The following is a 223,645-nucleotide window of genomic DNA, read 5'->3' as shown; positions in this document are numbered from 1 at the left end:
TACTGCTCGACCTCGTAGAGCTGGCCCGTGAAGTTCGCCGGGTGGCCGTGGCTCAGATGGCCGCCGTGGTTGAGATCCAGCGACAGGATCTTGTCGCCGGGCTCGAGCATCGCGAAGTAGACCGACTGGTTTGCCTGCGTGCCCGAGTGCGGCTGGACATTGACGTGCTCGGCACCGAACAGCTCTTGTGCTCGCTCGATCGCGAGTTCCTCGACCTCGTCGGCGTACTGACAGCCGCCGTAGTAGCGCTCGCCGGGATACCCTTCGGCGTACTTGTTCGTCAGGGCGCTGCCCTGCGCGTCGATGACGGCCTCGCTGACGTGGTTCTCGCTGGCGATCATCTGTAACGTCTCTCGCTGGCGGTCTACCTCGCCCTCGAGGGCGTCGGCGACGGCGGGATCGACGTCCCGAACCTGATCGTGGTTCATGTTCGAAATGCGGTCAGGCGGCTGTATAAGTGTACCCTTCCCCGGCAAGTCGGGCCACTATCGTTGACCGCCGCGGCGACGGCGTCGGTCGATTGTGCCCGCGTTTGTCACTCTATCACACCCCGATACAACTAACTTGTCCGAGTGACATTCATCCAACCGAATGATCGAGTGGGCGGTAGACGGCGACACTCTCCACGTCACCGATGCGGATACCGCCGAGCTAACCGTCACCGGTGACGAACTCGTCGTCGACGGCTCCGGCGACGACATCTCGCGCCCGGTCGACGACACCGTCGTCCTGACGGCGAGCGAACTCCGGTTCCCGCACGCGGTCGTCTACGCGTTCTCCCGCGGTCTCGAGGAACAGTACGAACTCGACCCCAGCGGAGAGCCGCTGGTGTTGTCGCCCGACGAGTACGTGATCGATATCGACACGGAGATCAAGTCCTACCTCAGCTTCGCCGGGCGGGCCACGATCGAAAAGACCGACGACTACGAATCGATCGTCGTCTCCTTTCCGGAGCGAACCCGGGTCACTCTCGGGGTCCGCTGTCGCCACGAGTTCCCCGCCGGGACAATCACCGTCCCCGACTCCCCGTCGGCGATCGCCGAGGCGGTTACACACATGGCCGCCTCGCACAAAACGGACGGTCCGGACCGATCCTATCCCACGCTGCGGGGCCACCCGTCGCTGATCGAACACGGCGACGAACTCGAGATCCCCGACTGCATTCGATCCGACACCGCCGACCACGGGATCGAGTTGGTCGTCCCGCCGGACTACGAGTCGCTATTCGTGACCGCGCCGTTGGCGTACTACCTGCAGGCAACCGTTCGGACGACCGACGCGGTCCGCGGCAATCGTACGGGTTCGACGCGCGACCGGCCGCGACTCCGACTCCGTGATCGCGGTCTCGAGGAAGAACTCTCGCCGATGCCCGACCTGGAACGTGACGTCGAGCGGCTGTTCCGGAAGACGTTCTTCCTCGACTGTCTCGTCCGAAACGTCGGCCCCTACGGAACGACCCTCTCAGAGGGCAGCCTGCTCGAGGCGCTCGATCTCGACGCCGAGGCCCTCTATCACGCCTCCCCGCAAGAGCGACTCGCGACCTACCTCGGGGTTCCCTACGCGGCGATCGAGCACCGTCTCCCCGACTGGCATCTCTCGACGTACGTCGCGCCGACCTACGACAGCGTCGAAACGCTCCCGTTCCTGCTCGACCGGTTGAGCATGATCTACACGCCCCGAACCTCCGAACTCGAGGGTCAGGAACTGGTCGAACGCTCGCTCGAGGACTTCTATCGGGGCCCAGAGCCCGGCGCGGGCGAACGGAGCGAGGCCAGTCCAGCGCCCAGAGCCAGCGCCGGACAGGTCGCTTCGGTCGATATCGTCAAGCCCGACCTCCGGAGCGGTCGAACCCACGGCTGGCTCGCCGACGGCGTCCCGATCGACGTCTTCAAATCCACCGCCGACGCCTATCACAACCGCCTCGAATTCCTCGAGCGGACGAGCGATGCGACCTCGATTTGTGTCGTCCTGAACGATCCGGAGATGGCCGGCGAACACGACGACGTCGCCGAGATCTACCGCCAGCGCTCCGAGGAATTGTCGATGGACGTCACCGTCGCAGAGTCCCTCGAGACGGCCGAACTCGCCCGCGTCTTCGAGGACAACCACGACTTCGTCCACTACATCGGCCACTGCGAGACCGACGGTCTGTGCTGTCCCGACGGCACGCTCGCGACCTCGAGCCTGGACCGCTGTACCGTCGAGACCTTCTTTCTCAACGCCTGTGGCTCCTTCTACGAGGGACTGGAACTGATCGAGAAGGGCAGCGTCGCCGGTGCCGTCACGGTCAGGTCGGTGTTGAACGACCACGCGATCAAGGTCGGCTCGACGTTCGCCAAGCTACTCGTCCACGGCTTCAGCATCGAACGCGCGATGGGCCTCGCCCGCAGACGAATCATGATGGGCAAAGACTACGCCGTCGTCGGGGACGGTACGCACTCGCTCGCCCAGGGCAAACACCGGCTTCCGACAACCGCGACGCTCGAGGAACTCGAGACGGATGGCGACCGGCGGTACTCGCTGACCCTCGACTGTTACTCGACGCGGGCGATCGGCTCGTACTACTTTCCCCACACCGAGACCAACGAGTACGCCTACCTCTGTGGCAACGAATCGAGCTTTACGCTGACGGAGTCGGAACTCGCGACCATGCTCGGAGAGACGGAAGCGTCGGTGATCTACGACGGCGACATCTACTGGTCGGCGGATCTGAGCCGTCGATTCGATCGCTAGCCGCAGTTACGGACCGCCGTACGTACTGACGCGCTTTGCCCGCATCACGAACCGTCGCGACGATCGATCGGTTTCGGTTTTCGCTCGGATTCCTGCGCCATTGACCGATTCCTGACCGGCCTGCCACAGCCGCCCGTGTCGAACATCCATACAGGACGATACTACCGAACTGCTTGCATATAGTTATTTCTGATAGCTATCGCCGCCGGGCTGGCGATTCGGACCTGATCCGCGGCGACGGCGATCCGTACCGCCTGACGCATGTAAGTGTTATCGATATTTCATCGGCGAACTAACGATTTAACGGACAAAAATTACCGCTTCAGGCTCCAGAGGAGAAGTTCTGCCGTGCAAATGGCCACCAAAATTAAGTAGAGTGCTCTCGATTACTTCTGTATACACATGACCTCGAATTTACTCAACCACCAAATTGACGATATTCTCGAGTCCGTGCTCGAGGACGCAAGCGGCGACATCTACATGGTCAACCCGTCCCGCGATGCCATCGAAGAGTTCGTTTCGGTCGCGACCGGATTCGACGGCGAGCTGCCGTCGGTCCACATGCTGGCCGACGAACGGACGCTGAAAGACGTCATGGACGACTTCATCGTCGCCTCGAACGCCGCGGACCTCATCAGCGAGGGCGCACTCGCCCTGCGAACGCTCGAGGCGGCCCCCGAAAACTCGCTGGTCGTCAGCGAGGACCGCGTCGTCGCCATCGTCCACGCCGGCGACCGCGTCGGCGGGCTCATCACCGACGACGAGAGCTTCGTCGCGGACACCTACGACACCTACGCCGACCGCTGGGCGGACGCCGCCGATTTCAACCTGCGAACGCCGCCGATCACGGACGTTCGCGAAACGCTCGCCGACGAGATCAGCCCCGCCGCCGAGGAGGATTTCACCGCCATCCTCGACTCCCTCGAGACCGCTCGCGGCGATGGCGACGGCCTCGACGAGGTCACCATCTCGCTGCTCGTGGCCGCCAAGAACGAGGCCCTGCTCTACGACATCAGCAAGTGGGGCGAGGACGTGGGGATCGCCTCGAAGGCCACCTTCTCCCGAACGAAGACCAAACTCGAGGACATGGGCCTGATCGACACCGAGAAGGTCCCGATCGATGTCGGCCGCCCGCGCCTGCGTCTCAAGATCGGCGACGACCGGCTCAACGAGGCCGACAACGGCCAGCTCGCGACGGTCGCGCAGTCGATCTTAAACTAACAACCTTTTACTCTGCGGTCTGTCACGCTGGCGGCTTCGCCGCACAGCGTGACGTCCCTCGGTAAAAGGTTGATCAAAAGCACTCCTCATTCCTCTCCGCTCGTTTCACTCGCTTCGAGTCATTCGTCGGCCCGCTCGCTCACTGCGTTCGCTCGCGGTCGTGACCGGGTGAGCGCCTGCCCTCCCCCGAGTCGCGCGACTCTCACTGTCGTTCGAGCCACGCTCCCGGCCGTTTAGTTTGGCGGTCCATTCTCGAGCTACCCCATGACGCAAACCCCAAGTCGCCGCCGCGAGACGACTCGAGTATGTACGAGGCCGTCCACGCCCGTCCCGACGGAGAGAGCACGGTCGCCAGAGTCGCGAAAACGGCGGCCGACTACGGCTTCGAGGGCGTGGTCGTCCGCAATCACGCCGACGCTCGAGCGGCGTACGATCCCGACGAAATCCGCGACGAGTACGGGATCGATGTCGTCGAGGGCGTCGAGATCCGGGCCGACGACCCACAGCAGGCGAGCGGGTCGGTTGGGAACTTTCGGACCTCACAGACGATCGTCGGGATACACGGCGGGACGACAGCGCTGAACCGCTTTGCCGTCGAACAGGCGAAAGTGGACGTGCTCGCCCATCCGATGACCGGCAACGGCGATTTCAATCACGTCTTGGCGAAAGCCGCCGTCGAGAACGGCGTTCGCATCGAGTTCAACCTCAGTGGGGTCCTCCGAGAGAGCGGCGGCCGCCGCGTCCGAATTCTGCAGTCGTTGCGAAAACTCCGGGAAATCGTTGACCACTACGATGCGCCCTACGTCGTCAGTGCAGATCCGACTTCCCACCTCGAGTTGCGGGCACCTCGAGAACTCAAAGCGCTCGGCGAGGAGATCGGGTTCGATCGCGAGTTCGTCGAAGACGGGCTCGCAGAGTGGGGGCGGCTGGCCGAGCGAAACCGGCACGTTCAGTCCGAGTCGTTCATTGAGCCGGGGGTCGAACGTGGCAGGTATGAAGAAGAGTCTTGAGGAACACGCCGCCCGGTTCGACGAGAAGGCGGGCGAGTACGACGAGTCGAAGTCCGAGGAGTACCACGCCTGTGCGAACCTCGTAGTCGAACACGCCGCCCCCGAGAGCGACGACGTCGTCCTCGATCTCGCCACCGGAACCGGCGCGATCGCGCTCGCGCTGGCCCCCGACGCCGGCCGCGTCGTCGGCCGCGACATCAGCGAGGAGATGATGGCCGAAGCCGAGCGCAAGGCCGCCGACGAGCGGCTCGAGAACCTCGAGTTCGGCCAGGGAACCTTCCGCGAGCCGGACTACGACGGGAAGGTCGACGTGGTCACCTCGAACTTCGCGCTGCACCACCTCTCGGACGAGGAAAAGCGCGAGGCAATCGCGGTCATCGCCGCCCTCGAGCCCCGGAAGTTCGTGCTGGGGGACGTGATGTTCTTCGGCGAGCCGGATCCCGAGGAGCCGTTCTACTCGCCCGAGGTCGACGATCCGGCGACGGTCGGCGTACTCGCCGACGCCTTTACCGACGCGGGCTTTTCGCTGACGGCGGTCGAGCGCGTCCACGATCAGGTGGGCGTACTGGTCGCCGAGCGCAGTCCGACCGCGAACGAGACGGCCGCCGAGTAACGCATGAAACACCTCCCCAAACACCTCCGACCACGCTGGCGGTACCTCGCCGTGGAACTCGAGACCTGGCCGGACGAGCGGATTGGCAGGCGGTCGTTCCAGCGGGAGCTGTGGTACGCGGGCCAGAACTTGCTGGGCGATCCGGGCAGCGCCGACGCCGATCTCAGCGTCGTCAGGTTCCGGTTCGCCGACGGAACGGGGGACGCAGTGGTCAAAGTCCGCCGCGGAGAGACCGAATCCGCCCGCGCGGCAGTGGCCTGTATCGACGAGATAGACGGCGCTCCCGTCGGAATTCGGGTCAGCGGTATCAGTGGCACGATCCGGGCGGCTGAAGAAAACTATTTAGGACGGGACGGGCAAGATTCCGAAGAGAGAAACGTCGTGTTCGGGAACGAGGAGCGAGTCGCCGTCCTGCGGGACGACGTTGGGGACGTGCGACTCGATGAGGCGTTCGTGGGCGCGACAGACCTCGATTACCATTTAGTGTGATACTATGCAGGGACAACAACAACAGCAGGCGTACGACCGCGGCATCACGATCTTCTCGCCCGACGGCCGACTCTACCAGGTCGAGTACGCTCGCGAGGCGGTCAAGCGAGGCACGGCGAGTATCGGTGTCAGAACGAAAGACGGCGTCGTGCTGGCCGTCGACAAACGAGTCCCCTCCCCGCTGCTCGAGGACTCGAGCGTCGAGAAGATCCACAAGGCCGACGACCACGTCGGCATCGCCAGTGCGGGCCACGTCGCCGACGCCCGCCAGCTGATCGACTTCGCCCGCCGCCAGACGCAGGTCAACCAGCTGCGCTACGGCGAGCCCATCGGCGTCGAGACGCTGACCAAGGAGGTCACCGACCACATCCAACAGTACACGCAGGTCGGCGGTGCCCGACCGTTCGGCGTCGCGCTGATCGTCGGCGGCATCCAGAACGGCGAGCCGCGCCTGTTCGAGACCGACCCCTCCGGGACCCCCTACGAGTGGAAGGCCCTGGCCGTCGGCTCCGACCGCGGCGAACTCCAGACCTACTTAGAAGAGAACTACGACGACGAGGCCGACCTCGACGGCGGCATCCGACTCGCACTCGACGCACTCGCGTCGGTCAACGACGGCTCCCTGCTCCCTAACGAAGTGGGGCTGGCGACCATCGACGTCGAAACCGAGACCTTCGAGCAGTTCGATCAGGACCGGATCGCCGACCACCTCGAGGAGAACGACGTCCTCGACGACGGCGAGGACGAGCCCGAAGACGACGAGCCCGCCGAGTAATCGAGACACCGTCGGTTTCCGACCGCCGTTTTCCGACTTCTTCGCTATGTGTGGGTGTGTGACTCAACCGTCTACGAGCCGCGATCAGCGACCGGATCGCCGCTCAAATCGGGAAACACTCTTTTCATTGGCGGCGGAACCGTCAGGTATGATTTCGCTTGACGAGGCAGTGACGGCGCGACTCGAGTCACACGGGGCGCGTTTCGAAGTGTTAGTCGATCCCGACGCGGCACTCGAGATCAAACGCGACGAGTTCGATGGCGACTTAGAGGACGTCATCGCCGCCGAGGACGTCTTCGAGGACGCCTCGCGGGGCGACCGGCCCGCCGAGTCCGACCTCGAGACGGTCTTCGATACCACGGAGCCACTCGAGATCATTCCCGAGGTGATCAAGCGGGGCGAGATCCAGATCACGGCCGATCAGCGCCGCGAGATGCAAGAACAGAAGCGCAAGCAGCTGATCGACACGATCACGCGCAACGCGGTCAACCCGCAGATGGACAACGCGCCCCATCCGCCGGAACGGATCGAGAACGCTCTGGAGGAGGCCGGCTTTACCGTCGATCCGATGGAGCCGGTTCAAGAGCAGGTCGACGACGCACTCGACGCCCTGCGGCCGATCATCCCGATCCGGTTCGAGGAGATTACCGTCGCGGTCAACGTCCCGGCCGACCACGCGGGCAGCGCGCAGGCGAAGATCCGCCAGTTCGGCGACTTAGAGCGCGAGGAGTGGCAAGGCGACGGCTCGTGGATCGGCGTCCTCACGTTCCCGGCCGGGCTCCAAAACGACTTCTACGACACGGTCAACGAACACACCAGCGGCGAGGCGGAGACGGAAATCGTCAAAGACAAAGACGACCTGCGAACGCGGTAAGTCGAGTCGGTCGGCACACTCGAGACGCCGTGTCGGCTATCCGCGGTGAAACCCGATCAGGAAGCCGCTGGTAAAGCCCACGCCGATCGACAGCGTCGAGATCATCGACTGGAGCCAGTGGATGTCCGCCGCACCCTCCGCTCGCGCTTGGGTCTTCAAAATCCCGGCCGAGAGCCGGTTCCAGTCGACGATAACGATCCCCTGTGACTCGAGGTAGCGAAAGGCCATCAGTTGGACGCCAACGATGATCGCCAGCAGTTTCGCGATTTTCTTCGCAGCGAACCCGATGAGGCCGCCGACGACCGCGCCGCCCCCGAACTCGAGGCCCAGAGTCGTCGGATCGAGATCTAGCATTACTCGGTCCCATTCGAGTCGGTTCGTATGACTGTTGTGGTCGACTACACGGTCTCCGCCGGTCGCGGGAGTTGACCGACAGTAGCAGAGGTGGCCGTCGTTGATCGTCTGCCGGCGGCCACTCGGCGGCCGTCGCCCGTCGGTAACTCGCCGTTCGATCGTCGTTACTCGAGTGTGCGAACAGCGGTTCCCGGAATCGCGAGATGGCGTCGGGCGCGGGATTCAAGACGGTCCGTCGCGTACGGGTGAGCATGAATCACGTGCGTCTAACGGAGGTGTGTGGCCGGCATCATTAGCGTCTTCGGGGTCACGCGGCGGTGTCAGCACCGCCGACGCGGCCCGCGCGGCCGGCGCGTGCGACCGACGAATCGCAGACTCGACCAGCGGCGGCGCTCGCGCGAGCACGACAGACCACGCCCGGCGGCAAGACAGCTCCCTGCATGAACACGATCATCGTCAAGCGCGTCGATTCCGGTACGGCCGATACGAGCGAGATTCGCGATCTGGCCCGCGCGGCGGGATACACCGTCGTCGGCGAGGTCACACAGTCCAGACGGGCGGATCCTGCTCTCCAGATCGGCGAGGGCAAAGCCGAAGAGTTAGCCGACTTAGCCGCGGAAACTGACGCCACGACCGTCATTTTCGATAACCGGCTCGGTCCCTATCAGACCTACAACCTCGGCCAGCTCCTGCCGGACGGCGTCGAGGTCATCGACCGGTTCACGCTGATCCTCGAGATCTTCGGTCAGCGCGCCCAGACGCGCAAGGCCCAGCTCCAGGTCGAGTTGGCCGAACTCCGATACGAACTCCCGCGGGCCGAGGCGAAGACGAGCCTCGCCAAACGTGAGGAACACCCCGGCTTCATGGGTCTGGGCGAGTACGACGAGAGCCGCGAGCGGGACATCAAAGACCAGATCAGCCGGATTAACGACGAGCTCGAGCGGATCGAGCAGACCGAGCAACACCGGCGGGAACGCCGCCGGGACTCCGGGTTCGATCTGGTCGCGCTCGCCGGCTACACGAACGCCGGCAAGTCGACGCTGCTGCGCCAGCTCGCGACCGATCTCGAGGTCGAAGAAAACGAGGATCTCCATCAGGATCTGGATCCGACGGCCGAGTCACAGGACAAACTGTTCACGACGCTGGGAACGACGACCCGGCGCGCGGCGATCGACCGCCGGGACGTGCTGGTGACCGACACCGTCGGCTTTATCAGCGATCTGCCCCACTGGCTGGTCGAGTCGTTCAAGTCGACGCTCGACTCGGTCTACCGTGCGGATCTGGTCTTGCTGGTCGTCGACGTCAGCGAGCCCATCGACGAGATCCACGAGAAGCTGGTCACCTCCCACGACACCCTCTACGAGCGCAACGAGGCCCCGATCGTGACCGTGCTGAACAAGATCGATCAGGTGAGCGACGAGGAACTCGCCGAGAAGCGAGCGGCCCTTTCGTCGCTCGCGCCGAACCCCGTCCCCGTCAGCGCCGAGGAGGGACTCAACGTCGATACCCTCCTCGAGCGGATCGACCACGAACTGCCCGACTGGGAGGAAGAGCGGCTAATGCTGCCGATGACCGACGACACGATGAGCGTGGTGTCGTGGATTCACGACAACGCACACGTCGACGACGTCACCTACGGTGACGGGGACGTCATCGTCTCCTTCGAGGCCCGGCCCGCGGTGGTCTCGCAGGCACGTTCTCGTGCAAGCGATCTCCGGACGGCGGCTGCCGAATCGGCCTAACGGACCGGTCTATTGCCCGGGTTCGGCGCTTGCACACCGATCCGGCCGACGGTGCGCAGCTCGATACCGATCCGACACGTTTTGCCGTCGCTTTCGGGAAACCAGAGTCGGCCGGCCGACTGTTCGACGATCCACTTGACGAGCCAGAGGCCGAGCCCGCTGCCGTGTTCCAGCGGCGTTTCCGTCCCGTGTTGTAACGCCTGCTGGTCGCTTTCGGGGATGGGGTCTCCCGGGTTCTCGATCTCGAGGCCGACGAACTCGTCCGTTCGGTTCGTGACCGTGATCCGCACGGTCGGCTCGGCGGCGGACTGGTGGACGACGCCGTTGGTCAGCAGTTCGAGCAGCGCCTCGTCGAGGGCCGCGTCCGCGAGCACCGTCTGGGACGGCTCGTCGCCCGTGACTTCGATCTGTGCTCCGGGCGCACGCTCTCTGAGCTGGCGAACTGCGCTATCGATGACCGAACCGAGCGTCGGGGTTTCGACCTCGCTCTCGCCGACGGCCTGTTGGATGGCCCGCGCTTTTTCCGCGGTCTGGACGAGTTCTCGGGCACACTGTTCGGCGATCTCGAGTCGCTGGCGGGACTGATCGTCGATCTCGTCGCGCTCCCGAACGAGCGAGAGGGTGCCCAAAATTGTGTTGAGGTCGTTGCGAACGTTGTGCCGGAGCACGCGGTTGATGACGGCGAGGCGTTGCTCGCGGCGTTCGATCTGGCGGCGACTCCGCGTGAGATCGTACAGTTGCTCCAGCATGAGCCGGGAATCGAGGTGGACATCCGCCGAGGACTGGTACTCCGAGGGCGGCACGTAGTAAGGGTTGTCACAGATCGTATACCGGTAGATGATCTGTTTGTGCGTCCAGAGCGCCTTGGCGATCGACTGTTCGCCAAAGCGATCGAGGTCGTACTGACAGAGCGCCGTGACCGGCAGCTCCGGACAGGTGGCGTCGAACTCCGCCTCGAACTCGAGGACGTGGTCGAACGACTCGTCCGTGTGAAAACACCACGTGTTTTCGCCGGCGACGCTGAAGCCCTCGTAACCATCCTCGATGCTCGCGGTACACGCCGCCTCGAGCGTGTCGATCATCCCGTCGGGGTCGAAGCCGTCCGCGAGGTAGGCTTCCGTGGCGTCCCGAATTTCCAGATCACCAGCCTCGAGGCGGCTTTCGACGTCGATATCCGTCGTTTCGAGGGCGGCCCTGATCTGAGTCGGGGTGTTCGTGTCCGTTAGGTAGAGACAGCGCCGGCCGTCGCGGAGCGCGTCGGCGACGAACGCCGCCGCGATCTCGAGTTGGGCCGTCGGCGAGTCGTAGAACAGCGCGAGATGCCGGTCGAGATCCGTCCGTGCGAGGTCGGACCGGATACCGGCGTCGCTGCCCGCGACATCGTCTCGGCGGCCAAGTCCGGGATCGACCGAACGCGCTTCGTCCCGCATTCTATCACCATTTATAGTCACCTCGGGTGAAAGAACCTTCGGCTATCGTCGCCACTGAAACGAGTTACAGGCTGATCGCAAGCCTCCGGCGATCAGGGGTACAGTGACTGTCAGAGAGGGTGTCATAGAACGGTTGGCATAGCCCTATTCCAACTCTCTAGAATCGGTCAATACAGTCTGCTCATATAGCGATCCCGTAATGAAGACCCCGTCTTTTTTGCAGTTATCTGTGGGACTCAATCTCATGGTGGCGACCAATCAAATCCTGTCCGTTTTCATCATCTTTGGCCTCGCACTACTAGTGGTTCGAATCGGAGCGATTGCACTTCGAATGACTGGTCTCTCATCGGACGTGGCCACATTTCAGGCAGCATCAGCATTTTCGGGAGCGGGGTACACAACCGAAGAAGCAGAGTTTACAGTCTCGGAGTCGAGCAGACGAACGATTGTCATCTGGCTCATCCGAATCGGAAGCATCGGGGTTGTGAGTGTGCTTGCGTCGGTCCTTCTATCGTTCATCAACGCCGAGGGCGAGGACTTTCTTACCCTCATCTACGTTATTGGTGGCGTTGTCGGGATTATTCTTCTCGCTCGAAGCCGACTATTGAATCGAGCAGTGACGCCAATTATCGAATGGGCACTTGACCAGACGACGGATCTTGCCATCCAAGATTACACGAAGGTACTCGGTCTGCAGAGTGAATATCGCGTCGCCGAAGTTGAGATCAACGAAGACGAATGGTTGGCAAATGATACAGCCAAAGGCTTGAATCTCTCTGACGAAGGAGTAATCCTGCTCGGGATTGAGCGAAATGGTGACTATATTGGTGCCCCCGGTCCTGATACAGAGATTCAACCGGGAGATACCGTTGTCCTCTATGGAAAAGAAGATCGATTACAGGAACTCTCAGACCGAGACGAAGGGGACGTTGAGGCACACGAGGAGGCGCGTGACGAACACGAAAACCTCCTCTCTGAACAAGAACAAATCATCGATCAGTAAGCAGATCTCCTTACCAGTGTGTTCAGTCAGTTGTCCAGTGGAAACAACCACCATGTAAATAGTTCTATGACACCCGCTTTCAGTGGCGACGATACCGATCGCAACGACAGACTGCCGACGCGGCGCGTTGCGTTTTGGCACCCGTCTGCGCAAGCGGCGGACGGCCCCGTCCGCGGCGACGACCCGCAGTTATAAATTACTGACTCGAGTCCGGTAGGATATGGAACGTGTTGCAATCATTGGTGCCTCGATGACCCAGTTCGGGCAACGCGAGGGGGAGTGGATTCAGGACCTCCTCGCGGAGGCCGGGATCGAGTGTCTCGAGGACGCGGGCGTCGCGGCCGACGATGTCGAGCACCTGTACGTCTCGAATATGGCGAGCGGCGAGTTCGAGGGACAGACGGGTGTTCCGAACGCCTTGGCACACGACCTCGACGCGATGCCGGCGTACACCCAGCGAGTCGACCAGACGAGTTCCAGCGGCGGTGCGGGCATCTACGCCGCGTGGCAGTCGGTCGCCAGCGGGGCCAGCGATATGACCCTGCTGGTCGGCGGCGAGAAGATGACCCACAAGACGACGGGGGAGGCCACCGACGTCATCGCGTCGCTGACCCACCCCGCGGAGTACAAACACGGCGTCACGCTGCCGTCGTTTGCGGGACTGACGGCACGGCACTACTTGGAGCGATTCGACGCACCTCGAGAGAGCCTCGGGAAGGTCGCGGTTAAGAACCACAAAAACGGCGTCGACAACCCCCACGCCCAGTTCCAGAAGGAAGTCGATCTCGAGACGATCCTCGAGTCGCCGATCGTGGCCGATCCGCTGCGACTGTACGACTTCTGTCCGATCACGGACGGCTCGGCGGCGCTCATGCTCTGTCCCGAGTCGGTGGCCGAGGAGTACGCGGACGAGTACGTCGTCATCTCTGGCATCGACGGGGCGACGGACACCCACGTCGTCCACGAACGCGAGGACCCGACCGTGATGGGCGGCGTCGTCGAGAGCGGTCGCGGGGCCTACGAAATGAGCAATACGAAGCCCGAAGACATCGATGTGGCGGAACTCCACGACATGTTCACCATCCTCGAGTTCCTGCAGATGGAGGGACTCGGCTTCGCCGAGCAGGGTGAGGCGTGGCAACTCGTCGAGGAGGGCTACACCGAGCGAGACACCGGCGAGTTGCCGATCAACACGTCGGGCGGGCTCAAGTCGAAGGGCCATCCGCTCGGAGCCAGCGGCGTGGCACAGGGCGTCGAGATCTACGAACAGCTCGTCGGCGAGGCCGGTCCCCGACAGGTCGACGCGGACGTGGGGCTGTGCTGTAACGTCGGCGGCTTCGGCAACTGCGTGATTACGACGATCATGGAGGCAGCACAATGACGATGGACGCGACCCGCTACGACGACGGATCGATCACCTACCCTGGCCACCCGCGCGGGCCCGGCGGCGCGGAGCCGGTCGAGACGATCGACCTCAGCGAGTACACCGCCGAAGTCGTCACCTGGACGACCAGCACCGCGACGCCGCCGGGCGTCCGCGAACCCAACCACCTCGCGATCGTCGAGTTCGACGTAGAGGGAGAACCGGTCCGCGCGATCGGCCAGCTGACGACCGGCGATGTCGAGACCGGCGACGAGGTTCGGCCGGTCTACGCCGAGGAACTCCGCGAACCCAGCGCTGGCATCAGAGAGCCCGACAGTCAGGAGTGGGACGGCTACCGGTTCGAGCCAGTCTGACGGGAAAACACGCGGTCGCAGTTTCACACCGCATCGATTTCGCGTCGCCTCAGTTCGTCAGTTTTCGTCGTCGCCGTCGTCGGACCCGGTAGCACCAGCGTCGGTGTCGTCTGCAGCCGTACCGTCGCCATCATCGTCTGAGCCTGCGTCATCGCTTCCAGTCTCGCTCGAGTCGTCGCCATCACCCTCGTCGGCGTACTGATCCCGCAGCGTCTCGAGTTCGGCGTCGACGTCGACGGCGGAGTCGCGGCCGTCGTCGGCGTCGCCCGCTGCTGTCTCGTCGTCGGTCAGCGGCCCGTCGTCGATATCGATCGTGACCCCGCCTTCGGGTTCCGGTCGATCGGGTCCGGCGTCGCCCGGCTGTGACTCTCGGTCGGCAGCGTCCCGGAGGCGACTGTCCACGTCGTCGCGGAGGTCACGCGCCTCCTCGAGAAGGTCTCGAGCCGTCTCGTCGGCGGGCAGCCCGCCGTCGGACGCGGCGCGCTGGAGTTCCGCCAGTACGGTATCGAGCTGAGAGAGCGTCGTCCGCCGGAGTTCGCTCGCGCGCTCGCTCGTCGCCTCGACGGCCTCTCCAGTTCGGTCGCGGGCCTCGCGTTCGGTTCGGACGACGCGGAGGCCGCGCTGGAACGCCTCGAGCGCGCGGACGCTCGTCTCGAGGACGGCGAGTGCGGCGGGCAGCGCTACCTCGTCGGTGAATCGGAAGAGTTCCCGCGGGGTCGGCGGGCGAAGCGGCGGCCGCCGTCGGCTGTGCGGTCCGTCGAGTTCCTCGCGGAGGTCGTCGATCGTTCGCGCGAGTTCGCGAACGGCGTCGACGAGTTCGTCGTCGTGGTCGTCCATGCGCGTGCTACGACCGCCGGTATCAAAAGTCGGACGATTGAACGGATTTCCGAGCGGTACGACTCACCGCTTGTTCGGCCGTTTCCGACCGATGCTGCCACAATTTTTATGATAGAACCGAGTGATGGATAAGACGAATGGAAGACGAGGGTGGGGCAGTCGTGTCGGACCGTGCGACGTTCGCGCGGACCCTCGACGCGCTCAAAGAGGAGGGGAGCAACGTTTTGCTCGTCGGGGCGTCGACGGGGACACACGAGCGGGTCTGTCGACGGCTGCTCGGCGGGACGAACCGGGACACACGGTATCGACTGTTTGTCACCACCGAAGACGATCGCGTCGCCTGTGAGAACGCCGACAGCGACGGAGCCGAACGGGTCCGCACGATCGACTCGAGGGCGGTGCTTGAACCCGGAGCGGAACCGGCGGGGGGTGAGGGGGCGTCGCTCGGAGCGCTTGGGATCGAAATTATCGAGACGATTAACGAATTCGACGACGACGCCGACGGGCTCGAGCCGTCGGCGCTTCGGGTCTGTGTCGGTTCGCTCGTGCCGCTGCTCCAGGAGTACGACGCCGAGACGGTGTTTCGCCTGCTGCACGTGCTGACCGCACGGGTCGATCGGTCCAGCGGGATGGGCCACTATCACGTGCCGCTCGCGCCGGACCACGACGCCGTCGCACTTTTCGAACCGCTGTTCGACGCGGTCGTCACGGTTCGATCCCGACAGGGGACCGACGAACAGCGGTGGCACCTCCGGGAAGCGGACACGACCACCGATTGGCTTGAGTTGTAGGGTGGCCCGGTTGCGGTTCGAATTGTTGTAACATATCGGACAGATACTTGATCGTGTATATCAGGTGGGATCCGGGGGAAGCGAATAGAGCGGCGCGTTCGTCGGTCTCCGGCCGATCTCACTCCAGTGTTATCGGTGTTACGGCACAAGGTCTATATATCGAACGACCTATCGGTTCAAAGAGTAGCATACATGGTCGAAGCTAGTACTGAGCTTCTCGGTGGAGCCGCCGTTACCGTTTTCCTCGCACTCTTGTTCTTCGGCGTCGTCGTTCTCTGGGACGTGGCCCTCGCTCTGCGGAGCGTCGGCGACAAGATCGACAAACTCGAGGACAATATCGACGACGATCTGACGGATATCGCCCACAGCTTGGATGGCATGTCGAACGGCCCCGGCGGTGGTGGCGGGACCCAACTCCATCTGAGCGGCGGGACGATCAGCTCCGGCCCGGGCGCGAACCAGCCCCAGCAGGCACAACACGCCCAACAGGCGGGACAGCAACAGGCAGCGGGACCACAGCAGGCGGCTCCCGGCCGACAGGACGGGCCGAACGCCGGACCGCAGCCCGCGTCCCATCCCCAGTATCAGCAACAATCGGAAGCGGCCCGGCGGGAGTCCGAATCGGAGGCGGAGCCGGCCGCAGACGATCCGGCCGCTGATTCGGCAGCCGCTGAGCCGACAGAAGTGGACGCAGACGATGACGAAACCGGCGATGAGAGTCCACAACTGGATGACGAACCGGAGCGCGAGCAGCCAAACGAAGGGCCAGCAGCCGAGGAATCCGATGCTCCGGAAGAGCCGGCCGAACAGCCACACGCCGAACGCAATCGCGGCCGATTCATCACCTCACCCGATCGAACGGCGTGGTACGCCACGCCGCTCGACCACGAGGCGATCGACGCGGCCCGCCCGACGATCGCCGGCGCCCTCCCGGACGGCTCGGAGTCGGAATCCGACGACGCCGGCGTGATTGCTGCGGGTCCGGGCGACGCGAACGAGGCGGCTGCGAGCGACGAGAACGACGCCGTGGCGACGCCGATGCCGGGCGCAGCGCCGCCGGCAGACGAGACTACAGCTGACCCCTTCGAAGAAGCGGACTCCGCGGACGACGACGCTGATGCGCTCGAGGAGGGCGACGAAAGCGAGGCCGAAGACGGCGATGGAAGCGACGCTGCAAACGCTGACGAAAGCGAGGCTGAGCCCGAGACCGCGGACGATCCTGACGCCGGACTCGAGGCGGACGAATCGGCGGAGGCGGCCACCGACGAAATCCCGCAATCGCCCGACGAGATCGACGTGCTATCGTTCGAGGACGGAGATGAAGCGGACGAGGCCGATAGCGAGGACGAAACCGGCGGTGAGGAAGGAGCCGCCGAGGCAGACGCTCGCACAGACGTTCCTGATCTCGTCGATGACTCGAGCGAAACTGAACTCGCGGCCGCCGAGTCCGACACCGGTGCCGATGCGGACGACGAGTCCGACACCGACACTGGACCCGATGCGGGTGACGAGTCCGACCTCGAGACGGCTGGAGACGAACCCGAACCCGCTGGGGCCGACGGGGAATCCGAGACCGACGACGCCGACGAACCGCCTGGAGACGCGCTCTCCGGGTTCGAATTCGACGACGAGGAGTTCAAATCCGAGGAGGAAGACGTGACCGTCGAGGAGGCCGTCGACACGATGAACGAGGACGCCCCGGCACCGGAGCTCTCGAGCCACCGATTCGACGTCACGGCGGAGGAGACCGACGACGGAAGCGCGGTGCTGACCTTCGAGTTCGACGCCGAGACCGTCGACATCACCGGGTCGACCGAACGGCTGCTCCAGTACCAGATGCGCAGCTTCGCGGATCAGGCGTCGACGCCGGACGGCGAGGTCACCATCGGTCGGGACCGGATCGTCATCGAGATTCCCGATTCGGACGGGGCCGCGATCCAGCAGTGGGGCGAAGCCGCGGTCAGCATTATCGATCGGACGCTGTATCTCTCCGACAACAGCAACTGACGGCTGCAGTCGCCTCCGCGTCCGATCCAAGCGTTTTTACCTGCGCCGTGCACCCGAACAGGTGTGCGAATCGAGAACAGTTTCATTCCCGTTCACGGGGTCGGAGAGGCCACCGAACGACGCCTCTGGGAGAACGGTATCACCCACTGGGACGAGTTCGACGGCAGCGTCGTCGGCGCGACGCTTTCCGACCGCATCGAGACGTTCATCGACGAGGGCCGGACCCACTTGGACCGCGGCGACGTGTCCGTCTTCGCGGAGGCGCTGCCGGCCGCGAGCCGCTGGCGGTGCTACGAGAACGTCCGCGAGGAGACGTGTTTTCTGGACATCGAGACGACCGGACTCGACGCTTCCTGTAACGACGTGACGACCGTGAGCCTCCACCGCGGCGGCGAGACGAAAACGTTCGTCAAGGACCGCGATCTCACGAGCGACCGCCTCGAGCGAGAACTCGAGGACGCGGCGCTGCTCGCCACCTTCAACGGTCAGCGGTTCGACATCCCCTTCCTCGAGACGTGTTTCGACGTCGACGTCGACGTGCCCCACGTCGATCTGATGTACCCCTGCAAGAAGGTCGGCCTCGACGGCGGACTGAAGGCGATCGAACGCGATCTCGGCATCGACCGGGACATGCCGGACATCAGCGGCCGCGACGCCGTCCGCCTCTGGCACGAGTACGAAGCCGGCGACGAGAGCTCACTCGAGACGCTGATCGAGTACAACCGCGCGGACACCCGCAACATGGAGCCGCTGATGGAGATCGTCACGGACCGGCTTCACGAGAACGTGTTCGAGGCGGCGGTGGCCGACAACTGAGTGCGTTTTCTTCTCGATGACTGCCGTTGATGCCCGCCGCTCCGCTCACCGCTCCGGCTGAACTGCATGCAGGCGACTATCGCCACGAGATACCCTTTCACTCCGTGAGAGTGGCTGTCTTGACCTCGTTCTGACGCGGCTTACTCGAGCGGAGAAACGTCGACATCGCCCTCGCTCGTGACGACGACGTGATAGCCACAGAAGGGGAATTCGACGCGGCCGGTCGGCCGGTCCCGTCCGTTTTCCCGGGCTGCAAAGAGCGCGTCGAGCGCTTCGGGATTGATGACATCGTAGAGAGCGTCGTACTCGGGTGGCTCGAGTTCTACGGGGTCGATACCTTCCTGTTCGGCGACGGCAGCGATAACGTCGAAACTGATAGACTGCTCGGCTGAGGCTTCCGACCGATCGACTGAGAGTAGCATTGACCGGACTCTTTCTTCGATCCAATATAAATCCTCTGCCCCAACACCGAAGTTAGTTACCAATTCTGGTTGTGATCGGACACATCTGAACATTGTTGTATTTTTTCGGGCCCAATTATATACTGATCCTATGTCAGTCACGCCTTCTAAAATGGTTCAGGGACCCATGGCTATCGCACAAGCACTGGTTGTAGCCGCTAGTACGACCGTTCACGGTGACTCGAGTTGGGTATCAAACCCCGTTACATGTTCGGGGGGAGCTACTGGGCGATCCGGGCCATACCCCGTCGTACGATGAATCCCTTCTCGAGCGGACGATCGGCGGACGCCGACGGCGATGGTAGCTTCGACGAACCGGGGGCGTTCGTCCCGGATCACCTACCGGACCCGGGGCCGTTCCTCGAGGGCCACGACGTGCTCGCGGGCGAGGCACACGTCGCCTTCCACGACATCACGCGGGACCTGTTCGAAGAGCGGGGCGTCTACGACGCGACGTTCGGCTACAATCTGGCGCGGCTCAACCTCGACCGGCGACACCCCGAGGCGGGCTACCGGTACGCGGTCGACGCCGACGACCCGACCGTCCTCCGGGCGGAGTTCAGTCCGACGACGGAGTTTTGCCCGCAGGCGGACGCGCTCGTCAAGGGCTCGTTTCGCGCGTGGCACGGCCTGAGCGAGTGCCACGAGTACGACCTCGTGCGCGTTCGCGTGCGGCCGTCTCACCACCAGTCCGACTCGCTCAACGAGACCCTCGAGTCCCTCGAATCGCAGTACCGCGAGTCCGGCGAGGTTCCGTCGGAGCCGAACCGGGAAGCGCCGAGTACCGGAGCGGCCGATCGGGGCGGAGAGGACGACGGTTCGACCGTCCAATCGCCGTTCTGACCGGCGATGGCGACGGGGTCTGCAAACGCGGCCGCGACCGTCACGCGCTGGTCGCGTGCGTTCGTCGCGGTCGGCATCGGCTTCTTTCTCGCGTGGCAGGTCGCCGTCGCCGCGGGCGCGTCGCGGGCGGCGACCGTGCCGCTCGGCGTGTTCGGCTTCGTTCTGCACGTCGTCTTCGGGAAGGCGTACGCGCTCGTTCCGTCGTACTTCGCGCGCGAACTGGCCGTTCCGCACGCGCCCGCGGTCCACCTTCCGCTCGCGCTGACCGGTGCGATCGCCGCGTTCGCGGCCAGTGTCGGCATCGGCCCGCCAGTAGTTGCGCTCGCGGGCGCGGTAAGCTGGCTCCTCGGCAGTCTCGTCTTTGTCGCGACGCTGTGCTGGACCGTCCGGACCAACCTCGCGGGTCGGGAAACCGGCACCGGAACGACCGATTCCCACCGCGAGCCCGTCGACCGACTCGCAAACGCCGCCGTCCCCGTCGTCCTCGCGTTCCTGCTCGTCGCCTCAGCGTTCCCCGTCGCGAGCGAACTCGGCCTCGAGCCGCCGATCCTCGCGGCGACCGGGCCGGCGGCGACCCACATGCTCGCGGCCGGGACGGCGGCCCTGTTGGTGTTCGCGATCGGATTCCGGTTGTTGCCGCGGCTGCTGGTCGCGTCCGTCGCGCGGCCGCTGGTCGCGATCGTCCTCCTCGCCGGCATCACCGGCCCCGTGCTGCTCGCGGCCGACTTCCGCGGCGGCTCGCTGTTTCGCGTCGGGGCCGGCCTTCAGGCGACCGCACTCGTCGGATTCGCCGTCGCCGTGGCAACGCTCGCCCGCCGGAGCGACCGCCGCCGCGTCGGCGATCGGGCGATCCTCGCCGCCGCTGGCTGCGGCGCATTGGTCGCCATACTGGGACTCGCCTTCGCGTTCGCGCCCGCTGCGAGCCCGGCGACCGCGTTCGACGCCCACTACCGGCTCGCCGTCGGCGGGTTCCTCGGGTTGACCATCGTCGGCGTCACCTTCCGCTTCTACCCGCCGGCCATCGCCTCCGCTCCCGGAATCGGCGACCGGACTGCGAAGGCGTCGGTCACGGCGTTGGTCGTCGGGCTAGGGCTCGAGGTCGGGGGGCTACTCGTATCGGTGCCGTCGCTGGTCGCGCCCGGTCGCTGGCTGTCGGTCCTCGGCGCGGCCTGCTACGCCGCGGTGTGCTGGACGATCCTGCTCGAGCGAGCGGGCTAAGGCGAGGACGGGCGGTCTTATTCCGCTCGCGCCTCGAGCCAGCGGACCGCGGGCGTCGCGGTGATGCCGTGGACGATGATCGAGATGAGGACGACCGCCCCGACGGTGGCCCACAGGAGATCCGCATCGGGGAACGCCGCTTGGTTCAGGCCGTATGCGAGGTAGTAGAACGAGCCGATCCCGCGCACGCCGAAGAAGGCGATCGTCGCCCGTTCGGCGGGGTCGCGGTCGAAGCCGAGGAATCCGATCAGCCCCGCGAGGGGCCGGACGAGGAAGACGATCGCGACCGCTGCGGCGATCGCTTCGAGGGTCAGCGGCTCGAGGAGGCCGCCGACGATCGCGCCGCCGAAAAAGAGCATGATCAGCGCCATCATCACCTGTTCGGCGAACTCGCTGACCTCGTGGAGCGATCGGTTGTAGTCGTGTGAGCGCTCGTAGTGGCGGACCATCAGCGCGGCGACGAAGACCGCGATGAAGCCGTAGCCGCCGACGAGTTCGGTCGCCCCGTAGACGAGCAGGGTGCCGGCGATCGCCTCGAGCCCTCGGACCGACTCCGCGACAGGGGTATCGGGCTCCGTCGCGAAGACGAGCCGTGCGGTCAGATACCCGAGGACGACACCAGCGATCACGCCGACGACGATCCGGTAGCCGACGTCGATGAGGAGCCACTCGCCGACCCAGTTGCCGGGCGCAAGTCCGACGAGGGCGATCGCGATCGCCAGGTTCGTAAACGGGAACGCGAGCCCGTCGTTCAGTCCCGCCTCGGAGGTGAGCGCGAACCGGACCTCGTCTTCCATCCCCGCCTTCTCGTCGGCCGACTCCGCCTCGGTCCCCATCCCGGGCCCGCGGACCTGAACCTCGGAGGCCAACACGGGATCGGTCGGGGCGATACAGGCACCAAGCAGCACCGCGGTCGGAATCACGAGCCCGGTCCACCACCCGAGCAGCGCCGCGCCGGCGATCGACAGCGGCATGGTGATCGTGAGCAGCCGCCACGTCGACACCCACGCGCGCAGTCCCGGCACGCGGTCGATCTTCAGCCCGACGCCCATCAGGGCGATGATGACCCCCAGTTCCGCGAGATGTTCCGTCGTCGTCCCCTGCTCGAGCGGGTCGGGCGCGGGGAGGCCGATCGGCAGTCCGAAGGCGAGCATCCCGAAGGCGACGAAGAAGATCGGCAGCGAGATCGCTCGATCGGAGACGAACCGGGGGAGCACGGCGACGCCGAACAGTCCGACACCGATCACGACCAACCCGACGTTGTACAGCTCGAGGGCCATCTGGGGCAGTCCACCCTACGGGAAATCGCCCCTTCATCCCAATGCAGGCGTTTGCAGAACGAACCCATTTGCGCCGGGAGAGCAACCCCGTATCCATGGTTCGGAACGCGGGAGATGGACGCGAGACTTCGACGCGGCGGCGGTTCCTCCAGGCCGGGTCCGTCGTCGCGGCCGTCGGGCTCGCCGGCTGCATCGAGGAGATGGGCACGGAGTTCCCACAGAACACGAAGTGGCCGGTCTCGGAGTACGTCCCCGACCTCCCCGTCGCGGAGCGGACGGACATCCTCGAGGACCGAATCACGGAACTCGCGGAGAGCGATATCACCGATCCCGAGGGGCTCACGTCGACGCTCGAGGAGTACGATATGACCGTCGAGTCGATCGAACGTGACCGGGACGTGCTCGCGCTCGAGTACGTCAATACGGATCGGGACGACGAAGGGAACGTCCACGACATCGCCCTGATCGCGGGCGGCTACGCGGCGCTGCTCGACGCCGGCTACGACGCCGTCGCGCTGGGAGCGACGATTCTTGACGACGCGCCCGCCTCGTACGGTTCGGCGACGGTCGAGACCACCCACGCGGCGGAGTACAACGCGGGCGAACTGACGGCCGCGGAGTACGGCGAACTGGTCGTCTCGACGATCGAATCCCAGCGGTACGAGCCGGAGGTCGGTGTCTCGCCGGAGGAGTAGGAGCGGCCCACCCCGCGATGGTCGCTCTCGGTCACTGATCGGGCGACACGTCTACGTCGGGTTCGCCGCCCCCCGCTGCAGCGGGGTCGTCGCTCGACTCGAGCGCGCTTGCGAGAACGCCGCTGATTCCCTCGGGACCGTGTCGGTGGATCGTCAGCAGCATGTTCGCGACGAAGAGGCAGACGCCGAGGGTCGCGAGGACGCTGCTCGCGGTGACCGCGATGGCCGGGAGCCCGACCAGTGGAGCCGCCGAGAGACCGCCGAAGCCGACGAGCGTGATCCAGAAGTCCGCCCGCTCGAGGCGGTCGTCGTAGAGATCGTCGATCATCGGCACCTGCTCGAAGCCGAGCCGGTCGCTGTAGCGCTCGATCCAGATGATGAAGGGGACGATATGGTAGAGCGAGCCGATGACGACGAAGCCGAAGACCCCGAAGAGCAGGAGTTGCCGCGCGTCGGGGTGGCCAAACAGCGACCCGTAGGCAGTCGGCTCGGCCCACCACGTCGGCGCGGCGAGGGCGATCCACGCAGCAAGTGCCGCCGCGACGACCCAGTAGCGGGCGAGCATCGGTGATCGATCGACCGTCGCGCCGGCGAGCAGTCGGCCGATGACGATTACGAACGCGGCGAGCCCGAGGAGGAACGCGACCGCACCGACACGAGCAAGCGCCTCGAGCGCAAGTGCCCGTCCCAGCACGAGCGCGACGAGCCCGGCGGGGAAACACAGCTGCTCGAGGGTCAGCAGGCGCTGGCTGTGCCGGTCGGGCTCGGCTTGGGTAAACATCTTCGCGAGCTGGAAGAGTGCACCGACGACGGTCGCGAGCAGGGCTCCGAACAGGGCCAGCGTCGCGTGGGAGAGGTGGACCTCGAATCGGGTGACTGCGAGCGAATCGAACACGGGCGTCGTGAAGTCGACCGCCAGCAGCGCGCCGAGCGGTGCGACGAGGGAGAACGATGCGAGCGCGACCGCGAAGTGTCGCTCCGTGAAATCCAACGGGCGCGCACGGGCGAGGGTCCGCCCGACGTTGTAGACGAACAGCCAGATCCCCGCGAGCAAGAGCGCGCCGCCGACCGGCAGCCACTCGAGAGCGCCCGCGAGCAGCGCCGCTGCGAAGGCGGTCAGTCCGGCAGTGACGAGCCACAACTGGGCGATCGCCAGCCGCTTCGAGTGAATCGTCACGCCGGACCAGACGGGGACGAACTGCGTCATCGCGCCCATGATCGTCACGGCGATCCAGCCCACGAGCAACGCGTGGAGATGCGCCAGACTCGAGCGTCCGGGAAGCGTTCCGACGGCCATCGCCGTGCCGCCGCCGACCCCGACGACGAGGAATCCCAGCGCGAGCACGAAATGGCCCAACGGGATCGCCATCGGCGGCTGCTGGTCGGTCCGCAACCCGCCCGGTATTCCGTTCATGTCTCGCAGTTCGGCCCGCACGGCCGTGCCGTTCGTCCCGAACACGTTCGGAACTGAGGGTTTGCCGACTCGTCACGTACCGTCGACCGAACCATGGATCCCAATCGAGCCGCGACCGCCGCCGAGGAGCAAGCGGGCGGGACCGCCGTCGATCGACCGTCGGCCTCGCCGACCGACCGAGACGCCGCCACGACGACCGTCACCGTCCGCTGTACCGGCCACGTCCGCGACGCCGTCGGCACCCACGAACTCGAGTTCACCTTCGAGGGCGACCGCCTCCGAGATTTCCTCGAGTCGTTCTTCGAGGAGTACGACCTCGAAGACATGCTCATCGCCGAGACGGAAGCCGACGCGACTCACAGCGGGTGGGCACCGGTGCCCGACGACCTGCCCGGCACATGGCGCAAGAACCCCGAAGGAGAACAGACGCGGCCGTACGCGCGAGTCTGCATCAACGGCCGGTTCAACGAACACCGCGGCGGATTCGAGGCGGAACTCACCGAGGGCGACCGCGTCGCACTGATCTATCCGTTCATGTTCTGTTGCTGAACGGAGAGCGGTGCGGCCGATCGCCGAGGCCGACGATCGAACCCGGGCGGACAGCCGAATTCGTTCGCCTCAGGTCTTACGCTCGTTCGAGACCGAGTGACGACCATGACCGAAGACGTCTCCGGCGTCGAACCCGTCACGCGCAGCGAGCACGAGGCTTCGTGGTCGGCGAACCTCGAGGGCCCCGAACACGCGATGGATCGGGACCTGATCGTCGAGCAGGCGAAAGACGCGATCGAGGCGACGAGCGCCGGCTACCACGTCAACCTCGTCACCCACGGCGACCACGGGCACCCCGAGACGTATCTCTGGGACGAACTCGAGGCCACATTCGACGGGATTCGACTCGAGTACGTCGATCGGTGTGGCTGTGGCGGACACGTCACCCGCGTCCACGTCGGCGACGAGTGACCGGTCGGCCATCGCAGCGAAATCAGCAGACAGCCCGCGATCCCTTGCAATGGTCAGGCGGAGCGATATTTGATCGCGGTTGCTACAACCGATGATGAGTACTCGAGCGACCACGATCGACGAACCCGTCACCTGCCGGATCTGTGGCACCGAAAACGAACACTGCTACACCTACTGCCGGCACTGTCTCGGCCAGCTTCCGGCGAGACCCGACTCCCGGCGTTGAGTTACTCGCGGTCGCCCGAATCGGAGCACAGTGCCGTCCGTTCCGAAACTGAGGGTCTTCATACGGTTTACTGTAAGTCATTTTCGGCGCAACCGCGACCCGGGCGGCGGTTGCGCCGGTAGATCGGTACAGCAATCCGTATCAGTCCGCCGCACCGCCGGCGACCGGTCCCATTCCCGGTTCCTCACCGGACACCTCGTCGTCGGTGAGGTAACACTGCGGATCGGGGGCGAAGAGATCGCCCGTCGTGGCGAGCGCCCGCAGCCGCGACGCGCCGCGACAGATCGACTGGTACTGACAGTCCGCACACTTGCCTTTCAGCCGTTCCTCGCGGTTCCGCAGCGCCTCGAGCAGCGGGTTCGATTCGTCGCTCCAGATCTCGCCGAACGGGCGGTCGCGGACGTTGCCCAGACTGTACCCCTGCCAGAACTGCGTCGGATGGACGTTGCCCTGATAGTCCACGTCCGCGATCCGCTCGCCCGTCGGGTCGCCGCCGTTTCGCTCGAGGTGCTCGTAGACCGCCCGCGCCTTCGCCTCGCCGAAGTTCTCGCGGGCGTACTCCACGAGGAACGCGGCGTCGGCGTAGTTGCCCACCAGCAGCGTCTCGATCTCCTCGCCGCGGTCGTGGTACTCGAGGGTGAGATCGGCGACCTGCTCGATCGCCTCGCGTTTTGCCTGCGGCGAGAGGTCTGCGTCGACGATCTCGGCCCCGCGGCCGCCGTAATCGAGGTGATAGAAACAGAACCGGTCGAGACCCTTGTCGACCAGTAGCTCGACGACCCCCTCGAGGTCCGGCGCGTTCGCCTCGGTGATCGTGTACCGCAGCCCGGTCTTGAGCCCGGCCTCGAGACAGTTTTCGATGCCGCGGACGGCGGCGTCGAACGCGCCCTCCTCGCCGCGGAATCGGTCGTTTCGTTCGGGGAGGCCGTCGACCGAGATGCCGGCGTACTGCAGCCCGGCGTCGCGAAGCGCCGCGGCTTTCTCGGGAGTGAGCAGGGTGCCGTTCGAGGAGAGGACCGGCCGGAGCCCGCGGTCTGCGGCGTAGGAGACGAGTTCGACCAGATCGTCGCGGACGAGCGGTTCGCCGCCTGAAAAGAGGATGACGGGCGCGCCGAAGGCCGCCAGCTGGTCGAGGAACGACTTCGCTTCGGCGGTCGTGAACTCGCCGGTCGCGGGCTCGGTCTCGGCCCCGGCATAGCAGTGCGAGCAGTAGAGGTTACACCGGCGGGTCGTGTTCCAGACGACGACCGGCCGCTGCTGTTTCTCCTCGGTAATCTGGGGCTTTTCGGACTCGTCGGCCGCGTCGTAGCGCAGGCCGTCGCCCTCGGCGTCGAGATCGCAGAGCAGTTTGCTGATCGAGATCACAGGCTGTTCACCTCGGAGGCACCCGCAGTTTCCTTGTAGACGCGCGGTTCATCGCTCTCGTCGCCCTCGCCGCCGTCATTGTCGCTGCTGGACTCGTCGGGGCGATCCGCGGCGTCGTCCGCGAGGCCGCGCGTCGAGTACCGTTCGACCTCCTCGGCCGGGCAGAGCCAAACGTCGGCTGCGTACCAGCCGAACAACCGGGACGCGTGTTCGTGCGCTTCGGTCCCGCTGGCGGCGGCGACGCTGCCGACGTGGCGCATCGGGTCGCCGTCCTCCTCCCGGACGAAGACCTCCCACTGCCGAGTCGGGTTCCCTCGTTCGTCGCTTTCGACCGCCGACCGGCGTGCTTTCTCGACCATATCGGGACCTTCGGGACGAGAGCCAAGGTCGTTGTGCGACCTCCCAGCCCGCGGGAACACCGGCCGGTATCGGCGAACATCTTCCCGTCTTCCCGAGCCGCGGGAACGAGAGGGGCGCTTTCGGTCGCCCGAGACCCAGCTGCCGGTATGCGCCCCGGCACTCTCGATACGTCCGAGCGACCGTTCGTCCTCATCTGGGAGCTCACGCAGGCCTGCGGACTCGCCTGCGATCACTGCCGCGCCGACGCCAAGCCCCAGCGCCACCCCGACGAGCTCTCGACGGCCGAAGGAAAGGAACTGCTCGAGCAAGCCGCCGAGTTCGGCGACGGCCAACTGGTCGTCCTCTCGGGCGGCGACCCGCTCGTCCGCGACGACGTCGCGGAGCTGATCTCCCACGGCGACGACCTCGGGCTTCGGATGACGATCACGCCCAGCGGGACGGGTTCGCTGACCGCCGATCGAATCCAAGCGATGGCCGACGCGGGGCTCAAGCGGATGGCGGTGAGCCTCGACGGTGCCTCGCCGGAGAGCCACGATGCCTTCCGCGGCGAGGATGGTAGCTTCGAGGAGACGATCCGCGCCGTCGAGGACGCCCGCGAGGTCGGCGTTCCCGTCCAGGTAAACACCACCGTCTGTCGCCAGACGGTTTCCGAACTCCCCGAAATCCGAGAGCTACTGACCGAGATCGGCGCGGTCATGTGGAGCGTCTTCTTCCTCGTGCCGATCGGGCGCGGACGGGTCCTCGAGCCGCTCGAGCCCGAACGAGCCGATGCGGTCATGGAGTGGCTGGCCGAGGTCAGCGACGAGGAACCGTTCGGCGTCAAGACGACCGAAGCGCCCCAGTACCGGCGGGTCGCGATGCAGCGCCAGCAACGGCAAGCGGACGCCGACGCGGACGACGGCGACGGGACACCGGCCCCCGATATCAAGCGCCGGACCGGCATCGTCGCGGGCGACGGCTTCGGGTTCGTCAGCCACACGGGAGAGGTGTTCCCCTCCGGATTCCTGCCCGAATCGGCCGGCAACGTCCGCGACCGGCCGGTCACCGAACTCTATCGGGACTCCGACCTGTTCCAGTCGCTTCGGGATCGCGACCAGCTCTCGGGGAAGTGCGGTGCCTGTCGGTATCGCACCGTCTGCGGCGGCAGTCGCTCTCGGGCGTTCGCCCACACCGGCGACCCGCTGGCGAGCGATCCGCTCTGTCCTTACGTACCCGAGGAATACGATGGGCCGCTGCCGTGGGACGACGCCGGCGGCGAGACGCGTAGCGCCTCGAGTGGCGACTGACGGCGCTCGCTCTCAGAGACGACCTTCGAGAAAAACGACTCGAGCGGCGTCCGAGACCGTCTGGCTGTCGAATAGCCGAACGGGAACGCGGGGGCGACCCCGCACGGTCTCGAGCGCCGTCGACGATAGCTCGGTGGAGCCGCCGCATCGAGACGCCGGTGTCGGACCGGTCCTCGAGTGCACGCGCCCCCGTGGCAGGATGTATGGATGGTGGTCGTGGTCGCGAGGCAATCGTCCATCGACCGCTCGCAGGGTTCGGACCGGTGGCGCGTGCGATTACGCAACGGACCGGAACCGCCTTCGGCGTTCTCCCGAAGACGTTCGCCGGCGACTGTGTGGCCGTCGTGTCGCGCCGGGCGTTACTCGAGGACGACCAGCACGTCGCCCATGTCGACGCTTTCGCCTTCCTCGACGGCGATCTGCGTGACGGTGCCGCCCTTCGAGGCGACGATGTCGTTTTCCATCTTCATAGCCTCGAGGACGACCAGCACGTCGCCGGCCGCGACCTCGTCTCCCTCCTCGACCTTGACATCGAGGATCGTCCCCTGCATCTCGGCGTCGACGGTCTCGCCCTCGCCCTCGAGTTCGGACCCGCCGCCGCTTTCTCCGCCCGCCGGCTCCGGTCGGCTCGCCTGTGCGCCGCCGGCGTCGACGTTGCCGGTGGGGATCGCTGGCGCGCCGTGTTCCTCGAGTTCGACCTCGAAGCGCTTGCCGTTGACCTCGACGGTGAACTCGCGCTCGACGGACTCCTCGTCGTCGCTCGCGCCGCCGTCGCCGGTGTCGCCGCCCCACTGCGCTTGGGCTTCCTCGATGCGGCTCTCGTCGAGTTCTTCGTCGAGATACTTCGTCGTATGCGTGCTCTGGACGAACTCCTCGTCGGTAAGCATCAGCCGGTGGAACGGGATGATCGTCGGGATCCCCGCGATCTCGTACTCCCGCAGTGCGCGCAGCGAGCGCTCGATACACTCGTCGCGGTCCTCGCCCCAGACGACGAGTTTGGCGATCATCGAGTCGTAGTCGGTGACGAGTTCGTCGCCCTGTCGCAGGGCGTCGTCGAGTCGGACGCCGACGCCGCCCGGCGGATCGTACGTCTCGAGGGTCCCGCCGGTCGCGGGCGCGAAGTCGTTGGCCGCGTTCTCGGCGTTGATCCGGAACTCCATCGCGTGGCCGTCGATGTCGACATCGTCCTGTGCGAAGTCGATCTCCTCGCCCGCGGCGACCTTGATCTGGCGCTTGACGATGTCGATCCCGGTGATCTCCTCGGTGACGGTGTGTTCGACCTGGATCCGCGTGTTGACCTCGAGGAAGTAGAAGTTCGCGTCGGGACCGAGCGGGCCGTCGCGGCCGGGTTCCTCCTCGACGAGGAACTCGACGGTGCCGGCGTTGGTGTAGTCGGCGGCGGCGACGCCCCGACGGGCAGCCTCGCCGATTTTCTCGCGGAGTTCGTCGGTCAGCGCCGCCGACGGGCCTTCCTCGATGACCTTCTGGTGGCGTCGCTGCAGCGAGCAGTCGCGTTCGCCGAGGTGGCGGACGTTGCCGTGCTGGTCGGCGACGATCTGGACCTCGATGTGGCGGGGCTTCTCGAGGTAGCGCTCGAGATACACGGAATCGTTGTCGAAGTAGGCCTCACCCTCGCGCTGAGCGCTCTCGAGTTGCTCTTCGACCTCACCTTCGTCCCAGACGACCTTCATCCCGCGGCCACCGCCGCCGCCTTCGGCCTTGATGGCGATCGGGTAGCCGTGTTTCTCGCCGAACTCTTTGACCTCCTCGGGGTCGGTGACGGGGTCCGTGGTCCCGGGGACGATCGGCACGTCGGCCTCGTTCATGATCGTGCGGGCCTTGGTCTTCTCGCCCAGCGACTCCATGGCGTCGCTGGATGGGCCGATCCACGTGATCCCCTCGGCCTCCTCGACCTTGCCCGCGAACTCGGCGTTCTCCGCGAGGAAGCCGTAGCCGGGGTGGATGGCGTCGGCATCGGCCTTCCGCGCCGCCTCGATAACGGCCTCGTGATCGAGATAGGAGTCGGCAGCGCGCGCCGGCCCCACGTTGTACGCCTCGTCCGCGTAGCGGACGTGTCCCGAGTCCGAATCGGCCTCGGAGTAGACGGCGACGGTCCCGATGTTCAGCTCCTCACACGCCCGCATGACGCGGACGGCGATTTCCCCGCGGTTTGCCACGAGAACCTTCCTAAACATTCCTGTGAGAACCGTCGTCAGGGCGCTACCTTACTTTTTCGCAACCGGTTCGGGAACGCGTCAGTTTTTGCCACACGACGGCTCGGATCGCCGCCAGTCGAGAACCGTGTCAGTCACCGCCGACTCGAGCCTCGACTGCGTCCCATGGTAGTTATGGGCAACCGTTATCCGCCGTCGACCCGTGATACGGACATGTTCGCGTTCGTACCCGGACCGTTGCAGACCCAGTCGCTGCTCGAGGACCCCCTGTTGCTCATCGGCGGAGCCGTGCTCCTCCTCGCGGTGGTCACGGTCTGGCAGATGATCGAAATCGTGGACGCCTACGACCGGGCGGCACTGACCGTCTTCGGGGAGTACCGCAAGCTGCTCGAGCCGGGACTGAACATCGTGCCGCCCTTTGTCTCCCGGATCCACACGTTCGACATGCGGACCCAGACGTTGGACGTGCCCCAACAGGAGGCCATCACGCGGGACAATTCGCCGGTTACGGCCGACGCCGTCGTCTACATCCGGGTGATGAACGCCAAGCGCGCCTTCCTCGAGGTCGACGACTACCAGCGCGCCGTCTCGAACCTGGCCCAGACGACCCTGCGGGCCGTCATCGGCGACATGGAACTCGACGACACCCTCTCGCGGCGGGAGATGATCAACGAGCGCATCCGGCAGGAACTCGACGAACCCACCGACGAGTGGGGGATCCGCGTCGAATCGGTCGAGGTCCGCGAGGTCACGCCCTCGGCGGGCGTCAAGGGCGCAATGGAGGAACAGACCTCCGCCGAGCGCCGCCGCCGCGCCATGATTCTCGAGGCCCAGGGCGAACGCCGCAGCGCCGTCGAGAAGGCCGAAGGAGACAAGCAGTCGAACATCATCCGCGCCCAGGGTGAAAAGCAGAGCCAGATCCTCGAGTCACAGGGTGATGCGATTTCGACCGTGCTGCGGGCCCGATCTGCCGAATCGATGGGCGAACGCGCGGTCATCGACAAGGGGATGGAGACGCTTTCCGAGATCGGCCAGGGCGAGTCGACGACGTTCGTCATGCCCCAGGAACTCACTTCGCTGGTCGGGCGCTACGGCAAGCACCTCTCGGGCAGCGACGTGAAGGGCAACGGCAAAGACCTCGAGAGCCTCGAGTTCGACGACGAGACGCGCGAACTGATCGGATTAGACGATATCGCCGACATCATCGGCGAGATCGACGAACAGGCCGAGATGGACGTCGAAGCGATGGAACAGCAGGCCCAGGCGATCAAGGAAGGACAGGACGTGGGCATGGACGCCGAAGAGCCGATCACCATGTCCGATACCGACGAGGAATCCGCACTCGGTTCCGATTCGGAGTAGTCTCGCCCGCCGCGAGTGGCCGACGACTCGCGGTCGATCGGCGCTCACAGCCACAGGTTGGCACCGATCGTCGCGGCCACATCGCCGACGCTTCTCTCGAAAATTCGATCTCGCGAATCGGCGAACCGAAAACAGCGTTGCCGGCGCTCAGAACCGCTTCGTGCGTCCCGCGGCCGACCACGGATCGGTCGGTGCGTCCCGAGGGACGCGGACGGTCCGGTGTTGCTGTGCCCGGACCTTGCCGCCGAACGCCCAGCGCTTCTCGTCCCACGTCTCCTCACCGTCGGCCGCCGCCGCAGCGGCCGCGAGCGCCTGATCGTGGAGGTGTGCGCCGATGGCGGCCGCGATGGCCGCGGCCTCCTCGTCGTCCGCGTCGTCGGGCAGATCGAGGTCGATGTCTGTCGGCACCGCCGCCTCGAGACCGAGCGAGCCGCCGGAATCGCCGCTCGAACCGTTGGCACTGGCGCTCTCGAGTCCCTCGCCGTCGTCGGCCGTCGGCTGTTGCTGGGAGGTCATCTGACTACAGCGGGATGTTGCCGTGTTTCTTGTCCGGGTTCGACTCGCGTTTCGTCTCGAGCATCTCGAGGTCGTCGATCAGCCGCGGGCGGGTCTCGGTGGGGACGATGACGTCGTCGAGGAAGCCCTTGTCCGTCGCGGTGTAGGGGTTGGCGAACTCCTCGCGATACTCCTCGATGAGTTCGTCGCGGAGTTCGTCGGGGTCGTCGGCTTCTGCGAGTTCCTCGCGGTAGAGGATGTTGACCGCGCCTTGGGGACCCATGACGGCGATTTCGGCGGTCGGCCACGCGTAGTTGACGTCTGCACCGAGGTTCTTCGAGGCCATCACACAGTAGGCCCCGCCGTAGGCCTTGCGCGTGATGACGGTCAGCAGCGGCACGCTCGCCTCGGCGTAGGCGTAGAGCAGTTTCGCGCCGTGGCGGATGATGCCGCGGTGTTCCTGATCGGTCCCGGGCATGTAGCCGGGGACGTCGACGAAGGTGACGATTGGGATATTAAAGGAATCGCAGAAGCGGACGAATCGCGAGCCCTTCATCGAGGCGTCGACGGTCAGCGTGCCGGCGTTGACCCGTGGCTGGTTGGCGACGAGACCGACCGAACGGCCGTCGAGGCGGCCGAAGCCGACGACGAGGTTCTGGGCGAAGTTGTCCGCGACCTCGAAGAACGAGCCCTCGTCGACGACGCTGTCGATGACGTTCGTCATGTCGTAGGGCTTTTGCGGACTCGGCGGGACGATGTCGGTCAGCGCGTCGTCGCGGCGGTCCGGATCGTCCCACGGCTCGACTCGAGGGGGGTCCTCGACGTTGTTCTGTGGCAGGTACGAGAGGAGTCGCTTGATATCGTCGAGGGCCTGTTCCTCGCTCTCGCAGGCGAACTGGGCTACGCCGGTCTTGTTGGCGTGGGTCATCGCACCGCCGAGTTCCTCGTGTGTGACCTCCTCGCCGGTGACGGTCTTGGTGACGCCGGGCCCGGTGATGTACATGTGGCTCGTGTCCTTGACCATGAAGATGAAGTCCGTGATCGCAGGGGAGTAGACCGACCCCCCGGCACACGGCCCCATGATACCCGAGATCTGTGGGATGACGCCGCTGGCCTCCTGATTCCGGCGGAAGATCTCGGTGTAGCCGGCGAGGCTCTTGACGCCCTCCTGAATGCGGGCGCCGGCGGAGTCGTTGAGCCCGATGACGGGCGCGCCGACCTCCATCGCCATGTCCATGACCTTACAGACCTTCTCGGCGAAGACCTCGCCGAGCGAGCCGCCGAAGACGGTAAAATCGTGGGCGAAGACGAACGTGGTCCGCCCGTTGACCTCCCCGTAGCCCGTGACGACGCCGTCGCCGGGAATCTTCTTTTCCTCCATCCCGAACTGGCTCGTCTGGTGGGTCCGGAGCTGGTCGAACTCCGTGAACGTCCCGTCGTCGAGGAAGTAATCGATCCGCTCGCGGGCGGTCATTTTCCCCTTGTCGTGTTGCTTCTCGATCCGCGCCTCGCCGCCGCCTTTCCGTGCCTCCTCGCGGAGTTCCTCGAGTTCGTCGATGCGGTCTTCCATCGTCATGCCGGGAACACCCCTGCTCGATTCATACGCCGTTGTGCGAGGACCAACAGGAAAAGGATTCCGTAATACCTTCACGGTTTATCACTCCTCGAGCCAACCGGTCGCATCCGATCGGGGCATCGGCCGACGATAATGTATAAGAGTATCACGGACGGACCAGTTTGGAATTTTACCAGTCTCAACAGCGAATCGTCGTCTTTAGCCGACGTTCCGCATTCGTGAAACCATGAACAGTTATATAGTGGCTGTTTCAAATCGACCAACATGGCACAACGAGAAACATGGGCCACAAGAGCAGGATTCATCCTCGCCGCGGTCGGTAGTGCGGTGGGGTTAGGTAACGTTTGGAGGTTCCCGTATCAAGTCGGTGAATACGGCGGAGCAGCGTTCCTCGTCGTATATTTGGCTTTGATCGCGGTCATCGGGTTCCCGGTGATTTTAGTCGAGTTCACTGTCGGCCGGTATACGGAACGGAATCCCGTTGGTGCCCTCAAGCAGATCGGAGAGGGTGTGTGGACGAAAATAGGGTGGGTGTTCTTCGTGGCGGGCTTCGTTATCCTGTCGTATTACAGCGTCGTGGCTGGCTGGGTCCTGCAGTACACCGCCTACGGACTGCAGGGGAACTACGCCGCAGACGGTGCGGCACAGTTCGGAGCGACCACAGGGGGAATGATGTCGATCCTCACACACGCGATTTTCATGGCGGCAGTCATCGCCGTCGTCGGATTCGGCATCCGCCAGGGAATCGAATTCTCGGTTAAACTGATGGTTCCCGCGATCATCATTCTCCTGGTCGGGCTGGCAGTCTACGCCGGCACGCTTCCGAGCGCCGGGGAGGCCTACACGTACTACCTGTCGCCGGACCTAGGCACGATCGCCGCGAACTGGACTGATATCTTACCCGCGGCCGCCGCACAGGCGTTCTTCACGCTCTCGCTTGGGATGGGTGTAATGATCACCTACGCATCCTACCTCGGTGAGGATCGGAACCTCGCCAAGGACGCCGTCATCATCGTCGGACTGGACACGGCGATCGCGTTCACCGTCGGCCTCGTCGCGTTCCCGGTCCTCTTCTCCGGCGACCTCGCCGTCGCCGACATCGTCGCAATCGGCGACGGCCCGGGCTTCATCTTCATCGCGCTCTCGCAAGCGTTTAGCAACATTCCGTTCGGCAGCGTTCTCGGGGCGGTCTTCTTCGGTACCGTCACCATCGCGGCGCTCTCGAGTGCGATCAGCATCATGGAGGTCGTCGTGTCCTACCTGATCGACGAACGCGGCGTCGATCGCGTCCCGGCGACGCTCCTCATCGGGACCGCGATCTTCCTCTTCGGCGTTCCCGTCGCGTACGACGGAAGCCTCTCGTGGCTCACGGTCTACGATGAACTCGCCAACAACATCCTGCTCATTCTGGGCGCACTGTTGTTATCGATCTACATCGGCTGGGTCGGGACCGACATCGGACTCGAGGAACTCGGCAAAGGGATTCGGAATCTCGGCGGGTGGGGAACGGCGTGGATCTGGGCCCTTCGAGTACCCGTCCTCGTCACGCTGGTCGTGATCCTCGGGCTAAACGCGATCGGAGCCTACGAGGCGATCAGCGGTATCATCGGCTGATTGGCGGGATCGTTTCGTCGATTGGACTCCGTTTTTTCAGGCCTCGCCGTACACCGGCACAGCAGCGCCGCTGGTCACCGCGGCCCCGTCGCTACAGAGGAAGGCCAGCATATCTGCGATCTCGAGCGGCTCGACCCACGAGTCGTGATCCGCGTCGGGCATCATCTCCCGGTTCATCGGCGTGTCGATGACGCTCGGCATGACGCTATTCGCCCGGACTGACCCGCTGTTTTCCTCGGCGATCGTCTCCATCAGCAGGCGGATGCCGGCCTTCGTGATCCGGTAGGGGCCGTCCTCTTCGCCGCCCTCGAGCGAGGACCGAGCGCTGATACTGACGATCGAGCCGTTCGTCTCCTGGAGGTGCGGAAGGGCGTGTTTCGAGGCCAGAAACGCCGTCTTCAGGTTGATATCGACGAGCAGTTCGAATTCCTCGAGATCGGTGTCCTCGACGTGATCGCCGCCGCGCCACGTCCCGGCGATGTTCAGCAGGTGGTCGATCCGGCCGTGGTCGTCGACGATGGATTCTATCAGCGCTGCAACGTCGCCCTCGTCGGTCAGATCCGCCTCGTAGAACGCGAAGTCGGACTCGTCGTCGGGATCGCGCTCGAGTTGGCTGTCCTCGTCGGACGGTGCGATCACGTCGACGGCACAGACGGTCGCGCCCGCCTCGAGAAACCGGTCGACGGCGGCGCTGCCGAGTGCGCCGCTCGCGCCGGTGATCACTGCGACGGTTCCGCTGAAGTCGACGTCGAACGCGGTCGTGACTGCCATACGGGGTGTTCGCGGGCCGGTCGCATCAAAGGACAGGGCCGTCGGCTCGCCAGTCACAGTCGCGTCGCGCTACGAGGATTTCGTCGGCAGCGCGGCTCGCTTGAACCAGAAGTCCGCGACTGCGTCGACCATCTCGGCGTACTCCTCGGCGCTGGTCGGTTTCGTGAGGTAGGCGTTGGCCGTGAGTTCGTAACTCTCGTGGATGTCTTCGACGGTCGCCGATCGGGTCAACACGAGCACGGGCAACCGCGCGAGCGCCGGCTCGTCGGTGAGGGTCTCGAGGAGATCGAGGCCGTCCATCCGCGGTAGATCGAGGTCGAGCAAGACGAGATCCGGAAGCGACGGCGACGAGTCGCCGCCGGTCAGACGCGAGAGCGCTTCTTCGCCGTCGTTGGCGACGTGGACTGAGATGTCGATGTCCAACCCCTCGAACGCCTCACGGAGGAACTGCACGTCCTCGGTGTCGTTCTCGACGAGGAGCACGTCGATCGGCTCGTCGCGTCGGCTGTTCATAGTAGTCTCACGACCGACACGGCAGTGACTGTCTTGTCCACTCCAGTAATCGTGTCGTCTTAGTCATGGTATTCGTTTAAGCCTACTTGCTAAGTGATTTGGAACATCGCGGCGTATCGCGCGCAGACGCGGAGAGTGCAGTCCAGCGGACGACTAAAGCCACCGGGGGTCGATGGGCAACTGAATGCGACTCATCGCGCACCGGGGCTTCGCCGCGACCGCCCCCGAGAACACGATCGGTGCCGTTCGATCGGCGGCCGACCACGCCGACGCCGTCGAGTTCGACGTGCGACGCTGTGGTTCCGGGGAACTCGTCGTCGTCCACGACGATACGATCGACCGCGTCACCGACGGCTCCGGGGCCGTCGCCGAGGCCACCGTCAGCGAACTCACCGCTCACTCGGTCCTCGAGTCCGACGAGTCGATCCCCACCCTCGACGCGATGCTCGCGGCCCTGCCGCCGACCGTCGAAGTCAACCTCGAGCTCAAAGAAACGGGTATCGCGGCCGACGTGCTCGCGGCGCTCGCGGACGCAGACCTCGATACCCGCGTCGTGACGACCTCCTTTCTCGCCGCCGAACTGCGGACGATCCGCGACCGCGATCCGAGTCAGCCGATCGGCTTGCTGGTCGACCGCCACCTCGAGACGCCGGTCACGACGGCGGTCGAACTCGACTGCGATGTCCTCGGCGCGAGTTGCTGGCGCTGTCTGGCGACGCGGATCGTGCCGCGGGCGACGGCGGTGGGACTCGAGGTCCACTCGTGGTCGATCGAACGGCAGCCGATGGCGACGTTGCTCGACCGGCGCGGCGTCGACTGCGTCTCGGCGGATCGACCGATCCGCGTCTGACCGCTCGGTACGGAGTTTCCGTTCTGCTGCGAACGGGCTCGGGAAGCCGATTGTCCGAGAGCGACGGTGGTTCGGTCGTCGACGACGAGACTATCCATTCGGGAGACGAGCGTCAGTCGCCGACGATCGTCGTGGACACCGTCCGCGTTCGCGGGCCGTCGCACTCGACGAGCAACACCGACTGCCACGTTCCCAGCGCCAACTCGCCGTTTTCGACCGGAATCGTCACGTCGGGGCCGATCAGCGACGCTCGCAGGTGTGCGTCCGCGTTCCCGTCTAATTGGTCGTGTGCGTGTCCCTCGTCGGGCACCAGATCCCGCAGGAACGACTCGAGGTCGCCCCGGAGCCGCGGTTCGTCCTCCTGGACGACGAGGCCGGCCGTCGTGTGCTCGACGAAAGCCGTACAGGTGCCCGACGCCAGATCGTCGGGAACGGCCGCGGCGATGCGATCGGTCACGTCGACGGTCGTCAGTCGGGACTCGGTTTCCACGGGAAAGCCCATGCGCGAGTCCACACCCGCGAGACTCGAGTGCGTTCCGGTCGCTACGAAAACCGTGCGACGGCCCACGCGGCGCGGTCGCGAACCGTCGGTGCCGGGTCCTCGCTCGCGAGGTCCTCGAGACGGGATTCGGCCGCATCGACGCGACCGTACCCGAGCGCGAGGCAGGCGTTCGCCCGAACCCGCGGGTGATCGTCCGCGAGCAACTCGAGGACCGGTCCGCGGACCGATTCGATCGCGGACTCGCTTTCTGCGGCGAGACGGGCGACCGCATCCGCCGCGATGGCTCGCGTATCCGGATCGGCCCGCAACAGCGGTGCGCCGAGTTCGTCACAGACCGATTCGACGGCGGCGGAATCACAGCGGGCCGCATCGCCGAGACAGCCGATCGCGGCGTGGCGCAGGGCCGCCTCGTCGTGATCGACGAGCGCAGCCGCGCGGGCGACGAACTCGAGAGAGGGCGGCGTCGTGCCGGAACGTGCCAGCCGCCCAAGCGCCCGAAGCGCCGGGAGCCCGTACTCGTCCGGGTCCGACGCCAACGCGTCGGTGAGGACCGGTACCGCGGGTTCGATCGCCGTCGGTTCCTCCCTCGAGACGTGCGCTAGCGCTTGTATCCCCCACCGATCGTAGCCGCGTCGCTCCTCGAGTACGTCGGCGATCGCCGCGGCGTGATCGGCCACGACGTCCGGCCGCTCGTCGGCGACGGCGGCGATGCATCGAAGCAGTTCTTCCGTGACGGGCTGGTCGGCTCGTTCGACGGCGACGCCGAGGATGGCCCCCGTCGACGGCGCAACGTCTGTTGGCACTTCGGCCGCCAGATCGGCGAGACAGGCGGCCACCTCGTCGTGAAAATCGATTTCGGGCCGCTCGAGCAGCGCTCGGAGCTTCGGCACCGTCGGCGCGTACGCGGCGGTCTGTCCCCGGTCGTCGATCGCGGTTCGAATTCGTTTCACCGCGGTTCGTTGTGTCGTCGGTTCCTCTGCCTCGAGTCGCGTCAGGATCGCTGGCAGATCGACTCCGGTGGCCCCCCGGCCCCGGGGCTCGACGGCCTCGCCCCCGTCCCCAGTCATCGTGTCCTGCATTGGAGATTGGCTATAAAATCGTTCTGGCCGATTGGCCCCGAACAGCCGGTCGTTCGCGCCGAATGTCGGCGAAACCGAACTCGTTCGGATCCGGAAGCGAGGAACAGGAGCCGAGTCGCCTTACGCCAGCCACTCGTCGGGCTTGGTGTCGTAGTCGACATCGTCGGCCGCGAGGTGTTCGACCTCCTCCCACGGCACGTCCTCGGTCGTCACCGTCTCGCCGTTGTACCGGATGAGCTTGCCCTGCTCTTCGGGTTCGGGCTCGCGGTTGCGGCGCTTGGCGACCTCGATGTCGTGCTCGTCGACTTCCTTGACGATCGTCAGGAGGTTCACCGGCCGCCCCCACAGCTCGAAGATCCGCTTGAGCGTTTCTTTTGCCTGCCCCAGATCGAGCATGACGCCGTTGTACTGGTGGCCGAGCAGCAGTTCGTTGGCGTTGTTGTAGTTCCCGTCGTAGACCGCGATGGTCGGCTTGCCGAAGTTGGTAAACTGCAAGAGCAGTTTCTTCTTGACGTCCTCGGCCGCGTCGCTGGCGACGTGGAACTGGCCGGTCGCCTGCGAATGCTCGTAGGTGAAGTAGTTGTTCTCCGTGATGAACTCCTGGGTCAGGAACTCGTCTAAGAAGGTCACGTCGTTGTGACTCTCTCGAACGTCGAACATCCGGTCCCAACCGGCCGTAAAGTCGACGTCCTCGAGCGCCTCCTCGACCGAGGCGTACCGAGCGTCGTCGAACAGGTAGCGGCCGATCCGCTCGAGTTCGTTCTGGGTGACCCGCGCGAGGAAGCTCCGATGCTGGCGCTTGACCAGCGAGTAGTGCCGGCGGGCCAGCCCCTCGTCGGTCAGCACCTTCCACGGGTATTTCGACACGTCGATCTCGCCCTCGCGGGCCCGCTCGAGGGCCTCGCGGTCGACCCACTCCTCAGGAACCTCCTCGAGGTCGTCGAGCGAGTCGGGCTCGATCGTCTCGATGGCTTCGGGCGGCTCGAGGGTCTCGAGGACCGCCTCGAAGTCGACGACATCGGTGAGGTTGCGCCACGAGACGCCCTCGACGCGCAGGAGGTGCTCGAGCACGTCGCGGCGGTTGGTCGTGTTCTCGACGTACTCCCAGAGTTCCATGCCGAGGCTGTAGGGGTTCAGACCGCCGGAGGCGAGCACCTTCGCCATGTGGTCGGCGTAGTTGAGGAACTCGTCGTCGCCGGCGAAGGCCTCGTCGGTCATCATCGTCGACTCCCAGTAGGCGGCCCACCCCTCGTTCATCACCTTCGTCATCTTCTGGGCGGCAAAGTAGTAGGCCTCAGCGCGCATCATGTCGAGGATGTCGCGTTGCCACTCTTCCATCTCGACGCCGCGGCCGGCCTCGTCGTCGTACTGCTTACCGTGCTCGCGGACGAACGCCAGCACGTCCTTCTGGGGCTGTTCGGGGAAGTTCCCCGTGATCTCCTCGTCCTCGAGTTTCTCGACCCACTCCTCGTTGAACACTTCGCCTTTGATCTCGTCGGAGAGTTCGAGTTCGTCTAACTTCTCCGCGAGGTCCTCGTCGATCTCCTCGGCCGGGCCGTCGACCTCGAGCCGGCGGCTGAACACCTGATGCTGGTCGATGTTGTCCTCGAGGGTCAGGCAGTGGTCGATCCACTTCTCGACGTCGGCGCGGTCGATATCGGGATCGGACATGTACTCGTCGATGGCCCGCGCGTGGCGCTCTAACATGGCCGCCGCGTTGACCTGATCCTCGTCGGCGCGCCCGCTGGTGAACATGCCGAACCAGTCGTTGTTCGCGAAGAAGTCCGAGTGGGCCTCGACGTGGGTGATGACCGCCTTCTGGTCGGCCACCGTGTTCGACTCCTGCAGGAAGGCGTGGGCCGGATTGTCGTTGTTGACGATCTCGAAGGCCTTCCCGCCGCCGTACTGGCCCTGCTTTTGTTGCTTGTCGTACTGCATCCCCCACCGCCAGTGGGGGTAGCGGCTCTGGAACCCGCCGTAGGCGATGAGTTCGTTCATCTCGTCGTAGTCGATGATCCAATACTTGACCGGGTAGGGCTCGAGTCCAAGTTTTTCTGCGAGATTCCGGGCTTCTTCGACCGGCTCCTCGAGATCACTGGCGATCGCCTGTTTGCGGAATCGGTCCGCGTTCGAATTTGACTTACTCATGAAAACCACCGGGTTTCGTGAGTTCGAAGCGAACGACGTTTGCTTCGTTACTCATCTTGCTCACCTTCCGTGCTGAGGATGTCGTAGATCGCGTCAGTCACGTCCGCTTCGCCGTTGACGTAGGCCACCGCGACGTCCTCGGCGTCGGTGCCGAAGTGGCGCTCGAGTTCCTCGGCGTGGGTGGCGTTGATCGCGTTGCCGCTGGGTTGAGTCTCCACGTAGGCGTGGAGGTTCGCCGGGATCTGCTCCATCATCGGGATGACACGTTCCTCGGTGTCGTTCGAGGAGTTCTCGGAGTCGCCCGCGGCGAAGACATAGCGGTTCCAGTCGGTCCACGGGTACTCCTCTAACAGTTCGTTCGCGAGCTCGTACGCGCTCGAGATCTTGGTCCCGCCGCCCGATCGAATGCCGAAGAACTCGTCGCGCTCGACCTCCCACGCGTCGGCGTCGTGGGCGATGTAGACGAACTCGGCGTTGTCGTACTTGCCCTGCAGATACCAGTCCAGCGGCGTGAAGGTCCGCTCGACGAGTTCGCGTTTCTTTTCGCGCATCGAGCCGGAGACGTCGCGGATGTTGACGACGACGACGTTCTTCTCTTTCTCCTCGATGATTTCGGGGTGGCGGTAGCGCTCGTCCTCGCGGCGGAAGGGGACGTGTTTGACCCCCTCGCGGCGGATCTTCTGTTGGACGCTCTCGCGTTCGACGTTGTTCTCGACCTCCTCGATCGAGTCCCACGTGCCGCGCTCCTCCTCGGGAACGTCCTTGTAGGCCTCTTGAATCCAGGCCATCGACACCGGGAGGTTCTCGCCGCGGGCCCACTCGAAGACCTCGCGGGGCGAAATCCCCTCGACCTTGCAGAGTTCCTTCAGGAACTCCTCGTCGAAGTCCATCGCGAGCTTGCGCTTGAGCCCCTCCTTGAACATCCGCTCGAAGTCGAGCGTGCTGTTGGGACCGCTTCGCGTGAGGTCAGTGAACGGGCCTTCCTTTTCTTCGACGACTTTCTTCCCCTTGGGATCGAGGTCGAGCCCGAGTTCCTCGTCGAGTTCCTCGGCGAACTCCTCGGGGTCCATCTCGTAGTACTCGTGGTCGCCGCCCTCCTCGCCGGGCTCGCCGTCCTCGCCGTCGTCGTCGTCGCCCGGCTGGGGCTGGGGTTGGCCGACCGGCTGGCCGGCGTCGGGCGTGCCGTCCTCGCCTTGGCCGACCCCGCCCTGATCGCGCTGGTCGTACTCGAACTCCGGCAGCGAGACGATCTTGACCGGGATGTTGATCTCGCCCGGCCGGCTCTGTCCGAGGTCGCCGTACTGGATGAAGTCGGCCAGATCCTCGCGGCGCTGTTCGCCGACTTCGCGGAATCGCTCAAGGTCGTCTCTCAGTCCCATCTGTAGCTCACCTGTCCCATGACGTGTCTGCTGGTCAGTTCGGCCGACGCAGCCGAGTAGCCGAAGAGGTCGACCATCGTGTCGATCGTGCTTTCTTTGACCGCGGCCGTCTCGGTCCCGCTCGGCGGATCGCTCCATTGGCGCGGGTCGAAGTCCTCGAAGGTCCGCTCGACGTCGTCCCAGTCGTGGCTCTCGAGGACGGTCTTGATCACCGGGATGGCCGTGAGGTCGACATCCTCGACCGAGAAGTCCTCGTCGCGGTGCTCCCACGCGTGACGGTTCAGTGACGTGATGACCTTCTCGCGGCGGAAGTTCCGGACGCTCTCGCGGGGGCGGTTCCCCTCGTACTCGGACTCGGCGAACCGGCCCAGATGCTCGATCTCGAACAGCTTCATCGTCAGCGGATCGGGTTCGACGCGCTCGCCGCGGTCGTTGTACAGCGGCTCGTCGGTCTCCCACGCGTAGACGTGTTCGACGTACTCGGCGACGGTCTCCTCGTCGACGCGTTTGTCGTGCATGATGGCCTCGATGACGTCTGACTCCTGTTGGTCGTAGATGTAGTTCTTGACCGGAACGACGCGGTTCTCGAACTCGGAGCGTTCGCCGGTCGAGAAGACCGGCGCGTCGATCAGCCCCTCAACCATGGCGTTGAGCACGTCCCGGGGCATGACGATATCCTCGACCGACAGGTCGGCGTGGTGGCGGTCCCGATCGGTCTGGAGGAGTTCCGCGAGCCGATCCCGCGTGTAGGTGACCGGGATCCCGTGATCGCCGTCGTTGCCGTCGTCGTCGAAGTCGAACTCCGCTTTCTCCCGGCGGCTGTCGCCCTCCTGTAAGAAGCCCTGATCGTAGATCAGCGCCTTGTCGACGAGGTCCAGCCCGTTCGGGAGGTTCTCCTCGTCCAGTCGGGTGACGACCGCGTACAGCGCCGCCGCTTCGATCGCGTGCGGGGCGAACTCCTGGACCCGCGTCTCGCCGTCGCGGTCCTTGACCGTCACCCGGACCGGTGCCCGGATGCGATCCGCGAGTTCGTCGTAGCTCTCGGCCTCCCAGACGTTCGTCTCGTTGGTCAACTCGCGGCGGATCAGCTCCGTCTCGAGGCTCAGGTTCGTCAGGTAGCCAAAGCGGTGCTTGTCCAGCCGCCGTTTGAGCGCCTTCAGCGGGTCCATTCCGTTGCGATCGGAGTGCTGGTTGAGCTGGGCTTCCAGATCGGGGTTCGAGATGATCAGCAGCTGGGAGTCGACATCCATCCCGATCCCCTTGTCCAACTTCACGGACTGCTCGTCGGGGACGTTCAACAGCTTCTGGAGCAAGTCGGCGTGTTGGGCCGCGTCCTCGACGATCGTGAGGACGCCGTTGCCCTGCGAGAGGACGCCGTCGTAGCTAAACGCCTGCGGGTTCTTGCGCCCGCGGGAATCCAGTTCCTGTAGCATGCCGTGCATCCACGAGCCGACGAGTCGCTCCTTGGGCGGGCCGTCGTCCTCCGAGTGGAGGACGCCGACGCCCTGTCCCGTGTCGACGACGTAGTTTTTCACGCGGAGATGGCTCTCGTCGGTGATCGCCGAGAACAGCGCGTCTTCGCCCTCGCGGCGGTAGCGCTCTTCGAGGAAGTCGTAGGCCTCCCGGGAGAACGGGTCGAGTTGAGCGTCGACCTGAATCGGAACGTGATCGTCGAGTTCCCCGTTGAGTTGCTCGAGCAGGTCCTCGCGGACGTCCTCGGGAAATACCGACAGCGGGTGGGCCTGGACGGGGCTTTCGTACCAGTTCTGGTCCTCGGACGCGCTCGCGGCGTCGCTGCCGTAGCTCAACCCGCGGTCGCTGCCCTCGGCGGTCGAGATGTTCCACTCGACCGTGTAACGCCGTCCCTCGGGCGTTTTCGAGTACTCGCGAATCCCGTTGACCAGACAGCGCTTGAGCTCCGATTTGCCCGTCGCCGTGGGGCCCTCGAACCAGATGATCTTCTCGTCTTTGGCCCGGCCCGCGGCGATCGACCGCAGGTCGTCGACGAACCCGTTGAGGACCTCGGTGTTGCCGAGGATCGCGTGCTCGCCGTCGTTGTGCGGATCGTCGAAGAAGCGGTAGCGCTCCTTCTCTTCGCCCTCCTCGACCACGGTTCGGGTGCCCGCGGCCTCGATCGCCTCGAGCAGGTATTTCGACGCGTGGGAGGCGATCTGTGGGTTCTCGAAGATCCGATCGACGTAGGCGGCGAGGCTCATCGGCTCCTCGTAGGTCTCCTCGAGGGCGCGGTCCGCCTCGGTGACGTAGTCGTGTCCGGTCATGCTAGTCTTCCATCTCGGCCTTGGCGACCTCCGCGCCGGCGAACTCGAGCACCTCCTTTGCTCCGCCCTCGGAGTAGCCCTGTTCGATCAGCGCGTCGATCCACGCCGAGCGCTCGTCGTCGTCGAACTCGTTTGCCGACACCAGCGCCGAGAAGTTGATGTTGTGTTTCTTGTCCTCCCAGAGTTTGCGCTCTAAGGCACGACGCAGGCGCTCGTTGTCCTGCGGGTTGAACGCCTCGCCCTCGCGAGCGCGCCGGGAGACCCAATTGCTCACTTCCTGCCGGAAGTCCTCCTTGCGGTCCTCGGGGATGTCGAGTTTCTCCTCGACGGAGCGCAGGAATGTCTCGTCGGGTTCCTGCTCGCGGCCCGTCAACTCGTCCTCGATGGTGTCGTCGTCGATGTAGGCCATCACGTGGTCCATGTACTTCTCGCCCTGGCGCTGGATCTCGTCGATGTCGTAGGCCAGCGCGTGGCGGACGTCCTCGATGGCGCGTTCCTTGTACTCCTCGCGGACCGTCTCGAGGTAGCGGTAGTACTTCTCGAAGTTGTCCTCGGGGATCGAACCGTGGTGTTCGAGGTTCTCCTCGAAGAAGTTAAAGACCGTCAGCGGCGAGAGGAAGCCGCGCTGGCGGTGTTTCGAGTCCATGATGGCCTCGGCGATCTCGTCGCCGATGAACCGGGGCGAGACGCCGACCATACCCTCGCCGATCTCGGCTTTCTGTTCGGCCTCTTCGCGGAGTTTCTTGATGTCGAGGTCGTCGCCCTCGTCGATCTCGCCGTTGTAGGCCTTGGCCTTCGAGAGCAGCCCGACGGTCTCGGTGTCGGGTTCTTCGATCCGGGTGAGAACGCCGAAGAGGCCCGCCATCTCGAGAGTGTGTGGCTCGACGTTGATGTCCGGCACGTCGGCGTTGGAGAGCATCTTGTTGTAGATGCTGGCCTCGTCTTCGTAGCTAAGGACGTAGGGGAAGTCGATCCGCTTGGTGCGGTCGTTGAACGCCTCCATCTTCTCGTCGCCCTTCTTGTCCTTGTACTCGGGCATGTTCGTCCGACCCACGATCACCTGATCGATGTCGATCCGCGGGTTGTTCTTGGGCTTGATCGTCTGCTCTTGGGTCGCGTGCAGGAAGTCATAGAGGAACTCCCGCTGGAGTTTCAGCAGTTCCTCGCCGGAGAAGATGCCGCGGTTGGCGTTACAGAAGGCCCCCGAGTAGTCAAATGCCCGCGGGTCGCTCTCGCCGTAGATGGCGATCTTGGAGTAGTTGACGTCACCGGTCAGCTCCGTCTCGTCCTGGTTCTTCTTGTCCTTGGGCTCGAAGGTCTCGAGGCCCTGTCGCTTGTTCTCGTCGGCGACGAAGCGGACGATCTCGATGTGATTCTCGAGGACCTGCTGGAGGTCGTCGTCGTAGTACGCCAGCAGCCTGTCCATGTAGAACTCGCTTTCGGGGTCCAGTGACTGCTCGTTTTGGATCGTGTACGGCGCGTCCAGGTTCTCGTTCAAGTCGTCGATGACCCGCTGGCGCTGCTCTAAGGGAAGGAGCACGATCGGATCCTGATTCATCGGGGACCGGACGGTGTCGTCGGCCGGGTCCTGATCCTGAATCACGTCACAGAGGTTGGTCCACCGGAAGGTGTACATCCGGCCGTCGTCCCGGAGCGTGTAGTCCTCGAAATATTTGCGGACCTGCTTGTCGAAGTGGGACTTCCCGGAGCCGACCGGGCCGAGGAGGAGCTTGATCCGGCGTTCGGGGCCCAGCCGTCTGGCACCAGACTTGACCTTGTTGACGAACTCGTGGATCGACTGGTGAATCACCTTTCCGTAGAACGTGTTCTCGCCGTCGCCCAGCGGATCCTCGCTCGCGAGTTGGTACTCGACCATCCCTTCGGTCTCGTCGTAGGTAGTCCCGTAGTAGTCGAACATGTCCGCGACGCGCTGGTGAGCGTTGCGGGCCACCTTCGGGTCCTCGTAGACCTCTTCTAAGTACCAGTCGAAGGACTTGGTTTCCCGCAGGTCTGCGGGCATCGATTCCTTGTAATCCGTACTGAGCTGCTCGAGTGTTTCGATGTCACCGGTCATGGTATCATGGGGTTCCCCCGTCTGCTGTGCGGTCGTCCGCGCGAGTGCGGAGCGTGAGCGGACGTCGTTCGACCAGCTGCATCTCGTGGCCGAACCGTCGGAATCCGTCGCCTCGCGTCACCCGACGTGAACGCGTCGTACTCGTCGAACTCCTCGAAGGGCGCTCGGGGAGCGCGACCCTGTTGTGGGCGGCGATGTGCCGTGTCATATGTCATCTCGTACCACTTGACGTTGCGCGATGCCTCGTCAGGGCTCGGGCAACGATGCGCCGGGGACGGGCGCGGAGTGGATCGGTCCGGCAAACGGATACCGATAGTATTTAATGAGTGAGTAATCCAGCTACTTAGCCTTAGCCCCAAAAGGTATTTATCAGGACTTTATTACAGGAAAATACTGCCAGAACTCTGTGTTGATGTTCGGTATCACACCCCACATTCGGGAGTTTGCGGCATAAGTTCCCGGCCTGCAACGGCCACGTGAGTTCGCGCGCGCTGGTCGAATGATAGCACGACACGTCAATTGTCTCTCGGAGCACACCCGCTAATGTGAGCACGACGGATCGACTCGGCCGATCGGGGTCGACCTGCTGTGACGGAGCCGACCCACAACCGGCGGCGCTGACGACGAGGATTTAGGGCGGGCGGTCCTACCGGCGACCATGTCGGACTCGGATGCGGAAGAGGGAGTAGACCGCTCGCGGCTGCCCGACGGCTGGACCGTCTGGAGCCGTGGCGAGGACGGTCGGCTCGTGCTCGCGTACCGACCGGACATCTTCAACGCCGCGGACTTTCCCGCACCGTGTCTGCCGACGCTGTATCTCACCCACGGCAAGCGGACCCGCCGCCCCGGCGTCAACCCCGCCGACACCGCCGACTCCGCGGACTGGTTCGTCACGCTCTACCTCGAGCCGGACGTCTCGCTGAACGAGACGCTACGATTCCCGACGCGAGACGCCGCCCTCGAGCGGACCGTCGAACTCGCGAGGGAGTTCGACGCGGGCGAGATCGACTACCGGGGGCTGTATCAGGTGCCGCGAGCGCCGTACTTCGAACGGCTCGATGACCTCACCGGCGACGGCAGCGACGACTGACTGCCCGGTTTTCGGGCCATACCGGTTCCGTACCGCGTTTCGGGCTCACGTACTCGGGACGTGAACCTTAACCGCCAGTGGCGAGTACCGTCTCTCATGTCGACCGTTACGCTCATCGGCTCCCGGCTGGCCGAGCCGGGAACCGAGTTCGTCTACGAGGGCGAAGCCGACGCCTGTGCCGGCTGTCCCTACCGCAGTCAGTGTCTGAATCTCTCCACGGGTACGAAGTATCGTGTTACCTCCATCCGGGAAAACGCCCAGACGCTCGAGTGTGCCATGCACGACGGCGGGGTTCGTGCCGTCGAGGTCGAACCCGCCCCGACGCGGGCCAACATCACCTCGAAAGGGGCCTTCGCCGGGAGCAAAACGAGTCTGCCCGGTCCCTGCCCGTACGTCGACTGTCCGAGCCACGAGTACTGCGAACCCGACGGCGTCGAGTTCGACGAGGAGTACCGCATTTCGGAGATCGTCGGCGAGCCGCCACACGAGGTCTGTCATCTCGATCGCTCGCTCGAGTTAGTCGAACTCGAGACCGAGGGGTAGGGAACGGGCACGCTCTCCGCTCGTTCGCTCCGGCACGGCCGCTGGTCGGGTACTTCCCTGTTCTGTAGTGAGAAATTCCGTCCGATCGGCTCTGGTGAATCGCCATACAGCTCCGGGTTCTATAGTAACTGTTAGAATTTTCCGCTCAGAGATTGTTGCTGTAGTCAATGGACCATCTCGACGAAATCTCTGTCGAAGAACTCCAAGACGCCCTCGACAACGTCGAGGGAAACAAGCCGATACAACGGTTGTTAGCGGCGATCGCGTACAAGAACGGTGTAACGAATCCGAACTTGCCGAGTGGCACGATACTGGTCGAAGAACAATCTACAGCGGGCTGATGCGACTTGATACGAACGAACCGCTTGAGAAAGCTGTATCTGATGCTCATAGATCCGGAAGAAAACGAAAGCTCTCAGAATCGCAGCAAAAAGAGTTCGAACAAACCGTTCACCAACCGCCCGACGAGGTCGGGATTGACGCGTCGGCGTGGACGCCGGCGCTCGTCCAGGAGTTTCTTGAAGACATCTACGATGTCGAGTACTCCTACCCGAGTTGTCGGCGGTTGCTCAAAGAAGCTGGACTAAGCTATCAAAAGCCACGCCGTAGAGCCGCCGAAGCCGAAGAATCCGACCAAGAGGGATTCCACGACGAGATCAAAAAAAAAAAGCGATCGGAGATGGACGCCAAAATAGTCTGCATCGACCAAACCAAGAAATCCGTCCAAGTCGAGCCACGTGCCGCGTGGTTTCCGCGCGGCACGCGGCCGAGCGTCGAACTCTCCAGTCAACGCGACTGGACGTGTCTGCTCGGCGCGATCACCGAAGACGGCGAGTGCTTCTTCTCACGATTCACCGAGTACGTTACCGCCGATCACGCGAAACATTTCATTCTCGCGTTATGCAACGAATTCAGAGAAGACTTGATTGTCGTGCTAGATGGTGCGCCGTATTTCCAGGCGTCGGCCGTCACGGACCTGGCGGCCCGTGACGACCTCGCCTTCGTCACGTTACCGTCGTATTCGCCGTAATTCAATCCGGTCGAAGAGTGCTGGCGACAACTCCAAAACGCTCTCAGCAACCGATTCTTTGACTCGCTTGAGCAACTGACCACCGCGATCGATACCGCTCTAGACCAACTTTTCGATTCCAAAAGTGGGCAATCATTTCTAACGCTTACTATAGTGTTCTGAGGCATTGTGAGAGCGACTATCTGCTTCGTCACTGCCGAAATCTTCTACGTCACAGTCTAATCATCCCAGTATGACGCCTCAAGCAGCGTAGTTTCTCACCGAAGATCTCCGCCGTCCAGCGATTCACCAAAGCCAAATCAACTACAGACGTTATTCCCGAAATCTACGGATTTATCTCTGAGAATACTGACTGTAAGCAGCTGTTCCTCACATCCTTGGATTTCTAACGTATGCGTGTACCACTCGGACTCATTTACAGTTGCAGTTACAGTATAACGTCTTCCAGTGGCAATACTATTTTCGCGTATTTCACTACCGGGTTCTAAACTATAATTGTTCGAATAAACTTCTCCTCCTTCATGGGATAGTGATATCTGCAGACTAATTTCCTCGTCTGATCTATTCATTATTGCAATAGATACGGAACTCTGATCAAAATAACTGCATCCACCGAAAAGAGAGCATACTGATACCGAACTTATTTTTTTATTGCTTCTCTTCGGTCCATATAAAATGATGTTTTCGATCCTACTTCTATCTGTCGTTCAATGGAGTGACATCAACATCAAGATCAAATGTTTTTCCTTCATCACGAGTGTACAACGTTTCCCGCCCACTCCTAGTAGTTTTGGTTACGTAATATCCACGATCCCACCCTGCAGTCATCTCAGCCGTTACATCATTATTCCCTCCAACAACATCAAATACAACGCCTGCAGCATTGTCTTGACCATCTGGCATATTATTCACCGCGTAATCCCATTCAGTGTAAGAGTTATCTTTATGATCAAACCCAATATTCGTTGTACCAGTTATCGCTTTACCTACACCCACTGAGACCGGACCGAACCCAGCTCCAATAGAGAACGAGATCCCGGGATCAGAGGTATCCTTAGTTGGGAAGTGGTTATCTGTATTCAGGTCATCGTCAAAGGTATTATCTCCAAAGTCAAGTTGGAATTCTGCCCTATGTGTCTTGATACTATAATAAGGCATCTGGGGCGAGTCTCCAGGAGCATATTTGTCACTAAGCTCAGGCGGATCTTCATAATGCCACATAAGTGCCCACCTATTGGATCCATTAGCCCAAGGGACTGACGGCTTTAGTGGCTTATCAAAAGAATCAACGTCGCTCCTTGCTAGAATATAAGAAGCAACTTTAGGGCCGTGGTGAATCGCCTGACGTGGCAGATTTCACGGTGTCACGGCAGGCTTGATGTTATGAACAACACATTTTAGCACGATTTCAGGGAACTCACGAAACCACGCTCGCGCACGCTCGGCGTCGCCGAGCGTGCGCTTGATCGTTGAGAAGACGGTTTCATACGCCGATCGTTGGCGGTAGCGAGGCCCATCGATCCGCGCGTTATGCGCGTAATCGATGGGCCGGAACTCGCGTGTTTGATCAGCGGTCTCACGCCCTCTTTGCGGAGTTTCTCGCGTAATTGCATCCAGTCGTAGCCTTTGTCCGCAGCGAGGCTGGCGAGGTCGCCCGCGTTGCGGCGGGCGACCGGCCAGCCGAGCTGTGTGTCGTGCGTTTTCTCGGTTGTACAGTGAACGTCCAGAATCGCGTGGCTGTCTGTGTCGACGAGAGCGGTCGTTTTGAGCGTCTGAACGCGGTAATTCGTCCGCCGGCAGTAGTGTTTGCTGGCGGTTTCGCGGTCGAAAAACGTCGCGTCGATTGCGGCGTGACCGCTCGGGCCGTGCAGCTGCGCCGAAAGGCGCAGCAGCACTCGCCAGAGTGCTGTCTTGGTTCTATCAAACTACTTCACTAACGTCGAGTGATCGGGGAGATCGGCCGCGTCGAGGCCGATCTCCCCGAGAATATGTGGCATCTCGCTCAGCAGATCAAGTGTTTCTCGATACGATTTCTCGAGGTAAACCTGCAGACAGTGCAGCGACAGCACCGCGTACTCGGCGAAACCGCCACCCCCTTCGGGGGCGGCAACTTTGCCTCGTCCACCAACAGCATTTTTAGCTAATCGCACTGCTTTCTTTGTGAAGCGGGAAATCTTCGACATGGACATCGGCGGTTTCCCGCTTCAACTTCCTAGTTCTGACGGTCGAAGCCGACGCCGTACAGCGATTCATCAGAGTCGTCCGATCGAGTCCCGGCAGTTCACCGAGCGATATGGCCGTCTCTCAGGCCTCGAGCGCGCTGTCCTCGAGCCACGAGCCGGCCCAGCACTCGATCTCGCTGAAGACCGGCTCGAGGGACTCGCCCTTGTCGGTGAGGCTGTAGTAGGTGGCGACGGGGGCGTCCTCCTCGATGCGCCGTTCGACGAAGCCCATCTCGCCGAGGTCGTCGAGCACGCGCGAGAGGGTGCGCGCGTTCGCGCCGGTCGAGCGCTTGAGTTCGTTAAAGCGCTGCTCGCCGTCGAGCAGTTCGTGGAGCACCGCCAGTCGCCACTGGGAGCCGATCTGCTCGAGCGAGGCGATGACCGGGCAGGCGTCGTCGAGTTGCTCGCGGGATTTTGTTTGCGGGGATGACATCGATTGGTTCTGCCAGCGATTACGTCGCGAACTGCTTTAGTAGTTCGGATGCGAACCGGCTAACATCGTGTTAGTAGGTTGCGGCAGTAGCTCTGCGACGCCACGGCCGGGATATCAGTCACCGGAGGGGCGTCGATGACGGACGACGATTCGCCGACCGGCGGCGAGACCGACACCCTCGAGATCGACGTCGACGAGCGCGCCGGCTCGCTCTATCGAATCCTCTCGAGTGCAGTCGTCCCGCGGCCGATCGCGTGGGTGAGTACGAAAAGCGAGACCGGCGTCGACAACCTCGCGCCGTACAGTTTCTTCACCGTCGCCTCGGTCGACCCGCCGGTCTTGCTGTTCGCGCCCGTCGACGGTGCCGAGGGTCTCAAGGACACGCCGCGGAACGCCCGCGATACCGGCGAGTTCGTCGTCAATCTCGTCACCGAGGACCTCGCCGAGGCGATGAACGAGACCAGCGCCACGCTACCGGCGGGCGAAAGCGAGTTCGATCACGCCGCCCTCGAGCGGGCCGACTCGACGGCGGTCGACCCGCCGCGGGTCGCCGGAGCGAAAGTAGCCTTCGAGTGTACCCTCCGCGAACTGGTCGACGTCGGTGGTTCGACGCTCGTCCTCGGCGAGGTCCGCCACGTCCACCTCGCGGAGTCGGTCACGACTGACGGAAAAATAGATATCGACGAGATCGACGCCGTCGGCCGGCTCGCTGGGAGCCTGTACGCGCGCACGGACGACCGGTTCTCGCTCGAGCGGCCGCCGTAGTCCGGATCCTCGACGCGACCGGCAACTCGAGTCGGGTGCGTCGATTTCCCGGCTCCGTCTCGGCACTGTCTCAGTCCTCCCGCAGATCGCCAGTAATCTCGAGAAATGCGTCCTCGAGGCTGGTGGTATCACCGTGTTCGGCACGGGACGCGAGCGTCTCGGGGTCGCCCTCGGCAACGAGGGACCCGTTATGAAGGACACCGACCACGTCGGCTAATTCGTCGACGACGGGAAGCGCGTGCGTCGAGAGGAACACGGTGGTTCCGTTCGCCGCGAGGTCGACGATGGTCTCGCGGACCGTCCGTGCGGCCCGCGGATCGAGCCCGCTGGTCGGTTCGTCGAGGAAGACCACGTCCGGTTCGTGCATAATCGCCTGTATGAGTCCCGTCTTCTGTCGCATTCCCTTCGAGTAGGTGACGATCCGATCGTCGGCGTCGGCGGCGAGGTCGAACCGCTCGAGTAACGTCTCGATGCGACCCTCGAGTTCGGCCGGTCCCATGTCGCGCAGGCCGCCGTGGTACTCGAGTTGCTCGCGGGCTGTGAGCGTCTCGCGGATCGGCGGCGATTCCGGGAGATAACCGATGTGATCGATGACCGCCTCCCGGTCGGTAATCGGTGTGTCGGCGACGTAACCCGACCCGCTGGTCGGCGAAACCAGTGCCGTCAGTAACCGGATCGTGGTCGTCTTCCCCGCACCGTTCGGGCCGAGAAAGCCGTAGACGGTGCCGGGATGGATCGCGAGCGTCAGATCCTCGACGGCGGTCGTGTCGCCGTATTTTTTGGTCAGTCCGTTCGTCACGATCGCCGGCTCGTCGATCGGTTCTGTCATCTGAATTCACGTGATTCGGTACTGTCGGTATCGTCTGACTGCGATTCGGAACGCGACGCTCGAGATCGCGACGGCAACGAGAGCCGACAAGAGGAGCGAGCCGACCCGAACGGCGGTCGCCGGCGCGCCGAGCGCGGCCCCACGTTCGGAGACCGCCGGAACGGTGCCCAGCGCCGCCGGCAGCCCCGCGATCGATGCGATCCCGAATACGACCGCGAGCCTGTAAAACGGTGCCCAGCCACGCTCTGCGTACGTGGGGACATCGGTGAAGAACGCGGGGACGGGGCCAAGCACGTCACGATCGACTCCCAACCCCATCGCGGCGGCGACCGTAGCCGCACACGCACAGAGGGCGACGCCGACGAGGGAAACTGCCACCGTCTCGAGGAGCGTGGCGGAACTGAGCAGTCCGATCGGGATGACGACGGCAATCACGGCCGGGACGCCGGCGACGAGCGCTGCGAGCACCAAGCCGGCGACGAACTGCCGTCCGCCGATCGTCGTGAGAAGCATCGGGAAGATACGGTATGTGACTGCGACGGGATCGGAGCCGAAGGCGACGCCGGCCGCCAATCCGAGCGACGCCGCCACCAGCACCAACAGCGGCACGCCGACGATTCCGAACACGGGGAACACGATCACGCTCACGAACACCAAGACGTACGCCATATTCAACAGGCTCCGCGGGGCGCGGCGTTCGACGAGCCACCGCTCTCGAGCGACCGTGCGAACGGGCCGAGAGATTCGACTCTCGAGGAGGCGGTCCAACCGCCCGTCCCGGAGGAGGGGTTGTGACCCGCGGGTGCCGTCGGAACCGACTGGGTCGGCATCCCAGAGACGGCGAACGAGGACGGGCGTCGCGCCTGCAAGAAGCGCCACCGTTGGAACGAGGACGCTCAGAGCCGCCAGTCCGCGACGGGCTTCGATACCCGTCCGGTCGCCCGCACCCAGAAGCGCTAGGTCGACGAGCCACGCTCCCGAGAGGGAGCCGAAACCGGCGAAGGCGGGAACGGCTGCTGCCACCGCGTCCCGAAACGCGATCGCCACGGTGAGTACCGCCGCCCAGCCGAACAGCGCGATCAGGTCCCCGTAAAACTGCCCACGCGCGAGTCGCGTGCCGACGAGCTGTGCGGCGAGCCTGCCCGCGACGCCGACCGCGACTGCCAGTGCCGTTGTCCCTGCGGCCGCGGCGACGACAGTGAACGCGACCGCCGGCGACCGAAGTCCGATCGCAATTCCGACGGCGACGGCGAACGTCGGCGCGGCCAGCGAGACGACAACTCGCGCGAAGACGAATCCGAGCAATCCCAGCCCGGCAGCCCCCGCCGAGACGGTCGTCAGTAGCATGTCGGGCTCGAGGCGGGAGAACCGGTCGTGGGTCAGCGTAGCACTTCGCAAGACCGGCCACGCGAACGCGAGGAGGCCGGCGATCCACAGTTCGGGAAGCGGCAACGGTTGGCCCGACGCGAGATTGCCAGCGACCGCGTGGGCGGCCATGCCGAGCACGATGGAGACGGCGAGTCCGGCCCCGACGAGGAGCCAGCTGCGAGCCCGCGATCGACCGACTTCGCGACGGTAGCATCGCCACTCCGTACGGGCGATTTCGACGCAGTGATCGAGCAATCGGCGGGCGCTCGTAACGCGTTCCGTTGCCGTACTCGTCATCGGTCCGGTGGGTTACGATTCGCTAGGTCATTCGATGGGCGGACGACCGCGTATCAGTGGGTTTCTGGCGATGGTTAGTAAAATTATGTGTTCGTGACAGGCGATCGGCTTCGGCGTCCGGCTAGGCGATATCGCCGCTACTGAACTGCGGTCTCGCTTTCCTCGAGCACCGTTTCCAGATTCTCCAGCGCTCGCAGATAGACGGGCACGTACCCCGTGGCGTGTAGCGGCAGTTCGAAGGCGATCCGACAGCGAGTCGCGCCGAGGTCGTCGACCCGGTGGCCGGCGGCTGGAATCCCGGTTACGCACCACGTCCAGCGGCGGGCCGTACACGAGGTGATCCGAAACGGCAGCCACGCGCCGGGGACGCGAATCCGCCCGGTCGTGTCGGGCCGAATCCGGCGGTCGGTCGCCTCCACGCCAGTGACGAGCGGCGACCACGCCGGCCACTGTGTCGTATCGACGAGAGCGTCCCACGCGTCTGCCGCGGGGACCGACAGGACGTGCGAGACCTCGAGTCGACGCCCGTCCGGGGTTCGGGCGGTCCGGATCTGCGTCATCGGTCGGAACTACGGGGCCCACGATAATGGGGGTTTCCACGACGTGAGCGATTGTCGTCCGAGCCTGACAGTCACCGGCCGCTAGACTTTACTGGAGCGGCTCCCTCCGTCGGCCTATCCAATGGCCATACTCGAGGTAGACGACCTCCGGAAGGAGTACGGCGGCTTCACGGCGGTCGAGAGCAGCTCCTTCGAGATCGAGCGCGGCGAGGTCTTCGGCGTGGTCGGTCCCAACGGCGCAGGCAAGACGACGACGCTGAAGATGCTGGCCGGGCTGATCGAACCCACCGCCGGAACCGCCGTCGTCGCCGGCCACACGCCCGGCGAGCCGGCGATGCAGCGCCGGCTCGGCTTTCTTCCCGAGGAATCCCCATTGTACGAGGAGATGACCGCAATCGACTACCTCGAGTTCTTCGCCGATCTCTACGACGTGCCCGCGGACGTGGCCCGCGAGCGGATTCACGACTCGCTGGATCGACTGGATCTCGAGCACCGCGACCGGCGGATCGGCAACATGTCGAAGGGGATGCAGCGGAAGGTCGCGATTGCACGGGCCTTGGTCAACGACCCCGACGTGCTGATCTTCGACGAGCCGGCGTCGGGACTCGATCCGCTGACGACCAACTACATCATCGAGTTCACCCGCGAGTTGAGCGATGAGGGGAAAACGATCGTCTTCAGCGCGCACAACCTCTTTCACGTCGAGAGCATCTGCGACCGGATCGTCATCATGAACGACGGCCGGATCGTCGCCCGCGGCACGCTCGAGGAGATCCGGGACGCCCATGGGGGCACCAAGTACCACGTCTACGCGACCGACGACGGCAACGCCAGCCTCGACGGGACGGCAGCCCCAATCGAAGTCACCCGCGAGAACGGACAGGTCCGCCACGTCGTCGCCGACATGGCCGCCGTCGACGCAGTCCGAGACGCCGTCGAAGCGGCCGGCGGCCGCGTGACCGATATTCAGACGGAAACGCCGAGTCTCGAGGAAATCTTCCTCGAGGTCGCGAGCGAGCCGGCGGAGGAGTCCGAAGCGTGAGCGACGGTCGCCTCTACGGAATTGCCGAGCGATTTCGGCTGTTCGTCGCTCACCTCCGCAGGGTCCTCGCCCGCACCGCCAGGATTGCCCGCTGGGAAGTCACACGGAGCGTCGGGACCGTCGACCGGAAGACGGCACTTGTGCTCCTCGTGATGGCGCTGGCGATCGGCACCGCCGGGTTCACGGCCGCCGGCGAGGGACTCGGCCTCGAGCGGGAGATCTACGTCGTCGGCGTCGACGAGGACAGTCGCTATCACGATGTCGCGGCCGACAGCGAGCAGTTCCGGCCGGTGTCGCTTTCGGAGATCGAGGTCGAGGGCGACGGCGATGCGAACGCCGATAGCGTGACGATTCGCGGCGACGCAAGCGTCGACGTCGTGGTGACTCGAGACGGACGGATCGGCCACACCGGCGACAACGGCGAGGCCGCCTACGACGCCTTTCGCGACGCCGTCGGTGAGTACAACGCGAAGCTGATGGACGCGGAGGACGATCAGGCGGCCGCGTATCCGGTGCTCGTCTCACTGGAGTACCAGCAACGCGATCTCGCCGGCTCGAGCGATTCCGGGACGGGCGGCGATGACGGGACTGGCGGCGGAACTGGGACCGGTGACGGAACCAGCGACGGAGACGGAGCCGACGGAAGTGCGGACGGCAGCGGGGGGACCCAACCCGCGACTGACGGGGGAACGGACGGGACCGACGGCGGTGGGGACGGCCCCCTGCAGGTTCCGAACGTCGGCGACGGGTCGACGGCGTCGACGGCACCGGGCACGCCCGGGTCGATCGCGCCGCCGTTTCCCTTCCAGTCGCTCGTGCTCGCGTTCCTGTTTGTCGTCCCGATGAACTTCGTCATTCAGGCTTACGGGAGTACGATCATGGACGAGCGGGTCAAGCGGCGGGGCGAACTGCTGTTGGTCTCGCCGGTCTCCCGCCACGAAATCGTCGCGGGGAAGACGCTGCCGTACCTGCTCGGGCTGATCGGTATCGTCGTCGCCATAGCGCTCGCGATCGGCGGGGGACCGATCGCCGTCGCGGCGGCGCTGCCCATCGCGTTGCTGTTCTTGGCGGCGACGTTCGCCGGCGCGATGCTCGCCCGCTCGTTCAAGGAACTGACCTTCGTCACGGTCACGATCAGCGTCGTGCTGACGACGTACACGTTCATTCCGGCGATCTTCACCGACGTCCACTCGATCGCGTTGATCTCGCCGCTGACGCTGGTCGTGACGGACCTCCAAGACGGGTCGATCCGACTGGGCGAGTACCTCTTCTCGACCGGGCCGTTCTACCTGTGTGCGGCCGTACTCTTCCTGCTCGGGATCGGCGTCTACCGCGAGGAGGATATGTTCGCCCAGAAACCGATCCCGACGAAGGTCGTCGACGCGATCGCGAGCCGCATCCGCGGCCGGCGGAGCGTCTTCGTCCTCTCGATCCTCTTCATCCCGTTCGTCTTCGCGGGCCAACTCCTCGCCGTCGCCCTGCTGTTTGCCCTACCGGAGTCGTTCGCGGTGCCGGTCATCATCGTCGTCGCCGCCGCGATCGAGGAGGCCGCGAAGAGCGTCCACGTCTACGCCGGCTTCGCTCGCTCGCGATTCGACGCGACACTTCGGACCGCCGCCGTCCTCGGCGTGCTTTCGGGGGCCGGCTTCTTCGTCGGCGAGAAGGTCACGCACGTCGTCCAGTTCGTCGGGCTGCCCGATCTCTCGGTCGGCCTCGCCGCCTTCGGGCCGGCCGTCTCGAGCGAGCCCCTGATACTTGCCGCGGTGTTTCTCGCGCCGCTTGCCTTGCACGTCGTGACCGCCATCTGTTCGGCGGTCGGCGCGAGCCGCGGTCGAACGGGCTACGCGGCCGGCTTCCTCGCTGCGACGCTCGTTCACGCGGCCTACAATCTGGGGGTGATCCTCCTTGTCGCGTGATCACGACCGCGGTCGTGGTCGCGAGCAGCAATCGGACTCGAGTGCGAGTCGACGGGGCCCGAACCCGCCGGCTCGAGCCGACGGCGGCACCGAATCCGGATCGACGTGGGGTGCCCGCTGGGCGGTCGCTCGCCGGGAGCTTCGCTCGCTGCGCTCCGAGAAGACGATCGTGCTAGCGCTGGCGATTCAGCTGTTCATCGCGGCCTTTTCGTCGTTTCTGGTCGTCGGGCTCGTCTCGCTGTACGATCCGGGCTCGGTCGACGGCTACCAGACCGAGGTCGCCGTCACTGGTGACGACACTGATACCCTCCTTTCGATCGCAAACCAGCGCGACGGCGTCACCGCCCAGCGGTACGACGACCGCGCGGCCGCCTACGAGGCCTTCGAGACCGGTGCGGTGTCGGCCGTCCTCGACGCGAACCGGAACGACGACGGCCGGCTCAGTGTCAGAGTTACGGCACCCGAAGAGGGGTTACAGACCACCCTGCTCGTCGTCCAGCTTCGAGACACCTTAGAACACGTCGAGCGCCTCGAGCGACAGCAAAACGCCGACACCGGGCGGCTCGAGCAGTCGCCGGTGCCGGTCCCGTCCCAGATTCAGGCGAGCCCCTACGCCGGCTTTACCTACACCATCTTGCTGCCGCTGCTGTGTTTCCTGCCGGTGTTCATCAGCGGCTCGATCGTCGTCGATTCGCTGATCGAGGAGCGCCAGCGGGGGACCCTCGAGTTGCTCCGGGTTGCGCCGCTCTCGCTCGCGGACGTGATCGACGCGAAGCTGCTGGCGATCGCGGCGCTGGCACCGCTGCAGGCGATCGCGTGGCTCTTCTTGCTGACGGCCAACGGCACGTCGATCGCGGGTCCCGCGGCGCTGGTCGTGTTGGTAGCAGCGCTCTCGCTGCTCGTCGTCACCGTCGGTGTCGCGATCGCGCTGTGGGCACCGGACCGTCGACAGTCGCAGTTGCTCTACTCCGTGGCCACCGTCGGCGCGCTGGTCGTCGCGACGATCCTGCCCGAGCATCCGGCGAACACCGTCGCGAAGTTCGCGATCGGAAATCCGACGGGGACGACGTGGGCGTTGCTCGTCGGCTACTGCCTGCTCGCGATCGGCGCGTTCGTCGCGCTCAGGCGGTGGATCGACCGGCTCGAGCCGGATTCGGTGTAGGTCCCGGACAGCCGTGGGGACGCCGGCTCGAGACGGGATAGACCGATCGCGGGGCCTGACAAGTGGTTCGACGCGGTAGATCCTAAACGCTTAGTTCCTTTAGGGCCGCGTACCTGTTCATGAGCAACCCCGATCGACCCGGACAGGGTCGAACGGATCGGGAACCCCCCGGTCACGAGCGAGCGGAATCTGCCAAACCCGATCAGGAACAGGTCCGCGAGGCGGTCGAGCGATCCAGAAGCGGCGCGCCGGCGGTCGGCGCGGTCGTTCGCGATCGCTTTTCGTCCGACGAAATCTTCCAGCGGATCGTCGCCGCGGCCGACGAGGAGGTGACCTCCGGGGGCCGCGAACTGTTCTTCAGCGGCCTCGCGGCCGGCTTCGCGATCACGATCACGTTCCTGCTGTACGCCACGCTGACGGCCTCGACCGACGGCCACCCGGTCTTAAGCAAGCTGTTGTACCCGCTCGGGTTCATCTACATCATCATCGGCGGCTACCAGCTCTACACCGAGAACACGCTGCCGCCGGTTGCGTTGACCTTGGAACGGCTCGCCAGTGTCCCCGCGTTGCTTCGCCACTGGACGATCGTACTGGCGGGTAACTTCACGGGCGGTGCGCTCGGGGCGATCGCGCTCTCCTACGGCGGCGTGTTCGACGACGATTCGGCGGCCGCCGCGATGGACCTCGCGCGACACGGCGTCGAGACGCCGTGGTGGACGCTGTTCTCGAAGGCGGCCTTCGCTGGCCTGATCGTCGCCGGCGTCGTCTGGATCGTCTACGCCTCCCGGGACACGATTTCGCGGCTCGTCGTCGTCTACATGGCCTTCCTCGCGATCCCGCTTGGGGACCTCTTCCACGTCGTCGTCTCCTTTACCGAGATGCTGTACATGGTCCTCGCCGGAGAGCTCGCCTTGCTCGTCGGCGTGACCGAGTTCGTCCTCCCCGTCCTGTTGGGCAACACCATCGGCGGGATCGCCCTCGTCACCGTCGTCAACTACTTCCAGACCAGCGAACACCGCCTCGAGTCTGCTCGCTTCGAGGGGGCCGATCGGCAGCTCTCGATCTCGGAGTGGCTGTTCGGCAGCTACGCGGGCCGGTCGTACGTTCCGCTGATCGATACGGCCGAGAGCCACGGGAACGGCAACGACGACTACCGCGTACTCGTGCCAATCTCGAACCCGCGGACCGAGTCGACGATCGTCGACCTCGCCTGTACGCTGGCAAGCGACCACGAGAACGCGACCGTCCACGCGGTTCACATCGTCCAGATGCCGGGTCGGGCGTCGATGCGGTACGGCGCGGGACAGACCGATCGGATCGTCTCCGAATCCGAGCAACGGATGGCGAGCATCCGGGAGCGGGCCCGCTCCTACGACGTCGACTGCGAGACGTCGACGGTCGTCTCCCACCGCTCGTTCGAGGACGTCTTCGACACCGCGGAGCGAGAGCGCGCGGACCTCGTGGTGCTCGGCTGGGGTGACGACCGACCGTGGGGCGAGGGCCGCGCCGAGGGTCGGATGAACGAACTGACCAGCAACCTTCCCTGTGACTTCCTCATCCTCAAAGACCGGGATCTGGACACGTCGCGGATCCTCCTCCCGACCGCGGGCGGTCCGGACTCGGACCTGAGCGCCGAGGTCGCGCGAACGCTTCGCGAGCAGACCGGGGCGGAGATCACGCTCCAGCACGTCGTCGCCAGCCCGGACGACCGCGAGCGCGGCGAGGAGTTCCTCACCGAGTGGGCCGCCGAGCGCGGCCTCGAGGACGCCGAAATCCTCGTCGACGACACGGGCAACGTCGAGCGTGCGATCTGCGAGAACGCCCGGGATCACTCGCTGATACTCATCGGCGCGACCGAGGAGGGCGTCATCTCGCGGCTGATGAGCGACTCGCTGCACATGGACGTCGTCAATCAGGTCGATAACTCGGTCCTGCTCGCGGAGCGCCCGAGCGACCGCAACGTGATCGAACGGCTGTTCGGCCACTGGTAACGGCGGAGTCCTAACGGTCCTCGATTGCCGCCCCACGTACTGTTTTCCCGCAGTTTCGCGTAGAACCGGTATGGAGTACACGACCCTCGGTTCGACCGGCATGGAAGTCAGCCGGCTCTGTCTGGGCTGTATGAGCTTCGGCTCGAGCGACTGGCGCGAGTGGGTCTTAGACGACGAGGAGAGCAAGGCGATCATCGACCGCGCGATCGACCTCGGAATCAACTTCTTTGACACTGCAAACCTGTACTCGAAGGGCGAATCAGAGCGGATTCTGGGCGAGGCGCTCGAGGGCCACCGCGAGGAGTCGGTTGTCGCGACGAAGGGCTACTTCCGGATGCGCGAGGACGACCCGAACTCGGGCGGACTCTCCCGTAAAGCGATCGAACAGGAACTCGCCGCGAGCCGCGAGCGGCTGGGAATGGACACCATCGACCTCTACCAGATCCACCGCTGGGACGACGACACGCCCATCGAGACGACGCTGCGGGCGCTCGACGATGCTGTTCGACGCGGCCACGTCCGATACATCGGCGGCTCCTCGATGTGGGCCCACCAGTTCGCCGAGTCGCTGCACGCGAGCGACCGACTCGGCCTCGAGCGGTTCGTCACGATGCAGAACCACTACAACCTCGTCTACCGCGAGGAAGAGCGAGAGATGTTACCGCTCTGTGACAAGGAAGACGTCGGCGTCCTCCCGTGGTCGCCGCTGGCTCGGGGCTATCTCACGCGTCCCCACGAGGAGATCGACGCCACGACCCGCGGCGAGACTGAAGAGCACATGTACGACCACCCCTACCGCGAGGGCGGCGGCCGCGAGATCAACGAGCGCGTCGCCGAAATCGCCGCCGAGAAAGGCGCGACGATGGCCCAGATCTCGCTCGCGTGGTTGCTCCACAAGGACTGGGTCGACGCGCCCATCGTCGGCACGACCAGCGTCGAACACTTAGAGCAGGCCGTCGAAGCCCTCGAGATCGAGTTATCCGAGTCAGACATGGCGTACCTCGAGGAGCCCTCTGAGCCGGTTCCGGTGTCAGGCCACAGCTGAGCGAACCTGGACTCGAGAGCCGCTCGGGAGCGCTTACGGAAGCTCTTCGGCGACCGCGATCAGGTCGTCCTCGGTGTGCCACTCGTGGAGTCGGTCCGCCGACTCGAGCAGGTCGAACACCCCGTCCTCCATCCAGCCGTAAGGGTGGGCCGCCTCGGCGTCGGGGTAGGCCCGCTTGAGCACGTGGGTCTTTTCGAAGTACTCCTCGGTGCCCGCGAGCAGCCCCTGTTCGACGAGGAAGCCGCTCGGGTCCCGCTCGGCGACACCGACGACGTGGCTCACGAGGTCCGCGAGCAGGCAGAACTTCTGGATCCCGTTGTCCCACTCGCCCCGGACGTCGACCATTCGGAAGGCGTAGGCGTCCGGACGGCGATTCAGCCGGTCGACGACGAGGTTCAGCCGGCGGATCGGCTCGCTGTCGTAGTTCCCGAGGACGAAGTACGACCGCTCGTTTTCATAGACCGGCCGGAGTTCGCTCACCGCGTGGAGGATTTCCTCGTTGTCCGCGAGCGAGAGTTCTTCGGTCTCGAGTCGCTCGGTCGCGCTCTCGAGAACGTCCTCCGGAACCGGCGGATCGTCGCCTGTCATACCCTCTGATTCTCGGGAATTACTGATAGTGGTTTCCGTGTCGTTTCCGTTTCCGATACCGTCGAGAAAGAGGCGGTTTACTCCGAGGTAATTTACTGCAGGGTAAACTACTTGGTGCCGCGATCCGTATCCGAGGGTATGAGCACCGACGTGGGGACTCCCGAGGGCCAGACCACCCGCGAACTCGTCCGTTTCGTGACTCAGGAAACGCGCTTTGCGCTGCTTTCCAATATCCTGCAACACCCCGAGGGGCTGCCGTCGATGTACGAACTCGAGCAGTTGAACCCCAGCGTGAGCGACGCGACGGTCTACAAACACGTCCAGAAACTGATCGACGCCGGGATGGTCGAGGCGGTCGCGTTGCCCGAGGACGAACGCCAGCAGGGTTATCCGTGGAAGTTCTACCGCCTGACCGACGAGGGTCGCGAGTTCCTCGCAAACCACAACCTGCTCGCGGCCGAGGAAACGCTGCGACGGATCTACGAGACGATTTCTGATAAACCCGACAAGATGGTCCGGTACGAGAACGCCCCCCGTCCCGACCTCGAGTGAGTCCCCAGCACGGGTCACTCTCACAGCGATGATCGGTGATCGGCCGTCGTCTCGAGGCGGTTCCGGTTCAGTCCGGACCCGAGTCGCCGCCCGCGCCGACGGTGAGCACCGGTACGTCCGCGTGCCTGACGGTTCGTTCGGTCGTACTCCCGAGAAGATAGCGCTCGAGTCCGGTTCGGCCGCGGGTCCCCATCGCGATCAACTCGATACCGTGCTCGTCGGCATACTCGAGGAGGCCGGTGGACGGAATTCCCTTTCTGACAGCAGTCACGGCGTCGACCCCGGCGTCTCGCGCTCGCACCGCGATCGCTTCGGTCGCCGCCTCTCCTTCGGATTCGAACGCGTCGAGGACGTCGCTCGGTGCGGCGACGTGCGGGCTGGCTGCGAAGTTGCTGACATCGACGATGTTGACCGCATGCACGCGTGCGCCCGCCCGCTTTGCGATCGCGAGTCCGTGCTCGACCGCGGCGGCCGCGGCGTCGCTCCCGTCGGTCGGCAGGAGGATCTCGTCGTAGTTCTCGATCGACTCGTCACGGTCGGTCGCTCGCGTGGTCAACACCGGAACGGGCGACTCGCGGACGACGCGCTCGGTGACGCTGCCCGCGACGTAGCGGTTCACTCCCGTTCGGCCGTGGGTCCCCATCGCGATCAACTCGATACCGTGCTCGTCGGCGTACTCGAGGATCTCCTCGGGCGGGTGCCCCCTGCGGATCTCTGCGCGGACGTCGTCCGACCCAGTTGCCATCGCTTCGATTCGCTCGATCGCCGCCGCGCCGTCGTCCTCGAGGCGGGCGATGAACTCCTCGTCGACGCCGCCGGCGTCGAAGAGCCCACCCGCGGCGGCCACGTCGACGACCGTGAGGACGTGAACCGGCGCGTCGAACCAGCGGGAAATCGCCAGCGCGTGTTCGGCGGCCCGAACCGCGTGGTCGCTGCCGTCCGTCGGGACGAGGATAGCGTTGTACATCGTCGATACCGTGTTTCCGTTCGGTCGCCCGGGCCTTAAGCCACCCCGCAATTCTTGTGAATCGGAAACATGTCTCTCGGCGAGCGGCACAGTGCATCCACGTCAGCCGGTACACCGCCGCGACTACCAGACCTCGAGGACGAGGGAGACGAAGAGTCCGCCGTGCCAGACGACGATCGCGGCCGCGTACCGCGGGTCGGCCGCCGGGACCGGCGGGTGGCGGACGACCGCCTCCCACAGGAACAGCGTCGCCAGCAACGCGCCGCCGAGGAGCCCGTACCGGGGGGCGAGTGCGGTGTAGAGCCCCGCGACAGCGCCGAGCAGCAGCGACGCGAGCATGCCGGCGAGCAGTCGATCGTAGTGGTCCATCGGTATCCGATACTAGGGGATCTCCCAAGAAAAATCGTCAGCCGATTCCGATTCGGTCGGAGTCGGGACGCGGTTCTACAGGCGGAGCAGGCCGAGTGCCTCGGGGCTTGACCCCGAGGCGGTTCACGTTCGGTCAGTTCGGACCTCACATATCCGCTCAACGTCCGGTCGGATGAACTACTGCTCGTTCGCCGAAATCTCCCACCCTTCCTGCCGGTAAGCCATCTCCCAGAATCGATACTCGAGTCGGGCGCTCGTGAGGAAAGCCGCTTCCATCGCCTCGTACTGGCTGGGGTGGCGTTCGCCATACCGGTCGACGAACGTCCGCATCCAGTCGACGACCTCGCGGAACTCGTCGCTCGTGTACGTCTCGATGAAGGGCGTGTATCGATGGTCCTCGTCGGGTGCCAGCTCGGCCATGTGCTCGGCGATGTCGAGGTAGCCCTGCCCGCAGGGGTAGATCGCGGCCGCGATCTCCGGCAGTGTGCCCTCGTGGGCGGTTCGGACCAGAAAGTTCGTATAGGCGACGCAGGTCGGCGCTTTCCGGACGGACTCGAGGTCCCCCGGGGAGAGCCCGTAGTCGGCGGCGAACTCGCGGTGGAGATCCATCTCCTCGTCGAGCGTGGTGTGTGCGACCCCGAACAGGTGGGTCATCGTGTCCTCGTCGCGCGCTTTCGTCCCCGCGATCGCGAACACGCGCGCGTAGTCGAGCAGGTAGCGGTAGTCCTGTCGAACCCACGTTCGGAACGCGTCGTCGGCGAGCGTGCCGGCCGCGAGTTCCGTCACGAAGGGATGGTTCTTCTGTGCGTCCCAGACATCCGCGCCCGCCTCGAGGAGTCGATCGCTGGTTGCCATGATCGGAGAGACGGCCGCCGCGCTAATATTGGTGGGTGGTATGAGTTGGTTGTCGACAGAGGAAGTCAGGTCCGGTCCGGCCGAGTCGATCGATTCGACAGGGAATCGCGGGGTGCTTAGGACAGTCGCGCGGCGATGTCAGCTTCAGTGATGATGCCGACGGTTTCGCCGGCTTCGGTGATCATCACGGCCTTGTAGTGCTCGAGGAGGTTACTGATCTCGTCCAGCGTAGCGTCTTTCGAGACGGTCGGGAAGCTCTCGCTCATGTGTTCCTCGATGGGTTCGTCGCGGTCCTCGGAGTCGAGGTGGACGAGGTCGGTCTGGCTGATCGAGCCGACAGGAATGCCGTCCTGAATAACGGCGAGCTGAGAGTAGGCTTCCTCCTCCATCTTCTTGGCGGCGTCGCTGACGGGGTCGTCGGGACCGACGCTGACGACGGCTTCGTTCATCAAGTCCTCGGCGCGGATCACGTCGCTCTCGGCCTTTTCCAGGGCGTTGACGATCCGGCGGAGCGTCGAGAGACGCGGATCCACGTCGCCGCCCTCGATCCGGGCGATCAGCGGCTGGGAAACGTCGGCCGTGTCCGCGAGTTCGCTCTGCGTGAGCCCGAGTTCGGTGCGGCGCTGTCGGAGATCCGCGGGCGTCGGGAGTTCCATACGAATGGATAACTACGGGTTATAGAAAGTACTTTGGGTTGGTTTCGACTTCCGTCACGGATCGATGAATCGGGCGACCGGATTCCTCGAGTGCCGTCGCTGGGTCCCCGTGGCGTTCCGGTACTGAAACGGAACAAGAGTCGGTTCAGTAACGACAGCGCGGCCCTACTCGTCGTCTTCTTCGGTCTCGACCATGTCGACGACCGACAGCGGCACGTCACGCAGTGCCCCGCCGACCTCGCTCTTTGCGATTCGGGATGCGTGTTCCTCGCTGTCGGCGTTGAAGACTTCCATCTCGAGTGCGAGTCCGACGAGCGCGGTATCGGCCGCGATAAAGGCGGAGTCGAACGGTTCGCCGCAGGCGGGACAGCCCGTCGCGCCGACCTCGACCTCGACGTAGTCCATGTCTTCGCTGTTGAGTCGCTTCCCGGCTTCGCTGACGGCGACTCCGATCGCGTCGTCGATCGCGTCGACGTCACGAACGAGCCATGCCGCTTCCATCGCGACGAGATAGTTTCCCATATGGGGTGGTGGGTCCGAGGGGTTTCCTGCTTTGCGGTTCGTCCGCGCCGTCTTCCCCAGCGTCGGCCGCGGCCCAGCATGCGCACGAGAACCGGATAATTCTCATAAGTTACGAGAAATCCCCCCATCGATTGCCACCGACATACCCGTACATCGACTCGAGTACGCCTCCAGTTGTTCCCGTCGCAACTATAGTTTAATCGCAAGCAGGCGGTGACCCGATAGCGATGTGACGATCATTACATACTCAATTTTTCAAGAAGGCTTATATACACCCTCCGTCTGGGCATCGATGAACGCTGATGATATCCCGCGCGTACCACGCGACCCTGTTCGCACTGTACCAACTCTGTATCGTGGTCGGCATCGTCGCGATGCCGGTCGCGATGGCCGCCCGTCAGGCCGGTCTCACCCTTCCGGTCCACCGCGTCCTCGCAAACATCGAAACGGCCTACGAATCCACGCAGCGCTAAGGACGGTACTGGCCGACGACTGATCGCTAACTGGTTTTCCCGCCCGCCGATCGTCGACCCGCAGGACCCGAAATCGCGGCCGGCTCGCCGCTCGAGCCGGGACCGATCTCGACCGAGGGAAGCGGAAACCGCAATGGTGACCGCCGGTGTTTTATACCGTCCCGGTCGTACGGTACGATCAATGCGTACGCCCACACACGACTCCGATTTCTCTCGGACGGTCGACCAGTTGACCGACGATCCGAACCCCTACGAGCCGGAGGTCGGATCGATGCCCCAGAACGACCTCACGCAGGCCGACCTGGACAACGTCAACAAGACCGGGACGACGACGATCGGCATCTCCACCGCCGACGGCGTCATCATCGCGACGGACATGCGCGCCAGCCTCGGCGGCCGGTTCGTCTCGAACAAGAACGTCCAGAAGGTCGAGCAGATCCACCCGTCCGCCGCGCTCACGCTGGTCGGCTCGGTCGGCGGTGCCCAGTCGTTCATCTCGACGCTCCGCGCGGAGGTCAACCTCTATGAAGCCCGACGCGGCGAAGGAATGAGCATCGACGCGCTGGCGACGCTGGCCGGGAACTTCGCCCGCGGCGGCCCGTTCTTCGCCATCCACCCGATTCTGGGCGGCGTCGACGAGGAAGGGAGCCACGTCTACAGCATCGACCCCGCTGGCGGCGTCATGGAAGACGACTACACCGTCACCGGAAGCGGGATGCAACTCGCCTACGGGCACTTAGAGCAGGCCTACGAACCGGACATGTCCAACGAGGAAGCCAAAACTGTCGCCGCCCGCGGCATCAAGTCCGCCGTCGAGCGCGACACCGGCTCGGGCAACGGCGTCTTCCTCGCGGAGATCACCGACGAGGGCGTCGACATCCACGGCCACCACGACTTCGACGAAGTCCTGTAACTCCGTCCTGCACATAACGCGTCCTCTTTACGAGTTCGTCGAGCTACTGACGCGGTAGTACTGAACCTCTCTATAGAGCCACTGACAGTCAGTGCACACCTGATCGCACGACTGCATCGCGATCAGTGTGTACATCGTTTCAGTGGCTACTATAACCCTCGTAACGTGTCGCCTTAGTACCGAGAAGCCGCATCGCTCTTCTCGAGAGCACTGTTCTCCCAAACGTTATTATCACGGTAGTTAGAAGATTCGTGTGATGAGAGGACAGATCGGAGGGGGAAGCGAATGATCGGGGTAAGTACGCTTATAATCGGGGCTCTCAACGGAATCGGCGTCTGGGTCGCTTATAAGGCCGCACGCACGGGCGGGAAAACGGGATCGTATCGTCTCGCGGGTTTGCTCGCCGTCATGGCGGGTCTCGTATTCGTACTCAGTATCCCGTCGGTAGCTGCCGATAGTATTATCACACTGGGAGTGAACGCGGTAGTGTTGTTTTGGGGTGTGGCTGCCGTCTTTACGATTCCGTTCTACGTGACCGTCGGCAAAGGCACAAAGGCGGGCGTGAAAACGGTAAAAGAAAATCCCGAAAAGACGAAAGGGGCGATCGGGGCGACCTTCCATACGGTAATGGCTGCTCTCGGAATCGTTGCTACCGTTGGCAAGGCACACGAAGAATACCGGGACGAGAAACAGCAACGACAACGGCAACGACAACGGGACCAGCAGGAAAAGAAGAAGCAACGACAGCGAGAGCAAATGCAGAGTCAAACCGACGAGACACTCCAGGAAGCGAAATCCACAGCGTTGGGTTCCAATAATGCCAACGTACTGTGGGAAATGAACTGTCCGAACTGCGGGATAACTTGGGCGACCACCCAAGACAAGAAACTGGTCCGGGGCGATAACTTCGAAACACACAATTTCACGATCGTAAACGAGCGCGAGTGGACTCACCATCAGGATGAGGTACGCATCCAGTGTGGAGCGCCCGATTGTGAAAAAACCGAGGAGTTCACGAAAGCAAGTCTCTGGTAGTTGTAATCCACTTTCTGAATAGCCTTCCGCTGACGAGATACCGCCAGCCACGCCACCTGCCACGATACCGCTCGTACTATCGTCTGCTGTCTCGAGCGGGAGTCAATCGATCTGCGGTCGCTGTTCGGCCTCGAGTTGCGCCTCCGAGATTCGAGATTCCTCGAGTTGGATCGCCCGGCCGGATTCGCTCGAGCGGTAGATCGCGTCGATGACCCGTTGGACGGTCAGGGCCTCTTCGACGGTATTCGACTCCGGCGTCGCGCCCACGGCGATCGCCTCGAGGAACTGCTCGTCTTGCTTGCCGTAGCCGGTCAGGGTCTCGTCGCCGGTCATGTTGACGTCGGCGAAGTGGTCGCACCCGGCCGTGCCGGCCTCGAGAATCCGGAGATTCGTGTCGCCGATATCGAACTGGGCTCCCGCCTGCGTGCCGCGGACCTTGAAGTCCATGCTCTCCTCGCGGTTGGTCGCCCACGCGGCCTCGAGCGAGATGGTCTGGCCCTCCGCCGTGCGGATGAAGGCGCTGACGGAGTCGTCGACCTCGTAGGTTTCCGCTTCAGCGTCCCAGTTGTCGCCGAAGCCGTCGGGATCGGCGTACTCCTCGTCGGTGCCAAACGTCGTCCGGGCGACGCCGCTGACTTCGGTGATCTCGGGGAAGTCGAGCGCGTAGAGCGCGAGGTCGAGCGCGTGGACGCCGATGTCGAGCAAGGCACCGCCGCCGGCGAGTTCGGGGTCGGTGAACCACGAGCCGGGACCGGGGACGCCGCGCCGGCGGACGTAGTCGGCCTCGACGTGGGTCAGGTCGCCGAAGCGGCCGCGGGCGTGTTGTTCGTCGAACATGGCCATCGACGCGGCGTGGCGGTTGTGAAAGCCGACCATACAGATGCCGTCCGATCGAGCCGCCGCCTCGGCGATCCGTTCTGCACTCTCGAGAGTGTGTGCGAGCGGTTTCTCGACCAGCACGTCGAGTCCCTGCTCGAGGGCGGCGACGGCGATCGGTTCGTGGAACCGGTTGGGCGTGGTAACGATGACGGCGTCGACAGTGTCGTCGACGACGAGTTCGTCGTGGGTCTCGTAGGTGCGCGCGCCGAACTCGTCGGCGAAGCGGTCGCGTTGCTCCGGGACGAGGTCGACGCCCGCGACGACGTTCGCGCCGAGGTCGCGAATGCTGCGCGCGTGGAGGTTCCCCATGCCGCCGAGGCCGACGATACCGACCCCGATCCCGTCGCCGATCATGTGTCGGCCCCCGATTTCGGTCCAGCAGAGAGAGAGGTGCGCTGAGAAACCGTTCGTTTCGATGGCAGTTGTATCCGGTTCCGTTCCATACGGAGAGGCAGTCGGCGATCGAAATAAGGGTTGTGACCGATTAATCTGTACAACCATTTCGTATTTCACGTATTACGATACTATTACACCACCTCTATTCAGATATATTGACTAAATCTAGTATTTCAATTCCGTATTTCTGCCGCGCGGATCGACCGGATGATACCGCCGGCACGCCAGCGGAGAGCCGCCGTGATCGGTCGGCGGATTCGAGCGGGTAACGGCCGACAGTATAAGCATCCGGCGCGCCGACCGGGCGGCCATGGTCGCAGTCACGATCTGGAACGAGTTCCGCCACGAACGCGAGGACGACGCCGTCGCAGCCGTCTACCCCGACGGCATCCACGAGGCGCTCGCCGACGTCCTTGCCGACGACCACGAGGTTCGGACCGCGACGCTCGACGAACCCGAGCACGGGCTCACCAGCGACCTCCTCGAGTCGACCGATGTTTTGCTGTGGTGGGGCCACGAAGCCCACGACGAGGTCGCGGACGAGATCGCCGATCGGGTCCAGGAACGGGTCCTCGGGGGGATGGGCTTTCTCCCCCTGCACTCGAGTCACTACGCGAAGCCGTTCAAGCGGCTCATGGGGACGACCTGTAGCCTGCAGTACCGCGAGGACGGCGGCACGGAGCGGCTCTGGGTCGTCGATCCGGGGCATCCGATCGCCGACGGGCTCGGCGAATCGATCGAACTCCCGAAAACGGAGATGTACGGCGAGCCGTTCGACGTGCCGGAATCCGACCGACAGGTGTTCATAAGCTGGTTCGAGGGCGGCGAGGTGTTCCGCAGCGGGTGTTGCTATCGGCGCGGAAAGGGCCGGATCTTCTACTTCCGGCCGGGCCACGAGACGTATCCGATCTACGAAAACGAGGACGTTCGGCGGGTGCTGCAAAACGCCGTCGACTGGGCCGCTCCAACCAATGGCTCGCCGCGGACGTTCGGAAAGCGCGCGTAACCGGCCTCAGCTACAACTCTTGGCGACCCTCGTCGGTAACCACGCTCTCGAGCAGTTCGACCGGCGTCGCGTCGTAGGCGGGATTCTCGACGGCGAATCCGTCGGCGGGCTCGGGCATGACCTCGCTGCCCGGCCGGTGCTCGTTTTCGAAAACGAACCCCTCGCCGACGATCTTCGAAGCCGAGCCGAGGACGGTAACCGGCACGTCGAGTTGGGCGGCCGTCGCCGCGATCGGGAACGTCCCGACGCGGTTGTACAGCGTGTCGTCGACGATACAGTCCATGCCGACGACGACCCGATCGCACTCCTCGAGGTAGAGCCCGTGGGCGCTGTCGGTGAGTAGCGTCGTGTCGACGCCCTCGAGATCAGCCAGCGTGCGGGCGGTCTTGCGGCCGATGAACCGCGGCCGGGCCTCGGTGACGTAGACCTCGAACGTCTTGCCGGCCGCGGTCGCCTGCTCGAGGGTCTGGATCACCGTCGAGGAGTAGTCGTGGGTCAGCAGCGTCGCGCCGTCTTCGAGGACATCGGCGGCGTTTTCGGCCGCCAGCCGCTTGCCGGACTCGATCCGCGAGACGACCTCGTCGATCTTCTCGCCGGTGAGTCGCTGGGCCGCCTCGACGGTGTCGAGGTCGGCATCAGTCACGTCGCCGACGACCTCCCGCACGGCGTTTTGCAGCGAGGCATGGGACGGGTTCGCCCGCCGGAGTACGGAGCCGTTCCGCTCGAGGGCGCGAGTGTACTCCTCGACGGTGGCAAAGTCCCGCTCGAGTAACTCCTCTAAGGCGTGGGCTGCGCGGACCGCAACCACCGAGGAGCTGTGTGTCTGCATCTCTCGAATTTCCTCGGCCGTCTCGTCGATCATACGCAGATGTTTCCCGTCAGCCCAAAAGGTGTTCCGGGTGCTCTCATCGGTTCTGTCACGCGGCTTGCCGGTATCCGACGGCCGTTCTCACGCCTCGCCGTCGACATCGAATAGCCGCTGTAACTCGGCCTCGATTCGGTCGACGAGTTCCTCGAGGACCGTCTCGAACTGCTCGTGGTCGGCCGCCGCACCGGCTCGTTCCCGCGGGTTCTCGGGGAGTTCGACGCGGAACTCGCCGTCTCCTTCGTAGAACGGTTCGCTCTCGCTCAGTACCTGCCGGTCGATCGCTTTGAGAACCGTCGAGTCGTACTGGCCGTGGAGTTGCTGATAAGCCGCCGAATAGGCCTCCTCGAGTTCCTCGAAGTAATAGACGTACTTTTCCTCGAATTTTTCTGGGTCAAACTCGGTCATAGCCGTCCGTCAGCGCGCGGCCGGGTAAACGGTTCGGGACACCGCTGCTCTCGGCCCCACAGTCTCGCCGCCGCCCGCACGCTTACGTCCTCGAGACCCCTAGGACCGACGATGACAGTCACCGTCCGGTACACCTGTCCCCACTGCGGAGCCGTCGTGAGCCTCGAGCGCCCGCCGGATCTGGCCGACCGGTCAGTGACGAAGGTCCGCCAGCCGGGCTGGGAGTACGCCGCCCCGGACGATCCCGACCGCGAGTCGGCCGACGGGATCGAGTTCATCTGCGGCGAGGACGGCGACGTCACCGACCGCGAGGGCGAGCCGCTCGAGGGCTGTGGCCGCCCGTTCTATCTCAATTTCGTGCGCTACGAGAAGGGCGTCGAACTCGACCCTGATCCGCCGACCTACGGCGGGCCACGGTTCGACTTCAACGCGTAGAACCGCTGCTATCCGTCGCGGTTGGAGTGCAAGCGATGCACCCGCGAGCGACCAGCGAGAGCGAGCGGCTTTTTTGGTCCAGATTTTTGCAAGCGGTTCGACCGAACGTAGTGAGGGAGGACCCGCAGCAAAAAGGTGGGAACACAACCCTTTTCGACGCCCGGAAGTAGCTAGTGACATGGACGAAAACGCCGTTCGCGACCATCTCAGGACGGTCGAGGATCCGGAACTCGGCGACGATATCGTGTCGCTCGGACTCGTCAACGACATCACCGTCGACGGTGACCAGGTCGATATCGACCTCGCGTTGGGTGCTCCCTACTCACCGACCGAGAGCGACATCGCCGCCGAGGTCCGCGAGGTACTGACCGCCGAGGGCCTCGAGCCGGACCTGACCGCGAGCGTCCCCGATCGCGACGATCTGACCAGCGAGGAACAGGTGCTGCCGAACGTCAAGAACGTCATCGCCGTCGCCTCCGGAAAGGGCGGCGTCGGCAAGTCGACCGTCGCGGTCAACCTCGCCGCCGGGCTCTCGCAGTTGGGTGCCCGCGTCGGTCTCTTCGACGCCGACGTCTACGGACCGAACGTCCCGCGGATGGTCGACGCCGACGAGCCGCCGATGGCGACCGAGGACGAGACGCTCGTGCCGCCGGAGAAATACGGTGTGAAGCTGATGAGCATGGCCTTCCTCACCGGCGAGGACGACCCCGTCATCTGGCGCGGTCCGATGGTCCACAAGGTCATCACCCAGCTCACCGAGGACGTCGAGTGGGGCCACCTTGACTACCTCGTCGTCGACCTCCCGCCGGGGACCGGCGACACCCAGCTGACGATGCTCCAAACCATGCCCGTCACCGGCGCGGTCATCGTCACGACGCCCCAAGACGTCGCCTTGGACGACGCCCGCAAGGGCCTCGAGATGTTCGCCAAACACGACACGGTTGTACTCGGCATCGCCGAGAACATGTCGACCTTCGCCTGTCCCGACTGCGGCGGCGAACACGACATCTTCGGCTCCGGCGGCGGCGAGGAGTTTGCCGAAGAGCACGAACTGCCCTTCCTCGGCTCGATCCCGCTCGATCCGGCCGTCCGCGAGGGCGGCGACGGTGGCAAGCCGACGGTCCTCAAAGACGCGGACGGGACCAGCGACGCCCTGCGGACGATCACCGAGAACGTCGCCAACAACACCGGGATCGTCCACCGACAGGGGATCTCCCAGACCCGGCGCAGCGAGGCCGCCTCGCCCGACCGATGAGTTCCGGCCGCGACGACGGCGGGGAAGAAATCGCCGGCGGCGACGACGGGTTCGATCCCGATCCCGAGCGCGTCGAGCGCCTCCGCGAGATCGCCGACGACGTTCGCGGCGAGACCAGCGAGAGTAAACAGCTCGCCAACATCCTGTATCGGACCAGCGATCTCTACGACGAGAGTGAGGAGACCTCGCCCGAAGAGATCGTCCGCAACGTCAAATTCATTCTCGAGGTCAACGACCGCGGCGGCCTCGGTCGCTGAGTTCGCCATCGAATCGCTCTGTCCTATTCTCTCCGACCGCAGAGCAGACCGAGCGCGTCGCTTTTGGGGCTGCCACGCGAGAGACGAATGTGGACGCGAACCAACGGTCTCGAGCGAACCCCTACGGCATGGACGAGGAGTGTACGAACTGTCCAGCACTCTGTGAGACGCGGACACAGGTCGTCCACGGCTACGGCGACGTCGGCGCGGACTTCCTGTTCGTCGGCGAGCGCCCGACTGCACGCGCGGACGAGACTGGCGTCCCCTTCGCCGGGGAGGGCGGTAACGACGGCGACGGCGGGCTGCGACGTATGCTCGAGCGGCTGGGTCTCTGTGACGTGACCGCGCCGGCCGACGACCCCGAACTCGAGAACGTCTATCTGACGAATCTCACCCGCTGTCGCGATCCCGATCGACAGCCGACCGACGAGGAGATCGGCAACTGCGACCCCTATCTCAACGCGGAAATCCGGATGATCAACCCCGAAATCCTCGTTCCCGTCGGCGAGCGCGCACTGGTCGAACTCGGCACGGAGTACACGACGACGCCGGTCGAGGACCTCGCGCTGCCCGACGACCACGCCGAGCGGATCCGCGGCCGCGGGTTCGAACTCGTCCCGATGATCGACCCACGCGAGCAGACCGACGCGCAGATCCAGGCGTGGCTCGAGGGCTTCGCGGAACTGATGGCGACGGACTATCGACAGACGAAGGGACGGCAAAATCGGTGAGAACAGCGGCGGACAGTTACCAGTAGGGGTTCTCGCGCCAGCGCCTCGAGCCGACGCCAGAGGCGATCAGGCCGCCGAGTGCGAGGGCCGTGACGGCGAGTACGCCGATCGTCGGTGCGAGGAAGTCGCCGGGCGAATCGATCAGGTAGCCAGTACCGAATCCGTACGCGCCGAAGACCGCCAGTGCGGCGACCACGAGCGTCGCGAACAGGCCGGCGATCGAGCGTTCGTCCATACCCGCTCGAAGGCGCTGCTCCGTTATAATTCACCTTCATTTTCGTCTGACTTGATTTCCAGAGGCCGAGAACGCCGCGTTCAAGGACCGCGGCCGCGGACTATCTGCTATGATCGTCGTCGTTCCGGTCGACCCGCCGCGGGACGGGCTCGTTCTTTCCTCGCTCGTCGACCAGACGCCGCTGACCGACGCCGAGGCGCGCTCGCTCTACGAGGCCACTGTCGCCGACGTCTGCTGGGCCGTCGCAGGGAGCGGCGGCGACCTCCTGATCAACTACCGGGACACCGAGACGCTGCCCGAGGCACACGCCGACGGTGACCCCGAGGCCGAGGTTCGGGCACTCGTCCTCGACGCGCTCGGCGAGGATGCAGCGGTCCGGTTCGAACGACAGGTCGGCTCGAGTCGATCGGCTCGCGTCGGAAACACCATCACGCACCTACTCGAGCAGGAAGGAGCCCAGAGCGTCGGGGTGCTCGAGCCGACGGTGCCGCTGGTGAACCGAACCGAAATCGACGGCGCGGCGATGTCGCTGCGCCGCCACGAGGTCGTCCTCGGGCCGTCCGACGAGGGGGGCGTCTACTTCGGGGGCTTTGCGGAGCCGATCGATTTCACCGACGCCTACGCCACACCGGCGCTCTCGACGATGAGCCGCCGTGCGACCGAGGGCGGGCTCGGTGTCGGCTTCGCGCCGATGCTCCCGACCGTGGCGACGCCGGCCGGGCTTCGGGCGACCATCGCCGGGCTCGAGGCCCGACAGGCGGCCGAGCGGCCGGATGCGCAAGCGACGGCGGCGCTGGTCGACGAACTGGGGCTGACGCTTGGGGACGACGGCGGCCTCGAGCGCGAGTAGACCGACAACCCTTTTTGAACGTGTGGCAAAGCGGGTGGTGAGGTGGGGTGGCAGAGCGGCCCAACGCGCCTGCCTTGAGAGCAGGTGGCTGTCAAGCCTCATGGGTTCAAATCCCATCCCCACCGTCTTCTCACGAGCACTATACGACGAGCACCGCGAGGAGTATCGCGAGTGAGAAGACGACACGTTGGGATTTGAATCAGGGAGTGAAACGAGCGCAGCGAGTGGAACGACCGTGGTTCAAATCCCATCCCCACTGTTATTGTCGCGAATAACGCCGTGAGCGACGCAACCGAGATCATTCTCGAGAGAGGGAAAGCGATCAGACCGAAAGCCGTGTAGACAGAGATGAGCCAAAAGAGCGGCTGTCTCGAGAAACCGAACAAACCAGTTCTCGACTACGCGAACGGGAACAGTGTCGAGAGCAGCAGACTCGTGAGCAGCCCGGAGATGGAGATGATCGTCGTCAGCACGGTCCACGTCTTGAGCGTCTCGGCCTGCGTGAGCCCGCCGATCTCCTTTACCAGCCAGAAGCCGGAGTCGTTGTACCACGAGAAGATGTTAGCGCCCGCGCCGATTACCATCACGAGGTAAGCCGCGTGGACCTCGAGCTGGCCGGTAAGCGGGGCCATGATGCCGGCGGCGGTGAGCATCGCGGCCGTCGCCGATCCCTGCGCGATGCGGACGATCGCGGCGATGAGCCACGCGGTGACCAGCAGGCCGATACCGACGCCCTGGAGCGCACCCGCGAGGTAGTCGCCGATTCCGGAGGCGGCGAGGAGTGCACCGAAGGCACCGCCGGCGGCGGTGATCGCCGCGATGTTCCCGCCGCTTTTCAGCGCCTCGGTGAGTTCGTCGGCCCACTCGTTGTGGGAGAGGTCGTTGTGCCGCATGAAGGTGTACGCCGCGGCGAGGGCAGCGATCGTGAGCGCGACGTTCTTGTCGCCGAGGAAGGCGGCGATCGGCTCGATGGCCGCGAGCGCGGGCACGACTTCTTGGAACCCGTCGACGACGGTCAGCGACGCGATGAGGACGACAGCCAGAATAATCGGAGCCGCGGACTCGAGCATGCCCGGGAGGGAACTCGTCGGTTTGTCGGCGACGGACTCGAGTTCCTCGGTCGTCGTGGACATCGTGTCCCGAAGCGGGATGTCGAGTCTGGCGTTGAGCCACCGTCCGTAGACGAGGCCGGCGATAATCGCCGCCGGGATCGCGGTCGTGATTCCGATGGCGATCGTCATCCCCAGATCGGTCTCGAGTTCGGCCGCGACGGCAAGCGGTCCGGGCGTCGGGGGGACGAAGACGTGCGTGGTCGCCGCGCCGGCCCCGACGACGACGATGAAGAGGGTGTAGTCCCGACCGACGCGGGCGCGCATCGATCGTGCGAGGGGGGCCATGAGGTAGAAGACGCTGTCGAAGAAGACGGGGACGGCGAGGAAGGAACTACTGCCGAGTAGGGAGATGTCCGAATTGGACTCGCCGAGGAGGTTCTGAAAGCTCCGGACGATCCGCTGGGCCGCCCCACTCTCGAGCATCGATTTGCCGATGACTGCGGCCATCAGGATCGGGATCCCGATCCCGGCCATGTTGTCGCCGAACGCGGTCGCGACTCGAGAACCGGCATCTGCCGCGCCGAAGTCGGCGAGAAAGACCGTGTTGACGACGCCGACGGTGAACGCGGCCATGACCAATCCGATAAAGGCCGGGAGGTCGAGCCAGACGAGCAACGCGATGACTGCGAGCAGCCCGATGACGAACGTAATTAACGGACTATGCGCGAACTCTACCGCCTGGAGCGGTATATATGCCATACGTGAATCGTACCCAACCTTCACCCATTGTTAATGTTTACGATCATAGTAAATTATTGTATTCTGTCTGTCAGAAGTGATAGAAAGTCATTTCGGCGATAGAGACACGGAATCGTCACTATTGGCGGAGAACGCCGTAAACGATGATCGTCTCAGGTACCGATCCCCGACGACGAAAAACGAAATCGATCGGTCAGCGATGCAGTTCGGGTCGATCGATCAGCGGTACGATAGCTCGAGGTCGCGCGCTCGGTCGAGCAGGGCTGCGTCGTAGTAGTCCTCGGTCTGTGCGGGGCGGATGTCGTCGATCGCGCGGACCTGCTGGACCGTGTTGCGGAAGTTCTTGAACGTGGCCTCGTCGACCATCTGGCCGTCGAGGGTGACCGCGCCAGTCCCCTCGCGTTTGGCCTCGTTGAAGCGCTCGATCTTGTGGACGTCACGCTCGAGTTCCTCGGGCGTGGGCATGTGGACGGTGTTGGCCTGGACCGTCTGTTTGGGGTACAGCGACCACGAGCCGTCGAGGCCGAGTTGGGCTTCGTGTTCGACTTGGTCGGCGTACTCGTCGGCGTTGTAGTAGGTCAGGCCGGCGCGTTCCTTGAACAGGTCGTCGAAGGGGCCGCCAATCGAGAGCAGGTCGCCGGCGCTGGCCTCGTTCGAGAGGGCCTCGAGCAGGCCGTCCCAGCGGGGCATGCCGTCGCCGAGGTCGCGGCCGCCGAGTTCGGCGGCGTAGTCGACGGGGCCGAAGACGAGCGCGGTGAGTCGGGAGTCTTCGCCGAACTTGGAGATCTCGCGCAGGTCCGAGCGGGCGCGGCCGCTTTCGATGATGATCGAGAGGCCGATCGAGCCGTCGTCGTAGCCGTGTTCGGCTTCCGCTTCGGCGACGACCTCGGCGGCGCGTTGCACGTCTTCCAAGCGGCCGACTTTGGGGACGACGACGCCGTCGATCTCGTCGCCGAGTTCGCCGACGAGGCGGTCGATCTGATTGCGCCCTTTCTCGCGGTACTCCTCGTCCTCGTAGCTCCACTCGACGCGGGGCCAGATTTCGCCGGGGAACTCGTACTGGGGCACCTTTGCGATCGTGTTCTCGAGACCCTCGGCTTTCATGTCCGGCGCTGTGCCGTCTTCCATGTCGGGGACGAGCCAGTCGGGGGCCTGGAAGCCCTCTGCCTCGAGCGCGGAGGTCAGGTACTTCGCCGAGTCGTCTTTCGGAACGGCGGCCGGTGCAGTCTGGAACGTGCGGCAGAGTCGAATGTCTTCGCTCATGTGTCTGTGGTCGTGTTGGTTTCTGAATTCGCGGGTAGCTGTCGGTCGGTTCTGCTGTGCGTTCTCTCAGTTCGGTCGCGTTCGGATCTCGGCGGTTCGGGTCCCCGAGTAGACCGGTTCGTCGTCCTGATTGAACGCAATGTGTTCGAAGGTGACGGTACCGGCCTCGTCGCTCGAGGCCTCATCGTCGGCCTCGAGTACGCGAGTGAACGCGTAGACGGTGTCGCCCACCGCCACGAACGTGTGGAACGATTCGTCGTCGAAGCCGACCTCGCGCCAGGTCCGCTCGTCCGAGCGGGCATGACCCAGCGCCGTCGATCGGGTTACGTCGCCGTAGGTGACGATATCGCCCGACGGCGAGTCGGCCATTACGTCGACGTTGTGGTGTTGTTTGGCCGTGTTGAGCGTCGCCAACGGCAGGGAGGCGACGGTCACGTCGTCCTGCGTGCGACCCCGCTCGTGGCGGTAGGCGACGGCCGCATTCTCGTCGTCGGCCCGCTCGAGGGCGTCGACGAAATCTTCGAAGTAGCCGCCTTCGGGCGCGATGAACTCGTCCGGGAGTTCGGGTTCGTCGTCTTCATTCTCCGTGGCCGCAGCGCCGCTCCCGTCCGTCGCCACGGGCTCGCGGCGCGGAATCATGTTCGTGCGCTCGTAGGAACAGAGCACGTCGCCGGTATCGGCGTCTTTCCCGCGGGTCCGCCACGAGACGATGCCGTACTCGGGTCGGGAACTCGAGGTCGCGCAGTTGACGACCTCGCTCTCGACGTGGAGTTCGGTGCCGGCGTAGACCGGCGTTCCGGGGAACCGCACGTCGGTGCGGCCGAGGAAGTAACCCCCCTTCTCGCTCAGATCCTCGACGGTGATGCCGAGGGTGGCGGCGGTGAGGTAATCCGGGTGGATCGGCGACTCCTCGAACCCGCGTGCCGCCGCGGCGTCGCTCCGCCAGTAGGCGGGGTCGTGATTGAGCGTCTGGCTCATCCACTGTTCGTTGCCCCACTCGGTGAGGGTGAGTCCGGGGTCGTGCTCGACGAGATCGCCCTCCGCGAAGTCCTCGAAGCAGTTGCCCTTCTCCTTGGTCTCGGCTCGCTCGAGCGCCTGTGCGAACGTCTCTGGGTCCGTCCAGTCAGTCATCTGCGGTCACCTCATCGGTCTCGGTCCGCTGGCGATCCCGCTCGCGACGGGCGATGGTCCGTCGCATCTCGTTTTCGACGATCATGTACCCCTCGTCGAAGCCCATCCCGGGCTTTGCGAGCACCTGCGCAGCGTTGGTCGCGAGCGCGACGTGGGCGCAGGCCCGCGCGGAGGTTTCCGTCTCGTTGCAGGTGCCGCCGAGGTAGGCCCGCGTTTCGGTCCCCTCGCAGTAGCGAACCGCCTGTCCGCTGCGGTGGATCCCCCCGAGGTCGGGCGTCTTGACCTGCACGAGGTCGGCCGCTTCGGCGTCGACGAACGCCCGCACGTCCTCGAAGGTGTTACACCACTCGTCGGCCACGATATCGACGCCGACGCCGGCGTCGGCCAGTCCCTCGCGGAGTTCGACCATCGCGTCGATCTGGGCCGCGCGGTCGCCGGCGTCCATCGGTCCCTCGATCTGGATCGGGTAGGGCGCGGCGGCTTCCTCGAGCGCGGCGAAGTAGTCGACGACCTCGTTGCGGTCGTAAGGCGCGCCGAAGATCTCGCCGATCATGCCGTAGACGTCGATGTGGAACCGTGGCTCGTAGCCCTCGGGGCCGAGTTCCTGCGAGCGCTCGACGAGCCACTCGACGTACTCGAGCAGAACCGAGCCGTCCTCGCCGATCTTCTCGACGCTGTTGATCAGCGCGTGGGGCAGGACGGGAACGCCCTTGACGAACATCTTTTCCGTGTTGGTGTAGCGATCGTCGCCGGACTGGCCGAAGACCGGCACCGGCTCCGTCGCGGGCTCGGTGCCGAAGGCGTCGGCAATGACGTCCGTCTTCGTCGTGTTCTCGGCTTCGGCGGCTGCGCCGAGCAGCGCCTGCGAGACCCCGTAGCGGATCGCCGTGTGAAGGCGGTCGCCAGCACCAGACGCGTTCGCGTCTGGTTGGCTCGAGGAAGCTTCGCTTCCTCGAACGTCGACTTTCATCTCCTCGAGCAGTTCGGCGTTGTCGAGGAACTCGGTGGCGTCGCGGCCCTCGAGTTGGTCGGCGATGGGGCCCTCGATGACGGGGGCGTACTCGTCGGCCTGGAAGAGCGGGTCGCGCCCGCCGGCACCGGAGTACTGGACCGCGGCGCAGTCGCCCCGCACCACGGTGCCGTCGGCGAGTTCGATGTCGACGATGATCGTCTCGCCGGCCTGGCGAATGTTGTCGAAGCCGTCGGTGACGGGCTCGCCCTCGTAGGTGAAGCCGTCGTGTTCGGCACCTTGCTTGATCGCGCGCTGGTCGTCGAAGAAGAACCCGGAATAACCGGGCGTGGCGTGTATTCCTGTGATTTGCATCTCAAACGTCACCCTGTGGTCGGCCGATGAGTTTCCCGTCGCTGATCGCGTCGACGTCGTCTGCGACCATGCGGAACGACTGGTCGCGGCCCTCGGTGTCGGCGCGTTGGGACAGTCTGGCCTTGTGAATCTCCTTGATGTCGTCGTCCATCGCGAGGTCGGCCCACTCGAAGATTCGGACGCGACCGTCGTCGTCCCGCGCGGGCAGGACAGCGCCCCGTGCGCTGTCACTGGGTGCGAACGGCACGTCGAGCGCGCCGGAGTCGAAGGCCTTGAGCGTTCCCTGGACGACATCGCCGTCACCGTGCTCGAAGATGGTGTCCATCAGACACCGGGTCTCGCGCTCGATGAGGTCCTGTTCCTCCTCGATACCGTCGATGTCGATTTTCTGCTCGATCGCCATGTCGATGACCTGTCGTGTCGTGCGCAGGCCGGCCGAATTGGCCTCCTTGGTCGGCACCCCTTGGAACTCCTGTGGGGACTTGGTGATAACCTTGTCCGGCTGTGCGATGGCGGCGGTCATGCCGCCGAGGCTGATGACGCCGTTGGCGCGAGCCTCGTCCGGCGGGAAGCCGCCCATCCACTCGTGGAAAACGGTCGTGACGACGACCTCGTCGGGCAGATACTCGTTGCCGAGTTTCTTCAGGGCGTTCAGAGCGGCCACGTCCTGGACGACGTTGCCGACCTGGCCGTAGCCGAGCGTGATCGAGCGCACGCCCTGCGTGGCCGCGAGTTGGCCCTCGACGATCATAATCGCGATCGCGATCGACGGCGGGACCAAGGTACCGGTCAGCGGCCCGAACGGCTCGCGGTTGATCCGCACGCCGCGCTCGGTGTAGGCCCCCGCCAGCCGGTCGACGAACTGCCACTTCTCGATCGTCTCCTCGAGGCCGTGGCGTTTCGTATACGGGATGTTGTAGGAGATCGGGCCGCCCTCGAAGCTCTGGAAGCCGCCGGCGAAGGTGATCGCCGCCAGCAGCCGGGCATCCGGGGTACCGTGACGGACCTCGATCGGCGCGTCGATCGCGTCGATCAGTTCGCGACAGCCGTCGACGCCGTGGTTCACCGCCGGGAAGCCGTTGAGCGTGTCGTCGCCCGTCTCGATGGCCTTGTCCAGCCCCTGCTGGGCCTTCTCGTACTCATTATCGCGCGTGTACGAGTCGATGGTCGTCGGCAGGAGGTCCGCCTGCCCCTCCTGATGGAGGTATCGCAGCAGTTCGATCTGGTCGTCGAGCCGGGGAACGCCGGCCCGGGGTTGGAGGAGGGGTTTGTCGGCCGACTCGAGGACGTCGGCGAATCGCTTGTGTTCCGGCAGCGATTCGTGGTACTCGATGGCTTCCTCGAAGTCGACGTCTTCGCCCGTCGGCCAGTTCGACCGAATTTCCTCGTCGATACGCCGTAGCTCGTCGGACGGAATCCGTTCGTCTCGTATCATTTAGACATTCAAGAGGTGATCGTCGCTCGCTCCGACTCCGTCGGCGAGATCTGGAGATCCTCTCGGAGCGCGGCGATCGCGTCTTCGGGATCGGTTTCGGAGTCGAAGACGCGGTCGAACCCGAGCTCTCGGAACGTCTTCCGGGTCTGCTCGAAGTCGTCCTGTCCGACGGCGAGGTTGCCGCCGATGTAGCTGACCGCGTCGACGCCCGCGTCCTCGAGGACGCCGTGGAATCCCTGACAGTCCTGCTCGGCGTGGCCGTAGAGCGACGAGACCAGTACAGCCTGTGCGTCGTGGGCTACCGCAGCCTCGGCGAAATCCTCCTGGGAGGTCTGAACGCCGAGGTTCACGACATCAAAGCCGGCTGCACTGAAGGCTTGCTCTAAGATTGTGATGCCAACGACGTGGGCATCGGAGCCGATCACGCCGAGGACGACCGTTTGGGACATCGTGTTCGGAACCATGATGAACTCGGGTATAAACTTAATGATCTTCCATGATAATACTCCTTAAAGATCCTAACAGGGTTTCTATGTCGATCGTTCACAGTCGACGTGGCTCTCGAGAACAACTACATGATCGATGGTAAAGTTTAGGTACTGGTTTCGCAAGGTGGCTACACATATGGGTGCACTCTCGAACCTTCGCGTCGTGGATCTGACCCAGGTGCTGGCTGGGCCGTACTGTACGATGTTGCTCGCCGATCTCGGAGCGGACGTCGTCAAGATCGAACGGCCGGGCGGCGATATGATCCGCTCGAACCCGCCGTTCGTCGACGACCCCGAGGACGAAGCCTACGGCGGCTACTTCCAGAGCGTCAACCGCGGCAAGAAGAGCATCGAACTGGACTTCGGGGAAGAGAAAGACCGCGAGGACTTCCTCTCGCTGGTCGAAGAGGCCGATGTCGTCGTCGAGAACTACCGGTCGGGTACGATGGAGAAGTACGGGCTGGGCTACGAGACGCTCACAGAGTACAACGAGGATCTCATCTACTCCTCGATCCGCGGATTCGGCGACCCGCGGACGGGCGAAACGGACCGGCAGGGCCAGCCTTCGTTCGACCTCATCGCGCAGGCGCTGGGCGGCGTCATGGAGACCACCGGCCAGCCCGACGGCCCGCCGACGAAGACCGGCCCCGGCGTCGGCGACCTCTTTACCGCCACGCTAAACTGTATCGGGATTTTGGCGGCGGTCAACCACCGCGAACAGACCGACGAGGGCCAGTACGTCGACACCGCGATGTACGACTCGATGCTCAGTTTCACCGAACGCGCGATCTACCAGCAGTCCTACACCGGCGAGGCCCCCACCCGCCGGGGCAACTCCCACCCGACGCTGTTCCCCTACGACGCCTTCGAAACCGCCGACGGCTACGCCGTCGTCGCCGCGTTCAACAACAACCACTGGGCCGAACTCTGCGACGTGATGAACCGGGAGGACCTCGCCGAGGAGTACCCCACGACCCCCGAACGACTCGAGCACCGCGAGGCCCTCCGCGAGGAACTCGCCGCGTGGGCCGTCGAACAGACCAACGACGAGCTCGTCGGTGCGCTCGAGGGCCGGGTGCCCGCCGCCCCGGTCCAGACCACCGAGGAAATCTTCGACGATCCACACGTCGCGGCTCGAGACATGCTCGTGCCCGTCGAACAGCCCGGAGCCGACAGGGACGTCGAGATCGCGGGCACCCCGATCAAGATGAGCGAGACGAACCCCGAACCGCGCGGTCGCGCGCCCCTGTTGGACGAGCACCGCGAGGAAGTGCTCGGTGAGGATGTAGACGCCGAGGCGGCCGACGACTGATACGGTTTACTGTACGTCATTTCCGGCGCAATCGCCGCCCGGGTCACGGTTGCGCCGGTAAATCGGTACAGCAATCCGTATGAGTCAGGCGACGCTGTCGGACCGTCCGTGCGCGAATTCGAATCGCTTCTCCGGGTACTATCTCGACGAGCGGATTCAGGAACGGGACGAGTGGGACTGTGACGAGGCTGCACACGATGCGATGGACCGGCTGCAGTCGTTGTACGAACTCGAGTCGGGACTCGTCGACGGCTTCACTACCCGTATCGAAATACTCGAGCCCCGCTTACGGACCGACCGATCGACGGACGACGGTTGACTGGTGGTGTGGTGGTCGTGATCGACACGCCGATCGGCCGGCTGCCCGCCGGGGCTCGAGTCCGAGCCCTGACCTACTCCTCGCGCTCGAGCAGTCCGGGCGGTACCGAACAGCCACACGGGCCCGCGATGCCGGTGTGGGGACCGGAGACGGTCACGGTCGTGACGGGCTCGCCACAGCGGGGACAGTCGGGCAGCGACGACGAGTCGGCGTCGGGACTCGAGTCAGTGTCGCCGCTCGAGTCGATATCGCTACGCATCGCGAGCACGCCTCGCATCCATCTGCAGCGCCGATTGAGGTTGTGTCATGCGATTCGACGGTCGTGCGGGATGTTTATATCCCGGTAGAATGTACGCAATCATGGCTTCGATCCGCGCGGATGGAAGCCGAGTCTCGGGTGGTTCCAGCACCCGGGACGTTTCAATCGCGTCCCCCGATTCTGGAGATCGGCTTCCGTTCTATGCGTTGACTTGTTGTAACTTATATCTACTGTAAAGAGCGTGAAAGAGACGCCGATCGAGTCGACTGCGAGCGGCGACCGCGCGACCTCGAGTCGGAGAGCGGCGGACTCGTGCCGGCAGCGACTGCCAGTGCTCTTGCGAGCGAGCGAGCGCGCGCTCGCGCCGCGGGTCTGGGGCGGTCGCGGACCGCGCTATCGTTCGATATCGGGATCGGACTGCACCGACCGCTGTGGTCCGGCGTCCGAAACCGAGACCGTGCCGTCGCCGCTGACGGTAATCTCGTAGCCGTTGTACTCGAAGGAGACGCGGACGGAATTGGCGTCGCCGTCTACCGACGATACGAGCGCGTTTACCGCCTCGGGATCGATCACGTCGTACAGCGGCGGGTGGAGTTCCGTCGGCGCGACGCCCTCGCGGTCCGCGACTGCGTCCACGATGTGGGTGATGGCCGTCTCGGAGGTCGCCGAACGGGTTGTGTGAGTACTCTCCATTACTCCACTCCAGCCGACCGGGAGGGATAAACCTTCGGTCGGCGTTCAGCGGTTCCTCAATATGTCGGATACAGTCTAGCATCCCGGTATAAGTACCTCATTCTGTTCTCCCCGGAGACAGTATCACTGTCGGCTCCCGAGTAGACGCCGCTATCGAAAACGCAGAGCCGTGACCGCTCGAGACAAGTCCGTCGGGGCGCTTCGATACCCTCGGGCCGCGTCGTCGCCGACCGGCCGATTCGCGACCGCCCTCGAGTGGCCAACGTGCAGTGTCGGCGGCCGGAGCGACGATCGCCGAGAGAGCCGACAGCCGCGGAGAGTAATCCTTTTGCGGGTCCCCTGCACACGTCGGAGTATGAGCAGCAACTGGCCGGTCGATCCCGACGGCGAGGAGGGCAGCGAGGGGATGCGCAAGTACGACATGCGGATCATCGCGGACAAGGTCGACGAGGAGGAGGACTTCCCGATGGACCGCGACGAGTTCGTCGAGGAGTACGGCGACTACCCGATCCGGATCAACCACGAAACCGTCGTCGCGCTCAGCGACATCTTCGACTACGTCGAACCCGCGGAGTTCGAGACGATGGTCGACATGCACAAGGCCGTCGGCGCGGCGATGCGCGCCGGCGACTTCTGGAAATACCACCCGCAGGGCAAGAATCCCGAAAAGAAACACGCGTAACGGGCCACGCTCCGCATCACGAATCTGGATTACGTATCACTTATACGACGGCGTTCGAAAGAGTCGGTCACCGTGACTAACACGCAGGTGACGCTCGTTCAGATCGACAACTACGGGCCGTGGACCGTGACGCCGGAGCCGCGACGGGAAGCAGACCTCCAGACGATGCAGTCTCGGCTGTTCGCGGATATCTCTCAGTTTATCGGCAACCGCGGCGGCTACACGTTCTTCACTCGCTTCGACAACATGATCGCCGTCACGAACGGCTGCTCGCTCGAGGACCACGCGCTCCTCCAGGAATCGGTCGGGAACCGCTATCCAGTGACCCTCAGCCTCGGCGTCGCGACCGGCACGAGCCCGGTCCAGGCGCTCTCCGACGCGACCGAGCGCCTCCAGGAGGCCGGCAGTGCACAGGACAAGAACCGCCGCGAGTGTCTCGAGGGGCGGGTCATCGAGGACGACCACCGGACCGGCGACGACGTCCAGATCGCTCACTTCGACGTGGTCAACGCGACCGGCACCTACACGGACGAACTCAACGCCTTCGACACCTTCATCGAGATCGAGCAGGGCTATGCGGAACTCATGCGCCACATGCGCCACGCCCACGAGAGCCTCTCCTTTTTCGTCGGCGGCGACAACGTCATCGTCGTCTGCCCCGACCTCGCCGAGCCCGATTACGAGGAGGCGATCGCCCACGTCGAGGCGGCAGTCGATGTCGAAATGCAGGTCGGCGTCGGCCGCGGGAAAAGCGCCCACGAGGCCGGCTTCGAGGCCAAACACGCCCTCGAGACCTGCCGGGCCGACGGGACTCGGGTCGAACTCGAGTGGGAAACGGCCTGAGACAGTCTACAGGAAGTCATTGCCGGTGGGACCGTGACCGCCCTGCGGCCCCACCGCTAATCGGTACAGTAAACCGTATGAGTCCCGGATCTATTGGACTTCGCCGTCGTGTTGCTTAAGTGTAGTGGAGGTAGCTTTTAGCCCGTCCGTGGGTTTCATTCACACATGGAATCGGAACTGTCCGTCAGAGACGTGTTGACGACCGATTACGTCGGCGTCAGTGAGTCCGACGCGATCCGCGATGTCGTTCGGCTCATGCGCGAGGAGCGAACGAGTTGTGCGTTAGTCGTCCGCGGCGCGGAGCCGGTCGGTATCGTCACCGAGTGGGACGTGCTCGGGCTCGTTGCCGACGCCAACGACCCGGCCGAAACGACCGTCGGCGACGTCATGACGACGCCGGTCATCACGGTCAGTCCCGACCGGTCGCTCACCGATGTCGCGACCACGATGGCCCGCCAGAACATCCGCAACGTCGTCGTCGAAGCCGGGGACGGTATCGTCGGGTTGGTCACTCAGCGCGATGTCATCGCCGCTGCGGGCTCGTTCCAGGCGACGATGACTCCCGCCCGCTCGAGCGAGCCGCCAGTCGACCGCAAACCCGGGGTCGCCGCCGCGACCGGCGGCGTCTCCGAGGAGGGTGACGCCCAACTGCGGCCCAACGGCGGTGACGAGTACACCACTCAGGGCGTCTGCGAAGCCTGTGGCTCGCTGGCCGATTCGCTGTGGGACGCAAACGGGCAACTGGTCTGTGCGGATTGCCGGACGGTCTGACGGGTAGTCGCCCCCTACAGCGGCATGTCCCGTGCCAGCAGCCACCGGTCCGTATCTCTCCGATAGAAAGACCTTTCGGGTGTCGCGGTGGAGGGGTCGATAATGATCGAGACCCTCGACGACCTGAACGTCGAAGGGACTACCGTCGGTGTCCGCGTCGACGTCAATAGTCCGATCGACGACGACGGCAGGCTGGCGGACGACGCCCGACTCCGCGCCCACGTCGACACCCTCTCGGAGCTGGTCGACCGCGGCGGTCGCGTCGCCGTTCTGGCCCACCAGGGTCGCCCCGGCGGCGACGATTTCGTCTCGCTTCAGTCCCACGCCGATCGCCTCTCGGAACTGCTCGGCCAACCCGTCGACTACGTCGATGCGACCTTCACCGAGGCCGCCCGCGAGGCCATCAGGGGCCTCGCGGACGGCGACTGCGTCGTCCTCGAGAACACCCGATTCTACAGCGAGGAGTACATGGAGTTCGACCCCGAGCGCGCCGCACGGACCCACCTCGTCGAGGGCCTCGAGTCCGTCCTCGATGCCTACGTCAACGACGCCTTCGCCGCGGCCCACCGCTCCCAGCCCTCGCTGGTCGGCCTCCCGACCGTCCTCCCCGGCTATGCCGGCCGCGTGATGGAGTCCGAACTCGACGTACTGGGCTCTATCGAGGAGACCGACGAACCCCGCGTCTACGTCCTCGGCGGCGCGAAAGTCCCCGATTCGATCGACGTTGCATGGTCGGTCTTGGAGAAGGGGCTGGCCGATCACGTCCTCACCGCGGGCGTCGTCGGCAACGTCTTTCTCATCGCCGACGGCGTCGACCTCGGCGACGCCAGCTCGGATTTCATCTACGATCAGGGCTACTGGGACGAGATCGACCGCGCCGCGGACCTGCTCGACGCCTACGGCGACCGGATCGCGCTCCCGCGAGACGTCGCCGTCGCCCGGAACGGCGAGCGCCACGAACTCGGCGTCAACGCCCTGCCGCCCGGCGACGAGGAGTCGGCCATGGACATCGGCGCGTCGACGCTCGACTACTACCGGCGGATCCTCGACGACGCCGAGACGATCATCCTCAACGGCCCCGCCGGCGTCTTCGAGGACGACCGATTCCAGACGGGCACCCGACGGCTCTACGGCGCGGCCACGGAGATCCCGACGAGTATCGTCGGCGGCGGCGACACGGCCTCCGCGCTGCGACGGCTCGGCATCGACGACTTCTCTCACATCAGCACCGGCGGCGGCGCGGCCCTCCGAATGCTCACTGCCGAATCGCTCCCCGCCGTGACCGCACTCGAGAATGCCCCCCAGCAACCCGCAGCCGACGATTGAGCCCGCCGATCGGGACGATCTCGATACCCTCGCGGACATGTGGGTTCGCCTCGCTCGCGATCAGCGCCAGTACGACTCGGCCGTGCGCGCCGACGCGAACCGCGACCCCATGCGCGAGACGCTCGCGGCCTATCAGATCAACGACGGCCTGCTCGTCGCCCGCCTCGAGGGCCGACTCGTCGGTTTCGCTTCCGTGTCGCTCGAACGCGGCTCGCTCGACCTCGATACCACCCGCGGCCTCCTCTCGAACATTTACGTCGAACCCGCCGCTCGCGGGCAGGGCATTGGCTCCGCGCTGCTCGAGGCCGCCGAGGACACGCTCGCACGGCGTGGCGCGGACAGGATGCTCCTCGAGGTGATGGCTGACAACGAGGCCGCCCGCCGGTTTTACCGTCGCGAGGGGTACGACGAGTTCCGGGTGACGATGGGGCGATCGCTCGAGGACCGGGACGAAAGCGATACACACTCAAAGGAGGACGGCTAACCCACGACCTGCGCCAGGGGAGCATGGGCGGTTCATGCACTCGACTTGTAATCGAGACTTCCGGGGTTCAAATCCCTGCCCTGGCTTCCTGCCACGACTGTATTCGCGAGCGACAGCAGCGAATGCGGGATTTGAGCCACAATCGCCTCTTTGCGTCGGACGGTTTCCTCCCCCTGAAATCGCGTTCTGCACACTCTCGGCTCGAGACCGTCTTACTATCGCTGGTTAGTACCGCGGCCGAAGCCCCGTCGTTGCGGGTCTCCGTTACCGGGCGGGCGACGCTACCAGAGTCCGATCAGGTTTCCCGTGGCGAGGGTAAAAAGCAACAGCAGCGCCAGTGCCGTCAAAACGAGCGGTTCAGGTGAATCGACCGATCGAATTAGTCCCACGAGCCGCCCCGGTTTTGTGGCCACCCCGCTGAAAGGCTGCCCCTCGCCCTTCTTGTTTGCCATAGTATACCATACGGTACCGAATACTAAAATGTGTTCATAGCGGAATTCTCAGGCGAGTTGATGCGGCGAGACACACGCCACTAGTCGGCGGCCGCGTTTCGCAGGACGGCGACGGTCTGCGGGTATACGCGCGTGGAACGGCCGAGATACTACGTGAATAAGTTTATAGTTCGGGATCGATCTGGTACAACTGTCCGTGGGTCGCACTCGAAACCACCACCTACCGCCCCACGGACGACGCGCTTCGACCGGCCGTCTGTCCTCGATCGTTCCCCGCAAAACCGACAAGCGACAGCGTTGGACGCGATCTCGAGCGGAACACAAGCAGTGGCATCTCGGCGGGCCGAACGCGAGGTGCTGGCCCTCATGGTTGCGATAGTGTGCCTCGAGCGGAGTAGCGACCGCATGCGATGGCTCCGATCCTCGGCGGTGTCGTCCCCTATCAGTTCGTTCCGCGGACGGTGACCGTACGCTGGGCCACACAGCCCTCGGCCGCAACGCGGACGGGGAACGACTGATCGTTCGCGACGACCGCCGTTTCGAACTCGAGCGTGACCGATTCCGACCCACTGCCGTCGATCGAGAGGCGGCGCGTGTCCACGACCGCGGGGTCGTGCCCGACGATCAGTTCGACATCCCGGGCAACGGCTCGGTCAGTCGCGTTCTCGAGGGTCGCCGTTACCTCGAGGACCTCGCCGGCATCGACCGGATCGTTCGTCCCGGTGATCGTCACTCGGCCGCCCGCGTCGGCCGTTCCGATCACCTCGACAGTCCGTTCGGCGACGGCGTCGCCGGCTTCGACGCGGACGGGGAACGCCTGTGTCCGGTCGACGACGGCGGTTTCGAACGTGAGGGTGACCGTCTCGGTTCCCCCGCCGGCGACGGAGACCGATCGGGTGTCGACCCGCTGTGGGTCGTGACCGACGACGAGGTCGACGTCTCGAGTTACCGTGTCAGTTCCGCCGTTCGCGAGTTCGGCGGTCACCTCGAGCACGTCGCCGGCGTCGACCGGGTCATTCGTCCCGGTGATCGAGACGCTCAGCCCGGTATCGTCGGAGCGAGTCTCGTCGACCTGCCAGAGCGATTCCGACGCGAACGTGCCGTCGTCAGAGATCACCCATGCGATCACCGAGCACGTGTGACAGAGGCCGCCGTCGACGGTCAACGACGCCGTATCCGTCGTCCCGCTGACGGCGGACGTGCCGAGGATGAGATCCGCCTGGCTGAGCCACCAGACGACCCGGTCGAGCGCGCCGTCGGGATCGGTGACGTCGATCTCGAGGTCGATCGTTTCGCCGGGATCGGCGGGGAGTGTCCCCCGCTCCGGGCGAGCGGCCTCGATCGTCGGCGACACGTGCCCGTCGGGCGTCACGGTCACGGTCCAGTCGGCCCGGTAGTTGCCGTCCTCGGTGTCGATACCGGCGGTGACCACGTTGGTGCCCTCGGTCTCGGCGGTGTACTGCCAGTAATGGGCGTTTTGCTCCGCGTAGTAGACGGACTGCCACGCGGGACCGACCAGCGAGTCGCCGACGCGCTCGCCGTCGACCCACCAGCCGGTGAACTGCGACCGGTCCGCGTCGGGATCGACGGCTCCGGCCTCGAAGAAGACTGTCGTACCCGGCTGGACTGCGACGGGGTCGTCCGGGCTCGTCAAACTGTCCTCCAGTTCGTCGACTCCGAGTACGGTGACCGTTCGTGTCGCCGAATCGCCCTCGGTTCGGACCTGCACCGTCACCTCCCGATCGCGAGCGGCGGGTTCGATCCGGTAGCTGCGGGGGAACGGCCGCTCCGTCTCCCCCGGCTCGAGCGTGAGGGTGACGCTCCCGACCGACTCATCGTCGACGAGGTACTCGACGGTCGGACGGATCGGTCGATCGGTCGGGTTCTCGAGTTCGGCGGTCCACCGGAGTAGGCCGCCGCCCTCGACCGGGTCGGTCGCTTCGACGAGGCGGACGGTCACGGCCGACCCGCCCCCATCAGTTCCCGCAGTTGCTCCGTCGGACTGTGAGTAAGCGGTGCCGGAGACGACCGGGACGGTACTACTCGCCGCCGCCCATCGCAGCAGTCGTCGGCGGTTCACGGAGTCTCTCATTCGTGCTCGCCAACCCGAATTGCAGTCAAAAAGTAACGTTACCGTTACGGCCGAAACGGTGCGTTTGTCCCGTGTAAGCCCATCCAGAACGGCGATGGCGGTCCGTACCCTGTTGTTGGCTCCGACTATACTCCCGCCGGCGCGTCCAGTCTGGCTCGATCAGTGTGCCACCTGCTGAGGCGGGCTTATTCGGTCTCCGGTCCCCGCCCGATGCGGGCCTCGCTCGTGATCGCATCGACGTGGACGTGAACCGGCCCTGCGTCGGTCTCGAGCGGGACGATCCACGAGGCGCTGGTTCGATGCGGGTCCTCGAGGACGGTCACCTCGTCGTAGCCCTCCTGTTCGGCTGTCTTTCGAGCGATCCGGGCCGCCTCGTCGGCGTCTTCGATCCGGATCTCGTCGTTCAGTCGGACAGTCACGACGGGCACGTCGGCCATCCGGACGATTCGCTCGGTGACGCTGCCGACCAGCACCCGGTCGAGTCCGGTCCGGCCCTGTGTCCCCATGACGATCATGTCGATCCCGTGCTCGTCGGCGTAGGCGAGGATTTCCTCGTGGGGCACGCCTCGTTCGACCGCCGTGACGGCGTCGACGCCCTCCCGCTTCGCTTCGGCCTCGACGCGCTCGACCGCCCGTTCGGCGGCCGGAATCGCTTCGTCGGTCTGGAGCGTGCCGAGCGGTCCTTCCGGCACGATCGACAGCGCGTGGACCGTCGCGTCGAAGCGGTCCGCGATCGTCAACCCGTGCGTAAGCGACTGACGGGTCCCGTCGCTCCCGTCCGTCGGGACCAGGATGTCCTGATACATGACACAGCGGGATTCGGAGCGCGGCGGTAAATACCCTCGAGTCCTCACCGGCGACTGGCAAACGAGTCGACCGGCGGGTGATCGCGGGCTCGGGTGCGCTCCCGTCCCAGCGACGACTGACCGCTACCCATGTTATCGCTGGTAAGAAAAATCGCCGATAAGACCGAACGATGTAAATCTTTTTTACGATACACGGAAACGTATCGCACGGAGCATGACAAATCTTGTCACTAACGTCGCGGACGCCGTCGCGGAACACGGCGACAACACCGCGATCGGGTATCAGGGGTCCGAGACGAGCTACGATGAATTCTGGGGACAGACGGGGGCGTTCGCGGCCGCACTCGAGGAACGGGGGGTCGGCGAGGACGACCGCGTCGCGCTCTATCTCCCGAACGTTCCGCCGTTCCTGATCGCCTTCCACGGGACGCTTCGCGCCGGCGGGGTCGTCGTCCCGATGAACCCGCAGTACAAGGCCCGCGAGATCGGTCACTTGCTCGGGGACAGCGAGGCGAAAGTCGTCGTCGCGCTGGCCGATCTCGTCCCCTTCGTCACAGAAGTCCAAGACGAGACCAGTGTCGAACACGTGGTCAGTATCGGCGGCGAGGCCGAGGGCGCGACCGAACTCGAGGAATTCCTCGAGCCGGCCGATCCGGACATCGCCGACCGGGCCGACGACGATGTCGCGGTCCAGCCCTACACGTCCGGGACGACCGGGCAGCCGAAGGGTGTTCAGCTTACCCACGAGAACCTGTCGTCGAACGCGAAGGCCGCGGCGAAGCTCATCCCCGACGGGATCCGACCGGACGACAAATCGCTCGGCGTGCTGCCGCTGTTCCACATCTACGGGATGACGGTCACGATGAACGCGGCGCTGTTCAACGGCGGGGCGTACTATCCGATGGCATCCTGGGACGCCCAAGACGCCGTCTCGCTGATCGAGGACGAACAGCTGACGATCATGCACGGCGTGCCGGCGATGTACAACGACGTCATCAACCAGCCCAACGCTGAGGAGTTCGACATGTCCTCGCTGCGGCTCTGTGGCGTCGGCGGCTCGGGCATTCCGGTCGAAGTTCTGCGCCAGTTCGAGGAACTCTACGAGCCGAAGATCTACGAGGGGTACGGCCTGACCGAGACCAGCCCGATCACCCACTTCAACAGCCCGATCGAGGGCCGTCGCGTCGGCAGCATCGGGAAGACGGTTCCCGGCGTCGACTCGAAAGTGGTTGACGACGACTTCGGCGAGGTCCCGCCAGTCGAAAAAGGTCCGGTCGACGAGGAGGAGGCCGACCTTCACGAGATCACCGGCGAGATCGTCGTCGCCGGGCCGAACGTCATGAAAGGCTACTACGGCCTGCCCGAGGCAAACGAGGAGGCCTTCACCGAGGAGGGGGGCCGTCGCTGGTTCCACACCGGCGACATCGGCTACCACGACGAGGACGGCTTCTTCTACGTCGTCGACCGCGAGAAACACATGATCGTCACCGGCGGCTACAACGTCTACCCGCGGGAAGTCGAGGAACTCCTCTTCGAACACGAGGACGTGGCCGACGCCGCCGTGGCCGGCATCCCCGACGAGCGCCGCGGCGAGACCGTCAAGGCCTTCGTCGTCCGCACGCCCGACGGCGACGTGACCGAGGAAGAAATAAAGGAGTACTGTCTGACCAATCTCGCGGAGTACAAACACCCGCGTGAGGTCGAGTTCGTGGAGGAACTCCCCCGAACGACCACGGGCAAGGTCCAGAAGTTCAAACTCCGCGAAGGGGAGAGCGACGACTGATGGCGCTCGGTGATGCGGTCCGCCTCGAGATCGAGGCGGACGGAGCCGCGACGATCACGCTCAACCAGCCCGACCGACGGAACGCGCTCTCCGCGGAGATCAGCACCGGGATCTCCGAGGCCCTCGACGAGATCGAGGGCAGCGACGCCCGCGTCGTCGTCCTGCAGGGCTCGGGCGGCTCGTTCTCCGCCGGCGGCGACATCGAGCGGATGACTGAGGCCATCGAGGACGACATCCCCGCGGACGAGCGGGTGCGCCGCCTCGAGCGGTCGACGAACGAACTGATCGGGCGACTGGTCGAGTTCCCGATCCCGACGGTGGCGCTGATCGACGGGGCCGCCGTCGGTGCCGGCGCGAACCTCGCGATCGCGTGTGATATCCAACTGGCCAGCGAGGACGCCGCCTTCGGTTTCGTCTTCCGACAGGTCGGCCTGAGCGTCGACGCCGGCACCTCCTATCTGCTGCCCCGGATCGTCGGCGAGAACGTCGCGAAGGAACTCGTCCTGACCGGCGACATCTTCGGCCCCGAGCGCGCGGCGGATCTCGGCCTGGTCAACCACGTCTACGACGCCGACGAGTTCGACGAGCGGGCCGACGAGTTCGTCGAGAAGGTCGTCTCCGGGCCGCCGATCGCCCTGCGCCACGCCAACCGACTGGTCGGCGAAGGGCTGAACAAATCCCTCGAGCAGGCCCTGACCGACGAGGCCGTCGCACAGGGGATCGTCTTCGAGACTGAAGACCACGAAGAGGGCGTCACCGCCTTCCTTGAGGATCGCGAGCCCGAGTTCGACGGCCGATAGGCGCGCTCGCAGTCGAGATTTCGCCTCGGCGTTCTGTTAGCGGTCCGAAATTATTTTCACGAAGCTGTTAGAACGTAGACCTATGCCGCCAGCCTCGCTTCGGGAGCAGATACAGTCCCCCGCGGGCGTTGCCATCGGGCTCCTCTGGCTCGCGAGTTCGGTATACGGACTCCTCAGCCCCGGAAGTGTCCTCGTGTTTTCGATCCTCCCGCTCGCCCTCATCCTGTCCGTGATCCTGCTCCAACTGTTCTATCGGCTGGTCGTGGCCGTCGAGCACCTCGCCGACGACTCGTAGCCGCGCCCGCTCGAGACGGTCCGTCGAGCCGGCAGCAAGCCAGCGGTGAGCCGGCGCTGGCCGGCGGTCGTTACTGCGCGTCTGCACCGAGCGCCACCAGCGTCGACACCCGCGCGTTCTCCTTGAGTCGGAGGCCGCCGTCGGCCACCGTCAGCGGGATCAGGGGCAGGTGGTCTCGGACCTGCATCGAGGGGTGGGACCCGCCGCGGGCCAGCAACTCGTTGCGCGGCTGGAGCTGTGCCGCCCCCTCGAGGTCGGTGAGGAACTCGTTGTGCTGGATCACGTACTGGCCGCCCTCGAGGTTCCACCAGCCGTACTCGTCGTGGGGATTTTCGAGTTCCGTCGGCACCGGCTCGAGGTCGGCGTCGGCCAGTTCGTCGCCGCCGAAGTCGAGTCGCCCGGGAGCGGCCACCTCGTAGACGGCGCTGACCGTCAGATCGATCCCGTGGTCGTGGACCTGTACCGGCTCGGATACCAGATTGTCGACGGCGTCGGCGAGTGGGTGTTCGGCGGGCATATCGGTCGACATGACGGTTGCGAGAACAAAAAGGATACCGTGCCGGCGGCTCGGACCGGACTGAGCACAAGTGTTTTGCCGCGAGCCTATCAATCCGCTCGAGTGAACAGACTCCTCGGCTGGTGTGGGCTGGCCGTCGCGGCCGTCGCCGCCGTCGCCGCGAACGCGGTGCCGGCGCTGGATCCGGCGTGGCTGTCGATCGGGGAAATCGCCGGAGCCGTCATCGCCCGGAAAGCCCTGTTGGTGGTTGCCATCGTCGCCGGCAGCTACGGGCTCTATCACGTCACGCGGCATCTGCTGGTCCAACGGATCGAGAGCAAGCGCCGGGCCCACGACGCGCGGAACGTGCTCCGGTTCGGACTGGGTGCGGTCGCCGTCATCGGCCTGCTCGGGGTCCTCACCGAGCAGTGGCTCGGCGTGCTCTTCTCGCTCGGCGTCGTCGGCTTCGCGATCACCTTCGCGCTCCAGCAGCCGCTGTTCTCGCTGATGGGCTGGTTCTACATCATGATCAAGCGGCCCTATCAGGTCGGCGACCGCGTCCGGATCGGCGACGCCAAAGGTGACGTGATCGAGGTCGACTTCCTCGTCACCACCCTCTGGGAGATCAACGGCGAACTCGTCTCCTCGAACCAGCCCTCCGGCCGCGTCGTCACCCTCCCCAACAGCACCGTGCTCTCCTCGGAGGTCTACAACTACTCGTGGGACAAGTTCCCCTACGTCTGGAACGAGATTTCGATTCAGCTCTCCTACGAGACCGACCTCGCCTTTGCCCGGCAGGAACTGATCGACGTCGCGGACGACTATCTGGGCGATCGCATGGCCAAAAACATCGCCCGCTACCGCGAACTCTTAGAGGAGACGCCGGTCGAACTCGAGGTTCGCGACCGGCCGTCGGTCAACGTCGTCCAGCAGGAGTCGTGGGTCGAACTCCGACTCCGCTATCTCGTCCACCCGCGGCGCGGACAGGCGGTCAAAAACGACCTCTACGAGCGCGTCCTCGAGCGATTCAACGAACATCCCGATCGCGTGTCCTTCCCGGTGAGCCGAAACCGGTAGCGAACACCGTGCCGCCGGCGCGGTTCCCGCTCCCCGAAACCTATGGGCTGGCGGACGTATACGGGAGTATGACCGACGTTCTGTCCGACGAAATCGCTCGCTTCGTTCGCGCGGCCGGTCCGAACCCCGACGAGACGCTGCTCGAGATGGACGAGTTCGCCGCCGCCGAGGGATTCCCCCACGTCGGCCCCGGAGTCGGCGCGTTCCTCCGGTTCGTCGCCCGCCTGAACGGGGCCGAGCGCGTGTTCGAGTTCGGCTCGGGCTACGGCTACTCGGCCTACTGGTTCGCAGAGGCCCTGCCCGACGACGGCGAAATCGTCCTCACCGAAGTCGACGAGGACGAACTCGACCTCGCCCGCGAGTACATGGCCGCGGGCGGCTACGACGGCGTTGCGCGATACGAACTCGGCGACGCCATGGCGACGATCGATCGCTACGACGGTCCCTTCGATATCGTTCTGATCGATCACCAGAAGGAACGCTACGCGGACGCGTTCGAAGCGGTCTGCGAGGACGTTCCCGTCGGCGGTGTCGTCGTCGCGGACAACGCGATCACGGCCAGCGTCGTCGACTTCGACGACTTACTCGAGTGGGCCGAGGGCACCGCGCCGGCAGCGGTCAACGAGCACACGCAGGGCATTATCGACTACCTCGAGGCGGTTCGCGCCGATCCGGCCTTCGAGACGATCATCGTCCCGCTGGGCGAGGGAATCGCGGTGAGTTACCGCGTCGAGTGAGCCCGAAGCCGCGAGGAGAGCGGTCTCGAGTCTGTCGGCGGTTCGCCAGCGAGAATCCACCGTCGGTGAGAAAACAGCGATTGTCGCTCAGAGCGAGTCGGAGGTTTCGCCGTCGAGCATCCGTTCGTCGGCCGGAGCCGGGGAGCCGTACTCCCGAAATCCGAGGAAGATCGTCGAGCCGGCGGCGGCCAGCAGCGTCGCCCACGTGACCGCGGTGAGCGCGACGACCGTCGCCCCCGCGGGGCCCGGCGCGACGGAGCCGATCGTCTCGAGGCCGACGGCGTGCCCGCCGGCGACGCCGAGGAACGCGAGCCAGAACCCGAGTGCCGTCAGGGCGAGCGCTCGCCGGGTAACCGATTGAGCGTAGCGAGCGACACAATAGACGCCCGCGATGGCGAGTGCGGTGGCTCCGAGGGATAATCCGGCTCCGTCGACGGCGGCGTTTGCGACGCCGGCGACGGCGAAACAGGCGAGCGAGGCGGCGAGCAGGGATCGGTCCGAACCGAGTATTGTCGGAATCACGTCGTGCACCGCTTTGCCGGGTTGAGTAGGCGGTCGGATATATAGCTGTTGGCTGACCGCAGCCTTCGAACCGAGCTACGCCACCGCGCCGTCGGCGGCCGGCAGCGTCACGGAGAACGTCGCGCCCTCGCCCGGTTCGGAGTCGACGCTAATCTCGCCGCCGTGGCGCTCGACGATCCGGTGACAGAGCGCGAGGCCGATTCCGGTGCCGGCGTGTTCCTCGTGGCTGTGCAGGCGCTGGAACACCTGAAAGATCCGCTCCTGATCGTCGGGATCGATGCCGATCCCCTCGTCGCGGACGGAGAGTTCCCAGTTCCTGCCGTCGCGCTCGGCCCCGACGTGAATCCGCGGCGGCTCGTCGCCGCTGTACTCGATCGCGTTCGACAGCAGGTTCTGGAACACCTGCCGTAGCTGGCTCGCGTCGCCGGTCACGCGGGGCAGTGTCTCGACCGTTATCTCGGCGTCCGCTTCCTCGATCCTGAACTGCAGGTCCTCGCGAACGTCTTCGATGACCGCCTCGAGGTCGACGGGCTCGAGCGGGTCGCCCTGCGTTTCGACCCGAGAGTACTCGAGGAGACCGTCGATCATCTCGCGCATGCGCTCGGCTCCGTCGACGGCGTACTCGATGAACTCCTGGCCGTCGGCGTCGAGATCCTCGGCGTAGCGGTTCTCGATCAACTGCAGGTAGCTCGTCACCATCCGCAGGGGCTCCTGGAGGTCGTGGGAGGCCGCGTAGGCGAACTGCTCCAAACGCTCGTTCGATTCCTCGAGTCGGCGCTGGTACTTCGTGCGCTCGGTGATGTCTTGGATGACGAGCATGCCGGCGGTAACCTCGTCTCCAGCCCGGACCGGGAGGGTGTGGGCGCGAAGCTCTCGACCGTACTGCTGGATCTCGAAGGTGCGTTCCTCGCCCTCGAGGGCGGCCCGGAAATGGGGTTCGATCTCGGCGAGCAGGTCGTCGGCGTAGCGCTCGTGGATCGTCTGCCCGACCGCTGCCTCCCGGTCGATACCGAGTTCGCCCAGGAGCCGGCCGCCAGCGGCCGTGTACCGCAGGTCGTCGTCGAACAGCGCGACGATCCCGTTCGGGAAGTTCTCGGCGAGCGTGCGGTAGCGCTGCTCGCTGGCCTCGAGTCTGCGCTGGCGCTCTCGGCGCTCGGTGATGTCCCGGACGACGCCGATCCGTCCGGTCCCGGTCTCGGCGCTCGTGATCGACGTGACCGTCGCTTCGATCGGCCGCTCCTCGCCGGACTTCGTCTCGAGTGTCGTCTCGAGCGTCGGCTCGCCGCTCTCGTCGGTCGCGACCTCCTCGGCGAGGGCCATGATGGGTTCGTCGACGACGACCGACGCGTGGTTTCCGAGCAACTCGTCGCGATCGTAGCCGGTGAGCTCGGCATACGCGTCGTTGACCATCGTGAACCGGTCGGCCTCGTCGAGCGCGTAGATCCCGTCTTCGACCGTTTCGATGATCCGCTCGTACTGCTCTAGCTGTTGCTCCCGCTCTTTCCGGTCGGAGATGTCCCGGAAGTACACCGATAGGCCCGTTTCGGAGGGGTAGGCCTGAATCTCCATCCAGATGTCCAGCGAGTCGGAGTAGCGCTCCCACGACTGGGGCTGTTGGGTTTTCATCGCCCGCTCGTAGCGATCGATGAGATCGGACCGCGTCCCGCTGGGGAATCGCTCCCAGATCTTCTCGCCGAGGAGTTCCGTTTCCGAGTAGCCGAGCAGTTCCGTGGCGCGGTCGTTGACGAGGGTAAACCGCCACTCGTCGTCGAGCGCGTAGAACGCGTCGGAGACGCGGCCGAGGATCTCGCTCAGTTCGGTCTCGAGTTCGCGCTTGCGGCGTTCGAGGCGGCGCTCGTGTTCTTTGAGCGCCGTGATGTCCTCGCCGGCGGAGATGACCCGCTCGAGTGCGCCGTCGCGATCGAAGACGGGGACCGCGGTGACGGAGTACCACGTCCGCGCTCCCGTCTCGTCCTCGAAGACGAGTTCCTCGTCGGTGACCGGGTCGCCGGTTTCCCTGACCCGGGCCGAGGGGCCGCGGTCGGGCTCGAGCGGGTTCCCGTCGGCGTCGGTGACGGTCTGCTGTGCGAGTAGTTCGGTCTCGCCGAGTGGCTCGCGGTCGCCGAGACCGAGGGTCGTCTGTGCGTGGCGGTTTGCAAGCACCGTCTCCCCCTCGTCGTCCTCGACCGAGATCGCGACCGGCGCGGTCCGGAGGATGGTTTCGGTCTGGGACCGCTCGCGCTCGAGGGTCCGTTCGTGGCTGATCCGGTCGAAGGTCACCTCGAGACTCGAGGCGACGATCTTCGCGAGCGAGCGGTCGCCGTCGTCGAACGCTGTCCGCTCTTCGGAGCCGATGATGACGATGCCGTGGTCGCCGATCGGCAGACAGATCTCGCCCCGTATCGGCGTGTCAGGATTGTACACGTCGGAATCGTCCGTGACATCGTCGTAGATAACCGGGTCGCCGGACTCGAAGACGCGCCACGCGATCCCCTCGCCCGCCGCGAACGTGGGCAGTTCGTCGAACAGGGCCGCGGCCGGCTCGGACCACGCGACCGGCTCGAGGACATTCCGTTCCGGATCGTGGAGGAAGACGCCGTTGATCTCGAGATCGAGAATATCGACGAGGTGCTGACAGGCCTGCTCGGCGGCCGCCTCGCGCGTGTCGGCACCGAGCCACTCGCGGACGGCCTCGTTCAGCCGGCGGAGCTGATAGGCACGCCGGTGCTGTTCGGTGACGTCGTAGTAGAGTTCGACGCGGCCGCCAGCGTACGGGCCGGAGTCGATCGGCTTGCTGCGGTGCTCGAGCCAGCGTTCCTCGCGACGTTCGCCCGCCGTGACGTGGCACTCGAAGCGCTCGGAGTCGCTGTTCGTATCGTAGGTCGACTCGAGAATCCCGGCGAACCGCTCCGGGTCGGCGACCCGCTCGCTGATCGTCTCGTCGATCAATCGCCTTTTGTTCCGGCCGATCACGTCTCTCGAGTCGAGCCCGAAGTATCGTTCGGCGGCGTCGTTGATCCACGCCACCTCGAACTCGTCGTCGAGGACGAAGACGCCCACGTCGGCCTCCTCGATCACCGCGGTAATCGGTTCGAGCGGTGGTGCGAGGGAGTGCTCCGGCTTCAGTTCCGGGTTCGGGTCCGACTCCGATGCGGATGTGGCCCGGTCGGCCGCCTTCGTCCCCGTCTCCGGTCCCGTGGCATCCGTCACCGTTTGCGATCCTCGGTCACTCTCTCGGGGCTCGAGTTCGCGAACGATGCCGATCGTCCCTCGCCGGCCGTCGGCGGCCGGAACTGTCCCGAGCCGTAGTTCGCAGGGAATCGCCGTGTCTGCAACCGTTCGAACCGATTGCTCGAACGTGGCAACGCCCGATTCCGGGGCGCGCTCGAGGGCTTCGACGCCGTCGCCGCCGAGCAGCACCGAGACGTGTTCGCCGCGGAGCGCCTCCCGGCGGGCGGCCGTCAACTCGAGGAGCGCGTCGTCGACCGCGACGATCCGGTCGTCGGCGTCGAGTTGGAAGACGCCGCCCGGAACCGTCTCGACGAGGGTCCGGTACCACTGGCAGGCCGCCCGCTCGTCGCCGTCGTTCCAGGGGGCTAGATCCGCCGGCTCAGCCCGTTCAGTCATTAGAGAGAGGAAGCCGTTCTGACGGATAAGTCCAGCGCTGCCACTCGTCTCAGGGACGGACGCGACGATAGCGCCGATTCGACTGACTCGAGATGGGGGGCTCGTCGACGGTCGGCCGACAAACGCCGGTCCGGCGTCAGACGGTCTACTGTCCGTCAGTACCCGGGCAACCCCGACCGCTCTGGGCTTTCGCCGGGAAATCGGGACAGTAATCCGGCTCAGTCGTCGCCGCTACCCGAAAGAACCCGCTCCTCGGGCGTCGGTCGACCCGGGTGGATGCCGTACCGGGCGAAGCCATAACAGACGGTCAGTGACACCGCACAGAGGACCGCCGCGCCGGCGATCGACTCGAGGGTGAGGCCAACGATCGGGCCGGAAAACGCGCTGCCAACCGCCGCGGCGGACTCGCTCGCCGGGGCCGTCGCCAGCGCGTAGGGGAAGAAGGCCGCGAACGCGAGGAGCCACCACCGTTTCGCGGCGCGCCGGAGCCGGGCCGTCCCGGAGTCGCTTTCGGCGCTCGTGACGCCGGCGATACCGAGCGCGATCAACAGGAGCGCGGGGACCGTTCGGAGCGAAGCGTCAAAGCCGGTATTAACCGCGACGCCGACGGCGACGAGCGCCACGGAGCCGGCGAGGATCGAACGCGAGGGGCGGTTCCCTGAACGAGGCATACTGACCCGAGGTAGTGGGTGATTGTACAAAACTCTCGCGAACCGACGGTGCCGTCCGCCGACCGGCGACTGCCGGTCGGCCTCGCGGCCACAACAAAGGACGTATTACCGGTGCCCGCAACTCGCAGGTGAGAACGAATGAGGGAACGCGACCGAGCCGAATCCCTGACGACCCTCCGAGGACGCGTGTCGACCGCGACCGATCGAGCGACTCGTGCGCTCTCTCGAGCGCCGGGCGTCGGAACTGCACGGTCCCTGCGACGACTCTGGCAACGCCACGTCCGGGCCGAACCCGACCGGTATCAGGCGTCGATCACTTTTCCGACGGCACCGGACCGCCCGACGGTCGGCGAGATCCACGACTGGATCGAGGCCCTCGAGCACGCGTTCGAAGGACGCCTCGACGTCTACGCCCGGCGCGGGAGCGTCGCGGTCGTCTCGGATCCCGTCGCCGCCGAACAGTTCGACGGGGAGGCCTTCGAGGCGATCTGTGAGCGAATCGAGGACGGCTACGCCGGAACGCACTCGCTATCACATCTCAAAAAATGGCGACGGAACGACGGGGGACTCGTGCGAGCCCACGTGATCGTCCCGGTCAAACCGCTGTTTCCACCGGAGAAAGCCGAGGAGTCGGTACGGGACCGACCGGCGGCCGAAATCGAAGCGAACTGACCGCGGAGCGCGGTCGATAGCGACTGCGGGCGATCTCACGTGATCGGTCGCCGTGCGATCAGTCGTCGTCGCTCGGTCCGGGACCGGGTTCGGAGCCGGGTTCGCGATCGGTGCTCGGACTGCTACCGGTCCGCTCGCCGCTGCGAGAGCGGCCGGCGGTGTCGCCCTCGCTCGGTGCAACTTCGCTGGTCCGGTTCATCCATCGGCCGATGTTTTCGGAGACGTAGTCCTTGCCGCCCCAGCCAAAGGCGACGCCCGCGCCGATGGCGAGGGCCGCGCCGAGTCCCCATGCGAGCGCTCGCGCGAACACGTAGAGGATAGCGACGTCGATCCCCATCGTATCGAGGCCGATGACGATCGCCGTGAAGTAGAGGAACATCCGCGCCCCGTTGGCGAACCAGCTGGTGTAGGCGGTTTCGGTGGCCGCGCGCGTCCGTTCGATGGCGTCGCCGATGAAGTCTGCCACGACGAACCCGAACGTGATGACGAGCAGCCCCGCAATAAAGGCCGGCAGGTACGAGACCGCCGTCGAGATCCACTGCGAAAGCGTCGCGATCGCGAGCGCGTTCGCGGCTGCGAGGATCGCGAGACCGTAGACGAACCACTTCGCCAGCGAGCCAAATGCGCTCGAGACCGCTCGTTCCGTGCCGCCGAGTATCCGGCCCAGCGGCGTCTCGAGGACCATCCGATCGAGTTCGATCCCATCAGCGAGCCGTCGGACGATACCCGCTGCGACGCGGCCGAGGACCCAGCCGATCGCGAGGATGATCAGCGCGCCGACCAACCGCGGGAGGAACGTGATCAGTTCCGCTACTGGGTCTTGGAGCCAGTCGGGAACCTGTGCTTGGGCAAGGTACGGTGATACCATGTCCGAATCAGTAGTCGTCGGTCGCCCTTCGTAATTGAGTGCATATCAAATGCTAATGAAACCAACGTGTAACGCCGGCCGCGACCGCGACGATTGAAGTGTCCGTTACCGCGAATTGCGGGCCGACTGTACCGTGACGGATCGATAGGGGTCCCGACCGAACTCACGAGACCGATCGCGATCGCTCCGGGCACGACCCCCGCTCCGTCAGTCGATAAACGCGTATTGGAAGCCAGCGCGGCGGTGGAACAATGAGCCCCGTCGAACGATCGGGAACCGCCGCCGTCGTCGGCCGACCGAACGTGTCCGATTTCACTCACTGCAAGACGACGAACTCCGTCTCGAGTGCGGGCCGAACAATCGGGTCGCGCGCGATCGGCCGCGACTCGAGGCGGGTGCAACCGCTCCCGAATTGGGTTGTTTTCGATACTGATTAGTCGTGGTGAAAATGCAAACGGACCGCTACGTTCGGGTGCCCGATTTCGAACAGAACGCCGAATGCGCGGCGATACCGGTCGATTCGTCGGAGGAAGGCAGTAGCGAACCGGCTACGCACCCCCCGCAAATCCCGTCCGTGGTAAGCACGTATTACCGGGGTCGTCCGTTGGCGGCTTCGTTACCCCCTGAAATTGCGGTTTCCGACCGTCGTCGGATCGCGGACCGACCACTCTCGTCTCGTTTCAGTCGATCGCGGGCCGAATTCCCGCGGTACGCTATTGGTGATCCGGACACGACGGATGAGTATGTACCTCGCCGACGAAGCGTGGCCCGACCTCGAGACGTACTTCGACTCGGAATCGCTCGCGCTCGTGCCGCTCGGTTCGACGGAACAGCACGGGCCGCACCTGCCCGAGGCGACCGACCACTTGATCGGAGAGGCGTTCGCCCGGGAGGTCGCCGGCCGGACCGGCTACCTCTGTACGCCGACGATCAATATCGGCGTCAGCGGTCACCACCGGCAGTTCCACGGCACGATGTGGGTCGAACCGCCGGCGTTTCGATCGTATATGGAGTCACTGACGCGGAACCTCACGTCCCACGGCATCGACCGGGTGATCTACGTGAACGCCCACGGCGGGAACATCCCGCACCTCCGAGAAGTGGGAGCCCGGCTCCGACAGGACGAGGTCGCCTACGCGATCGAGTGGATGTGGGACGAATCGATTTCGGACCTCGTCGATGACCTCTTCGAGCAGAACGGCCCCCACGGCGGCCCGAAGGAGACCTCGCTGATCCAGTACCTCGAACCCGAGTTAGTCCACGATGACCGACTCGAGGAGGCCAGAGACACCGGGATTCCAAGCGTCGAAGCGGCCGAGACGGTCAAACACGGGTCGCGGACGTTCTACGACGCGGCGGACAACACCGAAAACGGTGTGCTGGGCGATCAGACCGATGCCTCGGCGGAGAAGGGGCGACAGCTGTTCGAGGCGGCGAGTGACCAACTCGTCTCCCTCTGTGAGTGGCTCGCAGCGCAGGAGTTCGAGGACCTGCTCCCACGGGACCACGTCTAAGCCGTCGCGTTGGAACGCTCCCACGGCCGCCTCGGGACGCCGCTCGCGGTCGACGGTGATGATAATCCTTAATAGAAATCGTCCCACAGGTTATTATATGGCAGTCGTCAGCGTCTCGATGCCGGACGAGCTCTTGGAGCGACTCGATCAGTTTTCCGAGGAACACGGCTACACCGGTCGAAGCGAAGTCGTCAGGGAGGCCTCGCGCAACCTCCTCGGGGAGTTCGAGGACAGCCGACTCGAGGACCGAGATCTCATGGGGATCGTCACGGTGTTATTCGACTACGAGACAACGAGCGTCGAAGAGCGGATGATGCACCTGCGCCACGAACACGAGGACCTCGTCGCCTCGAACTTCCACAGCCACGTCGGCGACCACTACTGCATGGAACTGTTCGTCCTCGAGGGCGAACTCGAGGACATCTCGACGTTCGTCGGGAAGATCCGGGCGACCAGGGACGCGCTGACCGTCGACTACTCCGTCATCCCGGTCGATAGCTTCAACCCGCTCGCACAGGAGTAGCGCCGGCGCTCGGTCGGAATCTCACGAATCGGAGGGTGTCCGCTGTCGAAACAACACGGACCGAAACGGAACGCGTAGTTTTACTGTCGTCCCCCCGAATGAGGACACATGTCATACCGGAAAGTCAACTACGAGGAGGTCGAGCAGGTCTCGAGTGCGATGCACTTTCTCAGCGATCCGCTCGAGACCGAGCAGGTGGGGGTCACGGTGGCTCGGTGTGATCCCGGCTGGAACAGCAAGCCCCACGACCACACCGACAACGAACACGAGGAGATCTACGTCCTCATCGAGGGCGACGCGACGGTCGTCGTCGACGACGAGCCGGTCGCGATGGAGACCGGCGACGCGCTGTGGATCCCGCCCGAATCGACGCGCCAGATCCGCAACGGCGACCGCGAGAGCGCGTTCGTCCTCGTGAGCGCGCCGAGTATCGCCGACGAGGACGGCGACGGCGACGAATGGTTGCTCTCCGGCTTCGCCGGCTGATTTCGGCTCGGGCTCGAGGCTGTGGTGAGAGTATTTTCGGTCGATTCCGGACTGCCGACGGACGACTCTGCCCGCCGAATCGAACGGCGGCGGGACGGTTTAGTGGGATCGCGTACACGTCGTCCGTAGGTGAGCCCAGATTTACTCAAAACACCACGCGGCCGTGTCGGTCGTCGTCGCCGGACTCCTGACCGTGTTGCTCCCGCCGGTCTCACTTTTCGGCTACGCCGTCCCGGCCGCGGTCGTCATCGCCTACGGCACCGCTGTCGGCGTCTTCATCGATCTCGATCACTTCCTCATCGCCCGGTTCAAGACCGGGGACTGGGAGGCCGTTCGGTTCTGTCTGGCCAATCCCGGCACGGCGGCGACCGATCAGTCCGAGATCTTCGACCCCGGTGACGTCGGCGTCCTCTCGCGATTGCTGAGCCACGTCCTCATCGCCGGGGTCGCTGTCCCGGCGGTCGCGCTGGCCAGCGTCCCGCTGGCGATCGTGACCGGAGCCGTCCTCTACGTGCACCTGCTTGCCGATCTCGTCTGGGATATCTATCTGCTCGAGGGACACGCAGACGCCGCGGATTCGCTGGCGGAATTCGTCCGGATGGTCCGATAGCACGGGCGGGAGACCGCGATTCGCATCCGCCGAAGTCCGTCGCGGGTTGCGATATTGTCCCCCGAATATTTCCACCGAGCGCCCGTGGGACGAAACATGGAACTACTCGACGACAGCATCGTCCCGGAGCACGCACGCGATATCAAAGCCGAAGCCCGCGAGTTCGCGCGCGAACACATCGAACCCAACGCACAGAAGTATTTCCAGTCGGGGGAGTATCCGGAGGAGATCCTCGAGGCCGGCCGGGAGGCGAATCTCGTCGCCCAAGACATTCCAGAAGAGTGGGGCGGTCGAGGACTGGATCTGGCCCAGTTGCTCGCGATGACGGAGGAGTTCTACCGGGCCGACGCGGGGATCGCACTGACGCTGCAACTCGCCAGTTTCGGCTGCGAGATCACCTACGAACACGGCACCGACGAGCAGTGCGAACAGTACATCCGCCCGGTCGCGGAGGGCGAGCAACGCTCTGGGCTTGCAGTCTCGGAGCCCGACACCGGCAGCGACCTCGCGGGGATGCAGACCACGGCCGAGAAAGACGGCGACGAGTACGTCATCAACGGCGAGAAGTACTGGATCGGCAACGGCGTCGAAGCCGACTGGATCACGCTCTACGCCCGCACCGGCGACGACGAGGACAACCGCTACGGTAACCACTCGATGTTCATCGTACCGACCGACACGGACGGCTACGAGGCCGAACACATCCCCGAGAAGATGGCGATGCGCGCCTCGAAGCAGGCCCACATCGAGTTCGACGACTGCCGGATCCCCGAGGAAAACATCATCGGCAGCGAGGGAGACGGTTTCATGCTGCTCGCGGACTTCTTCAATCACGGCCGTATCGCTGTCGCCGGTCACGGGCTGGGTATCGCCGCGGCCGCCATTGAGGAGGCGTGGGAGTTCACCCACGACCGCGAGGAGTTCGGGCGGACGATCAGCGACTTCCAGTCGGTCCAACATGGCCTCGCCGACATGCTCCTCGAGTTCGAGAGCGCTCGGACGCTCACGTGGCGCGCCCGGGAGAAAGTCACAAACGAGGACAACGCAGGCTACTGGGCCGCGATGGCGAAGACGAAGGCGACCGAGACCGCCGTCGACGTCTCCGAGCAGGGGATGCAGTTCCACGGCGGCCGCTCGGTCTTGGACGAGCGCCGGATCGCCCGCGTCTTCCGCGATGCACGAATCCCGGTGATCTACGAGGGGGCAAACGAAATCCAGCGCAACCTGATCTACGGACAAGCGCCCTGAAACCCGTGAAATCACCCCCGAGAGACCGGACAGCACGTTCCCCCGGTCGATACCGGTTGGGCAAAAGAACAATCACGTTCGGCGTCGTGTGTCTCGATAGACCACCCGTTCAATGGAGATGTCCGAAATCAGGATTCGGCCGGTATGAGTCGGCCACGTGTGCTTTGTGTAAGTAGCGATCGATCGACACGAGCCTCGATTACGCTATCGCTGACGGACGCGCCGGTCGATGTCGTCATCGCCCAGCGACCCGCCGAGGCGATCGAGCGACTCGAGCGGGAGTCGATCGATGCCGTCGTCATCGACGCGAGCACCGTCGCGGACGTACCGGCGCTCGTCGAGGGCGTCGAGCGCAAGGCCCCCGAGACGCCGACGATGGCCTACTGGGCGGACGACGGCGAAGAGGGTGCCGTCGTGGGGGGCCTCAGTGCTCGAGCGACCGACACAGACTCCGCGCCGTGGCTAGCAGACGAGATCGTCGAGCGAACCGACGCCGTTCCGAACGCCGCGGTCGCGGCCGGTACCGGCACTGAAACCGCCGCACTCGGTGCGAACGCCGAGGGCGCTTCCGCACTCGAGAACCGGTCTGACGATCTCGAAACCCTCGTTAGTCGCATCCGCTGTCGGTTAGTTGACGCCACGTCACCGCTCACCGTCGAGCGGGTGCTTCGCGAGGAGTTGACCGACGGCGATCGGTTCGCCTTCGCGTGGGTCGGCGAGTACGACCGAGGCGAACGCGCGATCATCCCGTGGCTCTCCGATACGGACACCTCGGAGTGGCCGCTCCAGCGAACGTTCGATGTCGGCAGCGGTACCCAGCCGCTGCTCGAGCGGGCCGTCCGGACCGGAGAGATCCACAGTACACAGTATGACGAAGGCGAGCGAGACGCCGTTCCGTTCGGCGACCTCGCGTTCGAGCGCGGCGTTCGGTCGGTCGCCGTCGCACCGCTTGCCACAAGCGACGAGCCGTACGGGGTGGCCGTCGTCTACGCGACGAAGTCGATCTCCGAGCGCGAGCGGGACGCGATTCGAGACGCGACTGCGGCGGCCTCTCACGTCCTCGAGACGATCGCCCTCCGCGGCCGGCACGAACAGCAGGAACGAGCGCTCCATCGGTACGAGCGACTCGTCGAGACGGCGGGCGACGGAATGTACGTGCTCGACGAATCGGGGCACTTCACGACCGTCAACGACGCGCTGGTCGAGATCACCGGCTACAGCCGCGAAGGACTGCTCGGCGAACACGCGTCGATCCTGTTCGATCGCGAGGACGTCACCGCCGGCACAGAGATCATTCGATCGCTCATCGAGACCGGGAGAAGTACCGATACCCTCGAGTTGACTCTCGAGACGAAACCCGGAGAGACGATCCCCTGCGAGGCCCAGATCGCCGTGCTCGTTCCCGACGGGGAGTTCCTCGGCTCGGTCGGCGTGCTTCGGGACGTAACCGAACGGAAGCGCCGGGAACGCCAACTCCGCGAGCGCAACGAGCGCCTCGACGCCTTCGCCCGGATCGTCAGTCACGACCTCCGCAACCCGCTGAGCGTCGCACAGGGCTATCTCGACCTGTTCGAGGACAGCGGTAACCCCGACCACGCCGCCAAGACCCGCGAGGGACTCGACCGCATGGAGTCGATCATCGACGACGTGCTGGCGATCGCCCGCGAGGGCGAGTGGGCGGCCGACACCGACCCTGTCGACCTCGAGTCGACCGCACGCGAGGCCTGGGAGTACGTCTCGACGGCCGACGCGACGCTGTCAGTCACCGGTACGACGACGCTCGAGGCCGATCGATCGCGACTCCTGCGACTCCTCGAGAACTGTTTCCGAAACAGTATCGAACACGGTGTAACCACCGAGACGGTTCGCGTCGGGCCGCTCGAGGCGGACGAAAACGGCTCGTGCGACGGCTTCTTCGTGGAAGACGACGGCGAGGGGCTCCCCGATGAGCAGCGGGGGACCCTTTTCGATCCCTCGGTGTCGTCGTCGACGGAAGGGTTGGGAATCGGACTCTGGATCGTTAGAGAAGTAGCTACGGGACACGGGTGGTCGGTCGGCGCGACCGAAAGCGACGACGGAGGGGCCCGCTTCGAGTTCGAGACGACGGATTAGTTTTCGGATTGGAGGTCCTGAAACGCGCCGACGAAGTCGTCGTGAGAGGACATCCCGGAGACCGTTTCGTCGACTCGTTGCTCGAGTTCATCGACGCGGTCACAGAGGTCCTGGTACTCCTCGTTGTCCGCGAGTTCGCGGTCTGCCTTCTCGGACTCCAGCAGCGCCTTCTTCGAGACGAGCGCGTAGTACTCCTGGATGTCCGACTCGTAGTCCGAGCGGTCGGCAACGTCGTCGACCATCTCGACGAGTTCGTCCTTCGAGACCGGCTTGACGAGGTAGTCGTCGAAGCCCATCTCGATGATGTCGAAGTCCGGATCGACCGCCGTTACCATGACGATCCGGGAATCGTAGCCGTCGTCGCGGATCTGCTCGAGGACCTCGTCGCCGGACAGTCCCGGCATCCGCCGGTCCAATAGGACGACCTCGACGGAGTCGGTCATTTTCTCGAGCGCTTCCTCTCCGTCGTACGCCGTCGCGACGGGACGCTCGTCTTGGAGCCACGCGGCAAACAGGTCCGCGAGACGAGCTTCGTCGTCGACGACGAGCACCTCTGGCCCGTCACTCATCGGGTAACCCTCCGTTCTCTTCATCGATTACAGCCACGGGACACCAATGGTACCTCTTCGTGATAAATCTCGCGACCAGATGTCAGAAATGCCACATATATCGCACCCGATAGCGGATAAATAGAGGGAATAGACACTGAAATTCGAACGCAGTCCGACCGGTATCCGGTCGCTGGTTACGCAGTCCGACTCGCTACTGGCCTTCGAATTCCGGCTCCTCGTCTTCCATGAAGGCCGTAATACCCTCCATCAAGTCGTCCGTCGCCATCAGGTGGCCGAAAGCGGAGGCCTCGTACTCGAGGCCGGCCTCCGTGTCGTCGCGGCCGGCGAGCATCGCGCGCTTGGTGAACGTCTGGGCGATCGGTGGGCCGCCGGCGAGGTCGGTCGCCAACTCGAGGGCGCGGTCCTCGAGGTCGTCGTTGTCGACGACCTCGTTGACGAAGCCGTAGTCGGCCATCGTCTCGGCGTCGTAGCGCTCGGCGGTGAGGATGATCTCCTTAGCTCGGCCCTCGCCGACGATGTGCTTGAGCCGCTGGGTGCCGCCCCAGCCCGGAATGAGGCCGAGGTTGAGTTCGGGCTGGCCGAACTGAGAGCGCTCGCTGGCGACGCGCATGTCCGCACAGGTCGACAGCTCCATCCCGCCGCCGAGACAGAAGCCGTCGATCCCGGCGACGACGGGCATATCGCAGGCCTCGAGGTCGCCGAACGTCGACTGGCCGAGCCGCGAGAGCTCCTGACCCTCGATCGGGTCGGCACCGCTGCCGGCCATACTTTGTACGTCGGCACCGGCCGAGAAGGCCTTCTCGCCCTCGCCGGTGAGCAAGAGCGCGCGGACCTCGTCGTCGGCTTCCAACTGCTCGATCGCCGTCGAGAGTTCCGCGAGCAGTTCGTCGCTGATGGTGTTCATCCGGTGTGGCCGGTCGAGGACGATGTGGCCGACGTAGTCGCCGGGATACTCGAGGCGGATCGTCTCGAAGTCGACGCCGTCGGCGTCCGCTGCCGACTCGTAGAAGCCGCCCGCGTCGGCCCGCTCCGCGAGGTACTCGTCGGGCGCATAGCGCTCGTGGCCGGTCTCCTCGTAGGCCTCCTCGAGGGTCTCGTGGAGGGTGGCGAGGCCGTAGTCGTCGACCAGTTTGACCGGGCCGTCGGGGAAGCCAGCCCCGAGCTTGACCGCCTCGTCGATCGATTCCGGCGGGGCGACATCGCCGCCGATCAGCTTCGCGGCCTCGTTGGCCATCGCCGCGAGGAGCCGCTCTTTGACGAACTCCGACTGCTGGTCGGTCGGGATCTGGACGCCGTCACCATCCTCGTAGTCGTAGAAGCCCTTCCCGGTCTTCTTGCCGAGTTCCTCGTTCTCGACTTTCTCCTCGAGCAGCGGAGCGGGTTCGTAGGCCTCGCCCAGTACCTCGTTCATGTACTCGAGGACGTGGTAGCTGACGTCGTTGCCGACCTGATCGCCGAGTTCGAAGCTGCCCATCGGCAGCCCCATGTCGTACTTGGTCGTCGAGTCGACCTCGGCGATGGTCGCCTCGTCGTTGCTGACCAGCCACGCGGCCTCGTTCATCAGCGGCACCAGAATGCGGTTGACGATGAAGCCCGGCGAGTCCTTGTGGACCCGAACCGGCGTTTTCCCGAGGTCCGCTGCAAGGGCTTCCGTGAGCGCCAGCGTCTCCTCGGCGCTTTCGGCACCCGAAATCACTTCGACCAACTGCATCCGCACTGGCGGGTTGAAAAAGTGCATCCCGCAGAACCGCTCGGGGCGCTCGGTGAACTCGGCGAGGTCCGTAATCGAGAGACTCGAGGTGTTCGTCGCGAAGATCGCTCGATCGGGGGCGTGCTCTTCGAGTTCCGTGTACACGTCCTTCTTGATCTCCATCTGCTCGGGGACCGCCTCGATGACGAAGTCGGCGTCCCCGACGGCTTCCTCCATATCGACCAGCGGCGTCACGCGCTCTTTGGCGGCCTCGGCCTCCTCGTCGGTGAGCTGGTCGTTCTCGGCGAGTTTGCCCAGCGACCACTCGATCGACTCGTAGCCGTTCTGGACGAACTCCTCTTTGATGTCGCGCATGTGTACGTCATAGCCGGCCATCGCGGCGACCTCCGCGATCCCGTGGCCCATGTTGCCCGCACCCAGAACTGCGACGGTGTTGATATCCTCGAGTTCCATGCCTAATCATCCTATGTGTTCCCGTTTCAACGTTTCCCTCTCCCCTCATAGAAACGATAGTTCTGTTTACTGTCGGTTACAAACTTCTTTATCGCTCCGTTAGTAACGATTGTCCATGGAATTCGGACTCAGCGAAGAACAGCAACAGATCCGCGACGAGGTCCGTCGGTTCGCCAAAAACGAGATCGTCCCCAACGCCGAGGAGTACGACACCGAGGAGAAGTTCCCCCACGAAATCGTCGACGAGGCCGCCGAAATGGGACTGGTCGGCTCCTCGATCCCCATCGAGTACGGCGGGGCCGGCTACTCCACCCTCGAGTCGGCGCTGATCGCCGAGGAACTGTTCTCCCACGACCCCGGGATCGCGCTCTCGATCATGGCCTGCTCGTTCGGGACCGAGGCCATCCGCGAGTTCGGGACCGAAGACCAGAAGGAACGCTTCTTAGAGCCCGTCGCGCTTGGCGAGAAGATCTCCGGCGCGGCGATTTCGGAGCCCGACACCGGCTCGGACGTCTCCTCCGTCTCGACCCGCGCCGAGAAAGACGGCGACGAGTGGGTGATCAACGGCAACAAGATGTGGATCACCAACGGCACCGTCGGCGACTTCTTCGTCGTCCTCTGTAAGACCGATCCCGACGCCGAGAGCCGCTACGACGGCTTCAGCCAGATCATCGTCGAGTCAGACCGCGACGGCTTCAGTTCCGACAAGATCACCGGCAAGCTCGGCATCCGCGCCTCCGACACCGCCGAACTCATCTTCGACGACGTCCGCGTCCCCGAAGAGAACCTCGTCGGCGACCGCGACGCCGCCTTCCTCCAGCAGATGCAGTTCTTCGATGCCACCCGGACCGGCGTCGCCGCGCAGGGACTCGGCATCGCGAGAGGCGCACTCGAGGCCGCACTGGACTACGCCGAGGACCGCGAGCAGTTCGGCAAGTCCATCTCGGAGTTCCAGGCCATCCAGCACAAACTCGCCGACATGGCGACCAAGACCGAGGCCGCGCGCAACCTGACCTACAAGGCCGCCTGGAACGTCGATCAGGGCAACGACATCACGAAACTCGCCTCGATGGCCAAGGAGTACGCCTCCCGCGTCGCCGTCGATGTCTCCAACGAGGCCGTCCAGATCCACGGCGGTGCCGGCTACGTCAACGACTTCCCCGTCGAGCGCTTCTATCGGGACTCGAAGATCACTCAGATCTACGAGGGCACCACCGAGATTCAGAAAAACGTCATCGCGCGGGAACTGCTAGATGACTAACGAAATTTTGCCCTGCGGTCTATCGCGGTCGCGATACCGCGACCGCGATGTCCCTCGGTAAAATCTTCAAAAGAGCGCGAAGCGCTCTTTTGGACAGCGAGGGACCGGAGGTCCCTCGAGCAGGCGGCGCGAAGCGCCGCCGACCTCGCGAGATCTTCGATCCCGCTCAGTTTCGATCAAAAGCACTCCTCCTTCCGTTCGCTGACTCGCGGTTTCACCGCTCGTCTGTTCGCGGCGCGTAGCGCCGCGCAACCGCTCTTCCACATCAGTCGTCGGCCCGCGAGCGCCGAAGGCGCTCGCGGCAGTATCGGGTAACTGCCTGCCCTCCCCCGGGTCATGCAGCTCTCACGTTCGTTCGAGCCGCATTCCCGGCCATTCGAATCGGTCGATCACTGCTTAGGCGAGTTCGTACCGTCCGTCTCGCCGCTCGAGATAGCCCCGATCCCGAAGCGTGCCGGTGATCGAGAGGATCGTCCCTTTGGTGACCGCGAGGTCATCACAGAGGTCGTCGGCGGTCGCGCCGTCACTGGCGGCCAGATACAGATACACTAGCTTCGCGCGAGCGGAATCGAGATCGGTCGGGATCGACACGTCGAGGTCCGTCGTCGCTGTTTGGTTCATACACGAAGCTGTGTGTTTCGACGATAATAAACGTCATCTACAACGATTGTCGAAATATTGTGGAGAAGTCGGCCGCCAAGACTGTCGATACGGGATGCGTCGATCGTCGAATGCCTGCCGAAGAGACGAGTCAGTCGCTCGAGTCGATGATTTCGGCTATAGTCGATCGTCGTACCACTGAATCGTGATACCGCTTCGCAGAGTTCCTACGGCCGGTGAATTCGGGCGGACCGCTTTTGTGGCCTCCCTCGCGAGTACTATCAAACCGATGTCGATACAACTCACGCTTCTCGCGCTCCTGACCGGATTGCTGACCGGCGTACTGTTTGGGTCTCTCAACGTTCCGATCCCCGCTCCGCCGGAACTCCCCGGAATGATGGGTATCATCGGCATCTACGTCGGCTACCGGCTGATCGAGCACCTCGATGTCGGCGTCAATCTCCTCGAGATACTCGGCGTGTAACGGAAGCCGAGGCTCACGTGTGAGCTATCGTGGGACTCGTCAACCGAACGCCTGATGAAAAATTCGCCGCAACTGCGGTCCGGGTTAGTAGCTGCGCTCTTTCGGCTCGTAGGTCTTGTTCTGGCCCTCGAGGATGACCGGGCGGTAGAAGATCGAGGGCTCGCCGTCGTCCCACGAGATGAGCGTGTGCTTGAGCCAGTTCTCGTCGTCGCGGATCTGGTTCTCCTGGCGCCAGTGGGCGCCGCGGAACTCGTTGCGCACGAGCGCGCCGAGCGCGATCGTCTCGGCGACGTCGATCAAGTTGCGCGTCTCGATGGTCTGCTGGAGGTCCGTGTTGAACGTCTTCGAGGGGTCGTCGACGTAGACGTCCTGGTACTCCTGTCGACACTCGCGGATGATCTCGAGTGCTTTCTTGACGCCCTCCTCGGTGCGGAAGACGTTGACGTAGTCGGTCATGGCCTTCTGGAGCTTGGCGCGGATCTCGGCGTGCTGGACGCCGTCTTCTTTGTCCATCAGGGTGTCGACGCGCTCGCGGGCGGTCTCGACCTTTCGCTCGAGGACGCCCTCGGCGTCGGCGGTGACGCCACCGTCTGCGGCGACGCCACCCGTCGTATCGAGTCCTGCATCGCCGGGCTGGACGGGGAGTTCGGTCTCGGTTTCGTCCTCGACATCGTCGCCGTAGCCGGTTCGGATCTCGGGCTCGCCGAGGTCGTCGCCGGCGGCGTGGCGGCCGGCGCGCTTGCCGAAGACGATCAGTTCCGGCAGGGCGTTCCCGCCGAGACGGTTGCCGCCGTGGACGGAGACACAGGCACACTCGCCGGCAGCGTAGAGGCCGCTGACGCAGGTCTGGCCGTTCTCGTCGACCTCGATGCCGCCCATCGCGTAGTGCTGGCCGGGCTTGACCGGCATCGGCTCGACGAGGCCGTCGACGCCCTCGAAGTCCTCCGCGAGGTGGAGGATGTTCTCGAGGCGGTCCATGATGCGCTCTTCCCCGAGGTGGCGCATGTCGAGGTGGACGTACTCGTCGTCGACGCCCCGGCCCTCGTTGACCTCGGTGAGTTCGGCGCGGGCGACGACGTCCCGCGAGGCGAGCTCGCCGGAGTTGTTCGCGTAGCCGTGCTCGAACATGAACCGCTCGCCCTCGTTGTTATAGAGGATCCCGCCTTCGCCACGGACACCCTCGGAGATGAGGACGCCCGTCGACGGCAGCGACGTCGGGTGGAACTGGATGAACTCCATGTCCTCGAGCGGTGCGCCCGCACGATATGCCATCGCGTGGCCGTCGCCGGTACAGGAGACGGCGTTAGTGGTGTGATCGAAGGCCTGCCCGGGGCCGCCGGTCGCGAGGACGACACCCTGACTCGCTTTGAAGCCCTCAATATTGCCGGACTGGACGTCGTAGGCGACGACGCCGTGGCACTCGCGGTCGTTCGGGTCCGACTCGTTGGTGGTCGCCAGATCCATCACGTACCACTCGTCGTAGACCTGAATGCCCCGTTTGACGACCTGCTCGTACATCGTGTGTAGCAGGTGGTGGCCCGTCTCGGCTCCGGCGTAGGTGGTCCGCGGATACGAGAGTCCGCCGAACGGACGCTGGGAGACTCGACCGTCCTCCTCGCGGGAGAACGGCATCCCCCAGTGCTCTAAGTTGATGGTCTCCTCGGGGGCGTCCTGTGCGAGGGTCTCGACCGCCGGCGCGTCGCCGAGGTAGTCCGACCCCTTCATCGTGTCGTAGGCGTGGAGTTCCCAGTCGTCGCCCTCTTGGAGGGCGGCATTGATACCGCCTTCCGCCGCGCCGGTGTGGCTGCGGACGGGGTGGAGTTTCGAGACCATCGCCACGTCGGCTCCCGCTTCGTGCGCTGCGATCGCGGCTCGGAGGCCGGCACCGCCCGCGCCGACCACGATAACGTCGTGTTCGTACATGATTACCAGAATTTCAGGTTTTTCTTGACTGCTTCCCGCTTGAGCTCCTGAATGTGCTCGGTGAGCGGAATGTCCTTCGGACACACCTCGGTACAGGAGAACTGAGTCTGGCACCGCCAGACGCCGTGTTCCTGCTCGAGAATGCGGAGTCGGTGCTCTTTGATCTCCTCGCCCTCGCGGTCGTCCATGGCGAACTTGTAGGCCTTATTGATCGCTGCGGGGCCCAGATACTCGTTGTCGCCGGCCGCGATGTTACAACTAGACATACAGGCACCACACCAGATACACCGCGAGGACATCTTGATCTTCTCGCGGTTTTCCGGGCTCTGGCGCTGTTCGTCGAGGTCTTCGACCGGCGGCGTGTCCTCGTCTTGGAAGTACGGCTCGACCGTGTGCATCTGGTCGTAGAAGTGGTCCATGTCGACGACCAGATCCTTGACGACCTCCTGATGGGGTAGGGGTTCGATGCGAACCGGCTGCTCGAGATCCGAGATCTGGGTCTTACAGCCCAGTCGCTGCTTGCCGTTGACGAAGAAAGCGTCGGAACCACAGACGGCCTGTCGACAGGAGTGTCGGAAGGTAAGCGACGAGTCGTACTCGTCGCGGGCGTACATGACCGAGTCGAGGACGGTCATTCCCTTCTCGAAGGGGACGTGGAAGTCGTCGAAGCGGGGTTCCTGTTTCCCCTCAACTTCGGGGTCGTAGCGGAACACCTTGAGGTGGACCGTCTCGCCCTCGAGTTCGGCCTTCTTTTCGGCGTGTTCGTCGACCATGCCGCCGCCTTTCTGCTCTTCGGCGGCCGGCGACTCCGCGCCTTTCATCTCCGGGTCTTCCGGTGCTTCCTGCGTTTCGGGTTCGGCTTGTTGTGTACTCATATCAGATCATCCCTCGCATCGTGAGTGCGACGTAGGTGCCCTGTGCAACGAGGGCGAGACTCGCGATGGTCAGCACTGCCAGCACGACCTTCTTTTGGGTTCCTTCGAGGCCCTGATTGACCAGAGCGTTGTAGACGCCGTTGACGCCGTGGAACGTGGCGGTAATCAGGAACAGGACCATCGTCAGGAAGTACCCGATGTTCTCCATTCGGGCCTGCGTACCCATGAAGGTTATCTCGTATGCGTGGTTGACGAAGTGCAAGAGGAAGAAGTGGAAGGCGAGAACGACGACGAGAAACGCCGCCGTGACCCGTTGGAGGAACCAGCCGGTGCCGCCGGGGGTAAAGGAGGAATATCGTTCCGCCATTAGATCGACACCCCCGTCAGGAAGGTCGGGACGCTGGCGACGGTGATCGCTCCCGTCAGGATCAGCGAGGCGTAGAAACTCTTGTCCTGTGCCTCGAGCCCGATGCCGAGATCGACCATCAGCAGGCGGAGGCCGTTCAGGATGTGGAAGACGGCCACGGCCAGCAGGCCCACCTCGAGCAGTCGGATGAGGAACAGCCCCTCGAGCCCGCCAAGCGTCGTGGTGTAGACGTCCGTCTCGTTTGCGATTTGCATTTCGTTCCCCGCTGCGCCGATGGAGGTGCTCAGCACGGCGATGTGGGTAAACAGGTAGCCGATGAGGATCCACCCGGTGAACTTGTGGAAGATCCACGCCCACATGCCGGCCGAGAACTCCTTCCAGCGACCGAAGTCCTCGATGAGACCGCGATTGTAAGACTGACTCATGCGCTCATGTGGACCGTTTGACCGTGAGGGTATAGAAGTTACTTTTATCTCTCCTGTCCCGACTTCCATCCGCGACAGTATGTTCAGAAGGAAATCTGTTTGCACCCCGGATACCCGAATCGGTTCGGGGCTCGGCCTCCGACCGTTTGACGACTGGCCGGTCAGTCGTTCTGGCGGAGTTCGGACCGCGAACTCTCCATCGTCCGCTCGCGCTCGAGCGCCGTGAGCGTATCCGGCGAGAGACCGACGAGATGACAGAGCGGGTTCCCCGGATAGACGACCGGATTCTCGAGGACGCCGACGATGAGGCCGGTAAAGGGGGCCTCGACGGTGACGATGTCTTCCTCTTCCTTGAAGGGGTTCGTGACGGTACAGATCACTTCGCCCTCCTCGACGAGCGCGCCGCGGCCGCGTTTCATGTCGACGATGCCGCCGGCGTCGGCGCGGAGCCACGTCTTCTCGTTGTCGTCGTCGATGATGGTCCGCCAGCCGGGCCAGTGAACCGACGATTTCCGGTGGAGGCCGAACTCGGCGAGGACGCTCGCGACGCCGGTGAGCGCGCGATCGATCAGGCGCCGCTGGAACCGGTGGGCCTCGCCCATTTCGACGGTGATCGTCGGAATCTCGGCTTCGGTTGCCTCCCGCCGGAGCGTGCCCGAAGGGCCTTCTCCGGCGATGATGACGTTCGAACTGAAGGCCTTGGCGAGTCGGCCCACGTCCGAGCGTTCCATGTTGGCCCGGACGTGGAGCATGTTCGTTCGCCCGCGCGTCGACGTGTGGAAGTCGATCCCGAGGTCACAGGGCTCGATGAAGTTCGTAAAGATCCGGTGGGCCATCCGTCTGGCGCTGGTCGACCCTTCGCGGCCGGGAAACGACCGGTTCAGGTCCCGATCGTAGATCGGTAGGTACCGCTCCTGGGCGAGGAATCCGGGGACGTTCATCACGGGCAGACAGACCAGCGTCCCATGGAGCACGGAGTGGTCCCAGTCGTGTGCGACCTCGCGAACGACCTCGATCCCGTTGAGTTCGTCGCCGTGGGCCGCCGCCGAGAGGAAGACCGTCGGTCCCGGCAACTCGCCGTTGATCACCGTGACGGGAATCCTGACGGGGTCCCCGAGGTACGTCTCGCTGATGCCGTAGCGGATGTTCGCCGACTCGCCGGGATCGACCCGACCGCCGTTGTACGTGAAGGGTTCGGCCGTCGCGTCGGAGTCGGGCTGATCGGGCGGTTCGGTCGCCGCCGCGTCGTCGCTCATATCAGGTTCTCCGGCGGCACCACCGTGAATCTTCTCCCTTCGGTTCCGAACGGTTCCGTGTGTTGGACTCTCGAGCGGTTCCGTGCCACTTTTTTCGGCAACATCGCGTTTCCCTCGAACACCACCGATCAGTCGCTGGGACTGTGGGCATACGTTTTGTATCTGGCCGTGGTATGATACCGCATGGAGATCCGTGAAGCTACCAGTTCGGACACCGACGCGATTCGCTCGATCGCCCGCGACTCGCTCAGCTCCACGTATACGACCTTCCTCGAGGAGGAGACCATCGACGACGCGATCGAGCAGTGGTACGGCGACTCGCTCGGCGAGGAACTCGACGACGACCGCGCGCTTTTCTTGGTCGTCGAACGCGACGGGGAGATCGCCGGCTTCTCCCAGAGCGAACTGGTCGGCCAGCAGTCGAAGACCGGACACCTCCTCTGGTTGCACATTCACCCGGACCACCGGGGCGATGCGACGGGCGTGCGGCTGCTCGTCCGCACCCGCGAAGCGTTACTCGAGGAGGGGGCCGACGCCATTCGGTGTTTCGTCCTCGCGGACAACGAGGGCGGCAACGAGTTCTACCGCAGTCACGGCTTCGAACAGGCCGGCCAGCGAGAGGTCGAGATCGGTTCGGAGACGTTCACCGAGAACGTCTACGTCGAATCCGGCCTCGAGGACGACGACGAGTGGGGGGCGATCGACGAGGTGTCGGTCGACGGGGAGACGGTCTACGTGAGCTACGGCGAGGCAGCCCGCGGCACGCGGTCGCCGTTTTACACGGCCTACAAGAGCGCCGACCGACACGATCGATACGCGTGGTTCTGCGGGAATTGCGACTCGATCGACAACGCGATGGACGCGATGGGGCGGATCGAATGCAACGGCTGTGGCAACCGCCGAAAAGCGACCCGGTGGGACTCCTCGTACCTGTAGGCTCCTGTCGAAGCGTGATCGCGGTTCGAGCCATCACACACTCGTTCTTTGTCTCTCGAGGCAGTATATCAGTTCGAAGCGAGTATCCGCTCGGCCGCTATCTCATCGGCACTACATAATCACTCTCTCCGGAGTGACATGCTCGATTAGCTGTACGGCCGAATTTCGGCCGTTTGAGTCGCGTTACAGCCCGGCTCGTGCCCGTTCTCGTCGAACTGCCGAACTGTCGGCCTCGTCGGGATCAGGTGACTATTTTCGCACTCTCGCCACTGTTGCCGTCGGTTTCGGACTGTTGCCCCCGCATTACAATTGATCGATCTCTCGAGTCCTCGAATACGTTGGTCGCTATCCGCTTCACGTCGGGCCACCGCGGGTGTCCCGTCGGCCTCCATCTACTATGAACAGGGAAGACCACATCGTCAGCGGCTTCAAGGCAACGCTCGTCGCGCGCGCGATCTACATGGCATCGAGCGCGCTGCTAATGTTCGTCCTGTCGCGGTATCTGCTCGAGCCGGACGGGTACGGCGCGCTGTATTGGGCGATCGGGGTGTTGACTATCGTCCAACTGTTCGCGGATCTCGGACTCAGCAAGTCCGTTGCCCGGTACATCTCGGAATACCGCGAGTCCGATCCGGGGCAGATTCCACACCTCATCGAGACGGTTATCACGGCCAAGATCATCCTGCTCACGGTCGTCGGCTACGTCCTATTGCTCTTTCACGAGCAGATCGCGACCGCACTCGGCGATCCGGGCGCGGCTCCGTTTCTCGTCGCGGGCGTGCTCTATCTCGTCGTTTTTTCCGGGAGCACCTTCTCGCAGGTCGCGCTACAGGGCTTCAATCACCTCGGCTACAGCGCGATCGTCCAGGCGGTCAGCGGTGCCGGCCGGTTCCTCTTTGCCGTTGCCTTCGTTCTCACGGGACTCGGTGCGCTCGGTGCGCTCTTCGGCTACATCGTCGGCTACGCCATCGCGGCCGTCGTCGGACTGGCGCTTCTCTACTACGGGTTCTATACGCGGTACGACACGGCCGAGGAGTACGAGGATGGCCTCGCGCGCCGACTGATCGAGTACAGCATCCCGCTGACGGCGACCCGGAGCGCGAACGTCATCGACAAACAGATCGACATCGTGCTGGTCGGGGTCTTCCTCAACCCCGCCGCGGTCGCGTTCTACACCCTTGCAAAGCAGATCACGGATTTCGTCCTCGCGCCGGCGGAGTCGCTTGGCTTTACCATCTCGCCAAATTTCGGCGAGCAGAAAGCCGCCGGCCAACTCGAGGAGGCCAGACGGATCTACGAGACCTCGCTGACGAACATCCTGTTGCTCTACATTCCGGCGGCGGTCGGCCTCGCGATCGTCGCGGAGCCGTTCCTGACGATGGTGATCGGAAACGACTACGCGGGTGCGGTTCCCGTCCTGCAGGTGCTGGCCGGATTCGTCGTGTTGCAGGCGATTACGAACCTGACCAGCGACAGTCTGGACTACCTCGGTCGCGCCCGATCGCGCGCCATCGCGAAGGGCGGGACGGCCGTCGCCAACTTCGGACTGAACGTCCTGCTGATCCCGACGATCGGGGTCGTCGGGGCCGCACTCGCGACGGTCGCGACCCACTCGGTCTACGTCGCGGTGAACCTCTACATCGTCCACACCGAACTCGGACTGAACGTCACACGGATCGCCCGCACGACCGGCCTCATCTGCGCGATTACGGGCGTGATGGCCGTCTCGGTGTTGCTCGTGACCCCCCTGGTCTCGAGTCTGGTCATGCTGTTCGGCGCGATCGCCGTCGGCGCGATCACGTGGGGGGTGCTCGCGGTGATGAGCGGGCTGGTCGATCCTGGGCAAGTGCGATCAGTCATCGGGTGAGATCGTCGCTCCTGCTGACTGCCAGTCAGTTTGACCTGACTGACTGAACTGCCAATATTTATCCGACGGGTCGGCGTCTACTTCGTATGGCTGTTGCCGATCCCGTGACGGTCGGGGTATTGAGTCTTCATACGAGCAAGGAAACGAAAGCGATTCTCAACGCAGTGGAGGATCTCGGCCACGACAGCGAGTGGCTTCGCGCCGAGAACACCTCGATCAGCGTCCGCGACGGCAGCCCCGTCCTCGAGCCGGACGTCGACGTGATCGCGAACCGAATGCTGCTGTCGAACACCGAACAGCCCGCCGAGGAACTCGGGCTCGCAAATACGTTCGCCCAACTGGTGCCGACGCTCAACGAGCCGAACGCGGTGTTGACGGCCATCCACAAGCTCTCGACGGCGGCCGCGCTGGCGTCGAACGACGTGCGAACGCCCGACGTAACGCTCGCACTCAGCGGCGACAAGTTAAACGCCGCACGGGACCGCTACGGCGAGGAGGCCGTCTACAAGACCGCGATCGGTACCCACGGCGGCGGCACGTGGAAGGTCGGCCCCGACGACCCGATCAACGCGAAGGTGGGCAACCGGTATGCCTTCCTGCAGGAACTGGTCGATCAGGAGGACGTCCGCCACCGCGACCTGCGCGTCTACGTTGTTGGCGGCGAGGTCGTCGCCGCAATGTACCGCTACGCGCCGGACAACGACTGGCGGACCAACGTCGCGCTGGGCGGCTCCGTCGAGAACGCGACGGACGACCTCCCCGAGGAAGCCCGCGAGATGGCCCAGCGGGCGGCCGATATCATCGATCTCGACTACGCCGGCGTCGACCTCGTCGAGGGCGACGAGGGCTGGTTCGTTCTCGAGGTCAACCCGACGGCGGGATTCAAGGGGCTTTACGAGGCGACCCAGCTGAGCCCGGCACCCTACATCGCGAAACTGGCGATCGAACGCGCCGGCGGCGAGGTCGACGACGATCGAGTCCAGGATCTCGCGAACGTCCTCGACGACTCTCGGCCGGCCGCTCAGCCGACGGAGGCGATCACAACGGACACGGAACCCGCGATCATCGGGTACACCGAAGAGGTCGTCCTCTCCGGGACGAGCGGCTCGAAGTCCGTTCTCGCCAAGTCCGACACCGGCGCGACGCGGACGAGCATCGACACCGGCCTCGCCGCGGACATCGGTGCCGGGCCGATCAAGTCCATCACTCGCATCCGATCGGGCAGCAGCAAGCAGTCGAAGAGTCGCCCCGTTGTCGACGTGGTCGTCGGCGTCGGCGGTAACCAACACACCGTCACGGCAAGCGTCGAGGACCGCAGCCACATGGACTACCCGGTCTTGCTCGGTCGGGACATCCTCGGAAACTATCAGGTCGACGTGAGCCGTCGAATCGATAGCGACGCCGCCGATACGCCTGAAGAGGAAGAGGAGTAGTCGACCGAGAGGGCGACGGAGCGAGCGCGACGGCATGCTCTACCACCCGGCATCGCCGGTTCCGGTTACTTTATTGATCTGTTTTCCGAATGGTGACTCGCATGACAACGGTCCTCGCCTCCACTCTCTCCGAGACGCCGGTACTGGGAGCCGACGGGACGGAGATCGGCACGGTTTCCAACCTCACGATGAACGTCGAGACTGGCGAACTCCAACGGGTACTCGTTACTCCGGCAAACGACAGTATCCGCGGATTCGACAGGAACGACGACGGGAAGCTCATCGTTCCGGCCAGCCGCATGAGCGATCTCGACGATTACCTGATCATCGATCGAACGACCCGCGACTCGGACGTATAGTCGACCGGTACGGTCGGCCGCTCCGTCTTCGATCGATGGTGACCGCCCGCTCCGAGACTCGAGGTCGAGAGGCGATCAATCAACGGTTTCGATGATCGATAGCGTACGGTGTCGATTCCCGTCGTCACCGACTCTCGCACCACCACTATATTTTCTACTATCGAAAATTTAGTGCCCGAAACCTGAAGCTGAAGTTGTGATCGGTACATATATTATTCTCTGATTCGTTTGCCTAACCGTACGAACCATACATGAGCGACAACAAACGCCAGCGAAATCACGAGTGGTGGCCGAACCAGTTGAAGTTAGACGTTCTCGATCAGAACACCGAAAGCGTCGGTCCGTACGACGACGACTTCGATTACGCCGAGGAGTTCGAGACGCTCGACCTCGAGGAGGTAAAGGCTGATCTCAAGGACCTGATGACGTCCTCGCAGGACTGGTGGCCGGCCGACTACGGCCACTACGGCCCGCTGTTTATCCGGATGGCCTGGCACAGCGCCGGCACCTACCGTACCACCGACGGCCGTGGCGGTGCCTCGGGCGGGACCCAGCGTTTCGCGCCGCTCAACAGCTGGCCCGACAACGGCAACCTCGATAAGGCGCGGCGACTGCTCGAGCCGATCAAGCAGAAGTACGGCCGCAAGCTCTCGTGGGCCGACCTGATCGTGCTTGCGGGCAACACCGCCCTCGAGTCGATGGGTATGCAGACCCTCGGCTGGGCCGGCGGCCGCGAGGACGAGTTCGAGCCCGACGAGGCCGTCTACTGGGGCCCCGAAAGCGAGTGGGAAGCCCCGCAGGACCAGCGAATCGACGACAACGACGAACTCGACGAGCCGCTGGGTGCCACCGTGATGGGGCTCATTTACGTCGACCCCGAGGGCCCCAACGGCGAGCCCGAGCCGCTCAAGTCGGCGACGCGGATCCGACAGGCCTTCGGCCGCATGGCGATGGACGACGAGGAGACGGCCGCCCTCATCGCCGGCGGACACACGTTCGGGAAGTCCCACGGTGCCACCGACGACGACATGGGTCCCGAGCCCGAAGCGGCACCGATCGAGGCCCAGGGCCTCGGCTGGACCGAGTCCGGTACGGGCTCGGAGACGACCACCAGCGGCATCGAGGGCGCGTGGAACCAGTGGCCCACGATGTGGGATACCTCCTACCTCGACAACCTGCTCGACTACGAGTGGGAACTCACCGAGAGTCCCACCGGCGCAAACCAGTGGCAGCCGGTCGAGGAGGAAGCCTACGACACCGTGCCGGATGCCCACGACCCGTCCGAAAAGCACGCCCCCATGATGATGACGACGGACGTCGCGTTGAAGCGGGATCCGGAGTTCCGGGAGATCATCGAGAACTTCCGGGACAACCCACCGGCGTTCCTCGAGGCCTTCGCACGAGCGTGGTACAAGCTGATCCACCGCGATATGGGCCCGCCGGAACGGTTCCTCGGTCCGGATGTCCCCGAGGAGACGATGCTCTGGCAGGACCCGCTTCCTGACGCCGACTACGATCTGATCGGCGAGGACGAGGTCGCCGAACTCAAAGACGAACTCCTCGAGTCGGAACTGTCCCGCTCCCAGCTGGTCAAAACCGCGTGGGCGGCAGCCTCGACCTACCGCGACAGCGACAAGCGCGGCGGCGCAAACGGCGCTCGCATCCGCCTCGAGCCCCAGCGGAGCTGGGAAGTCAACGAGCCGGCCCAGCTCGAGACCGTTCTCGAGACCTACGAAGGGATTCAAGCGGAGTTCAACGGTTCGCGATCCGACGACGTGCGGGTCTCGCTTTCCGACGTCATCGTACTGGGCGGTAACGTGGCCGTCGAACAGGCCGCAGCCGACGCCGGCTACGATGTCGAGATTCCGTTCGACCCCGGACGCACGGACGCCTCACAGGAACAGACCGACGAGGAATCGTTCGAGGCACTCAAACGGAACGTCGACGGGTTCCGGAACTACTTCGGCGGCGAGTACGATCAGCCGGCGGAGGACCTGCTAGTCGATCACGCCGACCTGCTCGACCTGACGGCATCGGAAATGACGGTGCTGGTCGGCGGCCTGCGCGCCCTCGACGCGAACTACCAGGACTCCGACCTCGGCGTCTTCACCGACGAGCCGGAGACGCTGACCAACGACTTCTTCGTGAACCTGCTCGACATGGGCTACGAGTGGGAGCAGACCGCCGAGGACGAGGACCGCTACGAACTGATCGACCGCGAGACCGGCGAGGTCGAGTGGGAGGCCAGTCGTGTCGACCTCATCTTCGGATCGAACTCCCGGCTGCGGGCCATCGCGGAGGTCTACGCGAGCGAGGAAGCAACCTTCGTCGAGGACTTCGTCGACGCCTGGCACAAAGTGATGACCAACGACCGCTTCGACCTCGAGTAAGCCGCTCGAGCGGTCGCGACGGCACTGAACCCACTACCGGGTGAAAACCGCGGTCGCTGGACCGACCGTCGCTGATCGGAACGCTCAACCGGTTTTACATTATTCGCTACGGATGACGACCTCGTCGTCCGTGATTTCGGTTATCTGTGACGACTCGACCGGATAGTCGTCGTCACCGTGGCTGCCCCAGTCCAGTCGCGCCTTGAGCCGATCCGCAAGCCCCGGTTCCGGGTCGACGTACGCGGTCTGGTCCTCGACTTCGGCGATCATGCCGATCTGCTGCCCGGACTCGTCGAGGACGACCTTTCCCTGATCGTCCCGCGAGAGTTCGACCGTCGATGCGTCCATCGGCGTGTCCATCGCCTCATCTCTCGTTCCTGTGCCGGCCTCGGTGCCGGTCGTCGCCGTCGCGTCGCCGCCCATGGCACCGCCGGCATCGGTCTCCATGCCAGCGGTTTCCGCGGCTCCGTACTCTTCGACGTCGATGATCTCACCCTCGATCACGTCGCTGCCGATGATCTCGGACTCGACCAGTTCGGTCTCCTCGAGGCGATAGACCATCCGCAGCCGTTCGTCTAGCTCCTCCTCGACGGTGCGGCGCTCGATGAGTTCGCTCCGAACGGCGTCGCCTTCGGTGCGCTGGCTCTGGATGACCTCTCGCTCGAGCACGTCGTCGGGGGTGACACTCGAGCGGACGACGTCGCTCTCGAGGATCGATCGCTGAACGCTCTCGAGTTCGATGTCCGTCTCGATCTCGTCGCGTTCGATCTCGTCGTCTTGCTGAATGTCGATGTCGACGACGCGGCTCTCGACGATGTAGCGTTCGATCTCCTCGATGGTGTCGAGGCGGGTTTCGTCGACGGTTACCTCGAGCCGGTCCTCGTCGACGAACTCGGTTTCGACGATATCGCGGGAGAGCAGTTCGGAGTCGACGACGTCGCGCTCGACCAGTTCCGTGTCGACCACCTCGCTCTCGATCGTGTCCCGTTCGACGATCTCGGTCTCGACGACCTGCGTCTCGACGATTTCGGTCGTCACCGTCTCGCCGCGTCGCAGCGAGTCCTCGAGTTCATCCCGGCCGAGGTCGGCCCGCTCGAAGGCCTGCTCGCGCTCGACGATCTCGAAGAAGCCAAGCTCCTCACCGGTCGGCTCCTCTTCGTGGTAGACGAAGACGTAGTCCTCGTCGTCGAATCGCCGCTCGAACTCGTCCCAGGAGTACTCCTCGTGGCTCTCGCCCACCTCGTCGCAGCGGGCGAAGGAGTGGCCGTGGTCCTCGCTGTCCCGGATTCGGACCGGGACGGCGTCGCGGGCCTCCGCCCACTCCCTGATGCGTTCTGGATCTCGGGTCATCCGGCGCTCGTTTGGTGCGTCCGGATCGGTCGGTGGTGTCTCGTTTGCCATCTCACTAGGCCTCCCGACCGACCTGTACTTGAGTCGGGCGGGCCATCCCGTCGGCTCAATAGCTCGTTTCTCGAGACCCCGTTTCCGGCCTGCATACTCGGGTGTGTAATAGCGAATTAGCGAACATGTCCGGCGGTTCCTCACCCGGCTTTCGGTCTCCAACACCGGATTACGCCACGCGCGATAGTCGAGTGAGACCGGAACCACCAGTTAATCGCGGTCCGCGGGGTGAGCTACTCGGACTCGTAATCCGCCCAGAGATACCGCGTGGCGACGCTACGGTACGGCCGCCACTGTTCGGCGACCTCGCGCATCTCCGCGCGGGTCATCTCCTCGCCGTCGCCGTACAACCCTTCGATCGCCCGACGGATGGCGAGGTCGCCGAGGGGCAACACGTCCTCGCGTTCCAGGACGAACAGGAGGTACATGCGCGCCGTCCACGGGCCGATTCCCTTGATTTCGGTGAGGGCATCGACGACTGCCTCGTTCGAGTGGTCGGCCAGCCCCTTCCGCGTGAAATCGTGCTCGCGGAACGCGCGGGCGGCGTTGTGCATGTACTCGACTTTCCTCTGAGAGAGACCGGCTCCGAGGAGCGCCTCGTCCTCCGCGTCTAACACCGCTTCGGGCGTCACCTCGCCGCGGAACAGTTCGAACACGCGCTCCCGGACGGCCGCGGCGCTCGCCGTCGAGAGCTGCTGGTTGATGATCGAAATACAGAGCCGCTCGTACTCGGTCCAGTCCGGCTCGACGTAGGGGTCGTGGCGGTCGAGCAGCCCGGCCATCACAGGGTCCTCACGGAGAATGTCGTGTGCCTCGTCGTTCATGCGCAGGTGTAGATCGGGTGTAGGGGACCGGAGCCAAATAGACGTCCCGGTGGTTCTCTCGCGGCTCACTCGAGGTGGTGATAGTCGAGTTCGTGGCCCGCCTCGAGGGCCGCGCGGACGGCCGGGCTGGGATCACCGACGCCGCGCCGACTGAACGAGAGCCCGGCCGGTTCGGCCGTGACCACGAGGTTCACGCGCCAGTCGTCGGCCGTCTCGGGGTAGTCCGTTCGGTAGTGTGCGCCCCGGGACTCGGTGCGCTCGCGGGCGGCCCGGAGCATCGCCTCGGCGACGGTGAGACTCATCGAGAGGTCCACGGCGTATTCGAACGACTTCGAGGTGCGGTCGCCCTCGACGCGGAGATCGGCGGTGCGCTCCCGGAGGGTGTCTAGCTTCGCGAGCCCCTCCCGAAGCCCCGATTCGTCGCGGAGAATGCCGGCGTGGTCCCACAGCAGGTCGCCGAGATCCTCGAGCAGCGCCGTCGGTGTGACGGTGCCGTCCGCGGCGGCGAGTTCCCGCAGCGCCTCGAACTCACGTTCGGCGAGCGCTCGCTGGCCGTCGGTGAGGGCCGGGTCCGCGTCGGCGTCAGTCACTGCGGCCGCGACGTGGTCGCCGACGAGTTTGCCGATCGCGACGGTTTCGGCCAGCGAGTTCCCGCCGAGGCGGTTCGCGCCGTGGACGCCGGCGACCGTCTCGCCGACGGCGTAGAGGCCGTCCACGCCCGTCTCGCCCGTTCGGAAGTCGATGTCGACCCCGCCCATCGTGTAGTGGGCCGTCGGGCCGACCGTCATCGGCTCCGTCGTGATGTCAACGCCCAACGACTCGAAGCGTTCGACCATCGACGGCAACCGGTCGCGGACGTACTGGTCGTCCCGATGGGAGATGTCGAGGAAGACCCCGCCGTCCTCGGTCCCGCGGCCCTCGCGTACCTCGCGGGCGATGGCTCGCGCGACGACGTCGCGGGCGTCGAGTTCCATCTGGTCGGGCGAGTACCGCTCCATGAACCGCTCTCCCTCCGCGTTGTACAGCCGCCCGCCCTCGCCGCGGACCGCCTCCGTGACGAGCCGGCCGTCCCACTCCTCGCCGTAGCGCTCGCCGACCATCCCGGTCGGGTGGAACTGGACGAACTCGAGGTCGACGAGCCGCGCGCCGGCCTCGAGGGCCAGCGCCTGGCCGTCGCCGTTGTTCTCGTCGTCCCGCGAGGAGTGGCGGTGATAAAGCGCCGAGAACCCGCCGGCCGCGAGGACGACGTGGTTCGTCCGGAAGAGCAACCCCTTGCCGGTCTCCATGTTGAAGCCGACGGCCCCGTCGACGCGCTCGCCGTCCGAGAGCAAGCGCGTGATCATCACGTTCTCGCGGTAGGGAACCTCGAGGTCGCGAGCGCGGTCGACGAGCGCCCCGAGCATGGCCTCACCGGTCCGGTCGCCGACGAAGCAGGTCCGCCGGTAGGATTGTGCGCCGAAGTAGCGCTGGTTGATCTCACCCTCTTCGGTCCGGTCGAACGGCATGCCCCAGTCGGCCAGTTCGCGGATCCGGTCGGGCATCTCCTGAGCCGTCAACTCGACTGCTTCGGGGTCGTTCAGGTGGTGGCCCTCGTTGAGCGTGTCCGCCGCGTGGATCGTCCAGTCGTCCTCGGGATCGAGCGAGCCCAGCGCGGCGTTGACGCCGCCGGCTGCCCACGTCGTGTGGGCGTCGCCGTGATCGCGCTTGCCGATTACGAGCGGCTCGATTCCCGACTCGGCGAGTTCGATCGCGACGCGGGCACCTGCCGCGCCCGCACCGATGACGAGTACCGGGGTTGTCACGACCTCGTACTCGAGGCCGGCTGCGGAGCCGGGGTCGCCCTCGGTCTCGAGGCGGTTCTCGATCCCGGCGGTCGACTGCTCGTGATTCGTCGGTCGGCGGTTGTCGTCGGTCGTCTCGCTGCCGTTGGATGGTGATTTTGTCATCGAATAGATGTAACGGCCGGCCGGATTTAGGCCTCGCCCCGAACGATGCAGAAGTCTTCTCTCACAGCTACGGGACGCCATATTCGACTTTGAATACTCCTCGAGTATCGCGGATAAAGGTCGGTTCGGAAACCAGTCTTTCAATTGCGGCGGACCGTCCGCGGAGTCGATACGAGTGATCGGTCCAGTCACCACCGGGATCGCGCCCGTTCTTCCCGTTCCGAACGGACGACGCGGCGTTACCAGCCGTCGCGGGGCGGCCCCGCCGCCCACAGCGACCCACCTTTATCGTCTCGAGGCGACATTCGGTAGCAGATGGACACTCACGCACACGAGACTCGAGCGGGCGGCGCGGATTCGCCGGGGATCACCGGGCGACGGTTCGGCGTCCTGTTCGCGGTCGGTTTCCTCGGAATCGTCGCGCTCGCGGCCACGACGCCCGCACAACTCGAGGCCCTGCCGGAGGTACCGGATGTCCCAACGGCGGTCCTCGTCGCCGCGGCCCTGCTCCAGTCGTCGATCCTGCTGGCCGTCGCGGTGCTGGTCGGCCTGTATACGGCACCGCGGCTCGGCCTTCGCTCGCACCTCCTCGAGCGCGTGTCCGAGGGCGCGCCGCTCTGGTCGCGACTGCGCGCGGAACTGCCGGTCGCGGCCGGGTTCGGCGCTGCGGCGGGGGTCGCGATCGTCCTCGCGGAGGCCGTCTTCGCGCCCGCGGCCCCGGCCGGAGCGACCGGCAGCGAGGCAACCGTCGGCGCGGTCCTCTCGAGTCTCCCGCTCCGATTTCTCTACGGCGGGTTGACCGAGGAACTGCTCCTGCGCTGGGGGTTCATGTCGCTCGTTGCGTTCGGGCTCTGGAAAACGGTCGGTCGCGGGACGGCCCGCCCATCGGCGCGACTGATGGGCGCGTCGGTCGCCATCGCGGCGGTCGTCTTCGGGGCCGCACATCTTCCAACGGCGGCCGTCCTCTACGGCGGCCTCAGCGCCGATGTCGTGGTCTGGATCGTCGCCGGCAACGCGATCGGCGGCCTTGTCTTCGGCTGGCTGTTCTGGCGGCGGAGCCTCGAGGCCGCCATGATCGGTCACGTCTTCGCGCACGTGGTCTTCGTCGCGCTGTCGCTGGTGATCGTGGTCGTCTGAGATGAGACCCACAAATTGGTTGGCCGAGAGCGCGGCTCGAACACCTGTGAGAGCCGCGCGATCCGGGGAAAGGCAGGCATTTACCGGAATTCACCGCGAGCGAACCCGACGGGTGAGCGAGCGGGCCGACGACTGACTTGGAGCGAGAGAAACGAGCAGAGCGGAAGGTGGAGTGCTTTTGGTCCAGATTTTGCCGAGGCCGGCGAAGCCGGCCCACAGAGCAAAAGGTGGGTTTTAGAGTTCGATCCGCTCGACTAGCTGCTCGCGGTTCTCGTTCGTGTTGAGCGCGACGATCCGGATCTCGTCTTCCAGCCCGGAGTCCTCGAGTTTGGCCTTGAGCAGGTTGTCGACCTGATAGACCCCGGCGGCGTTGGTCATCTCAATCTCGACCATGACTGGCGTGGTGTCGCCCCGTTGGAGTGAGACGCGGCTGATGGCCTGACTCGAGAGCGTGTTGATGCCACGGCCGCCGGACTCGTAGGGGATCCGTGAGCGGCCGCGTTCCATATCGAGGGCGTCGGAGACGCGGATGACGCCGGCTTCGGTGGTCAACGGCGTCTCGGCGGTGTGGTGACAGAGAATCGCGTGCAGGACCTCGCCTTTCATCTGGACCGTCTCGGCAACGTCGTAGAACTCGGGGAGGATCCGATCGAGGATGTCCGCAGCCAGCGGGATCGAGTAGTAGGCGTGGCTGTCGCGGTGGACGATATGGCCGACGTCGTGGAGCGTCGCCGCCAGCGCGACGATGACCGATTCGTCTTCCTCGGCCAGTCCCTGCTGGCGTGCGCCGTTGAAGTCGACGTCGCCCGCCTTGAGCAGGTCATAGAGACACAGCGCCCGATTGCGAACGATCTCGATATGTTTGGTGCCGTGATCGTTGTACCGCATCCGGTCGACGGCGTTGATGTTCTGGGCCTCGAGATAGGCCGCGATCTCCTCGTCGTTGTCGATGAACTCGAGGACCGAATTCAGTTTCTCGTCGGGAAAGCTGTGATCGTCGTCGGGCGTATAGACGCGACGGGAGTCCTCGTCGACAGCGGGGTCGCTCATACCGGTAGGTCGGTTGCGGACTAAAAAAGCCCTGCGACGGTCGAGTGTCCGTGCAGCGTTAGGAGAGGTCGTCGACTGCGGCCTCGACCTCGTCGTAGTCGGGTTCGACGCCGGGGTCGTCGCTGACCCACGAGTAGGCGATTTCGCCGTCAGCGTCGACGACGAAGACCGAACGCTTGGCAACGCCGTAGACGCCCAGATCGGCGAAGTCCATCGGGATTTCGTAGTCGTCGATGATCTCCTTGTTGTAGTCGCTGAGCAGCCCGAACTCGAGGCCGTTTTGCTCTCGGAACTCGTTCAGGGTAAACGGCGAGTCGCGGCTGACGCCATAGACGGTGGCGTCGAGGTCGTTGAACGCAGCCAGCCGGTCCTGGAACGTACACATCTCGGTGGTACAGACACCGGTGAACGCGCCGGGGAAAAAGGCGAGGACGATCGGTGCCTCGTCCTCGAGGCGCTCGGAGAGCGTGAACTCCTCGATGTCGCCGTTTGCGAGCGGTGCGGTAAAGTCGGGTGCAGCATCTCCAGTTGTTACCATCGTCCGGCTATTGTGTACAAGCCGGAAAGACAGTTTCGTTCGCGGACCAGTTGACCGGGTATCGGGTCCACCCCACACGTGTATACAGTGAGATGAAATTTCTACTCGGCGAGAGAAGTCCTTATAAATGAACGTCCTAATAAATTAGGTGTGCTGGTCGCTGAATTCCAGCTCAAATCAGCGATATTGGCAGACACACTCGAGACGTTTCCATCGATTACAATTTCCGTTGACTATCAGTATAGTGCCGACAGCGATACCATCAGACTCTTATTTTGGATGAACGGTGTCAATCGAGCAGACTTCGAGGATGCCATCGCTCTCGATCCGACCGTACGAGACCTCGAACACCTCTGTGAACTCGATACCCGCCAGTTCTACCGGGTCAATGTTACCGACGCGGGCCGTGAGATGTCGACCGTCCCGTCGTGGTATTCGGACAATATCGTCCCGCTCGAGGCAACGGGAACACACGACGGCTGGCTGATTCGGCTGGCTGTGCCCGACCGCGAAACGGTCACTGACTATCGGAATCAGTACGTCGACAGCGGCTGTTCGTTCGTTCTACTCTCGCTCTACGACCGGACCAACGCCGAAAGCGCCAGTGGGGCCTCGTTGACGGATCCACAGCGAACGGCGATGGTACAGGCCTACGAATCCGGCTTCTTCGCCATTCCGCGTGAGATTACACAAGCGGATCTGGCAGAGCAGTTGGAAATTTCCGCACAATCACTCTCGGAACGGTTGCGACGTGCGACAGCTACGCTCATCGAACTCGCGCTTCGACGGAACTAGTAGTTAAAGGCCTGAGTCGTCAGGCAGCTTCCTCTCCTAATATCCGATAGATAGTAGAGATAGCATGCAAGCGCATCAACTATTCGACCCGGTTTTCACTGCGCTCGCCGCACAGGAGCGGCGACAAGTCTGTCAGATCGTCCGCGAGCACGAATCGGCCATTACAACCGAGGAACTCGCGCGCGAGCTCTGTGGAGACACTTCACTCTCGAATAAGGTGTCTGACGACCGGCAACGACAGATGATACTCTCGCTGCATCACAGTCATCTTCCGATTCTGGATGACGCCGAGATCGTCGCGTATAACGCTTCAGCTGACCGTATCGAATCGGACACGAACCTGCAGTTCGCCCAATCAATCCTCGAAGCTGCCACAGCGGCCGAATGCGATGTGAGATGATCGCGGTGTGATGTCCGAGAAGGGCGACCGGGCTCCGTTACTCGAGTTCGTGAACTGAGTGTGATTCGGCCACCGATCGATGCGGTCAAACTATCCGATTGGTGTCCTCAAACGGACTGTCGCGGCTTCTTGGTTACCTAAGTGGTCCAAAAAGGTTATAATTGCCAGCGGGTAAGCAACGCATAGAGATGGTAGCCGAAATTGCACCGCTGTTCATTCCCGGCGGCATGGGGCCTCCGGAACTCGCCATCATCCTCGTCATCGCAGTCTTGCTCTTCGGAGCCAACAAGATTCCGAAGCTGGCACGATCGACTGGTGAGGCGATGGGCGAGTTCCAGAAGGGGCGCGAGAAGGTCGAAACGGAACTCGAGGAAATGCGCGAAACCGGCGACTACGACGGTGACGCGACCGACTCCGACCTCGAGGAAGACGAGGACTTCGTCGACACGGAACCCGTCACCACCGACGAGGAGACCGAGACGGAGCCCGAAACGGAAACCAACTAAATTCTTTTCGCGCCGGGGCGTGTGGCCTAGCGGATAGGGCAGGAGGTTCCTAACCTTCTGATCGTGGGTTCGAATCCCGCCACGCCCGTTCTGCGAGGAGCGGACGCGACGAGCGAACGGGCCCGGAGTTCGAACCCCACGAGACGAGCGAAGCGAGTCTCGTTCCGGTTCGAATCCCGCCACGCCCGTGCAGCGAACGTAGTGAGCGAACAGGCATGGCGGGATTCGAAGCAGGGAGCAGCTTCGCTGCGACCGTGGTTCGAATCCCGGCTGAGTCGTTGCCGAAAAGCCACATTCGAGACACGACACGAAACTCGGGAGAGACTATAGTGGCCACTATAGCGACCGACGGGACTCAGAGCGGAGTGATTGAGCAACGCCGATCGTACCACATCGTTCTAGCCGATCGTTCCATGCGAACAGAAGACAGTCGGACGGACAACGAAACCAGTACGGAAACGACCGACAGCGAGCGCGTCGTTAGTGATCGGCACGTCGGTCTCGGTTCGGGGCACCAAAGCGGGTGAGCGGCTCGAGTTCTTCTTCGGGAACGTCCTCAAAGGCTGCGCGAGCGATGACCCGCCGGTGGACCTCGTCGGCACCGTCGACGATGCGGAATTGTCGGACCGATTCGTAGAAGTCCGAGAGCGGGAGGTCTTTGCCGATGCCGTTGGCACCGCAACACTGGACTGCGAGGTCGATCGCGTCCTGCGTGGCGGTTGCGGTGTAGACCTTACACATCGAGACGGGGACGCGGGCCTCGTCGCCGGCGGCGATCCGGTCGGCAGCGTCGCGGATGCCGGTCCGGGCCATGTGGAGTTTCGTTTCGGCGTCGGCGATCCGATGGCGAAGCGATTGCTTGTCCGAGAGGGTGGAGTCGAAGCCCCGGCGCTCGCTGATGTAGGCCTTCGCGATGTCGAGCGAGCGTTGGGCCATCCCGGAGTAGCGCATGCAGTGGGTGAGGCGGGCGGGACCGAGCCGCTCCTGGGCGTGGGTAAAGCCCTCGTTCAGTTCGCCGAGCAGGTGTTCCTCCGGAACGCGGACGTTCTCGTACCGGATCTCGGCGTGGGATGCGCCCCGATTTCCGCCGCCCATGTGAGGCACGTCGCGGATGACCTCGACGCCGTCGGCGTCGGCGGGAACGAGGAAGAGCGAACAGGCCTCGTAGGGGTGAGCCTCCGGATCGGTCCGGGCGAGGACGATCAGGATATCGGCCTCGACGCCCTGTGTCGTCCACCACTTGTGGCCGTCGATAACCCACTCGTTGCCGTCTTTCTCCGCGGTGGTTTGGATCATCTTCGGATCCGACCCCGCACCCTGCATCGGCTCGGTCATCGAGAAGCCGGACTTGAGCTCACCCGCAACCAGCGCCTCGAGGTAGGTCTCCTTCTGTAACTCGTCGCCGGCCAACTCGAGGAGGTGCATGTTCCCCTCATCGGGGGCGTCGACCCGCATCGCGACCTGTCCGAGCAGGCTGCGGCCGGCCTCCTCGAAGGCCGGCAGCGAATCGCGGAAGGACAGTCCCAGCCCGCCGTACTCCTCGGGGATCTGTGGTGCATAGACCTCGTACTCGCGGGCGGCCTCGCGCAGTTCCGCGATGGTCCCGCTCGAGACGGCCATTCCACCGGCTCGCTCGCGTTCGATCGGCAAGACGACCTCTTCCAGCAAGGCGTTGGCGCGATCGGCGACCTCGCGCGCTCGGTTGCTATCATTGTATCGCATAATGGTGGTAGCTCGGAGCAGCGGCTAAGGATTGGGAGAACTACCACGCGGTCACAACAACCACCACGATTTTTGCTGATGGGACGGAGCGGCCGAACCTGATCGGTTCGGATCGGGAGGTAGAGATGGTCCCAAACGGGCAACCGGCTGAAAACCGGTCCCTATCGGGCCGTCCAGCCGCCGTCGGCCGCGAGTACCGAACCGGTCACGTAACTCGAGGCCTGGCTCGCGAGGAAGACGACCGGGCCGGCGATCTCTTCGGGGTCAGCGAACCGCTCTAGCGGCGTGCGATCGACGATCGACTGGCGCAGTCGCTCGTTGCTCTCGAGGTCTTCGGTGAGTTCCGTCGAGACGTACCCCGGTGCAACGGCGTTGACTCGGACCTCCGGAGCCCAGTCCAAGGACATGCTCTTGGTGAGCCCGACGAGTCCATGCTTCGACGCGACGTAGGGGTGCTGGCGCGGCAGCCCGACTAGCCCGCCGACGCTGGCGACGTTGATGACCGAGCCGCCGTCGCTCTCGTGGAGGGAATCGGCGGCGGCGTGGGTGACCTCGTAGGCCCCGTTCAGGTTGACGTCCAGTACCCGATCGAGGCTCTCGGTCTCGACGTCTTCGGGTCGGCCCAGCGCGTCGTCGGGGTTGAAGCCGGCGTTGTTGACGACGACGTCGACGCCGCCGAACTCGTCGACCGCGCGGTCGATCACGTCGCCTACGGCGTCGGGATCGGTCACGTCCGCGGGGGCGGCGATCGCATCGCCACCCGCGGCCTCGATATCCGCGGCGACGGACTCGATTTCGTCCGTCGACCGAGCACTCGGGACGACGGCCGCGCCCGCGTTCGCCAGTTCGACGGCGATTGCGCGGCCGATACCGCGGCCGCCGCCGGTCACCACTGCGACTCGCCCCTCGAGGTCGAACAGATCGCTCATCGATCCCCGTTTCGTCGTCGGCCACGTCAAGCTTTTCGCGCACCGGTTCTTGTCGACTCCCGGTCGCTGTCTTGGGGCTCCGCTCGATGACGCGGATTTCGCCGGGGCGTCACCAGTTGGGTTGTATGGATCCGTCTACTAGTTAGTTAATGTAGGATGGAGACCATATTATAGAAAGCCTGTCGGCGCGTACACGAAATCGTCCGGCATAGGATTATCAGAAATGGTAATGGGCGGATGAATTTTTTGAAGGGTGAGCGTTCGTGTAGACGCAATGGCTATTGACGAGGCCGACCAATCGGATGCCGGGGACTTTTCTGAGGGGGAGGCATCCGACGCTGCGTCGGAAGACGAGCGGTCTCATGAGGCTGGCCCGATATCGGATTCGGCGGTCAGCGTCGGCGAGTACACGTGGGAAGAGTTCATGGACGAGTACGGGCACGGTGACGAGATCTCCGACCTGTACCCGGATCCGAGCGTAACCGACGACCAACTCGGGCTCGATACCGACGAGAACGTCGGCTCGAGGGTGCCGACCGGAGACGACTGGAATCAGGTCGAGTTCGATCCGGCATCGTATCTCGGCCACCACCCCGACGACCTCACAGATCGCGTCTTGCCCACCGCCGGCGACGACGCCGACACGCTGTGGGAGATCTTCTGCGAGTATGTCGATCCGGAGACGACGCCGGTCGTCAAGGACACCTGGACCTGGGAACACTACAAGTGGGAGTACTACTACGACGAGGACGGCAGTCGCCCGCGAGACGGTGACGGCGAGATCATCCGTCACGACGAGGAGGAAGCCCTCGGCTTCGATCCCGACACGGTAGAGTCACGTCTCGCGGCCGGCAACGATGCCGCGCTGGAACTCGACGATATCGTCGAGGAACGGACCGTCAACGTCCAAGAAGACATCGAGGAAGACGAGTTCTTCTCGACGGCTGCGGGCAACACGACCGTCTCCAATCGCTACGACCTCGAGAAGGCCGTTCCCTTCGAGAAGAAGACCCACTTCCAGGAAGTCGAGCGCTACTGGGTGAACAAGCCCTACGCCTACGTCGTCATCTTCCACTCGGAGAAGGAAAACGAGAAGAAGTACTACATGATCGAGCCCTACCGGAACGAGATCGAGATCGAACTCCAAGAGTTCCTCTCGGGCAAACTCCGGAAGGCGATCAAGTACTCCGAAGACGGTATCAAGGAACAATCGAACGAGGACGGCCGCCGGACGGTTATCGAGGACGAGACTCGACGGCTGTTAATGCGATACGATCTCTTCGAGGCGACCTCCGGCGAAACGGCCGAAGGAATCCTCGAGACACTCCGTGGACTGCTCGACGACGACGAAACGGAGGTCGAGGACACCGGACCGAGTCAACTCGAGGGGCTCTCGGTCCGGCCCGAGCCGGCGGTCCTCGCGGACGATCCGGACACGCTGAGCGAGTATCAAGTCGAGAAGCTACTCTACCTGCTCAAGCGGGACTTCATCGGCTACGAGCGCATCGATGGGATCAAACACGACATCAACGTCGAGGACATCTCCGTCGACGGCTACAACTCGCCGGTGTTCGTCTACCACTCCGAGTACGAGCAGATCATCTCTAACATCTACCACGGCGAGGACGAACTCGACGACTTCGTCGTCAAACTCGCCCAGCGCTCGGGCAAGGGGATCAGCAAGCGGCTGCCACAGGTCGACGCGACCCTCCCCGACGGCTCCCGCGCCCAACTCACGCTCGGAGAGGAAGTGTCCGACCACGGGACCAACTACACGATCCGACAGTTCAAGGACGTTCCGTTCACGCCGATCGACCTCATCAACTGGAACACGTTCAGCTTGGACGAGATGGCCTTCCTCTGGCTTGCCATCGAGAACCACAAGAGCCTGATCTTCGCCGGCGGTACTGCATCCGGGAAGACGACCTCGCTGAACGCCGTCTCGCTGTTTATCCCCTCGAGTGCGAAGATCGTCTCGATCGAGGACACTCGGGAGGTCGAACTGCCCCAGCGAAACTGGATCGCAAGCGTCACCCGACCGTCGTTTTCCGACGACGAGCAGGGCGACGTCGACGAGTTCGACCTGCTCGAGGCCGCGTTGCGCCAGCGGCCCGACTACATCGTGATGGGCGAGATCCGTGGCGAGGAAGGTCGGACACTCTTCCAGGTCATGTCGACCGGGCACACCACCTACACCACCTTCCACGCCGACTCCGTCGACGAGGTCCTCAAGCGATTCACGACGGACCCGATCAACGTCTCGAAGACGATGTTCACGGCGCTGGATCTGGTTTCGATCCAGACCCAGACGCGAGTTCAAGGGCGGAAGGTTCGCCGGAACAAGTCCCTGACCGAGATCAACCACTACGAGGCCGAACACGACGAGATCAACGTCCAGGACGTCTACCAGTGGCAGGCCGAAACTGACGAGTACCTCAAGATGGGTGACTCGAACACGTTAGAGGAGATCCAGTTCGACCGCGGGTGGAGCAACGAAAAGCTCGAGGAGGAACTGTTCAAGCGGGAGGTCATCCTCGCATACCTCATTAAAAACGAGTTGAACACGTACGCGCAGGTCGCCGCGACGGTCCAAGCCTTCATCAACGACCCCGATACGATCCTCACGCTCATCGCGAACGGACAACTCGAGGACAGCCTCGAGGACCTCCGCGAGATGGAAAGCGTGCTGATCGACGTCGATCCGGAGAAAGAGGAACTCGTGCCCCGGCCCGAGTCGACCAGCGAGACGTACAACCTCTCGATGGATATCTTAGAGCGGGCCGAGGAATCGGTCTTCGAGGAGTTCCGCGGCGAGGTGCCAAGCGGGCTCGCGAGCGCGCTCGGCGACGTCGAAGAAGAGAGCACGATCGATGTCGACCGCGCCGACAGCGAGGAGTTCGAGTTCGGCGGCGATGTCGACGAGACCGTCGACGAGGACGCCTGGGAGTTAGGTGACAATTCGGCCGAGTTCGCGATCGACGGCGACGACGGAGGTGACGAGCCGGCGTGGCTGAGCGAAGACTCCGGGTTCGATGTCGAACCGACTGACAACGAAACCGCAGATGCACCTGCCACTGGTGAGAGTGATTCGTCTGCCGACGGGACGGCCGCTGTCGCTTCCAGTGCCGACCCCACGACAGCCTCGAGTAGCGAACCGCAGGACGGCCCGGCTGCCGACGCTGGGGCGACCGCGGACCCAAAGACGGAGTTGCCGACCCGACCGGAGTCGGAAGCCGATACGACCTCCTCGAGTGCGACGAGTTCGGCGGCTGAACCGGACGAGAGCACCACGAACGGAATTTCGGGCACGAGTTCGGACGACACGGACAGTTTTGACAACTCGAGCGGTTCGGATGATTCGGGTGGGTCGACGATTCTCCCACATGACGACGCCGAGGACGGGGATCTCGGCGGGTTGTTCGACGATATGGGCGGACCGATAGACGAGATCGACGGCCCCGGTTCCGAGGAGGCCGCCTCGACCGGCGATTCGACGGCTTCCGCCCGGCCGGATACTTCCGGATTCGATTCGATGTTCCCGGAAGACGATCTCGATTCGATCTTCGATCCGGAATCGGACGGGAAGTCGGACGCTGATGATTTCAGCGAGCAACTCGCTGACGAGGACGGTTCAACATCGGAGGCGACTGACGAGGCATCGACGACAGAGAGGCCAACCGATTCGACGAGGGACGCGAACTCCAAGAACGAATCCGACGGGTCGGAGCCGTCCACCGTTGACTCGGCGGCTCCTGATGAGACGAATACGCAGGACTCGAGCGACGAGCGGGAACCGCCGACGATCGATATCGACGACGGGACTGCAGACCCGCCGGACGGGTCCGACGACGATGACGAACCGATAGCCGAGGCCGGGCCGGAATCGAACCCGGATTCGGCCGAGTCAGTCGACGACGAGCCAACTGCCGACGAGCGACGATCACCCGACGCCGGCGACGATGGCGAGGCCGACTCGATATTCGGCGGCGGCTCGGACTCCATTTTCACCGACGACGACGCGGACGAAGCCGACGATGACGGCTCGCTGTTCGACGACGGAGACAGTGACTCGAGCGACGACGAGTCGATTTTCAAAGGGGACGCCGACGAGGAATCGACTGAGAACGATGGCGGTATCTTCGGCGCTGAAGACGGCGACGAGGACGACGACTCATGAGCCTCCAGACCGACGACAGCGGCGGTTCGGGCATGTCGGCCAGCTCCGACGGGCTCGGCGATCGGTTCTACCCCCTCTACGACCGGCTGTTCGGCGAGGACAGCGAGTTCGTCAGCGACGTCGAGACGAAACTGGCACAGGCCCGGATGACGGATACGGTCGAGCTCTATCTTTCCCGAGCACTCGGGATCGGCTTTATCAGCGGGCTTAGCCTCTGGCTGATCGGCCTGCTGCTCGGTTACGGCATCTTCGCCATCGGTCTCCTCTCGAACGAGGCGCTCATCGGGATCCCGGTCGGCCACGGACTCCTCCTCGATATTATCGAGATGATTCGCGTTCCGGCCGTCGTCTTCGTTACCGGACTGCTATTCGGATCGATCGGCTTCGCGATCGGCTTCGGATCGATGGTCGCGATCCCCTACTCGCGCGCCTCAGCCCGCAAGCGCGAGATCAACATGCTTCTGACCGACTCGGTCTCGTTCATGTACGCCCTGTCGGTCGGTGGGCTGAACCAACTCGAGATCATCGAAGCGATGGCCCAGGCCGACGACACCTACGGCGAGGTCGCAAACGAGTTCCAGAGCATCGTCAAGGAGACCGAATATTTCGACATCGACTACCGAACGGCGATCCGAAAACAAGCGCTCGAGACGCCAAGCGACGACCTCTCGCAGTTCCTGACTGACATGCTCTCGATCGTCAACAGCGGCGGTGATATGGAGAGCTTCCTGCAGGACAAGAAAGAAAAGCACATGCGTACCGCAAAGCAGGAACAGGAACTCACCCTCGAGACCCTCGAGTTGTTCGGCGAGATGTACATGACGCTGTCCCTGTTCCCGCTGCTGTTGATCATCATCATGGTCGTCATGAAGATGATTCCGGACGCGACCGTGACTGACAACATGCTCTATATGGTCGTCTACGGCCTCATCCCGATGATCGGCGTCGGCTTCATCGTCCTCGTTTCGACGGTCAAACACGACGAGCCCGGCGACGGCTACCTCTCGATGGGAAACACCGATCAGCGGACCGAAACGGGGCAAGAAGACGGATTGTTGAGCCTCGGACTCGTCGAACAGTTCACCGGCGAACACAGCGTCTTCGATCGGATCAAGAACCGCGAGGGGACCTACGAGACGATGGAGGTCCTGCGAAAACCCCACCTCTTCTTCCGCGATCATCCGCTGGTCACGCTCGCGATAACCGTCCCCCTGACGCTGGTCATCGTCGTCACGGCCGTAGTCAACGGCGAAGCGCCGCTGTCGTGGGGGGAACTCCTCGATAGACCGATCTGGGGGACGTTCCTCTACATCTACCTGCCGCTGTATATTACCGCGATTCCCCTCGCGATCTTTCGCGAATGGAACGTTCGTCACAGAAATTCCGTCGTCAACAAACTCTCCGAGGACCTCCGCAAACTCTCGAGTTCGAACGACACTGGGCTGACGCTACTCGAGTCGCTCAAGGCCGTCTCCGACACCACGAACGGCAAGCTGGCCCGCGAGTTCGAGATGATGCATACCAAGGTCAACTACGGGATGAGCCTCAAGGAGGCGCTCATCGAGTTCAACAACAAGTACCACATTCCACGACTCGCCCGGACGACGCGCCTGATCACCGAAGCCCAAGAGGCGTCGAACCAGATTTCGGATGTGCTTCGGACGGCCGCGACAGCGAGCGAGAACCACGACGACATCGAACGCGAGCGAAAATCCCGAACGCGGATGCAGATCGTGATCATCATCATGACGTTCATGACGGTGCTCGCGGTGATCGCGATCCTCAAAACCCAGTTCATCGATACGATGGCTGGCCTCAACGCCGGCGGGAGCGGTGCCGAAACTGGCGGATCCGGTGCCGGTGCCGGTGGCGGAGGCGCGACGAGCGGGGCGAACCTCAGCGAGAACATCGACGTCGACATGCTCTCAGTGTTGTTTTTCCACGCCGTGACCCTCCAGGCGATCATCTCCGGATTCATCTGTGGGTACATCCGGGACGCCGATCTGCTGAGCGGGCTGAAATACGCGATCGGACTCGCATCGATCGCGCTCATCGGCTGGATACTGGTGGCCTGATATGAGACGCAAACGAACACACGATCAACGGCGAGGCAACTCCCAGCGACCACGAACGATTTCGGTCTCGCTGGATCGACGGGGCCAGACCACGCAGGATTTCGCCATCGGTATCGGCGTCTTCCTGCTAGCGATCGCCTTCGTCTTCTCGTTTCTCCCGTCGGTCGTGACCCCCTTCGACTCGTCGGTCGGCGGCGCGGAGACGGCACAGGCCGATCGAATTGCGGATCGCATCGTCCACAATGTGTCGACGGGATCGGGCAACGAGATCAATTCGACGGCATTCAACACGACGTATGCGGAGGGAAATCTGACCGAAAATCTCAGCCTTCGCTCGAGCAACGGGAATCAAATCGATCGGGTAAACATCAGTATCGAGACGCTCAATGACGGTAACACGATCGATACGCAGGATAACCGAACGGCCGGTGACGTGTACGACGACCAGGCAGCGGCTAGCTCGGCACGGATCGTCACGATTACAGACGGTTCCGGGAGCTGTGACCCCGCGTGTCGGATCGTTGTGAGGGTATGGTAATATGCGGGGATCCGACGGCCGAACCGAGACCGACCGTGGCCAAGCCTACACGCTCGAGGGATTCATCAGCGCGATGGTCGTGTTGATGGCCGTCCTGTTCGCGCTGCAGTCGGCCGTGATCACGCCGACGACGGGCGGGTTATCCGACCGGACGGTACAGGCACAGATCCAACAGGAGGCACAAGACGCGCTGATCGTTTCGAATCAGGGCGGGAATCTCTCCGAGGTGACCCGAAATTGGGATCGAGATGGTGGCTTCGAAAATACGGACCAACCGCCGGCACCCGAGGAAAATAACCAGACCTACTCCGTGGAACAGTTCGCGAATGAGTCGGAACTCGGACAACTATTGAAGGAGCGATTCAGTGAGAACGGCTGGAGCTACAACGTCGAACTGTACCCGGAAGAGGGCACGAAGCGAACGTTCGTCTATCAGGGTAGTCCGCCCTCGAGTGCGTTGACCGCGAGTTACACCGTCACGCTGTACGATAATCAGATCGTAACGTCTGACTCGAGCGACGAGCTTCGGGAGGCTGCCGAGGAGGATTACGAGATGATCCCCCGCAGATCTGGCGACGAAACGCCACTCTACAACGTCGTGGAAGTGCGGGTGATACTATGGTAACTCGACGGCGCGAGCGAGCGCAGGTAATTCTCATCGGTGCGGTTTCACTTGCGTTCATCATTCTGGGAATCGTCGTCGTCTTCAACGGAGTCCTCTATACGGAGACACTGTCCTCCGGTGGGACGAGTCAAAGTGCGGGTAATGCCCATGTGGTCGAACAGGAGGTCAACCAGAGTGTCGGTTGTCTGCTCCACTATGTGGAGACCCAATCGGGCGCAAGTGATAACAGCACGTTGGAGTCGCAGGCAGAGACCAACATCTCGACGTTCAAGACGGCCTATCAGAACACAACGGTGAACTCGACACCGGCGGTCGTAGACATCAGCTACATTAATGCGACCGCGACCGACGCACCTAGCCCTAGTTTTGAAAGTGCTAATGTGACTGTTTCGTACGACTCGAATTCCCTCAGCTACAAGCAAAACCTGACCGTCGAACCGGGGTGTCCCTGAAATGCTCACGGTTGGCCAGCACGACGAGCAAGATCGCGCTGTCTCGATCACGATCACGCACGTCCTCACGATCGGTATCACGACGATTCTCATCGCCATGCTGTTGACGGCGTCCGGAACCATGCTCGAGTCAGAGACCGAACGGAGCGCTGACTCCTCGCTCGAGACGGTCGGCGAACGGATCGCCGACGAAATCGGCAACGTCGATCAGATCGCGAACGAAACCGATGACACCGTGACTCTCACGACTGAGCATCCACGGACAGTCGCAAGTTCTCGGTACACCGTCGAGCTACAGGCGGACTGCAATAATGCCCCGCTGCTTGAGGAGAACACTGCCTGCGTGAAACTGACTGCACAGGACACTGACGCCGTTGCTCACGTACCGATCAAGACTGACAACGATATCAACGAAACGTCAGCAACCGGCGGTACGATCGAAATCGTCTACGAAAGCGACGAGATACAGATTAGGAGCTGGGATCAATGAGACGCAGGCAATCTGTGTCAGGACAACGGGATTCCCGTGCGGTATCCGACGTGCTCGCGTTCATCCTCGTGTTCGCGATCATCCTCAGTTCCGTCACGTTGCTGTCGATGACCGGGTTCCAGGCCATGCAGGACTATCAAGAGGCCGAACAACTACAGAACGCCGACCGGGCGATGGAGGCTCTCGCGGTAAACTTCAACGACGTCATCCGATACGACGGAATCGAGCAACGCTACGGCGAACTCGCGCTGCGAGAGGGGACGGTCAGAACCGGGGATAGCGGAACGACGTTGACCATCTCGATCGAGGGGGGTAGTGACTATGACGAGTATGACGACGGAAAGACAGTCAACCTCGGTGAATTCACGTACACATCTGAGGGAGATCGAATCGCGTACGAGGGCGGTGGTCTTATGCGAGGCGACGAGTCGGAGACTTGGAGTACCGTCAGCAAACGACCCCAATTACGATGCGGTGAGGAGGCAGCGGTTATCTCGCTTGTGAGGGTCACAGCAGATAACCGGTCGATACAAAGCAGCGACGGGCTCGGGTTCACGATATCCGTCGAAAACCGCAGTAGTAGGGTCTACAATGAGGTAGATACTGTCGATATCTCTGTCGAAGAGAGCGATTACGAAGACGCATGGAATTCGACGGTCGATAGCGGAGGCTGGGGCTCAGAAACGTGCGATGTTGGTGACTCCGGACGAGTCGTCGTAACCCTCGTTGACGTCGACATCGAGTACTAACCGAGCCGGTCCGACTTCCGATTACGCTTCTTCCCAGTCGCCGGTCAACATCGCCCGCAAACCAGCGCGAGCGGCCAGTGCCTCGACTCGAGCAGCCCGATCGTCGACATCGCCCGCAGTTTCAAGATAGAGACCGTTCGAGAGCTGTGTCGATTCGGCCATCGGCGAGCCGTCAGCGTGAGCGGGCTCGGTGTTCAGGACCGTGTCGTCAGCGTCGTCGGGGCTCCACGGGACCTGGACCCCGGAGAGGCCGCGTTCGAAGAGGTATTCGGCGGTTTCGATGAGCGCTCCCTCCGCAGTGGAGTGACCGATCGCCCCGATCGAACCGCGCTCGTTGAAGAACCGGACGACGTATTCGCCGTCGGCTTCCGCGGTGGCCCCGTCGCCGTCTCCGTCTTCATCAACATCCGCCTCAGCGTCGGCAGCAGACGAGTTGCGAGGGATGTCGTCTCGAGCGGCGGACGTTGCGTCGCCATTCCTCTCGGATTCAGTCGCGTCGTCCGTATCTGTCTCGGAGTCGGAACCTGTGTCCGCACTCGAGCCCGGAGCCCTCTCCAGGTCTGCCGTGTTCGTATCGGATCTGCCTGTGTCATTGCTACCGGCTGTGGCATCGTTTGATTCGGATCGTGAGACGGAGTCGCTTCCGGCGGCCGTCGGCGTCCCATCGTCGGTGAGCGCCGATTCGCTGAACCGAACCGAGACATCCGACGTGGGCTCCCGTCGTTCCGGCTCGTCCTCGGCGAACGCGACGACCAGCCGGTCGAGGAAGCGGTCAACCGCGGATTCGAACTCGTCGGTGTAGACATCGCCCTGAACGGTAGCCGCCGACAGTCGATCCGCGATCGAATCGACGAGTTGCGGTCGCTCGACGGCGAGTTGGCGGGCAACGTGGGTCCGAGAGTGCTGTTCGAGTCCGCGGCCGAGGGTCTCCCTCGAGTAGTTAGCGAGCGTCGCTTCGCTGTCGATGAGTTCGGACAGTCTGAGCGCGCGGTACTCGATGTCAGTCGTACCCGCAAGCAGCAGGTACTCGCGGCCATTGGTGTAGATCGCGCGGTCGACGCCGGTCCACGCCATCGCTTTTCGAAGCGCGTTCGCTCGAGATTCCTCGAGTGAGTCGTCGTAGGCCTCGATGGCAACGAACAGCGCCGGAACGGAATCGATCGACGGCACGTACTCGAGTCGGGTGCCATCGACGGACCGGTCCGTGAGACACGAGTCGGCACGGCAGTCCCAGCCGAGCGTCTCGAGGAAGGGGTCGACGAGCAAGGTTCGGGTCTCCCGGCGGGTGGTCGGCGGTGAGGCGTCGACCAGTGCCCCGACGCGGGTGACAAACGAGTGGAGGTCGGGCGAAGGCATCCACCAGAAACTATTCGACGGACCGTCATGTAACGAGTGGTTGTCTTCCAGTGTGCGAACAGGACAGTCCGGTTCGGGAACTGTGACCCACGCAGGGGCCGCTGGCCGTTCTCACCGCTCGCGCTGGTAGATCCGCAATCGGGCCTCACGGACGGTAAAGGATGACTGGAGGGTCGGCGGAATCGTCTCGGCTTTGCCGATAACGAGATAGCCGTCGGTTCGAAGCGATCGGGCGATCGTCTCGAGCATCGGCCGTTTGTACTCGTTGTCGATATAGATGAACAGGTTGCGACAGATGACGAGGTCGAAGCCCGATTTCGGCTCGTCGTTAATCAGGTCGTGACGTCGAAAGCGAACGTTTTGCTTTACGTCGTCGGTGATCCGATAGGATCGACCGTCGACATCGACGTACTGCCGGTACTCGTCCAGAAAGGAGAGTTGCTCGTCTAGATCGACGGTCCGTGATTCCTCGTAGACGCCCGCTTGCGCCGTCTCGAGTGCGGGGGTGCTAATGTCGGTCCCGAGGACGTAGACGTTGGAGCCGTCGATCTCCGGATCGTCCCGAGCGAGCATCGCGATCGAGTACGGCTCTCGACCGTCCGCACACGCGGCGCTCCAGATTCGAACGGGAGATCCATTTTTCGAGAGGGTTCGGAGGACCGATCGAATCCCCGACCAGACATCTGGGTTCCGAAAGAAGCCGGTGACGTTGATGCTCAACGCCTCGAGCAACGCCTCCTGCTCGGCCGGCTCGGTTCGCAGTTTCTCGAAGTACGCGCCGTAGGTCTCACACTGCGTGCGGCGCATTCGCGAGGAGACGCGTCGGTCGAGGTAGCTATTGTTGTAGTGACTCGTCGCGAACGCCAGTTCGTCCTCGACGAACGCGAGGAGGTCGGCGAAGACCTCGTCGTCGCCGCCGACTGTATCGGTCTCGCCAGCGATGGCGTGGCCATCGGAATCAATGCCGGTGTCGCCGGCACCGTCGCCGATCACAGTTCCGTCACTCCGTTGTCCCCGTCGGACGTCTTGACGGTGAGTACCCCCGCCCCGGGTGTGAACTCGACGGTCCGCCCGTATTCGCCGCCGACATCTTCCGCCTCGAGGGGGACGCCGAGTTTCTCGAGTTCCGCCTTCGCGGCGACGATGTTTCGCTGTCCGACGCCGTCGCCGAAGCTCTCGAACTCGAACATGTCGCTGCCGCCGGCAATTTTCGCTTCGACGGCGGTGTAGTTTGCTCCCTGCTCGACCATCCGTCGGAGCAGTGCACGAATTGCCGTGTCGGCGTACTTGCCGGGCTTGCGGTCGCTGTTGTCCGCAGTGTCTCCGTCGGGCAACATGACGTGTGCGAGGCCGCCGATTCCGGTGTTCGGATCGTACAGCGCGATGGCGAGACACGAGCCGAGCCCGTAGGATTTGAGCGTGTCGTCGCCGTCGCTGACGACCAGTTCCGAGATGCCGACTTGGACCGGCGTCGGTGCGCCCGGTTCGGTGCCGTAGGTTTTCATGCGTTATCGACTTCATGGAACTCCGCCGTCGTCTTGGCGTCTTCGATCCGATCGACGTCTAAGTTGTTCAGCGCCCGCTCGAGGTCGGATTCGTCGGGAATCGCGTACACTTCGCAGTCGAACTCGCGGCCGTCGGCCATGACGACTGTGTCGAAGACGAATGCAAAGTCTTGGTTCTCGCCGAGTTGGATAATTACTGGGTCGACGGCGGCCGCGCCGATGTCGTGGATGAACTCCGGCGTCGAGTGGTCGATCGTCGTATCGAGGACGTTCGCCCAGCCGTCGAGGAAACCGCTGGCCATGATGTTGCCGAGTTCTTTGATCGCGCTGGTCCCCATCTCGCCGAAGCCGTCCTCGTCGACCTCCATCGGCACCATCGCGTCGACGATTTCGTGGGCGGACTCCTCGTCGAACAGGAAGAGGAGATAGCCGCTTGGCATCCCGTCGAACTCGAAGGCCACACCGACGAGTTTCTCGTCTGCAACCTGCTCCGGAATCGCCTCGAGCGAGACGAAGTTCAGCCGACGGATGTCGATGCTGGTGTCGATGCCGGTCAGCGTCGTCGCCGTCTTGGCGACCTCCTCGGCACCGCGTTCGGCCATCCGGTCGAAGCCGTCGAGTTTGTCGTACTCGATGCCCTCGCTCGTTCGCAGTCGCTCTAGGAGCTTCGACATCGACTCGCGTTTCGGGAAGAGGTAGTGGCTGAAGCCGACCTCCGTCCCGACGGTTTCGATCCGGCTCTGGAAGAGCAACGCGAGGTCGTCGTCGGCCGGTGCCTCGTCGATATCGCCGAAGAAGGGCTCGGCGGTCTGGCCCTCGACGAACTCCGGCGTCGAGACGTCGATGACGGTCTCTAAGACGTCGGCCCAGCCGTCGATGAACCCGCTGTTCATGATGTGGCCGACTTCGGTCGCGGCGCTCTCGGTCATCTCGTCGAAGGCGTCGACCTCGCCCAGTTCGGTATCGACCTCCGAGTTCGGGTCCGCTTCGGCGAGTAGGGTTTGGACGATCCGGAGCGCGTTCTCGCGGTCGAACACGACGACCGAATAGCCCTCGATCCCGCCAGTCAACTTGACGCGAACGCCGACTTTCTCCGTCGAATCCTCGAACTCGCGCTGGATCTCCTGGCCGCGCATGAAGTTGAGTTTCGTTACGCCGACCTGCGTCTCGACGCCCAACATATGGGTGAGTCGGCCCGCCGCCAAGCCAGCGCCCTCTCGAGCCATCCGGTAGAACGTGCCGAGTGCGTTGACGTCGAGTTTCATGCGGGTTGGACTTCGATGCCGTTGACCATTTCCACGAACTCTTCTAAGTCGGGGAATGCGTAGATTTCGGCTTCGATCTGGTAGCTGGGGACGGATAGATCCGAATCGAAGAACAGGGCGAGGTCGTCGCCGCCGAGGCTGGCCGTCCGGGTGACGATATCCTCCGTCGGCGCGTAGACGAGTTGCGGTGCGGCGATATCGATCGCGCGACCGAGCACGTCGGCCCAGCCGTCGATGAAGCCACTGGCCATCATGTTGCCCATCTCCTCGACGGCACTACGGGCCATCTTTCCGGAGACGTCGCCCATGTCGTCGACGACGTCGCGCAGCATGATCGCCGTGATCTTCTTGGCGCTGGCCTCGGGGAAGAGGATGAGGATGTGTCCGTGCGGTGGGTCGAGCAGTCGGACGCGGACGCCGACCCGCTTCCCGCCGTCGAGTTGGGACTCGATGTCCTCGATGTCGATGAAGTTGGTCTTCGTCACCTCCATCTGGGCGTCCTCGCCGGTCAGTTTGCTCATGTTGTCGGCGACGCCGTTCGTCCCGACTTTCGCCATCTCGTTTATGAAGCTCAGCTTTCGAATATCGACCATCATCGTCATAGGTTTCTCCGTGGGTGTCGGTGTTTGCGTTCGTTCATAGTGTCGTCACATCCAGTATGTTGACTACTTCCCCTCGTCCCCGCACCGTCGCACCGCTGATCCCCGGAATGCCGCTCATAACGCCCTCGAAGGGCTTGACAACGACTTCCTGCTGTCCGTGGACGTGATCGCAGTGGATCGCCACGTCCCGGACCTCGTCGCGAATGCGGACGACCATACCGTCGCCGTTCGAACCGGGCGTCGGCGTCTCGAGGACATCGGACAGCGAGAGAACGGGATAGTCGCCGTCCTCGCCGGGGAGGACGGGATCGCCATCGATCGTCTCGATCGCGGCCACCGTTTCGATATCCCTGACTGCCTTCGTCGGGACGCCGAACTCCTCGCCGCCGCTCTCGACGAACAGGATCTCGTCGATCGCGACCGTCACCGGAAGCCGCATCGTGACGGTCGTTCCGTCCCCCTCGTCGCTGTCGATCGAGACCGTGCCGTCGAAGTCCTCGACCGTCCGCTTGACGACGTCCATCCCGACGCCGCGGCCGCTGACGTCGGTCACCTCGTCGGCCGTCGAGAGACCGGGATGGAAGATCAGATCGTAGGCCTCCTCGTCGGGTAGTGACTCCGCGACCGACTCCTCGAGGATACCGGCCTCGACGGCTTCGGAGCGGAGCCGATCGGGGTCGAGCCCGCTTCCGTCGTCCTCGACGGTGATAGTGACGCGGTCGCGTGAGCGGTCGGCGTGGACCTCGACGGTCCCGTCGCGTGGTTTGCCGACCTCCTCGCGCCGCTCGGGTGGCTCGATCCCGTGGTCGACGGCGTTGCGAACCAGGTGGATCAGCGGATCGCCGATTCGATCGAGAATACTCCGGTCGAGTTCGACATCCTCGCCGGTCATCTCGAACGCAACTTCCTTGTCCTGATCCCGGGCGATGTCACGGACGACCCGCGGGAGGCGGTTCGTCACCGACTGGAGCGGCACCAGCCGGATGTCCATCACCGTCTCTTGGAGGTCCGTCGTCAGATCCGACAGCGCGTCGAGTTCCGTCTCGAGCGCCGAGTTGCCGTCGTTTTCCTCGGCCGCGTGCCGGAGTCGAACGCGACTCGTCACGAGCCCCTCGACGAGGGTCAAAAGCGAGTCGATCTGCTCGACGTCGACCCGGACCGACTGAATCTCGTCGGTTTCGGCGTCGGCGTCGGCATCGGATCGATCGCTCGTCTCGGGTAGGGAGATATCCGGAATCTCCATTTCCGGCTCGTCGACGATCCGAACCACGTCGTCTTCGTCGCCGTCGTCGTCCGACGCGGTCGAATCGTCGCCGAACGACGCGGCCGAGGGCAGACTCGAGTCGTCGGCTTCGGTGTCTGAATCCGGCGAGTCGAAGCCAGCATCAGCCGTGTCGAATTCGGCAGTATCGGCGAACGTCTCGTCGGATTGTTCGTCGAACTCGGCCTCGAAGTCGTCGTCGGACTCCGGTTCGGATTCGATCGGATCGGCCGAGAGATCGTCGAACGAGTCGTCATTGATCCCGAAGTCCTCGTCACCGAAGGGGTCCGTGTCGTCGCTTGCGGCCTCGAAGTCGTCGTCGAAGGCCGCCGTCGGCTCGAAGTCATCCGCGGCAGAGTCGCCGAACGAGTCGGTCGTCGGTTCGTCGTCTGCACCATCGGCCGATCCGTCCTCCGCGGCCGCCACAACGTCGCCCGATTCCGCGGCCGCCGTAGTATCGTCGGCTGTCTCGGCTGTCGCAGTATCGTCGCTTTCGAGGGGAGCCACCTCGCCAGCGTTTGCGGATTCGGAATCGGTCTCGACCGCTTCGGGGGCGGCATCGTCGACCGAATCGACGGCGTCGTCAGCATCGGTTCGAGCGGCGGCTTCGGCCGACCCGGCCGCATCGGCAGCGCTCGCGTCCGCTGGCTCGTCGGGAGCCGTGTCAGCTCCGTCTTCGTCGTCGATTTCGCTCGCCGGCGACGCCTCGAGCAGGTCCTCGTCGGACGCTGCGTCGTCGATGTCCGTTACTGCCGTCACATCGTCTTCGTCAGCCCCTGCCGACGCGTCGTCCGAGTCGAACTCGAGGGCGTCGACGGCGTCGTCGAGGTCGTCCTCGGTCGAGCCGACCGCCTCGTTGGTGTCGCTGTCAGCGGTCGCCTCGTCGGCGATAGCGGCCGATTCGTCATCGCCGTCACCATCGGACGGGGCCGCGTCAACGAGCATCTCGTCGATCGCATCCTCGGACGGATCCGTTCTCTCGTCCGGTTCCGCGTCGACTAAGATGTCGTCGACCGCACTCTCGGACGGCTCGGCATCGTCGAGAAACGAATCGTCGTCGGCGTCATCGCCGAGGAGTTCGTCCATGTCGACTTCCTCCTCGTCGTCGAACTCGTCGAACTCGAGTTCGTCGAGTTCGTCCTGTAACTCGTCGAAGCCGACCATCTCGACCTCGTCTTTGAGTTCGTCGAAGACCGCACCGGCGTCGTCGACCTCGTCGTCCGCGTCGGCGTCCGTCGCCGCCTCGGGTTCGGAGGTATCGGGGGCGGTCGCGTCGTCTTCCTCGAAGGAGTCGGCCGGCGGTTCGCCGGGTTCGGCCTCGAGTTCGGCGACGTCGTCCTCGTCGAGCAGGTCGTCGAACGAGCCGGCTTCGCCCATGTTCTCGAAGGCGTCGAGTTCCTCGTCCTCGACGTCTTCGACCATCTCGTCTAAGTTGTCGAACTCGTTGAACTCGTCGAGCAGGTCGTCGACCTCGAGGTCCTGGGCTTCGTCGGACGAAATGTCGTCGCCGGGTTCCGCGGCGGCCGACTGGTCCGGCTCCGCGGCCTCGTCGCCGTCGAACCGATCGCTGACGTCGACGATTTCGAAGTCATCGACCTCCTCGACCGGCTCGAGACCGGACGAGATCGCGGTTTCGCCGACCGCGGTCCCGAAGACCGCGTCGAAGGCGGTGCCGTAGTCCGCGGCCTCGATTGCCTCGCGGGGCGGGTCGGTGCCGATCAGATCGAACGCGTCGATCAGGGCGTCGACGACCAGTTCGCCGTTGTTGACGCCCTCGCGCTGTGTGATCGCGAGCCGCGCGAGGTAGACGTTGTGAGCGTCGTCGGCCGGCGGATCGAACCGGGAGCAGACGTCGTCGATCTCGCTCGCCGTCGGCGTCCGGATTCGAGCCCCCGCGACGTCCGTGTCCGTGAGGTGGTCGCGAAGCGCCTCGATCGTCGCCGACGGATCGGTCTCGATCTCGCCGGTCTCGGCGACTTCGTCGACCATCGTCTCGAGTTCGTCGACGGCGTCGAAGACGACGTCCATCAACTCCGCCGTCACGTCGAGGTCGTCGCGGCGGACGGCGTCGAGTAGATCCTCGATCGCGTGGGCGAGGTCGCTGGCCGACTCCAGCCCCATCGCCCCGCAGTTCCCCTTAAGGGTGTGTGCAATCCGGAAGATGTTCTCCATCGCCTCCTCGTCGTCGGGCTCGCGCTCGAGCCTGAGCAAGGCGTTGTTCAGTTCCGTAATCCGTTCTTCGCTCTCCTGCACGAAGTCCGTCAGATAGTCACTCATCGTTCTCACCGTCCGTCGTGAACGCGTCGACGATCGCGCCGACGATGTCGCCGGCTGGCGCGACCCGTTCGACGCAACCCGTTTCGATTGCCTGACAGGGGATACCAAAGACCGGGCTCGTCGCCTCGTCCTGTGCGATCGTGTGACCGCCTGCGGCCTTGATCGCCTCGATCCCGGCCGCACCGTCGCGGCCCATTCCGGTCAGGACCACGCCGCAGAGTCCGTCGGAGACCTGTTCGGCGGCGCTTTCCATCGTCACGTCGATCGCCGGCCGTACGCCGTGGACCCGGTCGCCGTCGCCGTCGAGTCGCAGTTTGAGGGCGTCGCCGGCGTTGCTCGCCACCTCGAGGTGGGCGTTGCCCGGCGCGACCGCGGCCTCGCCGGGACGGAGTTGATCGCCATCTGCGGCTTCGTTGATGTCATACGCGCTGTGGGAGTCGAGTCGATCCGCGAACCGTTCGGTAAAGCCCGGCGGCATGTGCTGGACGACCAGCACCGTTGCCTCGAGATCGGCCGGGAGTTGCTCGAACAGTCGTTCGACGATCTTCGGGCCGCCAGTCGACGCGCCGAGGACGATTGTCGGCGCAGTCGCACGCTCACCATCGACGGCGATCGGGGTCGTCTCCTCGTCGGGTTCGGAGTCGGTTCCGATGCCGGGCGTGGCGTTCGGCCCGGTCGTACCGTGGTCGGACAAGAGCCGGGCATCCGAGCCGCCGCCCGCGACGGCGTTTCCGGTCGCGGTTCCACGTGCCGGGTTGCCGGACCGTCTCGTTCGGGTCGCGTGGGCCGTCGCGGCCGCCCGCGCGAGGGCGATCGACGATACGTCGGCCTCGGCGAGTTCGTCGACTTTCGCGACGACTTCGTCCGTGAGGTGGGCGACGTTGCGCGAGTCCGACCCGTCGGGTTTGTGGAGGAAATCCACGGCCCCGCGTTCTAGGGCGTCGAGTGTCGCCTCCGCGCCGCGTTCGGTGTGAACGCTGAGCATGAGGATCGCGGTCGGATTCGACGTCGTGATTCGCTCGACGGCGTCGATACCGCCCATCTCGGGCATCTCGACGTCCATCGTCACGACATCCGGATCGAACGCGTCGACGCTTTCGACCGCTTGTGAGCCGTTCGCTGCCGTTTCGACGTCGTAGTCCGCCGCCTCGAGCGCGTTGCCGATGACTGTCCGCATAAACTTCGAGTCGTCGACAACGAGTACTCGCGTCATGCAGCGACGACGTCCGAAAGGGCCTTTCTGACGCTGGGTTCTTCGAACGGTTTCGTGACGTAGCCGTCCGCGCCAGCCTTCACGGCGAGTTTCATTTTCTCACGCTGTCCGACGCTCGTACACATGATGACGCGGGCGTCCGGGTCGATCTTCTTGATCGCCGCGGTCGCCTTGATGCCGTTGCATTTGGGCATCACGATGTCCATCATGACGATGTCGGGGTCGTGTTCTTTGTACAATTTGACGGCTTCAGCGCCGTTGGACGCCTCTCCGAGGATGCGGTAATCTTGTTCCAAGATCTGACGCAAGAGGTTCCGCATAAAATGAGAGTCGTCCACGATGAGCACCCCTGTCGACATTCAGTAGTACACCAAATTCTCGTAGAGATACAACTACCATAAATGCTGTCTCCCGATTATCAGTCGTGATAAGGTCCGTATACGCCCCGGAGACACCGCTGAAACGCTAGATCGAGAACGGCCCGTCGACGGCGATCACTCGGATTGGCTCGAGGCCTGTAGCAGCCGATCGATATCGATCAGTGCGGTCGCCTCGACGACGACTTCTCGCGTCGATTCGCCGTCGTCGTCCCCGTCGTCCGGCTCCACGGTGTCATCCTCCGTCGGTTCGATTTCGAACGCCTCGACGACCGTCTCGCCGATCTCGCCGCTCGCCGCTCGAGCCGACGAGAGCGCCGCAGAACTGTCCGCACCGCCGAGTCTATCGATCCCGAACTCGGACGTCGCCCCGGCGTTGTCGGCCGGCGTATCGGTCACTGCACTCCCGGTATCGGCACGCGACTCCCGTTCCTGCGTGATGAGCGCGACGATCAGGGGGTGCTCGAGAGCGTCCCCGGAAAGGTCACTGTCCTCGATCGCGTCGGCGTCGATGACGTTGCTTTCGGGGACCGTCTCGACGCCGATGACGTCGTCGGCCCGGATCGCGATCGACTGCTGGTCGCTTGCGCGCTCGAGGACGAGCAGTCGATCGCGGCCCGACCGGGACTCGGTGACGGGGAAGTGAATGCGGGGATCGATGACCGCGGTGATCTCGCCGCGGAGGTCCATCAGTCCCTCGATCGCCGGCGGCGACCGTGGCACTCGCGTCAACTCGGTCGGCGGTTCGGTCAGCGTCCTGACGGCGTCGACCGGAAGCGCGAGTCGGTGTTCGCCGACGCCGACGAAGACGAACTGAACGAGTTGCTCCTGTTCGTCGTCGCCGTCGGTGTCGCCAGTCCGACCGGCGTCGTCGCTATCGATTCCGAGCCGCGTGTCCGAGAGATCCGGGGCCATGTCTTGTTCGTGTATCAGAGCCCACCAATAAAACGTTGACTCCGCCGTGACAGTCTCGAGGCGAACCGTACCGCGAGTGAGGATCGCTCGAGTAGGGTTCGAATGGGAGTCCCAACGCCTGTACCGCCAACTATCGCCGCGCCGTATACTGCATCGGAACGCTTATTTTTCGATCGGTCATCCGTCAGGGAGAATGGGATCGGCATCGAACGACGGCGGAACCGACGGACATATACTAGTACTTACATTCGGCCTCGAGGAGAAGCGCTACTGCGTTCGTGCCGAATCGGTCGCCTCCGTCCTCAGCGTCACGGACGACGACCCGCTCGCGGCTGCCGACGATCCGTGGGACGCGGGGACGCTTTCCGCCGCCGGCGAACGGATCAGAGTCGTCGACCTGCCGCGGGTGTTCGGCTCGTCGTTCCGCACGGCGGCCCGGGTCGACGATCCAAAGCTCCTCGTCTTTTCGGTTACCGACGACGACGGCCGCTACTACGGCTGGCTCGTCGACGACGTCGACGTGACCCAACGTGTCCACGCCGCCTCGCTCGAGGCACCGCAGCTGAACACGACACACGTCAAGGGACGGCTCGAGATCGACGGCGACGACGTGGTCTGGCTCGACGAACGGACGATCCACTCCTAACCGATCGAAGGCGACGGTAACGGCGCGGCAAAAACAGACTACGGGAAGCCCGGCGGCCCGCCGTCCGAATCGTCGTCAGTGTCGACGTCGAGGCCGAACTCTTCTCGCTGTTCTTGAAGCCGTTTGACCTGTCGGTAGTAGTAGCCGATGCCGATGCCGCCGAGCAGGACGGCCGCACCGACGAGGCCGAGGAACAGCGGGATATCTCGTGTGAGATAGTACCGTAGCGAAATCGTGCTGTCGAGTTCGTCCCAGGTGAGTTGCTCTCGGTCGTCAACGACCTCGCGTTCGTACCCGTTCGGTGAGACGTCCCCGAACAGGAAGTTCGTCGTCCGGTGGCCCTCGGGAAGGCTTACCTCATAGGAGCCCTCGACGTAGGCCGGGAGCTGGAACGTCTTTCGTCCGGCATCGCCCGAGAACGCGAGCGTGCCGTTTCCGTCGGGCACCTGCACGGTGGTCTCCGATCGACTCTGCTCGATCTCGAGTTCCGAGCCGGTCAGTTCGGTCCCGTTGGGATGCCAGTAGCGAACGCTATTGATCTCCAGTGGCTCGTCGCTGAAGAGGGCCGATCGATACAGCGACAGTTCCTCGGTTCCGTTGAGGTCGTAGACCGCTCGGAATTCGCCGCTCTCGATGGCGCTCCCGTCTTCAACCTCGATAGCGACATCGGCGTTGCTGTCGCGCAGATCGCCGTAGTCTTGCTCCTGATCGAGTTGCTCGTCCGAGATGCCGCCGAAAATCGCCGAACAGCCGGCTACCGTCATGAGCAACGCGACCGCAATCGTCGCGAAAACGAGCCGTCGATTCATGCTAGGGGACGACACAGCGGAGCTCCGCCGGGAGGTATTCGCCAACGCTTGCGAGCAGCCCCGGCGGATCGGTGGTTTCCGTACAGATGACGCTCTGCTCGAGCAGGCCGAGTCGTTCGACGGTCACGTAGTCCTGTGCGTGGCCGGCGCGGTTGAGCGTCGCTCGGACCTCGGCTCGCGTCGCGCTGTTGACGTTGAGCCGGCCGTCGCCGCGGGTCCACTCGTAGAGTCGATCCTGCTCTGCCTCGGCGAGTCGCGACGGCTCCTCGCCGTCGCCGCCGTAGACGAATCGCAGGGGCAGATGCTGGACCAGCCCGTAGCGCTCGCGGATCTGCAGCGCCGATCCCGGGCCGAGTCCGAGTTCGTCCGCTGGGATCCGCACGCCATCTCCCTGCCCGGCGTCGAGGACGAACCCGTCTTCGTCCCACGACTCGAGGGTGCCGACGTAGGTCTCGCCGGCCTCGAGGTCGGGGACGATTTCGCCGAACTCCTCACCGAGGACGTTCCGTGCGGCGGTGGCGTCCTCGCCCTCGATCGTCACCGAGGGGAAGTCGTCGTGGCGGATGCCGATCTCGAACTCGACGTCGAGTTCGCCGATCTCGTTTGCCACCAGCGAGCGCAGCGAATCTAGCGAGCGCTCTCGAGCGTCGCCCTCGACGTACAGCTTGGTTGCGAGTACGACCATCAGGCGTCCGCGTCGATGTTGAGTTCGTCCTCGAGGGCGTCGAGGCGGTCGTCCATCGCAGTGACCAGTCGGTTGTTGTCCATCGATTCGAGCGGCGACCCGCATTCCGGACACTCGAAGTTGAAGTCCATCGCCTCGCCGAACTCGAAGCGAATCGAGCAGATCTCACAGAGGTAGAACTCGTGGTTGCGCTCGTACTCCCGGCGCTCGTCGAGCGCCTCGTGGAGCCGGTACATCTCCTCTTCCAGATTCTCGGGAATGTTGTCGTACTCGAAGGTCCAGAGGTAGGTCAGCCACCCCGAGTCCTCGTCGCGCAGTCGCCGGTACGTGGCGAGATCGTTCTCGTAGAGAATGAACAGCGCGCGCCGCACGTCGTTCAACTCGAGGTCGAGCTCCTCGGCGAGCTCCTCGTCGGTCACTTCCCCGTCCGGGGGTGCCGCCGCTACGGGCATCCCCTTGGGACCGACCAGCTCGTGCAAATATTTCTGGATCACCGGGTCCTCGAGCAGGTCCTCAAAAGCCATTACCTACGTGTAACGGCATGAGGCCATTAAGTCTTATCAAGTACCCCGCCCGCGGTAACACGGGGCTGGTGTCACAGCGAGGTGATTGCGTGCGTCGCGGCCGAACGAGAGACGTGACGACGGCGACCCTCTCGATGCGATCGGACGCGACGTTTATAGTGCTGGCTGGCACGTTTCGAGACGATGACTACCGATGCGTCGTGTGGTGCCGTGCGGGCCGACTCGGATCTATCGTGCGTTCATCGCCTCGAGTTCGACGTGCCGTGGCCGCCGAAACACGTCGCCGCCTACCTGCTCGAGGGACCCGAACCGATCCTGATCGATGCGGGCGCACCCGGAGAGACGGGTGAGTCGGAACTACGGGACGGGCTCGCCGAATTCGACTACGAACCGGCCGATATCGACCACGTCCTCGTGACCCACGTCCACAGCGACCACATCGGCCAACTCCCGGCGCTCCGGGACGCCGGCGCGACGGTACACGTCTCACAGGCGGCGATTTCGCGACTCGAGCGAGATCTCGAGACGGTCCGTGGAGGACTGCGGGAAACGGCGCAATCGGCGGGGTATCGCGGCGAGGACCGCGACGATGTCCTCGAGGAGGAACTCGAGTCGCGCCGGCGGGACCGGCGATTAATCGCTTCTGAAACCGTCCAGCCGTTCGATCCCGCGGATCCGGTTTCCGTCGGCGGCCGCGAGTTCGCGGTCTTCGAGACGCCCGGCCACGAGATCGACCACTGTTGCTACGAGACGACTATCGACGGGACGACGGTCCTCTTCGCGGGCGATACGCTCATCGAGCCGTTCCGCGCCGGGGCCTTTCAGGTCGGGTTCGACCGCGGGGCCTACGAGGGGGTCGAAGCCTACTACGAGGCCATGGACCGGCTGGCCGAGACGACCGCGACGCACGTCTTCCCCGGCCACGGCCCCGCGTTCGAGGACCCTCAAGGAATTATTCAAACTACGCGCGAGCGGCTGGATACGCTCCTCGAGGAGACGCGGGCGGCGCTCGAGGCGATCGAGCCCGCGACGCCGCTTGCGATCGCCGAAGAGCGGGTCGGGACCGTCCGCTATCACGCGCCGGTTCTCGACACGCTCGGGGCGCTCGGCACACTCGAGGACCGAGACGCAGTTTCCTACGAAACCGACGACGGCGTCCGCTACTACGAAGCGCGGTGAGAGACCGAGGGGCTCCGAGAGATCGCGGTTACTCGTCGCCCTCCTCGAGTTTGTACTTCTGAATCTTCCCGCTGGTCGTCCGCGGCAGTTCCTCGATGAACTCGATTTCGCGCGGGTGTTTGTAGCTGGCTACCTTCTCGAGACAGAACTCCGTGAGTCCCTCGGCGGTCACGTCGCTGCCGGGTTCGCTGTCACCGGCGGGGACGACGAATGCCTTCGGCACCTCGTTGCGTCGGTCGTCCGGAATCCCGACGACGGCGACGTCCGCGACGGCCTCGTGCTCCAAGAGGAGGTTCTCGAGTTCGCTGGGGTAGACGTTGTAGCCGGCGGTGTTGATCATGTGTTTCTTGCGGTCGACGATCTCGTAGTAGTTGTTCCCGTCTCGGCGGGCGATGTCGCCGGTCCGGAAGTAGCCGTGCTCGGTGAACGCCGCCTCGGTCGCGTCGGGCAGGTTGAGATAACCCGTCATGACCTGCGGCCCGCGGACGACGAGTTCGCCCTCCTCGCCCGGCGGGACTTCCTCGCCCGACTCGTCGACGATCTTGCAGTCGGTCATCCGGAGCGGTTGTCCGATCGTCCCGTGTTTCAGGCCGAACGTGGAACCGCTCTGGGTGTGGGTCGCGCCGTGGGTCTCAGTGAGGCCGTAGCCCTCCGAAATGTCGACGCCTGCGGTCTCTTCGAACCGCTCTTGGACTGCCGTCGAGAGCTTCGCGCCGCCCTCGGAGGCCGACTCGAGGCTGGTGAGATCGTACTCGCCGAAGTCCTCGGAGTCGACCATGTCCGCGTACATCGTCGTCACGCCGACGAAGTGGGTGATCTCCTCGTCCTCGATGAGTTGCATGCACTCCCGGGCGTCCCACTCGAGGGCGCTGCGGAAGTAGAGCCGGCCGCCGCCAACCAGCGGCTGGAGGGCGGTGTGGGTAAAGCCGGTGATGTGATACAGCGGGAGCCAGGTCAGACTGCGGACGTCTTCGGGGTCGACGTCGACGTTCGAGGCGGTCAGCGGCCACATGAGCTGTGCCCGCGTGTTGCCGTGGGTGAGCTGGACCCCCTTCGGGTCGCCGGTCGTTCCGGAGGTGTAGGGCAGTAGCGCCACGTCGTCGTCGGCGCGGTCGACCAGCGTCGGCTCGCCGCGCAGTTCCTCGAAGGCGTGATCGTCGGGATCACGAGGCCAGTCCTCGCTCCGAATCGTGATGATTTCGGGCTCCATTCCGGCATCCGTGATCGCCTCGTCGACGATCTCGCGCAGCGCCGGGTGGGTGACGATCCCCGTCGCTGCCGTGTCCTCGAGCTGGTAGGCCACCTCGCGGCGCTTGTACTGGGGGTTGACCGGCGAGATCTCGACGCCGGCCTTGAACGCGCCGAGGGAGGCGACGAGGTACTGCGGGCAGTTCGGCAGGAAGACCAGCATCCGGTCGCCGGGCTCGAGGCCGAGATCGTGGAGGCCGCCGGCGAGTTCGGCGGTCCAGTCCCGGATCTCGTCGTGGGTCCAGCGGCGGCCGTGGTGTTCCATCGCTTGGCTCTGCCCGTGGTGTGCTGCGGTCTGGTCGAACAGTTTCGCGACGTTTCCCGTTCGCGCGGACTGATCGACCGCGTCAAGATCCATGATTTGTGGTATCGAGGATCATGCTTAAAATTGTACCCCTCAGATTAGCCGCCTGGAGCGTTCGGTCGGCCTGATGAACCGATCGCTCGAGTGAAACACTTACCACTGTTATTGTACTATTACCAACAAAAATCTCCGAGTACGGGACGCGGTTCCGCGATAAGATCAATACCTCCACCATCGACACGACGGGCGGATTTGCCAGCGCTCTTTTCGTCCTCGATGTCGATGCATCTATCATCGGGATGGGCCTCGCGACCGCCGCCGTCGCATCGCTCGGCGAAGCTGCAGTCGACAGGGCCGGCATCGCTCCGTCTGCTTCGAGTGAGTCGCTGAGCCGACAGCGACTCCGCGCTACCACAGGACCGATCGTTTCGTGCGTCGCTAGTCCCGCTCCGTGTCGGCATCCGGGTCTGCCGACTCGACACGCTTGCCCGTCTCCATCGGGATTACCTCCCGATCGGCACCGCTCCACTCCTGCTCGAGTTCTCGGCCCTCGAACACTCGGTCGAGGAAGACGGCGAGGCCGGCCACTTCGGAGTGGGGTTGGTTGGTGACGCCGACGTTCCAGTCGGCTTCCTCGTAGACGTCGAAGGGAACCTTTTCGGAGCCGACGACCAGCAGAAGTTGCTCGCCCTCACCCGCGTGGGCTGCTCGAATGTCGGCTTCGACGTCTTGGACGCGCTCGCCGTACATCGTGAGGTGGACGACCCGGCCGTCCCAGTTGCGGATGACGGCCTGTGGCGAATCGGTGAGTTCTGCCTCGAAGGGGCCGCCGAACCGATCGGTGATGTCCGCGACGGTCTCGAGGGACTGGCCGGCGTTGTCGGGAAAGAGCACGCGGTCGGCACCCAGCGCCCGCGCGGTCAGTCCGACGTGGGTCGTCATCCGATCGTCCCGGCCGGGGCGGTGACCGAGTCGGAGGACGGCGACCTCGCTATCGTCGTGCATGTGGGGACTCACTCTCGGGCGGGGTTAGGGGGTTTCGTTTTCCCACCGAAGTTTTTGTGCGAGTGATGACGAACGGAGTGAGTCTCCCGAGCGGAAAAACTTCGATGAGAAAGGCCGAGTGCGCCGAGGGCGCACTCGGTGAACCGCTCGCTACGCTCGCGGATGCTGCGCTGCACCCACCGATCGGTTCGTTCCCCTCTCGTGCCCCGATCAGTCGTGACCCGACACGATTCGCGTCTCGAGAACGCTTATACTGTTGTGCCTGCCAATAACAGGCTATGGAGAAGGTCAACGAATCGACGCTTGACTGGAAAGAGTACGATCACGGGGAGACCGCGTTCCGACGAAAGGAACTCTCGAGTGCCGTCGACGCCGACGACCTCGGCTGTAGCCTCTACGAACTGCCGGTCGGCATGCGGTCGTGGCCCTACCACTATCACACGGCCAACGAGGAGGCGCTCTACGTGCTGGCGGGCGACGGCCAACTCAAAACCAAAACCGGCCTCGAGCCGCTTTCGGCCGGCGACTACGTGACGCTTCCGGCGGACGAACGCGGCGGCCACAGGGTCGTCAACGACGGCGAGGAGCCGCTCCGATATCTGGCGATATCGACGATGAACGAGCCGGATATCACCGTCTATCCAGAGATGGAGAAGTTCGGCGTTTTTGTCGGCTCGCCACCGGGCGGCCGCGACGAGCGGTCGCTCGAGGGGTACTACCACATCGACGATGAGACGGCGTACTGGGACGAGTAGCGGGTCGAAGCGGCCTCGACAGCGGTGGCCGATCGGCATCTCCGATAGGCTTTTTCGGTCCCCTGCGAAAGGATCACACTATGGTCGCTTTCAGGAACCGAGTGGTGTGCCGATGACGGGGGCTGGCGAGTGGCTCCGGACCGCACGGCAGGAGCGGTGGGGAATGCTGACCGACCTCGCGTTCGCGATCGTCTGGGTGACGATCGTCGAGACGGTCAACTACCTGCTCGGGCCGCCGACGCTCGTGTACTACATGCTCATGCTCGCGGGAATCGTCGCGTACTTCGGGTTCATCTGGAACTTCGAACTCGCGACCAAACTCCAGAACCGGTCGAAGTAGCCAGCACCGCCGACTGTTCTCGCCGCCGCTCGAATCGACGTTGCCGCCGCTACCCGAGTTGCGTCGCGAAAAAAGCTGCCGTCAACCGTCGACTAGTCGTCTTCGTCTGTGTCGATGACGAGGACCGGGGCGCGAGTCGAGCGCAGCGTCCGTTCGGTCACGCTGCCGAGCAGCGCCCGTCTAACTCCCGATCGGCCGTGCGATCCCATGACGACAAGATCGATACCGTTGTTGTCGACGTAGTTGGCGATCATGTCGTGGGGCCGCCCCGCCGAAACGTGCTCGACGGTTTCGATTCCCCGTTCGGCCGCGCGGTCGGCCACGTAGCCGGTGGCGCGTTCGGCGCGTTCTCGCACCTCGTCCATCTCGCCGTAGTGGCCTTGCTCGATGCGATCGAGTTGCTCGCCGCCGAGGCTGAGACTCATCGCGTTTGTATCGACCACGTACAGGGCGTGTAGCTCCGCCCCGTACTGTTCGGCGAGGTCGAGCGCGTGCTCGACCGCGATCTCGGCCGTTTCGCTACCGTCGGTCGGAACGAGTATTCGGTCGTACATTGGCTCAGTCATCCGCGGGGGTCTCGCCCCCGTCGGTCACGACGTCTTCGGCGGTCTGTTGCTGTCGCATCGGCTCGGGGCTGTGACACTGCCGGACGACCCGCTTGGTCTCGATCGGCGGGTCATCGGTCGCCAGCGAGACGATGATGGTAACCGCAAACACGATCGGCAGCGTGATGAGCGCCGACCCGATGGCCGGCATCCACTGTGCCAGTCCCGCCGACAGCGGGGCCTCGAGGCCGCCCACGTAGTTCGGAACGATCTCGTTGATCATCGGGATCGACCAGCCGACGAGTCCGGTGGTCATCCCGGCGAGTGCGCCCGGACGGTTGGCGTTTTCCCACCACATGCCGAGGAAGAACATCGGGAACAGCACGGAGCCGGCCAGCGCGAACGCGTAGCCGACGAGTGCGGCGATCGACGACGCGGGGTCGAGCGCGGCGAGCGTCGTCAGCACGCCGAGCGCGACGATCGAGAGGCGACCGACGAGGATCTGCTGGCGCTGGGTCGCGTCCTCGTTGATGATGTTCGTGTAGATGTCGTGGCTGATCGCCGAGGAACCGGCGATGAAGAGGCCGGCGACCGTGGCGATGGCGGCGGCGATACCGCCGGCCGCGACGATGCCGACGAACCACTGTGGCAGCCCGGACAGCTGGGCCGCCAACACGACGATGACCTCACTGGCCGCACCGGTCATGCCGGGGTCGCCATAGGTCGGAGCGACGTTCTGCGAGTAGAGGTCGGTCCCGAACGCCGCGAACGCTGGTGCGCTCCAGTAGAGGATACAAATGAAGAACAGCCCCCAGACGGTCGACCAGCGGGCCGTTCGTTCGCTCTCGACCGTGTAGAACCGCACCAGCACGTGGGGCAGTCCACAGGTCCCGACGATCAGCGAGAACGTGGTCGCGACCCAGAGGTAGTAACTCGAGGTCGCGAAGGGTTCGCTGAACTCGCTGCCGAGGTCGTCGATCAGCATCCCGTACTCGAGTTGAGGGAGCACCGTCGAGTAGCCGTTCGTGTAGCCGACGACCAGCAGGCCGACCACGAACGCCAGAATGAGGATGACGTACTGGACCGCCTGATTCTTCGTCGCGCCCATCATGCCGGATAGCGTGAGGTAGCCGACGGTGATGATCATCATGGCGACGACCATCACCTGGTAGCCGTCGAGGCCGGGGATGAGGCCGCCGTAATCGCCGAAGATGTACAGGCCGACGAGTGCCATCCCCTTCGCCTGTCCGATGGCGTAGACGAACCCGATAAGGAACGTCGTCACGGCCGCGATGGCGCGTGCGCTGTCGGAGTTAAAGCGGTCGCCGACGAAGTCGGGAGCCGTGTACTTCCCGAACCGGCGCAGTTGCGCCGCCATGAAGATGAGCAGGATGAAATAGCCCGTCGTCCAGCCGACGACGTACACGAGCCCGTAGAATCCGGCCAGTGCGATCGAGGCCGCCATCCCGAGATAGGAGGCTGCCGACATCCAGTTCGCACCGATCGCCATCCCGTTCTCTAGGTTCCCGATGGAACGGCCGGCGACCCACATGTCCTCGGTGTCGGCCACGCGGAAGACGAAGCCGATCGCGAGGAACAGGCCCAGCATCCCCACCACGAGGAGTGCGGGGAGCGTCTTGAAGGAAATGTCCAGCGCCTCGGGAAGGAGACTCTCCTGTAACGGAACGACCGGAACGCCCGTCATTCGTCGACACCCCCGTCAGCCGCGGCGGCCTCGCCGCCGCGGCTGGTTCCGTCGGCGGTCGCGTGATCGATGCCGTACTTCTCGTCTAACGCGTCGCGCTTGCGCGAGTACCAGAACGACAGGATCAACGCGCTGGTCGGCGCGCCGAAGGCGACGAGGAAGTAGTGCAGCGGGAAGCCGAGTACCGGCATCTGGACCGTCATCGCGTCGGTCGCGAGGTACGTCGCCGTCACCGGCCCCCAGACCGCGAGGACCCAAATGGCGAAGCCGGTCCAGACGATGCGCAGGTGATCGCGCATAAACGGCGTACTCGGATTCAGCAGGTTCACCTCTGAGCCGAGATAGTCGGTGTTTCGATGGGCTTGGCCGGCCTGTCCGGCCACGCCACCGTCCGTTGCGGTTCGGTTGTCGGTCGAGTCGTGAGTGTTATTATCTGGCATATGTATGCGAATCGTGTGAGTGTGTCGTTCGTTGAATTTCGAAAATCGAACGGCGGTCGGTTAGTCGGTTGCTACCTGATCTGCGATGTCGTCGACGACGTCGGGGTTGCGCAGCGTCGAGGTGTTCCCGAGTTCGTTGCCGCTCGCGATGTCCTCGAGCAGGCGACGCATGATCTTGCCCGAGCGCGTCTTGGGCAGTTCGTGCGTGAAGACGACCTCCTCGGGCTTGGCGATCGGGCCGATGGAGTCGAGGACGGCCTCGACGGCCCGCTCCTCGAGTTCCGCGTTGCCCTCGTAGCCGTCTTCGGGAATGGCGTAGACGTAGACGGCCTCGCCTTTGACGTCGTGGTCGCCGCCGACGACGGCGGCTTCGGCGATCCCTTCGACGCCGACGACGGCCGACTCGATCTCCATCGTGCCCAGCCGGTGGCCGGAGACGTTGATCACGTCGTCGACCCGGCCGAGGATGGTGATGTAGCCGTCGTCGTCGATCTTCGCGCCGTCTTCGGGGAAGTAGACCCACTCGTCTGCGTCCTCGTCGGAGTACTCCTGCCAGTACTCCTCGAGGAACCGCTCGTCGTTGTTATACAGCGTCCGGAGCATGCCGGGCCACGGGTTGTCGACCGTGACGTAGCCGGCCTGTCCGGCGTCTACTTCCTCGCCTTCGGCGTCGACGACGCGGGCGTCGATCCCCGGCAGCGGCGGCCCGGCGGAGCCGGGTTTCATGGTGTTGACACCCGGCAGCGTCGTGATCATCATGCCGCCGGTTTCGGTCTGCCACCACGTGTCGACGATCGGGCACTCCTCGTTGCCGATGTGCTTGTAGTACCACTTCCACGCCCGCGGGTTGATCGGCTCGCCGACGGTGCCGAGCAGCCGCAGCGAGGAGAGGTCGTGGTTCTCGGTGTACTCCGAGCCCCACTTCATGAACGCGCGGATGGCCGTCGGTGCGGTGTAGAAGATGTCGACGCCGTTCTTCTCGACGATCTCCCACAGCCGGTCCTTGTCGGGGTAGTCCGGGGTCCCTTCGTACATCACGCTCGTCGTCCCCAGCGCGAGGGGGCCGTAGACGATGTATGAATGACCGGTGATCCAGCCGATATCGGCCGAGCACCAGTAGGTGTCGTCGGCCTCGATGTCGAGCACTGCGTGGCTGGTCCACGCGGAGTAGGCCAGGTAGCCGCCGGTGGTGTGTTTGACCCCCTTCGGCTGGCCGGTCGTCCCCGAGGTGTACATCAGGAACAGCATGTCCTCGGCGTCCCGGGAAACCGGCTCGACCGTCGACCCCTCGTGTTCGGCGACGAGGTCGTCGTAGTCGTGCTGGTTGTCCGTGAGCTCGTGGTCTAAGTCGTCACCCAGTCGGTCGACGACCACGACGTCGGACACCTCGTGGTCGACGCCCTCGAGGCCCTCGTTGGTCTTCGAGATGTGATCGAGCGCGTCACCGCGGCGGTAGTAGCCGTCGCAGGTGACCAGATACTCGCTGTCGGCCGAGTTCATCCGGGTCGCCAGCGCGTCGGCCGAGAAGCCGGCGAAGACCACGCTGTGGGGTGCGCCGATGCGGGCACACGCCAGCATGGCGATGGGCAGTTCCGGTACCATCGGCATGTACAGCGTGACGACGTCGTCTTCCTCGACGCCGAGGTCCCGCAGCGTCGCGGCGAAGTCCTCGACTTCGTCCAACAGTTCGTCGTAGGTGAAGGTGCGCGTCTCGCCGAGTTCGCCCTCCCACTCGATCGCGACGCTGTCGCCGCGACCCTCCTCTACGTGCCGATCGAGACAATTGTACGACGCGTTGAGTTTCCCGTCGGTAAACCACTCGTAGAACGGCGCGTTGTCGTCCTCGAGAACCGAATCGTACTCCTCGTCCCACGAGAGGAGGTCGGCCGCACGCTCCCAACACTCCGGCCAGTTCTCCTCGAACTCCTCGTAGATCCCCGGATCAGAGACGTTTGCCTGCTCGACGAACGACTCGGGGGGCTCGAACGCCTCCTGCTCCGCGAGTCGTGCCTCGAGGTTGGCATTGTCCTGTGACATGGTACACCCACTCAATCGAGTACGTCCATAGTAAAGGCGGCCTCTAGTTGTGCAAAATCGACCCGATACTCGGAGGGGAACCTAGCATATATTGACTATATTAGGTCCTGATAGCCGTCTGCCGCCCCGAAAAAGTCGTGTTTTCGCCGGCGCGACGAGAGTTCCGGGCAGGATTCCGTGGCAATAATTGTGATGATATGGCCGAATCGGTTCGGATCGACGCAACTCTCTAGAGACTTAGTCTCACCGGCCAGCGGAGACCCCGCCCTAGCCGTCCGGGTCCTCGAGGAACGTGCGAAGCAACTCGTGTTGGCCCTTTCGGAGATGGTTGTGCAGGGTCGGCGAGGAGACCCCCATTGCGTCGGCGACTTCCTCGGCCGTGCTCTCCCGGGGCCAGTCGTAGTAGCCGCCGAAGTAGGCCGCCCGGAGCGCGGCCTCCTGTCGGTCGGTCAGCCGGTCCTCGAGGCCCTCCCGGAACTCGCGGGCCGTCTGGACGGTCCGTTCGGCCTCGCGTTTCCCGAGCAGTTCGGAGTCGGGAAACGCCGAGCGGAGGCCGTCGAGGATCGTCCGAAGGTCGGCGTCGGCCGCGCAATCACCGGTCAGCGTCGCCGCACCGGCCTCGAAGATCGCCTCGTGGACGGTGACGCCGTACTCGGTCAGCGTGACGATCGGACAGGAGCCCTCGATGACGAACTCGACGCGCCAGCCGTCCTCGTCGGTCTCGACCAGCCGACAGTCCTCGATCCCGGGCGCGGAATCGGCGAGGTCGAAGACGTCGGCCGGCGACGCCCCCTCGAGTCGGACGTAGTAGAGTTGGGTCGACTCGTCGATCGGAACCAGCGAGTCGAGCTCGAACCGGCAGTCGAGCCGGTGCGAGGCGTCGACGAAAAACGAGCGGTCGTCCCGGCAAGCGATCTCGAGTTCGATCACCCGATCGGACAGCAGAAGGTTCCGCCGGCGGATAGCGGCGATCGCGTAGCCGACCTGTCTGCCGATCGTCGCGAGCCACGTGCGTTCGTCTTCGCCGAACGCCGCCGGGCGCTCGGTCGCGACCGAGAGCGTCCCATAGACGGTATCGCCGTACGTCAGCGGGACCTTCGCGACGGCACCCTCGAACGACTCGTCGTCCTCGAGGGTCGCCGTGACATCTTCCGCGACCGTAACCGCCTCGTCCCGCGATCGGGCGGTGTCCGCCGGCTCCGCATCCGGGAGGGGCTCGTCCGGTTCGTCTGCCCCCCACTCGTCGGGAACGAGTTGCTCGACTGCGTCGGGATCGACCCCGCCGGATGCACGCCACTGGCGGCGACGGTCCGAGATCGTCGCCCGGTCGATCCACGCGGCGTCGTAGGCCCGCCCGTCGGTGAGCGCGGTACACGTCGTCGTCTCGATCTCCTCGTGATCGGTCGACTCGAGCAAGGCGTCGGTCACGTCCCGGTGTCGCCGGGCGACCGCGTACAGCCCCTCGAGTTCGTCGCGGCGCTCCCGGACGGTTTCGAGTTCCTCGTGGGCGGCCGTCCCGTCGCGGACGAAGACGGCGAAGCCGCGATGGCGGCCCTGATCGTCCCGCAGCGGCGAGACGACCTCGGTCGCGCGAAAGCGCGAGCCGTCCTTGTGGACCCGCCAGCCGTCGGTTTCGCAGCCGGACTCCTCGACGGCCCGCGAGAGGGTGCGGTCGGGCGCGCCGTCCTCGACGGCGTGGTCGGTGTAGAACGCGGAGACGTGTGTCCCGACGATTTCGCCGGCGCGGTAGCCAAACAGCGCGGCCGCGCTGCGATTCCAGCGCTCGACGTAGCCGTCGGCATCGAGGCGAACGAGCGCGTAACGGTCGCTTGCAGCCAGCAGCAGCCGGACGACGCTGTCGTCGCTCACCGCGGGCCCGGTCTGGGGATCGCCGGACCGGGGACCTGAGGGCTCCTCGACGCCGTCGAAGGCGTCGACGATCTGGGAGTCGGTCGGCTCGGGCAGGTAGGACTCGAGGGCTTCGAAACTGCGCCAGCCGCCCGCGGTCTTGACGACGCGCGGGTTCACGTCGTGGTCGACCAGCGCGGTGTGGGCGAAGTACTGCCGGAGATCGCTCGTGGAGACGTCGGCGAGGCCGGGATCCTCGGCCAGCTCGCTCGCTCGCTCGGCGACCTCCGAGACTAGCATCTGCAGCCGGCGGGGCGTCACGGTGAAGATTCGGTCGTCCGTCGAGAGGTCGTTACTGCGGGCGTAGCGCCGGAGTTCCCGTTCGACGCGAGTCGGCAGGTACGCGGTTCGGGAGCCGCGCTCGTCGTCGGTCGGCACTCGGATCAGGTACCGCGGCGGATCGATTCTGACCTGGTCGATGTCGTCGATCGTGAGCCGCGTCAGCTCCGCCGGTCGAAGCCCGACGTCTCCGCAGAGCCGGATGACCAGCGCCTCTCGATAGGTTTCGGCCACGTCGAGCAGCGATTCGTACTCCCGCCGTGCGAGTACGGTCCCCACACTCCCCTCGAGACTCATCGATTCTGTTCGCCCATTCTGGCGGTGCGAACATAATTGTATCGACGCTGAACGATGTTTTCAACTGATCTTCGATTTCAGCGGTTGCTCCCCGAGAAAGAGACGTTTCGCGATCGTAGAAAAACCGAAACGCTATCGGATCGACTCATCGGGGTCGCTGTCCTCGCCGATTTCGGCCTGGATCTCGCCGACGATTTCCGGGTTCCGGAGCGCCGACGTGTCGCCGAGTTCCTCGCCGTTGGCGACGTCCTCGAGCAGGCGACGCATGATCTTCCCCGAGCGGGTCTTGGGCAGTTCCGGCGTGAAGATCACCGCTTCGGGCCGAGCCATCGGACCGATCGCGGACTCGATGTTGTCGAAGATCGCGCGCCGGACCGTCGCGTCGGCATCGTGGCCGCTCTCGGTGCTGACGTACGCGTAGACCTCGGTGTCCCCGGTCGGACTCGAGCGGCCCACGACGGCGGCCTCGGCGACGCCGTCCACGTCGGCGATCGCGCTCTCGATCTCCATGGTGCCGAGCCGGTGGCCGGAGACGTTGATCACGTCGTCGACTCGCCCGAGGACGGTGATGTAGCCGTCCTCGTCGATGCGGGCCGTATCGCCGCTGAAGTAGCGCCACGTGCCCTCGTCGGGATCGGAGAACCGCCGCCAGTACTCCGTGACGAACCGCTCGTCGTTGTCGTACAGCGTGCGGGCCATCCCCGGCCACGGGCGGGCGATCGTGAGGTAACCGGTCTCGCCGGGATTGACCCCGTCGCCGGCCTCGTCGACGATTCGGGCGTCGATCCCCGGCAGCGGCGGGCCGGCGGAACCGGGCTTCATCTCGTCGATCCCCGGCAGGGTCGATATCGTGACCGCACCGGTTTCGGTCTGCCACCACGTGTCGACGACGGGGCAGTCGCCCCCGCCGATGTGTTCCCGATACCAGTTCCACGGACGCGGGCTGATCGGCTCGCCGACGGTGCCGAGCAGTCGCAGCGAGGAAAGGTCGTGTTCGCCGGGATACTCCGCACCCCATTTCATGAACGCCCGGATGGCCGTCGGTGCGGTGTAGAAGACGTCGACGGCGTTCCGATCGACGATCTCCCAGAGTCGGTCGCGGTCGGGATAGTCAGGCGTCCCCTCGTACATCACCGTCGTCGTCCCCAGCGCGAGCGGGCCGTAAACGATGTAGGAGTGACCGGTGATCCAGCCGATGTCAGCTGCACACCAGTAGGTATCCTCGGGTTTCACGTCGAGGACGGCGTGGCTCGTCCACGCGACGTGAGCGAGATAGCCCCCCGTCGAGTGGACGACGCCCTTCGGCTCGCCGGTGGTCCCCGAGGTGTACATCAGAAACAGCATGTCCTCGGCGTCCCGCGAGACCGGGTCGACCGTTTCGCCGGCGAACTCGTCGCGGAGGTCGTGATAGTCCCACTCGTCGTCGCCGAGGACGTGGGGCAGGTCGTCGCCGAGCCGATCGACCACGACTGTCTGGACGTCTTGCTCGAGGCCGATGCGGGCGTTGTCGGCCTTGCTCTTCTGGTTGAAGGCGTCGCCACGGCGGTAGTAGCCGTCGCAGGTGACCAGATACTCGCTGTCGGCGGCGTCCATCCGCGTCGCGAGCGCGTCCGCCGAGAGTCCGGCGAAAACGACACTGTGGGGTGCGCCGATGCGAGCACACGCCAGCATCGCGATCGGCAACTCGGGGATCATCGGCAAGTAGATCGTCACGACGTCGTCTTCCTCGACGCCGAGGTCCCGCAGCGCCGCCGCGAACTCGTTGACCTCGACGTAGAGGTCCCGATAGGTGTAGGTCCGACGCTCGCCCTGTTTGCCTTCCCAGCGGATCGCGGCGTGGTTCTTACGCCCCGACTCGAGGTGTCTGTCCAGACAGTTGTACGAGGCGTTGAGCCGGCCGTCCGCGAACCAGCGATAGAACGGCGCGTCGTCCTCCTCGAGGACGGTGTCATACGACTCGTCCCACGAGAGGAGGTCGGCCGCGCGGTTCCAACACTCCGGCCAGTTCGTCTCGAACGCCTCGTGGATCCCCGGATTGGAGACGTTCGCCTGCTCGACGAACGACTCGGGCGGGGTGTGGGTGGGTCCGATGGGTGCGGACGCGTCTCGGTCCCACCCGTTCCGATCGACCATATCTCGTCCGAACCGTAGGTAGTCAAAGGAATAAACGTTCCTCCAAACCGCAAGCCGGTGGGCAGAGATCGATGGGTCCCACCGCCCCGCTCCAGCGGCGTCAACTCCTTCAACAGCCCCCGCCCTCGCGGCAACGCTGCCGATCCGGTGTTTGGCTCCGACTACAGTTCGTCCGTCGAGTCGATATCGACGATCTCCTCGGCGTCGTCGGTATCGTGCCGGCGAACGACGTAGACATCGTAGCGCTGGTCGTTCGCAACCGGGCTGCCGACGCTCGACTGCGGTGCGATCACCGAGCCGGCGTTCTCCGAGCCGATGAAGACGACCGATGCCCCGACCTCGCCGGCGACGCGGCGGATCTCGCGGACGACGTTCGTCGTCGACGTCGCGGTCGGTTCGTCGGAACTGACCCGCTCGATCCGAACGGTCGCTTCCGGCGCGATTTCCGCGGCGCGGGTCTGCATCCCCGTCGCGATCGCCTCCGCATCGAACGGTTCGCCCCGCGTGATCCAGCCCCGCTCTCGCGCGTAGTCGGCGTCGTCCGGAATCACCGTCAGGACGACGACCTCCTCGTCGAGCAGATCGCCGAACGTCGAGGCGCGCTCGAGCGCGTGTGTCGCCAGTTCCGAGCCGTCGAATGGGACGAGCAATGACATACGACTACGTCACACGACAGCGGTGGTAAATGTTCGGCCTCCAACAGCCGTCGTTCGCGGCCGACACTGCCGTCCCAACGGTCCGCGAACGGACACAGCCGTCGGCGTTAGCCGATAACCAACACCGGGCGATCGGCCGTTCTGACGACTCTGTCGACGGTGCTCCCGAGCAGCGCACCCTTAAACGACGACCGGCCACGGGAGCCGAGGACGACCGCGTCCGCCTCGACCTCGGCCGCGTACTCGAGGATTTCTTCGTGGGGAACGCCGAACCGAACCGCCGTCTCGACGGCTACGTCGCCCTCGGTCGCCGTCGCCTCGAGGGCCGCGAGCCAGTCGTCCGCGCGCTCCTCGAGGTGTTGTCGGGCTTCCTCCGGATCGACGATACCGCTGTCGTAGTCGGTTCGCTCGTCGACGACGGCGATCCCGTACAGGGGCGCGTCGAAGCGCTGGGCGAGCGCGACCGCGTGGTCGACCGCGGTCGCCGCGGCCTCGCTCCCGTCGGTCGCGACCAGAATAGCGTCGTACATGGGCGGCGATACGGCCCGCCTCGAGAAAGGCGTGTGGTTCGAGCAACTCGATCGACCCCTGCGGTTCGCCCGATAGTCGCTCAGGTTTCGGCGTCGTCCCCGTCGCGGTCGCCGCTCGAGACGCCACGCGCCGCCGTCGCTTTCACCGAGGCGACGACCGATCGGCCGAGCTCGAGTTCCAGCGCCTCGACGCTCCGACGAGTGACCAGCGCCACGAGTTCGGTGTCGTCTACGGTCCTCCGCTCCTCGCCCTCGACAGCCTCGGCGGCCTCGAGGTCGATCCCGATCCTGGCGACCGCATCCCCGGCCTCGAGCCACGAGACGATCCCCGGAAACCGGTTTCTGACGCTCGTCCCCTCGGCTCGGGGGACGTCGCTGGGCGCGTGGAGACTGACCGCGTCGGATCGGATCGTCACGGAGGCGCTCGCGGCGTCGGACGGGACGACCGCCAGTACCTCCCCGACACCGGTCGCGACGGTCGCGAGTTCGCCGTCGCGGTCGACGACCGGCCCCGAAAGCACCGTCTCGTCGACGCGAGCGACACCCTCGTAGGCCGCGACCAACCGATCGAACCGCGCCAGCAGATCCCTCGCCGTCCCCGTCAGGGAACTCCCGCCGCCGTCGGCACCGCCGCGGGTCCGCTCGACCAGCGGGCCGATCGACTCCTCGAGTTCGACCACGCGCTGTTGCAGCCGCGGATAGGAGCGTTCGAGGGCCTCGGCCGCGCCCGACAGCGAGCCGCGATCATCGATCGCGCGCAACATGGCGACGTCGCTGCGGTCGACTGCCACGTCGTCGATCCGCAGGTAGGGGTCGAACTCCTTTTCCATTCGACTCGCTCTTCGCGGTCAGGCTGGAAGTTCGTTTTCATCGTACAACAGATCGCCGCGGACGAAGCGGGCGGTCCGCTCATCCCGCGGGTCGTCGAAGATCCGGTCCGGCGGACCAACCTCGACGAGTTCCCCCTCGAGCAGGAAGGCGACGCGGTCCGAGATCCGCTCGGCTTGGTGCATGTCGTGGGTCGCGAGCAGGACGCCGTGGCCCCGCTCTCGCGCTCGGTCGATCGCTCGCTCGAGGATCGCCGTGTTCCGCGGGTCGAGATCGGAGGTGGGCTCGTCGAGGACGAGCAGGTCGGGTTCGGCCGCGAGCGCGCGAGCGAAGGAGACCCGCTGGGCCTCGCCACCGGACAATGACCCCGCAGCGCGGTCCCACGCGTCGCCGAGCCCGACCTGTTCGAGGGCCTCGCGAGTGCGGTCGTCGACCCGTGGCGTCCCGCGGAGCAGACGGTTGAGAGCACGAACGACGAAGTCGCCAAACCGCCGTCGCCATCCCCGGCGGAGCCGTCGTCCGACGTCGACGTTGCGCGCCACCGAGGTCTCGAAGAGGCTCGCCCGCTGAAACACCATCCCGATCCGCCGTCGGAGCGCGAGCCGCTCCTCCCGTGATAGGGACCAGGGATCGGTCCCGTCACAGCGAACCGCGCCGCCGGTCGGCCGCTCGAACAGGGCGGCCAGCCGCAACAGCGTGGTCTTGCCGGCCCCTGACGGTCCGATGACCGTCACCACCTCACCAGACCCGACCGACAGCGAGACATTGGTCAGAATCGACGTGCCGTCGACGCCGTAGGCGGCGTTCTCGAACTCGAGGTTCACGGGGCAGTCACCCCGGTTGCGTCTCGCCACGCATCAGTCTCATCCATCGTCATCGCCCCCCGAGCCGCATCACGATCCCATTGACGAGCAAGACGAGGGCGAGCAAGACCGCGCCGAGTACCAGTGCCGTCTCGAACTCGCCGCGGCGCGTCTCGAGGGTGATCGCGGTCGTGATCGTCCGGGTCTTCGAGGTGCCGTCGGCGTAGGCGATGTTGCCCCCGACGATCAGGACCGAGCCGACCTCGCTGATGGCGCGGCCGAAGCCGGCGAGGATGCCGGTGATGACCCCGTATCGGGCCTCCTTGAGCGTGATCAGGGCCACGTCCGCCCGCGTCCCGCCGACGCCGTAGGCGGCGTCCCGAACGGTGCCGTCGACGCTCTCGATGGCCGAGAGCGCGACGCCGGTGATCACCGGCGCGGCCAGCACGCATTGGGAAAGGATCATCGCTTCGGGCGTGTAGACCAGTTCCAGCGAGCCAAAGGGACCGTCGCTCGAGAGCGACATGAGGACGAGCAGGCCGACGACGACGCTCGGAAAGCCCATTCCCGTGTTGATCGCCGCCGTGACGAGCCGTTTGCCCGGGAAGTCCGAAAACCCGACGGCGAACGCGATCGGCAGGCTCAACGCCGTACTCAACAGGACGGCGGTCAGACTGACCGTCAGCGAGACCCGGATTATGCTCCGGAGATACGTCGGATCGGCGAGAGACTCGAATGGCATCTGTAGTGGTTCGATTCGTGCGAGCGGTAAACCCGACGGTTACTCCTCCCCGTCGTCGGGTTGCCACCCTTCCGGGACGTACTGCTGAAAGTTCGGGTCCTCCGACAGCGCCTCCGGGTAGAACAGCTGCTGGCCGTTCGAAGTGTAGTTCGAGATCAGGTCCTGTCCCGCCGGGCTCGTGAAGAATCCGATATACGCCATCGCCAGCTGGTAATTGACGTTGTCGTGGACCTCGGGGTTGACCGCCATGATCCCGTAGGGGTTCGCCAGCAGTTCCGGGCCGCCCTCGATCGGCCCTTGGAGTAGGATCTCGAGGTCGAGGTTATCCTGCATCGAGAGGTACGTGCCGCGATCGGCGAGCGTGTACGCACCGGACTCGGTCGCATTGTTCAGCGTGTCGCCCATTCCCTGGCCGAGTTCTTGGTACCACTCGCCGCCGGGCTCGACGCCGGCTTCGTCCCAGATGGCCAGTTCCTTCGTGTGGGTCCCGGAGTCGTCGCCGCGGGAGACGAACGTCGCCTGCGCGTCCGCGATAGCCGTGAACGCCGCCGTCGCCTGCTCGGTATCGCCGACGCCCGCGGGGTCCTCGCTCGGCCCGACGATCACGAAGTCGTTGAACATCAGGTCCCGCCGATTGACCCCGTGGCCGTCCCGCATGAAGTCGTCTTCCTGTGACCGGGCGTGGACGAGGATGATATCGGCGTTGCCGTTGCGAGCCGACTCGATGGCGGCCCCCGTTCCCTGTGCGTTGGCCGCCACCGGCGTCCCGAACCGCTCCTGAAACTCGGCGTTGATCTCGTCGAGCAGCCCCGTATCGTACGTGCTGGTCGTCGTCGCGAGCGCGAGTTCCTCGCCGACGATCGATCCCTCCTCGTCGTCACCGCCCAGTCCGAGACAGCCGCCGACGGCCGTCGCGATCCCCGCCGCGCTCGCCCCGAGCACCTCCCGGCGTCGATATTCCATACTGGGAATAACGATGGAATACAATCGTATAAACGTGACGACCGGGGCCCGAAGACAGTTACACGGCACGCTCGAGGGTCGCCAAGAGACGCTATCGTAAGTGAACTACCCTACCCTACTCGCTCACGGCTGACGCCGTTTGCTCCTTGAGGGAGGGCTTCCTGCTTCCACGACGCGCTTTGCAGATAGAGGCGTATCCACAGGGAGTGCAGTCTCCGCAGGCGTTGATTCGGACTAAAAGCGGTTACTCGAACAAACTCGAACCCGACCGATTCACGCCGATTCCGCGACCGCCGCGACGACGTTCTGGACGTACCGCATGCTCGTCGCGACCGACATGATCCCGTCCATCAGGGCTTGCTGACTGGCTCCGTCGGGGTAGACGCGGTATTCCACCTGTACCGTTTCGGCCTCCCGCAACTGACAGGAGACTCCCTCCTCGTCGAGAAAGGTGTAGAACCCAGGCGTCGCCGCCAGCATCGGCCCGACGTACCGGAGTAACTCGGCGCGTTGCTGATCGTCGCGGAGCAGATTTCTGGTTTTCTCGGTATCGAACCCGCTGCGGCCGACGATTCGAATCGGGCCGAACTCGTCTTCTTTGATCACGTGGATCGGCAGGTGCGAGAGTTCGACCTGAAAATTGAATTCGGTGTCCTCGTCGGTATGGGCGGTCACGTTCCGGATCGCCGTGTCGTCAAGCCAGTGCTGGACCTGCGTCTCGCTGATATGGGTTGTCACACCCGCTCGTCGACGGCGAGGCGAATAAGACTTCAGCGCGAGCACGCATGGCCCGTCTCGCTCCGCCTCGAGTGGGCGTCCCCGGGCTCGGCCGTTCGGTCTCGATCGAGCCGGGCCCACGCCGCTCTCCTACCTGTGCTTGTCCGGCATCGTCGAGTGCCGTGCGGTCCCGCGCATGTCAGCCCGCTTCGACGGCGGCGGTGCCATCGTCGAGTAGCGGCTCGGGCCGCCCGACGCCGACCCGCGGTTCCGGTCGCTTCCGAGACCGAATCCGAGAAGTCCCTCGTCGTCATCCGCGTCCGCGTCGTCCTCGGCCGCTTGCCCGTTCTCGGTATCGGCGGCCGATTCGCCGGCACCGTCCGTATCGCCGGCGGGGTTATCGCTGGCGGCCCCCACACTCGCTGACTCGAGTCGTTCCTTCAGTTCGGAGACCTCGTCGCCGAAGTCAGCGAACGAATCGCTCATCGCCGACCGGAGACGGTCCCCGATGTCGCCGGTCGTCTCCGACTCGCCCGGTTCGTCGCTCTCAGCCGTCTCAGCTTCGTCGCTCGTCGATTGGTCCCCCTCGTCTCCGTCAGCCGCCGTCTCAGCGTCCGGTTCGTCGCTGCCGGTGTCGCTCTCCCCGTCGTCATCGGCGGCCTCGGCCCGCTCACCGATCGTCTCCCGGAGGTCGTCGATGGCACCCTCGAGTCCCCCGTCGTCCGCCCGGTCGGCGAGTTTCGAGAGGTGGAGCAACCGCTGGAGGTCCTCGAGGTTCTCCTGTTCGCCGCGGGCGATCGCCTCCGGAATCGAGTCCGGTTCGGACCCGTCCGCGAGGGTGTCCAATCCGACCGCCGCGAGCAACTCGTCGGGGTCTGCCGACTCGAGGAGGTCGCTCGCGTCCGTGGCGGCCTCGAGCAGATCCGTCTCCGACTCGTCGTCACCGTCTGCGTCGCCTCCGGAAACGATCGAGCCGCTGGACGCGTCGGCCTCGGTCAGTATCTCGTGCACTCGGTCGTGTAGTTGCGATTCGCTCATTGATTTCACCGAGATTGCCGCGTAGTGTCCGCTAGCGTGTTTTTCCGGCTTCGAAGCGAGATCGAATCCGTATCAGTCGACTACTCGGCTTCGGCTTCCGCTTCGGACTCCGAGTTCGAGTTCGACTCCCCGTCGGTCACCGTTCCGATGATCTCGTCGGTCATCTCCTCTCGGCTCAGGTTCGCTTTGACGCCGACGTCCTTCGCGACCGACTGCAGATCGCTGTAGGACATCACTCCGAGGAAGTCCTCGAGCGTGTCCTTCCGGAGGTCCTCGAGGTCCGCTACGGACGGCTCGGACTCGGCCTCAGTTTCATCGGCCCCCTCGCCGTCCTCCTCAGCCTCTTCGGACGCTTCGCTGTCCGGTTCGTCGCTTTCATCACTTTCGTCATCCGCATCTTCAGTGACCTGACCGTCACCGCCGTCTTCATCTTCCACCTCGTCCGCGGATTCCTCGTCTTCATCTTCGGACTCCGCCGGCTCCTCGGCTTCGTCCGCCGGTTCCGAGTCCGCTTCGTCCGTCGATTCGTCCTCGGCATCGTCGCTCTCTCCGCCGCCGATTCCCTCGAGAAGCCCGTCGACGCTGCTTCCCTCGGTGACGCCTTTGGCCATCGACTCGAGGGATTTGCGGCCCTCCATCTCCGAGATCGAGTCACGGATAGCGTTCCGAATCGCCGTCGGGAGTTCCGACTGCAGGTCACCGATGTTTTTCCCTTCTTCGACGCCTTCGTCGATCGTCTCGTGAATTTCACGGCCGATCGCGGTCCCAAGTTCGCGGCCGAGTTGCTCGCCGAACTGGCGGCCGACCGCGGCACCGATCTCGCTCCCGTCGATGCTGTCCTCGATGCTGCCGTCGCCGAGCATATCGGCCACGTCGACCTGATTGCTGACCTCTTCGGCGACCATGCTCTTCAGCCCCGAGCCGTCACTCACGGCGACCACCTCGCGTGCGATCGATTACGGTAGTGTTGCGATTCAGTGTCACGGGCTTACTCCTCCTCGGCTTCCGCTTCCATCTCTTCGTCGTCTTCCGTCTCCTCGGTCGCATCGTTCTGATCCGCCGTCTCTTCCTCGCCCGATTCAGCGTCGCCCTGCTCGTCGCTCTCGTCTTCGGCCTCGGCTTCCGCGTCGGCCTCTGCGTCGCCGTCCTCGGCTTCGTCCTCTTCGGATGCATCGTCCTCGGCGCTTTCCTCGGTTGACTCCTCGTCGTCAGCCTCGGACTCCGACGGTTCTTCGTCGGCCGTCTCCTCGTCTTCTGCATCCTCCTCTGATTCGTCATCCTCGCTCTCCGACTCCGTCTCGTCGCTACTGAGCAGTTCTTCGACGACCATATCGCCGATCGTCCGGCCGAGGGACTCGCCGACCTTCCGGCCGACGAGCGCGCCGATCTGGCCGCCCAGCGCCGCGCCGAGGGGCATGTCCTCGTCGATCTCCTCTTCCCACTGGGTCCCTTCGACCAGTTGATCGACGTCGATGTTTTCCGTGATCTTCTCCGTGTCAATCCGCTGTGTGAGTGATTCGTCGCTCATGATGAAGCCTCCGCCTGTGACGTCGCGTCGGGTCCGCCGCCGGACTCGCCCTCGTCTCCCTCGGGCTCGAGTTGCTCGACCAACTGTTCGATCACTTCGCTGACGACCGCCGCAACGAGTTCCTCGACCGGGAACCCGGGGATGAGGCCGGCGAGTCGTTCCTTCAGCCAGCTAGCCGCTCTGGAGAGTGGACCGGGAGTTTCCTCCGCCGTCTCCTCCTCTTCTTCTGCCTCCTCAGGTTCCGCGGCTTCCTCGTCTTCCGCTGAGGTCGCTTCATCGGCAGTGTCCTCGGCTTCGGCGGACTCTCCGCCGAAGAGCCCGCGGAGCCACTCCACGGGCTTTGCGAGGATCGATTTCAGCCACCCGGCAGCCGACGAGAGCGGTCCGGTGGACTCGTTCGCCTCGCCCTCTCCCTCGGCCTCCTCGTCCGCTCTGTCGGCGTCGCCCTCCGCTTCGTCACCGCCGATACCGAGCAGACTGGTGAGCCACTCCTTGGGCTTGCTGAGCAGTCCGGTGAGGAACTCCTTCGGTCGCTCGAGCAGTCCGCTGAGAGCCTCTTTGGCCTTCCCCGGGAGCTGCTTGAGAAACTCTATCGGCTTGCTCAGGAGCGACTTCGCCTTGTCCAGCATGGCACCGGGACCGTCCAGCAGCCCCGTCACCGCGGAGAGCAGATTCCCGAGCAGATTGTTCTCGCCCGGTCGCGCCGAAATGTCGAGTTGGACCGGGTTGAGGTTCACCTCGAGGCCGAGCACGTCGAGAAAGAGACCATCGAGGTCGAGGTGGAGGATGCCGGACGCGTCGTCGCCCTCGTAGACGGCTTCGGCGTCCTCGGCGTGACCCTCCGCGCGGTCGTCCTCGACGAGATCCCCGGTGTCCTCGCGTTCGTCCTCGTCTTCGCCGGCCTCCGCTGTTTCGGCTTCCGCGTCGATCCCGTCCTCGTCGGCCTTTTCGTCGGCTTCAGGGGATTCCTCGTCGACTTCCTCCTCAGCTTCGTCCTCGATTTCCGAGGACTCTTCTTCAGCTTCTGCTTCAGGCTCTTCTGTAGCCTCTTGGTCCTCCTCCTCAGTTTCCGCTTCAGTCTCCTCTTCGGCCTCTTCGGACTCCTCTTCAGCTTCCGCTTCATCCTCTTGGGACTCTTCCTCAACTTCTTCTTCGGCTTCCTGCGATTCGTCCGCACTCTCTTCTTCAGCCGTTTCCGCCTCGTCGCCCTCGGACGTGTCTTCCGCTTCGGTGTCATCATCAGCCTCCTCCATCTCCGCTTGCCCACCGTCGGTCATCACCCGGGGTGGCGGTCCCGCCTCTCGGGCGTCCTCGTCCGGACGGCTCGAGGAGCGCTCGACCCTCTCGGGATCCGAACGGTCCCCACGGCCGTCATGTGCGAAATCCTTGGTCATTATACGGACGAAGAGACGGCAGTGAGCGTTGTGGTGGTTGGCCTTGCGTATGCGACTCTCCGACAGGTATGGGCAAAGAGAGTCGCGGCGGAAAACAGGTCGAACCGACGACTGTCGCTACTCGAGCGAACCGACCCGGAGCGCGTACTCGCCGCGGGTCTCGCCCTCGTCGTGGTACTCGACAGGCTCCTCGACGGCCGCGACCGTCCCGTTCGCGACGGCAGCCGCAGTCGCGATGCCGTCGACGCGCTCGCGGCCGCCATCGCCGGACTCGAGGCCGAACCAGCGGACGGCGTGCGTGTTGGGGTCGCGAACGCGGAAGTTCTGAGCGCAAGGTGCGACTAACTGCTCGCCGTCCGCGGCGAGACCGTGGACGAAGCCACGGACCTCGTTGGCCCACAGGAGTTCGCCGTCGGCGTCGAAGGCGGCGACGCGGTGTTCGTTCGGGTGCCGAGACTCGGTCTCCCGGCTCTCGACCGCGTAGGTGTTGCCGGTCACGAACGCCACCCGACCGTCGTTCGCGTACGCGTGATTTGGATAGGCGTACAGCCGTTCGCCGTCGATTTCGGTCTCCGTGGCGAGGTCGACGCGCCAGCGCTCGGCACCGCCGGGACCGAGCAGGTAGCCGCGCTTATCCCCGTGGCTCGAGACCGCGATCGAATCGCCGTCGAACGAGACGTCGCCGACGCGGCGGTCTCCCTCCGTGCCGGGGTCCCACGTCCACTCGAGGTCGCCCGTCGCCGTGTCGAGGACGACGAGCCCGGTGTCGTGGTCGCCCATACAGCGGTTGTAGCCGACCGCGAGGCGCTCGCCCGCAGCGTCGAGGTCGAGGGCGATCGGCGAGGCGTCGGTCTCGTAGGTCCAGCACACTGAGCCGTCGGCGCCGAAGGCGTAGACGGTGCTGTACCACTGCCGCCGTTCGCCGTCGCGTTCGTAGCGCCGGGCGGCGGCGTAGAGCCGCTCGTCGCCGTCGGCGTCGGTCCCCGTCTCGAGCGCCACGACGTAGGGCAGGTAGAAGACGGTGTCTTTGACCGCCTCGCCGACGTCGTCGGCAGTGTCGTACCGCCAGCGCTCCTCACCCGTCTCGGCGTCGTAGGCAGCGATCGTTCCGGACTCGCCGCGACCGGCGACGACGATCGTCTCGTCGCGCTCGGCTCCGTCGCCCGCGAGCGACCCGATTCCGACTGCGTGATCCGGATGATCGACCGTCCACCGGGCCTCGAGCGAGTCGGTTTCGCGGGCGGTAACGGTCCCGTCCCACTCGCCGGTGACGACGAGATCGCCCGAGTCGGCGACGCAGACCGCGGATCGGGTCCACATGTGGCGGCTGCGGGCCGTCTCGATCTCGCCGAGCGGGACCGAGCGGAACTCGCGGAGCCGGTCGCGTTCGGTATCGGCAGTTCCGGCCATCGTCACTCCTCGACGGGGAAGGTCTCGTGGAGCGTGTCGTGGGCGTCGCCGAGTCCGCCGACGATGTGCTCGCCCTGCGAGCTCAGTCGTTGCACGGCCCGTTCGGCGTCGCGGACAGCAAGCAGTCGCCCCCGCGTGTAGTCGTACTCGGGGTCGTCACTGTCCATCGACGCGACTTCCTCCTCTAAGTCGACCAGCGCCGCATCGAGGTGCCGTTCGACCTCAGCGAGGCTATCGGCCTCGGCGAGCCCCCGAATGGGACCCTCGAGGTGGCCCTCGAGTTCTGTCTCCGCGTGATCGCGGGCGCTGTCGTCCCCGACGCCGAGGACGTTCATCAGTCCGAGTCGTAGTGCTTCGATTTCGTAGCAGCTCATGGGTGTGTCTAGTTGATTTCGCGTATCGAGTTCTGGTTGCGTCTCAGTGCTACAGCGTCTGATCGACGAGGTCGCTGACGATGCGGTCCCGGTCGAGATGGTCGCCGACGATCCGTTCGGCGTCCTCGTCCTCGACGCCGCCGTACCAGATGCCGTCCGGGTAGACCGCGACCATCGGCCCGTCGCCGCAGCGACCCAGACACGAAGAGCGAGTGATGCGGGCATCGCAGTGTTCGGAGTCCCGGACCTCTTGGCGCAAGCGCTCGAGGACCGCCGGCGAGCCCATCTTCGCGCAGGTCTGGTTGGTACAGACCGCGACGTGCTTTTCGGGCGCGTCGTGGCTGTGGGGTTCGTTGTCGATATCGTCGCGGTCGGCGTGGGTCTCCTGATGGGCCAGTGCCCGGAGCATGGCGCGAGCGCCACCAACGTCTTCCTCGTAGCCCTCGAGGTCGACCTTGTACTTACACGTGTCACAGGACATCTCGACGCTGTCGGTGCGGGCCTCCTGCCAGCGGTCGGCGAAGACGTCCAGCAGCCGCGAGTCGGTGCCGAGCGGGTCGCCCGCCAGCGCGTCGACGTAGGGGTAGTCCTCGTCGAACTCGGCGGTCCAGTCCCGCACCCGCTGGGTGAGCACGCCGTCGCCGAGCATGTACGGCAGGACGACGACCGCGTCGGGGCGGTGTTTCGAGAGCCCGTGCAGGCTCTCCTCGAGCGTCGGCTCCGTCACACCGATAAAGGAGGCCTCGACGCGGTCGAACTCCCGGCCCTCGTAGAGCAGTCGGGCTAGCTTGTGAACGTCGCCGTTTGCGTCCGGATCGCTCGAGCCGCGACCGCAGACCACGACGGCCACGTCGTCGTCCGTCCGATCGACGCCGAGTTCTGCCTCGACTGCAGCAGCGCGGTCGTCCAGCAGGTCCAAGATCGCGGGATGGACCCCGAGATGCGACCCGTTGTTGATCTCGAGGTCGTGTTCGGCGCGGGCTTGCTCAATTGCCAGCGGCACGTCGTTTTTGACGTGGCTCGCGGCGAACAGCGAGCAGTGAACGACGGTTACCTGCGACGTGACGGGCGCGAGTTGCGCGAAGGCCTCGTCGATCGCCGGCTCCGCGAGTTCGAGGAACGCGGCGTCGACCGGAATCCCCAGTTGGGACTCGAGGGAAGCGGCCAGTTCGCGGACCTGTTCGTTGGACTTCTCGCGCCGGGAACCGTGGCCGATCAGGAGGACGGCCTCGTCGTCGAATCCGGCTGTCGATGCGGACGTGGTCTGGTCGGGTGTGCTCATCGATGTCGTGGGTGTCGGTCGGGTAGTTACTCGTCGTCGTACGCCGTCGCCTGCTCGAGGCTCCGCTCGAGTTTGCGGCGGCGACTCGGGGCGAACAGCCCGGTCTCCTCGCAGTTCTCGTAGAGCCACGTGCCGAAGTCGGGCGCGGCGTCGTCGTCGACGCCGAACCAATAGCCGCCCGACGAGGTCTCGGAGAGGTCGTCGTAGGGGGCTTCGACCGGGCTCTCGTCGATCAGGTCCTGTGCGAGTTCGAGCAGGTCCGCGTCGTCGTGAACGAACGAGATGCCGACGGTCCCGCTCGAGGACTTGAAACAGACAGTGCCACAGCCCTCGAGCAGGCCGCGGAGCAGTTCACGGTCGTACTCCGAGAACGCGCCGAACCGGTAGTTCCCGCGGCCGTCGACGGGGAGGCCGAGCGCGCCGCTGCGGCCGAGCAGTCCCGACTCGTCGCCCGCATCGTCCTCATCTCCGTCACCGCCGATCGACAGCGTGTACTCGTCTTCCGTGCGCGTGATCGAGGTGTCGTGGACGTAGTCTCGAGTCGTCGTCTCGTGCTCGAGGTCGCCGCCCGCGACCGCCGCGAGCACCTGTGCGGACGCCTCGTCGTTGGTGACGATTTCGATACCGCTATCCGAGACATCGCCGCTCCCGGCCACATGGCCCCAGAAGTACGCCGTCGCGGCGTGACCCGCAAGCGGGTCCGCTGGGACTTCGATCTCAGTCGCGGGTTCCGCGTCGCTCATTCGCCCACCTCCTCGACGATGATGGCGTCCGTCGGACAGGCCGCGGCGGCCTGCTGGGCTTCGTCGATGCGGTCGTCGTCGAACGTCGCGACGACGCGCTCGTCGTTGTCGGTGACCTCGCCCTCGCAGTCGTAGACCGGATCCGCGCCGGGGTCGACGGTCGCGAGGCCGTCCTCGCCCTCGATAAAGCGCGGGTCGCGGGTCAGACAGGCGAAGATGCCGTCGCAGGCGTCTTTCTCGATGGTAACTTCGTATCGTGGCATTGTGGATGTCGTTCGAATTTCGCTCAGTAGTCGTACTTCGTCTCGTAGCCCCGCGGCGTGACCATCCGGTCGTCCCAGACGTAGGTGTCCTCGTTGCCGACGACGATCGTCGTCGTCATGTCGATGATCTCGCTCTCGCCTAACTCCTCGAGTTCGCCGAGTTCGGTGATCATCACCTGTTCGTCCTCGCGGCCGGCACCGTGGACGATGCCGACCGGCGTGTCCGCGTCGCGATGGGCCGTGAGGATCTCACAGGCCTTCTCGAAGTTCTCCCGGCGCTTGCGGCTCCACGGGTTGTAGATCGTGATGGTAAAGGATTCCTTGGCGGCGGAGTGGAGTCGCGACTCGATCTCAGGCATCGGCACGAGGTGGTCCGACAGCGAGATCGAGACGGTGTCGTTGACCAGCGGCGCGCCCAGCCGGGCCGCACAGGACTGGGCCGCCGGCACACCCGGCACGGCCTCGAAGTCGACCATCGACGCCGTCGCGCCCTTGGACTCCAGAATCTCGAGTGCGAGTCCGCCGAGCGCGTAGACGTTGGGGTCGCCGCTGCCGACGATGGCGACGTCGTTGCCCGCGAGCGCGCGGTCGATCGCCTCCTCGGTGCGGGACACTTCGCCGCACATCGGCGTGTCGTACAGCTCGTCGGCTTCTTCGGTAATTTCGTCGGGAATGAGGTCGATGTAGGTCGTGTAGCCGACGATGTGGTCGGCCTCGAGCAGCGCGGTCTTCGCGCGGTCGGTCATCCCTTCCGGGTGGCCGGGACCGAGGCCGACGGCGCTCAGTTGGCCCGGTTCGGCGTCGAAGTCGTCGACCGTCGAGCCGACCTCCTGCTCGTTCGAACTGTCGTCGTCGGAACTCGCACCGCAACTCGAGGACGAGGAGGAACTGGAACTCGAGGAGGCCCCACACTTCGAACCGCTCGAGTCGTCCGTACTCGTGTTCGACGCGCCACAGTTCGAACTCGAGCTATCAGTGCTGGCCTCGCTGGAATTGCGCTCCGTGCTGGAGGAGGCACCGCATTTGGAAGTCGATTCGTCGTCAGCGTCCGCGTTGGTGTCCGTACTCATGGTGTGTGCTGTTGGGTTCAGAAGTCGTCGACGTCACGCCCGCCGCGGGGGGTGACGAGGTACGTTCGATCGTCGTTGCTCCAGGTTTCGGTCTCGTGGTTGCCGATGATCAGCGAGGTGCCCATCCCGGAGACTTTGTCGTCATGGTCGGCTGCCTCGCCCAGCGTCGTGATGTACTGGCTCTCGCCGTTGCGGCCGGCGTCCGCGCGGCCGGCGTCGTTGACGATGGCAACGTAGGCGTCGTCGGTCCGCTCCTCGCGGACGATCTCGACCGCTTTCTCGTAGTTTCGCCAGCAGTTGTAGAGGACGATTACGAAATCGGAGATCGCCGCCGCCCGCAGTTTCTCCTCGATTTCGTCCCAGCCGCGCCACTTGTCCGACAGCGAGACCGTACAGAAGTCGTTACACAGCGGCGCGCCGACGTTCGCCGACCCGCCCAGCGCCGCCGTCAGTCCGGGAACGATCTCGATCGGCACGTCCGTCGCGCCGTCCTCCTCTGCCATCTTGAAGATGAGGTCGGACTTGCCGTAGACCGACGGATCGCCGCCGGAGACATGGGCCACGTCTTTCCCCTCGCGGACGTGGTCGAACGCCGCTCGAGCGAGTTCGATCTGTCGGCCCATCGTCGACCGGACGATCTCTTGTTCGAAGCCGTCGTCTCGGACCGCGATGCCGTCCTCGTCGGTTTGATCTTCCGGCAGCAGCGTGCCGTCCTCGCGCAGGAACTCCTGGTAGAGGCTCGAGGCGATGACGACCTCCGCGGACTCGATGACCTCCTTGGCCCGCTTGGTCATGTGGTCGGGCAGGCCGGGGCCGATGCCGACGACGTAGAGGGTGCCGTGGTCGTCTGGCGTGCCGCCGGCCGTACCATCGGCCGATTCGCTCTCGGTCCCGCTCATTCGCCGATCGCCACCGTGACCTCGTTCTCGTAGCTGATCTTCTCGAGGAGCAGTTCCTGTTCAGCCCCGCCCGCGATCGCCGACGCTTCCGAAACGCCCGGCCAGCCGATCAGTTCCTTCGACTTCGAGGGGGTCGGCCCCTCGTGTGCGAGCAGCGTCTCCTTGTCGAATGCGACGACGCCGAGGTCGAGTTCCTGGGCCGCCTCGAGCAGGCCCTCCTCGTCTTCCTTCCGCGTCGCGGTCCCGACGAACTCGACGTCCGCGAAGTCGTAGTCAGTCTGCTCGAGTGCTTCCTCCCACGCGGCGAGGAACGACTCCTTGCTCGCCCCCGAAACGCTGCCGGTTCCCAGCACGATCCCGTCGTCCGTGTTGCGCTTGAGCACCGTCACGTCGTCGCCGACGAGAACGGCCTTCGGGCCCTCGAGTCGCTCGACGGGGCCGAGATTGTCGTCCAGCACGGCGAGGTTCGTCTTCACGGTCGAGTCGCCGTTGACAACGTGGGTGTCCATCGCCTTCGCGCGGGACTCGACGCCCTGCTTGCCCGCGGCCTCGCTGGCGGTGGTCATCGCCGGGACGGCACCCATCGTCGCCAGGTCCTGTGCGACCTGATTCGCGCCGTGGTGGCCGCCCGTGATCGGGATGGCCCACGTGAGTTCCTCGTCGACCACACAGATCGCGGGGTCCTCCCACTTGTCGTCTAACAGGTGGGCCGTCTTCCGCATCGCGATCCCCGAGGCCATCAGGCCGATGAAGCAGTCGTACTCGCCCCAGTGCTCCTCGAAGACATCGCCGTGGTACTCGATGATGTCTATCGCCTCGTAGCGATCGCCGATCTCGGCTTTGATCTCCTCGGCGGTGTCCATCTTCCGCCCGAAGGAGATGATCGCGATCTCCTCGGCGACCTCGCCGTCCGAGTCAGCCGTCGAACAGTGGCCGCCGCCGGAGTCCGATCCAGAATCGTCCGTCGTCTCCGCGTTCTCAGTTCCTGAACTCATTGTGTAGCTCCTCTCGTACCGAAATTGTCCGTTCCACGTCTAATCGACCCGTCCAGTCCACCGCTCGGGTGGGACTGAAAGGGGCCAGTTCCCTCGGCGAAGGCGGACGAAGCAAGCACCGCAGGGAGGGAGCCCTGCGACCGACCGAGACGCGCAGCGAGGCCCCCGAGTCGAGGGAACTGGGGCTTTCACCGTGGTTGCGGTCTCGAGTCCGACTCATCTCAGTCATCACTCGCCTCCGTCTCGCCTGTATTTTCAGACGAGCCTCGATTCGCCCAGTCGCCGTAGAGGAACGAGCGTTCGTAGCCCGCGCCGGTCACGGCATCACCGATGACGACCAGCGCCGAGGCGCGGTAGCCCGCTTCCTCGACCTTGTCCGCAATCGTCCCGATATCGCCGATGATCACGTCCTCGTCCGGCCACGAGGCGTGGTAGATCACCGCGACCGGAGTCTCGGGGTCGTGATCGTCCTCGAGCAGCCGGTCCATCGTGTCCCGGACCGCGTGGGTCCCGAGGTAGATGCAGGTCGTCACGTCGCCCATCTCGACGAAGTCGGAGATGTGGTCTTCCTCCGGCGTGAGCGTCTTGCCCTGCGGTCGTGTGAACGCGACGTGATTCGAAACCTCGTTGAGGGTCAGTTGGGTCCGCAGCGTCGCGCTGGCCGCGAAGGCCGACGTGACACCGGGCACGAAATGGGTCGGGACGCCCTCGTGTTCCAGCGCGTCCATCTGCTCGAGCGCCGCGCCGTAGATGGCGGGATCGCCGCTGTGAAGTCGCACCACGTTGTCGCCGTCCTCGTAGGCGTCCCGCATCAGCGGGATCAGTTCCTCGAGGTCTTTCCCGACCGAATTCACCAGTTCCGCGTGGCCGCAGTACTCGTCTAAGAGTTCGCTGTTGACAAGCGAGCCGGCGTGGACGACGAGGTCGGCGTCCTCGAGCAGTTCCTTCCCGGCGACGGTCAACAGGCGCGGGTTGCCGGGCCCGGCACCGACGAAGGGAATCCCCTCCTGTTCGTCGCCGGCGCTGTGCTCGAAGATCCGGTCGTCCAGTTCCTCGCGGCGGCGTTCGCCTTGGGAGTCGATCGCGTCTTGGGGATCGTTCGGTGTGTCCTCAGTCATCGGTAGCCTCCGCCGTGTCCGCAGTCGTCGCCTCCTCCGGTCCGGACTCCTCGGACCCGAAGGCGGCCGTCGCCTGCTCGACCTCGAGGTCCGCCTTCTCGGCGTAGGCGAGCGTGTAGTAGTCCCGTTCGTCGATCTCGCCAGGGTCGTCGGTAACGAGGGTTTCGCCCTGTTCCATGAACAGCCGGCGACCGTAGGTCACGTCGTAGCCGGCCGCGACGAGCCCCTCGTGGGTCGCCGGCGCGTCGGTGACCTTGAACAGGATCATCCGATCCGGACCCGTGGGGCTGTGGCCTGAGGCGGCCTCCCGCAAGGAAAGCCCGGCACCGGCCTCGATCTCGACCCCCATCGCGGTCGCGAACGCGGTCACGGCGCTCACGCCGGGGACGATCTCGAGGTCGATATCCGAGTGAAAGGCGTCGATCGTTCGGCGCAGATGACCGAACGTCGAGTAGACGTTCGGATCGCCGAGCGTCACGAAGGCGACGTCGCCGTCGCGGGCGTTCGGGGCGATCTCGGCGGCGGCTTCCTTCCAGGCCGCTCGCAGCTTTTCCTCGTCTTTCGTCATCGGGAAGTCCAGGTCCCCGATCTTCGACTCGTCGACGTGGTTCAGCGCGACGGTCCGAGAGAGTCGGCCCGGCGAGTAGACCACGTCTGCGTTCTCGAGGACCTCCTGCCCGCGAACCGTCACGAGGTCTGCCTCGCCGGGGCCGAGTCCGACGCCGTAGAGCGTCATTGACGTGAGCTCCCCCCGTCGGCCGCGACTTTCTCGCCGTCGTCAGTCTCCTCGTCGGGCGTCGCGCTCCCGACCAGCATGTAGACAGGGTTGTCCGAGTTGAAACTCGTCGCCCCGGCGAGTTCGTAGCCGTGGCTCACCTGGAACTGGACGACCTCCTCGAGCAGGTCCCGCTCGCGGAAGGCCTCGGTCGCTTTCCCCGCGACCTCGAGTCGCGAGACGTTCATGACGACACGGTCGATTTCGGTCTCGACGGCGTGGTCGAGTACTGCTTCGAAGTTCCGGCTCCCGCCCAGAAAGAGCGCATCGGCGTCGTCCGGCAGCCCCTCGGGCGCTTCCGCACTGCGCAACTCGACGTCAGCGCGTACCGATTCCTCGTTCGCCGCGAGGTTCTTCTCGGTCGTCTCGAGCCGTTCGGCTTTCCGCTCGAGAGCGGTCACCCGCCCGGCTCGCTGTGCGGCTTCGATCGTGACGGCCCCCGTACAGGAGCCGACCTCCGCGAAGTGGTCGTCCGGCTCGAGTGCGAGCTTCGAGCCGACGACGGCGCGGACCTCCGATTTCGTCGGTCCGGCCTTCGCGTCGTGTGGAAGCGCGATGGGTGGCATCATCCGTTGGAACAGAGCCCGTCCCTAAAACAATTTTGTTTGGGGTAGAACAACTGCGATTGCCCAGGTGGAGTTGGAGTAGGACAACGGGAGTTGTTAAACGAAGCGGATCGGTCGCTCAGACTGAAAACATCGCCGAGAAGCCACCCAAGCGGGCGGTCACCACTCCATGCCGCCGTTGATACCCAGCACCTGCCCGGTCATGTACTCGGCCTGATCGCCGGCGAGGAATCGGACCATCCCGACGATGTCTTCGGGTTCGGCGAACCGATCCAGCGGGATGTCCTCGCGGATCTTGTCCTGCACGCGGTCGGGTACCTTCTCGAGCATGTCCGTCTCGGTAAAGCCTGGTGCGACGCAGTTGGCCGTCGAGCCGTGGCTCGCGAGTTCGAGCGCCAGCGTCCGCGTAAAGGCGAAGAGCCCGCCCTTGGAGGTCGCGTAGTTGGCCTGCCCGTAGTTGCCCTGTTGGCCGACCACGCTCGAGATGTTGATCAGCCGGCCGTGATCGGAGGTTTTGATGTCCTCGTAGAACGCCTTCGTGCAGTTGAACGTCCCGTTCAGGTTGACATCGATGACCGTCCGCCAGTCCTCGTAGGTCATGTCCTCGAACGTCCGGTCGACGGTGATCCCCGCGTTGTTGACGAGCACGTCGATCTCGCCGAGTTCCTCGCGGACTTCTGTAGCCATCCGCTCGACGGCCGCCGGGTCCGACACGTCGGCTTGAACCGGAACCGCCGTCTCGCCGTTTTCCTCGATCGTCTCGGTCACCTCGCGTGCCAGATCTTCGGACGAGCGGTAGTTGACCGCCACGTCGGCACCGCAGCGAGCGAGTTCGAACGCGATTTCGCGACCGATCCCGCGCGAGGATCCGGTGACGAGACAGGTCCGATCGGTCAGCGGGCGACGTGACAGGGGCTCGAGGCGCTGGACGGTTTCAGCCATACTTGCCCCTACGCACCCATTCGTGTTAATTATTTGACCGTGTTTCAGATTTCGTGAAAGACGCGAAGACTGTTATATCTCGCTCGTCCCGACGGCCTCGAGGAACCGATCGAACGCCCCGCTTTCAGCGTGTACGTGAACGTAGGTTCCCAGCGAGTCGTACTCGGTCAGGCCGTCGTGGTCGCCGTCGATACCGTCGCCTCGTACCGTCTCGAAGGCAAAGCGGGCGTCCCCGTCGATATCGGCGTTCGAGTAGTGGAACTCGTGGCCCCGAATCGTCTCGCCGGCGTCGGCGGTCAGCGTCCCCTCGGTGGCCTCGAGTTCGACGTGGTCTAACGCCTGATAGCGGTCGTGCATGGTCACGTCTGCGGGGAGAATACCGGCCATCTCGTGGCGCTCGCCTTCGGCCGTCGTCAGCGACTGGCTCATGGCCATCAACCCGCCGCACTCGCCGAGCACTGGCAGTCCGTCGGCGGCGCGGTCGCCGAGTTCGGCGAGGGTGCCGGCCGACTCGAGTTCGGGAGCATGGAGTTCGGGATAGCCGCCGGGGAGGTAGACCGCGTCGGCATCCGGGACGGGGTCGCCGGCGACCGGCGAGAACGTGACGACCGCGCCCCGCTCCCGAATCCGCTCGATGGTCGCAGGATACCGGAAGCAAAACGCGGCGTCGCTGGCGACGGCGATCGTCGCGTCGACCGGCTCCGAGTTCGCGGCGCTCGGTGGTGGCGAGTCGGCTGCCGGCGGTTCGCTCGCGATGGCGGCCAGTTGCTCGGCCTCGAGCGATTCGGCTGCCTCCCGCAGCGCGGCGGTCGGCAGCGCGGCCTCCTCGCCCATTTCAAGTCCGAGGTGCCGATCGGGAATCTCGAGGTCGTCGTTCGGCGGAATCCGACCGAAGTACGCGAGATCGTCGGGCAGTGCGTTGCGGATCCCCTGCTCGTGGCGGCCGCCGTGGGCGCGCTGGGCGACGACGCCGGCGACCTCGATATCGCGACCGATGGTGTCGGCGTAATCCTTGAATCCCAGCGCGGTCGCCGCGACGCTCTCCATGCCCGCCTTGGCGTCGACCACGAGGACGACCGGCAGGTCGAGCGCTTCGGCGACCATGGCGGTGCTCGAGCCGTCGCCGTCGTACAGTCCCATGACGCCTTCAACGACGCAGAGATCACCCTCACCGCGCCGGTAGTTTCGTCGCAGTCCGTCCGCGCCGCAGAGCCACAGGTCGAGGGTGCGGGAGGGACGGCCCGCGATCGCCTCGTGGTGGCTCGGATCGATGAAGTCCGGCCCCGCCTTGGCGGGCTGGACCTCGTGGCCGGCGTCCTCGAGCGCCCGAATGATCGACAGCGTCGCGACCGTCTTTCCGACGCCGGAGCTGACGCCGCCGAGGACGAACCCCTTCATTGGTCCCCCTCTGGAACGCACTCTCCCCACTTCCCGACTCGGTCGGCTACGATACCCGAAGATCGCACGACGTTCATTACAGTTGAATTAGTACAATTCGACTTGAATCCGTCGGTGACCGCGATTCCCCTCGCGCTGGCCGCCGCCGGATCGGATCAGGTCGTCTCGAGTCGGAGACGGAGTCGGCGATCGAGCAGTCGAAATACAGTTGAAACTGCTCTCCGTTGGCTCGGGGTATGAACGATCTCGAATCTGCGACGACCCCAGTTCCCGCGCTAAAAGAACGCGCCGGCGTCGTCAACGCCCTGTGCGACGGCGCGCAGACGGTGCTCGTTCGTCACCCGACCCTGGATCCGGGGACGATCGACGAGCAGTTCGCGCTGTATCCGGCCTACACCCATCAGGAGCCGGATCGCTATCAGCCCGGCAACGAGGACTACTACCACCGGGCGAGCACCAAACCGAACGCGGGCGTGCCGATCCGCGCCGTCGCCGAGGTCCGCACGGAGTACACCGTCTCGAGCGCCGACCTCGAGTCGCTCGCCCGCCACTACGTCTACACGCCCGACGGCCTGCGGGACAAATACGATCTCGAGGAGGATCTGCGGGTGCTGTTGCTCCGGGTGCGCGAACTCGAGTCGCCGCGACTCATCGAGGAGCGCGGGAGCTACCGTGGGTGCCGTGCGTGGATCGAACTGGCCGACGAGGTGGCTGTCGACCCCGACGCAGCCGTGCCCGTCCTAGACGACGCAACCTTCGCCGAACGGCGGGCGGCGGTTCGAGACGCGCTCGAGTAATGTCCGTTCGGGGTTCTGACCACCGACGAACTTAACCGCTCGAGTCGGGTACGGTTCGCCGCTCGAACGATGACCGAAGACACAGGATCCGATACCGAACGACACCTCCGCGAGGCGCTCAGACACTTGGGAGAGACACGGGACGACGAGGACCTGCGGAAGACCCATTCCGTCGCGCTCGAAGAGGTCGAGAACACCGTCTCGACTGTTCTTCGGGAGTACGAGCAAGACGAGTGACCGGGGCCATCGGTCGCCGTCCCTGACTGCGCCGTAGCCGCCGGTCGCAGACACAGTCGTTTGCGGGCACGCGTAGAATCCGTTCCCCGTTCGCGAAACAGTTATTTTCTTCACCCGATAAGTGCAGCGAACAATGAAATTCGAAGACCGTTGCTTCGGGTCACATCGATCCGCGGATCGGAGGAGGAAACAGTCGTGACGGATCCAGATGAAGAGGCCGTCAAAGACCGCGTCCAGCAGTACTGGAACGACCGCGCGGAATCGTACGACGGAGACAGCCACCACGCCGTACACAGCGACGAGCAGCGCGAGGCTTGGTTGTCGATCCTTCGGGACTGGTTCGGTGACGGTGACTCACCCCAGCGGATTCTCGATGTCGGCTGTGGAACGGGCGTCATCTCGCTGATGCTGGCCGAACTCGGTCACGAGGTCTCCGGTGTTGACCTCTCGACAGACATGCTCGAGCGCGCTCGAGCGAAAGCCCGCGAGCGCGACCGGTCGGTCGAGTTCCGAAACGGGGACGCGGAATCGATCTCGGATCCCGAGAATACGTACGACATGCTGACGGCTCGGCACCTCATCTGGACGCTTCCGAATCCGTCGGCGGCGCTTCGGGAATGGCAACGGATCGTCCGTCCGGGCGGCCGGATCGTCCTGATCGAGGGCCACTGGGACTTCGAGGAGCCGTTCGACGGCTACGAAGACATCCACGACGAGTTGCCGCTGTACGACGGCCGCCCGCCCGAAGCGCTGGTCGACGCACTCGAAGAACACGGACTCGAGCGGGTCGAATACGAGCCGCTGATGGAGTCGGTCCTCTGGGGCGAAGAGCCGAATTACGAGCAGTACGTCGTCGCCGGCGACGTTCCGGAGTAAACTACCCCACCCTACTTCGCTCAGGGTCTACTGACCCGCTCGCTCGTTGAGGGCGGGGCTTTCGCATGGACTCCCGTTCTATGCCTCAACAGAGGCAGGGGGTACATAGTCCCCACTCACGTTCAGCGTCCCGCGATTCAAGCGCACGTCTACGGGTGCGCCTCCATCGTCTGCGTTTTGCCGACGACGGAGATACTGCAAGCCGATGTTCTTCGAGGCATTGTAGTCGGCGTGGTTCTCGTACCCACACTGCTGGCACTCGAATGACTCTTGGTGGCGGTTCTCGTCGTGGGTAAACCCGCACGTCGAACATCGCTTCGACGTGTTGCGCGGATCCACCTGGACCACCTCCAGGCCGTATTCGTCTGCCTTGTACTCGACGTACCCGTACAAGCGTCGGAACGCCCAGCGGTGTTGCCACGTCGCCTCGGGGAGGTTCTCCCTGATGTGGGTTAGGTCCTCGAACACAATGTGCGAACACTCGTTCTCGATGGCCTCCTGGATGAGGTTGTTCGCAATCGTGTGCAGGTGGATGCTGAAGCGTCCATCCGCCTTCCGACCAACACACTGGATGTTCTCGTGGGCTGCTCGTGATCCACACTGGCCGAGCGAACCACGTCGTTGCTCGTACTCTCGATTCCAGTGGTTGAACTCGTCCGCACTCCAGAACGTGCCCGTTGAGGCGACAGCGATATTGTTGACACCCAGATCGACACCAAGGACTGTTCTGTGCTCAGTATCGGGTTCGGCGTCTTCCTCGACTTTCCGCATCGATGCGTGGAGATACCAGTCACCATCGCGGTACTGGAGATGGCCCATCCGAAACTCGTAGTCATCATCGGAGACGTACTTCGTCGGGGGCGTCTCCGATCCGTCTGGAAGGATGTAATCGCACTCGACACGACCATCGGGGGTCGAGAGTGAGACGTGATCGCGGTGGAACGTCGCACTCCGGTTGTCGTAGACAACACTGTCAGCCGAAAACTGGGTCGAGACGTGGGTTCCCCGCGTTCGAGCCGGCTCACCCCACTTTTGATGGCCTCGACGGCCCGCCGAATGCCTTTCTGCACGAGGTTCGCGGTAAGTTCGGTCTCGTCGCGAAGGCGGTCGTAGAGTGCGCGTTCGGCCTTGGCTTTCGAGGTGACGTGGTAGCCATCGTCGCCGTGCCAGCACCACTCGCTCGCGGTGTTGGCGCAGTGTTTGAACTGTTCGACAGTCTCTCGAAGGAGCGAATCGGCTCCATCGGGTGTGTCGAGCTTGATAACGGCGGTACGACGGCACTCCACTATATTTCACATATTGTGGGGCAGTTATTTAATAATTGGGAGTCTGGTTGCTGTTGTTCGTAGGCTGTGGTAGGTGCTGTCGATTTCCTCCCCGCTCTACTCGCTCACTACGTTCGCTCCTTGAGGGGCATCCACCTCGGTATTCTGGTGAGACGATAGCGGAGACCGAACGGAGACGACGGAGAGATCGCCTGCGATACCCGTGATCGATCCGTGCTGCCGTTCGGCTACGCGACCGGTTGCCGAACCGCGAGCACGACCAGATCCGAAAACGGCGTGTCCTCCCGTCCGGTCCCGCCGGCGTGTTCGGACAGTTCGGCCAGCGTGAACCGATGGATTTGCTCGTCGTCGTGGGTTAACTTCTCGAGTACCAGCGCCTCGAGATCCGGATCTGCGCCTTCCTCGAGCAGGAACTCGGCGAGGTAGCCGGGCATCCGGTCGTAGGGACGGGGAAGCACGAGCAGGTGCCGTTCGTCGTCCGTCGCCGCCCTCGCGAGTCGGTCCATGTCGGCCTCGAGGTCGCCGCTCTTGTGCAGCGTGACGAACTCGGTGTCCTCCATCGGCGTCCGGGCGCGGCTCGCGGCCATCTGAATCGAGGAGATGCCGGGGATCACGCGGACCGGTACCTCGGGATCCTCACGCTCGACTGCATCCTGACGAGCCTGCGAGTCAGGGCTCGTGGAACAGCGTTCCACGGCGTCTTGGACCTTCCCGACGAACTGGTATCCCGAGTGGTTCGGGTCGCCCATCGCCACGGCGGTCCCTGACTCGCCGGCCGCGACGCGCTCGCCGAAGGCCTCGAGTGCGTCGGCCTCGTCCTTGTAACCACACGTCAGCAGGTCGGCGTCGGTCAGGTCCGCGACGAACTCCACGACGGTAGTGAAGCCGACGACGACGTCGGCCTCCCGAATCGCCCGCCGGCCTCGCGGAGTGAGATACTCTTGATTGCCCGGGCCGACGCCGACGGCATAGACGGGCTCGTCCGTTTCTTCCTCGATGTCCGTCTCCGCGGCTCCCGCCGCGAATGTCGCCGGATCCGGCCCGCTCTCGAGGTCGTACTCGCCGCTCATCGGTTCCGGCCGTCTGCGGCCCGCGTCTCCGCGTCCATCTCGAGATCGATCTCGTCGGTCCGAACGTCTTTCGCGACGTGGATCAGTTCGTTCGTTAGCGCCGCGGCGAGGCCACTCCCGCCGCGCCGGCCGACGTTCGTGATCGCGGGCACGTCGTATTCCTCACTGATCTCGCGAATGCGTTGGCGGCTCTCCTCGGCCTTGACGAAGCCGACCGGGGTCGCGACGATGGCGGCCGGCCGGGTCCCGTCCTCGATGCAGTCCGCCAGCGCGAAGGCGGCGGTCGGGGCGTTCCCGATCGTCGCGATCGCGCCGTCGTAGACGCCCTGTTTGTCGAGTTCGAGCACCGAAGCCGCCGTCCGGGTCATTCCCGTCTCTTCGGCCAGTTCGGCACCGTTGCCGATCGCCTTGCGCTTCTCGCAGTTGTGGCCGCGGCCGGTGATCCCGGCCTTCGACATCGTGATGTCCGTGACGATCGTGGCCTCGTCGAGGACGGCTCGAGCGCCGGCCCGAACCGGCGCGTCCTCGTCGTCGCCGAGGTCGTCGCCCCCAGTGAACTCGATCAGGTGCTGGAACTCGATGTCGCCCATCGAGTGGACCGATTTCTGTCGCACGCGGTCGGCCAGCGTCTCGTCGGGGACGAACTGGCGGACGATATCCATGCTCGTCTCCGCGATGTCCATCGCGTTCTGTGTCGTCGCGCCTAAATCGGCGTACTCCTTCTCGAACTCCTGACTATCACTCATGGCTCTCACTCTCCGAGGTTCGCATGTCGGTTCTCGTCCGAACTCGTTCGCTTGTCGCTGCGGATCGCTCAGTCATCGGTGGACACCTCCGCGCCCACCGCATCGTTAGTCGTCCGCGCTTCGAGGTCGCCTTCTACCTCGAGGTTCAGGTCGCGAAGTCGGTCGATCGTCTCGTCGTCGGCGTCCCACAGATCGCGGTCGATCGCCTCGAGTAAGGTGTCCGTGATCGACTCGAGCGCCCACGGATTCACGTCGCGCATCCATTCTTGCCGAGCGTCGTCGAAGGCGAACTTCTCGGCGACTTCCGCCCAGAGGGTGTCCGAGACGACCCCGGTCGTCGCGTCCCAGCCCAGCGTCACGTCGACGGTCGTCGAGAGGTCGCCCGCGCCCTTGTAGCCGTGTTCTTCCATCGACTCGAGCCAGTCGGGATTCAACACGCGCGAGCGCATCGCCTTGCGGACCTTCTCCTCGTTCGTGTAGACGTCCACGTTGTCGGGGTCCGAGGAGTCGCCGACGTAGGAGGCCGGTTCCTCGCCCGAAATTTCGGACACTGCGGAGATGAACCCGCCGTGGAAGGCATACCAGTCCGAGGAGTCGAACTCGTCCTGTTCCATCGTGTCCTCGATCTTGACGGTAGCATCGACACTCGAGAGGCGGCGTTCGAAGGCGTCGTGGGCGTCGGAAACCCGACCGCGCGAGCCCATGGCGTAGCCGCCCCACTGGACGTAGACGGAGGCGAGGTCGGACCGGTCGTCCCAGTTGCCCTCGTCGACGGCCTTGTTCGTCCCGGCACCGTAGCCGCCGGGTCGGGTCGTGAAGACGCGGTGTTTGGCCGCCTTGCGGGCGTCGGATTCGTCGAGCCCTTCCTCGGCCTCGAGTTCCGCCTGCTCTTCCTCGACGTGTTTCTTCACGTAGTTCATCTCGAGCGGTTCGTCGAGGTCGACGACGGCGTCGACGGCGTCGTGGATGACACCCGCGGCGGCGGGGAAGGCGTCGCGAAACAGTCCCGAGACGCGGGTCGTCACGTCGACTCGCGGCCGATCGAGGTCCTCGAGCGGGATCGGCTCGACATCGTCGATCCGGCCGGCGTCGGTCCACTGCGGTTCGACGCCCATCATCGCGAGGACCTGTGCGATGGTCTCGCCGCGGGTGCGTACCGTCGGGGTCCCCCACGCGACCACGCCGATCTCTTCGGGGTACTCGCCGTTCTCCGAGTGGTGGCGCTCGAGCACCCCCTCCGCCACTTCGCTCCCGACCTGCCACGCGGCTTTCGCGGGGACCTTCCGCGGGTCCAGCGTGTAGAAGTTCCGCGCGGTCGGCAGCAGGTCGACGCCGCCGCGGGTCGGCGCGCCCGAGCCGCCCGGCGGCACGTACTCGCCCGAGAGGGCGTCCGCGGTCCGGGGAATCTCGTCTTCGGCCCCCTGCACGCGGGGCTGGGCCTCCTCGCAGATGTAGGCCAGCGCCTTCCGCAGGTCGTTGTGGGCACCCGACTTCGCGCGCCCGTCCCCGATGGTCTCGAGGTCGACGACGAGCAGATTCATGTTCACCTCGTCGTCGGGGCCGGCCTCGCGCTCGGAGACGGGGATGTCGAAGTCGTGGTCGGCGAGCGTCTCGATCAGGTCGACGCTGGTCTCGTAGACGATGTCCGCGGCCTCGGCGTAGGTCATCCCGAGGTCCGCGGCGTACTCGCCGGGCGAGTCGAGCATCGTTTGATAGTCGACGCCGAGCGCGCCGGCCACGCTCTCGCGCAGGCTCGGCGCGCCGGGGTTCTCGAGTCGCGTGAGCGCGACCAGATACTCCGTCAAGCGCTCGCCTTCGGGCGGCTCGGACATGGTGTGCAGCCCGAGGCGGATCTGGGTCGTCTTCACGTCCGTGAGGTACTCGTGGATGCGCTCGACCAGTTCGTCGATGTCGACCTCGTCTCCGGTCACCTCGCCTTCCGCGAGGCTCGAGCCGGCCTCGTCGGGGCCGCGAACGTCTGCCTTCTCGTCGATGGTGCCCGAGATACCGAGTTCGACGGCGAGATCGAGTTCTTCGACTTTCTCCCGCATGAGGTCCGCGAGGTGCTCGCCGTCGTCGGCGCGGGCGTCCTCCATCCCGGCCTCGCGGTACTGGTTGGCGAGTTCCTCGAGTTCCGATAACTCGTCGTAGGTGCCCGCGTTCCGCATGACGGGGGTCAGATAGTCGACGATCGCCGCATACGAGCGGCGCTTTGCCTGTGTCCCCTCGCCGGGGTTGTTGACGATGTAGGGGTAGACGTTCGGGATGTCGTCGATCAGCTGATCCGGCGCGCTCTCGCCGTTCAGCCCGACGGTTTTCCCGGGGAGCCACTCGAGGCTGCCGTGGGTGCCCAGATGGACGACCGCGTCGGTCTCGAAGGCGTTCCGGAGCCAGCCGTAGAAGGCGAAGTAGTCATGTGGCGGCTGGAGATCGGAGTCGTGGTAGACCTTCGAAGGGTCCATCCCGAACCCGCGCGGGGGCTGGACCGTGACGAGGACGTTGCCGAACTCGACGCCCGGAATCGCGAACGGCCGGTCGGGGACCTCGCCCCACTCTTCGATGATATTTTCCTGAAAGCGCTCGTCGGTGTCGGCGAACCACTCTTCGTAGGTATCCGGAGAGACGACGTCGACGGAGAGGTCGCGAACGTCCTCCGGTGCAACCCAGCGGTCCTCGAGCGTGAGCTGAGCGGTGAGTGTCTCGACCAGCGACTGCCCGCTGTCCGGCATGTCGTCGCCTAAATCGTAGCCCCGGGCCTCGAGTTCCTCGAGCAGGTTGACGGTCGATTCGGGCGAATCGAGGCCAAAGGCGGTGCCGATCCCGTCGTCGCTGGGCGGGTAGTTGTGAAGGACGACGGCGATCTGCTTGTCCTCGTTCGGAGTGTGGCGCAGTTCGGCCCAGTTGACCGCCAGCCGGGTCGCGTGGTCGATCCGATCCTCGATCGGGAAGTGATGTTTCGGCGCGGAGCCGATACCGGCCTCGTCGTCAGTGCGTTCCTTGCCGGAAATCGGGTGGGTGATGACGTTCCCGTCGAACTCCGGCAGCGCCACGGAGAGGGCGAGTTCGAAGCCCATCACGCCCGTGTCGCTGGATTCGTACCGCGATCGGGAGCGCATCGTGGTGACTGTCTGGAGGACCGGGACGCCGAGGCGGTCGAGGAAAACGTCTTCTGCACTACTGCCCTCGTCGTCGGCGCTGCGGCCGCGCTCGTCCATCGAGAGAGAGAACATAAACGAAGAGAGCACGGCGTCGACGAGCGGCTCGCCCGCGTCGTTTAGGAGCCAGTTGTCGGTCACCCACTCCGCGTCTTCCTGCTCGTCGGTGTCCGTTGCCGGATTACAGAAGATCGGCAGGGCATTGGCCCCCTGTTCCTCGAGCGCGCGGACCTGTGCGTCGACGTACCGAGTGTTCTCGTGGGTCCAGTGTGACTCGTAGAACCAGACCGCGACCGTCGGCTTGTCCGGGTCGTGAGTCGCGAGCAGATCCTCGTATCCGATGCCCGGATGGTCGGGATGGTAGACGCCCTCGGTGGGGAGTTCGGTCGGCTCGTCGTACGCGAGGTCCCGCCCCTCGTACTCGGCGGCGAGGAAGCGACACAGGTTCGCGACGTTGACCGTGCCGCCTTTCTCCAGATAGTCGTAGGTCAGGTCGCGGTGTTCGGCCGAGACCGTCGTGTCCTCGACGGCGTAGGCGTCGCCGGTCGCCTTGACGACCAGCGGGACGCCGGCCTCCTCGAGCGCGCCCGTCGCGTAGTCGTAGCCGGGCATGCTGTCTTCGGCCCCGTGCAGCCAAAGAATCGCCGCCGCGGCGTCGTGCAATTCCTCGACGAACTCCTCGACGTCGGCCTCGTCCTCGAGGTCGCTCTCCGAGCGGACGACCAGCTCGACGCCCTCGAGGCGCTGTGCGGCCCGGCCGATCGAGCCGAGTTCGTTCTCCGTCGCGGTGTAGATCCCGATCCGTGTCATCGTACTTTTAAACCTCTATTGTATTAGCTCAAGTATGGTTGCAAACGCCGGGGGCAAAAAGCTGTCGTCACTCCCCTTTCCGGCGATCGTCGGACAGGACGAGTTAAAGCGCGTGCTGCTCGCCGTCGCAGCCGACGACGGCCTCGACGGAGCCCTGATCGTCGGCGAGAAAGGCACCGCGAAGTCGACCGCCGTTCGGGCGCTCGTCGATCTCCTGCCCGAGCAGCGAGCCGTCGCGGACTGCCCATACGGCTGTTCGCCCGACGACCCCGACCTGCAGTGTGCGGACTGTCGGGATCGCGATTCCGACGACCTGCCAATCGAGACGAGACCGGTTCCCCTCGTGACCCTCCCGCTCGGCGCGACCCGCGATCGGGTCGTCGGCACCCTCTCGGTCGAGGACGCGCTGGCCGGCGAGGCCGACTTCGATCCCGGCCTGCTGGCTCGGGCTAATCGCGGCATCCTCTACGTCGACGAGGTCAATTTGCTCGACGATCACCTCGTAGACGTCATCCTCGATGCGGCCGCAAGCGGCGTCAACACCGTCGAGCGCGACGGCGTCAGCGTCTCCCACCCCGCCGAGTTCACGCTGATCGGGACGATGAACCCCGAAGAGGGCGATCTGCGGCCTCAGTTGCGGGACCGCTTCGCTCTGCAGGCCAGCGTCGAGGGCTGTCGGGAGATCGACGACCGCGTCGAAATTATCGACCGCGCACTCGAGGCCGATAGCGGCGCTGGCGATGACAGCGCTCCCGACCCGCAAACGGAGTACGCCGACGAGGTCGACACCCTTCGCGACGATCTGGCCGCCGCTCGAGACCGCCGTTCGCACGTCACCCTCCCTGCCGAATTCAAAGAAGAGATCGCCGAACTCTGTCTCGAGGCCGGCGTCGACGGCCACCGCGGCGACGTGGCGACGGCCCGGACCGCGATGACGCTGGCCGCGCTCGAGGGGCGCGAGACGGTCATCGAGCCCGATATCCACGAGGCCGCGACCTACGCCCTCCCCCACCGCCTCCGGAGCACGCCGTTCGAGGACGAACCGGATCTGGACGACCTGCTCGAGGACCGGTTCGACGATGAGTCGCCGGACGAGGGAAACGGAGACCGCGAGCGCGACGCGGATGACGGTGACGGCGAGGACGATGGGGATCGTCCGGACAAAGAAGCCGAGTCGGAACCCAGCGACGGGGACGAACCCGGTGACGGCAGCAAGGGTGATGGGAGCGCGGACGGAGACGGGTCGAGCAACGAAGGGAGCTCCGACGGCAACGAGTCCGAACCCGGTGACGACTCGAGTCCCGAACGCCGACCCGACGACGGCGAGGCCCCGGCATCGGCGAACCAGTCGCCCGCCGAGACCGGCGACGGCGGGGCGGACGACAGCTCGAGCGAGCGGAAGTCGGAATCGGACGAGTCGTCCGAGGACGGCGGAGACGACGGGGACGACGAAACCGCCCAGCCACTTGTCCCCGGCCAGCAGCGGGCCGGCGTGGGCGAGGCGCGGGCTCCGGACCTCGAGACGCCGACGGCCGAACACAGCGGGAACGCGACGGCGACCGGGTCCCGGGCGAGCACGGCACCGAGCACGGACAACCGGGGCGCTCGGGTCCGCACCGAACCCGCCTCGGGAGATGGATCGATCGACGCCGCGGCGTCGGTCCGATCGGCCGCCGCTCGAGGCGAGTCCCGCGTCGAGGAGCGAGATCTACGGCAATCAGTACGCACCGGCGACACGTCGGTGACGATCGTCTTCGCCGTCGACGCCAGCGCCTCGATGCGCCCGGCGATGCGCACTGCGAAAGGCGTCGTCCTCGAACTGCTGCGCGACAGCTACGAACACCGCGATCAGGTCGCGTTCGTCGCCTTCGCCGGGGAGGACGCCGACGTCTTGCTCCCCCCAACCGACAGCGTCTCGCTGGCCGCTCGCCATCTCAAAAACCTCCCCTCGGGCGATCGAACGCCGCTTCCGGCCGGCCTCGAGACTGCGAGACGAGTGCTCGAGCGGGCCGAGACCGACACTTCGGTCGTCGTCCTCGTGACCGACGGGCGGGCGAACGTCGCCGACGGGAGCCCGACCGAGGCGACCCGGGCCGCGGCGCGAGCGCTCGCAACGAGTGATACTCGAGTCGTCGTTGTCGACGCGGGCGACGACTCTCGAGCCGGGCTCTCGGAACTGGTCGCCGGCGAAACCGAGGGCGAACTGGTCGACCTCGCTTCGCTGTCGGTCGGCACGGTGCGGATGGCCGCCGAGCGAGCGGCCGAGGAGACACAGCGGTAGTTCGCTCGAGGGTGGTCGACGCCGGGCGCGAGGGCGGACCAACACCCCTTTGAACACCCTCGGTCGTTATCCGACGAGAATCGATGACGGGGGACGAGCCAGTCGCCGACGAATCCGTCGGTGACGGCATCGAATACGGGATCGACGAACAGCCGCCGCTGGGCGAATCGATGGTGTTGGGGATTCAGCACTACCTGACGATGGTCGGCGCGAACATCGCGGTGCCGCTGATACTCGCGGGAGCGATGGAGATGCCGCCCAGCGTGACGGCTCGATTCATCGGCACGTTCTTCGTCGTCTCGGGGATCGCGACGCTGGCCCAGACGACGTTCGGAAACCGGTATCCGATCGTTCAGGGCGCGCCGTTTTCCATGCTCGCGCCGGCGCTGGCGATCGTCGGCGTCGTCACCGCCGGCGGCGTCTCGGGCGGGTCGGGCTGGGAGACCGCACTGGTGCAGTTACAGGGGGCGATCATCGTCGCCGCGGTGGTCGAAGTCGCGATGGGGTATTTCGGGCTGGTCGGCAAACTCCGCCGGTTCCTCTCGCCGGTCGTCATCGCGCCCACGATCGCGCTGATCGGCCTATCGCTGTTCAGCGCACCGCAGATTACGATGGCAAACCAGAGCTGGTGGCTGCTCGGGCTCACGCTCGGCCTCATTCTGCTGTTCTCGCAGTACCTCGACGTCAAACACAGGGCGTTCCGGCTCTATCCGGTCATTCTGGCACTGATCATCGCGTGGATCGTCGCCGCCACATTGTCGGTGTTCGGCGTGATCGGCGGGGGCCATCCGGGGTACGTCGAACTCGGACAGGTCACCGACACCCGGGCACTGCTGCCGATCTACCCCTTCCAGTGGGGAACCCCGCAAGTGACAACCGCTTTCGTCGTCGGGATGTTCGCCGGGGTATTGGCCTCGATCGTCGAGAGCATCGGCGACTACTACGCGGTGGCGAACATCACCGGCTCCGGCGCTCCGAGCGGGAAGCGGATCAACCACGGTATCGGGATGGAGGGACTGATGAACGTCTTCTCGGGCGTGATGGGCACCGCCGGCTCGACCTCCTACTCCGAGAACATCGGCGCGATCGGACTGACCGGCGTCGCCTCGAGATACGTCGTCCAGATCGGGGCGGTGATCATGCTGTTCGTCGGCTTCATCGGCTACTTCGGTCAGCTAATCGCGACGATTCCGGACCCGATCGTCGGCGGCCTCTTCATCGCTATGTTCGGGCAGATCGTCGCCGTCGGGATCTCGAATCTGCGCCACGTCGATCTCGACTCCTCGCGCAACACCTTCGTCATCGGCTTTGCGCTCTTCGTCGGGCTGGCGATCCCGGCGTACATGGGCAACTTCGAGAGCACGATCGCGTTCCGAGAGGCGGCCGGCCTCGAGGCCGGAATCGACTCGCTGCTCACGGCGCTCGGGGTCGCGGGGACGGCCGCTGCGGGGCCGATCGAAGCCGCCGCACAGGCCGTCGTCGACACCGTCTTCATCATCGGCTCGACCGGGATGGCCGTCGGCGGGCTCGCGGCGCTCGTCCTCGACAATACGATCCCGGGTACCCGCGAGGAACGCGGCCTCGCGGAGTGGAACCGGCTCACCGAAGACGAGTCGGAGTTCGAATCGTTCTGGGACCGCTGGATCGGGACCGAAGCCAAAGCCAGCGGCGAGGACTGACTGCGGATCGGTGGCAGGAACAACCCGCCAACTGTCGTGACTCGAGACGAACCGCGTCGATCAAGTCGGAGTCGAATCAGCTCGAGTGATTTTCACGCCGGGTGAAGGCAACCGCTCGTTCTAAGAGCGCACGGGCCCCAGTGAGCGTATGGCAGCACTCGAACTCGCGGACGGGACCATTCACTACGAGACGAGCGGGACGGGCCCACCGCTGGTGTTCGTCCACGGCGGCTGGATGAACGGCACAGCGTGGGAGCCCCAGGTCGAGCACTTCGCCGACGACTACCGCGTCGTCACACTCGACGTGCGGGGTCACGGCGACACCGGCGCGACGGAGCCGGACCGGTACTCGATCGGCCTCTTTACGGACGACCTCGAGGCCCTACTCTCGGCACTCGAGATCGAGCGACCGATCCTCTGTGGGCTCTCGTTGGGATCGATGGTCGTCCAAGAGTACGTGACTCGCCATCCCGACGACGCGGCGGGAGCGATTTTAGGCGGCGCGGTGCGGTCGATGCCGCCGGTAGAGTTGCCACAGGAGATGAAGGCGTTCTGGTCGCCGCTGCCGGCGATGTCGGCATCGCTGTCGGTGACCGGCTCGAAGGGGACCTTCCGATCGATGTTGCAGTCGATTCAGGCGACGACCGGCGAGCGGTGGCTGTCGGTCGACCCCGAGACCAGAGCCGCGGCGATCGAAGACGTCGGCGACATCCCGGCGGCGGAGTTCCGCAAGATCTTCGGCGCGCTCTACCGGTACGAACCGCCCGAGCTAACCGGCCTCGAGACGCCGACGCTCGTGATCCACGGCGAACAGGAGGCCCCGCTGGTCAAGCGACAGGGCCACCAGATCGCCTCGGCGGTCGCCGACGGTGATCGGCTAGAACTCGCCGACTCGGGCCACCTCGTCAATCAGGACCGACCGCGGGCGTTCAACTCGGCGGCGGCGGACTTTCTCGCAGCCCTGCCCGCGACGTAGCCCCGTCTCACCAGTTTCGGCTCGAACTACCTGTACCGATCGTCGCCGAGATCGACAATCGGTATCACTGTCCCAACGTGATTTGGCGATACCACAAAGGCAGCGACCGTGGTACCCGGAGCCGGAACCGTTAGCACCCGTCGAATGGTAGCTTCCCACACCCAACGCTATGAGTAGCCAATCTCCGGACACCGATAGCGCAGACGCCACGCCAGCGACCGACCAGTGGACCAACATCTCGAGACACGTCGTCAACAGCTACGTCGAGGCCAACAACGCACTTCTCGCAGCGATGGGCCTTGGCTCCGCGGCGAGCGAGGCATCCACGGCCGAATCGGAGGGCGAAACGACGACCCCACCGGCGACAGCCGAAGTCGCGTTCGGCGACGAGACCTGGGTCATGGAGCGCTCGACCGACGACTACGACTCGCTCGGCGTCGGCGACTACGTCCGCTTCAGTAAGCCGATCGCGGACACCGACGTCACCGCGTTCGCGCAGGTCTCCGGCGACACCAACCGGCTCCACCTCGAGTCCGATTTCGCCGAAACAACCCAGTTCGGCGGCCGGATCGCCCACGGGACGCTCGTCGCCGGCACGATCAGCGCCGCGCTGGCCCGATTCCCCGGCGTTACGGTCTACCTCTCACAGGACCTCGAGTTCACGGGACCGGTCCGGATCGGCGAGACGGTCACCGCCGAGTGTGAAATCGTCGAGGACCTCGGCGGCGACCGCTACCGACTGCACACGATGGTCGTCAGCGAGGACGACGAGACGGTCATCGACGGAGAAGCCGTCGTCATCATCAACGAGCTACCCGATGAATAACGCGTAACACGGACGAGTAACGGGTGGCGAGTGACGAGTGCCATTCGACGGCGCTCCCTCTTCGAAATGAAGGGAATAGCACACGACACCGAGGTGACCGGCGGCTACTTCTCTCGCGGACACCACAAAGCTACTCCCCTTCCAGTGAGACAGTCACCACGATGGGAGATGATTCACACGCGGCTGGGGGGCCGCTCCGGGGGACTCACAGTCGGCGACGATTCCTTCGAATAGCTACCGGCGCGGTCACCGGGACCGCCGGGATCGCGGGCTGTCTCGGCCGGCAAACACGGTCGCGGATTCCCCGCGCAGAAACCGGACTCGAGCAGACGATCCCCGACGGCGTTGCTCAGTTCAGGCGATCGCTCGAGCGGTGGGGGTACTATCCCGACGCGACGGTTCCCGACGCGGTCGAACGGGACTGGCGACTCGACCGGCTCAACACGGGTTCGCACGGCGCCGCAAAGGCCAGTGCGGTTCCCCTTCCGGACGGCGGGCTCGTCTTCCCGGGCGATACGGGATACTTGACGGCTCTCGACGCCGACGGCACCGAGCGCTGGCGGACCGGGACGGACACCGACGGTCGGGGGATCCACGGGACACCCGTCGTCGCCGACGGCCGAGTATACGTCGGCGCGTACGACGGCGTCCTCTACGCGGTCGATGTCGCGACGGGTGACATCGACTGGCGACAGAACCTCGGCGACGCTATCGGCTCGAGTCCACTCTATCACGACGGGAAGATCATCATGGCGGTCGAATACTACGATCCCGAGGGAAGTACGTTCGTCGTCGACGCAGAGGATGGGTCGGTCATCTGGGAGGACCCCGACGGCCGGCCGACCGATCATCCCCACTCGACGCCGGCGATCGACCTCGAGTCCGGATATCTGGTCTGTGGATCCAACGACGGCACCCTGTACGGATGGACCTACCCGGACCTCGAGTTCGCCTGGTCGTTCGAGACCGCGCCTCGAGACGACAGTAACGGTGAGATCAAGGGGCCGATTGCGACCTACGACGGGGGTGCGTACTTCGGCTCGTGGGACCACTACGTCTACCGGGTCGATCTCACGGACGGTACCGAAGACTGGTCGTTCCACACGGAGAACCTGGTGATGTCCGGACCGGCGCTCGATCCCGAACTCGACACGGTCTTTATCGGAAGTCACGACGGTAACCTGTACGCGCTCGACGCCCAGTCGGGCGAGCGCCACTGGTCGTTCCAGACGGACCGAGCGATCACCGGCTGCCCGACTGTTTGCGACGAGCGGGTGGTCGTCGGCTCCAAGGATACCACCCTCTACGCGATCGAGAAACGCACCGGCGAACCGGTCTGGGACCTCGACCACGACGGCGTCGTCACAAGCACGCCGCGCGTAATCGACGGCGCCATCTACTACGCCGAACGCGCGCCGAATCCGCCCGAGGACGAGGAAGATCCGTCCGACGAGGAGATCGACACCGATGGCGGCGGCTACAAGCTCGTCGCCGAGTGAGCGGCGACTCGAGAGCCGCGCCGGCTACCGCGAGAGCAATGGTCGTGTTCGACAACGCAACCACGGTAGAGTGCCGATATCGTAGCTTGTCGCTGATCGAGCCGAAGACAGTCATCATCGTCGGTCTCTTCGCTGTCCGTGACTACCACCAGACCTATTACTACCACGCGCACAACCAGTGGCCGAACATGACCGATCGACCGCCATCCCCGTCGACGCCGACGGCCGGTCCCGCACTCGTCGACACCACCCTCGAGGACGCCATCGTCGCGACGACCCCGCAACTCGCCGACTCTATCGAGGACGCACTTGGCTGTCGTCTCAACGAGTCCGTTTTCGAGGATCTTCTGCTCGAGTTGGATCGCCGCGAGTACGTCGACTGGGTCACCGTTACGCAGGGCGGGGACTACGTCTGGGACCTCTCCGACTCGCCCGACCGCATCGGCGAGGCCATCGCCGATATCGTCGTGTCCCGCCTCGAGTCGTGGCTGGCAGGCGAGGACTGACCGTTCGCCTCACGGCAGAGAAGCCAGTGCTGGTAGCGACCGTCTTTCTCGAAAAGAACGTCCCGCGCTCGAGTCCCGCTCACGGGCCGAATCCCGACTGCGGCGTCTGGTGGTGGTTTCGAGACGGCAGTGAGACGACCGCCGTCGGCGACCCGACTGTCCGCCGCGACTCGAGCGGTGGCCGGTGTGTCAGTTGCCGGTTCGAGCCGTTTAGGGGTCGCACCCCTCCGCGATCAGCCCGGGTGGCACTTGACAGCCACAAGGCGAGGCGTAGCCCTCCGTCGGTCCGACGGCCGTCACACTGACGACCGGTCGGCCACAATCGGGACAGTCCGGGAACAGATCGCTGCTCGAGTCGGGACGGTCAGACACGGCGACCTCCAGATGTAGCTCGGGTGGGGACGGGTTGTGTGGCTCCTCGAGGCGCTACAATCGATCGTCGTGCGGGATGTTTATATCCCGGTAGAATGTACGGAATCATGGCTTCGAATCCCTCGTGTGGGATGGAAGCCACGTCTCGGGTGTCTTCAGCACCCGGGGCATTTGCGCACACGCCCCTCGTGAACTCGTAGAGAGTGGCTTCCGTTCTTATTGTTGACTCATAGTAACTTATATCTATTGCTACTGTAGTGAATTAGATCAGTGATGGGCAGTCAGCATATAACTCTCATCTCGGCGGCCACCATTCGAGTCCATCATTGTGTGTCTCGATGTACTCGTCTTTCACCCCGGTGAGCGACTCGATTTTCTCACCGTGTCGATCGATAAGAGAGCGCTCGAGATACGGACTTTCAGTGTCGAAATCAGGGTTAATCCAAACTCGACCGAGTTCGTCGAACGTCCAGAGACTGGCATCGAAGGCCGTGTGATGTGTCCAGTCGAGGATCAGTATATTCTCGAGATCCTGTGCGATCTCGAGATGTGTGGCTCGATCGAGTACATGAGACACCGTCAATAGCTCCTGTCGTTCGACGCCAGTAAGTGCGCAACGGTGGTCGAACTTATCGCACGCTGCTCTCAGCATAGAAGAAAAGCGTCGATATAGTGAAAGGGAGGCCAATAACTGCAACCGCCCCGGTCAAGCATGGATTTTCGCCGAGTAAATTTCGGATGGGCGCTACAGGATTTGAACCCGTGACAGCTTGGTCCGAAGCCAAGTACTCTGTCCAGACTGAGCTAAGCGCCCGCATCGCTTTGTTCCGGCCGGTTCCGTATAAGTCACTCGATTTTCACCGATTCCGACAGGGAACGACACACCCACGCAGTCACTCACCGCGGCGGTTCAATTCTCATCCGATGACAATCGCCGTCGGGGGTCTTTGTTATGTAGCCCCAACGCCTAGATACGCTATGACGGAAACTGAATCTCCTCTTTCCGACGAGACCCAGACCGGCGCGGCACCGCTCGAGTTGCTCTCGGACGACGAGCACGTCTGGACCGCCGTCCCTGCGGATGCAAGCGGCGACGAGCGGGTGAGCAAGTGGCTCGAGGTCGAGGACGACGTGCTCTGTGATCTCGAGGAGTGGCGCTGAGACGCCGGTCGTGATGTCGGCGGTGCGAGCGTGAGTCTCGGTTCCGTTTTCCACAGCTTCGAGGACCCCACTGACTCCGATGGCGGACCGTACCGTTTAACCAGCCCGCATGACCACTGCCGCGTATGACAGTCGTGGAGACGGGCCGCGGGTTGCTCGAGTTGACGCGGCCGGTGAACGTGATCGCGGCGAGCGTGCTGACGTTCATCGGCGCGTTCGTCGCAGGCGGGGTGGCAGAAGAGCCGGTTGCGGTCGCTGCGGCGGTCGGGGCCACGGCGCTGGCGGTCGGTGCGGGCAACGCGATTAACGACTACTTCGATCGGGAAATCGACCGGATCAATCAGCCCGAGCGGGCGATTCCACGCGGTGCGGTGAGTCCGCGCGGGGCGCTCGCCTTTAGCGTCGTGCTCTTTGCGGGTGCGGTCGCGGTCGCGCTCACGCTCCCTCGGTTGGCGATCGGAATCGCAGGGATCAATCTCCTCGCGCTGATCGCCTACACTGAATTTTTCAAGGGCTTGCCCGGACTGGGCAACGCGCTCGTCGCCTATCTCGTCGGGAGCACGTTCCTCTTCGGGGCCGCGGCGGTCGGCGAGATTGCCCCGGCGATCGTCCTCTTCGTGCTCTCGGCGATTGCAACGCTGACTCGAGAAATCATCAAAGACGTCGAGGACATCGAAGGGGATCGCGAGGAGGGACTGCACACGCTTCCGATCGCGATCGGGGAGCGCCGTGCGCTGACCCTTGCTGCTGTCCTCCTCGTCGCGGCCGTCGTCGCGAGCCCGGTTCCGTACCTTCGCGGGGATTTCGGGATCGCCTACCTGCTCGTCGTGGCCCCCGCCGACGCCGTCATGCTCGCCGCGGCCTACGAGAGTTACGAGGAGCCGACCGTCGGCCAATCGCGGCTCAAGTACGGCATGTTCCTCGCCGCGCTGGCGTTTATCGTCGGGCGTGCCGCCCTCGAGCTACCGGGGTCGATATAGCTGACAAGGGGCGACTCTCAACCGATCGACGGACTGCTAGGGGGCGACGTGAGCGGTGGGCTTTATAATCAAAAGTACTATAAGCTGCTTTGCGTATTTTCATACAACACGCCGGACTGGAGTGGGATGCGGTATCGGCAACGGTCGTTGCCACGGCGATGGATGTGAGTATCCGTATGTATGACCTTGCAGATGTCCTTCCGGACACCGAACTCGATCCGGGGACGAACGTACTCGTTGCAGGTCCGCCACTGACGGGGAAACGACGGATCGCCTTCGAGATCCTCGGGAGCGGTGCGAATCGCGGTGACGGTTCGATCGTCGTCACCACGAAAGACAGCGCCGACAAGGTTCTCGAGAACTTCCGCGATCACGTCAGAGAGGACGTCGAGCCGAATATCGGCGTCGTCGACTGCGTCACGAAACAGCGCGGTATCGGGACGATAGACGACGATCCGCGGATCAAGTACGCCTCGTCGCCCGTCGACATGACCGGGATCGGAATCAAGCTCTCGGAGTTCTTACAGGAGTTCTACGAGTCTCGCGGGCTCACGGAGAACCGCGTGCTCATGCACTCCGTCTCGACGCTCCTGATGTACTCCGATCTCCAGACCGTCTTCCGGTTCCTCCACGTCTTCACGGGCCGGATCCAGAGCGCCGACGCGCTGGGCGTCTACGTCATCGACTCGACGGCACACGACGACCAGACGATGAACACGCTCAAACAACTCTTCGACGCCGTCATCGAACTCGAGGAGGCGGCCGACGGCGAAGAACCCGAAATTCGCACGGCGGGTCTCTCAACGTAGCCGGTCCCGTTGCCGGTTATCCGCTCGCGCCGTGCGGTTCGCCTCTTGATCCGTGCTGTCCGACGCTACCGTACCCGACCCCGAGACGTTTACTCCTCGAGCCCCTATAGCCGCGTATGCCAGTCGACTCCGCGGACGAACTCGAAACGATACTGGAGTACGAGACGATCGCCGTCGTCGGCTGCTCGAGCACGCCCGGCAAGGCGGCCCACGACGTGCCGAAGTACCTGCTCGAGCACGGCTACGACGTGATTCCGGTCAATCCCTACGCGGACGAGATCTTCGGCCGCGAGGTCTACGACTCCCTCGCGGACGTCACGGCGGAGATCGACATCGTCTGTGTCTTCCGACCGAGCGACGAAGTCAGCGACATCGTCGACGCGGCCCTCGAACGCGACGACGTGAAAGTCGTCTGGACTCAGCAGGGAATCCGCGACGACGAGGCGGCGGCCCGCGCGGAGAGCGACGGCCGAACCGTCGTCCAGGACCGGTGTATGAAGGTCCAACACCGACGGCTCGCGGCGTAACGCGGCGCGGCGGTATGGCGGCCGTTCTCGCCCCAATTACGGAGCTGGAGCGGTCGCAGTTCGAAGCTCCGCCAGCGCGTCCTCGAGAGTCGTGTACATCAGGTCGTCGACGATGGACTCGAGGTGTCGCAGCCGGATCGCCGTCCGGACGACTGGTTCGTCGGGGAGGTCGGTCACGGTTGCGGCCACCGCAGCCGCATCGACGGGAGCCTGTCGCTGATACGCCGCGATACGTTCATCGACGTAGCGGCGCGTCGAACGCTCGTCACCGGTCAATCGCTCGCGGATCTCCTGGCGCTCGGCCGTCGGGACGGTTTCCGAAACCGGCACAGAACAGAGCGACTCGCAGTACCACGTCAGTGCCTGAGCAGCGGCCGCGAGCAGCGCCTCGTTCGATCGCTCGAGCGAGTCACCTAGATCGGCCGCGGCGGCGTCTATTTCGGCCCGTCGTTGGGCCACGAGATCCTCGAGCCGATCCGGAACGTCGGAGGCGAGGACGGCCTCGATCACGGCCTCGGTCGAGGCGTAGTCGTCCGGGTCGCCGTCGAAACAGACGAGCGGGAGCGTCGCGACGCCGTTCTCGATGTCCTCTGGCAGATCCGCGAGATCGTCGATGGTGGTCAGGACGAATAGGCCGTTCGTCGCGATCGTACGGAGGGACTCGAGTTGGGCCTCAGAATAGCGGCCGGTGGAAGCGACGACTCCCACTGCGAGGTCGCCCCAGACGCTCCCGCGTTCTTCGATGCGGGCGATCGCGTCGTCGACGGACGCCGTCGCGGCGTCGAACTCCTCCTCTGCGAGTTGGCCCGCGCCGATTTCGCGGACGGTCTCGAGGACTGGGCCCAGATCGATGTCGTTCGGGAGTTCGCTGACGGCCTCAACGACGTTCGCATAGACGAGGTCGCCGAGCGAGACGTGTTCGTTCAGGCGTCGCTTCCGGTCCGTGCCCCACGTATCGGCCTCGTCGATCGCGTCGTCGTGGAGCGCGCTCGTCACGAAGAGATCGGTCGGGATCGAGCCGAGCGTTTCGGCGAGGGCCTCGTCGTCGGTCTCGAGGACGGTAAAAAAGTACGTGAACGCGCCGAGTAGTCCGCCCTGATCGGCGTAGGCGTCGGCTTTCGTCCGAAGAGCGGGCGGCAGCTCGTCTTCGAAGACGCAAGTGTCCGACAACCGGCTCATATCCACCCCTTTCGAGGAAATTTAATGAGTCTACTGGTTACGCTCCCGCTCGGACTACGACGTCCACTCCTCGAACGAGCGGTAGATCCCCTTCGAGAGGTAGCGCTCGCTCGAGTCCGGGAAAATCGTTACGACCGTCTCGTGGGGGACATCGAGGTCGCCCTCGGCGATTTGGCGGGCCACTCGTTTCGCGGCCACGCTCGCGGCACCCGCACTCGAGGCGACCAGATGGCCCTCCTCGCGGGCGAGGCGTTTGAGTTCCGCGTGGGCATCGCGGTCCGAAATCGCGTCGACCGCGTCGACCAGTTCGGGCTCGAACAGTTCGTTGGTCGCGGTGTCGTGGGTGCCGATCCCCTCGGTCTTGTACTCGGCTTCCCGGCGGTCGTCACCGAGGAGTTCGCCGTAGACCGATCCCTCGGGTTCGACGGCGACGATGTGCGTGTCGGGATCCTGCTCGAGGGCGTAGCGGGCGAGTCCCATGAGCGTTCCCGCCGTTCCGCAACCGGCGACGACCGCACCGACCCGTCCGTCGAGCGCGTCGAAGATTTCGGGGGCGGTGGTCTCGTAGTGAGCTTCCGTGTTCAGCGGGTTCGAGAACTGCTGTGGCACGGCGGCGTCGTCGAATTCCGCAGCGAGTTCGTGAGCCCGGTCGATCGCGCGGTCCATGCCGTCCTCTGTGGGCGTGTTGATAACCGTTGCGCCAAGCGCTGCCATCAACTGCTGTTTCTCCACGCTGAACCGCTCCGGGACGACGAAGACGGCGTCCAAGCCCAGTTGCTCGGCCGCGATCGCCAGCCCGATCCCCGTGTTCCCCGCCGTCGGCTCGATGATCGTCCCGCCCTCCGAGACGTCGCCGCGCTCGAGCATCGCCTCGAGCATGTATCGGCCGATCCGATCCTTGATGCTTGCGCCAGGGTTGAACGTCTCGAGTTTCGCGTAGATCGGCACCGTCTCGGGGCCGTCGTGGAGCCGAACGAGCGGCGTTCGACCGATCGTCTCGAGAACGGAATCCACCGGCTCCTCGTGGGTCGTCATTGGTTCGGCAAAAGTTTCCCCCGCTGTTAGCTCTTGTCCCGATGAGGAATCGACCGCGAGCCTAACCGTGAGACCGACTACGAACGCAATCGGCTCGCGTTGTGACGTTATTCGGCCGTCGTCTCGCTGGCGGTCGCCTCGGACGCTCCGCCGTCGCCGGTTGTCGACTCGTCGGCGCTCTCGGCGTCGCCCTCGAGTTCGGCTTCGTCGATCGCCGCCTCCGCGAGGATTTCCTCGCCGTCGATCCCCTGCTCATCGGCGATCGCGAGTAACAATGCGCGCTGTTCGGTGAGTTGGTGGTCCATCCGTGTGACCGTCTCGTGTGTTTCGTCCATCTCCTCTTCCAGCCCGGTGATCCGCTGTTGGAGCTTCTGTACCTGCTTATACATCGCTTCGGCCCGATCCGAGAGGCTCTGAATCTTCTTTGCAGTGCTGCCGAGTCCCATACGAAACCGTTGTGTTGGGGAACTAATGGGCCTTTTCCTCCCCTCGCTCGAGCGACCTCATCGTGCATATGGATTCAGCGCCTCGACCTAGAGTAGCCACTGAAAGTCAGTGCATATCTGATCGCACGAGTGCGTCGCGATCAGTGTATAAATCGTTTCAGTGGCTACTATATTGTCCCGACTGTTCGGCGACACCAGCCGTAGCGACTCCGGATTGTCCGACGTGGACGACCACCGTCCGTGATCGCCACACCAATCGTTTCCCCGTACAGTCGGGCGATTCCGGAGGCGAAAGGCCCTTAAGTATCAGCCGCCTATGATGGGATGGACTAGGTCGGGCAGTTTGGCCCTGCTCGTCACCCGCGCTATGGTCATTAGCGGGGACCGAACACCGCAGGCGTCCGGTCAGACCGGCCGGGGCCTCGGGAGCCAACAGAGAAGCCTCGTCCGTCGGGGACAGCGGTCCGTGATGGCCGTCCGCAGGGACGACCCATCACGGTTAGTCGGCGACAGCCCATCAGGCGCGGAAGCGAGCAGTGGACCGCCGGACACCTGTCGCTCGACGGGTCGCGGGGTGGAGAAGGCAACCGAGATTCCCCCGGTCGGAACGCCGGGCAATCGCGGTCGTCCGCATTCATACGAAATTTTACGTGCACTCAGCGACGGCAGCTGTTGCTGCCGCACGCCGTCGCGTCGCTCGGTAAAATCTTCAAAAGAGCGCTTTGCGCTCTTTTGGACAGCGAGGGACCGGAGGTCCCTCGCAGTTCGGAAGAGCTTGCTCTTCCGTAGGGTCCGACGGCTCTCACTGTCGTTCGAGCCGTCCTCCCGGCCGAGGAGACCGACGAGTCTCTATCCCGAACAAGAGAGCAGCACGAAACGAAACTCGAGATCGAGCCTCGCGTTATTCGGCCGGTTGTACGACGCTCTGCCCGTCGCCGCTCTCGAGGGTGAGACCGCCCTCGAGCGTGCGGACCGGGTAGGGGATGTCGATCCCTTCGTCGTCGAATCGACCCTTGACCGCGGTGACGTACTCCCCGCGTGTTCGGACGAAATC

Annotated in this window: 215 protein-coding genes, 4 tRNA genes, 1 other RNA gene and 4 pseudogenes (2 of these 224 cut by a window edge); 101 read left to right on the top strand and 123 right to left on the bottom strand. The window is 64.6% G+C overall.

The window, feature by feature from the left end:
- On the bottom strand, window positions 1–428 hold the 5' portion of the coding sequence (glyA, locus tag ACJYUO_RS04605) for a serine hydroxymethyltransferase (protein WP_494344218.1). It extends 820 nt beyond the left edge of the window; the window shows 428 of its 1,248 coding nt (coding positions 1–428); the start codon lies at window positions 426–428; its stop codon lies beyond the left edge, outside the window.
- A 163-nt stretch (window positions 429–591) separates the two neighbouring features.
- Between glyA and ACJYUO_RS04600 the strand changes: the two genes are divergently transcribed.
- From ACJYUO_RS04600 to ACJYUO_RS04570, 7 genes are all read left to right on the top strand, one after another.
- On the top strand, window positions 592–2,733 hold the full coding sequence (locus tag ACJYUO_RS04600; RefSeq protein WP_494344217.1) for a hypothetical protein: 2,142 nt from the start codon (window positions 592–594) through the stop codon (window positions 2,731–2,733).
- 402 nt (window positions 2,734–3,135) lie between these two features.
- Complete coding sequence (gene tbsP / locus ACJYUO_RS04595) at window positions 3,136–3,954, top strand: transcriptional regulator TbsP (protein WP_494344216.1); 819 nt, start codon at window positions 3,136–3,138, stop codon at window positions 3,952–3,954.
- A 305-nt stretch (window positions 3,955–4,259) separates the two neighbouring features.
- Window positions 4,260–4,964, top strand: a complete 705-nt coding sequence (locus ACJYUO_RS04590) for an RNase P subunit p30 family protein (protein WP_494344215.1) — start codon at window positions 4,260–4,262, stop codon at window positions 4,962–4,964.
- Complete coding sequence (locus ACJYUO_RS04585; RefSeq protein ID WP_494344214.1) at window positions 4,948–5,577, top strand: class I SAM-dependent methyltransferase; 630 nt, start codon at window positions 4,948–4,950, stop codon at window positions 5,575–5,577. The genes ACJYUO_RS04590 and ACJYUO_RS04585 overlap by 17 nt, the downstream gene beginning before the upstream one ends.
- A gap of 3 nt (window positions 5,578–5,580) precedes the next feature.
- Window positions 5,581–6,066 (top strand): Rpp14/Pop5 family protein, encoded by a 486-nt coding sequence (locus tag ACJYUO_RS04580; protein WP_494344213.1) that lies wholly within the window; start codon window positions 5,581–5,583, stop codon window positions 6,064–6,066.
- Window positions 6,067–6,070: 4 nt separating this feature from the next.
- Window positions 6,071–6,841: an archaeal proteasome endopeptidase complex subunit alpha gene (gene psmA, locus ACJYUO_RS04575; RefSeq protein WP_494344212.1), complete on the top strand. Its 771-nt coding sequence runs from the start codon at window positions 6,071–6,073 to the stop codon at window positions 6,839–6,841.
- 148 nt (window positions 6,842–6,989) lie between these two features.
- Window positions 6,990–7,715, top strand: a complete 726-nt coding sequence (locus ACJYUO_RS04570) for a ribosome assembly factor SBDS (RefSeq protein ID WP_494344211.1) — start codon at window positions 6,990–6,992, stop codon at window positions 7,713–7,715.
- Between the two features lie 36 nt (window positions 7,716–7,751).
- Here ACJYUO_RS04570 and ACJYUO_RS04565 read toward each other — a convergent pair whose 3' ends face one another.
- A complete protein-coding gene (locus ACJYUO_RS04565; RefSeq protein WP_494344210.1) occupies window positions 7,752–8,069 on the bottom strand; it encodes an FUN14 domain-containing protein in 318 nt (105 codons plus the stop codon).
- Between the two features lie 440 nt (window positions 8,070–8,509).
- On the opposite strand from ACJYUO_RS04565, the gene hflX reads away from it, so the two are divergent.
- Window positions 8,510–9,811, top strand: coding sequence for a GTPase HflX (hflX, locus tag ACJYUO_RS04560; RefSeq protein ID WP_494344432.1), 1,302 nt, complete (start codon window positions 8,510–8,512; stop codon window positions 9,809–9,811).
- On the opposite strand, the gene ACJYUO_RS04555 is transcribed toward hflX, so the two are convergent.
- Window positions 9,808–11,241 (bottom strand): MEDS domain-containing protein, encoded by a 1,434-nt coding sequence (locus ACJYUO_RS04555; RefSeq protein ID WP_494344209.1) that lies wholly within the window; start codon window positions 11,239–11,241, stop codon window positions 9,808–9,810. The two genes, hflX and ACJYUO_RS04555, sit on opposite strands and share 4 nt — an antisense overlap.
- A gap of 244 nt (window positions 11,242–11,485) precedes the next feature.
- Here ACJYUO_RS04555 and ACJYUO_RS04550 point away from each other — a divergent pair, with 244 nt between their 5' ends.
- From ACJYUO_RS04550 to ACJYUO_RS04540, 3 genes are all read left to right on the top strand, one after another.
- Window positions 11,486–12,244 carry a TrkA C-terminal domain-containing protein gene (locus ACJYUO_RS04550; RefSeq protein ID WP_494344208.1) on the top strand — a complete coding sequence of 253 codons (759 nt, stop codon included), beginning with the start codon at window positions 11,486–11,488 and terminating at the stop codon, window positions 12,242–12,244.
- Between the two features lie 220 nt (window positions 12,245–12,464).
- A complete protein-coding gene (locus ACJYUO_RS04545; protein WP_494344207.1) occupies window positions 12,465–13,625 on the top strand; it encodes a thiolase family protein in 1,161 nt (386 codons plus the stop codon).
- On the top strand, window positions 13,622–13,981 hold the full coding sequence (locus ACJYUO_RS04540) for an OB-fold domain-containing protein (protein WP_494344206.1): 360 nt from the start codon (window positions 13,622–13,624) through the stop codon (window positions 13,979–13,981). The genes ACJYUO_RS04545 and ACJYUO_RS04540 overlap by 4 nt, the downstream gene beginning before the upstream one ends.
- 57 nt (window positions 13,982–14,038) lie before the next feature.
- Here ACJYUO_RS04540 and ACJYUO_RS04535 read toward each other — a convergent pair whose 3' ends face one another.
- Complete coding sequence (locus ACJYUO_RS04535; RefSeq protein ID WP_494344205.1) at window positions 14,039–14,818, bottom strand: DUF7547 family protein; 780 nt, start codon at window positions 14,816–14,818, stop codon at window positions 14,039–14,041.
- A 137-nt stretch (window positions 14,819–14,955) separates the two neighbouring features.
- On the opposite strand from ACJYUO_RS04535, the gene ACJYUO_RS04530 reads away from it, so the two are divergent.
- The 3 genes from ACJYUO_RS04530 (at window position 14,956) to ACJYUO_RS04520 (ending at window position 18,432) form a co-directional block, all read left to right on the top strand.
- Window positions 14,956–15,609, top strand: a complete 654-nt coding sequence (locus tag ACJYUO_RS04530) for a DUF7504 family protein (RefSeq protein ID WP_494344204.1) — start codon at window positions 14,956–14,958, stop codon at window positions 15,607–15,609.
- A gap of 192 nt (window positions 15,610–15,801) precedes the next feature.
- Window positions 15,802–17,616, top strand: coding sequence for an AAA family ATPase (locus tag ACJYUO_RS04525; RefSeq protein WP_494344203.1), 1,815 nt, complete (start codon window positions 15,802–15,804; stop codon window positions 17,614–17,616).
- A gap of 63 nt (window positions 17,617–17,679) precedes the next feature.
- A complete protein-coding gene (locus tag ACJYUO_RS04520; RefSeq protein WP_494344202.1) occupies window positions 17,680–18,432 on the top strand; it encodes a ribonuclease H-like domain-containing protein in 753 nt (250 codons plus the stop codon).
- Window positions 18,433–18,572: 140 nt separating this feature from the next.
- Here the strand turns inward: ACJYUO_RS04520 and ddfA are convergent, their stop codons facing one another.
- A complete protein-coding gene (ddfA, locus tag ACJYUO_RS04515) occupies window positions 18,573–18,854 on the bottom strand; it encodes a DdfA family disk-determining factor (protein ID WP_494344201.1) in 282 nt (93 codons plus the stop codon).
- Between the two features lie 246 nt (window positions 18,855–19,100).
- Here ddfA and ACJYUO_RS04510 point away from each other — a divergent pair, with 246 nt between their 5' ends.
- Window positions 19,101–19,736, top strand: coding sequence for a DUF7998 family protein (locus tag ACJYUO_RS04510; protein ID WP_494344200.1), 636 nt, complete (start codon window positions 19,101–19,103; stop codon window positions 19,734–19,736).
- Window positions 19,737–19,742: 6 nt separating this feature from the next.
- Window positions 19,743–20,954: a hypothetical protein gene (locus tag ACJYUO_RS04505; protein ID WP_494344199.1), complete on the top strand. Its 1,212-nt coding sequence runs from the start codon at window positions 19,743–19,745 to the stop codon at window positions 20,952–20,954.
- Window positions 20,955–20,971: 17 nt separating this feature from the next.
- Here the strand turns inward: ACJYUO_RS04505 and ACJYUO_RS04500 are convergent, their stop codons facing one another.
- Window positions 20,972–22,234 carry a cation:proton antiporter gene (locus ACJYUO_RS04500; RefSeq protein WP_494344198.1) on the bottom strand — a complete coding sequence of 421 codons (1,263 nt, stop codon included), beginning with the start codon at window positions 22,232–22,234 and terminating at the stop codon, window positions 20,972–20,974.
- A 95-nt stretch (window positions 22,235–22,329) separates the two neighbouring features.
- Here ACJYUO_RS04500 and ACJYUO_RS04495 point away from each other — a divergent pair, with 95 nt between their 5' ends.
- Window positions 22,330–22,929 carry a DUF8159 domain-containing protein gene (locus ACJYUO_RS04495; protein WP_494344197.1) on the top strand — a complete coding sequence of 200 codons (600 nt, stop codon included), beginning with the start codon at window positions 22,330–22,332 and terminating at the stop codon, window positions 22,927–22,929.
- Between the two features lie 31 nt (window positions 22,930–22,960).
- On the opposite strand, the gene ACJYUO_RS04490 is transcribed toward ACJYUO_RS04495, so the two are convergent.
- Complete coding sequence (locus ACJYUO_RS04490; RefSeq protein ID WP_494344196.1) at window positions 22,961–24,343, bottom strand: hypothetical protein; 1,383 nt, start codon at window positions 24,341–24,343, stop codon at window positions 22,961–22,963.
- Window positions 24,344–24,436: 93 nt separating this feature from the next.
- Between ACJYUO_RS04490 and ACJYUO_RS04485 the strand changes: the two genes are divergently transcribed.
- The 3 genes from ACJYUO_RS04485 to ACJYUO_RS04475 all read left to right on the top strand — a co-directional run bounded on the left by ACJYUO_RS04485 (window position 24,437) and on the right by ACJYUO_RS04475 (window position 25,529).
- A complete protein-coding gene (locus tag ACJYUO_RS04485; RefSeq protein WP_494344195.1) occupies window positions 24,437–24,892 on the top strand; it encodes a MoaD/ThiS family protein in 456 nt (151 codons plus the stop codon).
- 105 nt (window positions 24,893–24,997) lie between these two features.
- Window positions 24,998–25,303 (top strand): CGCGG family putative rSAM-modified RiPP protein, encoded by a 306-nt coding sequence (locus tag ACJYUO_RS04480; RefSeq protein ID WP_494344194.1) that lies wholly within the window; start codon window positions 24,998–25,000, stop codon window positions 25,301–25,303.
- Window positions 25,304–25,397: 94 nt separating this feature from the next.
- Entirely contained in the window at window positions 25,398–25,529 is a 132-nt protein-coding gene (locus ACJYUO_RS04475; protein WP_494344193.1) for a DUF7577 domain-containing protein, read from the top strand.
- Window positions 25,530–25,670: 141 nt separating this feature from the next.
- Here ACJYUO_RS04475 and ACJYUO_RS04470 read toward each other — a convergent pair whose 3' ends face one another.
- Together ACJYUO_RS04470 and ACJYUO_RS04465 are read right to left on the bottom strand one after the other, a co-directional pair.
- The gene (locus ACJYUO_RS04470) at window positions 25,671–26,894 is read right to left on the bottom strand and encodes a TIGR04347 family pseudo-SAM/SPASM protein (RefSeq protein WP_494344192.1); all 1,224 of its coding nucleotides are present in this window, start codon (window positions 26,892–26,894) and stop codon (window positions 25,671–25,673) included.
- A complete protein-coding gene (locus ACJYUO_RS04465) occupies window positions 26,891–27,253 on the bottom strand; it encodes an Htur_1727 family rSAM-partnered candidate RiPP (protein ID WP_494344191.1) in 363 nt (120 codons plus the stop codon). Before ACJYUO_RS04465 ends, ACJYUO_RS04470 begins: the two co-directional genes overlap by 4 nt.
- Before the next feature lie 147 nt (window positions 27,254–27,400).
- Between ACJYUO_RS04465 and ACJYUO_RS04460 the strand changes: the two genes are divergently transcribed.
- A complete protein-coding gene (locus ACJYUO_RS04460; protein WP_494344190.1) occupies window positions 27,401–28,540 on the top strand; it encodes a TIGR04053 family radical SAM/SPASM domain-containing protein in 1,140 nt (379 codons plus the stop codon).
- A gap of 359 nt (window positions 28,541–28,899) precedes the next feature.
- Here the strand turns inward: ACJYUO_RS04460 and ACJYUO_RS04455 are convergent, their stop codons facing one another.
- Window positions 28,900–30,735: an acetyl-CoA carboxylase biotin carboxylase subunit gene (locus ACJYUO_RS04455; protein ID WP_494344189.1), complete on the bottom strand. Its 1,836-nt coding sequence runs from the start codon at window positions 30,733–30,735 to the stop codon at window positions 28,900–28,902.
- A 192-nt stretch (window positions 30,736–30,927) separates the two neighbouring features.
- On the opposite strand from ACJYUO_RS04455, the gene ACJYUO_RS04450 reads away from it, so the two are divergent.
- Window positions 30,928–32,076: an SPFH domain-containing protein gene (locus ACJYUO_RS04450; RefSeq protein ID WP_494344188.1), complete on the top strand. Its 1,149-nt coding sequence runs from the start codon at window positions 30,928–30,930 to the stop codon at window positions 32,074–32,076.
- Between the two features lie 147 nt (window positions 32,077–32,223).
- Here the strand turns inward: ACJYUO_RS04450 and ACJYUO_RS04445 are convergent, their stop codons facing one another.
- Window positions 32,224–32,592 carry a DUF8022 family protein gene (locus ACJYUO_RS04445; RefSeq protein ID WP_494344187.1) on the bottom strand — a complete coding sequence of 123 codons (369 nt, stop codon included), beginning with the start codon at window positions 32,590–32,592 and terminating at the stop codon, window positions 32,224–32,226.
- 4 nt (window positions 32,593–32,596) lie between these two features.
- Window positions 32,597–34,141: an acyl-CoA carboxylase subunit beta gene (locus ACJYUO_RS04440; protein WP_494344431.1), complete on the bottom strand. Its 1,545-nt coding sequence runs from the start codon at window positions 34,139–34,141 to the stop codon at window positions 32,597–32,599.
- Window positions 34,142–34,411: 270 nt separating this feature from the next.
- Between ACJYUO_RS04440 and ACJYUO_RS04435 the strand changes: the two genes are divergently transcribed.
- Window positions 34,412–35,761, top strand: a complete 1,350-nt coding sequence (locus ACJYUO_RS04435; RefSeq protein WP_494344186.1) for a sodium-dependent transporter — start codon at window positions 34,412–34,414, stop codon at window positions 35,759–35,761.
- Window positions 35,762–35,797: 36 nt separating this feature from the next.
- Here the strand turns inward: ACJYUO_RS04435 and ACJYUO_RS04430 are convergent, their stop codons facing one another.
- Both ACJYUO_RS04430 and ACJYUO_RS04425 read right to left on the bottom strand, forming a co-directional pair.
- Window positions 35,798–36,532 carry an SDR family oxidoreductase gene (locus ACJYUO_RS04430; protein WP_494344185.1) on the bottom strand — a complete coding sequence of 245 codons (735 nt, stop codon included), beginning with the start codon at window positions 36,530–36,532 and terminating at the stop codon, window positions 35,798–35,800.
- A gap of 69 nt (window positions 36,533–36,601) precedes the next feature.
- On the bottom strand, window positions 36,602–37,045 hold the full coding sequence (locus tag ACJYUO_RS04425; protein WP_494344184.1) for a response regulator: 444 nt from the start codon (window positions 37,043–37,045) through the stop codon (window positions 36,602–36,604).
- Between the two features lie 184 nt (window positions 37,046–37,229).
- Here ACJYUO_RS04425 and ACJYUO_RS04420 point away from each other — a divergent pair, with 184 nt between their 5' ends.
- Window positions 37,230–37,895 (top strand): glycerophosphodiester phosphodiesterase, encoded by a 666-nt coding sequence (locus ACJYUO_RS04420; protein WP_494344183.1) that lies wholly within the window; start codon window positions 37,230–37,232, stop codon window positions 37,893–37,895.
- Window positions 37,896–38,007: 112 nt separating this feature from the next.
- Here ACJYUO_RS04420 and ACJYUO_RS04415 read toward each other — a convergent pair whose 3' ends face one another.
- The 6 genes from ACJYUO_RS04415 to ACJYUO_RS04390 form a co-directional block, all read right to left on the bottom strand.
- A complete protein-coding gene (locus ACJYUO_RS04415) occupies window positions 38,008–38,397 on the bottom strand; it encodes a secondary thiamine-phosphate synthase enzyme YjbQ (protein WP_494344182.1) in 390 nt (129 codons plus the stop codon).
- Between the two features lie 41 nt (window positions 38,398–38,438).
- Window positions 38,439–39,464 (bottom strand): HEAT repeat domain-containing protein, encoded by a 1,026-nt coding sequence (locus ACJYUO_RS04410; RefSeq protein WP_494344181.1) that lies wholly within the window; start codon window positions 39,462–39,464, stop codon window positions 38,439–38,441.
- Window positions 39,465–39,596: 132 nt separating this feature from the next.
- Window positions 39,597–41,624 carry a SpoVR family protein gene (locus ACJYUO_RS04405; protein ID WP_494344180.1) on the bottom strand — a complete coding sequence of 676 codons (2,028 nt, stop codon included), beginning with the start codon at window positions 41,622–41,624 and terminating at the stop codon, window positions 39,597–39,599.
- Window positions 41,625–41,671: 47 nt separating this feature from the next.
- Window positions 41,672–43,003 (bottom strand): YeaH/YhbH family protein, encoded by a 1,332-nt coding sequence (locus ACJYUO_RS04400; protein ID WP_494344179.1) that lies wholly within the window; start codon window positions 43,001–43,003, stop codon window positions 41,672–41,674.
- Entirely contained in the window at window positions 42,994–45,282 is a 2,289-nt protein-coding gene (locus ACJYUO_RS04395; protein ID WP_494344178.1) for a PrkA family serine protein kinase, read from the bottom strand. The genes ACJYUO_RS04400 and ACJYUO_RS04395 overlap by 10 nt, the downstream gene beginning before the upstream one ends.
- 1 nt (window position 45,283) lies before the next feature.
- The gene (locus ACJYUO_RS04390; RefSeq protein ID WP_494344177.1) at window positions 45,284–47,356 is read right to left on the bottom strand and encodes a PrkA family serine protein kinase; all 2,073 of its coding nucleotides are present in this window, start codon (window positions 47,354–47,356) and stop codon (window positions 45,284–45,286) included.
- Between the two features lie 658 nt (window positions 47,357–48,014).
- Here ACJYUO_RS04390 and ACJYUO_RS04385 point away from each other — a divergent pair.
- The 3 genes and pseudogenes from ACJYUO_RS04385 to ACJYUO_RS04375 all read left to right on the top strand — a co-directional run bounded on the left by ACJYUO_RS04385 (window position 48,015) and on the right by ACJYUO_RS04375 (window position 50,161).
- Entirely contained in the window at window positions 48,015–48,446 is a 432-nt protein-coding gene (locus ACJYUO_RS04385; protein WP_494344176.1) for a DUF5820 family protein, read from the top strand.
- Between the two features lie 96 nt (window positions 48,447–48,542).
- Entirely contained in the window at window positions 48,543–48,989 is a 447-nt protein-coding gene (locus tag ACJYUO_RS04380; protein ID WP_494344175.1) for a UPF0179 family protein, read from the top strand.
- Window positions 48,990–49,156: 167 nt separating this feature from the next.
- Window positions 49,157–50,161, top strand: a pseudogene (locus ACJYUO_RS04375) (IS630 family transposase).
- Between the two features lie 157 nt (window positions 50,162–50,318).
- Here ACJYUO_RS04375 and ACJYUO_RS04370 read toward each other — a convergent pair.
- From ACJYUO_RS04370 to ACJYUO_RS04355, 4 genes and pseudogenes are all read right to left on the bottom strand, one after another.
- Complete coding sequence (locus ACJYUO_RS04370) at window positions 50,319–50,588, bottom strand: Ig-like domain-containing protein (RefSeq protein ID WP_494344174.1); 270 nt, start codon at window positions 50,586–50,588, stop codon at window positions 50,319–50,321.
- Window positions 50,589–50,715: 127 nt separating this feature from the next.
- The gene (locus ACJYUO_RS04365; protein WP_494344173.1) at window positions 50,716–51,240 is read right to left on the bottom strand and encodes a hypothetical protein; all 525 of its coding nucleotides are present in this window, start codon (window positions 51,238–51,240) and stop codon (window positions 50,716–50,718) included.
- Window positions 51,241–51,375: 135 nt separating this feature from the next.
- Window positions 51,376–52,202 (bottom strand): annotated as a pseudogene (locus tag ACJYUO_RS04360) (IS5 family transposase).
- A 121-nt stretch (window positions 52,203–52,323) separates the two neighbouring features.
- Window positions 52,324–52,674 (bottom strand): winged helix-turn-helix transcriptional regulator, encoded by a 351-nt coding sequence (locus ACJYUO_RS04355; protein ID WP_494344172.1) that lies wholly within the window; start codon window positions 52,672–52,674, stop codon window positions 52,324–52,326.
- 135 nt (window positions 52,675–52,809) lie between these two features.
- Here ACJYUO_RS04355 and ACJYUO_RS04350 point away from each other — a divergent pair, with 135 nt between their 5' ends.
- Window positions 52,810–53,439 (top strand): flavin reductase family protein, encoded by a 630-nt coding sequence (locus tag ACJYUO_RS04350; RefSeq protein WP_494344171.1) that lies wholly within the window; start codon window positions 52,810–52,812, stop codon window positions 53,437–53,439.
- A gap of 70 nt (window positions 53,440–53,509) precedes the next feature.
- Here ACJYUO_RS04350 and ACJYUO_RS04345 read toward each other — a convergent pair whose 3' ends face one another.
- From ACJYUO_RS04345 to ACJYUO_RS04335, 3 genes are all read right to left on the bottom strand, one after another.
- On the bottom strand, window positions 53,510–54,268 hold the full coding sequence (locus ACJYUO_RS04345; protein ID WP_494344170.1) for an ABC transporter ATP-binding protein: 759 nt from the start codon (window positions 54,266–54,268) through the stop codon (window positions 53,510–53,512).
- 6 nt (window positions 54,269–54,274) lie between these two features.
- Window positions 54,275–55,933 (bottom strand): hypothetical protein, encoded by a 1,659-nt coding sequence (locus ACJYUO_RS04340; RefSeq protein WP_494344169.1) that lies wholly within the window; start codon window positions 55,931–55,933, stop codon window positions 54,275–54,277.
- A 137-nt stretch (window positions 55,934–56,070) separates the two neighbouring features.
- Window positions 56,071–56,493: an SRPBCC family protein gene (locus tag ACJYUO_RS04335; protein ID WP_494344168.1), complete on the bottom strand. Its 423-nt coding sequence runs from the start codon at window positions 56,491–56,493 to the stop codon at window positions 56,071–56,073.
- 121 nt (window positions 56,494–56,614) lie between these two features.
- On the opposite strand from ACJYUO_RS04335, the gene ACJYUO_RS04330 reads away from it, so the two are divergent.
- From ACJYUO_RS04330 to ACJYUO_RS04310, 5 genes are all read left to right on the top strand, one after another.
- A complete protein-coding gene (locus ACJYUO_RS04330) occupies window positions 56,615–57,535 on the top strand; it encodes an ABC transporter ATP-binding protein (protein WP_494344167.1) in 921 nt (306 codons plus the stop codon).
- Window positions 57,532–59,451, top strand: coding sequence for an ABC transporter permease (locus tag ACJYUO_RS04325; RefSeq protein ID WP_494344166.1), 1,920 nt, complete (start codon window positions 57,532–57,534; stop codon window positions 59,449–59,451). Before ACJYUO_RS04330 ends, ACJYUO_RS04325 begins: the two co-directional genes overlap by 4 nt.
- A complete protein-coding gene (locus ACJYUO_RS04320; protein ID WP_494344165.1) occupies window positions 59,441–60,613 on the top strand; it encodes an ABC transporter permease in 1,173 nt (390 codons plus the stop codon). Before ACJYUO_RS04325 ends, ACJYUO_RS04320 begins: the two co-directional genes overlap by 11 nt.
- Before the next feature lie 119 nt (window positions 60,614–60,732).
- Entirely contained in the window at window positions 60,733–62,604 is a 1,872-nt protein-coding gene (locus ACJYUO_RS04315; protein ID WP_494344164.1) for a formate/nitrite transporter family protein, read from the top strand.
- A gap of 70 nt (window positions 62,605–62,674) precedes the next feature.
- On the top strand, window positions 62,675–63,649 hold the full coding sequence (locus tag ACJYUO_RS04310) for an aldo/keto reductase (RefSeq protein WP_494344163.1): 975 nt from the start codon (window positions 62,675–62,677) through the stop codon (window positions 63,647–63,649).
- A gap of 33 nt (window positions 63,650–63,682) precedes the next feature.
- Here ACJYUO_RS04310 and ACJYUO_RS04305 read toward each other — a convergent pair whose 3' ends face one another.
- Window positions 63,683–64,237: a DUF8170 family protein gene (locus tag ACJYUO_RS04305; protein WP_494344162.1), complete on the bottom strand. Its 555-nt coding sequence runs from the start codon at window positions 64,235–64,237 to the stop codon at window positions 63,683–63,685.
- A 138-nt stretch (window positions 64,238–64,375) separates the two neighbouring features.
- Here ACJYUO_RS04305 and ACJYUO_RS04300 point away from each other — a divergent pair, with 138 nt between their 5' ends.
- Window positions 64,376–64,789 (top strand): helix-turn-helix transcriptional regulator, encoded by a 414-nt coding sequence (locus ACJYUO_RS04300; RefSeq protein WP_494344161.1) that lies wholly within the window; start codon window positions 64,376–64,378, stop codon window positions 64,787–64,789.
- A 67-nt stretch (window positions 64,790–64,856) separates the two neighbouring features.
- On the opposite strand, the gene ACJYUO_RS04295 is transcribed toward ACJYUO_RS04300, so the two are convergent.
- The 5 genes from ACJYUO_RS04295 to ACJYUO_RS04275 all read right to left on the bottom strand — a co-directional run bounded on the left by ACJYUO_RS04295 (window position 64,857) and on the right by ACJYUO_RS04275 (window position 68,158).
- Complete coding sequence (locus tag ACJYUO_RS04295) at window positions 64,857–65,756, bottom strand: universal stress protein (RefSeq protein ID WP_494344160.1); 900 nt, start codon at window positions 65,754–65,756, stop codon at window positions 64,857–64,859.
- 123 nt (window positions 65,757–65,879) lie between these two features.
- Window positions 65,880–66,125 (bottom strand): DUF8015 family protein, encoded by a 246-nt coding sequence (locus ACJYUO_RS04290; protein ID WP_494344159.1) that lies wholly within the window; start codon window positions 66,123–66,125, stop codon window positions 65,880–65,882.
- Window positions 66,126–66,302: 177 nt separating this feature from the next.
- Window positions 66,303–66,980: a thiaminase II gene (gene tenA, locus ACJYUO_RS04285; RefSeq protein WP_494344158.1), complete on the bottom strand. Its 678-nt coding sequence runs from the start codon at window positions 66,978–66,980 to the stop codon at window positions 66,303–66,305.
- Window positions 66,981–67,096: 116 nt separating this feature from the next.
- Window positions 67,097–67,636 carry a CBS domain-containing protein gene (locus tag ACJYUO_RS04280; RefSeq protein ID WP_494344157.1) on the bottom strand — a complete coding sequence of 180 codons (540 nt, stop codon included), beginning with the start codon at window positions 67,634–67,636 and terminating at the stop codon, window positions 67,097–67,099.
- 165 nt (window positions 67,637–67,801) lie between these two features.
- The gene (locus ACJYUO_RS04275; protein WP_006429905.1) at window positions 67,802–68,158 is read right to left on the bottom strand and encodes a DUF555 domain-containing protein; all 357 of its coding nucleotides are present in this window, start codon (window positions 68,156–68,158) and stop codon (window positions 67,802–67,804) included.
- 302 nt (window positions 68,159–68,460) lie between these two features.
- On the opposite strand from ACJYUO_RS04275, the gene ACJYUO_RS04270 reads away from it, so the two are divergent.
- From ACJYUO_RS04270 to ACJYUO_RS04260, 3 genes are all read left to right on the top strand, one after another.
- Window positions 68,461–68,631: a hypothetical protein gene (locus ACJYUO_RS04270; RefSeq protein WP_494344156.1), complete on the top strand. Its 171-nt coding sequence runs from the start codon at window positions 68,461–68,463 to the stop codon at window positions 68,629–68,631.
- Window positions 68,632–68,812: 181 nt separating this feature from the next.
- The gene (gene psmB, locus ACJYUO_RS04265) at window positions 68,813–69,544 is read left to right on the top strand and encodes an archaeal proteasome endopeptidase complex subunit beta (protein ID WP_494344155.1); all 732 of its coding nucleotides are present in this window, start codon (window positions 68,813–68,815) and stop codon (window positions 69,542–69,544) included.
- Between the two features lie 285 nt (window positions 69,545–69,829).
- On the top strand, window positions 69,830–70,579 hold the full coding sequence (locus tag ACJYUO_RS04260; protein WP_494344154.1) for a hypothetical protein: 750 nt from the start codon (window positions 69,830–69,832) through the stop codon (window positions 70,577–70,579).
- Between the two features lie 102 nt (window positions 70,580–70,681).
- Here the strand turns inward: ACJYUO_RS04260 and ACJYUO_RS04255 are convergent, their stop codons facing one another.
- The gene (locus ACJYUO_RS04255) at window positions 70,682–71,812 is read right to left on the bottom strand and encodes a Gfo/Idh/MocA family protein (RefSeq protein WP_494344153.1); all 1,131 of its coding nucleotides are present in this window, start codon (window positions 71,810–71,812) and stop codon (window positions 70,682–70,684) included.
- A gap of 352 nt (window positions 71,813–72,164) precedes the next feature.
- On the opposite strand from ACJYUO_RS04255, the gene ACJYUO_RS04250 reads away from it, so the two are divergent.
- Window positions 72,165–72,860: a ThuA domain-containing protein gene (locus tag ACJYUO_RS04250; RefSeq protein WP_494344152.1), complete on the top strand. Its 696-nt coding sequence runs from the start codon at window positions 72,165–72,167 to the stop codon at window positions 72,858–72,860.
- A 10-nt stretch (window positions 72,861–72,870) separates the two neighbouring features.
- On the opposite strand, the gene ACJYUO_RS04245 is transcribed toward ACJYUO_RS04250, so the two are convergent.
- Both ACJYUO_RS04245 and ACJYUO_RS04240 read right to left on the bottom strand, forming a co-directional pair.
- Complete coding sequence (locus ACJYUO_RS04245) at window positions 72,871–73,722, bottom strand: eIF2B alpha/beta/delta subunit family protein (RefSeq protein ID WP_494344151.1); 852 nt, start codon at window positions 73,720–73,722, stop codon at window positions 72,871–72,873.
- Between the two features lie 87 nt (window positions 73,723–73,809).
- Window positions 73,810–74,133: a DUF5783 family protein gene (locus ACJYUO_RS04240; protein WP_494344150.1), complete on the bottom strand. Its 324-nt coding sequence runs from the start codon at window positions 74,131–74,133 to the stop codon at window positions 73,810–73,812.
- Between the two features lie 111 nt (window positions 74,134–74,244).
- Here ACJYUO_RS04240 and ACJYUO_RS04235 point away from each other — a divergent pair, with 111 nt between their 5' ends.
- The 4 genes from ACJYUO_RS04235 (at window position 74,245) to ACJYUO_RS04220 (ending at window position 76,811) form a co-directional block, all read left to right on the top strand.
- On the top strand, window positions 74,245–74,568 hold the full coding sequence (locus ACJYUO_RS04235; protein ID WP_494344149.1) for a DUF7969 family protein: 324 nt from the start codon (window positions 74,245–74,247) through the stop codon (window positions 74,566–74,568).
- Window positions 74,569–74,746: 178 nt separating this feature from the next.
- Window positions 74,747–75,823 (top strand): Mrp/NBP35 family ATP-binding protein, encoded by a 1,077-nt coding sequence (locus tag ACJYUO_RS04230; RefSeq protein ID WP_494344148.1) that lies wholly within the window; start codon window positions 74,747–74,749, stop codon window positions 75,821–75,823.
- Window positions 75,820–76,080, top strand: a complete 261-nt coding sequence (locus ACJYUO_RS04225) for a DUF7976 family protein (protein WP_494344147.1) — start codon at window positions 75,820–75,822, stop codon at window positions 76,078–76,080. The genes ACJYUO_RS04230 and ACJYUO_RS04225 overlap by 4 nt, the downstream gene beginning before the upstream one ends.
- 128 nt (window positions 76,081–76,208) lie before the next feature.
- Window positions 76,209–76,811: a uracil-DNA glycosylase gene (locus ACJYUO_RS04220; protein WP_494344430.1), complete on the top strand. Its 603-nt coding sequence runs from the start codon at window positions 76,209–76,211 to the stop codon at window positions 76,809–76,811.
- A gap of 16 nt (window positions 76,812–76,827) precedes the next feature.
- Here the strand turns inward: ACJYUO_RS04220 and ACJYUO_RS04215 are convergent, their stop codons facing one another.
- The gene (locus tag ACJYUO_RS04215; protein WP_494344146.1) at window positions 76,828–77,046 is read right to left on the bottom strand and encodes a hypothetical protein; all 219 of its coding nucleotides are present in this window, start codon (window positions 77,044–77,046) and stop codon (window positions 76,828–76,830) included.
- 109 nt (window positions 77,047–77,155) lie between these two features.
- On the opposite strand from ACJYUO_RS04215, the gene ACJYUO_RS04210 reads away from it, so the two are divergent.
- Window positions 77,156–77,896 carry a DUF2064 domain-containing protein gene (locus tag ACJYUO_RS04210; protein ID WP_494344145.1) on the top strand — a complete coding sequence of 247 codons (741 nt, stop codon included), beginning with the start codon at window positions 77,156–77,158 and terminating at the stop codon, window positions 77,894–77,896.
- A 41-nt stretch (window positions 77,897–77,937) separates the two neighbouring features.
- Window positions 77,938–78,021, top strand: a tRNA-Ser gene (locus ACJYUO_RS04205).
- 273 nt (window positions 78,022–78,294) lie between these two features.
- Here the strand turns inward: ACJYUO_RS04205 and ACJYUO_RS04200 are convergent.
- From ACJYUO_RS04200 to glmS, 6 genes are all read right to left on the bottom strand, one after another.
- The gene (locus ACJYUO_RS04200) at window positions 78,295–79,707 is read right to left on the bottom strand and encodes a GntP family permease (RefSeq protein ID WP_494344144.1); all 1,413 of its coding nucleotides are present in this window, start codon (window positions 79,705–79,707) and stop codon (window positions 78,295–78,297) included.
- Between the two features lie 219 nt (window positions 79,708–79,926).
- Window positions 79,927–80,970 (bottom strand): L-malyl-CoA/beta-methylmalyl-CoA lyase, encoded by a 1,044-nt coding sequence (gene citE, locus ACJYUO_RS04195; RefSeq protein WP_494344143.1) that lies wholly within the window; start codon window positions 80,968–80,970, stop codon window positions 79,927–79,929.
- A 66-nt stretch (window positions 80,971–81,036) separates the two neighbouring features.
- Entirely contained in the window at window positions 81,037–82,101 is a 1,065-nt protein-coding gene (gene mch / locus ACJYUO_RS04190) for a 2-methylfumaryl-CoA hydratase (protein ID WP_494344142.1), read from the bottom strand.
- The gene (locus ACJYUO_RS04185; RefSeq protein ID WP_494344141.1) at window positions 82,094–83,425 is read right to left on the bottom strand and encodes a methylaspartate ammonia-lyase; all 1,332 of its coding nucleotides are present in this window, start codon (window positions 83,423–83,425) and stop codon (window positions 82,094–82,096) included. Before ACJYUO_RS04185 ends, mch begins: the two co-directional genes overlap by 8 nt.
- 1 nt (window position 83,426) lies before the next feature.
- Window positions 83,427–84,860: a methylaspartate mutase subunit E gene (locus ACJYUO_RS04180; RefSeq protein WP_494344140.1), complete on the bottom strand. Its 1,434-nt coding sequence runs from the start codon at window positions 84,858–84,860 to the stop codon at window positions 83,427–83,429.
- 8 nt (window positions 84,861–84,868) lie between these two features.
- Window positions 84,869–85,324: a methylaspartate mutase subunit S gene (gene glmS / locus ACJYUO_RS04175; protein WP_494344139.1), complete on the bottom strand. Its 456-nt coding sequence runs from the start codon at window positions 85,322–85,324 to the stop codon at window positions 84,869–84,871.
- 160 nt (window positions 85,325–85,484) lie between these two features.
- On the opposite strand from glmS, the gene mct reads away from it, so the two are divergent.
- Together mct and ACJYUO_RS04165 are read left to right on the top strand one after the other, a co-directional pair.
- Window positions 85,485–86,660 (top strand): succinyl-CoA:mesaconate CoA-transferase, encoded by a 1,176-nt coding sequence (gene mct / locus ACJYUO_RS04170; protein ID WP_494344138.1) that lies wholly within the window; start codon window positions 85,485–85,487, stop codon window positions 86,658–86,660.
- A 79-nt stretch (window positions 86,661–86,739) separates the two neighbouring features.
- Window positions 86,740–86,916, top strand: a pseudogene (locus ACJYUO_RS04165) (restriction endonuclease); the annotation flags it as partial.
- A 136-nt stretch (window positions 86,917–87,052) separates the two neighbouring features.
- On the opposite strand, the gene ACJYUO_RS04160 reads toward ACJYUO_RS04165, so the two are convergent.
- The gene (locus ACJYUO_RS04160; RefSeq protein ID WP_494344137.1) at window positions 87,053–87,238 is read right to left on the bottom strand and encodes a hypothetical protein; all 186 of its coding nucleotides are present in this window, start codon (window positions 87,236–87,238) and stop codon (window positions 87,053–87,055) included.
- A gap of 393 nt (window positions 87,239–87,631) precedes the next feature.
- On the bottom strand, window positions 87,632–87,931 hold the full coding sequence (locus ACJYUO_RS04155) for a HalOD1 output domain-containing protein (RefSeq protein WP_494344136.1): 300 nt from the start codon (window positions 87,929–87,931) through the stop codon (window positions 87,632–87,634).
- A gap of 355 nt (window positions 87,932–88,286) precedes the next feature.
- On the opposite strand from ACJYUO_RS04155, the gene ACJYUO_RS04150 reads away from it, so the two are divergent.
- From ACJYUO_RS04150 to ACJYUO_RS04125, 6 genes are all read left to right on the top strand, one after another.
- Entirely contained in the window at window positions 88,287–88,613 is a 327-nt protein-coding gene (locus tag ACJYUO_RS04150; protein WP_494344135.1) for a DUF5785 family protein, read from the top strand.
- Window positions 88,614–88,685: 72 nt separating this feature from the next.
- Window positions 88,686–89,456, top strand: coding sequence for a GTP cyclohydrolase III (locus ACJYUO_RS04145; RefSeq protein WP_494344134.1), 771 nt, complete (start codon window positions 88,686–88,688; stop codon window positions 89,454–89,456).
- Window positions 89,457–89,621: 165 nt separating this feature from the next.
- Window positions 89,622–90,227, top strand: coding sequence for a CBS domain-containing protein (locus ACJYUO_RS04140; RefSeq protein WP_494344133.1), 606 nt, complete (start codon window positions 89,622–89,624; stop codon window positions 90,225–90,227).
- A gap of 102 nt (window positions 90,228–90,329) precedes the next feature.
- Window positions 90,330–91,553: a phosphoglycerate kinase gene (locus ACJYUO_RS04135; RefSeq protein WP_494344132.1), complete on the top strand. Its 1,224-nt coding sequence runs from the start codon at window positions 90,330–90,332 to the stop codon at window positions 91,551–91,553.
- Window positions 91,522–92,037, top strand: coding sequence for a GNAT family N-acetyltransferase (locus ACJYUO_RS04130; protein ID WP_494344131.1), 516 nt, complete (start codon window positions 91,522–91,524; stop codon window positions 92,035–92,037). Before ACJYUO_RS04135 ends, ACJYUO_RS04130 begins: the two co-directional genes overlap by 32 nt.
- A gap of 12 nt (window positions 92,038–92,049) precedes the next feature.
- Window positions 92,050–92,123 (top strand) — tRNA-Thr (locus tag ACJYUO_RS04125).
- 195 nt (window positions 92,124–92,318) lie between these two features.
- Here ACJYUO_RS04125 and ACJYUO_RS04120 read toward each other — a convergent pair.
- The 3 genes from ACJYUO_RS04120 to ACJYUO_RS04110 form a co-directional block, all read right to left on the bottom strand.
- Window positions 92,319–92,489: a hypothetical protein gene (locus tag ACJYUO_RS04120; RefSeq protein ID WP_494344130.1), complete on the bottom strand. Its 171-nt coding sequence runs from the start codon at window positions 92,487–92,489 to the stop codon at window positions 92,319–92,321.
- A 442-nt stretch (window positions 92,490–92,931) separates the two neighbouring features.
- Window positions 92,932–94,581, bottom strand: coding sequence for a COG1361 family protein (locus ACJYUO_RS04115; RefSeq protein ID WP_494344129.1), 1,650 nt, complete (start codon window positions 94,579–94,581; stop codon window positions 92,932–92,934).
- Window positions 94,582–94,766: 185 nt separating this feature from the next.
- Window positions 94,767–95,387 carry a universal stress protein gene (locus tag ACJYUO_RS04110; protein ID WP_494344128.1) on the bottom strand — a complete coding sequence of 207 codons (621 nt, stop codon included), beginning with the start codon at window positions 95,385–95,387 and terminating at the stop codon, window positions 94,767–94,769.
- Between the two features lie 214 nt (window positions 95,388–95,601).
- Between ACJYUO_RS04110 and ACJYUO_RS04105 the strand changes: the two genes are divergently transcribed.
- From ACJYUO_RS04105 to ACJYUO_RS04095, 3 genes are all read left to right on the top strand, one after another.
- Entirely contained in the window at window positions 95,602–97,170 is a 1,569-nt protein-coding gene (locus tag ACJYUO_RS04105) for a long-chain-fatty-acid--CoA ligase (RefSeq protein WP_494344127.1), read from the top strand.
- Complete coding sequence (locus tag ACJYUO_RS04100) at window positions 97,170–97,970, top strand: enoyl-CoA hydratase-related protein (protein ID WP_494344126.1); 801 nt, start codon at window positions 97,170–97,172, stop codon at window positions 97,968–97,970. The genes ACJYUO_RS04105 and ACJYUO_RS04100 overlap by 1 nt, the downstream gene beginning before the upstream one ends.
- A gap of 82 nt (window positions 97,971–98,052) precedes the next feature.
- Complete coding sequence (locus ACJYUO_RS04095; protein WP_494344125.1) at window positions 98,053–98,265, top strand: hypothetical protein; 213 nt, start codon at window positions 98,053–98,055, stop codon at window positions 98,263–98,265.
- A gap of 70 nt (window positions 98,266–98,335) precedes the next feature.
- Here the strand turns inward: ACJYUO_RS04095 and ACJYUO_RS04090 are convergent, their stop codons facing one another.
- Window positions 98,336–98,782 (bottom strand): dCTP deaminase/dUTPase family protein, encoded by a 447-nt coding sequence (locus tag ACJYUO_RS04090; RefSeq protein ID WP_494344124.1) that lies wholly within the window; start codon window positions 98,780–98,782, stop codon window positions 98,336–98,338.
- Between the two features lie 102 nt (window positions 98,783–98,884).
- On the opposite strand from ACJYUO_RS04090, the gene ACJYUO_RS04085 reads away from it, so the two are divergent.
- Both ACJYUO_RS04085 and ACJYUO_RS04080 read left to right on the top strand, forming a co-directional pair.
- Entirely contained in the window at window positions 98,885–99,838 is a 954-nt protein-coding gene (locus tag ACJYUO_RS04085) for a mechanosensitive ion channel family protein (protein ID WP_494344123.1), read from the top strand.
- Window positions 99,839–99,906: 68 nt separating this feature from the next.
- The gene (locus ACJYUO_RS04080) at window positions 99,907–100,575 is read left to right on the top strand and encodes an O-methyltransferase (protein WP_494344122.1); all 669 of its coding nucleotides are present in this window, start codon (window positions 99,907–99,909) and stop codon (window positions 100,573–100,575) included.
- Window positions 100,576–100,662: 87 nt separating this feature from the next.
- Here the strand turns inward: ACJYUO_RS04080 and ACJYUO_RS04075 are convergent, their stop codons facing one another.
- The 3 genes from ACJYUO_RS04075 to ACJYUO_RS04065 form a co-directional block, all read right to left on the bottom strand.
- Window positions 100,663–101,106, bottom strand: a complete 444-nt coding sequence (locus ACJYUO_RS04075; RefSeq protein ID WP_494344121.1) for a hypothetical protein — start codon at window positions 101,104–101,106, stop codon at window positions 100,663–100,665.
- A gap of 66 nt (window positions 101,107–101,172) precedes the next feature.
- Complete coding sequence (locus tag ACJYUO_RS04070; protein ID WP_494344120.1) at window positions 101,173–104,724, bottom strand: PAS domain S-box protein; 3,552 nt, start codon at window positions 104,722–104,724, stop codon at window positions 101,173–101,175.
- A 218-nt stretch (window positions 104,725–104,942) separates the two neighbouring features.
- Window positions 104,943–105,395 (bottom strand): DUF1467 domain-containing protein, encoded by a 453-nt coding sequence (locus tag ACJYUO_RS04065; RefSeq protein WP_494344119.1) that lies wholly within the window; start codon window positions 105,393–105,395, stop codon window positions 104,943–104,945.
- Window positions 105,396–105,533: 138 nt separating this feature from the next.
- Between ACJYUO_RS04065 and ACJYUO_RS04060 the strand changes: the two genes are divergently transcribed.
- Window positions 105,534–106,067 (top strand): hypothetical protein, encoded by a 534-nt coding sequence (locus ACJYUO_RS04060; RefSeq protein WP_494344118.1) that lies wholly within the window; start codon window positions 105,534–105,536, stop codon window positions 106,065–106,067.
- A gap of 58 nt (window positions 106,068–106,125) precedes the next feature.
- Here ACJYUO_RS04060 and ACJYUO_RS04055 read toward each other — a convergent pair whose 3' ends face one another.
- Window positions 106,126–106,935, bottom strand: coding sequence for a mechanosensitive ion channel family protein (locus ACJYUO_RS04055; protein WP_494344117.1), 810 nt, complete (start codon window positions 106,933–106,935; stop codon window positions 106,126–106,128).
- 743 nt (window positions 106,936–107,678) lie between these two features.
- On the opposite strand from ACJYUO_RS04055, the gene ACJYUO_RS04050 reads away from it, so the two are divergent.
- The 6 genes from ACJYUO_RS04050 to ACJYUO_RS04025 all read left to right on the top strand — a co-directional run bounded on the left by ACJYUO_RS04050 (window position 107,679) and on the right by ACJYUO_RS04025 (window position 113,428).
- Window positions 107,679–108,449, top strand: a complete 771-nt coding sequence (locus tag ACJYUO_RS04050) for a creatininase family protein (protein WP_494344116.1) — start codon at window positions 107,679–107,681, stop codon at window positions 108,447–108,449.
- 97 nt (window positions 108,450–108,546) lie between these two features.
- Window positions 108,547–108,972 carry a nickel-responsive transcriptional regulator NikR gene (nikR, locus tag ACJYUO_RS04045; RefSeq protein ID WP_494344115.1) on the top strand — a complete coding sequence of 142 codons (426 nt, stop codon included), beginning with the start codon at window positions 108,547–108,549 and terminating at the stop codon, window positions 108,970–108,972.
- A 108-nt stretch (window positions 108,973–109,080) separates the two neighbouring features.
- Complete coding sequence (locus ACJYUO_RS04040) at window positions 109,081–109,458, top strand: cupin domain-containing protein (protein ID WP_494344114.1); 378 nt, start codon at window positions 109,081–109,083, stop codon at window positions 109,456–109,458.
- A gap of 163 nt (window positions 109,459–109,621) precedes the next feature.
- Window positions 109,622–110,068 (top strand): hypothetical protein, encoded by a 447-nt coding sequence (locus tag ACJYUO_RS04035; protein ID WP_494344113.1) that lies wholly within the window; start codon window positions 109,622–109,624, stop codon window positions 110,066–110,068.
- Window positions 110,069–110,164: 96 nt separating this feature from the next.
- Entirely contained in the window at window positions 110,165–111,316 is a 1,152-nt protein-coding gene (locus tag ACJYUO_RS04030; RefSeq protein ID WP_494344112.1) for an acyl-CoA dehydrogenase family protein, read from the top strand.
- 144 nt (window positions 111,317–111,460) lie between these two features.
- Window positions 111,461–113,428 carry a two-component system sensor histidine kinase NtrB gene (locus ACJYUO_RS04025; protein WP_494344111.1) on the top strand — a complete coding sequence of 656 codons (1,968 nt, stop codon included), beginning with the start codon at window positions 111,461–111,463 and terminating at the stop codon, window positions 113,426–113,428.
- Here ACJYUO_RS04025 and ACJYUO_RS04020 read toward each other — a convergent pair.
- Window positions 113,425–113,997 (bottom strand): HalX domain-containing protein, encoded by a 573-nt coding sequence (locus ACJYUO_RS04020; RefSeq protein WP_494344110.1) that lies wholly within the window; start codon window positions 113,995–113,997, stop codon window positions 113,425–113,427. The genes ACJYUO_RS04025 and ACJYUO_RS04020 overlap by 4 nt on opposite strands.
- Window positions 113,998–114,190: 193 nt before the next feature.
- The gene (locus ACJYUO_RS04015; RefSeq protein WP_494344109.1) at window positions 114,191–116,164 is read right to left on the bottom strand and encodes a 3-hydroxyacyl-CoA dehydrogenase/enoyl-CoA hydratase family protein; all 1,974 of its coding nucleotides are present in this window, start codon (window positions 116,162–116,164) and stop codon (window positions 114,191–114,193) included.
- 115 nt (window positions 116,165–116,279) lie between these two features.
- On the opposite strand from ACJYUO_RS04015, the gene ACJYUO_RS04010 reads away from it, so the two are divergent.
- Window positions 116,280–117,425 carry an acyl-CoA dehydrogenase family protein gene (locus ACJYUO_RS04010; RefSeq protein ID WP_494344108.1) on the top strand — a complete coding sequence of 382 codons (1,146 nt, stop codon included), beginning with the start codon at window positions 116,280–116,282 and terminating at the stop codon, window positions 117,423–117,425.
- Between the two features lie 396 nt (window positions 117,426–117,821).
- Here the strand turns inward: ACJYUO_RS04010 and ACJYUO_RS04005 are convergent, their stop codons facing one another.
- The gene (locus ACJYUO_RS04005) at window positions 117,822–118,046 is read right to left on the bottom strand and encodes a MarR family transcriptional regulator (protein ID WP_494344107.1); all 225 of its coding nucleotides are present in this window, start codon (window positions 118,044–118,046) and stop codon (window positions 117,822–117,824) included.
- A gap of 268 nt (window positions 118,047–118,314) precedes the next feature.
- Here ACJYUO_RS04005 and ACJYUO_RS04000 point away from each other — a divergent pair, with 268 nt between their 5' ends.
- Window positions 118,315–118,509 (top strand): XapX domain-containing protein, encoded by a 195-nt coding sequence (locus tag ACJYUO_RS04000; protein WP_494344106.1) that lies wholly within the window; start codon window positions 118,315–118,317, stop codon window positions 118,507–118,509.
- 84 nt (window positions 118,510–118,593) lie between these two features.
- Here the strand turns inward: ACJYUO_RS04000 and ACJYUO_RS03995 are convergent, their stop codons facing one another.
- The 5 genes from ACJYUO_RS03995 to ACJYUO_RS03975 all read right to left on the bottom strand — a co-directional run bounded on the left by ACJYUO_RS03995 (window position 118,594) and on the right by ACJYUO_RS03975 (window position 123,355).
- Window positions 118,594–120,432, bottom strand: coding sequence for an FAD-binding protein (locus tag ACJYUO_RS03995; protein WP_494344105.1), 1,839 nt, complete (start codon window positions 120,430–120,432; stop codon window positions 118,594–118,596).
- A 2-nt stretch (window positions 120,433–120,434) separates the two neighbouring features.
- Complete coding sequence (locus ACJYUO_RS03990) at window positions 120,435–121,307, bottom strand: succinate dehydrogenase/fumarate reductase iron-sulfur subunit (protein ID WP_494344104.1); 873 nt, start codon at window positions 121,305–121,307, stop codon at window positions 120,435–120,437.
- Between the two features lies 1 nt (window position 121,308).
- Window positions 121,309–121,674, bottom strand: coding sequence for a succinate dehydrogenase hydrophobic membrane anchor subunit (locus ACJYUO_RS03985; protein ID WP_494344103.1), 366 nt, complete (start codon window positions 121,672–121,674; stop codon window positions 121,309–121,311).
- Window positions 121,674–122,099, bottom strand: coding sequence for a succinate dehydrogenase, cytochrome b556 subunit (sdhC, locus tag ACJYUO_RS03980; protein ID WP_494344102.1), 426 nt, complete (start codon window positions 122,097–122,099; stop codon window positions 121,674–121,676). The genes ACJYUO_RS03985 and sdhC overlap by 1 nt, the downstream gene beginning before the upstream one ends.
- 161 nt (window positions 122,100–122,260) lie before the next feature.
- Window positions 122,261–123,355, bottom strand: a complete 1,095-nt coding sequence (locus ACJYUO_RS03975) for a succinylglutamate desuccinylase/aspartoacylase family protein (protein WP_494344101.1) — start codon at window positions 123,353–123,355, stop codon at window positions 122,261–122,263.
- A 183-nt stretch (window positions 123,356–123,538) separates the two neighbouring features.
- On the opposite strand from ACJYUO_RS03975, the gene ACJYUO_RS03970 reads away from it, so the two are divergent.
- The 5 genes from ACJYUO_RS03970 to katG all read left to right on the top strand — a co-directional run bounded on the left by ACJYUO_RS03970 (window position 123,539) and on the right by katG (window position 130,340).
- Complete coding sequence (locus ACJYUO_RS03970) at window positions 123,539–124,291, top strand: GNAT family N-acetyltransferase (RefSeq protein WP_494344100.1); 753 nt, start codon at window positions 123,539–123,541, stop codon at window positions 124,289–124,291.
- 397 nt (window positions 124,292–124,688) lie between these two features.
- Window positions 124,689–126,158 carry a flippase gene (locus ACJYUO_RS03965; RefSeq protein ID WP_494344099.1) on the top strand — a complete coding sequence of 490 codons (1,470 nt, stop codon included), beginning with the start codon at window positions 124,689–124,691 and terminating at the stop codon, window positions 126,156–126,158.
- A gap of 86 nt (window positions 126,159–126,244) precedes the next feature.
- Window positions 126,245–127,591, top strand: coding sequence for a RimK family alpha-L-glutamate ligase (locus ACJYUO_RS03960; protein ID WP_494344098.1), 1,347 nt, complete (start codon window positions 126,245–126,247; stop codon window positions 127,589–127,591).
- A 101-nt stretch (window positions 127,592–127,692) separates the two neighbouring features.
- Window positions 127,693–127,950, top strand: coding sequence for a PRC-barrel domain-containing protein (locus ACJYUO_RS03955; protein ID WP_494344097.1), 258 nt, complete (start codon window positions 127,693–127,695; stop codon window positions 127,948–127,950).
- A 251-nt stretch (window positions 127,951–128,201) separates the two neighbouring features.
- Entirely contained in the window at window positions 128,202–130,340 is a 2,139-nt protein-coding gene (gene katG / locus ACJYUO_RS03950) for a catalase/peroxidase HPI (RefSeq protein WP_494344096.1), read from the top strand.
- A gap of 99 nt (window positions 130,341–130,439) precedes the next feature.
- Here the strand turns inward: katG and ACJYUO_RS03945 are convergent, their stop codons facing one another.
- The 3 genes from ACJYUO_RS03945 to ACJYUO_RS03935 all read right to left on the bottom strand — a co-directional run bounded on the left by ACJYUO_RS03945 (window position 130,440) and on the right by ACJYUO_RS03935 (window position 134,511).
- Window positions 130,440–131,741, bottom strand: a complete 1,302-nt coding sequence (locus tag ACJYUO_RS03945) for a DUF8593 domain-containing protein (protein WP_494344095.1) — start codon at window positions 131,739–131,741, stop codon at window positions 130,440–130,442.
- 233 nt (window positions 131,742–131,974) lie between these two features.
- A complete protein-coding gene (locus ACJYUO_RS03940) occupies window positions 131,975–132,565 on the bottom strand; it encodes a DNA-3-methyladenine glycosylase family protein (protein ID WP_494344094.1) in 591 nt (196 codons plus the stop codon).
- 65 nt (window positions 132,566–132,630) lie between these two features.
- Window positions 132,631–134,511, bottom strand: coding sequence for an L-aspartate oxidase (locus ACJYUO_RS03935; protein ID WP_494344093.1), 1,881 nt, complete (start codon window positions 134,509–134,511; stop codon window positions 132,631–132,633).
- A 315-nt stretch (window positions 134,512–134,826) separates the two neighbouring features.
- Here ACJYUO_RS03935 and ACJYUO_RS03930 point away from each other — a divergent pair, with 315 nt between their 5' ends.
- Window positions 134,827–135,648 carry a CPBP family intramembrane glutamic endopeptidase gene (locus tag ACJYUO_RS03930; protein WP_494344092.1) on the top strand — a complete coding sequence of 274 codons (822 nt, stop codon included), beginning with the start codon at window positions 134,827–134,829 and terminating at the stop codon, window positions 135,646–135,648.
- A 234-nt stretch (window positions 135,649–135,882) separates the two neighbouring features.
- Here ACJYUO_RS03930 and ACJYUO_RS03925 read toward each other — a convergent pair whose 3' ends face one another.
- Together ACJYUO_RS03925 and ACJYUO_RS03920 are read right to left on the bottom strand one after the other, a co-directional pair.
- Window positions 135,883–136,698: an HD domain-containing protein gene (locus tag ACJYUO_RS03925; RefSeq protein ID WP_494344091.1), complete on the bottom strand. Its 816-nt coding sequence runs from the start codon at window positions 136,696–136,698 to the stop codon at window positions 135,883–135,885.
- A gap of 58 nt (window positions 136,699–136,756) precedes the next feature.
- Window positions 136,757–137,236 carry a redoxin domain-containing protein gene (locus tag ACJYUO_RS03920; protein WP_494344090.1) on the bottom strand — a complete coding sequence of 160 codons (480 nt, stop codon included), beginning with the start codon at window positions 137,234–137,236 and terminating at the stop codon, window positions 136,757–136,759.
- Window positions 137,237–137,515: 279 nt separating this feature from the next.
- Here ACJYUO_RS03920 and ACJYUO_RS03915 point away from each other — a divergent pair, with 279 nt between their 5' ends.
- The 4 genes from ACJYUO_RS03915 (at window position 137,516) to ACJYUO_RS03900 (ending at window position 139,025) form a co-directional block, all read left to right on the top strand.
- Window positions 137,516–138,031 carry a helix-turn-helix domain-containing protein gene (locus ACJYUO_RS03915; RefSeq protein WP_494344089.1) on the top strand — a complete coding sequence of 172 codons (516 nt, stop codon included), beginning with the start codon at window positions 137,516–137,518 and terminating at the stop codon, window positions 138,029–138,031.
- Between the two features lie 64 nt (window positions 138,032–138,095).
- Window positions 138,096–138,431 (top strand): DUF7344 domain-containing protein, encoded by a 336-nt coding sequence (locus ACJYUO_RS03910; protein ID WP_494344088.1) that lies wholly within the window; start codon window positions 138,096–138,098, stop codon window positions 138,429–138,431.
- Window positions 138,432–138,619: 188 nt separating this feature from the next.
- On the top strand, window positions 138,620–138,937 hold the full coding sequence (locus ACJYUO_RS03905; protein WP_494344087.1) for a Sec-independent protein translocase subunit TatA/TatB: 318 nt from the start codon (window positions 138,620–138,622) through the stop codon (window positions 138,935–138,937).
- Window positions 138,938–138,952: 15 nt separating this feature from the next.
- A tRNA-Arg gene (locus tag ACJYUO_RS03900) sits at window positions 138,953–139,025 on the top strand.
- A 392-nt stretch (window positions 139,026–139,417) separates the two neighbouring features.
- Here the strand turns inward: ACJYUO_RS03900 and ACJYUO_RS03895 are convergent.
- Window positions 139,418–140,659, bottom strand: coding sequence for an acyl-CoA dehydrogenase family protein (locus tag ACJYUO_RS03895; RefSeq protein ID WP_494344086.1), 1,242 nt, complete (start codon window positions 140,657–140,659; stop codon window positions 139,418–139,420).
- Window positions 140,660–140,820: 161 nt separating this feature from the next.
- On the bottom strand, window positions 140,821–141,588 hold the full coding sequence (locus ACJYUO_RS03890) for an SDR family NAD(P)-dependent oxidoreductase (protein WP_494344085.1): 768 nt from the start codon (window positions 141,586–141,588) through the stop codon (window positions 140,821–140,823).
- A gap of 274 nt (window positions 141,589–141,862) precedes the next feature.
- On the opposite strand from ACJYUO_RS03890, the gene ACJYUO_RS03885 reads away from it, so the two are divergent.
- From ACJYUO_RS03885 to ACJYUO_RS03855, 7 genes are read left to right on the top strand one after another with little or no spacing between them, the layout of a single operon-like run.
- The gene (locus ACJYUO_RS03885; protein WP_494344084.1) at window positions 141,863–145,765 is read left to right on the top strand and encodes an ATPase, T2SS/T4P/T4SS family; all 3,903 of its coding nucleotides are present in this window, start codon (window positions 141,863–141,865) and stop codon (window positions 145,763–145,765) included.
- Entirely contained in the window at window positions 145,762–147,840 is a 2,079-nt protein-coding gene (locus tag ACJYUO_RS03880) for a type II secretion system F family protein (protein ID WP_494344083.1), read from the top strand. Before ACJYUO_RS03885 ends, ACJYUO_RS03880 begins: the two co-directional genes overlap by 4 nt.
- Before the next feature lies 1 nt (window position 147,841).
- Window positions 147,842–148,378, top strand: coding sequence for a DUF7287 family protein (locus tag ACJYUO_RS03875; protein WP_494344082.1), 537 nt, complete (start codon window positions 147,842–147,844; stop codon window positions 148,376–148,378).
- 1 nt (window position 148,379) lies between these two features.
- Window positions 148,380–149,003 (top strand): DUF7288 family protein, encoded by a 624-nt coding sequence (locus ACJYUO_RS03870; protein WP_494344081.1) that lies wholly within the window; start codon window positions 148,380–148,382, stop codon window positions 149,001–149,003.
- Window positions 148,997–149,455 carry a hypothetical protein gene (locus ACJYUO_RS03865; protein WP_494344080.1) on the top strand — a complete coding sequence of 153 codons (459 nt, stop codon included), beginning with the start codon at window positions 148,997–148,999 and terminating at the stop codon, window positions 149,453–149,455. The genes ACJYUO_RS03870 and ACJYUO_RS03865 overlap by 7 nt, the downstream gene beginning before the upstream one ends.
- Before the next feature lies 1 nt (window position 149,456).
- A complete protein-coding gene (locus ACJYUO_RS03860) occupies window positions 149,457–149,945 on the top strand; it encodes a DUF7266 family protein (RefSeq protein WP_494344079.1) in 489 nt (162 codons plus the stop codon).
- Window positions 149,942–150,694: a DUF7289 family protein gene (locus ACJYUO_RS03855; RefSeq protein WP_494344078.1), complete on the top strand. Its 753-nt coding sequence runs from the start codon at window positions 149,942–149,944 to the stop codon at window positions 150,692–150,694. The genes ACJYUO_RS03860 and ACJYUO_RS03855 overlap by 4 nt, the downstream gene beginning before the upstream one ends.
- Before the next feature lie 21 nt (window positions 150,695–150,715).
- Here the strand turns inward: ACJYUO_RS03855 and ACJYUO_RS03850 are convergent, their stop codons facing one another.
- From ACJYUO_RS03850 to ACJYUO_RS03810, 9 genes are all read right to left on the bottom strand, one after another.
- Window positions 150,716–152,050 carry a hypothetical protein gene (locus ACJYUO_RS03850; protein WP_494344077.1) on the bottom strand — a complete coding sequence of 445 codons (1,335 nt, stop codon included), beginning with the start codon at window positions 152,048–152,050 and terminating at the stop codon, window positions 150,716–150,718.
- Between the two features lie 111 nt (window positions 152,051–152,161).
- On the bottom strand, window positions 152,162–153,043 hold the full coding sequence (locus tag ACJYUO_RS03845) for a CheR family methyltransferase (protein WP_494344076.1): 882 nt from the start codon (window positions 153,041–153,043) through the stop codon (window positions 152,162–152,164).
- Window positions 153,040–153,555, bottom strand: coding sequence for a chemotaxis protein CheD (locus tag ACJYUO_RS03840; RefSeq protein WP_494344075.1), 516 nt, complete (start codon window positions 153,553–153,555; stop codon window positions 153,040–153,042). Before ACJYUO_RS03840 ends, ACJYUO_RS03845 begins: the two co-directional genes overlap by 4 nt.
- Window positions 153,552–154,820, bottom strand: a complete 1,269-nt coding sequence (locus ACJYUO_RS03835) for a chemotaxis protein CheC (RefSeq protein ID WP_494344074.1) — start codon at window positions 154,818–154,820, stop codon at window positions 153,552–153,554. Before ACJYUO_RS03835 ends, ACJYUO_RS03840 begins: the two co-directional genes overlap by 4 nt.
- The gene (locus ACJYUO_RS03830; protein WP_494344073.1) at window positions 154,817–155,422 is read right to left on the bottom strand and encodes a chemotaxis protein CheC; all 606 of its coding nucleotides are present in this window, start codon (window positions 155,420–155,422) and stop codon (window positions 154,817–154,819) included. The genes ACJYUO_RS03835 and ACJYUO_RS03830 overlap by 4 nt, the downstream gene beginning before the upstream one ends.
- A 34-nt stretch (window positions 155,423–155,456) precedes the next feature.
- A complete protein-coding gene (locus tag ACJYUO_RS03825) occupies window positions 155,457–158,960 on the bottom strand; it encodes an Hpt domain-containing protein (protein ID WP_494344072.1) in 3,504 nt (1,167 codons plus the stop codon).
- Window positions 158,953–160,173, bottom strand: a complete 1,221-nt coding sequence (cheB, locus tag ACJYUO_RS03820; RefSeq protein WP_494344071.1) for a chemotaxis-specific protein-glutamate methyltransferase CheB — start codon at window positions 160,171–160,173, stop codon at window positions 158,953–158,955. The genes ACJYUO_RS03825 and cheB overlap by 8 nt, the downstream gene beginning before the upstream one ends.
- A complete protein-coding gene (gene cheY / locus ACJYUO_RS03815) occupies window positions 160,170–160,532 on the bottom strand; it encodes a chemotaxis protein CheY (RefSeq protein ID WP_006181855.1) in 363 nt (120 codons plus the stop codon). The genes cheB and cheY overlap by 4 nt, the downstream gene beginning before the upstream one ends.
- 135 nt (window positions 160,533–160,667) lie before the next feature.
- Window positions 160,668–161,465 (bottom strand): chemotaxis protein CheW, encoded by a 798-nt coding sequence (locus tag ACJYUO_RS03810; protein ID WP_494344070.1) that lies wholly within the window; start codon window positions 161,463–161,465, stop codon window positions 160,668–160,670.
- A gap of 193 nt (window positions 161,466–161,658) precedes the next feature.
- On the opposite strand from ACJYUO_RS03810, the gene ACJYUO_RS03805 reads away from it, so the two are divergent.
- Window positions 161,659–162,111: a chemotaxis protein CheW gene (locus ACJYUO_RS03805; RefSeq protein WP_494344069.1), complete on the top strand. Its 453-nt coding sequence runs from the start codon at window positions 161,659–161,661 to the stop codon at window positions 162,109–162,111.
- Window positions 162,112–162,149: 38 nt separating this feature from the next.
- Here the strand turns inward: ACJYUO_RS03805 and ACJYUO_RS03800 are convergent, their stop codons facing one another.
- Genes ACJYUO_RS03800 through tfe form a run of 3 tightly spaced genes read right to left on the bottom strand, consistent with a single transcriptional unit; the run spans window position 162,150 to window position 164,129 of the window.
- Window positions 162,150–162,920: a DUF5803 family protein gene (locus ACJYUO_RS03800; RefSeq protein WP_494344068.1), complete on the bottom strand. Its 771-nt coding sequence runs from the start codon at window positions 162,918–162,920 to the stop codon at window positions 162,150–162,152.
- 1 nt (window position 162,921) lies between these two features.
- Entirely contained in the window at window positions 162,922–163,605 is a 684-nt protein-coding gene (locus tag ACJYUO_RS03795) for a DUF2110 family protein (protein WP_494344067.1), read from the bottom strand.
- On the bottom strand, window positions 163,605–164,129 hold the full coding sequence (gene tfe / locus ACJYUO_RS03790) for a transcription factor E (protein ID WP_006429779.1): 525 nt from the start codon (window positions 164,127–164,129) through the stop codon (window positions 163,605–163,607). The genes ACJYUO_RS03795 and tfe overlap by 1 nt, the downstream gene beginning before the upstream one ends.
- Window positions 164,130–164,312: 183 nt before the next feature.
- Here tfe and ACJYUO_RS03785 point away from each other — a divergent pair, with 183 nt between their 5' ends.
- The gene (locus ACJYUO_RS03785; RefSeq protein ID WP_494344066.1) at window positions 164,313–165,308 is read left to right on the top strand and encodes an MBL fold metallo-hydrolase; all 996 of its coding nucleotides are present in this window, start codon (window positions 164,313–164,315) and stop codon (window positions 165,306–165,308) included.
- A gap of 28 nt (window positions 165,309–165,336) precedes the next feature.
- On the opposite strand, the gene ACJYUO_RS03780 is transcribed toward ACJYUO_RS03785, so the two are convergent.
- On the bottom strand, window positions 165,337–166,914 hold the full coding sequence (locus tag ACJYUO_RS03780; protein WP_494344065.1) for a class I adenylate-forming enzyme family protein: 1,578 nt from the start codon (window positions 166,912–166,914) through the stop codon (window positions 165,337–165,339).
- Window positions 166,915–167,298: 384 nt separating this feature from the next.
- Window positions 167,299–167,865, bottom strand: coding sequence for a tRNA (cytidine(56)-2'-O)-methyltransferase (locus ACJYUO_RS03775; protein WP_494344064.1), 567 nt, complete (start codon window positions 167,863–167,865; stop codon window positions 167,299–167,301).
- 278 nt (window positions 167,866–168,143) lie between these two features.
- Here ACJYUO_RS03775 and ACJYUO_RS03770 point away from each other — a divergent pair, with 278 nt between their 5' ends.
- Both ACJYUO_RS03770 and ACJYUO_RS03765 read left to right on the top strand, forming a co-directional pair.
- Window positions 168,144–168,620: a cupin domain-containing protein gene (locus ACJYUO_RS03770; RefSeq protein WP_494344063.1), complete on the top strand. Its 477-nt coding sequence runs from the start codon at window positions 168,144–168,146 to the stop codon at window positions 168,618–168,620.
- A gap of 112 nt (window positions 168,621–168,732) precedes the next feature.
- Window positions 168,733–168,960, top strand: a complete 228-nt coding sequence (locus ACJYUO_RS03765; protein WP_494344062.1) for a DUF8119 family protein — start codon at window positions 168,733–168,735, stop codon at window positions 168,958–168,960.
- A gap of 92 nt (window positions 168,961–169,052) precedes the next feature.
- On the opposite strand, the gene ACJYUO_RS03760 is transcribed toward ACJYUO_RS03765, so the two are convergent.
- The 30 genes from ACJYUO_RS03760 to ACJYUO_RS03615 all read right to left on the bottom strand — a co-directional run bounded on the left by ACJYUO_RS03760 (window position 169,053) and on the right by ACJYUO_RS03615 (window position 199,338).
- Window positions 169,053–169,514: a universal stress protein gene (locus tag ACJYUO_RS03760; RefSeq protein WP_494344061.1), complete on the bottom strand. Its 462-nt coding sequence runs from the start codon at window positions 169,512–169,514 to the stop codon at window positions 169,053–169,055.
- Window positions 169,515–169,518: 4 nt separating this feature from the next.
- On the bottom strand, window positions 169,519–171,210 hold the full coding sequence (locus ACJYUO_RS03755; RefSeq protein ID WP_494344060.1) for a VC_2705 family sodium/solute symporter: 1,692 nt from the start codon (window positions 171,208–171,210) through the stop codon (window positions 169,519–169,521).
- The gene (locus ACJYUO_RS03750) at window positions 171,207–171,650 is read right to left on the bottom strand and encodes a DUF4212 domain-containing protein (RefSeq protein ID WP_494344059.1); all 444 of its coding nucleotides are present in this window, start codon (window positions 171,648–171,650) and stop codon (window positions 171,207–171,209) included. The genes ACJYUO_RS03755 and ACJYUO_RS03750 overlap by 4 nt, the downstream gene beginning before the upstream one ends.
- Window positions 171,651–171,710: 60 nt before the next feature.
- Window positions 171,711–173,687 carry an acetate--CoA ligase gene (gene acs, locus ACJYUO_RS03745; protein ID WP_494344058.1) on the bottom strand — a complete coding sequence of 659 codons (1,977 nt, stop codon included), beginning with the start codon at window positions 173,685–173,687 and terminating at the stop codon, window positions 171,711–171,713.
- Between the two features lie 267 nt (window positions 173,688–173,954).
- Window positions 173,955–176,171 carry a bacterio-opsin activator domain-containing protein gene (locus tag ACJYUO_RS03740; protein ID WP_494344057.1) on the bottom strand — a complete coding sequence of 739 codons (2,217 nt, stop codon included), beginning with the start codon at window positions 176,169–176,171 and terminating at the stop codon, window positions 173,955–173,957.
- 132 nt (window positions 176,172–176,303) lie between these two features.
- Complete coding sequence (gene acs, locus ACJYUO_RS03735) at window positions 176,304–178,304, bottom strand: acetate--CoA ligase (RefSeq protein ID WP_494344056.1); 2,001 nt, start codon at window positions 178,302–178,304, stop codon at window positions 176,304–176,306.
- A gap of 161 nt (window positions 178,305–178,465) precedes the next feature.
- A complete protein-coding gene (locus ACJYUO_RS03730) occupies window positions 178,466–178,960 on the bottom strand; it encodes a universal stress protein (RefSeq protein ID WP_494344055.1) in 495 nt (164 codons plus the stop codon).
- A 107-nt stretch (window positions 178,961–179,067) separates the two neighbouring features.
- Complete coding sequence (locus ACJYUO_RS03725; RefSeq protein ID WP_494344054.1) at window positions 179,068–179,490, bottom strand: universal stress protein; 423 nt, start codon at window positions 179,488–179,490, stop codon at window positions 179,068–179,070.
- Window positions 179,491–179,570: 80 nt separating this feature from the next.
- Window positions 179,571–180,320 (bottom strand): TOBE domain-containing protein, encoded by a 750-nt coding sequence (locus ACJYUO_RS03720; protein WP_494344053.1) that lies wholly within the window; start codon window positions 180,318–180,320, stop codon window positions 179,571–179,573.
- A gap of 18 nt (window positions 180,321–180,338) precedes the next feature.
- Window positions 180,339–181,142 carry an ATP-binding cassette domain-containing protein gene (locus tag ACJYUO_RS03715; RefSeq protein ID WP_494344052.1) on the bottom strand — a complete coding sequence of 268 codons (804 nt, stop codon included), beginning with the start codon at window positions 181,140–181,142 and terminating at the stop codon, window positions 180,339–180,341.
- Between the two features lie 49 nt (window positions 181,143–181,191).
- Complete coding sequence (locus tag ACJYUO_RS03710; RefSeq protein ID WP_494344051.1) at window positions 181,192–181,863, bottom strand: ABC transporter permease; 672 nt, start codon at window positions 181,861–181,863, stop codon at window positions 181,192–181,194.
- A 39-nt stretch (window positions 181,864–181,902) separates the two neighbouring features.
- The gene (locus ACJYUO_RS03705; protein WP_494344050.1) at window positions 181,903–182,826 is read right to left on the bottom strand and encodes an ABC transporter substrate-binding protein; all 924 of its coding nucleotides are present in this window, start codon (window positions 182,824–182,826) and stop codon (window positions 181,903–181,905) included.
- Between the two features lie 273 nt (window positions 182,827–183,099).
- Complete coding sequence (locus tag ACJYUO_RS03700; protein ID WP_494344049.1) at window positions 183,100–183,564, bottom strand: DUF2299 family protein; 465 nt, start codon at window positions 183,562–183,564, stop codon at window positions 183,100–183,102.
- Window positions 183,565–183,693: 129 nt separating this feature from the next.
- Window positions 183,694–184,581, bottom strand: coding sequence for a hypothetical protein (locus tag ACJYUO_RS03695; protein WP_494344048.1), 888 nt, complete (start codon window positions 184,579–184,581; stop codon window positions 183,694–183,696).
- A gap of 80 nt (window positions 184,582–184,661) precedes the next feature.
- Complete coding sequence (locus tag ACJYUO_RS03690) at window positions 184,662–185,522, bottom strand: hypothetical protein (protein ID WP_494344047.1); 861 nt, start codon at window positions 185,520–185,522, stop codon at window positions 184,662–184,664.
- A 47-nt stretch (window positions 185,523–185,569) separates the two neighbouring features.
- Entirely contained in the window at window positions 185,570–186,109 is a 540-nt protein-coding gene (locus ACJYUO_RS03685; RefSeq protein ID WP_494344046.1) for a hypothetical protein, read from the bottom strand.
- Window positions 186,106–187,503: a DNA primase gene (locus ACJYUO_RS03680; protein WP_494344045.1), complete on the bottom strand. Its 1,398-nt coding sequence runs from the start codon at window positions 187,501–187,503 to the stop codon at window positions 186,106–186,108. Before ACJYUO_RS03680 ends, ACJYUO_RS03685 begins: the two co-directional genes overlap by 4 nt.
- A gap of 117 nt (window positions 187,504–187,620) precedes the next feature.
- The gene (locus ACJYUO_RS03675; protein WP_494344044.1) at window positions 187,621–188,913 is read right to left on the bottom strand and encodes an outer membrane protein assembly factor BamB family protein; all 1,293 of its coding nucleotides are present in this window, start codon (window positions 188,911–188,913) and stop codon (window positions 187,621–187,623) included.
- A 2-nt stretch (window positions 188,914–188,915) separates the two neighbouring features.
- Window positions 188,916–189,287, bottom strand: a complete 372-nt coding sequence (locus ACJYUO_RS03670; RefSeq protein ID WP_494344043.1) for a DUF3209 family protein — start codon at window positions 189,285–189,287, stop codon at window positions 188,916–188,918.
- A 49-nt stretch (window positions 189,288–189,336) separates the two neighbouring features.
- A complete protein-coding gene (locus ACJYUO_RS03665) occupies window positions 189,337–190,569 on the bottom strand; it encodes a CbiX/SirB N-terminal domain-containing protein (RefSeq protein ID WP_494344042.1) in 1,233 nt (410 codons plus the stop codon).
- Window positions 190,570–190,595: 26 nt separating this feature from the next.
- Entirely contained in the window at window positions 190,596–191,312 is a 717-nt protein-coding gene (locus tag ACJYUO_RS03660; protein WP_494344041.1) for a cobalamin biosynthesis protein, read from the bottom strand.
- Window positions 191,309–191,575 (bottom strand): ferredoxin, encoded by a 267-nt coding sequence (locus tag ACJYUO_RS03655; RefSeq protein WP_494344040.1) that lies wholly within the window; start codon window positions 191,573–191,575, stop codon window positions 191,309–191,311. The genes ACJYUO_RS03660 and ACJYUO_RS03655 overlap by 4 nt, the downstream gene beginning before the upstream one ends.
- A 23-nt stretch (window positions 191,576–191,598) precedes the next feature.
- Window positions 191,599–192,645 (bottom strand): precorrin-3B C(17)-methyltransferase, encoded by a 1,047-nt coding sequence (gene cobJ, locus ACJYUO_RS03650; RefSeq protein ID WP_494344039.1) that lies wholly within the window; start codon window positions 192,643–192,645, stop codon window positions 191,599–191,601.
- Between the two features lie 17 nt (window positions 192,646–192,662).
- Window positions 192,663–193,544, bottom strand: a complete 882-nt coding sequence (locus ACJYUO_RS03645; protein WP_494344038.1) for a precorrin-3B C(17)-methyltransferase — start codon at window positions 193,542–193,544, stop codon at window positions 192,663–192,665.
- The gene (gene cbiG / locus ACJYUO_RS03640; RefSeq protein ID WP_494344037.1) at window positions 193,541–194,539 is read right to left on the bottom strand and encodes a cobalt-precorrin 5A hydrolase; all 999 of its coding nucleotides are present in this window, start codon (window positions 194,537–194,539) and stop codon (window positions 193,541–193,543) included. The genes ACJYUO_RS03645 and cbiG overlap by 4 nt, the downstream gene beginning before the upstream one ends.
- A gap of 221 nt (window positions 194,540–194,760) precedes the next feature.
- A complete protein-coding gene (locus ACJYUO_RS03635) occupies window positions 194,761–195,657 on the bottom strand; it encodes a cobalt-precorrin-4/precorrin-4 C(11)-methyltransferase (protein ID WP_494344036.1) in 897 nt (298 codons plus the stop codon).
- Window positions 195,650–196,393, bottom strand: a complete 744-nt coding sequence (locus ACJYUO_RS03630; RefSeq protein WP_494344035.1) for a cobalt-factor II C(20)-methyltransferase — start codon at window positions 196,391–196,393, stop codon at window positions 195,650–195,652. The genes ACJYUO_RS03635 and ACJYUO_RS03630 overlap by 8 nt, the downstream gene beginning before the upstream one ends.
- On the bottom strand, window positions 196,390–196,998 hold the full coding sequence (gene cbiT / locus ACJYUO_RS03625; protein ID WP_494344429.1) for a precorrin-6Y C5,15-methyltransferase (decarboxylating) subunit CbiT: 609 nt from the start codon (window positions 196,996–196,998) through the stop codon (window positions 196,390–196,392). Before cbiT ends, ACJYUO_RS03630 begins: the two co-directional genes overlap by 4 nt.
- A 159-nt stretch (window positions 196,999–197,157) precedes the next feature.
- Entirely contained in the window at window positions 197,158–197,940 is a 783-nt protein-coding gene (locus ACJYUO_RS03620) for a 3-oxoacyl-ACP reductase family protein (protein ID WP_494344034.1), read from the bottom strand.
- A 72-nt stretch (window positions 197,941–198,012) separates the two neighbouring features.
- Window positions 198,013–199,338, bottom strand: coding sequence for a cobyrinic acid a,c-diamide synthase (locus ACJYUO_RS03615; protein WP_494344033.1), 1,326 nt, complete (start codon window positions 199,336–199,338; stop codon window positions 198,013–198,015).
- A 236-nt stretch (window positions 199,339–199,574) separates the two neighbouring features.
- Here ACJYUO_RS03615 and ACJYUO_RS03610 point away from each other — a divergent pair, with 236 nt between their 5' ends.
- From ACJYUO_RS03610 to ACJYUO_RS03600, 3 genes are all read left to right on the top strand, one after another.
- Window positions 199,575–200,135, top strand: coding sequence for a DUF1802 family protein (locus ACJYUO_RS03610; RefSeq protein WP_494344032.1), 561 nt, complete (start codon window positions 199,575–199,577; stop codon window positions 200,133–200,135).
- 69 nt (window positions 200,136–200,204) lie between these two features.
- Entirely contained in the window at window positions 200,205–200,372 is a 168-nt protein-coding gene (locus ACJYUO_RS03605; RefSeq protein ID WP_494344031.1) for a hypothetical protein, read from the top strand.
- A 195-nt stretch (window positions 200,373–200,567) separates the two neighbouring features.
- Window positions 200,568–201,248, top strand: coding sequence for a class I SAM-dependent methyltransferase (locus ACJYUO_RS03600; protein WP_494344030.1), 681 nt, complete (start codon window positions 200,568–200,570; stop codon window positions 201,246–201,248).
- Between the two features lie 78 nt (window positions 201,249–201,326).
- Here the strand turns inward: ACJYUO_RS03600 and ACJYUO_RS03595 are convergent.
- From ACJYUO_RS03595 to cobN, 4 genes and pseudogenes are all read right to left on the bottom strand, one after another.
- Window positions 201,327–202,534 (bottom strand): annotated as a pseudogene (locus ACJYUO_RS03595) (RNA-guided endonuclease InsQ/TnpB family protein).
- A 227-nt stretch (window positions 202,535–202,761) separates the two neighbouring features.
- Complete coding sequence (locus tag ACJYUO_RS03590; protein WP_494344029.1) at window positions 202,762–203,604, bottom strand: cobalt-precorrin-7 (C(5))-methyltransferase; 843 nt, start codon at window positions 203,602–203,604, stop codon at window positions 202,762–202,764.
- Entirely contained in the window at window positions 203,601–204,350 is a 750-nt protein-coding gene (locus tag ACJYUO_RS03585; protein ID WP_494344028.1) for a precorrin-8X methylmutase, read from the bottom strand. Before ACJYUO_RS03585 ends, ACJYUO_RS03590 begins: the two co-directional genes overlap by 4 nt.
- 68 nt (window positions 204,351–204,418) lie before the next feature.
- Window positions 204,419–208,315 carry a cobaltochelatase subunit CobN gene (gene cobN, locus ACJYUO_RS03580; protein WP_494344027.1) on the bottom strand — a complete coding sequence of 1,299 codons (3,897 nt, stop codon included), beginning with the start codon at window positions 208,313–208,315 and terminating at the stop codon, window positions 204,419–204,421.
- A 34-nt stretch (window positions 208,316–208,349) separates the two neighbouring features.
- Between cobN and ACJYUO_RS03575 the strand changes: the two genes are divergently transcribed.
- The 6 genes from ACJYUO_RS03575 to ACJYUO_RS03550 all read left to right on the top strand — a co-directional run bounded on the left by ACJYUO_RS03575 (window position 208,350) and on the right by ACJYUO_RS03550 (window position 216,082).
- On the top strand, window positions 208,350–210,596 hold the full coding sequence (locus ACJYUO_RS03575) for a VWA domain-containing protein (protein ID WP_494344026.1): 2,247 nt from the start codon (window positions 208,350–208,352) through the stop codon (window positions 210,594–210,596).
- Between the two features lie 83 nt (window positions 210,597–210,679).
- Window positions 210,680–212,275 carry a uracil-xanthine permease family protein gene (locus ACJYUO_RS03570; protein ID WP_494344025.1) on the top strand — a complete coding sequence of 532 codons (1,596 nt, stop codon included), beginning with the start codon at window positions 210,680–210,682 and terminating at the stop codon, window positions 212,273–212,275.
- Between the two features lie 148 nt (window positions 212,276–212,423).
- Window positions 212,424–213,251 (top strand): alpha/beta fold hydrolase, encoded by an 828-nt coding sequence (locus ACJYUO_RS03565; RefSeq protein WP_494344024.1) that lies wholly within the window; start codon window positions 212,424–212,426, stop codon window positions 213,249–213,251.
- 169 nt (window positions 213,252–213,420) lie between these two features.
- The gene (locus tag ACJYUO_RS03560; RefSeq protein ID WP_494344023.1) at window positions 213,421–214,077 is read left to right on the top strand and encodes a MaoC family dehydratase; all 657 of its coding nucleotides are present in this window, start codon (window positions 213,421–213,423) and stop codon (window positions 214,075–214,077) included.
- Window positions 214,078–214,238: 161 nt separating this feature from the next.
- Window positions 214,239–215,576, top strand: a complete 1,338-nt coding sequence (locus ACJYUO_RS03555) for an outer membrane protein assembly factor BamB family protein (RefSeq protein ID WP_494344022.1) — start codon at window positions 214,239–214,241, stop codon at window positions 215,574–215,576.
- A gap of 188 nt (window positions 215,577–215,764) precedes the next feature.
- Complete coding sequence (locus tag ACJYUO_RS03550) at window positions 215,765–216,082, top strand: hypothetical protein (protein ID WP_494344428.1); 318 nt, start codon at window positions 215,765–215,767, stop codon at window positions 216,080–216,082.
- A gap of 210 nt (window positions 216,083–216,292) precedes the next feature.
- On the opposite strand, the gene ACJYUO_RS03545 is transcribed toward ACJYUO_RS03550, so the two are convergent.
- The 3 genes from ACJYUO_RS03545 to ACJYUO_RS03535 all read right to left on the bottom strand — a co-directional run bounded on the left by ACJYUO_RS03545 (window position 216,293) and on the right by ACJYUO_RS03535 (window position 217,268).
- On the bottom strand, window positions 216,293–216,454 hold the full coding sequence (locus tag ACJYUO_RS03545) for a hypothetical protein (protein ID WP_494344021.1): 162 nt from the start codon (window positions 216,452–216,454) through the stop codon (window positions 216,293–216,295).
- A 295-nt stretch (window positions 216,455–216,749) separates the two neighbouring features.
- Window positions 216,750–217,106, bottom strand: coding sequence for an HNH endonuclease (locus tag ACJYUO_RS03540; protein ID WP_494344427.1), 357 nt, complete (start codon window positions 217,104–217,106; stop codon window positions 216,750–216,752).
- An 87-nt stretch (window positions 217,107–217,193) separates the two neighbouring features.
- Window positions 217,194–217,268, bottom strand: a tRNA-Arg gene (locus ACJYUO_RS03535).
- A 164-nt stretch (window positions 217,269–217,432) separates the two neighbouring features.
- Between ACJYUO_RS03535 and ACJYUO_RS03530 the strand changes: the two genes are divergently transcribed.
- The 4 genes from ACJYUO_RS03530 (at window position 217,433) to ACJYUO_RS03515 (ending at window position 219,931) form a co-directional block, all read left to right on the top strand.
- Window positions 217,433–217,615: a DUF7511 domain-containing protein gene (locus ACJYUO_RS03530; protein WP_494344020.1), complete on the top strand. Its 183-nt coding sequence runs from the start codon at window positions 217,433–217,435 to the stop codon at window positions 217,613–217,615.
- 125 nt (window positions 217,616–217,740) lie between these two features.
- Entirely contained in the window at window positions 217,741–218,595 is an 855-nt protein-coding gene (locus tag ACJYUO_RS03525) for a geranylgeranylglycerol-phosphate geranylgeranyltransferase (protein WP_494344019.1), read from the top strand.
- Window positions 218,596–218,771: 176 nt separating this feature from the next.
- On the top strand, window positions 218,772–219,404 hold the full coding sequence (locus ACJYUO_RS03520; RefSeq protein ID WP_494344018.1) for an RAD55 family ATPase: 633 nt from the start codon (window positions 218,772–218,774) through the stop codon (window positions 219,402–219,404).
- Between the two features lie 116 nt (window positions 219,405–219,520).
- Window positions 219,521–219,931 carry a CoA-binding protein gene (locus ACJYUO_RS03515; protein WP_494344017.1) on the top strand — a complete coding sequence of 137 codons (411 nt, stop codon included), beginning with the start codon at window positions 219,521–219,523 and terminating at the stop codon, window positions 219,929–219,931.
- Window positions 219,932–219,967: 36 nt separating this feature from the next.
- Here the strand turns inward: ACJYUO_RS03515 and ACJYUO_RS03510 are convergent, their stop codons facing one another.
- The 3 genes from ACJYUO_RS03510 to ACJYUO_RS03500 form a co-directional block, all read right to left on the bottom strand.
- A complete protein-coding gene (locus ACJYUO_RS03510; protein WP_494344016.1) occupies window positions 219,968–221,110 on the bottom strand; it encodes a polyprenyl synthetase family protein in 1,143 nt (380 codons plus the stop codon).
- Between the two features lie 54 nt (window positions 221,111–221,164).
- Window positions 221,165–222,145, bottom strand: a complete 981-nt coding sequence (locus ACJYUO_RS03505; protein ID WP_494344015.1) for a PLP-dependent cysteine synthase family protein — start codon at window positions 222,143–222,145, stop codon at window positions 221,165–221,167.
- Between the two features lie 107 nt (window positions 222,146–222,252).
- Complete coding sequence (locus tag ACJYUO_RS03500; protein WP_494344014.1) at window positions 222,253–222,591, bottom strand: DUF5798 family protein; 339 nt, start codon at window positions 222,589–222,591, stop codon at window positions 222,253–222,255.
- Window positions 222,592–222,913: 322 nt separating this feature from the next.
- On the opposite strand from ACJYUO_RS03500, the gene ffs reads away from it, so the two are divergent.
- An RNA gene (ffs, locus tag ACJYUO_RS03495) (signal recognition particle sRNA) lies at window positions 222,914–223,225 on the top strand.
- Between the two features lie 267 nt (window positions 223,226–223,492).
- Here the strand turns inward: ffs and ACJYUO_RS03490 are convergent.
- Window positions 223,493–223,645, bottom strand: the final stretch of a protein-coding gene (locus ACJYUO_RS03490) for a mechanosensitive ion channel family protein (RefSeq protein WP_494344013.1). It continues 780 nt past the right edge of the window; the window shows 153 of its 933 coding nt (coding positions 781–933); the start codon falls outside the window, past its right edge; the stop codon is at window positions 223,493–223,495.

This window comes from Natrinema sp. CRL1, assembly GCF_059162405.1.
The sequence above is the reverse complement of the archived record's forward strand: the minus strand, read 5'-3'. Positions and strand labels throughout refer to the sequence as shown.

Bases quoted from the DNA above. Each gene is read 5' to 3' on its own strand.
- ACJYUO_RS04600 (WP_494344217.1), top strand. From the start codon at position 592: ATGATCGAGTGGGCGGTAGACGGCGACACTCTCCACGTCACCGATGCG.
- tbsP (WP_494344216.1), top strand. From the start codon at position 3,136: ATGACCTCGAATTTACTCAACCACCAAATTGACGATATTCTCGAGTCC.
- ACJYUO_RS04590 (WP_494344215.1), top strand. From the start codon at position 4,260: ATGTACGAGGCCGTCCACGCCCGTCCCGACGGAGAGAGCACGGTCGCC.
- ACJYUO_RS04585 (WP_494344214.1), top strand. From the start codon at position 4,948: ATGAAGAAGAGTCTTGAGGAACACGCCGCCCGGTTCGACGAGAAGGCG.
- ACJYUO_RS04580 (WP_494344213.1), top strand. From the start codon at position 5,581: ATGAAACACCTCCCCAAACACCTCCGACCACGCTGGCGGTACCTCGCC.
- psmA (WP_494344212.1), top strand. From the start codon at position 6,071: ATGCAGGGACAACAACAACAGCAGGCGTACGACCGCGGCATCACGATC.
- ACJYUO_RS04570 (WP_494344211.1), top strand. From the start codon at position 6,990: ATGATTTCGCTTGACGAGGCAGTGACGGCGCGACTCGAGTCACACGGG.
- ACJYUO_RS04565 (WP_494344210.1), bottom strand. From the start codon at position 8,069: ATGCTAGATCTCGATCCGACGACTCTGGGCCTCGAGTTCGGGGGCGGC.
- hflX (WP_494344432.1), top strand. From the start codon at position 8,510: ATGAACACGATCATCGTCAAGCGCGTCGATTCCGGTACGGCCGATACG.
- ACJYUO_RS04555 (WP_494344209.1), bottom strand. From the start codon at position 11,241: ATGCGGGACGAAGCGCGTTCGGTCGATCCCGGACTTGGCCGCCGAGAC.
- ACJYUO_RS04550 (WP_494344208.1), top strand. From the start codon at position 11,486: ATGGTGGCGACCAATCAAATCCTGTCCGTTTTCATCATCTTTGGCCTC.
- ACJYUO_RS04545 (WP_494344207.1), top strand. From the start codon at position 12,465: ATGGAACGTGTTGCAATCATTGGTGCCTCGATGACCCAGTTCGGGCAA.
- ACJYUO_RS04540 (WP_494344206.1), top strand. From the start codon at position 13,622: ATGACGATGGACGCGACCCGCTACGACGACGGATCGATCACCTACCCT.
- ACJYUO_RS04535 (WP_494344205.1), bottom strand. From the start codon at position 14,818: ATGGACGACCACGACGACGAACTCGTCGACGCCGTTCGCGAACTCGCG.
- ACJYUO_RS04530 (WP_494344204.1), top strand. From the start codon at position 14,956: ATGGAAGACGAGGGTGGGGCAGTCGTGTCGGACCGTGCGACGTTCGCG.
- ACJYUO_RS04525 (WP_494344203.1), top strand. From the start codon at position 15,802: ATGGTCGAAGCTAGTACTGAGCTTCTCGGTGGAGCCGCCGTTACCGTT.
- ddfA (WP_494344201.1), bottom strand. From the start codon at position 18,854: ATGCTACTCTCAGTCGATCGGTCGGAAGCCTCAGCCGAGCAGTCTATC.
- ACJYUO_RS04510 (WP_494344200.1), top strand. From the start codon at position 19,101: ATGTTCGGGGGGAGCTACTGGGCGATCCGGGCCATACCCCGTCGTACG.
- ACJYUO_RS04505 (WP_494344199.1), top strand. From the start codon at position 19,743: ATGGCGACGGGGTCTGCAAACGCGGCCGCGACCGTCACGCGCTGGTCG.
- ACJYUO_RS04500 (WP_494344198.1), bottom strand. From the start codon at position 22,234: ATGGCCCTCGAGCTGTACAACGTCGGGTTGGTCGTGATCGGTGTCGGA.
- ACJYUO_RS04495 (WP_494344197.1), top strand. From the start codon at position 22,330: ATGGTTCGGAACGCGGGAGATGGACGCGAGACTTCGACGCGGCGGCGG.
- ACJYUO_RS04490 (WP_494344196.1), bottom strand. From the start codon at position 24,343: ATGAACGGAATACCGGGCGGGTTGCGGACCGACCAGCAGCCGCCGATG.
- ACJYUO_RS04485 (WP_494344195.1), top strand. From the start codon at position 24,437: ATGGATCCCAATCGAGCCGCGACCGCCGCCGAGGAGCAAGCGGGCGGG.
- ACJYUO_RS04480 (WP_494344194.1), top strand. From the start codon at position 24,998: ATGACCGAAGACGTCTCCGGCGTCGAACCCGTCACGCGCAGCGAGCAC.
- ACJYUO_RS04475 (WP_494344193.1), top strand. From the start codon at position 25,398: ATGAGTACTCGAGCGACCACGATCGACGAACCCGTCACCTGCCGGATC.
- ACJYUO_RS04465 (WP_494344191.1), bottom strand. From the start codon at position 27,253: ATGGTCGAGAAAGCACGCCGGTCGGCGGTCGAAAGCGACGAACGAGGG.
- ACJYUO_RS04460 (WP_494344190.1), top strand. From the start codon at position 27,401: ATGCGCCCCGGCACTCTCGATACGTCCGAGCGACCGTTCGTCCTCATC.
- ACJYUO_RS04455 (WP_494344189.1), bottom strand. From the start codon at position 30,735: ATGTTTAGGAAGGTTCTCGTGGCAAACCGCGGGGAAATCGCCGTCCGC.
- ACJYUO_RS04450 (WP_494344188.1), top strand. From the start codon at position 30,928: ATGTTCGCGTTCGTACCCGGACCGTTGCAGACCCAGTCGCTGCTCGAG.
- ACJYUO_RS04445 (WP_494344187.1), bottom strand. From the start codon at position 32,592: ATGACCTCCCAGCAACAGCCGACGGCCGACGACGGCGAGGGACTCGAG.
- ACJYUO_RS04440 (WP_494344431.1), bottom strand. From the start codon at position 34,141: ATGGAAGACCGCATCGACGAACTCGAGGAACTCCGCGAGGAGGCACGG.
- ACJYUO_RS04435 (WP_494344186.1), top strand. From the start codon at position 34,412: ATGGCACAACGAGAAACATGGGCCACAAGAGCAGGATTCATCCTCGCC.
- ACJYUO_RS04430 (WP_494344185.1), bottom strand. From the start codon at position 36,532: ATGGCAGTCACGACCGCGTTCGACGTCGACTTCAGCGGAACCGTCGCA.
- ACJYUO_RS04425 (WP_494344184.1), bottom strand. From the start codon at position 37,045: ATGAACAGCCGACGCGACGAGCCGATCGACGTGCTCCTCGTCGAGAAC.
- ACJYUO_RS04420 (WP_494344183.1), top strand. From the start codon at position 37,230: ATGCGACTCATCGCGCACCGGGGCTTCGCCGCGACCGCCCCCGAGAAC.
- ACJYUO_RS04415 (WP_494344182.1), bottom strand. From the start codon at position 38,397: ATGGGCTTTCCCGTGGAAACCGAGTCCCGACTGACGACCGTCGACGTG.
- ACJYUO_RS04410 (WP_494344181.1), bottom strand. From the start codon at position 39,464: ATGACTGGGGACGGGGGCGAGGCCGTCGAGCCCCGGGGCCGGGGGGCC.
- ACJYUO_RS04405 (WP_494344180.1), bottom strand. From the start codon at position 41,624: ATGAGTAAGTCAAATTCGAACGCGGACCGATTCCGCAAACAGGCGATC.
- ACJYUO_RS04400 (WP_494344179.1), bottom strand. From the start codon at position 43,003: ATGGGACTGAGAGACGACCTTGAGCGATTCCGCGAAGTCGGCGAACAG.
- ACJYUO_RS04395 (WP_494344178.1), bottom strand. From the start codon at position 45,282: ATGACCGGACACGACTACGTCACCGAGGCGGACCGCGCCCTCGAGGAG.
- ACJYUO_RS04390 (WP_494344177.1), bottom strand. From the start codon at position 47,356: ATGACCGGTGACATCGAAACACTCGAGCAGCTCAGTACGGATTACAAG.
- ACJYUO_RS04385 (WP_494344176.1), top strand. From the start codon at position 48,015: ATGTCGGACTCGGATGCGGAAGAGGGAGTAGACCGCTCGCGGCTGCCC.
- ACJYUO_RS04380 (WP_494344175.1), top strand. From the start codon at position 48,543: ATGTCGACCGTTACGCTCATCGGCTCCCGGCTGGCCGAGCCGGGAACC.
- ACJYUO_RS04370 (WP_494344174.1), bottom strand. From the start codon at position 50,588: ATGAATAGATCAGACGAGGAAATTAGTCTGCAGATATCACTATCCCAT.
- ACJYUO_RS04365 (WP_494344173.1), bottom strand. From the start codon at position 51,240: ATGTGGCATTATGAAGATCCGCCTGAGCTTAGTGACAAATATGCTCCT.
- ACJYUO_RS04355 (WP_494344172.1), bottom strand. From the start codon at position 52,674: ATGTCATCCCCGCAAACAAAATCCCGCGAGCAACTCGACGACGCCTGC.
- ACJYUO_RS04350 (WP_494344171.1), top strand. From the start codon at position 52,810: ATGACGGACGACGATTCGCCGACCGGCGGCGAGACCGACACCCTCGAG.
- ACJYUO_RS04345 (WP_494344170.1), bottom strand. From the start codon at position 54,268: ATGACAGAACCGATCGACGAGCCGGCGATCGTGACGAACGGACTGACC.
- ACJYUO_RS04340 (WP_494344169.1), bottom strand. From the start codon at position 55,933: ATGACGAGTACGGCAACGGAACGCGTTACGAGCGCCCGCCGATTGCTC.
- ACJYUO_RS04335 (WP_494344168.1), bottom strand. From the start codon at position 56,493: ATGACGCAGATCCGGACCGCCCGAACCCCGGACGGGCGTCGACTCGAG.
- ACJYUO_RS04330 (WP_494344167.1), top strand. From the start codon at position 56,615: ATGGCCATACTCGAGGTAGACGACCTCCGGAAGGAGTACGGCGGCTTC.
- ACJYUO_RS04315 (WP_494344164.1), top strand. From the start codon at position 60,733: ATGAGCAACCCCGATCGACCCGGACAGGGTCGAACGGATCGGGAACCC.
- ACJYUO_RS04310 (WP_494344163.1), top strand. From the start codon at position 62,675: ATGGAGTACACGACCCTCGGTTCGACCGGCATGGAAGTCAGCCGGCTC.
- ACJYUO_RS04305 (WP_494344162.1), bottom strand. From the start codon at position 64,237: ATGACAGGCGACGATCCGCCGGTTCCGGAGGACGTTCTCGAGAGCGCG.
- ACJYUO_RS04300 (WP_494344161.1), top strand. From the start codon at position 64,376: ATGAGCACCGACGTGGGGACTCCCGAGGGCCAGACCACCCGCGAACTC.
- ACJYUO_RS04295 (WP_494344160.1), bottom strand. From the start codon at position 65,756: ATGTACAACGCTATCCTCGTCCCGACGGACGGCAGCGACCACGCGGTT.
- ACJYUO_RS04290 (WP_494344159.1), bottom strand. From the start codon at position 66,125: ATGGACCACTACGATCGACTGCTCGCCGGCATGCTCGCGTCGCTGCTG.
- tenA (WP_494344158.1), bottom strand. From the start codon at position 66,980: ATGGCAACCAGCGATCGACTCCTCGAGGCGGGCGCGGATGTCTGGGAC.
- ACJYUO_RS04280 (WP_494344157.1), bottom strand. From the start codon at position 67,636: ATGGAACTCCCGACGCCCGCGGATCTCCGACAGCGCCGCACCGAACTC.
- ACJYUO_RS04275 (WP_006429905.1), bottom strand. From the start codon at position 68,158: ATGGGAAACTATCTCGTCGCGATGGAAGCGGCATGGCTCGTTCGTGAC.
- ACJYUO_RS04270 (WP_494344156.1), top strand. From the start codon at position 68,461: ATGATATCCCGCGCGTACCACGCGACCCTGTTCGCACTGTACCAACTC.
- psmB (WP_494344155.1), top strand. From the start codon at position 68,813: ATGCGTACGCCCACACACGACTCCGATTTCTCTCGGACGGTCGACCAG.
- ACJYUO_RS04260 (WP_494344154.1), top strand. From the start codon at position 69,830: ATGATCGGGGTAAGTACGCTTATAATCGGGGCTCTCAACGGAATCGGC.
- ACJYUO_RS04255 (WP_494344153.1), bottom strand. From the start codon at position 71,812: ATGATCGGCGACGGGATCGGGGTCGGTATCGTCGGCCTCGGCGGCATG.
- ACJYUO_RS04250 (WP_494344152.1), top strand. From the start codon at position 72,165: ATGGTCGCAGTCACGATCTGGAACGAGTTCCGCCACGAACGCGAGGAC.
- ACJYUO_RS04245 (WP_494344151.1), bottom strand. From the start codon at position 73,722: ATGATCGACGAGACGGCCGAGGAAATTCGAGAGATGCAGACACACAGC.
- ACJYUO_RS04240 (WP_494344150.1), bottom strand. From the start codon at position 74,133: ATGACCGAGTTTGACCCAGAAAAATTCGAGGAAAAGTACGTCTATTAC.
- ACJYUO_RS04235 (WP_494344149.1), top strand. From the start codon at position 74,245: ATGACAGTCACCGTCCGGTACACCTGTCCCCACTGCGGAGCCGTCGTG.
- ACJYUO_RS04230 (WP_494344148.1), top strand. From the start codon at position 74,747: ATGGACGAAAACGCCGTTCGCGACCATCTCAGGACGGTCGAGGATCCG.
- ACJYUO_RS04225 (WP_494344147.1), top strand. From the start codon at position 75,820: ATGAGTTCCGGCCGCGACGACGGCGGGGAAGAAATCGCCGGCGGCGAC.
- ACJYUO_RS04220 (WP_494344430.1), top strand. From the start codon at position 76,209: ATGGACGAGGAGTGTACGAACTGTCCAGCACTCTGTGAGACGCGGACA.
- ACJYUO_RS04215 (WP_494344146.1), bottom strand. From the start codon at position 77,046: ATGGACGAACGCTCGATCGCCGGCCTGTTCGCGACGCTCGTGGTCGCC.
- ACJYUO_RS04210 (WP_494344145.1), top strand. From the start codon at position 77,156: ATGATCGTCGTCGTTCCGGTCGACCCGCCGCGGGACGGGCTCGTTCTT.
- ACJYUO_RS04200 (WP_494344144.1), bottom strand. From the start codon at position 79,707: ATGGCATATATACCGCTCCAGGCGGTAGAGTTCGCGCATAGTCCGTTA.
- citE (WP_494344143.1), bottom strand. From the start codon at position 80,970: ATGAGCGAAGACATTCGACTCTGCCGCACGTTCCAGACTGCACCGGCC.
- mch (WP_494344142.1), bottom strand. From the start codon at position 82,101: ATGACTGACTGGACGGACCCAGAGACGTTCGCACAGGCGCTCGAGCGA.
- ACJYUO_RS04185 (WP_494344141.1), bottom strand. From the start codon at position 83,425: ATGCAAATCACAGGAATACACGCCACGCCCGGTTATTCCGGGTTCTTC.
- ACJYUO_RS04180 (WP_494344140.1), bottom strand. From the start codon at position 84,860: ATGATACGAGACGAACGGATTCCGTCCGACGAGCTACGGCGTATCGAC.
- glmS (WP_494344139.1), bottom strand. From the start codon at position 85,324: ATGGTTCCGAACACGATGTCCCAAACGGTCGTCCTCGGCGTGATCGGC.
- mct (WP_494344138.1), top strand. From the start codon at position 85,485: ATGGGTGCACTCTCGAACCTTCGCGTCGTGGATCTGACCCAGGTGCTG.
- ACJYUO_RS04160 (WP_494344137.1), bottom strand. From the start codon at position 87,238: ATGCGTAGCGATATCGACTCGAGCGGCGACACTGACTCGAGTCCCGAC.
- ACJYUO_RS04155 (WP_494344136.1), bottom strand. From the start codon at position 87,931: ATGGAGAGTACTCACACAACCCGTTCGGCGACCTCCGAGACGGCCATC.
- ACJYUO_RS04150 (WP_494344135.1), top strand. From the start codon at position 88,287: ATGAGCAGCAACTGGCCGGTCGATCCCGACGGCGAGGAGGGCAGCGAG.
- ACJYUO_RS04140 (WP_494344133.1), top strand. From the start codon at position 89,622: ATGGAATCGGAACTGTCCGTCAGAGACGTGTTGACGACCGATTACGTC.
- ACJYUO_RS04135 (WP_494344132.1), top strand. From the start codon at position 90,330: ATGATCGAGACCCTCGACGACCTGAACGTCGAAGGGACTACCGTCGGT.
- ACJYUO_RS04130 (WP_494344131.1), top strand. From the start codon at position 91,522: ATGCCCCCCAGCAACCCGCAGCCGACGATTGAGCCCGCCGATCGGGAC.
- ACJYUO_RS04120 (WP_494344130.1), bottom strand. From the start codon at position 92,489: ATGGCAAACAAGAAGGGCGAGGGGCAGCCTTTCAGCGGGGTGGCCACA.
- ACJYUO_RS04115 (WP_494344129.1), bottom strand. From the start codon at position 94,581: ATGAGAGACTCCGTGAACCGCCGACGACTGCTGCGATGGGCGGCGGCG.
- ACJYUO_RS04110 (WP_494344128.1), bottom strand. From the start codon at position 95,387: ATGTATCAGGACATCCTGGTCCCGACGGACGGGAGCGACGGGACCCGT.
- ACJYUO_RS04105 (WP_494344127.1), top strand. From the start codon at position 95,602: ATGACAAATCTTGTCACTAACGTCGCGGACGCCGTCGCGGAACACGGC.
- ACJYUO_RS04100 (WP_494344126.1), top strand. From the start codon at position 97,170: ATGGCGCTCGGTGATGCGGTCCGCCTCGAGATCGAGGCGGACGGAGCC.
- ACJYUO_RS04095 (WP_494344125.1), top strand. From the start codon at position 98,053: ATGCCGCCAGCCTCGCTTCGGGAGCAGATACAGTCCCCCGCGGGCGTT.
- ACJYUO_RS04090 (WP_494344124.1), bottom strand. From the start codon at position 98,782: ATGCCCGCCGAACACCCACTCGCCGACGCCGTCGACAATCTGGTATCC.
- ACJYUO_RS04080 (WP_494344122.1), top strand. From the start codon at position 99,907: ATGACCGACGTTCTGTCCGACGAAATCGCTCGCTTCGTTCGCGCGGCC.
- ACJYUO_RS04070 (WP_494344120.1), bottom strand. From the start codon at position 104,724: ATGACTGAACGGGCTGAGCCGGCGGATCTAGCCCCCTGGAACGACGGC.
- ACJYUO_RS04065 (WP_494344119.1), bottom strand. From the start codon at position 105,395: ATGCCTCGTTCAGGGAACCGCCCCTCGCGTTCGATCCTCGCCGGCTCC.
- ACJYUO_RS04060 (WP_494344118.1), top strand. From the start codon at position 105,534: ATGAGGGAACGCGACCGAGCCGAATCCCTGACGACCCTCCGAGGACGC.
- ACJYUO_RS04055 (WP_494344117.1), bottom strand. From the start codon at position 106,935: ATGGTATCACCGTACCTTGCCCAAGCACAGGTTCCCGACTGGCTCCAA.
- ACJYUO_RS04050 (WP_494344116.1), top strand. From the start codon at position 107,679: ATGTACCTCGCCGACGAAGCGTGGCCCGACCTCGAGACGTACTTCGAC.
- nikR (WP_494344115.1), top strand. From the start codon at position 108,547: ATGGCAGTCGTCAGCGTCTCGATGCCGGACGAGCTCTTGGAGCGACTC.
- ACJYUO_RS04040 (WP_494344114.1), top strand. From the start codon at position 109,081: ATGTCATACCGGAAAGTCAACTACGAGGAGGTCGAGCAGGTCTCGAGT.
- ACJYUO_RS04030 (WP_494344112.1), top strand. From the start codon at position 110,165: ATGGAACTACTCGACGACAGCATCGTCCCGGAGCACGCACGCGATATC.
- ACJYUO_RS04025 (WP_494344111.1), top strand. From the start codon at position 111,461: ATGAGTCGGCCACGTGTGCTTTGTGTAAGTAGCGATCGATCGACACGA.
- ACJYUO_RS04020 (WP_494344110.1), bottom strand. From the start codon at position 113,997: ATGAGTGACGGGCCAGAGGTGCTCGTCGTCGACGACGAAGCTCGTCTC.
- ACJYUO_RS04015 (WP_494344109.1), bottom strand. From the start codon at position 116,164: ATGGAACTCGAGGATATCAACACCGTCGCAGTTCTGGGTGCGGGCAAC.
- ACJYUO_RS04010 (WP_494344108.1), top strand. From the start codon at position 116,280: ATGGAATTCGGACTCAGCGAAGAACAGCAACAGATCCGCGACGAGGTC.
- ACJYUO_RS04005 (WP_494344107.1), bottom strand. From the start codon at position 118,046: ATGAACCAAACAGCGACGACGGACCTCGACGTGTCGATCCCGACCGAT.
- ACJYUO_RS04000 (WP_494344106.1), top strand. From the start codon at position 118,315: ATGTCGATACAACTCACGCTTCTCGCGCTCCTGACCGGATTGCTGACC.
- ACJYUO_RS03995 (WP_494344105.1), bottom strand. From the start codon at position 120,432: ATGTACGAACACGACGTTATCGTGGTCGGCGCGGGCGGTGCCGGCCTC.
- ACJYUO_RS03990 (WP_494344104.1), bottom strand. From the start codon at position 121,307: ATGAGTACACAACAAGCCGAACCCGAAACGCAGGAAGCACCGGAAGAC.
- ACJYUO_RS03985 (WP_494344103.1), bottom strand. From the start codon at position 121,674: ATGGCGGAACGATATTCCTCCTTTACCCCCGGCGGCACCGGCTGGTTC.
- sdhC (WP_494344102.1), bottom strand. From the start codon at position 122,099: ATGAGTCAGTCTTACAATCGCGGTCTCATCGAGGACTTCGGTCGCTGG.
- ACJYUO_RS03975 (WP_494344101.1), bottom strand. From the start codon at position 123,355: ATGAGCGACGACGCGGCGGCGACCGAACCGCCCGATCAGCCCGACTCC.
- ACJYUO_RS03970 (WP_494344100.1), top strand. From the start codon at position 123,539: ATGGAGATCCGTGAAGCTACCAGTTCGGACACCGACGCGATTCGCTCG.
- ACJYUO_RS03965 (WP_494344099.1), top strand. From the start codon at position 124,689: ATGAACAGGGAAGACCACATCGTCAGCGGCTTCAAGGCAACGCTCGTC.
- ACJYUO_RS03960 (WP_494344098.1), top strand. From the start codon at position 126,245: ATGGCTGTTGCCGATCCCGTGACGGTCGGGGTATTGAGTCTTCATACG.
- ACJYUO_RS03955 (WP_494344097.1), top strand. From the start codon at position 127,693: ATGACAACGGTCCTCGCCTCCACTCTCTCCGAGACGCCGGTACTGGGA.
- katG (WP_494344096.1), top strand. From the start codon at position 128,202: ATGAGCGACAACAAACGCCAGCGAAATCACGAGTGGTGGCCGAACCAG.
- ACJYUO_RS03945 (WP_494344095.1), bottom strand. From the start codon at position 131,741: ATGGCAAACGAGACACCACCGACCGATCCGGACGCACCAAACGAGCGC.
- ACJYUO_RS03940 (WP_494344094.1), bottom strand. From the start codon at position 132,565: ATGAACGACGAGGCACACGACATTCTCCGTGAGGACCCTGTGATGGCC.
- ACJYUO_RS03935 (WP_494344093.1), bottom strand. From the start codon at position 134,511: ATGACAAAATCACCATCCAACGGCAGCGAGACGACCGACGACAACCGC.
- ACJYUO_RS03930 (WP_494344092.1), top strand. From the start codon at position 134,827: ATGGACACTCACGCACACGAGACTCGAGCGGGCGGCGCGGATTCGCCG.
- ACJYUO_RS03925 (WP_494344091.1), bottom strand. From the start codon at position 136,698: ATGAGCGACCCCGCTGTCGACGAGGACTCCCGTCGCGTCTATACGCCC.
- ACJYUO_RS03920 (WP_494344090.1), bottom strand. From the start codon at position 137,236: ATGGTAACAACTGGAGATGCTGCACCCGACTTTACCGCACCGCTCGCA.
- ACJYUO_RS03915 (WP_494344089.1), top strand. From the start codon at position 137,516: ATGAACGGTGTCAATCGAGCAGACTTCGAGGATGCCATCGCTCTCGAT.
- ACJYUO_RS03910 (WP_494344088.1), top strand. From the start codon at position 138,096: ATGCAAGCGCATCAACTATTCGACCCGGTTTTCACTGCGCTCGCCGCA.
- ACJYUO_RS03905 (WP_494344087.1), top strand. From the start codon at position 138,620: ATGGTAGCCGAAATTGCACCGCTGTTCATTCCCGGCGGCATGGGGCCT.
- ACJYUO_RS03895 (WP_494344086.1), bottom strand. From the start codon at position 140,659: ATGCGATACAATGATAGCAACCGAGCGCGCGAGGTCGCCGATCGCGCC.
- ACJYUO_RS03890 (WP_494344085.1), bottom strand. From the start codon at position 141,588: ATGAGCGATCTGTTCGACCTCGAGGGGCGAGTCGCAGTGGTGACCGGC.
- ACJYUO_RS03885 (WP_494344084.1), top strand. From the start codon at position 141,863: ATGGCTATTGACGAGGCCGACCAATCGGATGCCGGGGACTTTTCTGAG.
- ACJYUO_RS03880 (WP_494344083.1), top strand. From the start codon at position 145,762: ATGAGCCTCCAGACCGACGACAGCGGCGGTTCGGGCATGTCGGCCAGC.
- ACJYUO_RS03875 (WP_494344082.1), top strand. From the start codon at position 147,842: ATGAGACGCAAACGAACACACGATCAACGGCGAGGCAACTCCCAGCGA.
- ACJYUO_RS03870 (WP_494344081.1), top strand. From the start codon at position 148,380: ATGCGGGGATCCGACGGCCGAACCGAGACCGACCGTGGCCAAGCCTAC.
- ACJYUO_RS03865 (WP_494344080.1), top strand. From the start codon at position 148,997: ATGGTAACTCGACGGCGCGAGCGAGCGCAGGTAATTCTCATCGGTGCG.
- ACJYUO_RS03860 (WP_494344079.1), top strand. From the start codon at position 149,457: ATGCTCACGGTTGGCCAGCACGACGAGCAAGATCGCGCTGTCTCGATC.
- ACJYUO_RS03855 (WP_494344078.1), top strand. From the start codon at position 149,942: ATGAGACGCAGGCAATCTGTGTCAGGACAACGGGATTCCCGTGCGGTA.
- ACJYUO_RS03850 (WP_494344077.1), bottom strand. From the start codon at position 152,050: ATGCCTTCGCCCGACCTCCACTCGTTTGTCACCCGCGTCGGGGCACTG.
- ACJYUO_RS03840 (WP_494344075.1), bottom strand. From the start codon at position 153,555: ATGAAAACCTACGGCACCGAACCGGGCGCACCGACGCCGGTCCAAGTC.
- ACJYUO_RS03835 (WP_494344074.1), bottom strand. From the start codon at position 154,820: ATGAAACTCGACGTCAACGCACTCGGCACGTTCTACCGGATGGCTCGA.
- ACJYUO_RS03830 (WP_494344073.1), bottom strand. From the start codon at position 155,422: ATGACGATGATGGTCGATATTCGAAAGCTGAGCTTCATAAACGAGATG.
- ACJYUO_RS03825 (WP_494344072.1), bottom strand. From the start codon at position 158,960: ATGAGTGACTATCTGACGGACTTCGTGCAGGAGAGCGAAGAACGGATT.
- cheB (WP_494344071.1), bottom strand. From the start codon at position 160,173: ATGACGCGAGTACTCGTTGTCGACGACTCGAAGTTTATGCGGACAGTC.
- cheY (WP_006181855.1), bottom strand. From the start codon at position 160,532: ATGTCGACAGGGGTGCTCATCGTGGACGACTCTCATTTTATGCGGAAC.
- ACJYUO_RS03810 (WP_494344070.1), bottom strand. From the start codon at position 161,465: ATGGCCCCGGATCTCTCGGACACGCGGCTCGGAATCGATAGCGACGAC.
- ACJYUO_RS03805 (WP_494344069.1), top strand. From the start codon at position 161,659: ATGGGATCGGCATCGAACGACGGCGGAACCGACGGACATATACTAGTA.
- ACJYUO_RS03800 (WP_494344068.1), bottom strand. From the start codon at position 162,920: ATGAATCGACGGCTCGTTTTCGCGACGATTGCGGTCGCGTTGCTCATG.
- ACJYUO_RS03795 (WP_494344067.1), bottom strand. From the start codon at position 163,605: ATGGTCGTACTCGCAACCAAGCTGTACGTCGAGGGCGACGCTCGAGAG.
- tfe (WP_006429779.1), bottom strand. From the start codon at position 164,129: ATGGCTTTTGAGGACCTGCTCGAGGACCCGGTGATCCAGAAATATTTG.
- ACJYUO_RS03785 (WP_494344066.1), top strand. From the start codon at position 164,313: ATGACTACCGATGCGTCGTGTGGTGCCGTGCGGGCCGACTCGGATCTA.
- ACJYUO_RS03780 (WP_494344065.1), bottom strand. From the start codon at position 166,914: ATGGATCTTGACGCGGTCGATCAGTCCGCGCGAACGGGAAACGTCGCG.
- ACJYUO_RS03775 (WP_494344064.1), bottom strand. From the start codon at position 167,865: ATGCACGACGATAGCGAGGTCGCCGTCCTCCGACTCGGTCACCGCCCC.
- ACJYUO_RS03770 (WP_494344063.1), top strand. From the start codon at position 168,144: ATGGAGAAGGTCAACGAATCGACGCTTGACTGGAAAGAGTACGATCAC.
- ACJYUO_RS03765 (WP_494344062.1), top strand. From the start codon at position 168,733: ATGACGGGGGCTGGCGAGTGGCTCCGGACCGCACGGCAGGAGCGGTGG.
- ACJYUO_RS03760 (WP_494344061.1), bottom strand. From the start codon at position 169,514: ATGTACGACCGAATACTCGTTCCGACCGACGGTAGCGAAACGGCCGAG.
- ACJYUO_RS03755 (WP_494344060.1), bottom strand. From the start codon at position 171,210: ATGACGGGCGTTCCGGTCGTTCCGTTACAGGAGAGTCTCCTTCCCGAG.
- ACJYUO_RS03750 (WP_494344059.1), bottom strand. From the start codon at position 171,650: ATGCCAGATAATAACACTCACGACTCGACCGACAACCGAACCGCAACG.
- acs (WP_494344058.1), bottom strand. From the start codon at position 173,687: ATGTCACAGGACAATGCCAACCTCGAGGCACGACTCGCGGAGCAGGAG.
- ACJYUO_RS03740 (WP_494344057.1), bottom strand. From the start codon at position 176,171: ATGAGTCTCGAGGGGAGTGTGGGGACCGTACTCGCACGGCGGGAGTAC.
- acs (WP_494344056.1), bottom strand. From the start codon at position 178,304: ATGGTCGATCGGAACGGGTGGGACCGAGACGCGTCCGCACCCATCGGA.
- ACJYUO_RS03730 (WP_494344055.1), bottom strand. From the start codon at position 178,960: ATGTCATTGCTCGTCCCATTCGACGGCTCGGAACTGGCGACACACGCG.
- ACJYUO_RS03725 (WP_494344054.1), bottom strand. From the start codon at position 179,490: ATGTACGACGCTATTCTGGTCGCGACCGACGGGAGCGAGGCCGCGGCG.
- ACJYUO_RS03720 (WP_494344053.1), bottom strand. From the start codon at position 180,320: ATGGAAAAGGAGTTCGACCCCTACCTGCGGATCGACGACGTGGCAGTC.
- ACJYUO_RS03710 (WP_494344051.1), bottom strand. From the start codon at position 181,863: ATGCCATTCGAGTCTCTCGCCGATCCGACGTATCTCCGGAGCATAATC.
- ACJYUO_RS03705 (WP_494344050.1), bottom strand. From the start codon at position 182,826: ATGGAATATCGACGCCGGGAGGTGCTCGGGGCGAGCGCGGCGGGGATC.
- ACJYUO_RS03695 (WP_494344048.1), bottom strand. From the start codon at position 184,581: ATGAGCGAATCGCAACTACACGACCGAGTGCACGAGATACTGACCGAG.
- ACJYUO_RS03685 (WP_494344046.1), bottom strand. From the start codon at position 186,109: ATGAGCGACGAATCACTCACACAGCGGATTGACACGGAGAAGATCACG.
- ACJYUO_RS03680 (WP_494344045.1), bottom strand. From the start codon at position 187,503: ATGACCAAGGATTTCGCACATGACGGCCGTGGGGACCGTTCGGATCCC.
- ACJYUO_RS03675 (WP_494344044.1), bottom strand. From the start codon at position 188,913: ATGGCCGGAACTGCCGATACCGAACGCGACCGGCTCCGCGAGTTCCGC.
- ACJYUO_RS03670 (WP_494344043.1), bottom strand. From the start codon at position 189,287: ATGAGCTGCTACGAAATCGAAGCACTACGACTCGGACTGATGAACGTC.
- ACJYUO_RS03665 (WP_494344042.1), bottom strand. From the start codon at position 190,569: ATGAGCACACCCGACCAGACCACGTCCGCATCGACAGCCGGATTCGAC.
- ACJYUO_RS03660 (WP_494344041.1), bottom strand. From the start codon at position 191,312: ATGAGCGACGCGGAACCCGCGACTGAGATCGAAGTCCCAGCGGACCCG.
- ACJYUO_RS03655 (WP_494344040.1), bottom strand. From the start codon at position 191,575: ATGCCACGATACGAAGTTACCATCGAGAAAGACGCCTGCGACGGCATC.
- cobJ (WP_494344039.1), bottom strand. From the start codon at position 192,645: ATGAGTACGGACACCAACGCGGACGCTGACGACGAATCGACTTCCAAA.
- ACJYUO_RS03645 (WP_494344038.1), bottom strand. From the start codon at position 193,544: ATGAGCGGGACCGAGAGCGAATCGGCCGATGGTACGGCCGGCGGCACG.
- cbiG (WP_494344037.1), bottom strand. From the start codon at position 194,539: ATGAGTTCAGGAACTGAGAACGCGGAGACGACGGACGATTCTGGATCG.
- ACJYUO_RS03635 (WP_494344036.1), bottom strand. From the start codon at position 195,657: ATGACTGAGGACACACCGAACGATCCCCAAGACGCGATCGACTCCCAA.
- ACJYUO_RS03630 (WP_494344035.1), bottom strand. From the start codon at position 196,393: ATGACGCTCTACGGCGTCGGACTCGGCCCCGGCGAGGCAGACCTCGTG.
- cbiT (WP_494344429.1), bottom strand. From the start codon at position 196,998: ATGCCACCCATCGCGCTTCCACACGACGCGAAGGCCGGACCGACGAAA.
- ACJYUO_RS03620 (WP_494344034.1), bottom strand. From the start codon at position 197,940: ATGGCTGAAACCGTCCAGCGCCTCGAGCCCCTGTCACGTCGCCCGCTG.
- ACJYUO_RS03615 (WP_494344033.1), bottom strand. From the start codon at position 199,338: ATGAAGGGGTTCGTCCTCGGCGGCGTCAGCTCCGGCGTCGGAAAGACG.
- ACJYUO_RS03610 (WP_494344032.1), top strand. From the start codon at position 199,575: ATGAACGATCTCGAATCTGCGACGACCCCAGTTCCCGCGCTAAAAGAA.
- ACJYUO_RS03605 (WP_494344031.1), top strand. From the start codon at position 200,205: ATGACCGAAGACACAGGATCCGATACCGAACGACACCTCCGCGAGGCG.
- ACJYUO_RS03590 (WP_494344029.1), bottom strand. From the start codon at position 203,604: ATGAGCGGCGAGTACGACCTCGAGAGCGGGCCGGATCCGGCGACATTC.
- ACJYUO_RS03585 (WP_494344028.1), bottom strand. From the start codon at position 204,350: ATGAGTGATAGTCAGGAGTTCGAGAAGGAGTACGCCGATTTAGGCGCG.
- cobN (WP_494344027.1), bottom strand. From the start codon at position 208,315: ATGACACGGATCGGGATCTACACCGCGACGGAGAACGAACTCGGCTCG.
- ACJYUO_RS03575 (WP_494344026.1), top strand. From the start codon at position 208,350: ATGGTTGCAAACGCCGGGGGCAAAAAGCTGTCGTCACTCCCCTTTCCG.
- ACJYUO_RS03570 (WP_494344025.1), top strand. From the start codon at position 210,680: ATGACGGGGGACGAGCCAGTCGCCGACGAATCCGTCGGTGACGGCATC.
- ACJYUO_RS03565 (WP_494344024.1), top strand. From the start codon at position 212,424: ATGGCAGCACTCGAACTCGCGGACGGGACCATTCACTACGAGACGAGC.
- ACJYUO_RS03560 (WP_494344023.1), top strand. From the start codon at position 213,421: ATGAGTAGCCAATCTCCGGACACCGATAGCGCAGACGCCACGCCAGCG.
- ACJYUO_RS03555 (WP_494344022.1), top strand. From the start codon at position 214,239: ATGGGAGATGATTCACACGCGGCTGGGGGGCCGCTCCGGGGGACTCAC.
- ACJYUO_RS03550 (WP_494344428.1), top strand. From the start codon at position 215,765: ATGACCGATCGACCGCCATCCCCGTCGACGCCGACGGCCGGTCCCGCA.
- ACJYUO_RS03540 (WP_494344427.1), bottom strand. From the start codon at position 217,106: ATGCTGAGAGCAGCGTGCGATAAGTTCGACCACCGTTGCGCACTTACT.
- ACJYUO_RS03530 (WP_494344020.1), top strand. From the start codon at position 217,433: ATGACGGAAACTGAATCTCCTCTTTCCGACGAGACCCAGACCGGCGCG.
- ACJYUO_RS03525 (WP_494344019.1), top strand. From the start codon at position 217,741: ATGACAGTCGTGGAGACGGGCCGCGGGTTGCTCGAGTTGACGCGGCCG.
- ACJYUO_RS03520 (WP_494344018.1), top strand. From the start codon at position 218,772: ATGTATGACCTTGCAGATGTCCTTCCGGACACCGAACTCGATCCGGGG.
- ACJYUO_RS03515 (WP_494344017.1), top strand. From the start codon at position 219,521: ATGCCAGTCGACTCCGCGGACGAACTCGAAACGATACTGGAGTACGAG.
- ACJYUO_RS03510 (WP_494344016.1), bottom strand. From the start codon at position 221,110: ATGAGCCGGTTGTCGGACACTTGCGTCTTCGAAGACGAGCTGCCGCCC.
- ACJYUO_RS03505 (WP_494344015.1), bottom strand. From the start codon at position 222,145: ATGACGACCCACGAGGAGCCGGTGGATTCCGTTCTCGAGACGATCGGT.
- ACJYUO_RS03500 (WP_494344014.1), bottom strand. From the start codon at position 222,591: ATGGGACTCGGCAGCACTGCAAAGAAGATTCAGAGCCTCTCGGATCGG.